The 230,686-nt window shown below is 52.7% G+C and carries 204 protein-coding genes, 4 tRNA genes, 2 pseudogenes and 1 riboswitch (2 of these 211 only partly in view); of the genes and pseudogenes, 130 read left to right on the forward strand and 80 right to left on the reverse strand.

Annotation, left to right across the window (positions count from 1 at the left end):
- From DYY88_RS09430 to DYY88_RS09445, 4 genes are all read left to right on the forward strand, one after another.
- A protein-coding gene (locus DYY88_RS09430) for a sirohydrochlorin chelatase (protein WP_039728281.1) crosses the window boundary here: on the forward strand, positions 1–625 show its 3' portion. It extends 242 nt beyond the left edge of the window; the window shows 625 of its 867 coding nt (coding positions 243–867); its start codon lies beyond the left edge, outside the window; its stop codon occupies positions 623–625.
- Positions 626–690: 65 nt separating this feature from the next.
- Positions 691–1,566: a uroporphyrinogen-III C-methyltransferase gene (cobA, locus tag DYY88_RS09435; RefSeq protein ID WP_084607131.1), complete on the forward strand. Its 876-nt coding sequence runs from the start codon at positions 691–693 to the stop codon at positions 1,564–1,566.
- Between the two features lie 225 nt (positions 1,567–1,791).
- Positions 1,792–2,358, forward strand: a complete 567-nt coding sequence (gene def / locus DYY88_RS09440) for a peptide deformylase (protein WP_039728280.1) — start codon at positions 1,792–1,794, stop codon at positions 2,356–2,358.
- Positions 2,359–2,424: 66 nt separating this feature from the next.
- A complete protein-coding gene (locus DYY88_RS09445; protein ID WP_039728279.1) occupies positions 2,425–2,622 on the forward strand; it encodes a hypothetical protein in 198 nt (65 codons plus the stop codon).
- 956 nt (positions 2,623–3,578) lie between these two features.
- Here the strand turns inward: DYY88_RS09445 and DYY88_RS09450 are convergent.
- Positions 3,579–4,094, reverse strand: coding sequence for a Dps family protein (locus DYY88_RS09450; RefSeq protein ID WP_201279052.1), 516 nt, complete (start codon positions 4,092–4,094; stop codon positions 3,579–3,581).
- A gap of 241 nt (positions 4,095–4,335) precedes the next feature.
- Here DYY88_RS09450 and DYY88_RS09455 point away from each other — a divergent pair, with 241 nt between their 5' ends.
- Entirely contained in the window at positions 4,336–5,091 is a 756-nt protein-coding gene (locus DYY88_RS09455; RefSeq protein WP_039728276.1) for an aspartate/glutamate racemase family protein, read from the forward strand.
- Positions 5,092–5,236: 145 nt separating this feature from the next.
- On the opposite strand, the gene DYY88_RS09460 is transcribed toward DYY88_RS09455, so the two are convergent.
- The 6 genes from DYY88_RS09460 to DYY88_RS09480 form a co-directional block, all read right to left on the reverse strand.
- A complete protein-coding gene (locus DYY88_RS09460) occupies positions 5,237–5,452 on the reverse strand; it encodes a CAB/ELIP/HLIP family chlorophyll-binding protein (protein ID WP_039728275.1) in 216 nt (71 codons plus the stop codon).
- 48 nt (positions 5,453–5,500) lie between these two features.
- Complete coding sequence (locus tag DYY88_RS09465) at positions 5,501–6,622, reverse strand: DUF3326 domain-containing protein (protein ID WP_044151337.1); 1,122 nt, start codon at positions 6,620–6,622, stop codon at positions 5,501–5,503.
- 14 nt (positions 6,623–6,636) lie between these two features.
- Positions 6,637–6,810: a DUF8621 family protein gene (locus DYY88_RS24100; RefSeq protein WP_165390109.1), complete on the reverse strand. Its 174-nt coding sequence runs from the start codon at positions 6,808–6,810 to the stop codon at positions 6,637–6,639.
- Between the two features lie 186 nt (positions 6,811–6,996).
- On the reverse strand, positions 6,997–7,317 hold the full coding sequence (locus DYY88_RS09470) for a 2Fe-2S iron-sulfur cluster-binding protein (protein WP_039728274.1): 321 nt from the start codon (positions 7,315–7,317) through the stop codon (positions 6,997–6,999).
- A gap of 119 nt (positions 7,318–7,436) precedes the next feature.
- Entirely contained in the window at positions 7,437–7,622 is a 186-nt protein-coding gene (locus tag DYY88_RS09475; RefSeq protein ID WP_039728273.1) for a hypothetical protein, read from the reverse strand.
- A 162-nt stretch (positions 7,623–7,784) separates the two neighbouring features.
- Positions 7,785–12,761: a translocation/assembly module TamB domain-containing protein gene (locus DYY88_RS09480; protein WP_084607129.1), complete on the reverse strand. Its 4,977-nt coding sequence runs from the start codon at positions 12,759–12,761 to the stop codon at positions 7,785–7,787.
- Positions 12,762–13,500: 739 nt separating this feature from the next.
- On the opposite strand from DYY88_RS09480, the gene DYY88_RS09485 reads away from it, so the two are divergent.
- Positions 13,501–14,445: a sulfite exporter TauE/SafE family protein gene (locus DYY88_RS09485; protein ID WP_201279051.1), complete on the forward strand. Its 945-nt coding sequence runs from the start codon at positions 13,501–13,503 to the stop codon at positions 14,443–14,445.
- A 219-nt stretch (positions 14,446–14,664) separates the two neighbouring features.
- On the opposite strand, the gene DYY88_RS09490 is transcribed toward DYY88_RS09485, so the two are convergent.
- A complete protein-coding gene (locus DYY88_RS09490) occupies positions 14,665–15,585 on the reverse strand; it encodes a mechanosensitive ion channel family protein (protein ID WP_039728269.1) in 921 nt (306 codons plus the stop codon).
- Between the two features lie 407 nt (positions 15,586–15,992).
- Entirely contained in the window at positions 15,993–16,886 is an 894-nt protein-coding gene (locus DYY88_RS09495) for a hypothetical protein (protein ID WP_130199378.1), read from the reverse strand.
- Between the two features lie 832 nt (positions 16,887–17,718).
- Between DYY88_RS09495 and DYY88_RS09500 the strand changes: the two genes are divergently transcribed.
- From DYY88_RS09500 to DYY88_RS09515, 4 genes are all read left to right on the forward strand, one after another.
- Positions 17,719–18,111: a hypothetical protein gene (locus DYY88_RS09500; protein WP_039728268.1), complete on the forward strand. Its 393-nt coding sequence runs from the start codon at positions 17,719–17,721 to the stop codon at positions 18,109–18,111.
- 284 nt (positions 18,112–18,395) lie between these two features.
- Positions 18,396–19,193 carry an MlaE family lipid ABC transporter permease subunit gene (locus DYY88_RS09505; RefSeq protein ID WP_039730204.1) on the forward strand — a complete coding sequence of 266 codons (798 nt, stop codon included), beginning with the start codon at positions 18,396–18,398 and terminating at the stop codon, positions 19,191–19,193.
- A 238-nt stretch (positions 19,194–19,431) separates the two neighbouring features.
- Positions 19,432–19,845, forward strand: a complete 414-nt coding sequence (locus tag DYY88_RS09510; protein ID WP_367889281.1) for a DUF3119 family protein — start codon at positions 19,432–19,434, stop codon at positions 19,843–19,845.
- A 142-nt stretch (positions 19,846–19,987) separates the two neighbouring features.
- The gene (locus DYY88_RS09515) at positions 19,988–20,863 is read left to right on the forward strand and encodes a DUF3086 domain-containing protein (RefSeq protein WP_242517596.1); all 876 of its coding nucleotides are present in this window, start codon (positions 19,988–19,990) and stop codon (positions 20,861–20,863) included.
- Between the two features lie 355 nt (positions 20,864–21,218).
- On the opposite strand, the gene DYY88_RS09520 is transcribed toward DYY88_RS09515, so the two are convergent.
- Together DYY88_RS09520 and DYY88_RS09525 are read right to left on the reverse strand one after the other, a co-directional pair.
- A complete protein-coding gene (locus DYY88_RS09520) occupies positions 21,219–22,721 on the reverse strand; it encodes a coiled-coil domain-containing protein (protein ID WP_039728266.1) in 1,503 nt (500 codons plus the stop codon).
- Between the two features lie 596 nt (positions 22,722–23,317).
- The gene (locus DYY88_RS09525; RefSeq protein ID WP_039728265.1) at positions 23,318–25,792 is read right to left on the reverse strand and encodes an ATP-dependent Clp protease ATP-binding subunit; all 2,475 of its coding nucleotides are present in this window, start codon (positions 25,790–25,792) and stop codon (positions 23,318–23,320) included.
- 416 nt (positions 25,793–26,208) lie between these two features.
- Between DYY88_RS09525 and DYY88_RS24105 the strand changes: the two genes are divergently transcribed.
- A complete protein-coding gene (locus tag DYY88_RS24105) occupies positions 26,209–26,385 on the forward strand; it encodes a hypothetical protein (protein ID WP_163685974.1) in 177 nt (58 codons plus the stop codon).
- 229 nt (positions 26,386–26,614) lie between these two features.
- Here the strand turns inward: DYY88_RS24105 and DYY88_RS09530 are convergent, their stop codons facing one another.
- Entirely contained in the window at positions 26,615–27,109 is a 495-nt protein-coding gene (locus tag DYY88_RS09530; protein WP_130199380.1) for a hypothetical protein, read from the reverse strand.
- 187 nt (positions 27,110–27,296) lie between these two features.
- Between DYY88_RS09530 and DYY88_RS09535 the strand changes: the two genes are divergently transcribed.
- Positions 27,297–29,015: an ABC-ATPase domain-containing protein gene (locus tag DYY88_RS09535; protein WP_039728262.1), complete on the forward strand. Its 1,719-nt coding sequence runs from the start codon at positions 27,297–27,299 to the stop codon at positions 29,013–29,015.
- Between the two features lie 99 nt (positions 29,016–29,114).
- Here the strand turns inward: DYY88_RS09535 and DYY88_RS09540 are convergent, their stop codons facing one another.
- On the reverse strand, positions 29,115–29,300 hold the full coding sequence (locus tag DYY88_RS09540) for a hypothetical protein (protein ID WP_039728261.1): 186 nt from the start codon (positions 29,298–29,300) through the stop codon (positions 29,115–29,117).
- A gap of 215 nt (positions 29,301–29,515) precedes the next feature.
- Positions 29,516–30,112 (reverse strand): DUF4126 domain-containing protein, encoded by a 597-nt coding sequence (locus DYY88_RS09545; RefSeq protein ID WP_207223315.1) that lies wholly within the window; start codon positions 30,110–30,112, stop codon positions 29,516–29,518.
- A 177-nt stretch (positions 30,113–30,289) separates the two neighbouring features.
- Here DYY88_RS09545 and DYY88_RS09550 point away from each other — a divergent pair, with 177 nt between their 5' ends.
- Complete coding sequence (locus tag DYY88_RS09550) at positions 30,290–30,871, forward strand: rhomboid family intramembrane serine protease (RefSeq protein WP_044151336.1); 582 nt, start codon at positions 30,290–30,292, stop codon at positions 30,869–30,871.
- 143 nt (positions 30,872–31,014) lie between these two features.
- Here DYY88_RS09550 and DYY88_RS09555 read toward each other — a convergent pair whose 3' ends face one another.
- The 3 genes from DYY88_RS09555 to DYY88_RS09565 all read right to left on the reverse strand — a co-directional run bounded on the left by DYY88_RS09555 (position 31,015) and on the right by DYY88_RS09565 (position 35,357).
- A complete protein-coding gene (locus DYY88_RS09555; protein WP_039728258.1) occupies positions 31,015–32,187 on the reverse strand; it encodes a DUF4335 domain-containing protein in 1,173 nt (390 codons plus the stop codon).
- Positions 32,184–32,789 carry a DUF3038 domain-containing protein gene (locus tag DYY88_RS09560; RefSeq protein WP_039728257.1) on the reverse strand — a complete coding sequence of 202 codons (606 nt, stop codon included), beginning with the start codon at positions 32,787–32,789 and terminating at the stop codon, positions 32,184–32,186. The genes DYY88_RS09555 and DYY88_RS09560 overlap by 4 nt, the downstream gene beginning before the upstream one ends.
- A 225-nt stretch (positions 32,790–33,014) precedes the next feature.
- Positions 33,015–35,357 (reverse strand): IMS domain-containing protein, encoded by a 2,343-nt coding sequence (locus DYY88_RS09565; protein WP_052288554.1) that lies wholly within the window; start codon positions 35,355–35,357, stop codon positions 33,015–33,017.
- 413 nt (positions 35,358–35,770) lie between these two features.
- Here DYY88_RS09565 and pdhA point away from each other — a divergent pair, with 413 nt between their 5' ends.
- The 7 genes from pdhA (at position 35,771) to DYY88_RS09600 (ending at position 41,418) form a co-directional block, all read left to right on the forward strand.
- The gene (gene pdhA / locus DYY88_RS09570; RefSeq protein WP_039728256.1) at positions 35,771–36,799 is read left to right on the forward strand and encodes a pyruvate dehydrogenase (acetyl-transferring) E1 component subunit alpha; all 1,029 of its coding nucleotides are present in this window, start codon (positions 35,771–35,773) and stop codon (positions 36,797–36,799) included.
- An 85-nt stretch (positions 36,800–36,884) separates the two neighbouring features.
- A complete protein-coding gene (locus tag DYY88_RS09575; protein WP_039728255.1) occupies positions 36,885–37,868 on the forward strand; it encodes an alpha-ketoacid dehydrogenase subunit beta in 984 nt (327 codons plus the stop codon).
- 7 nt (positions 37,869–37,875) lie between these two features.
- Positions 37,876–39,342 carry a protein translocase subunit SecD gene (secD, locus tag DYY88_RS09580; RefSeq protein WP_039728254.1) on the forward strand — a complete coding sequence of 489 codons (1,467 nt, stop codon included), beginning with the start codon at positions 37,876–37,878 and terminating at the stop codon, positions 39,340–39,342.
- On the forward strand, positions 39,339–40,304 hold the full coding sequence (gene secF / locus DYY88_RS09585; protein ID WP_039728252.1) for a protein translocase subunit SecF: 966 nt from the start codon (positions 39,339–39,341) through the stop codon (positions 40,302–40,304). The genes secD and secF overlap by 4 nt, the downstream gene beginning before the upstream one ends.
- A 45-nt stretch (positions 40,305–40,349) precedes the next feature.
- Positions 40,350–40,652: a hypothetical protein gene (locus DYY88_RS09590; RefSeq protein ID WP_201279050.1), complete on the forward strand. Its 303-nt coding sequence runs from the start codon at positions 40,350–40,352 to the stop codon at positions 40,650–40,652.
- Positions 40,653–40,748: 96 nt separating this feature from the next.
- Positions 40,749–40,833 (forward strand) — tRNA-Ser (locus DYY88_RS09595).
- 78 nt (positions 40,834–40,911) lie between these two features.
- On the forward strand, positions 40,912–41,418 hold the full coding sequence (locus tag DYY88_RS09600) for a hypothetical protein (RefSeq protein WP_039728251.1): 507 nt from the start codon (positions 40,912–40,914) through the stop codon (positions 41,416–41,418).
- Positions 41,419–41,538: 120 nt separating this feature from the next.
- On the opposite strand, the gene frr is transcribed toward DYY88_RS09600, so the two are convergent.
- From frr to DYY88_RS09615, 3 genes are all read right to left on the reverse strand, one after another.
- Positions 41,539–42,096 (reverse strand): ribosome recycling factor, encoded by a 558-nt coding sequence (gene frr, locus DYY88_RS09605; protein ID WP_039728250.1) that lies wholly within the window; start codon positions 42,094–42,096, stop codon positions 41,539–41,541.
- Positions 42,083–42,811: a UMP kinase gene (gene pyrH, locus DYY88_RS09610; RefSeq protein WP_039728249.1), complete on the reverse strand. Its 729-nt coding sequence runs from the start codon at positions 42,809–42,811 to the stop codon at positions 42,083–42,085. Before pyrH ends, frr begins: the two co-directional genes overlap by 14 nt.
- Positions 42,812–42,984: 173 nt before the next feature.
- On the reverse strand, positions 42,985–43,914 hold the full coding sequence (locus DYY88_RS09615; protein ID WP_039728248.1) for a YihY/virulence factor BrkB family protein: 930 nt from the start codon (positions 43,912–43,914) through the stop codon (positions 42,985–42,987).
- A gap of 192 nt (positions 43,915–44,106) precedes the next feature.
- Here DYY88_RS09615 and ligA point away from each other — a divergent pair, with 192 nt between their 5' ends.
- Positions 44,107–46,146: an NAD-dependent DNA ligase LigA gene (ligA, locus tag DYY88_RS09620; RefSeq protein ID WP_039728247.1), complete on the forward strand. Its 2,040-nt coding sequence runs from the start codon at positions 44,107–44,109 to the stop codon at positions 46,144–46,146.
- 132 nt (positions 46,147–46,278) lie between these two features.
- On the forward strand, positions 46,279–47,067 hold the full coding sequence (locus DYY88_RS09625) for a lysozyme inhibitor LprI family protein (RefSeq protein WP_052456700.1): 789 nt from the start codon (positions 46,279–46,281) through the stop codon (positions 47,065–47,067).
- A gap of 16 nt (positions 47,068–47,083) precedes the next feature.
- Here DYY88_RS09625 and DYY88_RS09630 read toward each other — a convergent pair whose 3' ends face one another.
- The 5 genes from DYY88_RS09630 to DYY88_RS09650 all read right to left on the reverse strand — a co-directional run bounded on the left by DYY88_RS09630 (position 47,084) and on the right by DYY88_RS09650 (position 51,523).
- Positions 47,084–48,529 (reverse strand): N-acyl-D-amino-acid deacylase family protein, encoded by a 1,446-nt coding sequence (locus DYY88_RS09630; RefSeq protein WP_039728246.1) that lies wholly within the window; start codon positions 48,527–48,529, stop codon positions 47,084–47,086.
- A gap of 20 nt (positions 48,530–48,549) precedes the next feature.
- Positions 48,550–48,783 carry a toxin-antitoxin system HicB family antitoxin gene (locus DYY88_RS09635; protein WP_039728245.1) on the reverse strand — a complete coding sequence of 78 codons (234 nt, stop codon included), beginning with the start codon at positions 48,781–48,783 and terminating at the stop codon, positions 48,550–48,552.
- Positions 48,771–49,193: a putative toxin-antitoxin system toxin component, PIN family gene (locus tag DYY88_RS09640; protein WP_242517597.1), complete on the reverse strand. Its 423-nt coding sequence runs from the start codon at positions 49,191–49,193 to the stop codon at positions 48,771–48,773. Before DYY88_RS09640 ends, DYY88_RS09635 begins: the two co-directional genes overlap by 13 nt.
- 58 nt (positions 49,194–49,251) lie before the next feature.
- Positions 49,252–50,199, reverse strand: a complete 948-nt coding sequence (locus tag DYY88_RS09645) for a DUF6963 family protein (protein ID WP_052288552.1) — start codon at positions 50,197–50,199, stop codon at positions 49,252–49,254.
- Positions 50,200–50,275: 76 nt separating this feature from the next.
- Positions 50,276–51,523 carry an adenylate/guanylate cyclase domain-containing protein gene (locus DYY88_RS09650; protein WP_084607127.1) on the reverse strand — a complete coding sequence of 416 codons (1,248 nt, stop codon included), beginning with the start codon at positions 51,521–51,523 and terminating at the stop codon, positions 50,276–50,278.
- A 265-nt stretch (positions 51,524–51,788) separates the two neighbouring features.
- On the opposite strand from DYY88_RS09650, the gene DYY88_RS09655 reads away from it, so the two are divergent.
- The 8 genes from DYY88_RS09655 (at position 51,789) to DYY88_RS09690 (ending at position 59,962) form a co-directional block, all read left to right on the forward strand.
- A complete protein-coding gene (locus DYY88_RS09655; protein ID WP_072041350.1) occupies positions 51,789–53,426 on the forward strand; it encodes an ABC transporter substrate-binding protein in 1,638 nt (545 codons plus the stop codon).
- A 240-nt stretch (positions 53,427–53,666) separates the two neighbouring features.
- Entirely contained in the window at positions 53,667–54,590 is a 924-nt protein-coding gene (locus DYY88_RS09660; RefSeq protein ID WP_039728241.1) for an ABC transporter permease, read from the forward strand.
- Positions 54,590–55,480, forward strand: a complete 891-nt coding sequence (nikC, locus tag DYY88_RS09665) for a nickel transporter permease (RefSeq protein WP_039728239.1) — start codon at positions 54,590–54,592, stop codon at positions 55,478–55,480. Before DYY88_RS09660 ends, nikC begins: the two co-directional genes overlap by 1 nt.
- A gap of 138 nt (positions 55,481–55,618) precedes the next feature.
- Positions 55,619–56,632 (forward strand): ABC transporter ATP-binding protein, encoded by a 1,014-nt coding sequence (locus tag DYY88_RS09670; RefSeq protein WP_039728237.1) that lies wholly within the window; start codon positions 55,619–55,621, stop codon positions 56,630–56,632.
- A 122-nt stretch (positions 56,633–56,754) separates the two neighbouring features.
- On the forward strand, positions 56,755–57,753 hold the full coding sequence (locus DYY88_RS09675; RefSeq protein WP_039728236.1) for an ABC transporter ATP-binding protein: 999 nt from the start codon (positions 56,755–56,757) through the stop codon (positions 57,751–57,753).
- Between the two features lie 222 nt (positions 57,754–57,975).
- Complete coding sequence (locus DYY88_RS09680) at positions 57,976–58,917, forward strand: ParA family protein (RefSeq protein ID WP_039728235.1); 942 nt, start codon at positions 57,976–57,978, stop codon at positions 58,915–58,917.
- Complete coding sequence (locus tag DYY88_RS09685; protein WP_039728234.1) at positions 58,914–59,294, forward strand: hypothetical protein; 381 nt, start codon at positions 58,914–58,916, stop codon at positions 59,292–59,294. The genes DYY88_RS09680 and DYY88_RS09685 overlap by 4 nt, the downstream gene beginning before the upstream one ends.
- A gap of 146 nt (positions 59,295–59,440) precedes the next feature.
- Positions 59,441–59,962, forward strand: coding sequence for a DinB family protein (locus DYY88_RS09690; protein ID WP_072041349.1), 522 nt, complete (start codon positions 59,441–59,443; stop codon positions 59,960–59,962).
- 121 nt (positions 59,963–60,083) lie between these two features.
- Here DYY88_RS09690 and DYY88_RS09695 read toward each other — a convergent pair whose 3' ends face one another.
- The gene (locus tag DYY88_RS09695; protein WP_201279049.1) at positions 60,084–61,127 is read right to left on the reverse strand and encodes a DMT family transporter; all 1,044 of its coding nucleotides are present in this window, start codon (positions 61,125–61,127) and stop codon (positions 60,084–60,086) included.
- Between the two features lie 58 nt (positions 61,128–61,185).
- Here DYY88_RS09695 and DYY88_RS24870 point away from each other — a divergent pair, with 58 nt between their 5' ends.
- The 11 genes and pseudogenes from DYY88_RS24870 (at position 61,186) to DYY88_RS09740 (ending at position 73,115) form a co-directional block, all read left to right on the forward strand.
- Positions 61,186–61,317 carry a hypothetical protein gene (locus tag DYY88_RS24870; protein WP_302849235.1) on the forward strand — a complete coding sequence of 44 codons (132 nt, stop codon included), beginning with the start codon at positions 61,186–61,188 and terminating at the stop codon, positions 61,315–61,317.
- Between the two features lie 35 nt (positions 61,318–61,352).
- Positions 61,353–62,195, forward strand: a pseudogene (locus tag DYY88_RS09700) (transposase).
- A 366-nt stretch (positions 62,196–62,561) separates the two neighbouring features.
- Positions 62,562–63,980 carry an ArnT family glycosyltransferase gene (locus DYY88_RS09705; RefSeq protein ID WP_160299585.1) on the forward strand — a complete coding sequence of 473 codons (1,419 nt, stop codon included), beginning with the start codon at positions 62,562–62,564 and terminating at the stop codon, positions 63,978–63,980.
- Between the two features lie 82 nt (positions 63,981–64,062).
- Positions 64,063–64,418, forward strand: a pseudogene (locus tag DYY88_RS24670) (IS1 family transposase); the annotation flags it as partial.
- A 22-nt stretch (positions 64,419–64,440) separates the two neighbouring features.
- On the forward strand, positions 64,441–65,109 hold the full coding sequence (locus DYY88_RS09710) for a hypothetical protein (protein WP_039728227.1): 669 nt from the start codon (positions 64,441–64,443) through the stop codon (positions 65,107–65,109).
- Positions 65,110–65,292: 183 nt separating this feature from the next.
- A complete protein-coding gene (locus DYY88_RS09715) occupies positions 65,293–65,832 on the forward strand; it encodes a DoxX family protein (RefSeq protein WP_039728225.1) in 540 nt (179 codons plus the stop codon).
- Positions 65,833–66,291: 459 nt separating this feature from the next.
- Complete coding sequence (locus tag DYY88_RS09720) at positions 66,292–67,545, forward strand: efflux RND transporter periplasmic adaptor subunit (protein ID WP_052288551.1); 1,254 nt, start codon at positions 66,292–66,294, stop codon at positions 67,543–67,545.
- Between the two features lie 171 nt (positions 67,546–67,716).
- Entirely contained in the window at positions 67,717–70,917 is a 3,201-nt protein-coding gene (locus DYY88_RS09725; protein ID WP_039728222.1) for an efflux RND transporter permease subunit, read from the forward strand.
- Positions 70,918–70,937: 20 nt separating this feature from the next.
- Positions 70,938–71,009, forward strand: a tRNA-Gly gene (locus DYY88_RS09730).
- Positions 71,010–71,241: 232 nt separating this feature from the next.
- A complete protein-coding gene (locus DYY88_RS09735) occupies positions 71,242–72,405 on the forward strand; it encodes a site-specific integrase (RefSeq protein ID WP_039728219.1) in 1,164 nt (387 codons plus the stop codon).
- 32 nt (positions 72,406–72,437) lie between these two features.
- The gene (locus DYY88_RS09740) at positions 72,438–73,115 is read left to right on the forward strand and encodes a hypothetical protein (RefSeq protein ID WP_039728217.1); all 678 of its coding nucleotides are present in this window, start codon (positions 72,438–72,440) and stop codon (positions 73,113–73,115) included.
- A 66-nt stretch (positions 73,116–73,181) separates the two neighbouring features.
- Here DYY88_RS09740 and DYY88_RS09745 read toward each other — a convergent pair whose 3' ends face one another.
- A complete protein-coding gene (locus DYY88_RS09745; protein ID WP_039728215.1) occupies positions 73,182–73,817 on the reverse strand; it encodes a LexA family transcriptional regulator in 636 nt (211 codons plus the stop codon).
- Positions 73,818–73,915: 98 nt separating this feature from the next.
- On the opposite strand from DYY88_RS09745, the gene DYY88_RS25065 reads away from it, so the two are divergent.
- The 3 genes from DYY88_RS25065 (at position 73,916) to DYY88_RS09760 (ending at position 77,094) form a co-directional block, all read left to right on the forward strand.
- Positions 73,916–74,242: a helix-turn-helix domain-containing protein gene (locus DYY88_RS25065; protein ID WP_072041348.1), complete on the forward strand. Its 327-nt coding sequence runs from the start codon at positions 73,916–73,918 to the stop codon at positions 74,240–74,242.
- On the forward strand, positions 74,124–74,399 hold the full coding sequence (locus tag DYY88_RS09755; protein WP_039728213.1) for a helix-turn-helix transcriptional regulator: 276 nt from the start codon (positions 74,124–74,126) through the stop codon (positions 74,397–74,399). The genes DYY88_RS25065 and DYY88_RS09755 overlap by 119 nt, the downstream gene beginning before the upstream one ends.
- Positions 74,400–74,736: 337 nt before the next feature.
- Complete coding sequence (locus DYY88_RS09760) at positions 74,737–77,094, forward strand: DUF3987 domain-containing protein (RefSeq protein ID WP_130199383.1); 2,358 nt, start codon at positions 74,737–74,739, stop codon at positions 77,092–77,094.
- Positions 77,095–77,448: 354 nt separating this feature from the next.
- Here DYY88_RS09760 and DYY88_RS09765 read toward each other — a convergent pair whose 3' ends face one another.
- The gene (locus tag DYY88_RS09765) at positions 77,449–77,682 is read right to left on the reverse strand and encodes a hypothetical protein (protein ID WP_039728210.1); all 234 of its coding nucleotides are present in this window, start codon (positions 77,680–77,682) and stop codon (positions 77,449–77,451) included.
- Between the two features lie 137 nt (positions 77,683–77,819).
- On the opposite strand from DYY88_RS09765, the gene DYY88_RS09770 reads away from it, so the two are divergent.
- Together DYY88_RS09770 and DYY88_RS09775 are read left to right on the forward strand one after the other, a co-directional pair.
- Positions 77,820–78,068 carry a helix-turn-helix domain-containing protein gene (locus DYY88_RS09770; protein ID WP_039728207.1) on the forward strand — a complete coding sequence of 83 codons (249 nt, stop codon included), beginning with the start codon at positions 77,820–77,822 and terminating at the stop codon, positions 78,066–78,068.
- 437 nt (positions 78,069–78,505) lie between these two features.
- A complete protein-coding gene (locus DYY88_RS09775) occupies positions 78,506–79,114 on the forward strand; it encodes a Uma2 family endonuclease (protein ID WP_039728206.1) in 609 nt (202 codons plus the stop codon).
- 375 nt (positions 79,115–79,489) lie between these two features.
- Here DYY88_RS09775 and DYY88_RS09780 read toward each other — a convergent pair whose 3' ends face one another.
- From DYY88_RS09780 to DYY88_RS09790, 3 genes are read right to left on the reverse strand one after another with little or no spacing between them, the layout of a single operon-like run.
- A complete protein-coding gene (locus tag DYY88_RS09780) occupies positions 79,490–81,391 on the reverse strand; it encodes an AAA family ATPase (RefSeq protein ID WP_039728204.1) in 1,902 nt (633 codons plus the stop codon).
- A complete protein-coding gene (locus DYY88_RS09785; RefSeq protein ID WP_072041347.1) occupies positions 81,388–81,873 on the reverse strand; it encodes an ABC-three component system middle component 2 in 486 nt (161 codons plus the stop codon). Before DYY88_RS09785 ends, DYY88_RS09780 begins: the two co-directional genes overlap by 4 nt.
- Complete coding sequence (locus tag DYY88_RS09790; protein WP_201279048.1) at positions 81,873–82,913, reverse strand: ABC-three component system protein; 1,041 nt, start codon at positions 82,911–82,913, stop codon at positions 81,873–81,875. Before DYY88_RS09790 ends, DYY88_RS09785 begins: the two co-directional genes overlap by 1 nt.
- Before the next feature lie 328 nt (positions 82,914–83,241).
- Between DYY88_RS09790 and DYY88_RS09795 the strand changes: the two genes are divergently transcribed.
- Entirely contained in the window at positions 83,242–83,712 is a 471-nt protein-coding gene (locus DYY88_RS09795) for a transposase (protein ID WP_084607253.1), read from the forward strand.
- Positions 83,709–84,437 (forward strand): ISAzo13-like element transposase-related protein, encoded by a 729-nt coding sequence (locus tag DYY88_RS09800; RefSeq protein ID WP_072041346.1) that lies wholly within the window; start codon positions 83,709–83,711, stop codon positions 84,435–84,437. Before DYY88_RS09795 ends, DYY88_RS09800 begins: the two co-directional genes overlap by 4 nt.
- 198 nt (positions 84,438–84,635) lie before the next feature.
- On the opposite strand, the gene DYY88_RS09805 is transcribed toward DYY88_RS09800, so the two are convergent.
- A complete protein-coding gene (locus DYY88_RS09805; RefSeq protein WP_039728201.1) occupies positions 84,636–85,079 on the reverse strand; it encodes a carboxysome distribution maintenance protein McdB in 444 nt (147 codons plus the stop codon).
- Between the two features lie 3 nt (positions 85,080–85,082).
- Complete coding sequence (locus DYY88_RS09810; protein ID WP_039728199.1) at positions 85,083–85,847, reverse strand: ParA family protein; 765 nt, start codon at positions 85,845–85,847, stop codon at positions 85,083–85,085.
- 763 nt (positions 85,848–86,610) lie between these two features.
- Between DYY88_RS09810 and DYY88_RS24465 the strand changes: the two genes are divergently transcribed.
- The 14 genes from DYY88_RS24465 (at position 86,611) to DYY88_RS09880 (ending at position 108,464) form a co-directional block, all read left to right on the forward strand.
- On the forward strand, positions 86,611–87,066 hold the full coding sequence (locus DYY88_RS24465; protein ID WP_201279047.1) for a hypothetical protein: 456 nt from the start codon (positions 86,611–86,613) through the stop codon (positions 87,064–87,066).
- 66 nt (positions 87,067–87,132) lie between these two features.
- Positions 87,133–87,486, forward strand: coding sequence for a hypothetical protein (locus DYY88_RS09820; RefSeq protein ID WP_039728198.1), 354 nt, complete (start codon positions 87,133–87,135; stop codon positions 87,484–87,486).
- On the forward strand, positions 87,416–90,229 hold the full coding sequence (locus DYY88_RS09825) for a putative type IV secretion/conjugal transfer ATPase (protein WP_063776195.1): 2,814 nt from the start codon (positions 87,416–87,418) through the stop codon (positions 90,227–90,229). The genes DYY88_RS09820 and DYY88_RS09825 overlap by 71 nt, the downstream gene beginning before the upstream one ends.
- Entirely contained in the window at positions 90,226–90,948 is a 723-nt protein-coding gene (locus DYY88_RS09830; RefSeq protein WP_039728197.1) for a hypothetical protein, read from the forward strand. The genes DYY88_RS09825 and DYY88_RS09830 overlap by 4 nt, the downstream gene beginning before the upstream one ends.
- Positions 90,949–90,964: 16 nt before the next feature.
- Positions 90,965–92,065, forward strand: a complete 1,101-nt coding sequence (locus DYY88_RS09835) for a hypothetical protein (RefSeq protein WP_052288550.1) — start codon at positions 90,965–90,967, stop codon at positions 92,063–92,065.
- 23 nt (positions 92,066–92,088) lie between these two features.
- The gene (locus DYY88_RS09840; RefSeq protein ID WP_044151333.1) at positions 92,089–92,826 is read left to right on the forward strand and encodes a hypothetical protein; all 738 of its coding nucleotides are present in this window, start codon (positions 92,089–92,091) and stop codon (positions 92,824–92,826) included.
- The gene (locus tag DYY88_RS09845; protein WP_039728194.1) at positions 92,823–94,349 is read left to right on the forward strand and encodes a TrbI/VirB10 family protein; all 1,527 of its coding nucleotides are present in this window, start codon (positions 92,823–92,825) and stop codon (positions 94,347–94,349) included. Before DYY88_RS09840 ends, DYY88_RS09845 begins: the two co-directional genes overlap by 4 nt.
- On the forward strand, positions 94,346–95,071 hold the full coding sequence (locus tag DYY88_RS09850) for a hypothetical protein (RefSeq protein ID WP_052288549.1): 726 nt from the start codon (positions 94,346–94,348) through the stop codon (positions 95,069–95,071). Before DYY88_RS09845 ends, DYY88_RS09850 begins: the two co-directional genes overlap by 4 nt.
- Before the next feature lie 66 nt (positions 95,072–95,137).
- Complete coding sequence (locus DYY88_RS09855; RefSeq protein WP_052288548.1) at positions 95,138–96,802, forward strand: M23 family metallopeptidase; 1,665 nt, start codon at positions 95,138–95,140, stop codon at positions 96,800–96,802.
- A gap of 11 nt (positions 96,803–96,813) precedes the next feature.
- Positions 96,814–97,344: a hypothetical protein gene (locus DYY88_RS09860; protein ID WP_039728193.1), complete on the forward strand. Its 531-nt coding sequence runs from the start codon at positions 96,814–96,816 to the stop codon at positions 97,342–97,344.
- On the forward strand, positions 97,341–99,071 hold the full coding sequence (locus DYY88_RS09865; protein ID WP_084607125.1) for a type IV secretory system conjugative DNA transfer family protein: 1,731 nt from the start codon (positions 97,341–97,343) through the stop codon (positions 99,069–99,071). The genes DYY88_RS09860 and DYY88_RS09865 overlap by 4 nt, the downstream gene beginning before the upstream one ends.
- Before the next feature lie 10 nt (positions 99,072–99,081).
- Positions 99,082–99,483: a hypothetical protein gene (locus DYY88_RS09870; protein WP_052288547.1), complete on the forward strand. Its 402-nt coding sequence runs from the start codon at positions 99,082–99,084 to the stop codon at positions 99,481–99,483.
- On the forward strand, positions 99,468–100,991 hold the full coding sequence (locus DYY88_RS09875; protein ID WP_039728191.1) for a hypothetical protein: 1,524 nt from the start codon (positions 99,468–99,470) through the stop codon (positions 100,989–100,991). The genes DYY88_RS09870 and DYY88_RS09875 overlap by 16 nt, the downstream gene beginning before the upstream one ends.
- 9 nt (positions 100,992–101,000) lie before the next feature.
- On the forward strand, positions 101,001–108,464 hold the full coding sequence (locus DYY88_RS09880) for a strawberry notch C-terminal domain-containing protein (protein ID WP_130199384.1): 7,464 nt from the start codon (positions 101,001–101,003) through the stop codon (positions 108,462–108,464).
- A gap of 291 nt (positions 108,465–108,755) precedes the next feature.
- Here the strand turns inward: DYY88_RS09880 and DYY88_RS09885 are convergent, their stop codons facing one another.
- Genes DYY88_RS09885 through DYY88_RS09895 form a run of 3 tightly spaced genes read right to left on the reverse strand, consistent with a single transcriptional unit; the run spans position 108,756 to position 111,383 of the window.
- Entirely contained in the window at positions 108,756–110,603 is a 1,848-nt protein-coding gene (locus DYY88_RS09885) for a TolC family protein (protein WP_201279046.1), read from the reverse strand.
- 57 nt (positions 110,604–110,660) lie between these two features.
- Positions 110,661–110,951, reverse strand: a complete 291-nt coding sequence (locus DYY88_RS09890) for a hypothetical protein (RefSeq protein WP_039728190.1) — start codon at positions 110,949–110,951, stop codon at positions 110,661–110,663.
- Positions 110,952–110,966: 15 nt separating this feature from the next.
- Positions 110,967–111,383 (reverse strand): hypothetical protein, encoded by a 417-nt coding sequence (locus DYY88_RS09895; RefSeq protein WP_039728189.1) that lies wholly within the window; start codon positions 111,381–111,383, stop codon positions 110,967–110,969.
- Between the two features lie 504 nt (positions 111,384–111,887).
- On the opposite strand from DYY88_RS09895, the gene DYY88_RS09900 reads away from it, so the two are divergent.
- Together DYY88_RS09900 and DYY88_RS24470 are read left to right on the forward strand one after the other, a co-directional pair.
- Positions 111,888–113,732, forward strand: coding sequence for a copper resistance system multicopper oxidase (locus DYY88_RS09900; RefSeq protein WP_039728188.1), 1,845 nt, complete (start codon positions 111,888–111,890; stop codon positions 113,730–113,732).
- Positions 113,733–115,088 (forward strand): copper resistance protein B, encoded by a 1,356-nt coding sequence (locus tag DYY88_RS24470; RefSeq protein ID WP_201277525.1) that lies wholly within the window; start codon positions 113,733–113,735, stop codon positions 115,086–115,088.
- A gap of 296 nt (positions 115,089–115,384) precedes the next feature.
- On the opposite strand, the gene DYY88_RS09910 is transcribed toward DYY88_RS24470, so the two are convergent.
- The gene (locus DYY88_RS09910) at positions 115,385–115,660 is read right to left on the reverse strand and encodes a thioredoxin family protein (protein ID WP_044151671.1); all 276 of its coding nucleotides are present in this window, start codon (positions 115,658–115,660) and stop codon (positions 115,385–115,387) included.
- Positions 115,661–115,816: 156 nt separating this feature from the next.
- Here DYY88_RS09910 and DYY88_RS09915 point away from each other — a divergent pair, with 156 nt between their 5' ends.
- Positions 115,817–116,131 carry a hypothetical protein gene (locus tag DYY88_RS09915; RefSeq protein WP_039728186.1) on the forward strand — a complete coding sequence of 105 codons (315 nt, stop codon included), beginning with the start codon at positions 115,817–115,819 and terminating at the stop codon, positions 116,129–116,131.
- A 244-nt stretch (positions 116,132–116,375) separates the two neighbouring features.
- On the opposite strand, the gene DYY88_RS09920 is transcribed toward DYY88_RS09915, so the two are convergent.
- The 4 genes from DYY88_RS09920 to crtB form a co-directional block, all read right to left on the reverse strand.
- Positions 116,376–116,981 carry a thioredoxin-like domain-containing protein gene (locus DYY88_RS09920; protein ID WP_039728185.1) on the reverse strand — a complete coding sequence of 202 codons (606 nt, stop codon included), beginning with the start codon at positions 116,979–116,981 and terminating at the stop codon, positions 116,376–116,378.
- 49 nt (positions 116,982–117,030) lie between these two features.
- Positions 117,031–117,873 (reverse strand): prolipoprotein diacylglyceryl transferase, encoded by an 843-nt coding sequence (gene lgt / locus DYY88_RS09925; protein WP_039728184.1) that lies wholly within the window; start codon positions 117,871–117,873, stop codon positions 117,031–117,033.
- Between the two features lie 14 nt (positions 117,874–117,887).
- A complete protein-coding gene (locus DYY88_RS09930) occupies positions 117,888–118,400 on the reverse strand; it encodes a DUF411 domain-containing protein (RefSeq protein WP_039728183.1) in 513 nt (170 codons plus the stop codon).
- Positions 118,401–118,496: 96 nt separating this feature from the next.
- Complete coding sequence (gene crtB, locus DYY88_RS09935; RefSeq protein WP_039728182.1) at positions 118,497–119,405, reverse strand: cyanoexosortase B; 909 nt, start codon at positions 119,403–119,405, stop codon at positions 118,497–118,499.
- Positions 119,406–119,562: 157 nt separating this feature from the next.
- Between crtB and DYY88_RS09940 the strand changes: the two genes are divergently transcribed.
- The 13 genes from DYY88_RS09940 to DYY88_RS09995 all read left to right on the forward strand — a co-directional run bounded on the left by DYY88_RS09940 (position 119,563) and on the right by DYY88_RS09995 (position 131,465).
- A complete protein-coding gene (locus tag DYY88_RS09940) occupies positions 119,563–119,985 on the forward strand; it encodes a heavy metal-responsive transcriptional regulator (protein ID WP_039728181.1) in 423 nt (140 codons plus the stop codon).
- A 68-nt stretch (positions 119,986–120,053) separates the two neighbouring features.
- A complete protein-coding gene (locus tag DYY88_RS25135) occupies positions 120,054–120,569 on the forward strand; it encodes a hypothetical protein (protein WP_130199386.1) in 516 nt (171 codons plus the stop codon).
- 22 nt (positions 120,570–120,591) lie between these two features.
- The gene (locus DYY88_RS24110; RefSeq protein WP_165390110.1) at positions 120,592–120,750 is read left to right on the forward strand and encodes a hypothetical protein; all 159 of its coding nucleotides are present in this window, start codon (positions 120,592–120,594) and stop codon (positions 120,748–120,750) included.
- A 172-nt stretch (positions 120,751–120,922) separates the two neighbouring features.
- Positions 120,923–122,614 carry an efflux RND transporter periplasmic adaptor subunit gene (locus DYY88_RS09950; protein ID WP_207223316.1) on the forward strand — a complete coding sequence of 564 codons (1,692 nt, stop codon included), beginning with the start codon at positions 120,923–120,925 and terminating at the stop codon, positions 122,612–122,614.
- Positions 122,615–122,670: 56 nt separating this feature from the next.
- On the forward strand, positions 122,671–123,120 hold the full coding sequence (locus DYY88_RS09955) for a FixH family protein (protein WP_039728179.1): 450 nt from the start codon (positions 122,671–122,673) through the stop codon (positions 123,118–123,120).
- Positions 123,121–123,202: 82 nt separating this feature from the next.
- A complete protein-coding gene (locus DYY88_RS09960) occupies positions 123,203–126,379 on the forward strand; it encodes an efflux RND transporter permease subunit (RefSeq protein WP_039728177.1) in 3,177 nt (1,058 codons plus the stop codon).
- A 190-nt stretch (positions 126,380–126,569) separates the two neighbouring features.
- Positions 126,570–127,799: an ATP-binding protein gene (locus DYY88_RS09965; protein WP_039728174.1), complete on the forward strand. Its 1,230-nt coding sequence runs from the start codon at positions 126,570–126,572 to the stop codon at positions 127,797–127,799.
- Between the two features lie 40 nt (positions 127,800–127,839).
- Complete coding sequence (rppA, locus tag DYY88_RS09970; RefSeq protein WP_039728171.1) at positions 127,840–128,532, forward strand: two-component system response regulator RppA; 693 nt, start codon at positions 127,840–127,842, stop codon at positions 128,530–128,532.
- A complete protein-coding gene (gene rppB, locus DYY88_RS09975; RefSeq protein ID WP_039728169.1) occupies positions 128,501–129,874 on the forward strand; it encodes a two-component system sensor histidine kinase RppB in 1,374 nt (457 codons plus the stop codon). The genes rppA and rppB overlap by 32 nt, the downstream gene beginning before the upstream one ends.
- A 107-nt stretch (positions 129,875–129,981) precedes the next feature.
- Positions 129,982–130,257: a thioredoxin family protein gene (locus DYY88_RS09980; RefSeq protein ID WP_044151332.1), complete on the forward strand. Its 276-nt coding sequence runs from the start codon at positions 129,982–129,984 to the stop codon at positions 130,255–130,257.
- 53 nt (positions 130,258–130,310) lie between these two features.
- Positions 130,311–130,754 carry a heavy metal-responsive transcriptional regulator gene (locus DYY88_RS09985; RefSeq protein WP_039728167.1) on the forward strand — a complete coding sequence of 148 codons (444 nt, stop codon included), beginning with the start codon at positions 130,311–130,313 and terminating at the stop codon, positions 130,752–130,754.
- Entirely contained in the window at positions 130,751–130,969 is a 219-nt protein-coding gene (merF, locus tag DYY88_RS09990; protein ID WP_072041345.1) for a mercury resistance system transport protein MerF, read from the forward strand. Before DYY88_RS09985 ends, merF begins: the two co-directional genes overlap by 4 nt.
- A gap of 19 nt (positions 130,970–130,988) precedes the next feature.
- Positions 130,989–131,465 carry a putative iron-sulfur cluster-binding metallochaperone gene (locus DYY88_RS09995; RefSeq protein ID WP_072041344.1) on the forward strand — a complete coding sequence of 159 codons (477 nt, stop codon included), beginning with the start codon at positions 130,989–130,991 and terminating at the stop codon, positions 131,463–131,465.
- A 2-nt stretch (positions 131,466–131,467) separates the two neighbouring features.
- Here the strand turns inward: DYY88_RS09995 and DYY88_RS10000 are convergent, their stop codons facing one another.
- Positions 131,468–132,943: an N-acetylmuramoyl-L-alanine amidase gene (locus DYY88_RS10000; RefSeq protein ID WP_039728165.1), complete on the reverse strand. Its 1,476-nt coding sequence runs from the start codon at positions 132,941–132,943 to the stop codon at positions 131,468–131,470.
- A 243-nt stretch (positions 132,944–133,186) separates the two neighbouring features.
- Here DYY88_RS10000 and DYY88_RS10005 point away from each other — a divergent pair, with 243 nt between their 5' ends.
- The 5 genes from DYY88_RS10005 (at position 133,187) to DYY88_RS10025 (ending at position 136,910) form a co-directional block, all read left to right on the forward strand.
- A complete protein-coding gene (locus DYY88_RS10005) occupies positions 133,187–133,987 on the forward strand; it encodes a tetratricopeptide repeat protein (RefSeq protein ID WP_039728163.1) in 801 nt (266 codons plus the stop codon).
- A gap of 79 nt (positions 133,988–134,066) precedes the next feature.
- Positions 134,067–134,459 (forward strand): ArsR/SmtB family transcription factor, encoded by a 393-nt coding sequence (locus tag DYY88_RS10010; RefSeq protein ID WP_039728161.1) that lies wholly within the window; start codon positions 134,067–134,069, stop codon positions 134,457–134,459.
- Positions 134,460–134,559: 100 nt separating this feature from the next.
- Positions 134,560–134,949, forward strand: a complete 390-nt coding sequence (locus tag DYY88_RS10015) for a hypothetical protein (protein WP_039728159.1) — start codon at positions 134,560–134,562, stop codon at positions 134,947–134,949.
- A gap of 421 nt (positions 134,950–135,370) precedes the next feature.
- Positions 135,371–135,901, forward strand: a complete 531-nt coding sequence (locus tag DYY88_RS10020) for a TMEM165/GDT1 family protein (RefSeq protein ID WP_367889283.1) — start codon at positions 135,371–135,373, stop codon at positions 135,899–135,901.
- A gap of 156 nt (positions 135,902–136,057) precedes the next feature.
- Positions 136,058–136,199, forward strand: a riboswitch (cobalamin riboswitch).
- Positions 136,200–136,220: 21 nt separating this feature from the next.
- Positions 136,221–136,910, forward strand: coding sequence for a HupE/UreJ family protein (locus DYY88_RS10025; protein WP_044151331.1), 690 nt, complete (start codon positions 136,221–136,223; stop codon positions 136,908–136,910).
- 303 nt (positions 136,911–137,213) lie between these two features.
- On the opposite strand, the gene DYY88_RS10030 is transcribed toward DYY88_RS10025, so the two are convergent.
- From DYY88_RS10030 to DYY88_RS10040, 3 genes are all read right to left on the reverse strand, one after another.
- Positions 137,214–137,678, reverse strand: coding sequence for a methyltransferase family protein (locus DYY88_RS10030; RefSeq protein ID WP_130199387.1), 465 nt, complete (start codon positions 137,676–137,678; stop codon positions 137,214–137,216).
- Positions 137,679–137,856: 178 nt separating this feature from the next.
- Positions 137,857–138,633, reverse strand: coding sequence for a CPBP family intramembrane glutamic endopeptidase (locus DYY88_RS10035; RefSeq protein ID WP_242517598.1), 777 nt, complete (start codon positions 138,631–138,633; stop codon positions 137,857–137,859).
- A 52-nt stretch (positions 138,634–138,685) separates the two neighbouring features.
- A complete protein-coding gene (locus DYY88_RS10040; RefSeq protein ID WP_367889284.1) occupies positions 138,686–139,159 on the reverse strand; it encodes a M23 family metallopeptidase in 474 nt (157 codons plus the stop codon).
- 1,099 nt (positions 139,160–140,258) lie between these two features.
- Between DYY88_RS10040 and DYY88_RS24680 the strand changes: the two genes are divergently transcribed.
- The 8 genes from DYY88_RS24680 to DYY88_RS10085 all read left to right on the forward strand — a co-directional run bounded on the left by DYY88_RS24680 (position 140,259) and on the right by DYY88_RS10085 (position 148,633).
- Positions 140,259–140,759, forward strand: coding sequence for a M23 family metallopeptidase (locus DYY88_RS24680; protein ID WP_052288540.1), 501 nt, complete (start codon positions 140,259–140,261; stop codon positions 140,757–140,759).
- 496 nt (positions 140,760–141,255) lie between these two features.
- On the forward strand, positions 141,256–143,289 hold the full coding sequence (locus tag DYY88_RS10055; RefSeq protein ID WP_072041382.1) for a heavy metal translocating P-type ATPase: 2,034 nt from the start codon (positions 141,256–141,258) through the stop codon (positions 143,287–143,289).
- A gap of 32 nt (positions 143,290–143,321) precedes the next feature.
- Positions 143,322–143,984, forward strand: a complete 663-nt coding sequence (locus tag DYY88_RS10060) for a hypothetical protein (protein WP_052288539.1) — start codon at positions 143,322–143,324, stop codon at positions 143,982–143,984.
- A gap of 327 nt (positions 143,985–144,311) precedes the next feature.
- Positions 144,312–144,953, forward strand: coding sequence for a hypothetical protein (locus DYY88_RS10065; protein ID WP_130199389.1), 642 nt, complete (start codon positions 144,312–144,314; stop codon positions 144,951–144,953).
- A 4-nt stretch (positions 144,954–144,957) separates the two neighbouring features.
- Complete coding sequence (locus tag DYY88_RS10070) at positions 144,958–145,878, forward strand: vitamin K epoxide reductase family protein (protein ID WP_039728155.1); 921 nt, start codon at positions 144,958–144,960, stop codon at positions 145,876–145,878.
- Positions 145,879–145,937: 59 nt separating this feature from the next.
- Positions 145,938–146,990 (forward strand): tetratricopeptide repeat protein, encoded by a 1,053-nt coding sequence (locus tag DYY88_RS10075; RefSeq protein ID WP_063776194.1) that lies wholly within the window; start codon positions 145,938–145,940, stop codon positions 146,988–146,990.
- 183 nt (positions 146,991–147,173) lie between these two features.
- A complete protein-coding gene (locus tag DYY88_RS10080) occupies positions 147,174–147,515 on the forward strand; it encodes a carboxypeptidase-like regulatory domain-containing protein (RefSeq protein WP_201279043.1) in 342 nt (113 codons plus the stop codon).
- Between the two features lie 413 nt (positions 147,516–147,928).
- A complete protein-coding gene (locus DYY88_RS10085; protein ID WP_044151330.1) occupies positions 147,929–148,633 on the forward strand; it encodes a response regulator transcription factor in 705 nt (234 codons plus the stop codon).
- A gap of 60 nt (positions 148,634–148,693) precedes the next feature.
- Here DYY88_RS10085 and DYY88_RS10090 read toward each other — a convergent pair whose 3' ends face one another.
- The 4 genes from DYY88_RS10090 to DYY88_RS10105 all read right to left on the reverse strand — a co-directional run bounded on the left by DYY88_RS10090 (position 148,694) and on the right by DYY88_RS10105 (position 152,525).
- Positions 148,694–149,206 (reverse strand): hypothetical protein, encoded by a 513-nt coding sequence (locus DYY88_RS10090; protein WP_044151329.1) that lies wholly within the window; start codon positions 149,204–149,206, stop codon positions 148,694–148,696.
- A 13-nt stretch (positions 149,207–149,219) separates the two neighbouring features.
- The gene (locus DYY88_RS10095) at positions 149,220–151,316 is read right to left on the reverse strand and encodes a copper-translocating P-type ATPase (RefSeq protein ID WP_039728153.1); all 2,097 of its coding nucleotides are present in this window, start codon (positions 151,314–151,316) and stop codon (positions 149,220–149,222) included.
- Between the two features lie 173 nt (positions 151,317–151,489).
- Complete coding sequence (locus DYY88_RS10100; RefSeq protein ID WP_201279042.1) at positions 151,490–152,068, reverse strand: DUF305 domain-containing protein; 579 nt, start codon at positions 152,066–152,068, stop codon at positions 151,490–151,492.
- A gap of 112 nt (positions 152,069–152,180) precedes the next feature.
- Positions 152,181–152,525 carry a four-helix bundle copper-binding protein gene (locus DYY88_RS10105; protein ID WP_039728152.1) on the reverse strand — a complete coding sequence of 115 codons (345 nt, stop codon included), beginning with the start codon at positions 152,523–152,525 and terminating at the stop codon, positions 152,181–152,183.
- 362 nt (positions 152,526–152,887) lie between these two features.
- On the opposite strand from DYY88_RS10105, the gene DYY88_RS10110 reads away from it, so the two are divergent.
- From DYY88_RS10110 to DYY88_RS10145, 8 genes are all read left to right on the forward strand, one after another.
- The gene (locus DYY88_RS10110) at positions 152,888–153,106 is read left to right on the forward strand and encodes a hypothetical protein (protein ID WP_039728149.1); all 219 of its coding nucleotides are present in this window, start codon (positions 152,888–152,890) and stop codon (positions 153,104–153,106) included.
- A gap of 77 nt (positions 153,107–153,183) precedes the next feature.
- The gene (locus tag DYY88_RS10115; RefSeq protein WP_039728148.1) at positions 153,184–153,378 is read left to right on the forward strand and encodes a heavy-metal-associated domain-containing protein; all 195 of its coding nucleotides are present in this window, start codon (positions 153,184–153,186) and stop codon (positions 153,376–153,378) included.
- Positions 153,379–153,389: 11 nt separating this feature from the next.
- On the forward strand, positions 153,390–155,648 hold the full coding sequence (locus tag DYY88_RS10120) for a heavy metal translocating P-type ATPase (RefSeq protein WP_039728146.1): 2,259 nt from the start codon (positions 153,390–153,392) through the stop codon (positions 155,646–155,648).
- A gap of 209 nt (positions 155,649–155,857) precedes the next feature.
- The gene (locus tag DYY88_RS10125; RefSeq protein ID WP_039728144.1) at positions 155,858–156,424 is read left to right on the forward strand and encodes a cupredoxin domain-containing protein; all 567 of its coding nucleotides are present in this window, start codon (positions 155,858–155,860) and stop codon (positions 156,422–156,424) included.
- 180 nt (positions 156,425–156,604) lie between these two features.
- Positions 156,605–157,972 carry a multicopper oxidase family protein gene (locus tag DYY88_RS10130; RefSeq protein WP_236146375.1) on the forward strand — a complete coding sequence of 456 codons (1,368 nt, stop codon included), beginning with the start codon at positions 156,605–156,607 and terminating at the stop codon, positions 157,970–157,972.
- A 23-nt stretch (positions 157,973–157,995) separates the two neighbouring features.
- A complete protein-coding gene (locus DYY88_RS10135; protein ID WP_072041343.1) occupies positions 157,996–158,232 on the forward strand; it encodes a DUF2933 domain-containing protein in 237 nt (78 codons plus the stop codon).
- The gene (locus DYY88_RS10140; RefSeq protein WP_039728141.1) at positions 158,229–158,933 is read left to right on the forward strand and encodes a TVP38/TMEM64 family protein; all 705 of its coding nucleotides are present in this window, start codon (positions 158,229–158,231) and stop codon (positions 158,931–158,933) included. The genes DYY88_RS10135 and DYY88_RS10140 overlap by 4 nt, the downstream gene beginning before the upstream one ends.
- An 8-nt stretch (positions 158,934–158,941) precedes the next feature.
- Positions 158,942–160,369 (forward strand): multicopper oxidase family protein, encoded by a 1,428-nt coding sequence (locus DYY88_RS10145; protein ID WP_039728140.1) that lies wholly within the window; start codon positions 158,942–158,944, stop codon positions 160,367–160,369.
- Between the two features lie 174 nt (positions 160,370–160,543).
- Here the strand turns inward: DYY88_RS10145 and DYY88_RS24475 are convergent, their stop codons facing one another.
- From DYY88_RS24475 to DYY88_RS10160, 3 genes are all read right to left on the reverse strand, one after another.
- The gene (locus tag DYY88_RS24475; protein WP_201279040.1) at positions 160,544–161,383 is read right to left on the reverse strand and encodes a GIY-YIG nuclease family protein; all 840 of its coding nucleotides are present in this window, start codon (positions 161,381–161,383) and stop codon (positions 160,544–160,546) included.
- Positions 161,384–161,634: 251 nt separating this feature from the next.
- The gene (gene mobF, locus DYY88_RS10155) at positions 161,635–164,349 is read right to left on the reverse strand and encodes a MobF family relaxase (protein ID WP_052288538.1); all 2,715 of its coding nucleotides are present in this window, start codon (positions 164,347–164,349) and stop codon (positions 161,635–161,637) included.
- 10 nt (positions 164,350–164,359) lie between these two features.
- The gene (locus DYY88_RS10160; protein ID WP_039728136.1) at positions 164,360–164,677 is read right to left on the reverse strand and encodes a hypothetical protein; all 318 of its coding nucleotides are present in this window, start codon (positions 164,675–164,677) and stop codon (positions 164,360–164,362) included.
- Between the two features lie 627 nt (positions 164,678–165,304).
- Between DYY88_RS10160 and DYY88_RS10165 the strand changes: the two genes are divergently transcribed.
- From DYY88_RS10165 to DYY88_RS10215, 11 genes are all read left to right on the forward strand, one after another.
- On the forward strand, positions 165,305–166,438 hold the full coding sequence (locus tag DYY88_RS10165) for a ParM/StbA family protein (protein ID WP_039728135.1): 1,134 nt from the start codon (positions 165,305–165,307) through the stop codon (positions 166,436–166,438).
- Positions 166,439–166,480: 42 nt separating this feature from the next.
- Entirely contained in the window at positions 166,481–167,011 is a 531-nt protein-coding gene (locus DYY88_RS10170) for a hypothetical protein (protein ID WP_039728134.1), read from the forward strand.
- Entirely contained in the window at positions 167,008–167,382 is a 375-nt protein-coding gene (locus DYY88_RS10175) for a hypothetical protein (RefSeq protein WP_039728132.1), read from the forward strand. The genes DYY88_RS10170 and DYY88_RS10175 overlap by 4 nt, the downstream gene beginning before the upstream one ends.
- Positions 167,383–167,498: 116 nt before the next feature.
- Positions 167,499–173,051 (forward strand): DEAD/DEAH box helicase, encoded by a 5,553-nt coding sequence (locus DYY88_RS10180; RefSeq protein WP_052288537.1) that lies wholly within the window; start codon positions 167,499–167,501, stop codon positions 173,049–173,051.
- A complete protein-coding gene (locus DYY88_RS10185) occupies positions 173,048–175,612 on the forward strand; it encodes a GmrSD restriction endonuclease domain-containing protein (protein WP_063776192.1) in 2,565 nt (854 codons plus the stop codon). The genes DYY88_RS10180 and DYY88_RS10185 overlap by 4 nt, the downstream gene beginning before the upstream one ends.
- 11 nt (positions 175,613–175,623) lie before the next feature.
- A complete protein-coding gene (locus DYY88_RS10190) occupies positions 175,624–177,681 on the forward strand; it encodes a 3'-5' exonuclease (protein WP_044151328.1) in 2,058 nt (685 codons plus the stop codon).
- A complete protein-coding gene (locus DYY88_RS10195; protein ID WP_039728131.1) occupies positions 177,678–180,509 on the forward strand; it encodes a DUF8741 domain-containing protein in 2,832 nt (943 codons plus the stop codon). Before DYY88_RS10190 ends, DYY88_RS10195 begins: the two co-directional genes overlap by 4 nt.
- A 16-nt stretch (positions 180,510–180,525) precedes the next feature.
- On the forward strand, positions 180,526–184,533 hold the full coding sequence (locus DYY88_RS10200; protein ID WP_039728130.1) for an Eco57I restriction-modification methylase domain-containing protein: 4,008 nt from the start codon (positions 180,526–180,528) through the stop codon (positions 184,531–184,533).
- A gap of 57 nt (positions 184,534–184,590) precedes the next feature.
- On the forward strand, positions 184,591–188,595 hold the full coding sequence (locus DYY88_RS10205; RefSeq protein ID WP_039728129.1) for an Eco57I restriction-modification methylase domain-containing protein: 4,005 nt from the start codon (positions 184,591–184,593) through the stop codon (positions 188,593–188,595).
- Positions 188,596–188,666: 71 nt separating this feature from the next.
- A complete protein-coding gene (locus DYY88_RS10210; RefSeq protein WP_039728128.1) occupies positions 188,667–188,903 on the forward strand; it encodes a DUF2281 domain-containing protein in 237 nt (78 codons plus the stop codon).
- 1 nt (position 188,904) lies between these two features.
- The gene (locus DYY88_RS10215; RefSeq protein WP_039728127.1) at positions 188,905–189,291 is read left to right on the forward strand and encodes a type II toxin-antitoxin system VapC family toxin; all 387 of its coding nucleotides are present in this window, start codon (positions 188,905–188,907) and stop codon (positions 189,289–189,291) included.
- Between the two features lie 113 nt (positions 189,292–189,404).
- On the opposite strand, the gene DYY88_RS10220 is transcribed toward DYY88_RS10215, so the two are convergent.
- Positions 189,405–189,602 (reverse strand): ribbon-helix-helix domain-containing protein, encoded by a 198-nt coding sequence (locus DYY88_RS10220; protein WP_039728126.1) that lies wholly within the window; start codon positions 189,600–189,602, stop codon positions 189,405–189,407.
- 122 nt (positions 189,603–189,724) lie between these two features.
- Between DYY88_RS10220 and DYY88_RS10225 the strand changes: the two genes are divergently transcribed.
- Positions 189,725–189,928 (forward strand): hypothetical protein, encoded by a 204-nt coding sequence (locus tag DYY88_RS10225; protein ID WP_039728125.1) that lies wholly within the window; start codon positions 189,725–189,727, stop codon positions 189,926–189,928.
- A gap of 2 nt (positions 189,929–189,930) precedes the next feature.
- Positions 189,931–190,143, forward strand: coding sequence for a hypothetical protein (locus DYY88_RS24480; RefSeq protein ID WP_039728124.1), 213 nt, complete (start codon positions 189,931–189,933; stop codon positions 190,141–190,143).
- A gap of 1,171 nt (positions 190,144–191,314) precedes the next feature.
- Here DYY88_RS24480 and cas12k (DYY88_RS10235) read toward each other — a convergent pair.
- Positions 191,315–193,066 carry a type V CRISPR-associated protein Cas12k gene (gene cas12k, locus DYY88_RS10235; RefSeq protein ID WP_165390112.1) on the reverse strand — a complete coding sequence of 584 codons (1,752 nt, stop codon included), beginning with the start codon at positions 193,064–193,066 and terminating at the stop codon, positions 191,315–191,317.
- Positions 193,067–193,077: 11 nt separating this feature from the next.
- On the reverse strand, positions 193,078–193,647 hold the full coding sequence (cas12k, locus tag DYY88_RS10240; RefSeq protein WP_039728121.1) for a type V CRISPR-associated protein Cas12k: 570 nt from the start codon (positions 193,645–193,647) through the stop codon (positions 193,078–193,080).
- A gap of 132 nt (positions 193,648–193,779) precedes the next feature.
- Between cas12k (DYY88_RS10240) and DYY88_RS10245 the strand changes: the two genes are divergently transcribed.
- Together DYY88_RS10245 and DYY88_RS10250 are read left to right on the forward strand one after the other, a co-directional pair.
- Positions 193,780–194,028 (forward strand): hypothetical protein, encoded by a 249-nt coding sequence (locus tag DYY88_RS10245; protein WP_039728120.1) that lies wholly within the window; start codon positions 193,780–193,782, stop codon positions 194,026–194,028.
- A 54-nt stretch (positions 194,029–194,082) separates the two neighbouring features.
- Positions 194,083–194,655, forward strand: a complete 573-nt coding sequence (locus DYY88_RS10250; RefSeq protein WP_039728119.1) for a hypothetical protein — start codon at positions 194,083–194,085, stop codon at positions 194,653–194,655.
- 18 nt (positions 194,656–194,673) lie between these two features.
- Here DYY88_RS10250 and DYY88_RS10255 read toward each other — a convergent pair whose 3' ends face one another.
- Positions 194,674–196,761, reverse strand: a complete 2,088-nt coding sequence (locus DYY88_RS10255; protein ID WP_052288536.1) for a DNA phosphorothioation-associated putative methyltransferase — start codon at positions 196,759–196,761, stop codon at positions 194,674–194,676.
- Positions 196,762–196,900: 139 nt separating this feature from the next.
- On the opposite strand from DYY88_RS10255, the gene DYY88_RS10260 reads away from it, so the two are divergent.
- Positions 196,901–198,106 carry a phosphoadenosine phosphosulfate reductase domain-containing protein gene (locus DYY88_RS10260; protein ID WP_039728117.1) on the forward strand — a complete coding sequence of 402 codons (1,206 nt, stop codon included), beginning with the start codon at positions 196,901–196,903 and terminating at the stop codon, positions 198,104–198,106.
- 2 nt (positions 198,107–198,108) lie between these two features.
- Here the strand turns inward: DYY88_RS10260 and dndE are convergent, their stop codons facing one another.
- From dndE to DYY88_RS10275, 3 genes are read right to left on the reverse strand one after another with little or no spacing between them, the layout of a single operon-like run.
- A complete protein-coding gene (gene dndE / locus DYY88_RS10265; protein WP_039728116.1) occupies positions 198,109–198,495 on the reverse strand; it encodes a DNA sulfur modification protein DndE in 387 nt (128 codons plus the stop codon).
- Entirely contained in the window at positions 198,495–200,465 is a 1,971-nt protein-coding gene (gene dndD / locus DYY88_RS10270; RefSeq protein WP_039728115.1) for a DNA sulfur modification protein DndD, read from the reverse strand. The genes dndE and dndD overlap by 1 nt, the downstream gene beginning before the upstream one ends.
- Positions 200,462–200,932: a hypothetical protein gene (locus DYY88_RS10275; protein ID WP_039728114.1), complete on the reverse strand. Its 471-nt coding sequence runs from the start codon at positions 200,930–200,932 to the stop codon at positions 200,462–200,464. The genes dndD and DYY88_RS10275 overlap by 4 nt, the downstream gene beginning before the upstream one ends.
- 93 nt (positions 200,933–201,025) lie before the next feature.
- Here DYY88_RS10275 and tnpA point away from each other — a divergent pair, with 93 nt between their 5' ends.
- The gene (gene tnpA, locus DYY88_RS10280; protein WP_039728113.1) at positions 201,026–201,436 is read left to right on the forward strand and encodes an IS200/IS605 family transposase; all 411 of its coding nucleotides are present in this window, start codon (positions 201,026–201,028) and stop codon (positions 201,434–201,436) included.
- A 133-nt stretch (positions 201,437–201,569) separates the two neighbouring features.
- Here tnpA and DYY88_RS10285 read toward each other — a convergent pair whose 3' ends face one another.
- Together DYY88_RS10285 and DYY88_RS10290 are read right to left on the reverse strand one after the other, a co-directional pair.
- Positions 201,570–201,950, reverse strand: coding sequence for a hypothetical protein (locus tag DYY88_RS10285; protein ID WP_039728112.1), 381 nt, complete (start codon positions 201,948–201,950; stop codon positions 201,570–201,572).
- Positions 201,950–202,246 (reverse strand): hypothetical protein, encoded by a 297-nt coding sequence (locus tag DYY88_RS10290; RefSeq protein WP_039730164.1) that lies wholly within the window; start codon positions 202,244–202,246, stop codon positions 201,950–201,952. Before DYY88_RS10290 ends, DYY88_RS10285 begins: the two co-directional genes overlap by 1 nt.
- A 109-nt stretch (positions 202,247–202,355) precedes the next feature.
- On the opposite strand from DYY88_RS10290, the gene DYY88_RS10295 reads away from it, so the two are divergent.
- A complete protein-coding gene (locus DYY88_RS10295; protein ID WP_039728111.1) occupies positions 202,356–202,583 on the forward strand; it encodes a helix-turn-helix transcriptional regulator in 228 nt (75 codons plus the stop codon).
- A 3-nt stretch (positions 202,584–202,586) separates the two neighbouring features.
- On the opposite strand, the gene DYY88_RS10300 is transcribed toward DYY88_RS10295, so the two are convergent.
- From DYY88_RS10300 to DYY88_RS10345, 10 genes are all read right to left on the reverse strand, one after another.
- Complete coding sequence (locus DYY88_RS10300) at positions 202,587–203,564, reverse strand: HNH endonuclease (protein WP_039728110.1); 978 nt, start codon at positions 203,562–203,564, stop codon at positions 202,587–202,589.
- A 3-nt stretch (positions 203,565–203,567) separates the two neighbouring features.
- Positions 203,568–204,140 carry a hypothetical protein gene (locus DYY88_RS10305; RefSeq protein ID WP_130199391.1) on the reverse strand — a complete coding sequence of 191 codons (573 nt, stop codon included), beginning with the start codon at positions 204,138–204,140 and terminating at the stop codon, positions 203,568–203,570.
- Positions 204,141–204,164: 24 nt separating this feature from the next.
- Positions 204,165–204,614 (reverse strand): DNA phosphorothioation-associated protein 4, encoded by a 450-nt coding sequence (locus DYY88_RS10310; protein ID WP_039728109.1) that lies wholly within the window; start codon positions 204,612–204,614, stop codon positions 204,165–204,167.
- 87 nt (positions 204,615–204,701) lie between these two features.
- Positions 204,702–206,774, reverse strand: coding sequence for an AAA family ATPase (locus DYY88_RS10315; protein ID WP_039728108.1), 2,073 nt, complete (start codon positions 206,772–206,774; stop codon positions 204,702–204,704).
- Positions 206,771–206,965 carry a hypothetical protein gene (locus tag DYY88_RS10320; RefSeq protein WP_039728107.1) on the reverse strand — a complete coding sequence of 65 codons (195 nt, stop codon included), beginning with the start codon at positions 206,963–206,965 and terminating at the stop codon, positions 206,771–206,773. The genes DYY88_RS10315 and DYY88_RS10320 overlap by 4 nt, the downstream gene beginning before the upstream one ends.
- Positions 206,965–209,085, reverse strand: coding sequence for a DEAD/DEAH box helicase family protein (locus DYY88_RS10325; protein WP_039728106.1), 2,121 nt, complete (start codon positions 209,083–209,085; stop codon positions 206,965–206,967). The genes DYY88_RS10320 and DYY88_RS10325 overlap by 1 nt, the downstream gene beginning before the upstream one ends.
- A 166-nt stretch (positions 209,086–209,251) precedes the next feature.
- On the reverse strand, positions 209,252–209,461 hold the full coding sequence (locus DYY88_RS10330; protein WP_130199392.1) for a hypothetical protein: 210 nt from the start codon (positions 209,459–209,461) through the stop codon (positions 209,252–209,254).
- Between the two features lie 46 nt (positions 209,462–209,507).
- Positions 209,508–210,026 (reverse strand): TniQ family protein, encoded by a 519-nt coding sequence (locus DYY88_RS10335; RefSeq protein ID WP_039728104.1) that lies wholly within the window; start codon positions 210,024–210,026, stop codon positions 209,508–209,510.
- Positions 210,016–210,891 (reverse strand): AAA family ATPase, encoded by an 876-nt coding sequence (locus DYY88_RS10340; RefSeq protein ID WP_044151327.1) that lies wholly within the window; start codon positions 210,889–210,891, stop codon positions 210,016–210,018. The genes DYY88_RS10335 and DYY88_RS10340 overlap by 11 nt, the downstream gene beginning before the upstream one ends.
- 5 nt (positions 210,892–210,896) lie before the next feature.
- Positions 210,897–212,798 (reverse strand): TnsB C-terminal domain-containing protein, encoded by a 1,902-nt coding sequence (locus tag DYY88_RS10345; RefSeq protein ID WP_039728102.1) that lies wholly within the window; start codon positions 212,796–212,798, stop codon positions 210,897–210,899.
- A 242-nt stretch (positions 212,799–213,040) separates the two neighbouring features.
- On the opposite strand from DYY88_RS10345, the gene DYY88_RS10350 reads away from it, so the two are divergent.
- On the forward strand, positions 213,041–214,108 hold the full coding sequence (locus DYY88_RS10350; protein WP_039726301.1) for an IS4 family transposase: 1,068 nt from the start codon (positions 213,041–213,043) through the stop codon (positions 214,106–214,108).
- Positions 214,109–214,152: 44 nt separating this feature from the next.
- Here DYY88_RS10350 and DYY88_RS10355 read toward each other — a convergent pair whose 3' ends face one another.
- Entirely contained in the window at positions 214,153–214,554 is a 402-nt protein-coding gene (locus DYY88_RS10355) for a phage holin family protein (protein WP_039728604.1), read from the reverse strand.
- 805 nt (positions 214,555–215,359) lie between these two features.
- On the opposite strand from DYY88_RS10355, the gene DYY88_RS10360 reads away from it, so the two are divergent.
- Positions 215,360–216,292 (forward strand): YegS/Rv2252/BmrU family lipid kinase, encoded by a 933-nt coding sequence (locus tag DYY88_RS10360; RefSeq protein WP_044151326.1) that lies wholly within the window; start codon positions 215,360–215,362, stop codon positions 216,290–216,292.
- A gap of 75 nt (positions 216,293–216,367) precedes the next feature.
- Here the strand turns inward: DYY88_RS10360 and DYY88_RS24115 are convergent, their stop codons facing one another.
- Both DYY88_RS24115 and DYY88_RS10365 read right to left on the reverse strand, forming a co-directional pair.
- Positions 216,368–216,541 (reverse strand): hypothetical protein, encoded by a 174-nt coding sequence (locus DYY88_RS24115; RefSeq protein WP_160299583.1) that lies wholly within the window; start codon positions 216,539–216,541, stop codon positions 216,368–216,370.
- Between the two features lie 28 nt (positions 216,542–216,569).
- Entirely contained in the window at positions 216,570–218,096 is a 1,527-nt protein-coding gene (locus DYY88_RS10365; protein ID WP_039728100.1) for a P-loop ATPase, Sll1717 family, read from the reverse strand.
- A gap of 381 nt (positions 218,097–218,477) precedes the next feature.
- Between DYY88_RS10365 and DYY88_RS10370 the strand changes: the two genes are divergently transcribed.
- Both DYY88_RS10370 and DYY88_RS10375 read left to right on the forward strand, forming a co-directional pair.
- The gene (locus DYY88_RS10370; protein ID WP_039730161.1) at positions 218,478–219,119 is read left to right on the forward strand and encodes an esterase/lipase family protein; all 642 of its coding nucleotides are present in this window, start codon (positions 218,478–218,480) and stop codon (positions 219,117–219,119) included.
- 122 nt (positions 219,120–219,241) lie between these two features.
- Positions 219,242–219,330, forward strand: a tRNA-Ser gene (locus DYY88_RS10375).
- A gap of 528 nt (positions 219,331–219,858) precedes the next feature.
- Here the strand turns inward: DYY88_RS10375 and map are convergent.
- Together map and DYY88_RS24120 are read right to left on the reverse strand one after the other, a co-directional pair.
- Positions 219,859–220,689 carry a type I methionyl aminopeptidase gene (map, locus tag DYY88_RS10380; protein WP_039728099.1) on the reverse strand — a complete coding sequence of 277 codons (831 nt, stop codon included), beginning with the start codon at positions 220,687–220,689 and terminating at the stop codon, positions 219,859–219,861.
- A gap of 59 nt (positions 220,690–220,748) precedes the next feature.
- A complete protein-coding gene (locus DYY88_RS24120) occupies positions 220,749–220,904 on the reverse strand; it encodes a hypothetical protein (RefSeq protein ID WP_163685970.1) in 156 nt (51 codons plus the stop codon).
- 219 nt (positions 220,905–221,123) lie between these two features.
- On the opposite strand from DYY88_RS24120, the gene rplS reads away from it, so the two are divergent.
- The 8 genes from rplS (at position 221,124) to rplL (ending at position 225,231) form a co-directional block, all read left to right on the forward strand.
- Positions 221,124–221,486: a 50S ribosomal protein L19 gene (gene rplS / locus DYY88_RS10385; protein ID WP_039728098.1), complete on the forward strand. Its 363-nt coding sequence runs from the start codon at positions 221,124–221,126 to the stop codon at positions 221,484–221,486.
- A 53-nt stretch (positions 221,487–221,539) separates the two neighbouring features.
- Positions 221,540–221,612: transfer RNA gene (locus DYY88_RS10390), tRNA-Trp, on the forward strand.
- A gap of 130 nt (positions 221,613–221,742) precedes the next feature.
- A complete protein-coding gene (secE, locus tag DYY88_RS10395) occupies positions 221,743–221,988 on the forward strand; it encodes a preprotein translocase subunit SecE (RefSeq protein WP_039728097.1) in 246 nt (81 codons plus the stop codon).
- Entirely contained in the window at positions 221,989–222,660 is a 672-nt protein-coding gene (nusG, locus tag DYY88_RS10400; protein ID WP_039728096.1) for a transcription termination/antitermination protein NusG, read from the forward strand.
- Positions 222,661–222,663: 3 nt separating this feature from the next.
- Positions 222,664–223,089 carry a 50S ribosomal protein L11 gene (gene rplK / locus DYY88_RS10405; RefSeq protein ID WP_039728095.1) on the forward strand — a complete coding sequence of 142 codons (426 nt, stop codon included), beginning with the start codon at positions 222,664–222,666 and terminating at the stop codon, positions 223,087–223,089.
- Between the two features lie 106 nt (positions 223,090–223,195).
- Positions 223,196–223,912: a 50S ribosomal protein L1 gene (gene rplA, locus DYY88_RS10410; RefSeq protein ID WP_039728094.1), complete on the forward strand. Its 717-nt coding sequence runs from the start codon at positions 223,196–223,198 to the stop codon at positions 223,910–223,912.
- Positions 223,913–224,184: 272 nt separating this feature from the next.
- Complete coding sequence (gene rplJ / locus DYY88_RS10415; protein WP_039728093.1) at positions 224,185–224,751, forward strand: 50S ribosomal protein L10; 567 nt, start codon at positions 224,185–224,187, stop codon at positions 224,749–224,751.
- A 72-nt stretch (positions 224,752–224,823) separates the two neighbouring features.
- Positions 224,824–225,231 carry a 50S ribosomal protein L7/L12 gene (gene rplL, locus DYY88_RS10420; protein ID WP_039728092.1) on the forward strand — a complete coding sequence of 136 codons (408 nt, stop codon included), beginning with the start codon at positions 224,824–224,826 and terminating at the stop codon, positions 225,229–225,231.
- A gap of 162 nt (positions 225,232–225,393) precedes the next feature.
- Here the strand turns inward: rplL and DYY88_RS10425 are convergent, their stop codons facing one another.
- On the reverse strand, positions 225,394–226,437 hold the full coding sequence (locus tag DYY88_RS10425) for a Gfo/Idh/MocA family protein (RefSeq protein ID WP_039728091.1): 1,044 nt from the start codon (positions 226,435–226,437) through the stop codon (positions 225,394–225,396).
- A gap of 491 nt (positions 226,438–226,928) precedes the next feature.
- On the opposite strand from DYY88_RS10425, the gene DYY88_RS10430 reads away from it, so the two are divergent.
- Complete coding sequence (locus DYY88_RS10430) at positions 226,929–227,228, forward strand: ferredoxin (RefSeq protein WP_039728090.1); 300 nt, start codon at positions 226,929–226,931, stop codon at positions 227,226–227,228.
- Positions 227,229–227,556: 328 nt separating this feature from the next.
- Here the strand turns inward: DYY88_RS10430 and tsaB are convergent, their stop codons facing one another.
- The 3 genes from tsaB to DYY88_RS10445 all read right to left on the reverse strand — a co-directional run.
- Positions 227,557–228,192: a tRNA (adenosine(37)-N6)-threonylcarbamoyltransferase complex dimerization subunit type 1 TsaB gene (gene tsaB, locus DYY88_RS10435; RefSeq protein WP_039728089.1), complete on the reverse strand. Its 636-nt coding sequence runs from the start codon at positions 228,190–228,192 to the stop codon at positions 227,557–227,559.
- Complete coding sequence (locus tag DYY88_RS10440; RefSeq protein WP_039728088.1) at positions 228,189–229,031, reverse strand: pentapeptide repeat-containing protein; 843 nt, start codon at positions 229,029–229,031, stop codon at positions 228,189–228,191. The genes tsaB and DYY88_RS10440 overlap by 4 nt, the downstream gene beginning before the upstream one ends.
- Positions 229,032–229,258: 227 nt before the next feature.
- On the reverse strand, positions 229,259–230,686 hold the 3' portion of the coding sequence (locus tag DYY88_RS10445; RefSeq protein WP_130199393.1) for a serine/threonine-protein kinase. The gene runs 453 nt beyond the window's last position; the window shows 1,428 of its 1,881 coding nt (coding positions 454–1,881); its start codon lies off the right edge, out of view; it ends in the stop codon at positions 229,259–229,261.

Genomic DNA, 230,686 nt, shown 5'->3' on the forward strand with positions numbered 1-230,686 from the left:
AATTGTGCAATTTTCCCGCAGTTTGTCTCAGCTAGATATCCAACAACTGGTGATTGTGCCGCTGTTTCTGCTAGCAGGCATTCACGTTAAAGAGGATCTGCCAGCCGAAATCGGCTGTGCCCAACAACAACTTCGTTCTGGAGTCTCGATCAAGTGCCTACCTTATTTGGGTAGTCGGCCACAGTTCAAGCAGCATATAGCGACCCGGATTGCGAAAACTAAGGCCGATCGCTGTCTTTTGCTGGCCCACGGCAGCCGTCGCCCGGCGGGTAATCGTGCCATTCAGCAATTGGGACGCGGGCTCGACACCGATATTGCGTTTTGGACGGTTCCCCCCGACCTAGAGACGCAGGTTTATCACCTGATGCAACGGGGCCACCAGCATATTGCGATCGCACCCTTTTTCCTGTTTCCGGGCAGCATTACCGACGCCATCACTCACCGCACTGAACAAATTGCTGAGCATCTACCCAAGTTGTCATTGAGGTTGCTGTCGCCGCTGGGTACTAACAGTGAATTGGGGGCTGTCATTGCCGACATTATTCAATCAGCGTGGCCGTCGGTCACAGCGATGAACGGGGGCGCTGAGGTGTTATCGATAGCAGACAATAGCGTCACCGCTTAAGATTCTCTTAATATTGATAATTAAACTGTCATCTCTATACAGGCACCCCAGAGGAATCCGGCAATATGACCGACCGATTTCAGCAGAATGAAGGCGATCGCTTACCTGGCAAAGTCTATTTAGTGGGTGCCGGGCCAGGCGATCCGGGGTTGTTTACCCTAAAGGGCAAGGCTTTGCTAGAGACGGCAGATGTGGTCGTTTATGACGCCTTGGTGAGTCCGCCGATTTTGGCGATGGTCAATCCCCAAGCTAAGCTGCTGCCTGCGGGTAAGCGGCGGGGGTATCACTCACTCTCACAGACCGCAATTACTGAACTGCTGATTGAACAGGCACAACAACACACCACGGTGGTGCGTCTCAAGGGAGGCGACCCTTTCGTGTTTGGGCGCGGCGGAGAAGAAATGAGTGACCTGGTGGCAGCTGGCATTCCGGTAGAAGTCGTGCCAGGGATTACGGCAGGGGTGGCGGTGCCTGCCTATGCGGGCATTCCGGTGACTCACCGTCAACTCAGCTCCAGCGTGACTTTTGTGACGGGGCACGAGGCGGCTGGCAAATATCGGCCTGAAGTGGAGTGGCAAGCGATCGCCCAGGGATCAGAAACCATCGTCATTTATATGGGGGTGCATAACTTGCCCAAGATTGTGCAGTCTCTGACGGCGGCGGGATTGGCCGCAGATACCCCGATCGCCTTAGTGCGCTGGGGGACGCGCCCCGAGCAGTCAGAACTGGTCGGCACCCTAGCTACCATCGAAGCCGACATGACGGCGACTGGCTTTGCGGCTCCCGCGATCGCCGTGATTGGCCAAGTGGTGACCATGCGCGAATCCCTTGCCGTCTGCCGCCCTGTGCTCCAGACAATTGAGACCGGAACCCTCTTGCCGGGACTAAAAGTTCCCCAAGGATCGGCAACAACGACAGGACACCTTGCTACGATGGAATAGGCTGACTGAATAGGTAAAACTTTTATTGGCGGCTCCAGGCGAATGGTTCGAGCCAAGACGGTTTGCTGGACTTGATCTCACTCACGGGGTCTTGCAAACTATTGGTGAAAAGTTGCCCCAGTGGCGGCGAAGTTCTCAGCACAGCCTTGCGATCGCTCTCATAACCCCACCCTCAGCGATTTCTACTGCATTTGATTGATTGACGTTATCGACATATATCGCTTTATGACTGCTACTCTCCCGGTTGAAAAGAAGAAGCTCAAGCATCCTCCCCTCGACATCCACACCCTGGGGGACAAAGTGCTACGTCAACCGGCCAAGCGCGTCGCCAAAGTGGATAGCAGTATGCGCGACCTGGCCTACGACATGCTCAAGACCATGTACAGCTCGGATGGCATTGGGTTGGCAGCGCCCCAAGTCGCGGTGAATAAGCAGCTCATTGTCGTCGATATTGACCCCGAAAACGCTGCCGCGCCGCCGCTGATTTTGATGAACCCCAAAATTATTCGGGCGAGCAAAGAAGTCTGTACCGACAAAGAGGGCTGCCTGAGTATTCCCGGTGTGTATCTGGACGTGGTGCGCCCCAGCGCTATCGAGGTCAGCTTCAAAGATGAAAATGGCCGACCTCAGAAACTGCAAGCCGCCGACCTCTTAGCTCGCTGCATTTTGCACGAGATGGATCACCTGACGGGCGTCATGTTTGTTGATCGCGTCGATAATCAGCTGGCTCTGAACCAAGAATTGCAGAAAAATGGATTTTCCGCTGGGGATGTAAAAGCGATCGCGGGCTAAGCCTTGCACTGGGGGCACGGCCTGGGTTACATAAAAGGAATAATTTTCTCAGGAGAGAATCTAACTGTGTGGACTCCCAAAAGCGGTCTGTTGTTGCTGTGCTCTAGCCTCGCGGCGATTTCTGCTGTCGCGGCCATTTTTGAGCTGTCCACGGGTGACCCCGATTGGGGCTTTGGCCCGACTTATGCCTTGGTCGGAGTTGCCGTTCCTCTCGTTGGTCTCTTTTTCTACGCGGCGGTCAAAGACGCCAGAGCCAATATGTAAGATAGTCCAGTGTGTCTTCCAGTATTCTGACCTGCCTGTAAATAGATGGGCACAATTATTGTGCAGACAGGTCTCGACTCCGCTCAACCCTCAACTTCTGACTAAGCCAGCACCATCGCTGATTGAGCAGAGTCGCAATCAACCACCCAGTTACCATTTAATTAGGCGCAACTACTCACACATGCGCCATAGCACAAGGGGCTACAGCCCCGTAAATGTTGAGTGTGAAGCGCTCCGCCGGTATTGAATCCCCTCTGGGGAGGGGCGTTGAGGTGGGTTAGTCAAGTCATGACTGATATCTGACCCACCCCGCCCTCCGGGCACCCCTCTATCGGAGCTATCCATTAGGCATAAGTCGCTCAAAGTTATGCCAGCAATGGTTTCTAGACTTCGGTTGAGCGATTAAAACCTCACCGCCTGCGGCACCTCTCCTTCTCAAGGAGAGGTTTATTCATGGGCTGGGAAGAAAATTGCCTCAAATCTGACCGGGGCTCCGGTTCCTCTCCTTGGGTACGTGTTTAGCGTCGATTTAAGCAGCGCGATTTTGCCGCACCATGGCTTGGGCGACTTGTTCGATGAACGAGTCGCCTCGTTGTTGGCAGGGNNNCGGTCATCCTATCAGCGCGATAGTCACTACCTTAAGCCTCCTTTTCTCTGCTGGGAGGAATGACAACCGAACACAGACGCTAAACACGTACGGTTCCTCTCCTTGGCAAGGAGAGGTTAGGTGAGGTTCTACAGTCCTGAAAACGGCTACAACCGATCTCTAAACTGACTAGCTGAAAAGGGATACAGCAACTTTTGTGTAAGGGATAGCTCCATCGGAGGGGTGCAGCTATTCCGAACTAACGCTAAACACGTACACAGCCCCTTGATAGTTTGCGCTGATGTGGCCAATGGGGAGGGTGGTTACCCTCCCCCCAGTTAGCGGCACCTTAGCGGCAACCTTGCGTGGATTATTTCGCCAGGAGACTGCGGAGCATCCACGCGGTTTTTTCGTGTACTTGCATGCGCTGGGTTAGTAAGTCAGCCGTCGGTTCGTCGTTGGCTTTATCCACCACCGGAAAGATGGAACGAGCGGTGCGTACCACGGCTTCCTGACCTTCCACCAGTTGGGCGATCATGTCTTCAGCGCTGGGCACGCCTTCTTCTTCCTTAATGGAAGAAAGTTTGCCAAAGGCTTTGTAAGTGCCCGGGGCCGCGACGCCTAAGGCCCGAATGCGTTCGGCAATCATATCAACGGCGAGAGCGAGTTCGTTGTACTGCTGCTCAAACATGAGATGCAACGTCTGGAACATGGGACCAGTGACGTTCCAGTGAAAGTTGTGGGTCTTGAGGTAAAGGGTGTAAGTATCAGCGAGCAGGTTAGATAGACCGTCGGCAATGGCCTGACGATCCTTTTCCTCGATGCCGATGTTGATCGGCAGCGTGCTCACTTCGGTAGCAGCAGTGGCTTTCTTGGTTTTACCCATGGATGTTTCTCCTTCGCTGACGAGCTAGTTGCGATCGCCCGCCGCATTCATGATTTTGCACGCTAACCATAGTGGCGCGATTTGGGCCAGTTGGAGTAAATGCGTAACATTCTTCTAGGCATCTTGGGAAATGTGTGCGATCGCGCCACTGACTTTTTGTTAATCCGCGACAGTCAACCGCTAGCGACTCGATTACATTAGAAACTGCCAAACGCCAATATTCGATTTTCGGGAACTGCCCATGACTGTAACTCCCACCTGCCGCATCAAAGTGATTAACGGCAACACTTGTGAGCCGATGACGCAAAATATTGACGCTTCGGCACAAGCGGCGAAGTTCCCCCATACCGAAATCATTACAGTGACTCCTAATGCCGGGCCGATTTCGATCGAAGGCTTTTATGACGAATATTTGGCGATTCCGGGTGTGATGGAACAGATTATTTTGGATGCGGACTCGGACGCTTTCATCCTGGCCTGTTGGGGCGACCCTGGCATTGAGGCGGCGCGGGAAATCACGGCTAAACCAGTCGTGGGCATTGCTGAAGCCAGTCTCTATGTGGCGAACATGCTGGCCGCCAAATGGAGTGTCGTAACAACGCTCCATCGAGCTCGGGACATGGCCGAAAAAACGGTGCAGAAAGCGGGCATGACAGAACGCTGTGCCTCCATCCGGACCACGTCACTATCCGTTTTGGATACCGAAAACGATCGCGCCCATACGGTTGAAATCCTCGCGGCAGCTAGCAAGTTAGCGATTGAAGAAGATGGCGCCGAAGCGATTTGTCTCGGCTGTGCCGGGATGAGTGGGCTGGAAAAACAGTTGGAGGAGCGGCTCGGCGTCCCCGTTATCGATTCCGTTGCTGCTGCCGTCAAAATGGCAGAGTCGCTCGTCAGCTTAGGTAAGCTCACCAGCAAGCAGCTCACCTACCGCTTACCAGAAAAGAAAGTGATTCGCGGTTATGGCGACCATTTTCAAGTGGAGAATTTTGCCTGAGCCGAAATCTCATCAGGAGCTGAATACAGGACCGAATCTGTGAGAGCTTGATGACGAATCGAGCAACACAGAATTAGTTCGAGGCGTAGCGCATTGAGCCGTCGATAGCAGGGTGATCGCTCCTTCAACTCAGTTATCCAGCGGCTCAGAATCCGAGCCAGGTGAAAAAGTCTTGTCGAGTAATCAGCTCCAGCAGCAGCAATGCCACAAAGCCAATCATGGCAAACCGACCATTGATGCGCTCGGCGTAAGTATTCCATCCGAAGCTGGGAGCCTTTTCGGCGGTTTCGGTAGCTGATGCCGCTTCAGTCGTCGGCGTATCAGAGGTGGGTGTTGACGTGTCCTGGGAGTCAGCAGTCATGATGAGTTGGCGGTGTCGGTGGATGAAGAATCGATTTCCCTAGCTACCTTAGCCCAAGAGAGCATCTTGCGGAAGCGATACAGGGATTGATGACGATGAGGACGTGGGCAACGAGGTTGAAGCGTCGGGCTGAATCTGGGGCAGATGGGGCGCGATCGCCCTCGCGTCAATTCCTGCTTTGTGGGCTGCCATTACCCCGATCGCTTCCAAATAGGAGCGCACCCGTAGAGCGTTGACGCCCACTTTTTCGGGGGTAATGGTGAGGGTGGTCGTGTTTTCTTCCACGGCGATGAGCTGGGCAGCGGTACCACTCAAACTCAGCACGCCACTGCCGCCAAAGGCTGTGGCCGGGGCAATCACCGCATCGACTTGGTCGCGATTGACGATGCCCATGGGGCGATCGCCCGATGTCACAAACTGCGGCGCGCGGCTGAGTCCGGCCAACACGCAGGGCAAGAAGGTATGCCCCAGCTCTTCCGCCGCCGACTTGGGCGACAACGTCGGGTCTAGCGGCAGCGGACTCAGGGCTGGCGCATGGGCACAGGGAATCTGCAAATGCCGCACCAGTAAGTGGCTAATGACGGCTTCAGCTCCCGCGAGGGGGTCAACCCCTTGCCCCTGGCGATAGTTCTGTAGCGCGATCGCGTCTTCCTCTTCGGGAAAGCGGACTACCACGGCGATCGCCTCGGCCCCTAGCTGCACCAACCGCTCGGCGGCTCGGAGTAACGTGCCAGGATTGGCAATGGTGCCCCAGGTCGCGCCAGAGTCAGCCGTTTGCAGCGTTACCCTAACCGGGGCGTCAGTTACGACATAGTCCGTCATCGCCAGTCCTAAAGTGGCACGGGCGGCGTCGGCGGCCTGCACATGTCGCCAGCGCAAAGACTCCTCGATCTCGGAATCCAGCAGCAGGCCGATGCGGTTGCGATGCACGGGGCGCAGTCCCCACTGACCCGCCGCAAACTGATCAAGACCGTAGCCTTCAACATACAGCGCATTGGGCAGGGGCCAATAGAGTTGGGCACCGTTCAAAACATTAGGGTGAGTGATGACGGTGTCGGCCACTTGGGCGATCGCTCGCACCACCGGCAACGCATCGCCCGCATAGCCACCAATGGCGGCCCCCACCCCGGTCGGCACAATGAGGACTGCCGTGTAAGGCCGTTGCAGCATAAAAAATTAAGCCACTACTTTTCGGTGACAACGGCTTCGACTTTGGCCGTTTTTTGCGTTTCGTCTACCTCAGCGATCGCCCATCGCAGGGGCTCCCCGCGCTTTTGCAATTCTGCTTCCACTTTTTGGGGCAGTTCCACCGGATTTTCGGTCAAATCAATTTCAGCAGCGATAAAGTGAGTGGTCATAACAATGCTCCAAACTTAACTTTTGCAAGGACGTGACGGCGATCTCGGTGCCAAGTCAAACGAGTTTTCGGCCTCGATCCGTCGCTAACTGAGGGATCAGAATTATCCAAGCTCCAACTCTGCCCCAATCAATGCGGTGCTCAACGGCAAACAGCCGAGAGGTCGGTTCTGACCGTAATTAAAGGCTTAGGAAGGCTGTCCAAACTGCTTTTGGTAAACCACATCCTCTTTTTCAGTTTCCAGCTTAATGTCCGACCGAGGAAAGGCTACACACAGCAAAGCATAGCCTTCAGCCTGCAAATCTGGCCCGACCCCCATGCCGTCGGTTTGATCCACAGATCCTTCAGTAATGAGGGCGGCACAGGTGGTGCAGACCCCGGCACTACAGGAAAACGGTAGATCTAGCCCGGCTTCGTTCGCCGCCGTCAGAATGGGAGTATCTTCAGGCACTTGAATGCTGGTTACTTTGCCCTGGTGCTTAATTTCAACAGTGTACGTATTGGCCATGGACGCTTATTAAACAGTGAACTCACAAGTGTAAACGACAAGGGGGGCAGGTCGGATGAATCTGCGTTCAGGATGGCCGCAGGGGGGTGAGCGATCGCAACGCAGCGATCGCCCCGACGTTATCCGTTCGTGTCAGCCGCTGGGAAAATCTCATCGAACTCGGCAATCAAATCATCCATCTCTTCCAGCGCTTGATTCACGTCAATGCGCAGCATACCAATGTCAGGCTGTTCCAAAAGCTTGACCAGGGCTTCTCGCTTGCTGCGAATCATCTCGACCCGGTCGCGAATTGCTTGCTTTTCCATACTGTTTTGCCACTCTTCAGTTAATAAGATAGGCAACTTTGGGGCCAGAAGAAAACCAACTTCTCAGATTTCCAGCGATATTCAGCGATCAACTTGACCGCAAAAGGTTGACGTGTCACCGCTCACCGCCATTGGGAACGCGCTGCTCCGCACTCGACTGGGCTAGAAGGTGGTGCGGTATTCCAGGCGCATTTCGGTGTCGTTGAGGTTTGATGAGCCCCGCAGTTGCAGTTCATCGGTAATGCGATACTGCAGTCCCAACTGGGGCGGATTGCCGCTGTTCAAAATTTCGAGCACGCTGATGCCGATACTGTCACCAATCGCAAAGGACGCTTCGACCCCAATCGCCACGCCTGCGGTGCTTTCTTCAGAGGTATCGGTGGTGGGGAAGACGCTAAAGGAGCGCAATCCGAGTGCATTTGCCAGGTCGTTACCAAAGCCCGCCAAGCCCCCGGCGCCTAAGAATCCGGCAAACTGCGTCAGTGTGGCATTAGCCAGGCCTCCCGTAATGTTGCTGCCCAGCAGGGCCACCAACTGTTCTTGGCTCCGGGCGGGGTTGCTGGTCAGAGACAGACTTTCATTCAAATCGCTGACATAGCCTTGAGCGATCGCTTCTACGTTAATAAACTGCACCTCACCAACTGAGCGAATGTCATTGTCGCTAATTTCGGAACTGACAAATCCGTCGTTAGAGGCTGGAATTTCGGTGACGTTGGTTTCCCGGACCCGGGTTCTCAGCGCCACATCCACATAAGGATCAAGGCCATCTTCCGGAGTAAACACAACGGTGTTGGGCGCATTGGAATCGAGCAAAAACTGCGTTGAGAATAGATTGATCCAGCCGGTGCGGAGGTCAATTTCGCCGTCGGGTCGCGGGTCGGAGAGCGTGCCGTTAATCTGAATGCCGCCGTCGGCTGTGAGGTTGTAAAACGGCTGTCCGGCAATGACGAGGCGATCGCGAAACACCAGCACCAAATTTTGCAACGATACCTGGTCTAAGAAGCTCGGTGCGGCAGCCTTAGTGCCTGCCGCCAACGGATCGATGCCGAGGAACTGGGCGCGATAGGGATTGATTTGTTCTACTTCTTCGACGGTGGGGAGATTGATCGCCCCCAACTGCCGCAACAATTGGTTGGCTTGCACAAAGCCCTCATCCAGTTCAATTTTGCCGCCAATGGTGGGTTCTAGCACCGCTCCAGTAATGCCCACTCGCCCATCGACCCGTAAGTCGACCACACCGCGATAGTCGAGGGGCAACTCTCCCAGCGCAATTCTGATGCCACTGGGCGGCGCTGCCTCATCGGTGGACTGCGGTTTGGTGAATTGCTGTTTGGCCTGCGCCAGGGTTAAGAGTGACTCACCCGACGCCAACAACGGCAACTGGCCGCTGATCGCTAACGTGCCATCCCCCATTTCACCCTGCAACTGGGGAATGCTGACCTGTTCGAGGTCAAAATTTATCTGCCCTGTGAGATCAGTCAGCGGTTGCCCCAATTCCTTGCTGCCGATGATGCCATCACGTAAGGTGACCGCTCCCACCACTATCGGCTCAACCACCGTGCCGCCAACCTGGACGCGGATTTCGCCCTCGCCCCCCTCCCAGCGGACTTCTTCAGCGGTGAGCACATTCATCAGGTCAAAGGCGTCGTCCGGCACGATCGCCACCAGCGAGATGTTTTCGGTGGGCGGCTGCACCGTCATAAAGGGCAGCGCATAGGGAATCTCGCCCTGCAAGGTCAGGGGTTGCTCATCAGGAGCGATCGCGGCGACGCCATCCACCTCAAACACGGCATCGCGATAGCCAAAGGTTGCAGCGACTCGCTCTAACGGTTGCTGCCCCACTTGCGGCTCGGCAACCAGCAATTCCCCCGCAATTTGGGGATTCGCGAGACTGCCCTCAAACTCGGTGGTGACATCGATATCCCCCGTCACCTCTAGGGGCAGCGGATACAAAGCTTGGGCTAACTCGACGGGCAAATTATCTACCAAGAGTTGGCCTTGTAAGCGCTCGAAACTGCCGCTACCCGCCAGGTTGATCACCGTGTCTTCAATAATGGCGGAGACGGGGTCGAGGGTCACGGTGGATTGCTGCACATTGCCGCTCACGACGAACTGATTGGGGGGACTGTACGGTCCCCACACCCAGCTCTGTCCCTGAAAGTTGAAATCAGCGGTGAGGCCGTCTAAGTCGAGCGATCGCCCAGCCACCGTGAGTCCGCCCGCAAATTCCCCCATCAGGGTATCCCAAGGCGGCAAGGCCAACATCGGATCGGTGGTGGATGGCTCCGGTCGCGTGGCTTCGTAGGCAATGAACGCCTCTAACTGCTCTAAAAAGGAGGCCATCGGCAACCGAATCGATTGCACTTGTAGGTCGGCGGCGCTACCCATGGGAGCCTGTCGCCGCAACCCAAACCGCAAAGCTTCCAGGTCAATGGTTTCGGCGATCGCGACTACATCTTCGACATAGCCTTCGGCCACGGTCAATTGCCCGGTGTAGGCCAATTCCGGCTGCAGAATGGCGCTGCCCGCCAGCAAAACGCGGCTGTTATCGAACAGCAATTCGCCCTGGCTCAGAGCAGCGGTGTTGTCGGCATAGCGAAACGCCGCGGTAAATAAATCGGCTTCCACAGGATCAAGGCCGGGATTGCTGACGCTAAGGGTGCCGCTGGCGATCGGATTTTGGAAGTCGGCTAGGTTGGCGGATACCTGCAGATCTACCAAGCCGGAGACGATGCCAAACCCGTAGTCTTGGGCGGGCTGCACGGCAAATTTTTCTAGATCCAAGTTTTGCACGGTGGCATCAAGGCGGCGATTGGCTCCGGTGCCAAAGGCGACGAAGTCTTGATTGCGCACCTCAAAGGCGTTGGGCCAGAAGTCAGAATCCACCACCAGAGCCACGCGATCGCCCTCCTGGCTACGGAGGTCAAGTTCGCCTCCCTGAGCTAATGACAGCGCCACGGGGCCAGTGAGCGGCGCAAAGAGCAAATCATTGACGGCCAAATCGACCAACCGCGCATTCCCTGTCACTTGCGGATTGTCGAGGGTGCCTGTGAGCTGGCCGGTGAAGCTAGTGAGGCCCAGGAGTTGCCCATAGTCCCGCACCGCCTCTGGGGCAAAACTGTTGAGGGGTTGCAGGTCATAGTCTTGCAGGGCCACATTTAACGCCAGCGCCCCAATGGGCATCGGCTGATTGAAATCTACGCCAATGGTGCCGTCTGCCTGCACATTGGGCGCGGTGAACCGATTGACGGCAATGCGATCGCCCAAAAACTCAAACTCAGTAATCCAATCTCCCTGGGGCAAGAGTGGCGCGGCGGTAGGAATCGGCTGCACTAAGGCGTCAGCCACGATCGCATCGCCCCCCGCCCGAATGGTTGCCAGGTCAAAGTTGTATAGATTGCCATCCGCCTCCAGGTTAGCGGTCAGCAACCCTTGGGCCTGGGGGGTAAATTGCTGGATGGGCACTTGCGCCGTTGTCGCCGTCGCTTGCCAGTTGCCTGTCGTCAGGTCGGCGATCGCCTCTGCCGTGACACTGCCCTCGGCGACGCGCAGCAGCGTATCATCCAGCACGAGTTGATTGTCGGCCAGGGTCAGCCTCCCCCCACCGGGAAAGGTTGACTCAGAAAGCTGCCACTGAGCGACAGCGGCTTGTGAGGTCAGACTACCCGACCCCTCTGCCTCTGCGGTCAAGTTTCCCACGACAACGTCGGGTGGCAGCGACACCCCGTACAGCTCGGTATAGGCATCTACCGGCACATCGACTTGAGCCGTCAGCTGAAATTGTGGATCGGTCAAATTAGTTAAATCTGCCTCACCCTGGGCAAATATCACACCGCCCGCGACGGGTATCACCCGCAGTTCCGTCAGGTCAAAGCGGTCTTGATTGAGGCGAAAGTCGGACGTGAGGGTCGCTACCTCGACTTGATCAACTTGGACGATCCCCTGGTTGCTCAACCGGCCAGAAATTTGCGGATCGAGTAGCTCCCCTGTCACCTCAGCATTGAGCTGAAAAGTGCCAGCCGCGTCAATCGGCAACTCCAGATCCGCGAGGGATTGCACGTCCGCGATCGCGATCGCGGGAATCTGCGCCCGCAAGTTATGCCCTTCTCGCAAATGCACATCGCCCTCAGCCATCAGCGTGATGTCTTCGAGCTGTAGCCCCGTGTCTTCCAGCGTCACCTGTTGCCCCTGAAATCGGAGTTGACTGCGAATATTACGCACAGGAGCAGGGACGCCACGTACTTGGATCTCTCCATCCTGTAATCGGGCCGTACCTCGAATATCAACGGTGTCTAAATCAAGCTCATTGTCGTCGGTCAGGGCAGCTTTAATTGTCAGGTTGCTGCTGACCAGACCATCCTCTAGACCAACTGAAGAAGGGAGTAAAAGGTTAACACCAGTCGTAGGTAAATCTTGTAAACGTATGTTGGTGTTAACCACGCGCTGGCTTAAGTCACCTTGGCCCTTTATATCAAAGCGCCCGCTATCAAGGTCCCCGGTGAGAGAAAATATGACTAACTGATTTTCTTCACCTTCAAACTCGGCTGCAACATCCACTCCAGTAATTTGAACCGGCTCACGCACCACAATCGCCTCGGGCTCTCGAATGCGGGTCAGGGCAGTGAGATGGGCATCCTCAACTGTCAGGGACTGAATTTCGAGATTGATGCGAGATTCACCTTCCGGTGGCTCGGGCAGCACTAGATCAAGCCACTTGGCATCAGTTGCCTGCACCAAGGTGACCTCAGGCCGAATTAGGCGCAAATCAAACCCAACTGTTTGCTCAAAGATCAGCGATAGCAAGGTGACATTGAGCTCTGCCGACGCGACTGTAACGGTACTTTCGTCGTTCTCAGTCGGGGGAATCAGGATATTTTCTAAACGAATGCTCCAAATAGATATACCGGCAACTTCACCCAAATCGATAGGACGACCAATTGTCTTCTCCACCTCTTCTTCAACAATTGGAAGCACATGGGACTCGACGAGACGTTCTCCCCACACCACAGCAATAATGCCTCCGGCAGCTGCCACCACGCCGAGTCCAGCAGCAAGTTTCAGTAAGGGTGAAAACGAACGACGAGACGGGCGTTCCTCTTCGGAAGAGTCTGGCGGAATGGGGTTGGGGCTATTTGACATAGAACTGGGGTGAACTAGACGCTAGCGCTGAGGCAGCGCGAACAGGAGCAAAAGTGCTGTCGGCAATAATTAGTAGCTAGGCGCATGGTTCAGCAAGATGGATGCTTCCTCCACGATGGATGGCTCAAAGCTGGCCGTAAATCTGACATCAAAACTATCAAAACTCTTGGAATTGGGATAGTCCTGCAAATAATATCGCGCTCACCATAATTTAAAGATCCGCACGCTTAACTGGCTTAACTGATTTAGCGGGCTGCGATTAATGGCGCTTTTGAAGCGCGATCGCCCGTTGGAGGGAGATCATTCTCACCCCAGTGTCGTGAATTATCGTTCACTGCTCGCAACGCTTGACCCGCACGTCAAAAGCCTATCGAACGATGGTTTTGGCCGTCGTTGACGATTGGCAAAGTGATCGGTGGTGAAGACTCGTGAAATCACCCGTGCCAGAGTTGTGGGCAACAGCATATTCAATCGTCTAGCAACCACAAGCACCAGCCACGACGCTACGTGCCCCCTTGGACATCACCAGAAGCGTTCGGCGTCATGTTTGAATATAGGTTGGCTGTTTCCCGATGCTGGTCAAGTTTGTCGCCTGGTGTTGACATCACAGGCGAGCTTAATCTAGCCGTTGCCCCTAGCTAAATCGCCTTCTTACTGGGCGGGACTTGCGGTCGTAACCAGGCAACCGTCTGCTCCGTCTTGAGTCTGGGAGCACGATCGCGGGGACCGGCGCTGATCATTGGCAAATCTGAAAATTGTTGAGCTATTAAGCGATCGCATGAGTCTGGAGTATTGGTTTACGTTTCCCATTGGAGTGGTGATCGCGACGATCGCCATGGCCTCCGGGGTCGAAGGCGCAACCTTTTTCACGCCGCTGTTCATTATTGGTTTGGGGCTACCGACTGAGGTGGCCGTCGGCACCGGGTTAATCACCGAAGCGTTTGGTTTTTCTAGTGGGCTATATGCCTATGTCCGCAAAGGGCTGATCGACTACCAGTTGGGTGGGCGCTTGCTGTTGGTGACTATTCCCCTGGCCCTGCTGGGTACCTGGTTGGCAAAAAGCATTCCGGGCGATGTCCTCAAAGGCATCTTAGGGGTTGGGCTCTTTGCGATCGCGGTCAGTTTTTTGCGATCGCCCAAGCCAGCAGCGATCGCCGTGCTCGACCAAGACATCGAAACCCATCAAGACAGTCACCCCCAAACCTGCATCACCGACGCCACTAATGCCACCTATTGCTACACCATCGCCCATCCCACCGAAGGTCGCATACTCGCGGGGCTAGGGGCGCTGTTTTTGGGCATGGTCTCCACCGGTCTGGGAGAAATGAATGGGTATTTTTTGATGCAGCGCTGTCGCGTACCCAGCAAAGTTGCCGTCGCTACGAGCGTCTTCATCGTGGCGATCACGGCACTCACCGCCTCCATTGGTCATGTGGTGCAGTTTGCCCACGCCGGCGATGACACCCTGACCACAGTCCTGAGTTTGGTCATTTTTACGGCACCAGGCGTCTTGATTGGCGCTCAATTCGGCTCAATCGTCGCCAATCGTTTGCCCCATCACTTGCTTGAGCGCAGCATGGGAATTTTGTTTGTGTTGGTTGGGGCCATCTTGTTGGGAGAAATCACCTTGCACCACCGAGCAATCGCGCTGGCCTGGCTACAAAATTTAGGCTGCTTGGTCTGAGAGCATTAAGTCGGTCAACCGTAATGAGGGTATCTCTCTATTTGTAGGCTGTGGTTGAGGCCCAAAACCCGCTAATTATTTAGGTTGCACTGCACTCATCTAGCCCAAGCAAATGGCAAACCTTGCAGACCGCCCACTACATTTCAGGCTTTCAGTCGTTGACTCTGAGTAGCCAACTCAATGTAGCCAACTCAATTAGGGAATCTCACCAGCAATCGGTTAGTTAAAGTCTGAAGCCACTTCTTGATTCGCTTTACCATTGTCCGCCTGCTGTCGAGTCGGTGTGGCATCAGCGAACTGCTGCTGATCAAAGAAATAAACCGTACGGATTGGGTAGGGAATATTCAAACCTGTGCGATCGCACGCTGCCTTTAAAGCCATGATGACTTCAGTCCGAGTTCGGCGAACAATTGCCTGGGTTGGGCGAGTCCAGTAGCGCACCACAAAATCAATCGAGCTAGCCCCAAATTCGACAATATCAACCTCTACCTGAGGCTCGGCCAAAACACCGTCAACTTCCCTGGCAACCCGACTCAATAACTCTCTGGCGTCAGGCAGAGACGTGTTGTAGTCAAGACCAATGCCCAAATCGGTTCTACGACAAGCTTTTTCCGTCAATACCTCGATCGCATTCGTAAAGACCACAGCATTGGGCACAACAATTTGCTCGCCCTGATAGTTACGAATTTTGGTCGAGCGAATGTCGATAGTTTCTACAGTGCCTTCATAGTCGCTAACGATAATCTGGTCGCCCACTTGAAATGGCTGATTCAACAGCAGTAAGATGCCTGCCAAGAAATTCTTAAAAATGTCTTGAAATGCAAAGCCCACCGCAACCGAGCTGAGACCGACTAGCGCAATGATGTCTCCCAACCCGAGATTAGGAAACAATAAAATACCGCAAAGTAGTATTCCCAACAGCCAAACGCCGACATTCGCAATCTGAACGGCAAGCAACTGTAGGGAAAAGTTCGAGGTGATTTTTTCGACCACTGTGCGGGTGAGTCGCCGAATCGGCAAGGCGCTAAATCGAGTGGCCAAAATGACGAGTATCGACAAAGCGATCGCCGGCAAAAATTCGATGGTGTTCGCCAACAGTTCTAATAAGCTCTGCTGAATAGTTTCTAATACCGCTGCCATGAAACTACTTTATAAATGACTTGTAGAAGTTATCGAATAAGGCACGGTCTGGCATCTATCGCCAGCCATGTATCACCATGGTAATGTGCATCCCGTATCGGGCATGATTAAAGACTTATCCACAGGCTCAAACAGAAGGCGTTGACTCGCAGCCCCCGTTTCCAAACTTGGTCTGCGTCAGGCAAAGCAAGGTAGTCGCCTTATCTATAAAAATAGGAACAGGGCGATCGCTATCCCTGTTCCTACTCAAGATGTATGCTGCTGCTCAGAGGCGAAACATCCGTGTTCGTTGAATTGAGCAACTTGCGGAAGTGTCCCCTTGGCCATGTTGTAAGAGCCCTAAACTCAAGCTCTATAGCCCTCTCGTTGACAACACTCGGACAATTTACCGACTGCAACTGCAATGATTAAGCTTGAGAGCGACGACGCAAGCACTGTTTCTGGCGAGGTGTCAGGTGAGGGCTGAGAGCTGGCATATCGCCAAAATAAATCTTCTCGTAAGTCATCAGCGGCGACTGTGAAATGTAGTGGAAGGTGATGGAATATCGGTCTCGGCTGATCGGTGGCCGTGCCCGGTGGAAAATACTACAAGTATCGACAATGAAAGCTGAATGCTGAGGCCCAACACAAGCTTGCCAATACTCTGGTGGAATATAGCGGCCCATCACCTCATCAGCGACAAGTCCTGAAGAATAATTCATCGCTTTGGCAGCAGTTTGACTGAGTGGCTTCGACATACATTCAAATGGTCCGCCTTGTTCATCTACGTCATTGAGATAGATGATCACTTTCATCATGCGACGATCTTCTTTGTCAATGTGCCAACAACGCACACCTTCTAGTGAGTCATCAGAAACTTCCCGCTTGAGTTCAGCGCCTAAATAGAAAATCGGTAACTGAATGTAATTTTCTGCTAGATCTAGAAGATCTTCGTTGGCTCCCCACAAAAAGATTTCAGGATGCTGGTTCAGAGTTGCTGTCGAAATTCGGTTGCGCGACCCATCAGCGTAAAACTGCTTGGCATCGTTAAGGATTTCCCAAGCCTTGCTCACCATGACATCCGTGCCTGGTATGGACAACTGTGTCAAGTCAGTACTCGCCATCCCTTTGACGCCGAGGTCATTCAAAAGCCTGCCATATCGAGGACTCAGTTGAGGTAGCGTTGACTTATGAGAATCAACCTCTCGGGAGTAAGCAAAATTAAGCAAATGCTTAACAGCAGGAAGCTGCTTAACCTTCCAGGATAAATTTTGCGAGTTTCTGTAGAAGTAGGAAGCTTGAAAGAAATCGTTGGCGAGCATACATCATTACCGTAATTCCCAAATGTAAGGATGGCAATCAAGCCACAGTAAAAGCCACCGTATGTCGGTGCTCTTTAAGTAATCTTCAAGTTTCTCTGCCCAGAAATAAAGTTATCGCCAGCTTCTATTTATACATCTCGCCGAGTACGTACAAACACTTAAGCGAATTCCTGCAAACCTCGTATCATGCCTAAGTGATTTTACTGGACTAGACAATGCGTACAAATACTCCACCCTGGTGGATTCGCAGTAATGCTCAAGATAGCCTGGCTCGATTTCCCCGATCTAATCTTGTCAAGGTATACCGCTCAACAGCACAGGCCACCTGGGAATGCCAAAATCCATTCCAATTAGCCGTGTCATCAATGCCGTTCAACCGATCAATCAATCATTTCGTAGCTATCCCAACCAAAGTTATTAGAAATGGCTCAAGGGAAAGATCGACGAGAAAGGCCCTGGATGTTGAAGTAGTCCGTCAAGTTATCGCATCGATCTTTCCTGTATGCCACCTACATCCCAATGGGCGCAACAACTGATGTCACGCTAGCGGCTCAACCGCGATCGCTGTCTGCCTAATGGGGAGTCGTACAAATAATGAGCCCCTAGCGGCGTACTCGTTTAGGTGACTTTCACGTAATACCTCTCACGTAACTTCAAGGTATTCTCATTTACTGAAAGCAGCTGCAGGATATGGATAAGCCTGAATAACGGAAGGCAATCAGTACCTTAGTTGATCGATTCCCCTCAGATTTCTCATAAATGCAGTCATAAGTTAATGTTTGACGTTACGATAAGTAACACAGACAGATCCTCGCTTACTCAGGAAAAGTTCATGACTGGCTTTATTCGTGGCTTGTTCGGCCGTAAAAACTCTCAATCCGCTGCAGCTCAACCGAAACAAACAGGTGCGTTCTTCCTCAGTGAAGATGACGCTAAAACATTTGGTGATATCGATTACATGCGTTCCTCCAAGGTGGTTAAGCGCACCTTTGCCCGCAAAAAGGGGCAAGAGGAATTGGAATCAGTGCGACAGATTTCGGCCATGGGTATGCGCGAGTTGGATGAAAAGGGCTTGCCTTCTCAAGAGTCCAGTAACAATGGCGCATCCAGTTTTGAAGCAGCTAAGTCAACTTCTAGCAGTTCTGACTTTCAGCGTCGTACGGCCAAAACTGACACCAGTATGGATATGTTTCGGAACATGGCAAAAGATATTAAGAAGCGCTAGCGCTTGAGCGATTGTGTTTTCCAGCTTCTAAATTCTGCAGGGCAAGCCCATTGGGTTGCCCTGTTTTTTATGGAGGCTCATCACAGCACTTGGATTGTTCTGTAGGGGCGCATGGTTACGCTCTTTGCCCAAACTTGGGACTTTTTAACCTGAGTCAGAGCATTGAGCTGGTGCCAGAGACTGGTGCAATGGGGGCATTTCTATATAATGACGATGGTTCTTGTTGCTCAAAGGCGCAAACAGCTTGGGCTCAGCAAGGGCGATCGCTGATTAGAGGTGATTTCTTGGCGCAGGCCATCGAGTTTTCCAGTCTTTCCAAATGGGGGCGTCGCTCTTTTGCGGCAGTTATGCTCATGGGGCAGGTTGTCATGCACTTGATTTCCCGCCCAATTCATCGTCGCAATACGATCGAGCAAATGGTGGCCGTCGGCCCCGAGTCGTTGATGATTGCTTTGCTGACGGCCAGTTTTGTCGGCATGGTTTTTACCATTCAAGTAACCCGTGAATTTATTAATTTTGGGGCCGGTACTGCAGTCGGTGGGGTGTTGGCATTGACCCTGGCCCGCGAGTTAGCTCCCGTACTGACGGCGGTCGTGCTGGCTGGTCGTGTTGGCTCGGCCTTTGCCGCCGAAATTGGCACGATGAAGGTCACTGAGCAAATTGATGCCCTGCAAATCTTAAAAACCGATCCGATCGATTATTTGGTCATCCCACGAGTGGTGGCCTGCGCGCTGATGCTGCCGGTGTTAACGCTACTGTCTTTTATCACCGGGATGAGTGGTGGCCTGCTAATCGCGACTAACTTATATGGCATTGCGCAAAAGGTGTTCCTCGATTCGGCCCAAAACTTCCTTTCTACCTGGGATTTGGTATCCGCCATCATCAAGGCGTTTGTCTTTGGCATCCTGATTGCGATTATTGGCGCTAGTTGGGGACTTACTACCACTGGTGGGGCCAAAGGGGTCGGACAATCCACGACTACGGCGGTCGTGACGGCCCTATTGGCTATCTTTATTAGCAATTTCTTTTTGTCCTGGCTCATGTTTCAGGGAACGGGCAGCGCGGTCTTGGGCAATGTTTAGGTCGATAAACCCATAATTTCAAGTGCTTGACTGGGCGTGGTGGGCGATCGCCCCCTGACTGACAGCAATGAGTCAAGACTCATGTCGTTTGCCTGCGCCATGATGGCCGAGATTGAGCCAAACTTTTGCCATCTCGTTGGTAGGGGAAGGGAGGCCAACCTTTACAATGAAGGCAATCGCCATCAGGCTTTGCCTAAAAGATGACGCTATTGTGGATGTGGCCAGGATTGAGCATATCGTGACAGTTTCTTCAGCAAATCAGACAACCACCTTGCAGCCTAGTTACAACCTGCCAATCGCCTTGATTTTAGGGGGGATTGCTTGGGCCTGCTTGTCCTTAGTGATGTGGGGCACGTTAGTTGCTATCGTTGCGGGAATTGTGGCTTTGTTTGGCGGCTTTTTGCTGTATCAGGCGGCGACTTTACGGCTGGTCTTTACAGCGACTGATCTGGATATTTACCGAGGCGATCGCCGCATTCGTCAGTTTCCTTATCAAGACTGGGAACATTGGGACATTTTTTGGCAACCTGTTCCTGTTTTGTTTTACTTCCGGGAAGTCAATAGCATTCACTTTTTGCCGATTTTGTTTAGCCCCATCATGTTGCGATCGCAGCTCGAGCAACACGTACCGCATCAGGCTGATGATCGCTAATGTGAGTCCGTCACATATTTGAAGTTGCCTTTTTCGTTCTTCTATTGATTCTTTGAGATTGCTTATGCCTGCTGATGAATCGCCGCTATCGTCTGCTCAGTCTGCACCAGGAAATAGCAGTACCTCACGGACGGACGCACGCGTGCAAGCTGATTTGGCCCGGATGGTACGAGAGGCCGTCAGCGACCTAGAGCGTAAAAAGAGATCGCTAGAGTTAGAGATTGAAAAACTCGAGCGCCGCCGCGATCGCATCAACGCTGAGATGAAGACCACTTTTGCTGGTGCTTCGCAAGAGTTAGCCATGCGAGTTCAGAGCTTTAAGGAATATCTGGTGGGTAGTCTGCAAGACCTAGCAACTTCAGCTGAGCAGTTGTCCCTATCTCCTCCAGAACCACCACCCAATCGCCCTTCCGCCGGCCCCCAACGACCGGAGCCCGAGCCGCCCCCCACACCAGCTCCCCCGGTCACTCGTTCGCCACATTTATTGGATGCAGAACGCATTCAAAGTCTGTTGGATCAATATCGTTTACGGCCCGACTACTACGGCCCCGTCTGGCAACTACGTCGTACCTTTGAACCCATTCATGCTGATCGCGTTGCTAACTGGATGCTAGAACAAGGCGGGCGGGGGGCGATCAAAACCCTGAATAGCCGACTGCAAAATGTGTTGGTCGCCTCGGCGGCAATTTCGATGTTGCACACTATGCATGGCGATCGCCTGCGGGTGCTGGTACTAGCTCGGAGTCCTGAGCGACTAGGCGACTGGCGGCGGGGCTTTCAAGACTGCTTAGGCGTATCGCGGGCTGACTTTGGCACTCGCAGTGGCATTATGCTGTTTGAATCGTCAGAGCCCATGGCCCAGCGTGCCGAACGTCTATTAGAAAACAATTACCTGCCATTCATCATCATCGACGAGTCAGAAGGTAAAGTTGCCCTGTCAATCTTGCAGTTTCCCCTTTGGTTGGCAATTGCCCCTGATCCCAGCAATCCCACTTCAGATGCCTACGAGTTCTACTAAAAGATGAGAATAACAATCCAATAACATCGAAGTTGTTGCAGCAATGAGCATTGCTATAGCAATCCGCAGTCAGGTGCCGAGAGCCCAAAAGTTCAAAGCATGGGCATTAAATCGAAGTTTCGACAGCCGTCTCGGCTGTCTTGGGGCAAGCAAGATGCTTGCTCAACAAAACTTGGGTTGGATTTGAAAAATCCTGCTTCCTAACCTAAGCCCCTCGTTTTTCCGTCAAATCAATGAACGGGGCTATCTGCGCAACGCTATGGTAGAAAATTTCCCGGCCAAGTTTTCTCAGCTCGCAACCAAGAACGAACGAGCTCGAGGCCCGCTACTCTCGGGGGCGATGACTGACTGTCCGCTATTCAGTCGGCACTTTAGGCAAGGGTGGAAAGTTAGGCAACTCCACAGCCGATAAAGATTTGCGTTTCCGTTGGGACGGGCGCTGTGGATGCACTAGTGGTGACGGCGAGTTTTGACTAGTCTGCATCGCCTCTAGTGCTGGTACTGACGGAGTTGCTACGGGATAGTCACTAGTCCCAGCGCTGGGTGGCCCGGAGGCTGTTGCCCATGTCTGAGATGCAGATGCAGAACTAGCAGAGTCATGGTTGCCTGGTTCTTCGCTTGCCTCCTCGCTTGCTTCCTCATGAGGAATGGAGGCTGCTGGAGAGAACTCACTCACAGGGGCTCCCCAAGGAATGGGTTCAGTAAACTCGGCAGTCGACGACAGTGGCTCAGTGGCCTCAGTAGGCGGCGCTTCAGCACTTCCTGCGGGTGAGTGGTCGGTTGAATCTAGCTCTGACTCTAATGGTGTAGTAGCCGTCATCGTATTCTCTATGACGCGCTCTACGTCTTGCCAGAGTTGCTGCTCGGCGCTGCTGTTCGGCAGAGGGGGTGACACTGCCTCTGGGGCCTCGTCAGCTAAAATAGGCTCGCTAATAGCCGTCTCTGGCAATTCCGAAGGGCTTGGGGGAGTGGATGGCGATGGCATCGGAGCCTTTTCCGCAGGCGTTCTCAGTAATGAATGCAGCTGAGGATCCGTGGCCATCTGTACTGGATTGGCCGACCAAGGGCGAATGCTCTCGGAGCGAGGCATCCCAATGGTGGGTGAAGAGGATGCTGATGTCTCAGCCACAGATTCGCCACCTTGGATTACACCGTGTTCAATGCTTCGGGAGGTATGTTGAAAAGCCGTGGTGTCCAGGCATTTTTCCAAGGCCGATTTGAATTGCAAAGTGTATTGTTGCTGCCGTTGTAAGCGCGATCGCAAATCGGCACAAGTATCTTCTGCCGCTTGCAGTTGTCTGGCTCGCTCGGTTTTTCGTTTCCGCAAGATATTGCATTCTTGTTCGAGCCGCTGCGATCGTTCTTCAGCAGCTTTCAGCTGAGCGCTCAGAGTGTCAGACAAGAGGGTTTGTCGCTTCAGAGCTGCATTTGCCTCATCCAATTCGCTGAGTAACTGGGCGACTGAGCGAGTCTGGGCGGCGGCCACTTTTTCTTCCTCAGTGAGCCGTTGCGATCGCTCGACTTCTTGCTGCAAGGCTTGTTGCGATCGCTCTAACGCTTCTTCAAGTTGGTTTACCCGGGATAGCAGCACTTCATTGCACTCTTGCAAGTCGTCAATGCGGCCCTGCAAGTTACTGCTATTATCTGGCACACCTGCGATCTCTGTCGTCTCCGCATTAGACGACGGCTCACCGGTAGCCCCTGCACTCAAAGGTGGCATGCCCATAATGGCAATCGTTTCCCAATCATCACTGCCGGGTGGGGGATCTGACGGCAGCGGTAACTGACCTTGAGCAGCAGCTAACGAATCAGCCGAATTAGCATCGTGAGAACGGGGCGGCACGTTTCCTTTGCTCATGATCTTCGGGGGAGTATCAACAGTAAATCGCAGGAATCAGTAGCATATTTAGCGTGATGGCTGCGTTAATCACTATGGTGTAGCACAAAATCTCAAATGCAACTCGCCGATGTCAAGAAAATATCCCAAATGAGGGGGCACAACCCTCTCCCGAGGACTTTTACTGTCAAGTTATGTTAGTCACATAGTGATCGCTGTTATCAGTGATTATCCCTACCATCAGTGTGTTTTGAAAACCCGAAGGTTCTCAGTGCTGAGTCTAGCCGTTTGCTCAGAAAACGGTCTGCTCGTACTGGTAATGCTTTCGGGTTTTCTTCATGGCATAAGCTGTAGCTAGATTTTAGGTGAAGGTCGCACGAAGCTCTGTCGTCTAGAAACTGTTGGCCCAATCTCGTTATAAACCAATTGTTTTGCCAGTATTTCCTTACTCTCCTCTCGTGTCTTCAATCCTGCCGGTTATGGCAGTCTCTTAGGCTGGGCCTGTCGTCATCTAAATTGAAAGCCCCCTCCGCCACTGGGGCGGCAGGGGGCAATGAGGATGCATGGCCAAAGTCAGTGAACAGTGGGTAGATATCTAGAACCCACATAATCAAAGGCTAGCGCTGTACGCCTGCTAGGGCGGGCGTTTGTTGCTGCTCAACACGAACGTTGTCTTCGTCATCGACAGTCAACAACACGGCATCACCATCTTGAACTGAACCAGCCAGAATTGCCTCGGCTAGTGTGTCTTCGACTAAACAAGCGATCGCTCGACGCATCGGACGGGCTCCATAGCGCTGGTCATACCCAGCGTTGATCAGCTTTTCTTCAAACGCTGGGGTAACACTGACCGTAATGCCTCGCTCTGCCAGTCGTTGGTTTACGCCGACCAGCATTAGATCAGCAATCTCCTTGACTTCGGGCTTCGTCAGCTGACGGAAGACAATAATTTCATCCAGACGATTCAGCAACTCCGGACGAAAATACTGTTTCATCTCTTCTTGCACCAGACTGCGAATATTGTTGTACCGAGTGGTGGCTTCGTCTTCAATCGCGGTGTCAAAGCCCATGCCGCCGCCGCCCTTCTCGATGACCTGTGAACCAATATTCGAGGTCATGATGATTAGCGTATTCTTGAAGCTGACCGAACGACCTTTGGAGTCTGTTAAACGGCCATCATCTAGAACTTGCAGCAGGATGTTGAAAACGTCGGGATGTGCCTTTTCGATCTCGTCTAGCAAAATGACTGAGTAAGGCTTGCGACGTACGGCTTCAGTTAGCTGTCCACCTTCGTCATAGCCCACGAATCCTGGAGGGGAACCGACTAGTTTTGAGACGGTATAACTCTCCATATATTCCGACATATCGAGTCGAATCATCGCTTCTTCTGAGCCGAACAGAGACGCAGCAAGCGCTTTGGTGAGCTCAGTCTTACCGACTCCGGTCGGGCCAGAAAAAACCAGGCTCGCAATGGGACGATCTGGACTCGCCAGTTTAACTCGGGAACGGCGAATGGCGCGGGCAGACGCTTCTACCGCTTCGTGTTGACCAATGACGCGCTCGTGCAGGGTGTCTTCTAAATGCATCAGTTGCATTGCTTCAGACTCAGTCATGCGCGTGACCGGTACTCCAGTCCAAGAAGCCACAATTTCAGCGATGTCGTTGTCTTCGACCACCGGCTGAGTCATGGGCGGAGCCTCCGCCGCTTCGGGCTGAGGGCCTTGGATTTGGGCCAATAGCTCATGCTTACGGTGGCGCAGTTCTTGAGCTTGAGCAAACTCCTGAGAGCGGACAGCCACTTGCAAATCGCTCGAAACTTGTCGCAACTCTTGCTTCACCTCAGGCGAAGGATAGCTGATTTGATAACGTAACTTGATGCGAGATCCCGCCTCATCAATCAGGTCAATCGCTTTGTCAGGCAAGTGGCGATCGCTAATGTACCGATCCGATAGCTCGGCTGCAGCTTTCAGGGCAGAGTCTGAGATCAAGACATTGTGGAACTGTTCGTAGCGGCTGCGGATGCCTTCCAAGATTTCAATCGTATCGGTCACCGAAGGCGGCTCTACCATGACAGGTTGAAAGCGCCGCTCTAGCGCTGCATCTTTTTCGATGTGTTGACGATATTCGTCGAGGGTGGTGGCCCCAATACACTGCATTTCCCCGCGAGCAAGGGCAGGCTTGAGCATGTTTGCGGCATCCATGCCCCCTTCAAGGGAACCCGCCCCAACTAGCGTATGAATCTCGTCGATCACCAAAATGATGTCGTCATCGTTGCGGACTTCATCTAAAAGCTGAGTCAGTCGCTCTTCAAAGTCGCCTCTGAAACGGGTGCCCGATACCAGCAGACCCATGTCGATGGCATGAACCTTCTTGCCCATGAGGGTGGCAGGCACATCTTGGTTCACGATGCGCTGAGCCAAGCCCTCAGCGATCGCGGTTTTACCGACACCGGGTTCGCCAATGAGTACAGGATTATTTTTGGTGCGCCGCCCCAGAATTTGGACAACACGCTCAATCTCTTTGGCACGACCGACGACCGGATCAAGCAATCCTTCGGCGGCTTTCAAGGTCAGGTCAGTGCTGTATTCTTCGAGAACTTTGCTCTTGCGACGGCGATCGCTCGTGCGGGCTTTGCGTCCTCCGGCTGGAATCGCTGCTGCTTCGCCCAAATCTTTGATTAAGCGAGTCCGCACCTTGCTGGGAGAAACGCCTAAATTTTCCATGACTCGATAGGCCACACTCTCCCGGCTTTGAGTCAAGCTCAGCAATAGATGCTCCGGTTCGATGTAAGAAGCATCTAACTTGCGAGCCTCTTGAAAAGCGCTTTCGAAAACTTGTTTGACTTTGGGCGTAAACGGCACCTCGGAAGGGGGATTGCCACTGCCCCGCCCAATGATGGCTTCGACTTCTGTACGTGCGTCGGTCAAATTTACGCCAAACTCAGTTAAAACTGCGGCGGCAACGCTGGAATTTTCCCGTAGCAACCCGAGCAGCAACTGCTCGGTGCCAACGAAATTATGCTGCAATCGACGGGCCTCTTCCTGGGCCTTCATAATGACGGCGATCGCGGTGTTGGTGAAGTGCTCAAACATAGCCCCGTGTTGGTTCTGGTGTGCAAGGGAGACAGACTTCCCTAAATTGGCTGCTCTGGCGATGAGGTGACTGCCGTCTACGGAGACTGCACTACCTCTGTAAAGAAACTGTACAAAGAAACTTTACTAAACGGCAGTAGGGAGAGCCGAATGAAGCTCATAAAATCTCTGAAATTCAGCCACAACAGAGGAAATCAATAAGGTAAAACTTTTGCGAATACTCTCTGACAGAAGGCTAAACTTAGAGGTTATTTACATAATTTAACAAGTTATGTTCCAAAATGGATGCTTTTTGCCACAAATGAGGCTAAAATCCCAACCTGAAAAAAGAGATTCATAATTCTCAACGTTAAGAGGTTTCGATGTTCCAACCGACTCATTGGCTAGTTTCCCGTTCACGTAAGGTGCCCGTTGTCGTGCAGGCACGTGGGGAGAAATCGTTGGTGTTTACTGAGCATGAATGGGGAAAGACCGACACTCCAGCGTTTGAGCTACATGTCCGTATGGGTATGTATTGCCGGGGCGTGCAAGTGTTGGGGTACTCTCTAGAGCCAATATCGGTGGAGGCCATTAAGGCCGTTGAGGCATCGTAGGGGTGCAGTTCGTTAAATCGGCTCAGCATACTGTCCTGAGGCAGGCAAGATAAGTGCCCTAACAATTTGAACGCGATCTGGCCCTCATTTCTCATCTCGGCAATGCACTACAGCGCAGCCGAAGTTTGGGCCTTGACAGGGCACTAGATAAAAAGCGAGCGCTAACACGAGAAATTTGCAGCGCTCGCTTTATTGTTGGGAGGATCAACGTATGTCTTCAAGATGACCGCTAGCGGCTTGTGCAAGTCTGGAGGACTTGTCGATCAGTTGCTGTAACCTCTGTAAGGCGATGAAATCCTGCTGGCACCCATGTGTTGGCAACGCTAGTTTCTGAAGCTACTACCGTTGAGTTCTCTAGGGGCATCGCCAAGGAATGCTCTTCTTGGGCGTAACTGTCGATGACTGTGAGGGTCATGTATGTGCCAGTGGCTTCACCATAAAAGCAGTCGAATGATGAGGCCGGCTGATAGAAACCGCCGCTGACGTCTTGCCCAGCCACCTCCATCACCATGTAAGTCGTACCGAGTTGATGTGCTGTGGGGCTTTCACCAAACACATAAATACCATCGGCCAATGGAGAAGGCGTTGCGCTGGCCGCTGTGGTCTCAGCCATCCACGCGAGGGAACCGGTAATCAAGCTGCACCCCAAGATTAGGGCCGCTAAGGGATGACGAAAGACTCGGAACCGTTGTGGAACCGATTGTGCTGGGACAGTGGTAGACAAGACAGAGAACATTGATTCGGTAATTTTGAGGTTCAGTATTAATATCAACGGAAAGCAGTTAAATTCCAGTGATAAGGCTAAATTCTTGAGTTGATCTTCGTCCGACATCCTGGTGATAGGCATCTGGCACAAGTGTGATCTTGATCAGTAATGTCTTCAATTAAGGCTGATTGTGCTTTGAATCTCTATGACAGTTAATCGTTTAAGCGATCGCTTGCACGCTCTCGATGGGCAAAGCTACAAAGCTTACAAGTCCCTGCAGGGAAGTCATGCGCTAGCTAATTTCATGCTGCATGTTGATTATGTGCAGGGTGATCCGTTTGCTGCGCCGAGCCGCATTCGGGTGGAGGTATCACAGGCGATCGCACAGTTGCCCGCTGCGCTGTATAACGTGCTGTCGCGCCGCATAGCGCTGGAAGATTACTTGATTCGTCAATTTGACCAGCAGATTCAGACGGTGGGACGGACCGCAGGTTCTGGAAAAAGTGGATTGATTGAGATTGTGCGGCCTTCCCAAGCAATTTTGCCGCGCAGTGCAGCGCACATCTCTGAGCAAAGGGTGGAGTTACGTTTAGCCGTCGGATTGCCAGCATTTGGGCGGCGCATTGCTGGACGACAAGCAGCTACTCTCTTGTGCGAACACTTACCTGCATTGGTTAACCAAACGCTGCTTTATGCGCGACTGGATGCCGCTGCGCTGCAAGCCCATTGCGACTGTGCTGAGGCCGCAGACTATTTGCGTCATCAGTTACGCGATCGCCATCTGGTGGCGTTTATTGCCAATGGGGCGATATTGCCTCGCCGAAGTGGCGTGGATGATCGACCGTTAGGCCAAGATGCCGTTCCGTTTCAGGCCCCCCCTTCGTTACAGACAAGTTTGCACTTGCCGAATGGGGCCATCGTTACTGGCATGGGTATTCCCCAAGGGGTGACGTTGATGGTGGGGGGCGGATATCACGGCAAATCGACTCTGCTGCGGGCGATCGAGGCAGGCGTTTACAATCACATCCCTGGCGATGGTCGAGAGCAGGTGGTCACAGAGGGGATGGCGATGAAGGTGCGCGCTGAGGATGGCCGCAGCGTGGCGGGGGTCAATATTTCACCCTTTATCAATCATTTGCCGCAAGGACGCTCGACGGCCCAATTTTCGACACCAGACGCTAGCGGCAGCACGTCGCAGGCTGCCAGCATCATTGAGGCCATCGAGGTAGGAGCGACCACGCTATTAATCGATGAAGATACGTCGGCGACTAATTTTATGATTCGCGATCGCCGCATGCAGGCGCTGATTGCCAAAGCCCAAGAACCCATTACGCCCTTTGTCGATAAAGTGCGTCAGTTGTACACAGACTATGGCGTTTCCACCATTTTGGTCATGGGGGGGAGTGGCGATTACTTTGATGTGGCGGATACGGTGATTGCCCTCGACAATTACCGTCCTGACGATGTGACGGAGCAGGCGCGGGCGATCGCCCAATCGGATCAAAATATTCGCCGAGCTGAGGGGGGGACAACCTTTGGCCCCATTGCCTCGCGTATCGTAAGGCCTGACAGCATTGATGCGCGAAAGGGCAAACGACCCGTGAATCTAAAAGCTCGTGCTACCGATGAAATTCGGCTCGGTATGCATGAGATTGACCTCTCAGCGGTTGAGCAGTTGGTGGAGTCTGGACAACTGAAGGCGATCGCGGCTGCCATGGTGTATGCACAGCAATATTACTTTGATGGTGAGCGATCGCTGGCTGCTGCGCTAGACCGGGTGATGGGCGACATTCAAGCTCACGGATTAGATTGTTTGAGCGATCGCCTCAGTGGCGAATTTGTTGGCTTTCGGGCTCTAGAGCTTGCTGCCGCTCTCAACCGTTTGCGAAGCTTAGCAATTGAGGAAGCATCTAGCGACCATTGACCCATGGGTGAACGCTTTAAGAGGAGAAATATCTCTGACAACGGATCTGCCCTAAATCCATCCAAGACTTCTACCTCATCGCTTAATGGCGGCCCAAACCTATGGTTCGCGCTTAAACACCAAGCTGTAAACCGCCAAGCGTTTAATGTCTTCATACAGCGACTGTTCACCATCAGCAGCCCGACGAAGGTCGTTGGCCCCCACCAAAAATATCGCCCAAAGCGCCAACAGAATGATGAGACGGCCGCAAATCGCAAAGGGACAAAGCAACGAGGGCTTAAACATGATGAAAAGTCCTTAGGGCGTGGTCAGGACGTTAGATATCTGAACTACCAATTAGTATGCTAGCGAGTCGAACGGAGCGTTTCCATTAAAAAATATTCCAAAAAATTTTTGAATGTTATGCCATGTGAGCGGCGAAGAAGCTGTGCTGTGACGCTGACTGTAGGCAGAACCGAGTTCGTCCAGTATCCGCCAGGATCAGACAATTTTCGGTCAGTCTAGTCAGGTTCACGTCGCAGTCGTTTGGGGGGGCGATCGCTCCGGTTAGGCTGCTTTAGATACCACTGCCGCCAGGTTTGTGAGGTTCGCAGGGCCAGCCACAATAACAATAGGGCGATGAGTCCCCCTTGTTCGGGCGCGTCGAACGCAAAGAGGACCAGGCAGACACATAGAAAATCTTCGGCAAAGATGACCCATACCTTGGGACGCTGGAGGCGATAAATCCAGCCGACTTGCACCAGATGAATCACCAGAGCGAGCAGACCACCGAGCAACCCGAGCACAATTGCGAGGGTATCGTCGATCTGGAAGGTGCGGGCGACGGCAATGCCCGCGATCGCGCCCACGACCGGACTGAGTAGCAAGCCAATGGTGCGAATAAGCCGCTGCATCAATGGCTGGGTGGAAAAAATCAATTCTGCTAAGGCCCAACTCACCAGCGCGCCGACAATGAGTGTCGGTGGCAGCTGTGATAATCCCGGCATGTGCGACCAGAGATTGCCCGACAGCAAGCCAATCAGTAGCAGCGGTAGGGCGATGCGCAACCCGGCTGCGGCTGAAACTGACAACACTGCTAGCAGTTCTGTAATAATCACGGTCGGACCGAACTCGGTATGCTGAGGGTTATAACCCCTGCAACATCAAACATCGTTACTTTAAACTTCTAAGGTGCTCTGGGTTGTCCGTCAAAAACTATTAGTCATTGTCAACCTAAATTTTGTCGCTTCACAGCCCTTTTCTAGTCACCTAATTCAACGCTTTGTATCAAGGTTATGCCACCACAGTATCCTCAACCGTTGCCTAGATCGCCTTACAACCCGGTGTGGAACTTAGTCGCGATCGTGATTCTATTGTGGGGCGTTCAGATGGTGAATGTCGGTTTGTTCGACGGGCGATTAATTTTGAACGGCATTTATCCACGTCAATTGGACGAGTTACAAGGAATTCTCTGGGCGCCCTTCTTGCATGGCAATTTTGGTCATCTTTTAGCCAACACCTTTCCCATCATCATTCTGGGAGGACTGGTGATGTTGGGCAAAGCCGAAGATTTTTGGGTCGTGACCGGCTTATCGGCGCTGGCGAGTGGCTTGGGAACCTGGTTGATTGGTGCACCTAACTCCATTCATATTGGCGCTAGTGGCGTGGTCTTTGGCTATTTTGGTTATCTGCTGCTGCGCGGCTATTTCGATCGCAGCGCGTTTGCCGTGACGTCTTCTATGTTGGTGATTATTTTCTACGGCAGTTTTCTCTGGGGGGTTTTGCCTAATCAACCCGGCGTCTCCTGGGAAGGTCATTTATTTGGCTTTATCGGTGGCGGATTTTCTGCCTGGCTGCTGTCTAAATCAGCTCGCTGAACTAGGATTCAGCAATCAGAATGGTGTCAACCCTGGCGCTGATCAACTGCATACCATGCTTCAGCATGAACAATCGTCTCAGCGATACAGTTGCTTGCCCCTGGTGCCTGAGAGGCTGTATGGGCCAGCCTAGACTAACCGATTTACTCTGCATCGGTCGCTTCGACAGGGGTCAATTCCACCGTGCCGTCGGGCTGCAAAGTCAGGCGAAATTGGGCTACAGGCTCCGAGATCGCCTGCTCGACATCAATGGGAATAAACGTCAGCTGGGGTAGTGGCGTGCGATCAACATTTTCCAGGGCGGCGTCATTTTCGTACTTATAGCCCAAGATATCGCCCTCTGTAGAGACGGCGATGCGGTAAATCAACGCATCATCAAAGGCTAAGCCGCCATCGTCGGCCAAATCTTCAAGGGCTGCTTCGAGGGTGTTGGTGACCTCCGTTTCTAAATCGGCGAGCAAATCATCATCGGCGATCGCAGGTGCAGTGGATAGTCGCCCTAAAGCAATTCCTGCCGCCACGGGATCGGCCACGTCTTCACTAGTCGTCAGCTCGCTAGTCTCACTGGTCGCCTCGGTGCCTGGATCCGTCTCAGCATCAGCACTTGGATCAGGAGTTGCACTGGTCGACTCAGCATTGGGGTCATTGGCTTCATCGGAGCCCGGGGCAGCTGCACCGCTGTCTGCGCCGTTGGTGGTATTCGGGTCGACGAGTTCTGATTGTTCTTCGCGATCGCTGCGCTGGGGCTCAAACTCAGGTACTGGCACGATAAAGAGCAATACCGACGCGACTGCCAGGGCAGAAACGCCCACAGCGGCAGGAATCACGCGCTGGGCAACGGGTTCAGCCGGACGGGCGTGACGGCGATTGAGAGGCGTCACCTGCAAGGCCATGTCAGGCAAGGTAAACGCATCGGCCAAGAGCTGATCGACCGCTTCTACCAGGTCAAAGAGCTGTACCGTATTGAGCGCGATCGCTTGCTGCATTTCCGCGCCGTTGGCGTCCGTCAGCGTGGCAATTAACTGATGACGATGATCCTCCGTGGGTTGCAGAATCACGGGGTGATCGGCGGTGGGCGTGGTGGCAATCGGATAGGGCACGCCACTCAGCAAAGACTGGGCGTAATCGCTGACCGTTTTGACCAGCGCATTCAAAAACTCACGGCCCCCGCTGAGGCGATCAGGTGTGCCCGGAAAGGTACATTCCGTATTCAGCACCACCGTCAGCGGTGAGGTCGGATCAGCTTCGTCTCCAGTGACAAGACCTTCCACAATCAAATTGCAGTTCGGCAAAATGTATTGACGCTGTGCCGTCATACGACTTCTCCATCAAACAGGCTATTCCATAGGCGCTGCGGCCCTTGGGTGCCAGTGCAAAATAATAAACGGGTGAGCAACAAAATCGCTAGTTCATCGAGTTTTTCGTCGGTGCTGTAGGCAATCACTCCAGCGCGTTTGGGATTCATGCGCGCCCGAAACAGACTCCGAAATCGCTGTAAATATTCCGCCAGACGGAAATGATGCTCTGGGGATAGATTTTGGTCTTGTAACTGCTGGTAGCCCAGTAACAGTTGACGAATCAACACGGTCAACCGCTTGGCGAGGAAACAAATCACTAAAGTCAGAGCTTTGGCTTGGTCAAGGGAAAGCGGGTCGCGTTGGCTTTGTCGCCGCATGGGGTTGGTGCTGCGGATGAGCCACAACTTAACCCGCCCCGGAATGACGGGCTGTAAGCCGAGTTGCTCAGACACTTTGAGGAGCGCTTCTGACCCGGCCACATCGAGAGATTCGATCGCCAGAATCAACAAATCTAAATCGGTGCGTACCCGGCGCGGACAGTCTTGCGACGGCAGGCTGGGCGTAGCGAGGGTTTCTAGGATCGAGGGCGACGGTGACGCCGGCGGGCTGTCGACTTGCATATCCTCAAGTTCAGTAGGTCAGCAACATTAAAGTACCCGTGATCAAGCGGATAAATGACTCTCACTGGTCAGTGGGATCACCATCATAGCTTTGACACACAAGCGCTCAACATACCGCAAAATGGGTGAATGCACCACTCTTGTCGGTGGGCGATCGCGAATCTTCACGCCGTCGTTGAACCGAGCCTAAGCGACGTTGCCACCGCCAGAAAGTTGCCGCTGTAGCTATTCGCCCACTTCGGCCATATCCCTTACATACCAATCGTCACCCTCGCGCACAAGTTCGTACCGCATGGTGAGATTTGTATCGTAAGACAGGGTGTCGTTACGGGCGCCGAGTTCAAAAAACTCCGCGACTTCATTGACTTCCGCTTCGACGGTGATCGCCTCAGCCGTTGGATCATCGGGTTCAACGCTAATCACATTGACCGAATGCTCGAAGGTGTAATACCAGTTATCGCGCTCACCGCCAGCGGCCCGGTTTTGCCATTGAGTGAGCACCGGATCGACTAATGCCGTTTCCAGTACAGCGATGTTGTGCTCTGGCCCCATTGCAAGGCGTTTGGCTTCTAGCCAGTTGGTAATCGTGCGCTCAGCAATGTCAGTGACGCCGATAGTCGCCTCGGGACTTGGCGCTTCGGGCAAGCTAATGGGGGGAGTTGACAAACTGATGTTGAGGGCGGGTTGCTGAATTTTGGGTCCAGAAAATAGGCCGCCAATCCATGCGAGTGCTCGTACCGTCACCACCCCGAGGGTGCCCATGGCCAGTAACCCCACAATCACCACCACTGCTAAGCGGCCCCAGCGAGGCGATCGCGAGGGGGATGATGGGGTCGACGGCGGCGTTGACCGAGACGGCTGGGCCGGAGGGGGGGATACTACTTGAGCCGATGGTCGATAGCCATTGCTGGCGGCCCCGGTCGAGCGAGGCTTGGCCTGACTACCTTGCAATTGCCCATCCGGAGAAAGCTGCGACACTCGCTCCGCCACACTCAAATCATGCTCCAGGTTGGTTCCTAGCGTTTCTGCCGCGCCCGCCTTGGCGAGTTTTTCGTCCACAAAGGTGAGTCCTTGGGCTAAGGAGGCATCCGGATTTGCGCTAGCGGCATTCGCCTGACCAGACATTGAGGCCGCTGCAAATGCTGACTGGGGCAAGACTTCATCGGCAGCGACGGACAGGTCAGGACGCTCGCTCGTGTAGAGGGGCACAGAAGTAGATGGCGGTGACGCTGGCGCCACGGGCATCGTCTCTAAAAACGACTGCACTTGTGGGTCAGCGAAGTAATCTTTGAGGGCAGTTTGCTGGTCGGTCAGGTCACGAAAGTGAGTAAATACCTCCTCTCGCAGCCAGCGCTCGGCATACAGGCAGAGCCCCGGCAACAAGTCCGGCGCCCCTTGAGAATGTTCTCGAATAAAGGCGAGGGGTTCGTACTCCTGACTAAGCTCGAGGGCATGTCCTGCCTCCTCGGCTTGGCCAAGTAATAAAGCGCAAACCGCCTGCTCTAAATGCACGTCTTGGCGGGTACCGACCTGTTGCAGTAGTTGCTTGGCCCGGCGCACCAAAGCGGGCTGATGAAAGGAGAACCCCCGAGCCAGCAGTGCATATACTGCCAAATAGGTCGCAACGGCGGAGGGGCGACGAGCTTCTTTTTCAAAAATCTCTTGTTGCTCAGCAGCGGTGAGGTAGCCGCGCAACTGCTGAATGAAGCGAAGAAAGTCGTCGGTCGAGAGGCCAGAGCGATCATCCCCTGCACCGTCGATGCCGCCCCGGTCTTGCAGCATCGCCTTCAAGAGTTGAAAGCCTTGGCGACGTTCTGCAGTTTGCTCTAAGGGCCGCGCTACCAGTTCGAGGACACGGTAAGGCCGCAGCTTGTCTAGATCGGAACGCAACTCAGCCTGAATGGCGGGAAAGTTATTTTCTTGGACTAGCAAGGTGAGTCCTGTATCGAGCGATTCGGCGGCATTTTCGTACTGATTTTGCTGCCACTGCTCCCGTCCTAGTTCTAAGCAAGCCAGGGCAAGAGATAACACGACATCCCCTTTGACTCGGGCTGGCTCGCCATAGCGACCGTCGGCGAGGGTGTCACTGCCATTCGCCATAAAGGGACGCCCTAAGCGAATGGCTTGCTCATATTCGCCCAGTTCCAGCAAGATCAGCAAAGCGCCGACGAACTGGTCATTGCTAATTTCGACCGTGGGCGTGTAGGGCTCAAGGGTCGGTGCTGGCGTGTTATCTGCGGCCAGCGATCGCAGCGTTTCTTCGCCCATTTGGGGATTGAACTCCGCCGCCTCGCCTTCGGCATGGACTGATTTAAAGGCTTCCAGCGCACTGGGTGTGTAGGTGCGGGCTAAGAATTGAGCATCATAGCTCTGGCGCTGTTCGACATCAGCCAGCAATCGATAGGCTTCGTCGATCAACGACTTGCGCGACTCAATTGCAATTTCTGAATATTCCCGACGGGGCAATTGCAGCGTGCGATCGCGATGGGCCTGTTTCAGTTGTTCTGGCGTGGCCTGTATTGGTAAGCCCAGTATTCGGTAGTAATCCAGTGGAATTCGCACTGTCATCTTGTTTATATACCCGTTTACTGTCAATTCATCGAGGTTTTCCGACGTGCTATCGGGGACTGCCCGCTGTGCCTGCAGTCAAGGCTCTGGGGGTAAAAGTTACCTGCTGGCCACCGGCTCGAAATAAACGTCCCTCATGATAGGTCGGTTATTGCGTTCTTAACAGTCCAATCTGAGAAAACCGTCCAAATCTGAGATTGAGGCCACTAATTTTCATATTCTCAAGCACACACTACTCATCTAAGGAAGGATGTAGGTATAGAATTGTTGAGCTTGTGGGTGCGGGCGATCGCTGGCACTTTTACGAGTGAAATATTGCCCACTAGTTGCGTCAGTCCCCAGAAGATGACCAACTACTGGCCACTTTTGTTTATTGTGTAAAGTTGGAACTGCCGTAAGGATACGTCAAGCTCATGGCCCAGGAACGGACCCTACCTGTATTTGATGCTGCCGATGCCCTTGTGACCCGCGAAGAAGGGCTCACAATCTATGAGGACATGGTACTCGGTCGTTATTTTGAAGATAAATGCGCCGAGATGTACTATCGGGGCCGCATGTTTGGCTTTGTGCATCTTTACAACGGGCAGGAAGCGGTTTCGTCTGGCGTCATTAAATCGCTGCGCACCGATGACTACGTTTGCAGCACTTACCGCGATCACGTCCATGCCCTGAGCGTCGGCGTTCCGGCTGACAACGTTATGGCCGAGTTGTTTGGCAAGGAAACGGGGTGTAGCAAAGGACGGGGCGGTTCCATGCACCTGTTTTCAGAAGAGCATCATCTCCTCGGCGGTTTTGCCTTCATCGGCGAAGGCATTCCCGTTGCCTTGGGGGCCGCGTATCAATCGCACTATCGGCGGGTGGCGTTGGGCGACCCCAGTGCCGATCAGGTGACGGCCTGTTTCTTTGGTGATGGCACCAGCAACAACGGGCAGTTCTTTGAATGCTTGAATATGGCCGCGCTATGGAATTTGCCCATCATCTTCGTGGTGGAAAACAATAAGTGGGCGATTGGCATGGCCCATGAGCGCGCCAGTTCTCAGACGGAAATCTATAAAAAAGCCAGCGTCTTTGGGATGCCCGGTGTTGAGGTAGACGGCATGGATGTGCTGGCCGTGCGCGACGCTGCCAAGACGGCTGTAGACCGCGCCCGCGCTGGCGAAGGGCCGACGCTGATCGAATGTTTGACCTACCGCTTCCGGGGCCATTCCCTCGCTGACCCTGATGAACTGCGCACTAAGGAAGAAAAAGAAGAGTGGTTGTCTCGCGATCCGCTCAAGCGATTTGAAACCTATTTGCTCGGTCAAAAATTGGTGAAGGCTGAAGAGCTCAAAGCCATCCGCGACAAGATTCAGCAAGTGGTAGACGACGCTGTCACTTTTGCCGAGCAAAGTCCCGAGCCAGACCCGAGCGAACTCCGCCGTTACATCTTTGCGGAAAACTAAGGGGCGCTGACGCCCCTCAGGGCAAGCTCTATTTCCCTGGTCTTGCCATTCTTTCAACCTTTATTACTTTTCAACTCACAATCCTATGGCAGAAACACTCCTATTCAATGCGCTGCGCGAAGCCGTTGACGAAGAAATGGGCCGCGACGATACGGTCTTCGTTCTGGGTGAAGACGTTGGCGTCTACGGTGGCTCCTACAAAGTCACCAAAGGACTGTACGAAAAATACGGTGAGTTCCGCGTTCTCGACACCCCCATTGCCGAAAACAGCTTTACGGGCATGGCCGTGGGTGCTGCGATGACTGGGCTGCGTCCCATCATCGAAGGCATGAACATGGGTTTTCTGCTGCTGGCATTCAACCAAATTGCCAACAATGCCGGGATGTTGCGCTATACCTCGGGCGGCAACTACAAAATTCCCATGGTGATTCGGGGCCCGGGTGGCGTGGGGCGGCAATTGGGAGCGGAGCACTCCCAGCGATTAGAGGCATATTTCCAAGCCGTTCCCGGTCTCAAAATTGTGGCCTGTTCCACTCCCTACAACGCCAAAGGCTTGCTCAAGTCCGCCATTAGGGACAATAATCCGGTGCTCTTTTTCGAGCATGTGCTGCTCTACAACTTGAAAGAAAACCTGCCCGACCACGAGTATCTGGTGCCATTGGACAAAGCTGAAGTGGTGCGACCCGGTAAAGACGTAACGATTCTGACGTACTCCCGGATGCGGCACCATGTCACCCAAGCCGCCAAAAAGTTGGAGCAAAAGGGCTTTGACCCTGAAGTCATCGATCTGATTTCCCTAAAGCCGCTGGACTTTGACACTATTGGCGCGTCGATCAAGAAAACTCACCGGGTGATTGTGGTCGAAGAATGTATGAAGACTGGGGGCATCGGTGCGGAAATCGTGGCTTCGATTAGCGATCGCTTCTTTGACGAACTAGATGCGCCTGTCTTGCGGCTCTCTTCCCAAGACATTCCGACTCCGTACAACGGTAAACTAGAAAGTCTGACAATCGTGCAGCCTCGTCAAATTGAGGAAGCGGTTGAGAAGATGATGGCACTGCAAATTTAAGGACACCATGGGCAGACAACGGTTGCTGCTGGCACTGATTTTAGGCTTGGTCATTGGCGCGATCTTCGTGATTAGCACCATTCCTACCCGACTCGGGTTAGACCTGCGGGGGGGCACGCAATTGACCCTGCAAGTCGAGACCACCGACAAAGTGCCGACCATCACCGAACAGGATATGGAAGCGGTCCAGCGAGTTATTGCTGACCGGGTAAACGAGTTAGGGGTCTCGGAAACTTCCGTTCAGCAGTTGGGACAAAATCAGCTCCTGGTGCAGTTGCCAGGGGTGAGTGATCCCGAACAAGCTCAGCGGGTGTTAGGCGAGACCGCTCAGCTCGAATTTCGTCCCCAGAGTCCGGGCACTGAGCAGCAGTTCCAGATTGAAAATCAGATTTTGCAGCAGCATCAGTTGGAGCTATTAGCTCTTCAAGAAACGGCCAATCCGAGCTCCCAAACCTTACTAGAGTCCGCCACGGGTGAACCAGGCACTGCCGGGAGCGACGACCTAGAGCAGCAGATTCAGTCGGTGCAACAAGCTATTCAAGAAAGCAATCGCGCCATTCGGGATCTCTTTGCGCCTGCCGACCTGACCGGGCAAGCGTTGACCGATGCCTATGCCAGACCCCGCCAGAGCGGCAATCAGTGGGAAGTCGTGATTCAGTTCGATTCTGCTGGTGCCAACAAGTTTGCGGAAATCAGCCGCGACATTGCGGGCACGGGGCGCAGCATTGGTATCTTTCTCGACGATCGCCTGATCAGTGCCCCCAGCGTCGATGTGCAATATGCCGAAACGGGCATCACCGGCGGCAGCGCTGTGGTTTCGGGTAACTTCAACGCTGATTCTGCCAGTGATTTGGCGATTCAATTACGGGGGGGAGCACTGCCGCTACCCGTCGCCGTTGTTGAAACCCGCACCGTGGGGCCAACCCTCGGCCAAGACAGCATTCGCCGCAGTCTATATGCCGCCATTGTCGGACTCGTCCTAGTGTTGATTTTTATGGCAGTGTACTATCGCTTGCCGGGCATATTGGCCGACTTGGCTTTAGTCGTCTACGCCCTGTTGACCTTGGCCGCCTTCAACGTGTTTGGCGTTACCTTGACGCTGCCGGGAATTGCCGGCTTCATCCTCAGTATTGGCATGGCAGTTGATGCCAACGTGCTGATTTTTGAGCGCACTCGCGAAGAGTTGCGCAGTGGCAAAACCCTGTATCGCTCCGTTGAATCGGGCTTTTATCGAGCCTTTTCCAGCATTCTCGACAGTAATGTTACAACGCTGATCGCCTGTGCAGCCCTCTTCTGGTTCGGGGCAGGATTGGTGAAAGGGTTTGCCCTGACGCTGGCCATTGGGGTCGTGATTAGCCTATTTACAGCGGTTACCTGTAGCCGCACACTGCTGCTCTTTTCCTTAAGCCTGCCGCAATTCCGCAAACCTGAACTCTTTTGTCCGGGCCTGTCCACCGCACCTGCAAAGCCATGAAGTTAGACGTTATTCGACAGCGATCATTTTGGTGGTTGATTTCTGGCATTTTGCTGGCAGCTAGTCTGATCGGTATGATTATCAGCTGGCAGCAGTTTGGCGCACCGCTGCGACCTGGGCTCGATTTTGTGGGGGGAACCCGCATTCAAGTGACACGCGATTGTGGGGCTGCCGATTGTAGTGAGCCGATTGATTCGGCCGATGTGCGATCGCTGCTCGCTAACCAAGGCTTAGAAACTGGCGTCATTCAAGTCACCGGCACCGAAGGGCAAAGCGTCTCGATTCGGACGCGCAACCTCACTGTTGATGAAGAAGCCACTCTCCGCGCTGCACTCAACGAAGAGATTGGCCCTCTCGATAACCGCTCAGTGCAAATTGACTCGGTTGGGCCGCTGGTGGGTCAACAATTGTTTGCCTCGGGTCTGTTGGCGCTCATCGTATCGTTCGCAGGTATCGTGATTTATCTGAGCCTGCGTTTCCAATTGGACTATGCGCTATTGGCGATCGTGGCCCTGCTACACGATGTGCTTGTCGCGATGGGGCTCTTTGCCTGGCTGGGCTTGTTACTCAAAGTCGAAGTCAATAGTCTGTTTATTGTGGCCTTGCTGACCATTGTGGGCTTTTCGGTCAACGATACGGTGGTGATTTACGATCGCATTCGCGAAAACATTAAGCTCCATCCCGAACGCCACATCAACGATCTGGTCGATGATGGTGTTAATCAAACCCTGACCCGCTCGATTAACACCACCTTGACCACGATTCTGCCGCTAGTGGCGATCGTCCTGTTCGGTGGCGAAACCCTGAAGTTCTTTGCCTTAGCCTTAATTGCAGGCTTCCTGGCAGGGGCTTACTCCAGTATCTTTGTCGCTAGTACGTTACTGGCTTGGTGGCGGGTCAAGTCGGGCAAAGCGATCTCTGGTCTGGCAGAACCGGCACAACCTGCTGAAGAATCTCTTTGACGCTGTCTTGTGTCGTTTGACCCTGTACCACCAGAAATGGAGCAAATGCTTGCGCTGCGTCGCCGTTGGCTTAAGCGTTGGTGGTTAATCACTTTGGCCTTGTGGGCCTCGGTTGGCGTAGTGAGCATTTGGAGCCTGCGCCGCACTTGGCAGCAACTCGCTGACTATTTCACTTGGGCAGCGTTGCGATACGGCCTCGCATTTAATAGATTGGCAGCGATCGGCTTGGGCCTCTGCTTGGGCCTCACGGTTGCTCTATTGGTCAAACAGGCACGGTTTTTGTTGTTTGGCCTTACCGCCGCTGAACGTCAGGATCTGATAAAAGCGCTAAACAAGCGCCAAACTTGATTGTTGAGCGCTGGATATATTTGCCCTCTGGGGATCTAAATTTAGTGACAGCAAGCCTCTCATAGTTGAAAGCGATGCTTTACAATAGCTAAGCCTGGAGAGGTGGCAGAGTGGTCGATTGCGTCCGACTTGAAATCGGATGAGCCGAAAGGTTCCCAGGGTTCGAATCCCTGCCTCTCCGTTGTTTTATAGCTCTTTATTTGCGCTAGTGGCTGTAAATAGTGCGAATATTGTGAGGATTTCTAGTCGTATTTGAGTCGTGCGGGAACAGCGATTAGAGCGGGAATCCGCTAAATTTACTCGCGTCAGTATTTGGCAGAATGGTGGCTCTTACGTCTTGAGGGCCAGTTTGCCGCCGAAGCCCGGAAAGCAGGGGAAGTGGCGGCAGCAGTGGGTCTCAATTCGCTGTAAGGCGACTAAGGCGGGGCTGAAGGTGGCTGAAGCGAAAGCTGCCAAGCTCGAATCAGATTTACTGCTAGACCGATTTGATTGGGATGATTGGCTGAAAAATACGACTAGCCAGAATACGACTAATAAAACGGCTCATGAGTGGGTCGAGGCGTTTCTGGCGTGGAAGGGGGAATCAGTAAAGGATACGACTATTCGCAACGACTATCAACCCTACACACAGTTGGTTGACTGCCAGCAGACCATTAGAGCCGCATTGCTAACGGAAGCTTGTAGACAGGGCGCTACACCCAATTCTAGGGCACAGAAAGCTTATGTGAGGTGCTTGAAAACCCTGGCGCTTGCCGATCAAAAGTAGATTGGACAGGTCTGACGTACTCACTGGCCTTTCATACTAAAGCGGGGCACATGGCCTATACCCCGCCCATTGATACTGCCAACACCTTGGCGGTGGTTATTTGGAGTCTGGCTGAAGCGTTTACACCGTCATGATGTCTTCTTCTTTAGCCTTGAGTGCTTGGTCAATTTGAGCCGTGTACTTATCGGTCAAAGTCTGCACTTCATCTTGTAAATCGCGCAATTCATCTTCCGAAATTTCGCTGTCTTTCTCTTGTTTTTTGAAGACATCCAGGCCATCGCGGCGGACATTCCGCACCGACACTCGACCCTCTTCGGCATACTTGCTGGCTACTTTGACAAACTCTTTGCGGCGCTCATTGGTCAGCGGGGGAATATTAAGCCGAATGAGTTTGCCATCATTATTTGGGACGAGGCCCACATCAGACATGGAAATGGCTCGCTCAATATCGCTGAGAGAACTGGGGTCAAAGGGCTGAATCATCAGCGTGCTAGCGTCTGGGGTGCTCACATTGGCCAGCGACTTGAGCGGGGTGGGGCTACCGTAATAGTCCACCATGATTTTGTCCAACAGTGAGGCATTGGCCCGTCCCGTACGGATGGTGTTGAATGCGCGTTTGGTGGCATCCACCGCGTTTTGCATTGCTAGTTCGATATCAGTTAAGTCAGCTAACTTCACAGGACTCTCCCACTATTGTGCCGATCGATTCTCCCATCACTGCCCGGCGAATGTTACCCGGCACCGATAGGTCAAATACCATAATAGGAATATTGTTGTCTTTGCACAGGGCGATCGCCGTGCCATCCATCACTTTAAGGTCGTGGGCGAGCACATGGCCATAGGTCAGGCTGTTGAATCGTTTAGCATCTGGATTGACCTTCGGGTCAGAATCATAAACGCCATCGACTTTGGTGCCTTTGAACACGACATCAGCCCCGATTTCCGCTGCCCGCAGCGCCGCTGTCGTGTCGGTCGTGAAGAAGGGATTGCCAGAACCCGCCCCAAAAATGACCACGCGATTCTTTTCTAAATGGCGAATCGCCCGCCGCCGAATGTAGGGTTCTGCCACCTCTTGCATGGTGATCGCGGTTTGGACGCGAGTGGGAGTGCCATTGCGCTCGATCGCATCTTGCAGCGTAATCGCATTCATGGCCGTGGCCAACATGCCCACATAGTCCGCTGTGGCCCGATCCATACCCGCCGCCGAGCCCCGGATGCCCCTAAAAATATTGCCACCGCCGACGACGATGGCAATTTGAATTCCGTGTTGGACGACGGAGCTAACTTCTTCCGCAATGGATTGGACAATAGTGGGGTCAATACCATAGGCGAGATCACCCATGAGGGCTTCGCCGCTTAATTTCAGTAATACGCGCTTGTAAGTATTCGTCATTCAGCCTATCCCCAAGTTCATACCCTCAGGATTCCCCAACCATCTAACCACATCTGAGCCGGGCTTCGCCCAAATCTAAGGGGAGAACTTAGTATTTTGCCAATGCCCCATCACCCGATGGCCAAAGCGTTAGCCAGAGGTGGGAGCCAAAACAGGAAAACGACCACACCAGGTCACAGGATGAGGTCATGATGGCGACGGCTGCCGAACAGATGCGCATAAACATAGGACATGACGCATCCAAAGAAGAAGATTTGACAAGTGAGATAAATCCACAGCATCAAAATCATGACCCCACCGATCGCTCCGTAAGACTGATATTGGCCGCCAATGTGGATAATGTTGCGACTGACCAACTGTTGCAAACCGATCAGCAATGCAGTGGTCAATAACGTACCGGGCCAGAGGTCTTTCCAAGGGGTGCGGGTGGAGGGCAAAAATCGAAATAGCAGCAGCACCGCCAAGGCCACCAATAAAAAGGAAGAACTGATTTGCAACGCTTTGGCAATCGGCAAGTCATCGACGTGTACAAATGGCAGCGATCGCCCCATATTGTCGATAAATTCAAGCACCACGCGAATAACGATATTCGACAACAGGGACAGCAGCAAGAGCATTGAGGTGCTGATCACCAGGGCAAAGGCAAAGAGTCTTTTGCCGAGAAAGTTGGTGGCGTTGTCTTTCAAGCTGGTGGTGCTGTCGGTGTCGGTGTCTTCCGCTTTCCAAATGCGATCAACGGAGCGATCGAGCGCCGCAAACACGCTACTGGCCGCAAAAAACGAAACGCTGAAGCCCACGATGCCCGCCCCGACGCTTTGGCGGTTGAGTCTCAAGAGCGTGCGTTGAACAATCTCAAAGGCTTCTGGCGGCAAAGAATCTTGGGTAAAGGTCAAAATCTTTTGGGCAGTATCGGTGTCCGGCCCGAGCAAAAATCCTAAAACACTCGCGAGCACTAACGTGATCGGAAACAGTGAGAACAGGGCGTAATAGGACAGCGCTGCACCCATTTCTAAGCATTTGTCCTTTTGCCACTTCAGCCCGGTTTGAATGATTAGTTGTGCGCCGCGACTGGGTAAGACTTTGTCTCGCAAAAAAGGCAGCATTGCTCTCACCTTTGGTCATCCCAACAGCTTTTACAGTATCGCTGAAGGATGCCCTGAGCTGCTTTGTTCACTATGGTTTGGGACGAAGAAGATAGTCTGGTGCTGGCCAAGGGCAAAAGCTTCCCCAACGGCGATAGAGAAGCCCCGTTAAGAACGGTAAACTGGGGGTCTGCAATGTGAGGTCAGACACCGATGGGCGATGCCGTAGCACAGCAAATTCAGCAATTGCGTGAGCAGCTGCAAAAGGCGAGCTACGCCTATTACGTGCTCGATCAGCCCTTCATGGAAGATGAGGTGTACGATCGCCTCTATCGCCAACTGCAAGACCTGGAAACTCAGCATCCCGACTTGGTGACGCCCGATAGTCCGACTCAGCGCGTGGGTGAACGTCCGGCTAGTCAGTTCAACTCGGTGCGCCACAACATTCCCCTCTACAGTTTGGAAAATGCCTTTGGCATTGAGGAATACCGCGCCTGGCAGGAGAAATGGCAGCGTCTTGCACCCGAGGTGGGAGAAGCGGCAGCGGTGGCGGAACTGAAGATTGATGGATCAGCGATCGCCCTCACCTATGAGAACGGCATTTTGATCCAGGGACTGACGCGAGGAGACGGTGTCACGGGGGAAGAGATCACTCAAAACCTCAAGACGATTCGGTCGATTCCCCTGCGGTTGCGCACTGACCGACCGCCCTCGCGGGTGGAAGTGCGGGGCGAAGCATTTTTACCCCTGGGTGAGTTTGAGCGGATTAATCAACAACGCGAAGCGAACGACGAGGCCCTCTTTGCCAATCCGCGCAATGCGGCAGCGGGGACTTTGCGACAGCTCGATTCGCGCATTGTGGCCGATCGCCGCCTCGATTTTTTTGCCTATACCCTCATCATTCCAGAAGCGGCTGAGCCGGGCGATCTGTCGCGCCCTGACACCCAAGCAGAATCGCTAGAAACTCTGCAAATGCTCGGCTTCAAGGTGAATCCCGACCGGGCGCTGTGCCAAACGGCAGACGAGGTGGCCGCATTTTACGATCGCTGGTCTACGGCCCGCCATGACCTGCCCTACTTAACTGATGGGGTGGTGGTGAAGCTCAACGATTTCACGCTGCAACGGCAGTTGGGCTTTACGCAAAAGTTTCCCCGCTGGGCGATCGCCCTCAAATATCCCGCCGAAGAGGTGCCGACGCTAGTCAAGGCGGTGTCGGTGCAAGTCGGGCGCACCGGAGCCGTCACCCCCGTGGCCGAACTCGACGCGGTGCAATTGGCGGGCACCACGGTTTCCCGCGCGACGTTGCACAATTCTGATCGCATTCAAGAGCTGGATCTGCACATTGGCGATACGGTCGTGGTGCGCAAAGCGGGGGAAATCATTCCCGAAGTGGTGCGGGTGCTGCCAGAACTCCGCCCCGCCGATGTTATGCCCTTTCGGATGCCGACCCATTGCCCCGAGTGTGGCGAGACTCTGGTGAAACCGGAAGATGAGGCGGTGACCCGCTGCATCAATGCGTCTTGTCCGGCGATCGTGCGAGGGGCGCTGATTCATTGGGCGCGGCGCGATGCGCTGGATATCAACGGCATCGGCAGCAAATGGGTGGAACAGTGGGTAGATCAGGGACTCGTCCGGTCCGTCGCAGATCTGTACGGGCTCTCCATCGAGCAGCTCATGCAGCTTGATCGCATGGGCGAAAAGCTGGCGACCAAAATTGTGGACGCGATCGCGGCTTCCAAACAACAGCCCTGGTCGAGAGTGCTCTATGGCCTGGGCATTCGCCATGTGGGCACCGTCAATGCCAAGGTCTTGACCCAGCAATTTACGTCAGTGGATGCGCTCAAAGCGGCCAAAATTGAAGATATTGAAGCGGTTTACGGCATTGGCCCCGAGATTGCTCAATCCGTGTACGAATGGCTCCGCAATCCGGCCAACTGGCACCTGGTCGAACAGCTCAGAGCCGCTGGACTGCAGCTAGAAGGATCCGAATCGGCAACTCAGCCCGCCGCTGAAGAGCTGCCGCTTGCCGGAAAAACTTTTGTGATCACGGGTACCTTGCCTTCTCTCAGCCGCAACGAGGCCAAAGCGCTGATCGAACAGGCGGGCGGTAAAGTCACTGGCAGCGTCAGTTCTAAAACGAGCTATCTGGTGGCGGGCGAAGACGCTGGCTCGAAACTCACCAAAGCCGAAAAGCTCGGCATTCCCCAGCTGTCCGAAGCGGATTTGCAAGCGTTGCTCAAGACTGATGACTAAGTATTAGCGACTTGAGCGACCTGGACGTTGAGCGATGGTAATGATGCCGATCGCAAAAGATGCCCAGTCACAATTTCAGAGGCAAGAGACACAAGCTATTCTAAATAGCGTTGCAGATTGGCAGAGTACAGCATGACGAACAGGGTGGTGACATCGCTACAGCGGGGGCTTTGGCTCAGCTTGATGCTGGGGGCGATCGCGGCTTGCCAATCAACGCCGAACGCAGCGGAAGATACGGCTACCGATGCCGCCTCCAGTCAGACGACGGAGCAGTCAGACGCCGCTAGCACCGACTCGACAAAGGGGGATGGCGCGATCGGCACGGCCAACAACACCACTGAACAGTCCACCCAGCCCAAAGCGCCCGCGCCCAAACCCGTGCCCAAGTTGCCCGCCGAGTGTGCCAGTCCTGACACCCAAACTCAGATGAATATTTGTGCGGGGGCGGAATATGAGCGGGCCGATGTGCAACTCAACAATGCGTACCAGGCGACGCTAGCGACCGTAAGTGGCGCCCAAGCCGACCAACTCGTAGCGGCAGAGCAAGCGTGGATTACTTACCGTGATCTGTATTGTGACTTTGTGCAGGGGCAGTATGCGGGGGGCTCGATACAACCCCTCATCTATGGCACCTGCATGACCCAACTCACCCAAGAGCGCACAGCTTTGTTGGAACAGACCGCCCCGATGCAGACTGATTTCGAAGCGGCTGATCAAGCGCTGAATGTGGCTTACCAAGACTTGCAAGATCTATTGTCAGCATCAGAACAAGATCAGTTAACGGACGCGCAACTGGCCTGGCTCGACTATCGGGATGCCCACTGCGCCTTTGAATCTGGCGCTATGAATACTTGCATGGCCACCGTCACCACCCAGCAAACCCAACAGTTGCAGGCCCAAGTCGAGAGCCGCTCACTGTAGCACTGTCTTGAACTGCTCAGGCTGGGCGCTTCAAGACTCGCCCGGTACGGCTATCGGTAGTGCCTCTGGCATTCCAGGCGATCGCGCCATTCACTACCACATACTCGATACCGCTGGCGGGCCGAGTCGGCTCCTCAAAACTGGCCTGATCGAGGATCGTATCGGCATCAAAGACGGTGATGTCAGCAAAGGCTCCGGGTTGCAGCACGCCGCGATCGCGCAATCGAAACTGTGCCGCCGAGAGTCCCGTCATGCGATGCACCGCTTCTTCCAGCGAAAACAGCCCCAGATCGCGGGCGTAGTGGCCCAACACGCGGGGAAATGCGCCCCATAACCGGGGATGGGGAAAGCGATCGTGGGGTAAGCCGTCGGAACCGACCATGGTGTGGGGATAGGCGAGAATGCGCTGCACATCCGCTTCATCCATCTGGAAATAAACGGCCCCGGCGGGTTGCAGGCGGGCGGCCGCTTCGGTTTGGGAACAGCCCCATTGCGCGGCGATCGCGCTCAAATCTTGTCCGGCCATTTCTGGGGCGGCTTCGGACCAGGTGATGCGGGTGCGGAGTTGGTCGTCCATCAACTCCGGCATCAGCACGGTGGAACTGGCGGCATAGGGATACACATCCAGGCCCACGAGTTGGCGAGATCGCGCCTGGTCAATCTTTTGCAGGGTTTGCACGCTGCGGCCCCAGTTCGCGCGACCCGAGCATTTGTGATGGGAAATCACCACGGGGACGCCTGCGGCCTGGGCTGTGGCAAAGGTTTCGTCCAGGGACTTTTCCACATCGTCTGCTTCGTCGCGCATGTGGGTGGTGTAGATGCCGCCGACAGGAGCGAGCAGTGCGGCCAGGGCAATCACTTCTTCCTTGGGAGCCGGTTTGTTGGTGGGGTAAAACAGTCCCGTGGAAAAGCCGATCGCCCCCGCATCCAATGCTTCTTGCAATAGCGATCGCATGGTCTCGATTTCGGCTGGGCTAGCAGGCTGCCGGACATCTGCCATCGCCGCCACCCGCAACGTGGAATGCCCCACCATGGGCGCGGTATTGATGGCGGGAGGATGGGACTCTAGTTCGGCGATGTATTCCGCAAAGGTGGCGAAGCGATACCAGGGGCGATCGCCCAGCAAATCTAGCGGTGGCGGGGGGCGATCCGTGGCTTTCAAGGGCGCGAGGCTGATACCACAGTTTCCTGTAACGACGGTGGTTACGCCCTGGCTGAGCTTCGGCGTCATCGCTGGATGGGAGAGCAGCAGGCGATCGTCGTGGGTATGCACATCAATGAAACCGGGGGCCACAATTCGTCCGGTCGCGTCAATTTCCTGTGGTGCAGAAAGGTGGGCCAAATCGCCGATGGCCGTGATGCGATCGCCCGTCACAGCCACATCCACACTCATCCGCTGGGCTCCCGTTCCATCAATGACCGTACCGTGACGAATGATCAAATCGGGCAACATGTTCGTCATCTCATCAACCTTCGGACAAATTATTCAGTCTCACGATCCTGAGTGAGATGATCAAGGTGATCTAGCAGTTGCAATCCGGTTTGGGCACTCCCTTGGGCGGCCATTGCTTGGAACCGGGTGAAGGTCTCAAATTCGACTAGCGCAGTGGTTGATAGTTCTTCCATCAGGGTATTGAGACTGATGCCGCGACTGCGAGCGAGTGCTTGGAGTCTTTCATGTTTGTCGTCTGGTAGCCGAATAGTCAGTGTGGCCATGATGATTCGCCCTTTAAAATTGCTTCTGGTTTCAATATCTGTAGATGGGGAAAGCGGAGTTCACTATTTTGGAAGTCCCTGATGTTATTCGTCGCAATTAGACTTGCCCGCCCAGCGATCGCCAGTTCAATGAGATGGTTGTCGGCCTCATCTTTGAGGTTAGGACGCCAAGTGTAATAAACAAAAACCCACTGACTCACGCTCATTAGCGCTTGAAGCAAGGCTAGGATTTCGGCCTGAGTGAGCGGGCATGGCTCAAGAACCTGCTTTCGACCGATCACTGATTCGTACTCGCAAAACAAGCTGGTGCCCATCAGTTGATATTCACCAGTAAGACAACGCCGAATCAACTGGCGACTTGGGCCAGATGGTCCAATTAAAGCGCTGACAAAAACGCTGGTATCAATCACGATTCTGGTTGTCATGTGACGATAGTAGCGTAGGTGATTGAGAGCCGAAGTGCAGCTTTTAAGGATGGGTATAGCTAATTTGCAAACTCGTTTGGCCGCTCATTTCGACAATGTGGCCGCCGCTGACAATGCAGATCGGCTCGAAGAGGGTTTTGCCGATCGCCTGTCCGTTGTGGCGCACGATGCTGTGAAGGTAGATGCCGACGCCGGAGCGATCGCGATCGGTAAACGTGCGATCGCTCGTCACCACCCGTTGCGCCACCCCGTATTCGTCCACGTCCACCGCATCTACGTCGCCATAAATAATCGGGACACCCGCCGCAATGGTGAAATGACCAATCACTGGCGCTGGCTCCACCATGCACCGAAAGCCGATGTCAGCGACTAAGGGCGCAAGCGATGAGTAGGGCGAGATCGCGTTATGCAGCACGCCCAACTTGGCTCCTGTGGCGGCATCTTCGCGATAGGCCATACCGATATCAGGACGCTTTTGCACCCGAGGGGCATTTTGCAGATACAGGTTGCCCTGACGATCAATCGTGATAAAACCCACATCGGCTTGGGGATTGGCGGCTAATACCGACTCGGTAGCAGCTTGGGCTGATTGCCCCGATTGGAGGGCGTCCAAAACTTCAACGTTGAGGGGAATGCCGTTGATGCTCGGCCCCTGGGGAACGCGGTGAGCGGTGACAAGTCCGGCATTTGCATCGGCGGTGAGAAATTGAGACAGTGGCGTTGGGCGATCGGGTCCGGAGGAAATCAGGGCTGCCGCGATCGCCCCTTGCACCATTTCTGGCGGTTCCACTCCTGTGGTTTCCCCCTCGGTGAACAGAGTGCGAGTGCCGCCTCGCTGGGTTTCGTAGCGTTGCAGTTCGCCCTCGCTTGTGATTACTGCCAACATCACAAAACCGCGAATGGCTCCTGTCCCCACGGCCTCAGCCGCTTGCAATGCCTTAAAAATAGCCAGTCCAGCATTGGGGCCGGAGGCCGCGATCGCGATCGTCATCGGCTTCTCGTCAATAGGGGACAGCCCATTCTAAAAGATGAGTAAGCTCAGGGTCGGTGCCTGCGGCCACCTGCTGTCAAGCGACTCGCCAAACTGTCAGAGGCTCCGTTTTGCCTTTCAGGTTCAGGTTGTGGGACTGTTTCACTGCCACCCGCTGATGCAGGGCCTGATACACGGCATCCGAAATTGTGATTTCCCCTGCCGGGGTAGCGCTTTCCAAGCGTTTCGCCGTATTCACCACATCACCAATCACGGTGTAAGTGCGCACCGAGTCGCCGCCAAATAACCCTTCCACTACGGTGCCGTAGTGAATACCGCATCCCGCCCCGATGTGGTGCGGCTGCAACACCGGGGCGGCGGCCTGCTGCATCGCTTGCGCGGCGGCCAACGCCTGCTGCGGACTGGCATAAATCGCCATGATTTCATCCCCGGTGAAGGTGATGCGCAGGGGATGGTGTTGGGAAACGGCGGGTTCTACTTGCTGGTAGTAGTGGTTAAGGGTGGCGGCAACGGTTTCGGTATCGGTGTGTTCTGACCAGTGAGTAAAGCCACGAATATCCATAAACACGATGGCGCGATCGCACTGCTGAAAGGCTAACCGCTCGGGATGGTTCACCGCGGTCATTACAGCATGGCTGCCCAATCCCCATTCCGCCAGGTTCTGCAACAGCACCGTCGTTTGTTGGAGCTGGCGTTGTTGCCTGACAATTTGCAACTGGTGCATCCCTAACAACAGCCCCACCAGCATCAAACTTGTCATTAAAAAGAAATGGGTATTCTCGTCGGCAAACTGCCCTAACCACTGCCAATTCATTAACTGACTGGACTGATCGCCCGCTCGCACCACCAAATAAAAGAGCAGCACCATCAACATGCGCACGACACTTTCCAGCGGTAGCGTCCAGCGTTCCCATTGGGGTCGCCAATGATAGCGACTGCTTTGCAGCAGGGCGATCGCGAGCGAAAACAACCAAAAAACGCCGTGCGATGGACTCTCGAAAAACTCCCGGCCATCCACCGGCAAATCAATCAGCGTGTATAGGCTGACCCCCATCAAATTGCCCCAAAACCTTGACGGATGGGGGCGAGACAGATACAGCGTTTGGAGCAGCATGGCCCCAATCAATAGATATTCAGTGGGGTCGGTCACAAACCCCCGCCAGCCGTAGAGCGCAATATCCGCCAGACTTTTCAGAATGAGGAAATGACCGCTATTACTCAAGAATTCTCGTCGAAAGGCAAGGCCTAGGGGCGGCGGACTCAGATCATGGGTGAGCGCTGGGTCAGAGCTAATAGCGGGAGAAGAGGCGACAGTCGGAGTCATAGCGTGAGTGATCGTACAGTTTTGGGTAACGCTTGATACGCCTGATTGCGTCTAGTATGCCCATCCTTTCCCTGACGTTGACGCCGCCCACATTCACCCCTATCAGCGCAACCAACTCGTGTTTTCCTAATCAAACCTTAAACTTATCTGCACAAATTCTGGCTTGATGGGCTTCCCCCTTATGGTCTTTCAATAAGTTCCTAGAGATGGGAAAACTCGGCCCCCGGCTTTGGCAGCCATAAAGATTGAGGAGAACGCAAAAGCAATGAGTTTCAACTTCCACCCTAAACACGCCGGTAAATTGTTAGCGGGATTTGCATTAGTCGGATTCGCGATCGCGGGATGTGGCGGCGATCAAACCGCCACCACAGAGACGGGCGAAGACGGCGCGACAGAAGAAGCGGGCACCCCGACAGAAGGCGGATCGGTCACGTGGGCCCGCTATGGCGACGCCGACTCCCTCGACCCCCATCGCACGACCACGACCCTTTCCTGGCAAGTGTTCGACCAGATTTACGACACCCTGTTAGCGTTTAACGACAATGGCGAAGTCGTGCCCAACTTGGCAAAAGAGTGGACAGTGAGCGACGACGGCTTGGAAGCGACCTTTGTCTTGAATGAGGGCATTGTCTGCCATGACGGCACCCCCTTTGACGCCAATGACGTGAAGTACACCGCTGAGCGGGCGATTAATGAAGAAAATCCCAGTGTCACCAGCGGCGCGTGGGGGCCGATTACCTCGGTCGAAGTCGTCGACGATCTGACGGTGAAATTCACTTTTGAAAAGCCATTTGGGGCTTTCATTTCCTTCATGGCGGATCCGTTCTCCAGCCAGATTTGCGACAGTGCGGAAGAGCTGGGCGACGAGTTTGGGGTGAGCGCGGCGGTCGGTACTGGTCCCTGGAAGCTCGTGAGCTGGACCAAGGGTGACGAGATTGTGCTGGAAAAGAATGCCGATTATCAGAACTTTGGCCGACCCATTGAGAATCCCGGTGCGCCTTACCTGGATGAGTTAGTCATCAAACAGATCCCGGAACCGCAGACCCGTCTCGCGGGTTTGCAAACTGGCGAGCTCGACATCATTGCAGAGCCGCCGTTGGAAGAATTAGAGGCGATTCGCTCGGACGATTCCCTCGAACTGTATGTGGCGGAGAAGACCGGGCAGAACGTGTTCTTTGAATTCACCATTTCTCGCCCACCCTTTGATGACATTCGGGCGCGGCAGGCCGTGGCCTATGCGATCGACCCGGATGCGGCGATCGATATCGTCTTTGGTGATGTGGTGAAGCGGGAAAAATGCACCGTGGCTCGCGGGGTGCTGGGGAACGACCAGGAATTCTGCGCGGAGCACGGCTACGAATATGACCCCGCTAAAGCTCAGGAACTGCTGGCGGAGCTGGGATATGGTCCCGAAAATCCGCTCACGGTCACGATGATGACCTGGGTGGGCGGCAACCGCGAAAAGATGGTGCAGGTCTTCCAAAATCAGCTTGCACAGGTGGGCATCGAAACCGAAATCGAGACCATGGATATCGGCACGATGAACGCGCGGGTGAAGCAGGAGAATGAAACCGATAGCGGCCAAAGCACCTTTGACATGATGGGCTGGGCCTGGTATGACCCCGACATTTTGCACCAGCTCTGGCACTCTCCCGGTGCTTACAGCGGCTACCAAACCCCCGAACTGGATGCGTTGTTGGACACTACCCGCACAACCGTCGATCCAGAAGCACGGCTCGCGGCGGTGCAGGATGCGCAGCAGTACCTGCTAGAAAATGCGGTGCATGTGCCCCTCTACACGCCGGGCTGGCTGTGGATTTACACCACCACGTCGGCAGTGGATGGGTTTGTGATTGGGCCGTTCAACCGTCCATTGTTTAACGACATCAAATTGGTGCAATAACGTTGTTGCCTGTGTCGCGATCGCGAATGATCGCGACACCGGTCGTAGGGGCGAGGCATTTTGAGAATCACATTCTGGTGTTGCCAGGACGAATCAAACAAAATGCCTCGCCCCTACCGGGGGATGGAGATCGCCCCATCCCCCCAATCGTTCACGATGAACGTTTAATTTTTCGCAAATTGCGTTGAATAGGCGCAACCTCGGCGGCATTGGCCGTTAACAAACGTAAAGCCAGCCCTCATGACCCGATACATCCTCAAGCGCATTCTCAGCGGCATTTTCACTATTTGGGTGACGACGGTGGCCGTGACGCTGCTCATCCATCTGGTGCCGGGGGATCCGGTGCAGATCATGTTTGCCCAGTCGCAATCCACCACACCGGAACAGATTGAGCAAATTCGATCGCAGCTTGGCCTCGATCGCCCCATCTACGAGCAGTACTTCATGTACATGGGGCGCATTTTGCAGGGGGATTTTGGCACCACCATTCGGGGCAATCAGCCCGTGCTGGAACTGTTGCTGGTGCGGTTACCGAATACGTTGGTGTTGGCGCTGAGTGCGTTGCTGATCACCATGTTCGTGGGGGTACCGATTGGCTTTTTTGCCGCTTACAAACGCGGCACCTGGCTGGATACGTCGCTGATGACGGGGGCGATTATCGGCATTTCGATTCCCAGCTTTTGGTTGGGGCTGATGCTGATGTACGTCTTCTCGATTCGCTTAGGCTGGTTGCCAGTGTCGGGGACGGATTTCAAAAACCTGATTCTGCCCGCCCTCACCCTGGGTTTGGCGAATGCGGCGGCGGTGTCGCGGCTGACGCGATCGTCCATGTTGGATGTGCTGTCTCAAGACTATATGCGCACCGCCCGCGCCAAGGGGCTGGCGGAAACCCTGGTACTCTCGCGCCACGCCCTGCGCAACGGTCTGATCAACGTGGTGAACATGCTGGGTCTCCAGTTCACTTACATGATGGGGGGCGCGATCGTGGTGGAAAACGTCTTCGCCTGGAACGGCATTGGTCGGCTAGCGATTCAGTCGATTTTTCAGCGCGACTATCCCACCATTCAAGGCTTCATCTTGATTTTTGCCACCGTCGTGGTCGTGGTGTCCATTGTGCTGGACATTCTCTACGCCTGGATTGACCCCCGCATTACCTACAGCTAATGACCCAGCCGGTTTCTGCCCTGTCTACGTCCAGTATTGTCGCCGCCAAGGTCAAAGACTTTGGTCAATTTCTCAAGCGACTCCTGAAAAGTCCCAGTGCCAAAATCGGCGCGGCGATTTGCCTGGTGCTGGTGGTGACAGCCATCTTTGCGCCGCTCATCGCCCCCTACGACCCGACGGAATTAGGGGTCGGGTCCGCGCTGGAACCGCCGAATGCCGAGTTTTGGTTTGGCACCGACGAATTTGGCCGCGATTTGTTTAGTCGCATCGTCTACGGTTCTCGCTTGACGCTGTATGTGGGACTGATTGCGGTGGGCATCTCTATGACGGCGGGCGTCTTGACCGGGCTGGTGGCAGGCTACGTCGGCGGCTGGCTGGAATCCGCCCTGATGCGAGCCGTGGATGTACTCTTTTCCTTCACCGAAACCCTCATTGCATTGGCCGCAGTCGCGGTGCTCGGCCCCAGCCTGACCAACGCCATGATCGCCGTGGGCATCAGCTCCATTCCGTTCTATGCCCGCATCACCTATGGGGCGGTGCTAGTGGAGAAAAACAAGGAATATTTCAAAGCGGCCCAGGCCGTCGGGGCTCAACATGTACGGCTGCTGTTTCGCCATATTCTGCCAAACATTCTTTCCCCCATCATTGTGGTGGCGACGGTGGGGGTTTCGGTAGCGGTGCTGTCCGCTTCGGCCCTCTCCTTTTTGGGACTCGGCGCTCAACCCCCCTCGCCCGAATGGGGCGCAATGCTGGCCGCTGGACGCGATTACTTCAAACGCGCCCCGTGGATTACCACGTTTCCCGGCTTAGCGATCGCCATCACCGTTCTCGGCTTCAACCTCCTCGGCGACGCCCTCCGCGAAGCCCTCGATCCGCAACAACGAACGTAGCAATTCTGGATTGCCGATTTTTGATTCTGGATTTTCAAAAGTTCATCCACTCCACCTATCACATTCACCTCACCCACCTCACCTACTCCATCGACCTCACCCACCCTCACACCCTGCCACCCAACCACTCCCCAACCCATGCCCCTACTCGACGTCAAAAACCTCCAAACCCGCTTCTACACTGGCGAAGGCGTCGTTCATGCCGTCAATGACGTTTCCTTCCAGGTCAACGATCAGGAAACCGTCGGCATTGTGGGGGAATCGGGTTCCGGCAAGAGTATGACGATGCTGTCGGTGATGCGGCTGATTCCCCAGCCTCCCGGCAAGATCACGAACGGCGAGGTGATGTTTGAAGGGCAGGACTTGCTGAAGCTGAGCCTGCCAGATATTCGGCGGCTGCGGGGCAATCGTATTTCCATGATTTTCCAAGACCCGATGACCTCCCTGAATCCGGTGCTGACGGTAGAAAAGCAGCTCACCGAGTCCATCCGGGTGCATATGAAGCTGGACAAGACTGCTGCCCGCGATCGCGCCATCGAACTGCTGGAGCATGTGGGCATTCCGGGGGCGAGCGATCGCATTCGCAACTATCCCCACCAATTTTCCGGCGGTATGCGCCAGCGGGTGATGATTGCCATGGGCCTGGCCTGCGACCCCAAATTGCTGATTGCGGACGAACCCACCACCGCCCTGGATGTGACCATTCAGGCCCAAATTGTGGAACTGGTGAAACGGCTGAAGGAAGAACTGAATATGGCGGTCATCTGGATTACCCATGACCTCTCCCTGCTGGCCAGCCTCGCCGATCGTATTCTCGTCATGTACGCCGGGCAAATCGTCGAATCCGCTCCTCTCGATCAACTTTACGCCAATCCGCGTCACCCTTACACCCTGGGCTTGCTGCAAAGCATTCCCCGCCTCGACGAAGCCCAAAAAGCCGAACTCAAACCCGTCGATGGCATGCCCCCCGACCTCACCGACTATCCCTCCGGCTGCCCCTTCGCGGCCCGTTGTCCCTACGTCATCGATCGCTGCCACACCGACGACCCCACCCTCGAAACCGTGGGCGATCGCCCCGATCACACCGTCGCCTGCTGGGTCAAACCTAATGGCGCCGAAGTTTTGGAGAGGGCACGCGCGATCGCCCATTAGCCCCCTACTCGCTCCCCGGCTCCCCTGCCCCCCTTTCTCCCCTACCCCATTTACCTCACCCACATCGCACCCAATCACCCTGCTACCCAATCACCCTGCCACCCAACCACTCCCCTTGCCCCATGACCGCTACTCCCACTAAAACCCAAACTCTCCTCCGGATTGAAGATCTGCAAGTCCACTTTCCAGTAATGGAGGGGCTGATCTTTCAGCGTCAGGTGGGCAGCGTCAAAGCCGTGGATGGCATTACTTTCGAGGTGCGCCAAGGTGAGACGCTGGGCTTAGTGGGCGAGTCGGGCTGTGGCAAAAGCACCACGGGCAAAGCCATTTTGCAACTAGAGCGACCCACTGCTGGCAAGATCTATTTTAAAGAGGCCGAACTGACCGCGATAAGTGGCGAAAGCCTGCGGCAGCAGCGGCGCGAGATGCAGATGATCTTTCAAGATCCCTATGCGTCGCTGAATCCGCGCATGACGGTGGGCAGCATCGTCGGTGAGCCGTTAGAGGTGCATGGGCTGGCAAGCGGGAAAGAGAAGCGCGATCGCGTGGCGGAACTCTTGCACATCGTCGGCCTCAATCCGAAATTCATCACCCGCTATCCTCACGAATTTTCCGGTGGGCAGCGCCAGCGCATCGTCATCGCTCGCGCCCTCGCGGTGAATCCCAAATTCATCGTGGCGGACGAACCCATTGCGGCGCTGGATGTCTCCATTCAGGCCCAGGTGGTGAACCTGATGCAGAAACTTCAACAGGAGTTGGGGCTAACATATCTCTTCATCGCCCATGATTTGAGTGTGGTGCGGCATATCAGCGATCGCGTGGCCGTCATGTACCTCGGCAAAGTCGTGGAACTGGCCGATCGCGTTGCCCTCTACGAAAATCCGCTGCACCCTTACACCCAAGCCCTGCTGTCTGCTGTCCCCATCCCCGACCCCACCATTGAAGCGAAGCGGGAACGCATCATCCTCGAAGGCGATGTGCCCAGCCCCACCAATCCCCCCCAGGGCTGCCGCTTCCACACCCGCTGCCCCGTTGCCGTTGATGCCTGCCGCCACAACCCCGAACCCGAATTCAAAGATGCTGGCAATGGTCACTATGTTGCCTGTCACTTAGTTAACTAGATTTTGTATACCACTCGGAATCGTGAAATTCAATTCCAAATATTGAATAAATAGTTGAGTTGTGTCTCAAGAGAAAATTTTGCACATGACCTTCCCAAAGGTATGGCAAGATATTGTCAATGTTTCTCTAAGAAATCAAGACAGACTGCATAAAACAAGCATTCATTGATCTCTCGAAGAAATCAGAACTTATTAACTTATGTTTTTCGTAAAGACTGAAACATGCAAATTACCGCAGTAATAAATTACAAAGGTGGAGTTGGCAAAACCTCCGTTACGGCCAATCTAGCTGCTGAACTGGCATGGCTCGGCTATCGCGTTTTGTTGCTTGATATGGATGCTCAAGCAAGTCTTACATTCTCATTTATCAAGCCCGAAATATGGCAAAAGTCTTATGCTGATTCCAAAACCATCAAGAGATGGTTTGATGCCATTGCCCAGCAAGAGTCCTTTCCATTGAATTCCTTAGTTATTACGCCTGAAATAGCGAACTCAAAAATTAGTGAGAGCGGCAATGGTGGCAGACTTGATCTAATAGCATCTAATCTTGGACTTATTAATGTTGATCTCGAACTTGCAACTCAACTTGGTGGAGCCACGCTAAATCAGACCAAATTAAATTATTTGAAAGTTCATCGTCGTTTAGCTGAAGGTTTGGCAGAAATCAGTAACAATAGTTATGACTTTGTCTTGATCGACTGTCCTCCAAATTTCAATATCGTCACGAAAAACGCAATTGTTAGCAGTGACAACATTTTAATTCCTGCCAAACCTGACTATCTATCAACTTTGGGGATTGACTATTTAATCAAAAGCGTGAATACTCTGGTCGAAGAATACAATGAGTTCAGTGAGGTTGGGGATAGTCTAGATGTTCCATTGATCAATCCCAAAATACTCGGCGTAGTATTCACGATGGTTGAGATAAGAAGCGGAGACGCAATTTCGGCATTACGTCCATTCATCAGACAAACTGAGAAATTAGGCCTTCCTGTTTTTGAGCAAAGATTGAGAGAAAATAAAACAATGTATGCTGACGCCCCTCAATATGGTGTCCCAGTGGTGCTAAATCGTTACTCTAGCTCAACCCATAAAGACGTTGCACAAGAGCTTGAAACATTTGCAAGTCAGTTTATTGAAAAGTCTGGGCTTCGAAGAAAATGAATCAAGATATTTTCACAAGCTTGCTAAAGCAATTCACTCGATTCATAGACCGTCTTACAGATGAAGATATCTCAGCTCTCAAGTCTGGGAAAAAGATTTTGTCTTTTAAACTCATTGAAGATCAAAAAGCAAGTCGAGAAAACAAGGATTTGTCAGAATTTCGTAAGTTGGCAGACCAGCTTATGGAAATCAACTCTAGAGTTGAAGCAGAGAACCTTTTAGATAATCTAAAAAAAAAGAACTTGATTGAGCTTTCAAAGTTCCTCGATATTCCCGTCCAAAGCCGCGAAAATATATCTAAAATAAAGGAGAAAATAATTGAGTCTACCGTTGGATATAGGCTGAGATCTCAGGCGATACAGAGAAGTACTGACTAGGCCACGCTCCTTGCTTTAAAGCAGTTCTTTATAGTTGTGAATTCTGCCAATATCCCCATTTTGATTTCAGTCTTGGCTCAGGAAAAATCCTTTATAGTGAAGATACTAGCAGCCGCTCAACTCAGCCGTTAAGCCAATCGCGAACCATGAAAATAGCCGAACGTTATATCGTTCTTGCCAGTCATAACCAGAGAATGAATGCGCGATTATTCAGATTGGTTTCATCGCTGGATGTAGCTAGCCAAACTGAAGACAAAGGTGCTTTCTTTGGCTCTATCCTCGGCACCTTGAATCACATTATTTTTGGCAATCACTTTTTACTGACCCGGGTTCGCGCCCTCATCAATCGCCCCTCACCGTTGGATGCCATACCCCCACAATGGGACTTCCAACCCGATAAACAGTACGGGGCTAGCGTGGCTGAATTAGCGACTATCTGCGCCGACATTGATCAAGCCGTCTGCGAATTCGTGAGTACTTTGGATGAGCGTGACTTAGGCAAAGAAACCGATGATGCTATCCCGCTATGGGCGTTGCTTGATCAACTCTTCCAGCATCAAACCCACCATCGTGGCCAAGCGACCACCTTGTTGTCACAGTGTGGCGTAGACTACCCCTCCTTCGCCGATGTGATCGGCACCCTCCAGGGAGAATCAGCGCCGTTTTAAGAGTTTTGCTCCGACAGACGAGTTCATTTCCAGGGAATATGATTCGGATTGGGCCACAAAAGCGGTTCAAGGCTTCGGCTGGTTGGCGACCCGAGCAGCGAGGGGAATGACCGCTCAGTTGCTACCTGAAGCGACCGAGTGAAGCGACACTCACCGTGACAATGCCTACGCCCAAAAGTTGGATGCTGGCCAGCGTTTCGCGAATGGCAACCCAGGCCAGCACCACAGTTAATGCTGGGTTGGCCGAGCCGAGCATCGAGGCTAACGTCGCCCCAATATATTTGATGCCAGAGTTAAACAGCATGTGACCGGAGAAAGTCACGATGCCAGAAATCAGGCTCCAAATCCAAATCGGCGTCCAAGCTAGATCTTGCGCATCGGTAATCGGCCAGACTACCAGACAGATGGCGGCAAACAGCAGCGTCAGGGCAAAGCTGAGCCAGGTATACGTGAGCGGATGGAGATAATCAAAGCTTTTTTGGGCGTTGACAGTATATGCTGCGTAGGCCACACCACTAGCGACTCCCAGCACTGCCCCGACCCAACTGCCGCCCCCTGACCATTGCTCTGCCGGAATCGTCAAGGCGCTACCCATCATGATGCAGCCCATAATGCCCCACTGCATCGCACTCGGACGCTGCCCTAAAAAGCACCACGATAACAGTGCCGTAAAGAGGGGAAAAGTGAAAAACAAGGTAAGGGCGATCGCGGTGGCAATGAGACCAATCGAGACATACAGCAGCGCCAGGTAAGTGAACATTAATAGGCCACCAGCGATCGCGTGCCCCAAAGCCTGCCGCTCACTAGGCTGTGCCAACTGGCGCACCTCCTTCCAGATGGGGGGATGCAGTCGACTGACGAGCAAACCCATGAGTGGCACAGCCAGCACCATGCGCAACAGCAACAGCAAAAAGGAATTGTGTAGCGTTGGGGCCAAAAAGCCGCCAGTCACACCAATGCCGATCAACGTTTGCTCGGCAAACAAAATGCGCACCACGACGTTTTGAATGCAAAAGAATAGTGACGACAGCAGAATTAAGATGAATCCGAGCACGCTATTTCCTGGTAGATAACAGTAGAACAGCAGCCCTCGTCTCAGAGAGTGAGGACTGGGGCTTTGCCCATAAGGCAAGAATTCCCCGCCCTTGCCCAGAGGCTTGTGCATGAGTTCAGCCTCCTATCATGACGGATCACCGCTGGCGGCCATAGCCCCCTAACGATAGATGACCATTACGACTATCACTTCTATCCTGTTGACGGCGATCGCCGCCTTTTACACCGCCTTTTTGCTGCCGACACTTCAGCAATATCTCAGCACCCTCGTCAGTCGCTGGCACTTGTTCTCTAGAGGGTGATAGCTAGAATGCTTGGAGTCCTTAAGTTCTAGCCTATGAGATGCCCGCACTGGCAGAGTGAACGAACCGTGAAAAACGGCACTGCCGTATTGAAAGCCCTCCCTCGGCAACGATATCTGTGTCGTCAGTGTGGCAAACGGTTTAACGAACGGACGAATACGCCTATGGCGCGACTGAGGACGCCAGTTTCACTCGTGTCTTCAGCCTTGAATGTCCGCACAGAAGGCTTGGGGCTGCGGGCCACGGGCCGCGCCTTTGGCAAGTCCCATCGCACGATTACCCGATGGGAAACGCGGTTGTCTGACCAAGTGACTCCCTGGTCTCCATCGGCCCCAGCAACAGCGGCCGTCACTCTGGAAGGCGATGAAGTTTACACTCGCGTCGGCGAGAACCTTCCCCCCCAGTGAGTCGGAAGGGTGGACGATGCACTTTATCGAACGTCAGAGCCGCTACTGGGTGGCCGCCCACGCCGGTCAAAAAAAACGAGCAACTCTTTGACACAGGCACCGCACAGCCTTGGCAGTGGTCAGCACCCGCCCAGTTCATTCGATGGTTCGCCGTTCGCGTAGCGTGCCGCAGACTTAGGTGAGCGGCGCTATGGTAACGCTTTAGGGTCACTGGCGAGTATGTTTCTCAAAAGGGGCGAAACTACACCTGCCTATCGGCGACGGAAAGTTTGGCGACAGGGGCTAGAAGTAGCGATAAAAATCAAAGGTTCCCAAGGACAACGCCGCGTCGTTTGGCTCAAAAGCGCCTCCCCTNNNCACTGGAGTCTCGGTAACCAGACGACACCCGCGATGGCCATAGGGTATGGTGAACCCCCACTCTCAACTCCTGAACTCTTGACTCTGCCAGGGTTTCAATCAATTACCTCTTAACATCCCAGTGCCCTTTGCCTCGGATTGTTGGCTCCACAAGAGCGAGATCGCTCGTGCCTCGAAGCGCAAACGCAGGCACTTAAACGCTCGAATCGAGTTTTACAAAACGGTGAAATTCCCGGCATGAGATTCCCAAAAGTTTTCTGCACCACCAGGTAACACGTACTTTATTGAAGGAGTAGTGAAGATTTCACTGCACGGTTTCAATAATTCTATTTTTGAGTTTATGTTCATACAGAAATATACATTGATGTCAGTTATTTAAATTTACTTCGCACACATCGAAGTGTCGCGCTAAAAATTAGAGCCAAAAGCTTTTCCCAGAAATCAATATAGTTGCCTATAAATAAAATGAGGAAAAATCACTTGAAAATAAAGAAAACCTTGGTAGGGACTTTGCTGCTCTTAGTTACTACGTTTTTATGGTATCGACTAGGAGAATCTCATTTAAATAGCTGGGATGAAGCCAGATATGCAATTCATGCTATTGAAGCTGCAAACCATGGCAACTGGCTATTTCCCCATTTGTTTGGCTCCCCTGACACTACAATGTATGACAAACCTCCGCTGGGGGTGTGGCTAATTGCATCAAGCATTAAACTATTTGGTATAAACGAATTTGCCGTAAGGTTTTGGTCAGTTGTTGCTGCCACAGGAACTGTGATGGTAGTGTTCTTATTTGGCTCATCCATTAGCAGTGTAGCAACCGGTGCTCTTGGCTCATTAGTTCTTCTGACAACACATGGTTACTTAGGCTTTCATGCTACGAGATCAGGTGATTTTGATGTCATCTTCACGTTTTTTACAACCTTAGCAACGTGTTTCTTTTACTCAGGCTATAGCGATAGTAAAAAGAATCACTATTTCTTTTGGTACTTCATCTTAATGGCATGTGCTTTTATGTTGAAGAGCATCTTGGTTGTACCTTTTATTCTGATGGCTTTCACCTTCTCCTTCTGTCAAAATAGCGCCCGAAAATGTTTTCTTAATAAATGGTCTGCTTGGGGACTTCTTGCCGGATTGGCATTAATAGGGATATGGTTTACTCTATGCCTGTTCTACGTTGATGGTTTTGCTCAAGGAGTATTTTCGCGTTTTACAGGTAGAGTAACCGATTCAATCGACTCGCATGGAGGACCTTGGTACTTCTATTTTCCGGTTTTGTTAAGGCAATTTGGAAAGCCTTGGGCTTTTTTCCTTGCTTTTAGCATAATCTATTCTACTCGGAGATTGTGGAGACGGGAAGCGATTATGCTCTTCGTAACCCTATGGGTATTTGTTCCTCTTGTTCTTTTGTGTATAGCTCAGACAAAGCTTTCTTGGTATACGATACCCATTATGCCGGGAATTGCATTGTTTCTAGCTTTGAACATAACTAACGCATACTATTACAATAGTAATCAATATCTTAAGGCTGCTATTCTCATAATTTTTTCTGCAGCTCTTATAAAGTCGGCATCTTCTGCGGGAGAACTTGTCATGAAAACAAATGAGTTTGAGCAGATTCATGCAGTTCAAACTCTCGCACCGAAACTATCAAATGTATCGGATGTATATATAGATTTTTCTACTTTGCCTCGTCACTTGAGATACTCTTTGCCCTTCTATGTCTATGCACATACAAATGGGAGAGTATATCGTCTTGATGACGATAACCGGATGTTGATAACTGGAGAAGATGTTGTACTAATCTTAGATGGAGAGACTACTATGCAACTGCCGATGAATAAAGAATTAGAGGAACTCGCCAACGTAGAGGGTGTGCAGTTACTGAAGCTAAAGTGAAGGAAGCCTGCCAAGTTTGGCTAAAAGTGTAGGGGGCACTGGTTCTCTAAAGGGTGACAGCTAGAATGGACGGAAAGTTTGACGACAGGGGCTAGAAGTAGCGATAAAAATCAAAGGTTCCCAAGGACAACGCCGCGTCGTTTGGCTCAAAAGCGCCTCCCCTTCACCGCGGTCAGTCCCACTCATGACGTGCATGCCAACCACAATGAGGCGCAAAACAGCGCCTTAAGACGCCGGGCCCGTGCTTATCGAAGACGCCAAATTCTCTATGCTAAACGCGGTGAGGGACTGCAGCGAGCATTGAATGTCCAATGTCTGATCCATAACTGGCTGCGGCCGCACTGGAGTCTCGGTAACCAGACGACACCCGCGATGGCCATAGGGTATGGTGAACCCCCACTCTCAACTCCTGAACTCTTGACTCTGCCAGGGTTTTAATCAATTACCTCTTAACACCCCAGTGCCCAGTCGCTGGAGTCAACAACGCGAAGAGGCTGCCGCTCAGCGCCATGCCATCAATCTGCAATACCTAAATCCGCTGCGGCTCTGGCTCGAAGAAACCTATGTGCGGTTGCAACTGATTGAGACAGAATTGGCGCTGAGCGATCGCCCTTCGCCCCTCCTCAGCGTTCCAGCACCAGCCGCCATCTCCCAGCAAGATGCCATCTGGTTTAACCAGGCCGGTGCGTACTTAGCCTCAACCTGTTACATCACGGCCTGCCTATTTTGGGCGCTTAAACAGGTGCGAGAGCATTTGCCCTATTTGCGGTTGTCGCGTGAAGGTGACACGGAGTTAATGACCCTGATGTTTCAGGTCAGTCAGGCATTTTTACAAGATCTGGGCATCTTTTACGTGATTCAGCCCAGCCTCGGCAATGATGTGTATCTTGCCAGCCAACAACGATTGATGACCTATCGCGAATTTTGTGAGCGACTTCAGCAACCAGAGGAACGAGTCTGGAGCGATCGCCTCATACAGTTCTACCTGGATATTGGACAACGCCGAAGACCGCAGAATTTAGCCGCCGCGCTACAGGCCATTCGTACCCTCTCCGCCTTTTTAGATGAGCAAATTGGGGCTGGCGTTTCCATCCGCGATCGCCTCAACGCCGAGGGCATTACCTCCTGAGCACTTGAGCCCGCCGTCGCCGACCCGACCAACAGAGCCACACCAGCAGTCCGTTCACACTGCGCGAGCAAAGACGCAGCACAAAGATGAGAATTTTCTATTGTCGTGATTTACACTTCTTAAATAACTTTGTTAAGTTATAAATATACCGCCGGAGTTTTTTAATCCCACCTATTGAATCCTATGCAACTCACATCCACTGCTGCCAAGCTTTTCAGGCCCAATATTTCTGCCAATACGCTTTCTCAGACAACCTTGGCGATTCTGAGAGTGACCTTAGGCGTGATGATGGTTCACAACGGCTTTGACAAGCTCGCTGATATCGAAAGCTTTGCTCGGGCCTATGTCGAATACCTGGGTCTGCCTTTTCCCATCTTTTTGAGCTACGTCGCCGCATACACCGAAGTCATTGCGGCTCCGTTAGTTGCGATGGGCCTCTTTACTCGGTTTGCATCTTTGGGCCTGTTCGGCACCATGTGCGTCGCCATGTATCACCACATTTCCGTTGCTGGTCTGAGCTTGCCTTATCTAGAACTCTCAGCCATTTACGCGGCTTCTTTCTTCTACTTTTTGGTCAACGGCGCAGGGCTTTACTCCTTTGATGCGCTCATTGCCAATCTGCTCGATAGCGCTTCGCTGACTTTAAAAGAGAAGCAAATCATGCGGCTCGAAAGCTCCTTTGAAGCAGCTGAAGCCGTCAAAGATGAGAACGTGGTTGCATAGTTAATACGCTACTGTGCCCACGCCATTGACAAAGTCTTTTCAGGAAGGAGTTTTGCGCTCCTTCCTTTTTTATTGCTTTATTGCTGGAGGCCATGGGCGCAGCCTGACAGTCAGGGGCCAACTCTCGTGTAAGCACAGGTCACCTACAGCAGCAGCATTCACTCAGCTAAAAACTCGACATACAGGGCGTTATCTGGCACCTTTTTTCCACTCCATCGTCAGTTTGTATGGAATTTGCCGTTGGTGAGGTGATGCTCGGCAGCTGAAACGCGAGCGATCGCTGATATGGCTGAGGAACCTGCTGCAACAATCGGCCAGCAGGGCTCACGATGATCAGGCAAATCTTAAGCCATAATGAATTTACACTTCTTAACGAGTGATTGGTTGTAAGGGCACTTTTGGGGTGCATTTTGGGCTGTGACATCATTGCAAGATTCTGAGTTGGTTGCGTCAGACAGTATGGAAACCTCGTTGCTGAAAGGGGTTGGCAAGTCGTCGAAGGGTTACGGCAAGGTATTGCTGGGGGTTGGCCTTGGCGTGGCGATCGCCCTCATCGGGTCACGTTTTCTGGCTAGCGATTCCGGTCCGGTTGAACCCTCCACCCCTGCCGAGGCGACCAGCTCGGTCAGCGCCCAGACGGTAACTGTCGCGCCGGTGCAGGTGGGACAAGTCGCCGAACAATTGACCGTCACAGGCACCGTTAATCCCGCCGATTTATTAGCCGTGACCCCGCAGCTCAGTGGCTTGCAGATTCAGCAGGTATTGGTAAATGAGGGCGATCGCGTTGCCGCAGGGCAACCCCTAGTGATCTTAGATGACACAAACCTGCGCACCGATATTCAGCGCGCCCAAGCCCAGCTAGAAGTCGCGCAAGCTCAACTGCAGCAACAACAGGCTAACCTGGCTCAGGCTCGAGCCCAATTTGCAGAAGCCGAAACCAACCGTCAGCGTTACCAATCTTTGGCCGCCCAGGGAGCCGTTAGTAGCGAAGAAGCTGACCGTCGCGCGACGCAGGCCGTCACCGCACGGGCAGCCGTCGGCGTTGCCCAAGCCAATGTCACCAGTGCTGAAGCCAATATTCGCAGTCAACAATCAGAAATCAGCCGCTTACAAACTGAACTGACTCGGACTACCGTCGTTGCGCCGTTAGCGGGCATCGTGGCTGAGCGTCCAGCCAGTGTTGGCGATGTCTCGTCTACTGCAACCGAAGTCGTCTCCCTGATTCAAGGCAACCAGTTAGAGCTGTTCGCCGAGGTGCCGCAGGCCCAATTGACTCAGGTGTCCGTGGGGGCTCCGGTCAGGGTGACTTCGAGCACAGATCCGAATATCCGCGTCGAAGGGACGGTGCAAGAAATTCAGCCTTTGGTCGATCCGCAAACGCGCACGGCTCAGGTGGTGATTCGCTTGCCGGAGAGCGAACGCCTCCGGTCTGGCATGTTCCTCACCGCTGCCATTCAGTCGGGGCAGCGATCGGGTCTGACAATCCCAGCGGAGGCGCTGTTGCCCCAACCAGATGGCTCCGTGCGCGTATATTTGCTGGGACCAGACCAAACCGCCGTAGCCCGCACTGTCGAAATTGGTGCGCGAGTTCCTGGCACTGGTGAAGAGGGCGATCGCGTGGAAATCCTTCAGGGGCTGGACTCTGGCGAACAGGTGATCGTCGCTGGAGCCAGTTACGTGCAAGACGGCGATACCGTCACCGTCGCGGAATAGCGCGATCGAATTGTCCCAACAGATCTTGTGGGGGCGAGGCATTTTGGTTGTCACAATTTGGATTGATGGAAAACGCTCTCCACAAAATGCCTCGCCCCTACGTCGCGTAAATTCGCCCCAATCACCCTGCTCCCCAATCACCCAACCACCCAACCACCTATCCACTCCTCTATGTCTTTCAACGTTTCCGGCTGGTCGATCCGACGTCCCATTCCCACTCTGGTGCTGTTCCTGGTGCTCACCCTGGCGGGCTTAGTTTCGTTCGGAAAACTCGGCGTTGACCTTAACCCCAATATCGACTTTCCAGCGGTCATCGTTACGGTGAACCAGACCGGGGCGGGTCCCGAAGAACTGGAAACCCAGGTCACCAAAAAAGTAGAAGATGCCGTCGCGGGGCTGGGCAACATTGACGAACTGCGATCAACCATTACCGACGGCAGTTCCCAAACCGTGATCAGCTTTGACCTGGGGGTGGATACCGATCGCGCCACCAATGACGTGCGGGACGCGATCGCCCGCATTCGTTCCGACCTACCCGCCGCCGCCCAAGACCCCATCGTGCGGCGACTGAACTTTGAAGGTGGCCCGATTTTGACGTATGCGGTGACCTCTGATCAGCGATCGGTGGAAGAACTGAGCGAACTGGTGGATCAGGAGATCAGCCGCAGCTTGCTCTCCGTATCCGGCGTCGCCCAAGTTGATCGCATCGGCGGCGTCGATCCAGAAATTCGGGTCGATCTGAACCCCAAACAGTTGGACGCCCTGGGCATTACCGCCACCCAAGTCAACGATCAGATTCGTGCCCTCAATATCAACCTGCCCAGCGGTCGTGCCACCTTGGGCCAGCAAGAGCAGGGCCTCCGCACGCTGGGCAGCGCCCCCACGGTCGAAGCCCTCGCCAATTATCAGATTCAACTGCCCAACGGCACCGCGGTGCCCCTCAATAGTTTGGGCACCGTTGAGCAAGGCTACGCCGAAACCCGTCAGGCCGCGTATTTAGATAATCAGGGAGTGGTCTCTTTCTCGGTGTTACGCAGTACTGGCAGCGTTCTGGTTGCCGTCGAGGAAGGGGTAACCGCGCAGATTGCGGAGTTAGAAGCCACTTTGCCCGAAGACATCGAGTTTCAGCTCATCTTTACCCGCGCCACGGAAATTCGGGATTCTTATCGCGCCTCCATTGATGCGTTGATCATTGGCTGCATTCTCGCGGTCGTAGTGGTGGGTGTCTTTTTACGCGACTGGCGCGCCACCCTCATTACGGCAGCTGCTCTGCCCCTATCCATCATTCCCACCTTTATCGTGCTCGACTGGCTGGGCTACACCCTCAACAGCATGTCATTGCTGGGCCTGACCCTTGCCGTAGGCAATTTAGTGGATGACGCGATCGTGGAAATCGAAAACGTCGAGCGTCACATCCGCATGGGTAAGCCGCCGTTCCAGGCGGCACTAGACTCCACTTCAGAAGTGGGCCTCGCCGTGGTCACAACGACCGCCACCATCGTCGCGGTGTTCATTCCCGTTGCTTTCATGGGCGGTATTCCCGGCCAGTTCTTCAAGCCCTTTGGCGTTACAGTCGCCACAGCCACCATGTTCTCAACCCTGGTAGCCCGCTTGATGACGCCGATGATGGCTGCTTACCTACTCAAGTCAAAACCGGCGACCGTCCAGCCTGCATCTAGCACCAACGGCAATGGCAATGGCAATGGCAATGGCAATGGCAATGGCAATGGCAATGGCAATGGGAACGGTCAACTGAATGGTTACGGCAAGCCTGATCGCCGCTTTCACCCTTATCAAACATTGCTCAGGGCAGGCTTACGCCACCGTCTGCTGACCATCGTCCTCGCTGTGATGTTCTTTATTGGCAGCCTGATGCTGGTGCCCTACATTCCCACCAGCCTGTTTGAATCCGGCGACACTGGGCTGTCAACCATCAATGTCGAACTGCCCCCCGGCTCCACCCTACGCAATACTCACCAAGTCACCGAACGCTTGACTACCGAACTGTTGCAGCATGAGGCCGTTGCCACGGTGCTGTCCTCAGAAGGGACTGAGGGCGTTAATACGGCGTCGATGTTCGTCAATCTCAAGCCGCAGAACGAACGCGCCGCTTCCCAGGCTGACTTTGAGCAAGAGGCCCGCCAACTTTTCCAAACGATTCCCGGAGCCCGGGTAAGCTTCCAGAGTCAGGGCGCAGGCGGTGAGAGCAAAGACCTGACCATCATTCTCAAGGGAGATAACCCCAGCACGCTGCTGGAATCGTCCAACGCGCTCACCCGACAAATGCGAGAAATCCCCGGACTGGTGGAAGTGACCTCTAGCGCGAGCCTGGTGAAACCGGAAATCCTGATTACTCCGGATCCCTTGCGAGCGGCAGACTTGGGCGTGTCGGTCCAGGCGATCGCCAACACTGCCTTTCTCGCCACCCTGGGCGATACCGAATCGAACCTGGCGGAATTTACATTGGGCGATCGGCAAATCCCCATTCGGGTACAGCTCGACCCCGCTGAGCGCGACCAACTCGATACCCTCCGCCAGCTCAAAGTGCCCGGCCAGAATGGCAACCTGGTGCCCCTCATCGCTGTCGCCGACATCGCCTTTGGTAGCGGCCCGGCCCAAATCGATCGCTTCGATCGCGCCCGTCAGGTCACTATTGGCGGCAACCTCCAGGGCATCACCCTCGGTCAGGGACTCGCCCTCGTTAACGACCTCCCGGCCCTCAATAACCTGCCCGCCGATGTGCAGCAACAGCCCGCCGGTGACGCCGAAATTATGGCGGAAATCTTCAGCCGTTTCCTCCTGGCCCTCGGCACCGCCGTCCTAATGATTTACGCGGTGCTGGTGCTGCTGTACAACAACTTCCTCTATCCCTTTGCGGTGATGGCGGCGCTGCCCCTATCCATCGGTGGCGCCCTCATGGGCTTGCTCATTGCCCAAAAACCTCTGGGCCTCTTTGCCCTCATCGGTATCGTGCTGCTCATGGGCCTCGTCACCAAAAACGCTATTCTGCTTGTGGACTACGCCCTCATCGCCAAACAGCAAGGCAAGACCCGGAAGCAGTCCGTTATGGAAGCGGGCACCACGCGCCTGCGCCCCATCCTCATGACCTCCATTTCCACCATGGCCGGGATGGTGCCCATTGCGCTGGAGCTCGGAGCCGCCGGAGAAACCCGCAGCCCGATGGCGATCGCGGTCATTGGCGGCTTCACCACGTCTACGCTGCTGACGCTGGTGGTGGTGCCCGTGTTCTTCACCTATATTGACCAGTTCCAGGGGGCGATCGGGCGTCTCTTCCGCCGTCTCAAAGGCCCCGACGCCGCCGAACCCGTTTACAAAGCGTTAGAACCTGATAAAACTCCGATGGGAAAATAGCCGTATAATATAGGTTCACTGCGGGTGTAGTTCAGTGGTAGAACGTCAGCTTCCCAAGCTGAATGTCGACGGTTCGAGTCCGTTCACCCGCTTTCAAGCATTACAGCCTCAAACGCCATCCAGGAAACAGCTTCAGCCATCAAGGTGTTGATTGATTTCCAGGAGAATGGTGGAGAGGTTAGGTCACTTTGGGCCAGTTTGGGTGTAAAAACTGGTACGAAATTGGTATAAAACACCGGGCACGAAAAGCGGATGGAGTGGGTCAGGGTTAACCGTGACTAACAGTGAGGATGCAGGCGATGTACTTTACCCACCTTCCGAATTATGGCCAAAGGACAAGTCAAGATTGAAGCTTACGCCGAACGCTTACGCTTGAGATGGAGCTATCGGAGCAAGCGCTATTGTTTGTCAGTCGGGTTGCCGGACAGCATCATTAATCGCAAAGTCGCGGCGCAAAAAGCCCAGCAGATTGAATTGGACATGCTCAGTGGTAACTTTGATCCCACTTTGCAGAAATACAAGCCTGAAGATCCACTTCCGATGGTTGCGACTGGGTCTCAGAAAACTCAGACTTATACCGACGTTTTTAAGCAGCACTGGGATGAGTTTGTGGAAGATAAGGGGCAGCGGCTAGACAACCCCTTCACCATCGTGGGTATGTACAACCCGATTCCCAAAAAGGTGCATAATTTCGGGCGCAAGATTATTGGCCGCCGTGAAGCCCAAGAGTTCGTCACTTTCATGCTGCAGAGTGCTTCTCCCGCCACCATTAAGAAACAGGTGATCATCCTGAATGATTTTGGCAACTGGGTGCAGCAGAATAAGCTGGTGGAGGCAGGCTGGGAAAATCCGTTTACCGGGTTGACGGAGATGTGCCACCTGGTGCCACCGCTTAAAGTTCCTCCCTTCAGCGAAGCGGAAATTAAGCAGATCATCGATACCTTTCGCAACGATCGCTACTACACTCATTACACCAACTATGTGCGGTTCTTATTTATGACGGGCTGTAGAACCAGTGAGGCCATCGGCCTCCAGTGGAAGCATATCCGTCGCGACTTTACCGGAATCACGTTTAACGAAACCCTGGTGCGTAAGGGCACCGGCACGGCTCGCTTGCGAAAGGCCACCAAAACGAATCGGGCTCGGTTTTTCCCGTGTAACGATGACCTACAGAACCTGTTGTTAACCATTCGCCCTGAAGACTATAAGCCCGATACCCTGGTCTTTCCCAGCCCGAAGGGTAAACCGATTGATGCGACCAACTTCCTAAATCGGGCCTGGCAGAGCATTTTGAAGAAGTGCGGCATGACTCAAGAAAACGGGCTGTATCGCACCCAGTACAACACCCGGCACACGTTCATTAGCCACATGTTAGCGAAGGGGATGTCGGTGATTGAGGTGGCCAAGCTGACCGGCCATGACCCTAAAATTCTGTTGGAGCACTATGCTGGCCTCATTAGTCAGATTGAGGTGCCCACGTTCTTTTAGGGGTTGGTGGTTGCCGAGGAGCGCTATCCGTCATGACCTGGAACACCCATTTGGGCAAGCGCGTGCTGGAGGGGGCAGAGGCTAAGTTTTACCTGCACATTCTCCAGGCGGCGGTTGAGTGCAGCCAGGAAGCGGCTGAATTCGACGATGTAGAGGTTATCACTGGAGACCGCATCTTCGACAGCGCCAGTTTTGAGCAGCGGGTGGTGTTGTGGCATCGGTGCCTGGAGGCGTTACTCAAGCCCGAGGTGCCGGTGCCACCCCTTACCAATGTGCTCGAAGCGGCAGCCCATTACCCTTTCGTTTGGTTGACCCAACGGGTAGAGGATGAAATCGCCTTCGCTGACTGTATTGAGGAGGATAGCGATCCGTTTTACTGGCGAAGACTGATGTGGGAAACCCTGAACGCCCTGGGAATGCTCAAGGTTTTAGAAGCCGAGTTTGACGATGAGGACGACATTCTACCCATTGAGGTGGAATGTGAAGACTCGCTGGAATGGGAAAGCTGTATTGATGAGTTAGCTGACCGCATCTTTTGGGACCGCGATTGGCAAGTGACCTATGCCCATCCTCAGTTGTTGGACGGCATTGAAGATGAGTTTGCGAACCAAACTGGGATTTCGGAAGCGTATATCCAGAATCGCCTGCCGCTAGTGACGGAGGCAGATGCTAAACAAGCACTTCAACAAATTTGTGACTGGAAGTGTTAGCTACTGAGGCAAAGCCAAACTCCTCGGGTGATTTCTGTGGGCTGACTTCTTTCAGAAATGTTGGATTTAGAGTTTCTGACCACTCCAAACAATCTTCCCCATCAGGCTTAATTCATTGGATTCATCAGGCAATCCAATTGCAAAAGTCTCATAGGCAGAATGATCACTTAAAACTCTCAGGATCTTGCCTGCGACATATTGCAGACGTTTCACCAAAATACGATCGCCCAGCTTCACCAAATAAATACCGTGATTGACAGTGGCAAGATCGCGATCTCTCGTATCGATCAGAACCAAATCTCCCATATGTAAAGTCGGTTCCATACTGTCGTCTGGCATCTGAGTTAGGAGCAAGTTGTCAAACGAGTCGGGGAACTGTTTTTGAAGCCAATCAGTCTCAAAAGCTAGTGGATTTTTGTAGGTATACTTTTCGGCTAGCGATATCGTCGACTCTTTTATTGTCGCTGAACCAGCCGCCAGCCACTCCAGGTTGACATTGGCCGTGCGAGCTATAGCGAGTAGAGCGGGTCGGGTTGGTTCGCTTTGTCCATTCAGATACTGCCGTAGCACTGTGTCCGAGAACCCGCATTCGCGGGCAAACCCGCGAATACTTTGATCCCCAAGAGCTTGCTTTAATCGTACCGGAAACGTTTCAGCGCTTTCGACATCCGCCTGTTTCCCCTCAGAGGTTGGGTTAGTCATTTGTCACTCGTTCGTTGACCACAGTTGCAAATTATAGTTCTTGACATGCAATTTATAAATTGCTAGCCTCATCGATATCGTGATGGAGCTTGAATTCTATGCATGTAGAAGACATTAAAGCAGCTCTGCGGAAGCAGGGATGGACTCTAGCTAGCATCGCCGAAGAACTCAACATCGGTCCCTCGGCAGTGTCCCATGCTTTGACCCGACAGCGATCGCGCCGAATCGAGCAGGTTATTGCCAGCAAACTTGGCCTGTCTCCCCATGAGATTTGGCCCCAGCGGTACAAACGAGGAAAGGTAAGCCATGCCCCAATTTGTCAGCAAACAGGAAGCCATTCAATATCTCAAGCTCAGCGACTCGACTCTAAAACGTTATCGCTTGCAGGGACTGCTGGTCGAGGGCATTCACTGGGTTCGAGTTAATAGCCGCTGCATCCGCTACAACCTAGAGCTGATTCAAGATTGGCTACACAATCGTCATGACCCCATTGCTCACCAAAGGGCTATTCACATCTACCAGTCCAGTTTGTTAAGCAACCAAAAGAAATCATCTCAGCGAGTCTCTTCAAAGCGAACTTAAGGTTGTAAAACGGACAAAAACTTCTTGAGAATTCATCAATAGATTGAACCCTCTTCTGAAAAAGCTAGCTAAACCAGGAGAGTAAAAAAATACACCCTAAACATTAGATCGCCAGGGTGCATCGCTTTTGCTTTTTGTCTTTTTAGCTGGGTCAATCAACAATTTGAAGAGGTTTGCCAGAACCGCTTCAGAGATCTCCCTGCTAGTAAAACTGGTGTTTTCAACTATAGCAAAGTTGCTGAGAATGTCTATAAAAAAGATGCAGCTTTGGTCATAGCTTTACTAAGAATTAGCAGCTTGAGATTGATGACCCAGCTTCTGGAATCAGGAGCTGACAATGACACAGTATGTTTACTCGGGGCGATCTCGCCCTTGTCCGATTTGCGATCGCACCAAGGACCCAGACTGCCGCTGGAATGAGGAGGTGGTCTTCTGTCATAGCCATATCGACCAGGATGCGAATGTTGAGGGCTATGTCTATCGCAGGGCAACCGCTGATGGTCTGTGGGGGCAGTATTTCTGGGCATCAGCCCAGTCAGAGAAGCCTGCTCGTCCCCAGCAGCGGCAGGACTTCTTTTATCCGACGCGGCAGGGCCAGCCCCTAGTGAAGGTGACGCGGGTGGATCGCGGGAGTGGCACTAAGTTCTTTGTTCAGTACCACTGGGATGGGCAACGGTGGGTGAAGGGGCTGACGCCAGCAGTTCGAAAGCAGGTGCCAATTTATCGCTATGCGGAAGTGAGACGGGCAATTGCCGCAGGCCAATCCATTTGGATGGTGGAGGGAGAAGGCTGCGCGGATGCGTTGTGGAATATTGGTATTCCGGCAACGACAACGCTGGGTGGCTCTAAGAAGTATCGCAGTTATGGCGACTATGCCCATGACTTGGAGGGAGCTTATCTGGTGTTGTGCCCGGATCGCGACCAGGTCGGCATGGCTCACATGGAAGAGATTGCCCAGGATTTTCCGGACGCTCAGTGGTGCTATCCCTACCCGGAGAGTCTGCGCTGGCAAAACCTGCCTAAGCATGGCGGGCTTGACATTGCGGATTGGATAGTGGAGGGCGCAACGGCTGAGCAGATTCGAGCGGCGGTTGGAGCAAAGCGGGAACTGACAACAGTTCAAGCGGTTCCCAAAACGCTAGATGTGGCTGGACTGCAAGACCAGATTCGTCATTACCTGGCAGCGGCTCCCTCTGAGTTGGAACTATCAGCCCGTGTTTTGCAGTGGCATCGGGAAACCCAGTTGACCGTCAAAGACCTCTGGAGTTTGGTTAAACCGTTGCAGGCGGACCTGGAGCAGCAAGAAGAGCGGGGCGATCGCATTGCTGAAATTCACACGCTGCTGAAGATTGGCGACTATCAACTGGTTTTGGGTGATTTTCTGCCTGCCGAATTGGCGCATTCTTTAGAACGCATTTCTAGCTGGATTGGGGCAACCCCAGCGGCGATGTTGGTGACGCTACTCCCCGTTGCCGCTTCGCTGTTGCCCATCGGTACGGAACTAGAAATTGATGCAGGCATGGGCTTTTACGCGCCGCCAATTCTGTTCACAGGGTTGGTAGCCCCCTCGGGCACGAAGAAGAGTCCGATTCAGCGACAGATTTTGGGGCCGCTGCTGCGCTTGCAGGCAGAAGCCGATCAGGACTATGACCATGAAATTGCTGCGTATGAGGTCGCGTTGCGAGAGTGGGATTTGACTAAGCCTGAAGATCGGGGTCCGCGTCCCCGAAAGCCGTCACCACGGGAGTATCACACCGCTGATGCCACGCGAGAGGCCCTGGCGCGGATTCAATCTCAGCAACCCGACCGGGGCATTCTGGTTACGCCGGATGAACTAGCGGCCCTGTTTAAGGGTCAGAACCAGTACCGGAATGGTCGGGGCCATGACAAGGAGTCGCTGCTGACCGCGTTTGATGGTTCTGGGCTGAAGGTGGACCGAGCGAGTGGGGTGCGCATCAGCCTGCCGCGCACCAGCCTCAGCATTACGGGCACGATTCAACCGGACATCCTGCGCGAGATGATGGGAGATTTCTCCGATGCCAGTGGGCAATGGGCTCGGTTTCTGTGGTGTCTATTGCCACTGAAGCCTGCCCCCTTCCCTCGGCAGACTCAGCCAGATGACCTGTCGGAGCAGCTTTACGGAATCTATCAGCGATTGGCGGGATTTCCACCTCGTTGCTACCGGCTGTCACCGGAAGCCAAAAGAGCGTTTGCGGATTGGTATGACCAGTTGGATCAGCTGCGCATCACTGAAACTCACCAGGGATTGCAGGCGGTGTATGCCAAGATGCAAGGCTATACCGGACGGCTGGCACTCATTTTGCACTGCCTGAATGCAGCGGTGGAGCGGCGGCAACCTGATGAAGCGGTGTCGGTGGAGTCGGTGCGATCGGCGATCAAACTGGTGCGGTGGTTTATGGGGCAGGTGAAGTTGCTGTACGCCGAAGGGGAAACCGCCTGGGGAGTATGGGAGCCGATTTACACGAAGCTGATTCAACTCTCGCGGGTCAGGGGTTGGTTAACCGCGCGGGATGTGCGAAATTTTGAGCGCAGTCTGCGGAAGGCCAGCTCTGATATCATCCGCTCCCATTTTCGTGAACTGGAAGCAATGGGCTATGGCGAGACCAGCGGTGAGGGGCAACGGCTGCGGTGGAGAACGACTGTAGAGGCTGTAGACAGTTCGCGGGAAGTGTAGACACCCCCGTCTACCGCTGAAATGATTGCTATCTATAGCTTTCAAGCAAACTGTAGACAAGTAGACAGGGTTTAGAAATCTGGCAATTTGGGAAAGTGTCTACATGTCTACAGTTAGGACTGAAACGCTTGCTCAGAAAGGAATTGAGCCTGTAGACACCCCCGTCTACTGCAGTCTACAGTTGAGCAAACTGTCTACAGTTGGGTGAAGTGTATGAAGGGTGAGGCTGTGCAGCATATCCGGTTGGGGAAATAGCTGACCAGGTTGATCCGTATCCAAAAAACTGGTGGGAGACGATTCCGGCGTTAAAGGCGTTGTATCAGCACATCTACTTTGAGCTGTTTAGCAATGGTTTTAAGAGAAGTCTTGTCGAACGATTTTGGTCAAAATCCGCATCACCTCACCGCCACGACCAGTCGGCAATGGATTTGACCACTCCTTCATCTCAGCAAATCGCAGTTTGTGGAGCGATTTCACAATACTCTCTACGCCCTCAGGTGAACCTAGCACCATGATGCGCACCTTTTCGCGCCCATTTTCTTGAGGCAACTGAACCTGGGTGACGGCAGCATCCTTACGTCTTGTCATCTTTCGAGCCCCCGCAAAAAATTGACGGTGATTTCTTGACCTCGTGTGCGCCAGCTGGCTTACAAGCAAGTGTAATCTAAATGTATGCCGAGTGGCACACATTTACCCCGTTAAAAACCTCTGACACGATCAGAGGCATGGGAAAAGCTGGGAAAGTCTTAAAACAGGTGCTGGAAGAGTACGGGATTAGCCAAAACGGTCTCGCGACCACTCTGGGCACGGAACGCGGTACCGTCTACCGATGGGTGCATGAGCTCCGCGACCCTTCAGCCGAAACGCTGGTTGAAATCACCAATGCTCTGCGCACACTTAACCCTGATGCCGCCCAGACCTTTGTGCAACGGTATCTCGGTGATGTCGCGCAAGGGAAAGACCCAAGTAAGTGACGAGCGCCTTGCCAAATTAACTTGGTTGCGATCACACCAAAACTTTATGGTGTTCGAGTAGCTGACAAGGTTTATGTAACTCACCTTCGTGCCAATCTTGATTTCCCTTTAATAGTTTCTGCATCGGATGTAACGGGTGACGCGATCGCTTGGTCTGGAGCAGCGCAAGATAGGATGATTTCTGCTGAAAGTGTTAATGGCTGTGGTTTTTAGAGAAGCAGTAGACCAATAGACAGTTTTCATATCTGGAGAGTTTGTGGAAAGTGTCTACCCGTCCATCAATCTAGTAAGCACCACCTTGTAATGAGCTGCGACAATTATGGGCTAGAAGGGATGGATTAGAATGACAGCAAACTGATGTCCCTTTATGTAATCAGGTGTTCAGTCTGGCTGAGGCTGGCTGAGGCTGACACCACTACGGACTGGTCAAAAGTGCCATGGTGATTCCGGCTATTACGCGAGACCTGACGTTTGAAGCGTTCATTGACGTTGAGGATGGCAATGAACTCAATGAATTTGAGCTAGTTGATGGGAGGCTGGTGCTCATGCCGGAGCCGGATGATTGGCATGAAGAGATTTTAGAGTTCCTCTCGTTTATGTTTGAACTGCAGTATCGGCGCATGCGGCTGCGATACTCAGTGCGAAAGCGGAATGCGTTGATGATTGACAATACCAGGGGCCGACGCCCTGATGTGGCTGTGATTGATCGGCCTGAAACCCGTCGGGAGGATCGACAACCGGGGATTCGCAGCGTGCCTCGGATGATTGTGGAAATTGCTTCTGGCAACTGGAGTACTGACCTGGTAGAGAAGCAGGAGGAGTACGAGGCGCTACAGGTGCCGGAGTTCTGGATTGTGGACTACCGGGGGCAGATTCCAGCGAAGTATTGTCAGCGGGGGAAGGGGAAGAAGGTGATTGTGCTGACGCTGGCGGATGGGGTTTATCGGAAGGCGGAATATATGGCGGGGGAGACGGTGCCGTGTCTGACGTTTCCGGAGTTGGCGTTGATGGTGGAGCAGATTTTGGCGGCTGAGGAAGCCTCGTAAAATTAATTGAGACGCCGAAGCATCACTAACAGAAGGCTCCCAGCCCTTGACTATGCCCAGATCGCGCCCGCATTCGGCAACTCACTCAACAGGGGCCAAGGAAACCCAAGTTTCTCAGGCTCCACGTCACCTACACGGTACAAAGCGGCTCTGAGGGATCTCAGGACCTGATCGAAAAGCTGATTGGCCGGGGGAAAATGCTGTGGAAGTCGTTTATCAGAGAACTGCAAAACACGAAGAACCAACGCCTGCAAACAGTGACTACCAAAGCGTTCACTGATGGCTTTCTGCTGAGGGAACAGGTGCTCTCCAACAAGATGGGGCTGTCAGTTCGGGCTCTAGCTTGGCTTAATAAATTTGTTTAACAAAGCCGCTTTATCTTGAAATGGGGAAGAACCCGTATCTACCAAAGTCTTCACGTTTGGTGAAATGTATAACATTGCTTCTCGCTTCCAGGCCTTGAGGAGGAGGAGTGTTTTCCAGTATTACTACTTGGCTATCTTGGAGATTACGCGACAAGTAATCATAAAAGCGAGGCTTCACATCGGATTCTGCTAAGGCAATATCTTCTTCTGATAAGTCTGCATCCTCTGATTCATCGGGAGATTTATAAGCTAGTAAAGGAGAATCAAGAACGACAAATCCCGGATGTGGTAAGTTTCTTTGCTGACAAAATTCCATAAGGCCAATACTCATCGCCGCATGAGTAACTGCTCTAACTCCTTTTCCATTGCTAGAGCGAAGCTGCCCATTGATCACTAAGTCTTTTTCTGACGTATCAAAATGAGCTCTGTCGGCTTCTGGAAAGTTCCAACTTTGCAACAGATTTAAAACATGCTGAGCATAATCATCAAGAAACGTTGTCGATAAATCAATCGGTGTCGTTTCTACAGGAGTTTGCCGGGGAGACTCTACAGGAATTTCTCTTAGAAGAGTCTGTTTCTTTTCTCTGTATAGATTCAAACGATCTAGTTTTTCGAGTATTTGATTTTGCTCATTTATCTGAGGGACAAGGTTACTTAAGCTAAACTCAACGTTACCTATTGGTGCAGTTATCGTCTCTATCTCACCATTTAGTTCTTGTAAACTTGGACGAATTTGTTCTCGCTGTTGCTGCAAATCGAAGAGTTCAAGCGTGAGCTCGGATACAGTTTGTTCAAGTTCCGTTGATAACCTCTGTATCTTAGCAATTTCCGCTCTAGCAGCGTGTACAATCTGTTCTACATTGCCATCACATGATTCATTTTGGTGTTGTTCATTTGGAGGTGTGCCACACAAAGGACAAGGTGTTGGCTCTAAATGTACGAAGAAAGAGCCAGACTCTTCTATCGATGTGAGACGCTCTATGTCTACCTGATAGTTATTTTGAAGCAGTTCAAAACGTGACAATTGTGAGTCGATCTCATCAATTCGATTTGAAAGTCTCTGAATTTCATTCAATATTTGACGGCGTCTTGCTTGTCGCTCATTAAGCTCTCCCCTTACTTGAGCAAGCATTGTCTCCTGTGTCTGAATGTGTTGATTGAGCTCCGCTATTCGTTGTTCGATCTCACTTCGATTTGCCTCTACCCCCTCTAGAGAGAATTGCAAGCTGCTGATAAACTCATTCATTAATTCAATTTTTGCAAGATAGTTTTGCCTTGTATTATCTTGTTCAATGATTCTTTCTTCTTCAGCAACTTGCGCACTATCGTCAACTCCAGTCAGTAATAGTTTAAAGACCGAAAATTCGACAGTTTTTAACATGTGCTGCCCTGTCAATATCGGAGAGGATTCTTTGAGTATTTCGGTTTCCTTGACCAATACCAAGTTAGCGAGATCACGAAAGCTGAGACTTCTTGTATTTCGATTTCGATTTGTTTGAACCAACTTGTCAAGAAGGCCAATTAAAGATAAGAGATAGCCTGAGAGATTATCTGTACGCCCTGGTGAGTGCCTTGCCCCAAGAGTTGTTCCGACTTGTGCTGGTTGAGAATCTAGTATCGCTCCCTCAAACTTTCTAAACCCACCTCCATTGGTACTTCTTTCAAGAGTAAATAGCTCTTGATTTGGTGCGTCGAAAATTAACCTTGCTCTGTCATAACCATTTCTCTGTGGTATGTCTCTCAGTGGCCTGCTAGATCCAAGAAGAAAATCTATAGCCTCTAAGGTGAAAGACTTTCCAACATTGGACGGTCCCCAGATTACATTCAACCCTGAGGTAAATTCTAGTATTGCAGGACGTCTGTCAGGTCCAGTGAAGGATAAGCCTTTGATTAGAAGCGGTTGCCAGGTCATGAGAACCTGCTTGTTGAGCCTGATAGTGGTTGAAATTGATTTGTCCAGCTCCTAAAGAGTTGCCGTTCTTGGGCATAGATCTGGTCTGGAGTAAAGCTACCAAACGTTGAAACGACCCATTTAGAACGATCTCGAAGATTGAGGATATATTGCGAACTGAGCATTTCAAGAAAAGCACTTGCACTATCTGTCGCAACGTATGCAAATCCTTCATTAGATGCAACACGACTAGCCAAATTACGGCTCATCATCAACAGGAGGCCCCGTTCTATTAATTTACGTCTCACGGTCAACTCTCCTGAACGCATTGGAAGAGGTGCATGGAGACTTTCCGGACCACCTTCTATATCACCGGAGTGAACTGTCAGATAATCAAAAAAGACAAGGTACTCCAAATCCAGACACATAGGAAATGCTTCTACCAAAATTGTAAGAGCTCGCAACCCTGATTCCATAGGGCTATTGAATGGTGAAACCACCATCACACCTCCTTGCCACTAGGTACCCATATAAGCTTATCGTCGTTAGCCAATTGATGACAGATCCCCTGCCTATCTTTGGTCTCGGTCACTGTAACTAGCGGATTACTTGTTAAAGCTATACGTGTTGATTCCCTTATAACTTCATTCATTCGCGTCAATCCGTCTGGATGCGTATCTTCGCAGATATCTATTACACCATCTAGAATCTCGCTTTGCAATCTATCGAAAGTACCTGGTGGAACAGTATCACGAGCAAAGACTCTTAGCGATTCAGCACTATAAAAACGTTCGCGTTGTCTCAACATGTGATTGTTGAGCTCTGGTTTTAGAGAGGATGAAATATCTGAAGCACTATTTATATCTATACTAAGATGCTCGCTATAAGCATCAAATATTTGTCTGATGTATCTGCTCTCTTTCTCAGTAGGAGTTTCTGGTGGCGTATCAGGGGCTGGGCGCAAGTCCAGTCCGCCGCCGAATCTTACTGAGTGAAACGGAGTTGTTGCATGCTCCTTAATTAATTCCACTGCAGTTTTATAGGAGAAGATTGAAAAGTCAAAATCCTCAAACCAATCAAGTAAATCACCTTCCAGGGGAATATTTGCTGTTGTAGTTATTTTATTAAGGCAATAAGTTTCCCAATTATTTTTAATACTTTCCTTCAATTCTGCAGGATTATCCATGAGTTTTGAAAGAGTGGTTCCGACCCCTTTAGGAGCGACAAAGAAGTATCGTCTAGGAGGAGCATATTGATTTTTGAATGAGTAGTAAATTATTTTGCCAAATTCAACCCAAACCATACTTGGAGATAAGGAAGTGGCATATCTTTTACATTGAAAGTTGTCCCATACCCCAGATAGTCCATCATCATCTACATAGCCAGCCACATCAATACCCATGTCACCCGAGCCGGAATGACGGCGAATACGCTTATAAGATCCGACTGTCCCAGCACTTGCCCACTCCTCTATAAAAGCTTCCCACTCTTCTGGTGATGAGTTCACTAGACGCATCTCTTTAGGAATGGGGATTCCGTTCATAACATGATCTGCTGATGGGTTACCCAAGGGAGGCTGTGGTGAAATCGGCCTCATATCTTCGTCTGAGATCAAATGCCTCTATCCTCATGTAATCGCGTGTTCAACCCGAATTTATCTTACGAAAAGGAATGTTGTCACTCCGAACATACAGAATTCAATTAATTTGACATGAATTTTGAGTGTAAGCGACATTATTACTGACACAAATCCAGAAGTTCGCTGTTTGGTAGGTGTAGCCACCAATAATCCGAATGAACTAAGGGAGTAGCGTTGAAATAAGTCCCCCAAAGTTAGGTTAGACTATCAGCGACGAGTGGTGCTGGTGCTGATGTTGACAGAGCAAATCAAAGCGACATTCAAAGACGCGGCTCGTAAACTGACGGGGCAGAAGAAACGCGAATTTACGGCCCAAGTCGCCTTGGATTATTTTGAGGGGTCAGCCCGCCAAACAGAACGTGCTCTGGGTTGGGATCGCGTCAGCATCCAGCGAGGGCTCGATAGCTTAAAGAGCGGGACTGACTATGAGGATAACTACCAAGCCCGAGGGCGCAAAAAAGTCGAGACCTTGCTCCCAAATCTAGCGCAAGATATCGATGAGTTGGTTCAGGGGGATGTCCAAGCCGACCCGAAATTCCAGACCCCGTTTGGCTACCTGAAAGTCACGGCCCAAGGCGTCCGTGACCAGTTAATCGCCGAGAAAGGCTACGTTGATGAGGAACTACCCTGTCGTCAAACGATAGGCGAGGTGTTGAATCGTCTGGGCTATCGTCTTCGTAAACCCTCAAGACCAAGCCGTTGAAGAAAATTCCGCAAACAGACGCCATTTTCGACCATGTGGCAACGGCTAATGCAGCGGCGGATGCGGCGGCGAACGTGTTGCGACTCTCCATTGATTCAAAAGCCAAAGTCAAGGTGGGGAATCTTTCACGCGGGGGCAAGGACCGGCGACAGCACGCGCCCAAAGCCGATGACCACGACACCGAATGGCAGTCTGTCCTAGTGCCGTTTGGGATTCTCAACTTACAAACCGACGAGTTGACCCTTTATTTGGGAGAGTCCGCCGAAACCTCTGATTTCATCGTGGATTGCCTGAGCCAGTGGTGGCAAGACCACCGGGCCGACTATCGGCACATCACCACGCTCGCGATTAATCTAGATGGGGGGAGCGCGACTCGCTCGAATCGCACCCAGTTTATCAAGCGCTTGGTGAGCTTTGCTCGACAGAGCCAATTGAGCCTGGAGTTGATTTATTATCCGCCCTATCACAGTAAATACAATCCCATTGAGCGCTGTTGGGCAGCCCTTGAGCAGTTCTGGAATGGTGCGATTCTCGATTCCGTCGCAACGACCCTGAATTGGGCGAGCAACATGACTTGGAAAGGCCGTATACCAGTTGTCCACCATGTCACTGATTATTATGAAAAGGGCATTAAGGTGGATGCGAAGACACTGGCCTCCTTTCAAGTCGATTGGCATCCTTCGGCAGAACTGCCCCAGTGGGCCATTACGATCAATCCTGCCTAGGCGGGTGGCTTATCTATCGGCAACTCCCTAAACGATAAGCTTGAGCCTTTCGCTTAGTTCATTGGGTTGGCTTTATGTCAAACTGCGCCTCAATAGGCTAAACACCTCTCCCTGCTCTGGCGTAATCAAACTTCCTGTCTTTGGAACATACGAGCATAGCAGGCGCTAAATTCGCAAGGTATGTAGGTTTCACATTAGCTACCCCTTTAACCGCTTCTGCATCGTCTCCAACTTCCTTAAATCCGCCGCCCGCTTCCGCCGTTGATACCGCTCCTTCGCGATACCATTCACCACCTTCATCGCCTTCGGCTGCTCCGCCAGATACTGATACGCCGCTTCAAACCACACCTCCTTGGTGATCTTCTCATCCATGCAGAGATGCCGCAGCGCTTTATCAATCTCCTCTTCCAACCGCGTGGTCGTACGCACCAACTGGGGCCGATCGCCCCCTTCACCCTGACCCATAGACATACTGACGTCAACACCTGCAGACTCATCAGAGTCACTGTATCTTGATGTCATGGCTGCCTCTGCATCCGGTTGACGAGACTTCACACGGGACGTTTCCTCCAGCCCGTCAGAGCGTGGCGGCACTGTCGGGCGCTGCCGCTGCATCAATCTTTCCAGAGCATCTTCATTCATAGCCTACACCTGTCCCAAAATTTCAATCACCTGCTGCAGCGGCAATTCCAACTCCCCATATCCCAGCTCGGCCAATAACCGCCCCTGCCGAATCGCTTGCTTGTAGCGCTCACTCTCCAAAACTGACGGCAGCACCCGAATCTCTCCCGCGACCTGTTGCATCGCCGCGATCGCCTCTCGACTATCCGTCGCCTGCGATTGGCCAAACCACTTATCGCGAAACGGCAGCACTCCCAGCACCTGCCCCGTAAACGCCCGGATGCGCCGCATCTCCTCCAACAGCTCCAGGCTGCGCAGCAGCGAATTGACTCCCTTGGTCGAAGCCTCCGCCGGAATCAACACCCAGTCCGATGCCCCCACCACTGACAGACAAATCTGAGTGCGCTGGGGCGGTGAATCAATTAGGCAAACATCAAACAGTTCCCCCACGGCCTCCAAGCTGTAGCGCAACGCCAAGGCTCCCATGCCGCTCGTGGCCAAGTATTCCTGGGCCTGATGCAGTCCCTCATCGGCAGGCAGCAGATATAGGTTTTCGTAAGCCAGGGGATAAATGCCCGCCGCCGTCTCCACCTGACGCTTCAACACTTCCAGCAACGTCGGGGCATCCGGCTGCACGTTATGGCCCAAATAAAACGTCAGATTCGCCTGCGGGTCGGCATCCACCATCAACACCCGCTGCCCCTGCTGGGCCAACAGTCGGCCCAACAAGAGCGAGATCGACGTTTTCCCTTGTCCTCCCGAGAGCGACAAACAACTCAAAGTCTTCATGGGCGATCGCTCCCGATAACCGAACCCAGAACTTTCTGACAGGCTGGGCGTCTTCACCAAACAAGGGAATCTGTCACCATTAAAGTTATTCAAAATAGAAACGTCAAGACGTATTGACGTCAAAATGCATTAGAGTCTTTGATTGCTGTTGTGATGTGCTGTGATGACTGATTGCTGTTGGCTTTTGAGGACGTATTTAAGTTGAGGATTTAAGGGTAAAGAAGAACTTATCCAAAACTTTCAGTTGGGCATTTTTGAGATATTTATGTGATCGAAATCACGAATAAAAACCAGATTCTATGGCTCTGCTGGTTTGTACGTTAGAAGGCTTGAGCTATCAATTTATTCTGATTATTTTCTCGATAATGTATTGATGAATTAGGGGCTCTCCGTATTCTTTCTGAAATACTCAAGCACTTGATTGAAATCACGCATCGTTACAGGTTTGGCCACAAAACTCAGGATTTTGGCTAGCCTTTTAGACATCGATGGATGCCCTTCAAAAAGAGAGGGCAGTTATTTCGATTTCTGGAATTCGTTGCTATAGTGATCAAATCTTTCTAGAAGTTGAGTCACGTCTAGAGCTAATTTTGAACATGCAAGTCAAGCCAGTCTGACCTGATTTAAGGAGGCTGAAATGATCCGTCAACATTCAAAAGTGCGTACAGAAGTTTTGGCTTCTCCATTCGATTTTGTAGCCCAAATTACTCATTCTTTTTGTCAACTGCCATGCTCGCTACTCACTGCGATCGCGGTGGGATGTATGAGCGCTAATTTTGTGCTCCACGGTCCAGCTTTGCTCTTGCTCGTGATGGCCGGTAGCGGTTTGGGCCTGATCTGGCGACAAGAAGTGATTAGCAAAGCGGGTGTCTCTACCAAGGCTTCCAGAGGCTGGCCCGCCCGCCGCCAAACTATTCTGGCCATCGGCCTAAGTTTGCTGTCACTCCTGACCGTGCTGGCCTTTCCCGCCCAGGCTCAATTCTTTGGCGGGGCCGAAACCTGGATGCAGACCAATTTTGGCGCTGCAACGGGGGAGGCGATTCCACTGGTCTTCAACGTTCTGCGCGGTCTCTTTTTGCTCTACGTCGGCATCTCGCTGGTACGAGTGATTAACGGGGCTCGCCAAGAGGAGGATTGGCAAACGATCGCTCGCACCCCGCTCATTATCATCATTGCCGTCACCGCTGGCGACATCCTGACGACGCTCATCACCGGTTAAAGGTCGTTGGTTCGTCAGATCGAGGGTGCAGCTACCACCAGTTCTTTCAGCCCCCTTGAGCGATTTATGCCTTCTCACTTTCGTCCGGTCAACGCCATTCTGGGAGCCCAACCGCGTTTAGGCCCCATTCCCGCCGACCAAATCATTCCGTGGTTTTGCATCACTGGGGTGTCTTACCTGGTGGGTCGCGGGTTCAACCTCAGCTGGATGGCGATTGGCTTCATCGCCGCTTGGGGCATGTCTACCTGGTGGATTCTCACCGGAGGACAAAGCTGGAAGTTCACGGCCAAATTCGTGCCGACTCCCACCTGGAGTCGCGGCTATGCCCGATATCTGAGATTTATCTACCATGAAACAGAAAATCGGCAAACACCGCCTCAAACTCGGCGGCCAATTCGTCAGCACCCTGACTCCTTTTGAAGATGCGCTCAATCTCGCCGCCATGCTGCGGGTTGAACTACGGGGGCGACGGGTCGGCGCTTACGTGCTCACCAAGGGGCAGAACCGAGAGCATCTGTGTTTTGTCTTTGGCTTCGACTGCAAAGGCATTCACAATACCCTGACCGATGAGCAGGTTGAGACCATTTTTAGTCAACTGGAATCGGGCTTGAAAGACCTGCCTGGGGGTGAACGGTTGACCCTGCATCTCGGGTCGTTTTCTTCTGATTCTGATCGCCAGCAAGATCTTGCTCAGCTGACAGATCTGGCCCCCAGCAAGGCTCTGAAGTTTTTGCTCACCAGCGATCGCGCTCGGGTCCAACAGCTCACCCAACAGGGGCTACGAAAACCCAAGTTTCTGCGACTCTATGTCACCCATACGGTACAAAGCGGCTCTGAAGGAGCCCAGGACCTGATCGAAAAGCTGATCGGTCGGGGGGAAACGCTCTGGAAGTCCTTTACGGGAGAACTGCAACAGGCTAAAAATCAACGCCTGCAAACAGTCATCACCAAAGCCTTTACCGATGGCTTTCTGCTGTGGGAGCAGGTCCTTTCCAACAAGATGGGGCTGTCTATCAAACCGCTGGGTGAAGTTGACCTGTGGACGTTGCTCTGGCACAGGTTTAATCAGAGTGAGCCGATTCCGATTCCCCAACTGATTGTGCTGGATGGCCACGGCCTGCACGAACAGGTCAACTCTGACATCCACAGCACCACTCTGCTCACCCGAGACAAGGTCCCCACTGCCGGGAAATCCTGGACGAAGGTCAATGGTCAATATGTCGCTCCCCTCACCTTTTTAGAAAAACCAGGCGGTTGGGCCAATGAGTTCGCTCAACTGCGTTACCTCTGGGAAGTCCTTTCCAGAGAGACCGTTGCAGATACCGAGATCTTTTGCCAGCTGACGCGAGCGAACGAAACCCTTGTGAAGACGACCGTTCAGCGGATGCTGAAGCAGTCCAACCTGACAGCCACCCTGGCGGAAGAGGGCAATTCCGTGGATGTGGCGGCGGAGCTGAAAATGAAGCGCTCCATTGAGGCCCAGGAAGAACTCTTCGAAGGTGCCCTGCCCATTCACACCGCCGTGGTTTTCCTGATTCATCGCCCGACTCTAGAGCAGTTGGATGAAGCTTGCCGGTATCTGCAAAGCTGCTTTCGCCGTCCCGCTTGGGTAGAGCGAGAGCAAGATTACGCCTGGAAGGTCTGGCTGCAGACGCTGCCCATTGTTTGGGACGCCTTGATGGCCAGTCCCTTTAACCGCAGGCAGCTCTATCTGACGGGAGAAGTGCCGGGGCTGATGCCGTTGGTGCTCACCCAGCCCTGCGATGCCAGAGGCTTTGAGCTAATTGCCGAAGAAGGGGGCAGCCCGATTCACCTGGATTTGTTTACTCAGCACAAGAACCTGGGACTCTTTGCCACCACCCGTGCCGGGAAGTCCGTGCTGGTCTCCGGTATTCTGACCCAAGCCTTGGCCTACCGCTTTCCCGTCGTTGCCCTGGACTTCCCGAAACCCGATGGTTCCTCTACCTTCACGGACTACACCCAGTTGGTCGGCGGAGCCTATTTTGACATCTCTCGTGAGTCCAACAACCTGTTTGAGCTGCCCGACTTGCGACACCTGCCGGGCGACGAGCAAAAAGAACGCCTGCAAGACTTCCAATCGTTTCTTGAATCGGCGCTGCTGACCATGATTGTCGGCTCGGGGGCGAGCGAGTCGGTGATGACTCAGACCATTCGCTCCATCCTGGTACTGGCGCTGAATGCTTTCTTTAGCGATCGCTCGATTCAGCGGCGTTATTTGGAAGCGATGGAAGGTCGTTTGGGCTCTGCTGCTTGGGACAGAATCCCCACTCTGGCGGACTTCCTAGCCTTCTGCACGCCGGAGCAGCTTGACCTACAGCAGGTCGGCGGCAACATTGAAGCCGCCCTGAATATGATTGAGCTGCGACTCCGGTTCTGGCTCTCCAGTCGGGTCGGGCGGGCCATTTCGGCCCCGTCAAGCTTCCCGACCGATGCCCAGCTGCTGGTCTTTGCGCTGCGTAACTTGGCGAATGAGGAAGATGCGGCGGTGCTAGCGCTTTCGGCTTATGCTGCTGCTCTGCGTCGCGCTTTGGAAGCACCCGCCTCGGTCTTCTTCATTGATGAAGCCCCCATCCTGTTTGAGTTTGACGAAATTGGCGCACTGATTGGCAGGCTTTGTGCCAACGGTGCTAAAGCCGGGATTCGGGTGATTATCTCGGCGCAAGATCCCGATACCGTCCATAAATCCCCCGCCAGCGCCAAGATCTTTCAGAATCTGACGACGCGCCTGATCGGTCGGGTGCAACCCACAGCCGTCGATAGCTTTGAGCGCATCCTCAAATATCCGACCGCCATCATCAGTCGCAACGCCAGCGATAGCTTCTTTCCCAAGCGGGAAGGCATCTACAGCCAGTGGCTGCTCGACAACAACGGCATCTACACCTACTGCCGCTACTATCCGGCCTTTGCCCAACTGGCGGCGGTCGCAAATAACCCCGATGAGCAAGCGACACGGGATCTGGTACTGCACCATGCCCCCGATGAATTTACCGGCCTGGCTGAATTTGCGCGGCTGCTTGTGCAGTCTATTCAATCCGGCGAACCGCTGTCCGTTATCACTGAGCGCTGGTTTGCCGAACGCAATCCCCATCCCGAAGTGCCGATCGCACCGTTTAACTCTCTTCACTCTGGAGGTTCCTTATGAAACCTAGACTCCGCTTTGCTTTGACCCCGATTCTGGCGACGACACTGCTGATTGCCCCTATCAAACCGGCAGCGGCATCCCAAGTTGATACGACGTTTAACGACATCTTTGGCATCTTTCGCCAAGCGTTCGAGGACGTCAGAACCTATGTGGAACAAACCATTACTGGTGTGATGGATTCTCTCCCCGGTGAGCTGGATGGGGTCATCCACAAGGCCGTTGGCGATCTGGGTCTGGTTGATCCGAATCTCGTCCGCTCTGAGATCGCCGAAGAGCTATCTGCCACTTTGACCGGGGACTTGTCCCAGTCCGATACCGTTCAAGCCGCCGCCGAAACCGCCAACGAGATTGACCGCCAGCTCACCCGCGCTCAAGTGGATGCGGTGTTAAGTCAGTCAGGCCAAGCCGCGACCCGCGACAAAATCACCTGGATGGAAAACACTATCGGCCAGGTGCAACAGCACGCGGATTCAGCTCAGGTGGCGGTCTCCACCCAAGATGCGATCAAGGCGATGGCGCAACAAAATGCCCGGCAATCAGAAGTCTTGGGCGCAGTGCAGTCGGAACTGCTGCAGTCCCGGCAGGATACGCAGCTGACCAATCTCAACCTGGCCAACATTTCGCAAAACCTGGATCAGGAAGCCCGCGCTCGCCGCCTGCAGGAGTTGGGCAGTGCGCTGGATACGCTGCAAATCAGCAGCCAAGCCCGCTTGTTCTAGAAGTCAGATCATAACCATGCTTTTCCTCTGGTCCTCTCTCCCCATCGCTCAAGTTCCGCGTGATACCGCCGACATCATTGAAGGCGGGCAAATCGCGTCGGAGGCGGTGGCCGAAAGCTGGAATCAGCTGTGGGATAGCGTCTTGCAAGGCGGGCTGTACTTTGCACTGGCGCGAGTCGGTGTTCTCTTTGCCGTAGCAACTTTGCTATTTTTCCTGACCCAGTGGACTCGGCAGATGGTGGAAGGGGACAGTCAACGGGCCTATGCCGACTTTATCTGGCCGCTGTTGGTGATTATCTTGCTGTCTAACAATGGCGAGCGGCTGGCGGCGATCACCTTGGATATCCGCAACTACATCAACCAGGTCAATCAAGACGTGTTGACCTACACCGCTGCCGATATCGAGCTGCAAGAGGCCTATCAAACCGCAGTTTTAGAAGGTTCGGTGGAGCAGACCATCATTCAGCGGCGCAATCAGTGCTACGAACTCCAGAATCCAGAGGAGCGAGCGAACTGCATTGAACTGGCGGCCATTGAGGCACGGGAATTCATTGAGGACTACCGAGCCAGAACCGGCAATCCCAATGCCTTATCGCGCGCCTGGGAAGCAGCTCAAGCGGGAGACAACCCCCTGGACTCCGGTTTACGGTTCGGCGGAGCGCTGATGGGCTCTGGTTTTCAGACCGTGACGCGAGGCATTTTGATGGCGTTGCATATCGCGTTTCAGTGGCTGATTGAAGCCTCCATGCTGCTCACGGCCACCCTTGGCCCGTTGGCGGTGGGTGGGTCATTGCTGCCGGTGGGAGCGAAACCGCTCTTTGCCTGGTTGACCGGCTTCTTTTCCCTCGCGGTGGCCAAGCTTAGCTTCAATATTCTCTCCGGGCTGGTCTCGCTAGCGGTGCTGAATGCGGGAGATGCCCATCCCCTGATTGCGCCCTTCTTTCTGGGGTTACTCGCTCCCATTCTTTCACTCGCTCTTGCCTCTGGTGGCGGCATGACGGTGTTTGGAGCCCTGACCAGTGCGGCGGGTGTGATTGCCGGAACCGGGGCGATGGGCGGCATTGCTCGTACTCCCGGTTACTCCGCTCGCCGCCGCGCTTACCGGATGCGCCGCTGAACTCACTCAACAGGAAACCGCTCATGGTGCAGTTAATCGAGAAACGCAACACGAACTATTTGCCCCTGTTTGTTTTGGGCAGTGTGGGACTCCAACTGGTGATTCTGGTGTTTTTGGTTGTCCAAGTCGGTGCCCTCAGCCGTCTGAGTCGCCAAGCCGCTCCCACTTTGGTGCAAATGCAGGATGGTCAGGCCATCCGGGTCGGGACGATGGCGGCTCAAGACCGCACTCCAGAAACCATCCGGCGTTTTGTCAACGACACCTTGGTGTTGATGTTCAACTGGAGCGGCAGCCTCCCGGCGGCGACTGCCGAAGATGCTCAACAACCTCAGCCCGATCCAGGACTCCCGGTAGAAATGGAGCGTGGTAAAGGGCAGGTGACCACCGCCAGTTGGCAAGCCAGCTTTGCCTTTTCCGAAGACTTCCGTCAGGACTTTCTCAAACGAGTTGCCGAGTTGACGCCACCAGGGGTTTTCAGCGGTACGACCCAGGTGGTGATGGTGGTCAACCATGTCTCTGAACCTGTCGTAGTCGGTGAGGGGCGCTGGCAAGTGGATGTCGTGGCTCACCTCTATATCTTTGATGAAACCAATGCTCTGGGAGAGGCGATTCCCTTTAACCGCGAGGTGTTTGTAGAAGCCGTCACGGCCCCAGCGGTTCCCGAGGGCGAGACGCCGTTGGAGCAGGCCATCTACGGCATTCGTCAGGCGGGGCTGCAAATCTATGCCATCCGTGAACTTAATCGCGAGGACTTGCCATGAGTACCCCTGATAATTTGTGGGATGAACAGGAAATGGCGGATCTGGTGGGCTTGCAGCTCCCGGACCAAGCAGCGGCGGCTTCGGAAACGGAGTCGGCTCCGCTAGCTACTAACAATGGTCACGTCTCTGACCCTGGACCGCTGTTAGACCCGGAAGACCTGGATGAGTCCGCTGCCGTCGGCGCTACTCAAAAATCGGGGCGATCACTTGCTGCTAATCCTTTCACGAAACTGGGTGTGGTGGCCGCAGGAACGGGCTTAGTGATTGGCGTGCTCGCGGTATTCACCAGCGGCGTCATGAATCAGGGCGATTCTCCACCCGTAGAGGAGACACAAGCCGATTTTGCTGAACCGATGGTGGCAGCAGAGGAATCAGCGGCAGACGATCGCGGACAACTGCTGACCGATTTAGCGATGGGGCAACAACAAGCGGAATTGGAAGCTTTGGCGCAAGAAGAACCTATCGCTCGACCAGAACCAGAACCTGAGGCGCTTCAGGAAACGCCACAATTTTCATCACCGCCGCGACCCGCTGCGCGATCTCCCCAACCGGTTGTTCAGCGTTCAGCCCCACCCCCTCGTTCAACCCCTATCCCTCGGGCCAGCGCTGCCCAGCCAACGCCAGCGGTAACGCCTCCCGAGCCAGAAGGGGAGCCGATGGAGCAGTGGATGGCCTTGTCTCAGGTTGGCAGCTATCGCCAGGGGACAGCCTCATCCCTTCAGGCTCCTGACCAACTCCCCACCCATAATTCAGTCGATGGCTCCCCAGCTATTCAGTCAGCCGAGCCACAACAGATTCCTATTGGACTCACTCCCGCTACTGCCGCTTTGCCCTGGCCAGCGATCAACCATGCCGAAGAAGCCGCCATTCTGCAGGAGCAACCGCTTCCCTCATCATCAGTAGTGCTCATCACGGGCACTCAAGCCACCGCTGTTTTGGAAACGCCCTTGATTTGGGCAGCGGCGACAGAAACAGAAACGCCTCAGTTCGTAGTGAAACTGACAGAGCCGTTGTTGACCCCTGAGGAAGCAATTGGTCTACCAGCAGAAACGGCATTGGTTGTGCGGGTGGACTCGGTCGATGAGAGTGGTTTGGCTCAACTAGCTGTCGTTTCGTTCATTCAGGACGATCGCGAGGTGGCACTCCCCACTGGTGCAATTCAACTGCGAGGGTTGGAGGGGACGCCCCTGATTGCGCAAAAGTACGGCGACCCTGGCAGCGACATCGCTCGGATGGATCTGAATATGGCGGCAATGTCCGGAGTATCTCGGGTTGCTGAGCTGATCAATCGGCCCCAATCTTCCTCAGTGATTAGCAATGCTGGGGGCAGCACCATCACCCAAGAAGCCGGAGACCCCAACATTCTGGCTGGCCTGCTCGAAGGGGCCTTTGGCCAATTGAGCGAACAGATGGCAGAGCGGAATCAAGCGGCCCTGGAGGAAATTCTCAATCGGCCCACCATCTGGTATCTCCCGCCCGGACTGGAAGTCGAAGTGTACATCAATCAAACGGTGACACTATGAACAGACGATGCCTTCCCTGGCTATTTATCGGGACGATTGCTGTCAGCGGCTTGCCCATCCTATCCGCTCAGGCGCAGTCTGTGGTGACGATTTCGGCAGACCGGGCTCAAGGGCTCATCGGTGTGACGCCGGTCGTCCATCTCTGGTCAGGCTATGGCACGAACCTCAGCTTCCTGCCCACGAATGAACACATTGTGCAGGTGTGGATCGATGATCCCGCTCGGGTGGCCCTGGACTTTGACGAGCCGCTGTGTTCTGCCGTTGCTGAATCAGATTGTGTCTCGGGCAATCCCTCAGTCATTCACCTACGGCGAATTCAGGGCTTGGACTTCGAGCACTTGCCTAGCGCTAGCGGCACCTTGCTCACCGTCATTACTGAGACGACAAATGGCGACCGCCACCTCTACAAATTTCGCATCGAATTTGGCGATGGCGAGCCAAGCTACCACACCGTTGCCGTCCAGGCGTCGTCGCCCATTCATTCGCTGTTGGGTCCTGGCGACGTACGGCGAGGCTTAGCAATTGCGGCATCGAGAGACCTGATTCATCCCGAACAGGATTTGTGGCAGCGTCTACAAACCTTTTTAGATCTCACTCAGGAAGGTCTAGAGATTCCAGTGGCAGCAGAGCAGGCCGGAGTTTCCCTAGACCTGATTACTCAACTCGCAGAGTGGGGAGCCCGGGCTCGCGATGATCCGCCGCTGACTTCAACTGACCGTTAGTCCTTCATTCAAGTTAAGGCCATGAACTCTTCTATTTTCAGGCGCAGACGCCTCGGGTGGTCTGTGATGGGATTGCTTGTCTTTATTTTCGCGATCGCCCTGCATCTTTGGCCCCTTGCGCCCGCTCAATCCAGCACTCAGCCGGGCTCACCCGTCCCGGTTATTCAGGATCAGATGCTGGGCATCAAGCCTAACTGGGCGCAAATCACCTTGCGATCGCTCCCCGCCATTTTGGCATCGGGTTCGTTTGAAGCCCCGACTGACCTGATTCGCGAGTTGGGCTACGATCCCTCTCGCCTCTGGCAGGCCGGACAGACTGCCGATGAATACATGCTGCTGGGTGATTTCCAGGACAGCTTTCAACTACAGCGGTTTTCGCTGGCTGACATTGGGGCTGTCGTCGGTCTGGATGGGGAGGCGCTCAGGCTAGCCGATTTGGCGTTGGTCAGTTGGCAGACGATTGCGGATTTGGTGCAGGCCATTCCGGATCTCGCCGATTTACCCGTCCCAGCCGTGCAGCCGATCGCCGATCTCCTCCAGGACCAACTTGACGTCCCGACGACGATTGCCGATGTGGTTCAAAACGAAGTCTGGGCAGAACTGAGTCTGGGAGAACTCAACCTGGAGCAGTATGACTTGAGCACTATTCCAGGACTAATCGACGCTCCCCTAGAAACCTTTCAAGATTGGCAGCAATCGGTCATCGACCAGATTCCTGGACTAGCCGATGTCCCCTTCGCCAATTTTCCCAATCCCATCGTCGAGCAGGGCGTGGTGGTGGGGATGGTGGATGTGGTGTTTGGTCCGGCGGAGGGAGATCGGACGAACACCATTAGCGGCAGCTACGTGGAAGGATTCAACGTGCCCTGTCAGACTGATTGCGCCCATTTGGAAATGAGTCAACCGGAACTGGTGAAAGGTACCCAGTGGATTTCCGGCAAGTATCAGCAAGTCCAAGGGGGACGAGGCACTTTAGCTTCGGCTAACGGTGGTTTAGAGCCCACGGGCCGTCATCCCTTTGGCAATGCCTTCAAGGTTGCCGTGCTAGAAACTGATGAGGCTTCCGGCACCGCTGAAGCGGGACTCTACTTTCGCATGTGTGTCCGCAATGCCTTTGTGGACTTGGGCTGTACGCCTTACTTTATCGGGCCGATTCCCTGGCTGCCTATTCAAGAAGAAGGTATGGTTTTTCTGGGTCAAATTAAGGAAGGGCTTTCAACCACCGATTCTGCTGAAGTCGCTGCTGCGAAGGGAATTGATCCACAGACCGGCGAGCCTAGCCCCACTCCAACACCGGTTGCTAAAACTTCAAGCTCTCCTGGCATTGCCACCGGTGGCTTCATCAATCCGGCACCGGGATATCCCATCACCAGCAGTTTTGGCTATCGCACCCATCCGATTCATGGCGATCGCCGTCTTCATACCGGGACTGATTTGGGCACGCCCAATGGCACGATCATCCGCGCTGCCGATGGGGGACAAGTTACTTTCGCTGGTGTCAGCGGTTCTCTAACTAGCGGCTACGGCAGGCTCGTTATCGTGGATCACGGCAATGGGTGGGAAAGCTACTACGCCCATCTGCAAGGCTTTTTTGTCCGCCAAGGCGACATCATTGCCCAGGGCGATCCGGTGGGGCGGGCTAACAGCAGCGGCAGCTCGACAGGACCGCATCTCCACTTTGAAATCCGCCAGAACGGCCAGCCCCAGAACCCCATGAACTATCTCAGCTAGGAGGCATCACTATGAAACGGCAGCGCAAGATTGCCATTGTTCTATCCAGTGTGTTCGTTCTGCTGGTGGGCCTGATTTCCCTGGTGGGGTTTAACCTCGCCCAAGCCTCAGACGAGATTCCGGCAACCGTGCAGACCTGCCTGCCTCCTGCAACTCAGACCGTGAAAGTATGGGGTCGGGTGGAAACGGACACCGAGAGTTACACCCTGATTGGCACCACTTGGACAGAAGGTGATGAGGACGTCTATCAGGAAGTCCTGATTTACCTAAATGCTGAAGACACCTGCCGATCGCTCTTGCCAGAAGACGATCCGGTGCTCAGTCACTACATTCCGCTCCAGCTGGCACGGGAATTAGCCCTACAGCGCTATACCCGCGTCCTTCAGGAGCAGGGCGGTCGGGAGGCTTATCAACAGCAGCTAACAGACTATCTCACCAGCGCTCCGGAAGGCACCCGCAGCAAATTTCCGCCCGAACACATCTGGGCATTGGAGCAGTTGGGCATTGAGCTACCAACCGATAGCTATGAGGTGCTGCCATGAAGGCTTTTACTGAACAGCCTGCAACCTTGGCGCAAACGAATCCAGCTGCTAGCGAGTCTATTTCCCAACTGGCTTCCTCACTTCAGTCCCGCAATGGCCTGATTTTGCTGGGCTGCTGCTTGCTGGTGGGGGTCTTGACGCTGTTAGGAGATCGCAAAAATGGCAAGTTAGCCACCAGTCGTTTCGGCAGCGCCAAAGAAAAAGGAGCCGCTCGTCAGCGAGCTGTGAAACAACTGGCGGCGCGGAAACACAATGCGGTTTCCCTCTACATCGGCAAACCTCAACGCCCGAAAGATGCCCGGTCAATTTACCTGCCGGATTTACAACGAGGTGTTGCTGTTTGTGGGGGACCGGGTTCAGGTAAAACCTTCAGCGTCATCGATCCGTTAATTCGCTCTGCGCTGGAGCAAGGATTGCCGGTCGCTCTCTACGACTTCAAATATCCGACTCAGAGTGCTCGCCATGCGGCCTATGCGGCTAAGTTGGGCTACCAGGTGCATGTTCTGGCTCCCGGTTTTCCGGAATCCGGAGTGTGTAATCCCATCGATTTTCTCCGCAGCGAGTCCGATGCGGAGATGGCGCGGCAGATCGCCACGGTGCTGAACAAGAACTTTCGGCTGATGACCCAAAGCAGCGAGGACGGCTTCTTTGCCGCTGCGGGCGATCAGCTCACCGAAGCCCTGCTCATGCTGGCGAAGTCAACTGAATATCCCGACATCATGACCGCTCAAGCAGTGCTGGGGTTGACGAATCTGGGAAATCGCATCGCCGCTGCCAAGGACATGAACAGTTGGATTCGCGTGTCGTTTAACCAGCTGATTGGCGTGAAAGATGCGGAGAAAACCGCCAGTGGCATCGTCGGCAGTGCCAGCGAAACCTTCACTCGGTTCATGAAAGAAGGCGTCTTGGGCAGCTTCTGTGGTCGCACGTCCATTCCCCTGGAGTTAAGCGGTAAGCAGCTGCTGATCTTCGGGATGGATCGGGAGCGGCGGGACGTAGTCGGTCCCTTAGTGGCAACCGTCCTGCACATGATCGTCACCCGCAATGTCGCCCAGCGACGGCAAGACCCGCTAATTGTCGCGATCGACGAACTGCCGACGCTGTACCTGCCAACCCTCGTGCAGTGGCTGAACGAGAACCGTGAGGATGGGCTGTCCGTCATCCTGGGCTTTCAAAACCTCGTGCAGCTGGAGAAAACCTACGGGCGCGAATTAGCACGGGCCATCCTCGGGGCCTGTGCCACCAAGGCCATCTTCAATCCCCAGGAGTATGAAGCGGCTCGCATGTTCTCCGACTTTCTAGGGGACGAAGAGATCCGCTACAAGCAGAAATCTCGCAATCGCGGTGGCGGCAAATCCAGCACCACGATTTCTGAGCAGGAACGCACCCGCAAGTTGTTTGAACCGAGCCAGTTTCTGCGGCTGCCCCAAGGAAAGTGCGTCCTGATCAATCCGGGCTTTGTGTCTAGAGGGGAAGCCGCTATCCCGATTCGACAGACCATCAAGATTCCGAAGGCGGATCTGCAGGCGACAGCGGCCAGTGAAGCGCTCTGGACCAAGATTCAAACTCGCCTCCTGCAGCGCAGTCCGCAACGAGTCCCCACCACAGAAGACCTGGAGCGACGGCGGCAGCTAGTGGAATCGATGCTGCCGGAGCCCCCCGCCCCCGTTAATTCCGCCTATCCTGACCCCGCTGATCTGATCGACAAGTACGGCAGTTTGCTTTAGGAGGTGCTTTATGACATCCCATCTTCAAATCCTCGAACAATTTCTAGCTCAAACTCTGAGCGCAAAGCTTTCCGCTGAAACGCTGGCGGCGTTAATGGAGCATCCCGAGATCGCCGCTGAGTTGCTACCCGTGTTTGATCAGCTGCCTTTCGCGGATGATTACGTGCCCCGCGCGATCGCCGTGCTCTTTGATGATGTCACCGTTTTGGAGTGGCAGGACGGTCAGACGACCTATCAATGTCCTCACGTTGCCGCCGACTATCAGCCGGAACTGGTGGAGTGGCTGATCGATGGTGAAACCGCCTATTTCTCCGTGCAGGGGCGGGAAGTAATTAACCGTCTTCCAGCTGTCCCGCAACTCAATCTCGAAACCCTAAAAGCAATGGAGGAAAGCTCATGCAAGCCGTTGTAAATCCGGGCGAAGCTAAACAAATTGAGCAAGACTATGCTCATACGACCCTCGCCTCCAGCGAAATCGCTGCTGTGACTGCTCAATCTACAGCAGAGGTAGTTCAGTCGTTTATCCAGATGCTGCGCGATCGCCTCCAGGCTGCCCGAAAACAGGAAAAAGCAGAAGCCCAAACGGATGAACTATGGGACGGATTAGACGAGTTGCCACAAGACACTCCGGAACCCATTGAAATCAAAATGGGGCGCGAAATTGTCTACCGGGAAGGTTATGCCGATAAAGACCCGATTGATAAGCTCAGTCTCAATAAGTTGCAGCTGTTGCAAGCTGCTATTGATACTTCTCAGCAAGCGGATACACAACCGACTACAGAGACGAAAGGGACGATCAATATTAAAACTGGAGACGAGTTGGTTTACCGTCTGAGCAAGGGGGCTGTAGAAGTAAATCACCTGCATCCTGACAGTGCTAACCAACAGGAAGATCCAGCTCCAGAAGTCAATCAAAGTCCGGTCGAAATAGCGGACGTTTCTCGGACGCCGTCACCCCAAGCCCCTGAATCATCTGAAACCAAAGGAGTTGAGACGCTTTCATCTCGAATAGAATCAGCTGTGCCCCCGTCTGTAACGACACTAGAACCGACTATCCCAGCTCAACCACTAAAGCTGCACTCTCCTAACGTCGTTTCCATCCTGGATGTCTTAGATCGCCAAAACCAACAGGTTGTCGAAACTGCTACCCGGCAATGGATGCAGCAAACGACTCGGGTCATGCGGCGATCGTCCCAGCAGCTGACCGATAAGGTTGTGGCGATCGCCGCCAATATTCGCAGTCGTCAGGTCGCCTCCACAGCAGTAGATTTGCTTCAGAAATATGGTGTCTCTGCCAGGGCTGCCAGAGGAATCTATCAGGCGGAGAAATATACCCTCAGCGCCAAAGGTCGCATGGTCACCCTCACTGATCGCGAAGGTACGGAACTGATGATGTTCCGCAAGACCCGCTGGGGGCTGGATATCCTCAAGAACGACATGGCCGCTTCCCAGGAAGCCGATTTCTTGACAGCGCGACAGCAGATTCAAATCCAAGGACTAGACGGGATTTCTTCGGAACCGCCGCTGCGATCGCGGCAGTTGGGCAATCTTGCTCCGGCAGGCGATCGGGGACTGACTCGTGATTTGACCGCCCTCGCCCTGGCCAAAACCGCTCGCAAACTGTTGGATGTCACCGGCAGTCGGCCCAACGTCCAGGGCAAGCGCATCTTTCAGGGCGGCAGCCAGTACCGCATTGAAGAAACCCCCAATAGCCTCAAGCTGCAGGCGGCTGAGCGGGGCAACATCCTCAGCATCGACAACGGCAAAATCAAGTCGGAGTTGACGCCTCAGGACGTTACCTACTTCCGGTTCATCGACCGAGAACTCAGCCAGGACTTGAAGCTGCACGCTCCCGCGACGGTGACCCCGCTCCATCGTCAGCAACGCCGTCCACCTCTGGAACTCGCAGTGGGTGAGTAGGCAATGGAGATGGCACATCAGCCGGAACTGGTGGAATTCTTTGCCCGTCACTTCGGGACTGGGGGGAGCTTTGCCACGATCACCCAGGCTCGCAAACACGCGGCTGAGGTGTTGGGTGAGCCGGTGCTTCCGGGTACGGCGCTCGCTAAGCAGGTGGATGAAGCTGTTGAAGCGGGGGTGGTGAGAACTGCTCAGGCGATTCTCCAAACTACAGCGACCATTTACGACATTTATGATCGGCTGGTAGATTTGCACGATCGCCAACCGGCCCTTAATGTCCGTTCCTCCACCAGTGTCTTACAGCAGGCGTACAGCACCCCCATCCCTATTGCGTTTCTGGCCTCATCCTTAGCGGGGATTACTTCAGATACTACTGTCTACGAACCCACCGCTGGTCATGGCGCATTACTACTGGGAACGAACCCTGCAAAGGTTACCGTCAATGAACTCAATCCAGAGCGGGCCGCTGACCTGCGGGCTCAGGGTTATACCGTCACTCAGTTCGACGCCACTGAGTATCAACCCGACCAGCGCCATGATGTCGTCATCGCCAATCCTCCCTTTGGGGCCGTGCGAGATGAACAGGGGCAACGCCAACGCTTTGCTCTACCCGGCAATCGACGAGGGACGACACAAATTGATCAGGCGATCGCCTTCCAGGCGCTCAAGGCAATGAAAGCAGATGGCCGCGCGGTGCTCATCATGGGCGGCAAGCTAGGGGAAGAGGAGGGCCTGCGCTCTGACCGGTACAACACCCTGGAAAGTCGAGGATTCTTCTATCCGCTCTATCAGCAGTACCGCGTCATCCAGCACTTTTCCATCTCGGGTGAGCTGTATCGCAAACAAGGTGCTGGCTTTCCCATTGATGTCATGGTGATTGCCGGACGAGGGCGCTCCGAACGCCCCTTACCGGCAGCCGTTGTCCCACCGATTTACACGTCCTTTGCTGAACTCAAGAAACTGATTCCCCATGAGAGATTACGCCACCCATCCCCCCACCGACCAGGACTACGAGAGCTACAGCCTGATTTGGAAACCCCAGACAACGGGCGACCAGGGCTTATTCCTGGTGCGGGTGCCTCCCGAGCTGACGCTCCTAACCGAAGCGCTCTACGAGCACCTGATGAGTCTGCGGGTGCGGTGGATGATTCGCACCTGGATGGACGAAGCCGGGGAGACCCAGCCAGAGACCGCTCACCGCCTCGCCCAAGCCCTACAAATTCTCTATTCTCAGCAGATGCCGCCGTTGCTGTATCTCCCCAGCACTCAGGAACTGCGCCCTCTGTCGGAATGGGCCGAGGACTGGAGCGAAACCCTCGTTCATCACAACGAAACTCTGAGAACCCGCTTCGACCGGCAGAACGGTTGGAGCTTCCCGATCAGCGTACAACTCCCCAGCGATCCCCCGATCCAGCAGGCGTGGCAAACGGAACACAACGAGGAGATGACCTTGGAAACCTGGCTGAGTTATCTGACCGCCGAGATGAGTTGAGGCAATTGCCTGTGGCCACTCCAGAACCCGCTCCCAAAATCGAAACTCAAGTCCACAACATGCCCTATGTGCCTCGCAGTCAGGGCACGTCACCGAAGACGCTGATTCCGGCTAACATGGCCGCTGCGGCTCAGGTTGCCCTCCAGCGGGTAGAGCAAACGCATGGGAACATCGATGAATTTGTCAGTCAGCGGTTGGGTTATGACTCCAAAGCAGCGATGTGGCAGGTGCTCTACGCCGAGCAGATCGATTCTTTGGCGCTAGCCTTTGATCAGCGCGATCGCGGCAAGATTTTCCTCAACGGTGACCAGACGGGTAATGGCAAGGGACGATTTGGAGCCGCCAATCTAATTGATGCCCGGCGGCAGGGGTACATCCCCATCTTTGTCACCCGCCAGCCCGACCTGTACAACGCCATGATGAATGACCTGGCGGACATCGGTAAACCAGGATTCACTCCGTTTCTAACCAACAACAACCTGACCTTACGCCTAGATGACGGTCGCGTACTCAAGACGGGGAGCAGTGCTGAGCAGGAAACCGAAATGCGCCGTCTGGTGCAGCAGGGGGATCTGGGGCAGGGCTATGGGGCCATCTTCACCACTTACAGCCAACTGCAAACCATCAAGAATAAGGAACCCCTGCGCCGCCAGTTCTTTCGTGCTTTAGCTCCCAGAGCCATCTTTGTCTTCGATGAATCCCATGAAGCCGGAGGCAGTACCGGACAATCCCAGTCCTGGAAAACCAGCGGCCCGCCTAATCGGTCGGAGTTCGTGCGGGAGCTAATCGACCACTGTGCCGGAGCGGTGTTTATGAGCGCGACTGCGACCAAGGATCCGGCAGTGATGGACCTCTATGCCCGTCGCAGTGATGCCATGCAGGCGGTTTCCAGCCTGGGCAGCTTGGCGCGGAGTCTTCAGGCCGGGGGCATTCCCCTGCAACAAATGATGGCCACCAAGTTTGTCGCCTCGGGTCAACTGCTGCGCCGGGAGCGGTCTTTTGAAAACATCTCCTTCGTGGCTCAGGTGGTGCCGGTGGATCGGGAGGTGGCGGATGGCATTGCCGCCATCATGCGGTCAGTGGATGCCTTTGACCGGGCCAAAGTGGCTGCATTAACCGATCTGCGAAAGGACTTAAAGCAGCAAGCCAAGCAGTTGGGCTTGGACAATGCCGTGGGACAGGTGGGCGTGCATTCCACCAACTTCACCTCCCTGATGCACAACGCCATCGACCAGGGATTGCTCTGTCAGAAAGCTGAAGCCAGCGTACAGTCGGCAATTCAAGCCTTACAAAACGGAGAAAAGCCTCTGATTGCAGTAGCGTCCACGATGGATGCCTTCATTGACTGGTACGCCAAAGACAATGGTTTAGAACCGGGGGATGAACTCGACATCTCCTTCGGTGATGTTTTGGGGCGCTATCTGGAGCGATCGCGCGATGTCGTGCTGAAAGACTTTGAGGGGCTGCAGAATCGCCGCCGCCTGACTGATGAGGAGCTAGGAGCCGATGGGGTGGCGGCTTACGATGCCGCCCGAGAGCTGATTGCCGACACCGATCTGTCCAACGTACCCCTCAGTTCCATTGACTACATCAAATGGCGACTGCACCAGGAAGGCTACACCGTCGATGAAGTCACGGGCCGCAAAAACATCGTGGAATACGGTACTGATCGCCAAATGACCTATGGTCGCCGCTCCAGCCAGGAAACGAAGCCCCAGGGCAAGATCGAGGTCGTCAATCGCTTCAACCATGGGCAATTGGATGTGGTGATTCTGAACCGTTCTGGTTCTACCGGCATCAGCCTCCATGCCTCCGAGAAGTTCGCCGACCAGCGTCCCCGTCACATGATTGTGGCCCAGGCCGAGCGAGACATTAACCAGGTGATGCAGATGTTGGGGCGGGCCAACCGCTTTGGTCAAGTGGTGGAACCGCGCTTCACGCTGCTGATGTCTGACCTGCCTGCGGAGAAGCGGCTGGGGGCACTGCTGGCCAAAAAGATGGCTTCCCTCAACGCTAATACCACCGCGTCTCGCGATTCGGATCTGTCTGTCACCAACGTGGTGGACTTCATGAACATCTATGGGGAAGCGGTAGTACAGGAGATTTTGGAAGACGACCCAGAACTGCAAGCGCGACTGGCCTTTCCCGCCGAAAATCTTCAGGGCAGTTCCGATATCGAATTGATTAGCCGGGTAACCGGGCGGATTCCTCTGCTGCCCATCGAAGAGCAGGAGGCCCTCTACAGCCTAATTGAGTCCGAGACTCAAGACCTGATTGCCCAGAAACAGGCGATGGGGGAAAACGTCCTGTCAGCGGAACAGTTGGATCTCGATGCCCGGACGATCGCTCGCATGGAGGTGATTCCCGACGACAGTGGTATCCGCAATGAATTCACCGGGCCAGTGTACCTGGAAGTGGTGGACGCCAAGATTCCAGTGAAGCCCCTCACCCAGTTGCAGGTGATGAATACGGTACGAGAGGTGCTGGGGATGGCAGCCATTAAAACGGTCACTGACCACGACTTTGATCAGGTGCAGGCTCTGGCAGAACAGCGGGCAGCAGCCACCTTGCAGGATCTTCAGCAGCAGTTGCAGACCTATCGTCACCGCACGATGCTGACGAAGAAAACGCCAGAAGCCCGAGGCAAGTTGAGCGATCGCCTCGCGAGTCAACTCGACCAGATTACCGACATCCTGACCAGGTTTCCTCCCGGCACTCCAGTGCAACTCGTCTCGGAGCAGAGTCACATCGTCTATGGCGTGGTGGCTAATGTCTGGCAAAGGGGGCGGCAGGGCAGTCCGGCTGCCCCGACCAACTGGCGACTTCAGGTGCTCACCGACAACCATTCCCGTCAGATTACCTTTCCCCTCTCCAAGGTCAACACGAATAAGGACAACTCGGTAAGTCTCCTGCCTCAAGCGACGAACTGGGACGGGATGGACATCTACACCGCCTTTGACCACAAGCAAGCCCAGCAGCGGCGGGAAGCACAGATCTTCACCGGCAATCTGCTGCGAGCCTTCGAGAAATATCCTCGGGGTCAGTTCCTCAACTACACCGACCACCAGAGGTGTATTCGCCAAGGGCTGATGATGCCTGCGGGCTTTGATATTGAAGAATCTTTGCGGGCTGAACCGGTCGCCTTTCGCGAACCGTATCAGGTGAAGGCGTTTCTGACAGAAGTTACCGGGAACAAGGGGGTGGTGAAGACCCTGGATGAGTTTCTGGTGATCAAAACTCAGGCGGCAGCGCGGCTCGGAGGCAGTCAGGCCCACGGCTTCGTGTTACAGACGCCCAAGGCCACTAGCGTGGGTGGGCAGTATTTTCTGGATCAGGACATTCTGGCGGCGGTGGGTTCAGATTTCTACTCGGTGTCAGACCGGATGGAAGCAGTGGTGCCCGCCGATCGCATCGACCAAGTGCTAGCAGTGGTGATGCAGGAAAAGAAGCTCACTCTAGCGGCCTTCGATTTCAAGGATCAGGCGCGGACCTACCTGGGCGAAGCCTTGCCGACTTTGGAATTGGTGGAGTCCAATACCTTTGCGGAACGGGGTGACTATGTGCCCTATGTACCGGAACCGACCCCGCAAACCCGCGAGCAGTTGGAAAATCTGTTTGTGGAGCCAGCCGAGGCACAGCCTGTCGAGTCTGGAGATCAGAGCGAGTCTGACCGGAACATGAGCTCGGCTCAAGACATAGAAGTAGAGACCACATCAAGCGCTCCGGCTCCCTCACAGCCCCACCTTGAGCATCCCATTCCACAACCGGATCTCTCTCGGAATACTCCGCGCATTGCCCTCCTGAAGGAACAGACTGGTGGCGCTGAGAAGCAGGTGGCCAAATTTCTGCACGCTGCTGGATTAGCTGAAGCCGTCTTGCAGGGCGAAGACTTTCACTTGCACATCGAGAATGAGCCCTACATTCCCCTGGTGGTGGAGCGTCACGGCGACCAACTCTACTTCACCCACTACCTGACCCAGAACGGTGACATGTTCATCGACACCGAAATGGTGTTGGGTATTGCCAAAGGAGGATACCTAACTCTACAAGAAACCGCTGTGCAGTCTTTTGGCGGAGAGTTTCGTAGTTGCGATCGCGGTTTTGCTCTCCTCTTTGCCCGCAACATCAACCATCAGGACTTTGCAGAAGCTGCCAGAGTGCAGGTAGAGCAACCTCAGGAAGAAGAGCAGCTTGCAGCAGCGGAGGGGCAACTGTCGGATAAGCGAGTTGAGGACAACCAGCAGGCGTTCCATGCCGATGTCCAGCAATATTTGGCAGTCAAAAATCAGCATCCTGAGACACTTGTGCTGGTGCAAACGAGCGATCGCCGTTTTTACGAAACTTTCTTTGACGATGCTCAGCAGGTAGCCCAAACCCTTGACCTGATTCTCACCAGCCAGACATCCACAGAACCCGATGCTGAGCAGATTCCAGCAGCCGGTTTCCCGGTGCCAAGTCTGGCGAGGTATCTGGAGCCGCTGAAGCAAGTGAGTGGGGTGGCGATCGCGGACATCGATGGAACGATCTCAGTTCATGCCCAGCAAGCAGATCAACCCATCATTGAGAACATACCAGATCCGCCCCTGCAACCAGAATCTGCCCAGACGACGGCTAAGAGAGAAACCGAAGGGCCTGAGTTTCAAGTACAGAGTCTTTTCGACGCCGATCAGTTCAGTTCTTCCCCTCAAAATGGGCATTGCGACCATTTGGAAAATGATCCGACTTGGCAGGATTCAACCCAAAACTCGATTCCGACAACACCGACACTAAAAACGGCGAAAGTGCCATCTCAGCAGCCGTTGCCGCAACCCTCTCTCCAAGATGTTGCCGATGAGGTGCGCGGCATTGACTTGGAAATCGTCACAGCCAATCTGGGACTGGAACTCGATCGCTACGACAAACATAAGTGGCGCGATGGTGACCACATCATCAGCATCAGTGGCCCCTTATTCATGGACTGGTTAGCGGATCAGGGCGGGCGAGGCGCGATCGACCTGGTGATGCATGTTCAAGACGTTGAGTTCAAAGCTGCTGTAAAGTGGCTGTCGGGACAAGACTTTTCACATTGTCCAGCCCAGGTCAGCACTTACCAGCACTCTGGAGAGCGAGAGCCGCGTTCGCTCGCAATGCCAGCCGCTAATGAGCATAGGTGGAATGCTGTCCGAGAATATCTGGTAGAGACTCGCCAGCTCCCAGCAATCTTAGTGGATCGGCTGCATGAGCGGGAATTGGTCTATGCCGATGACCATCAAAATGCTGTCTTTGTCCGGCATGGCCTGAAAGGAAATACCTGGACAAGAGGGGAAGTGACCGGGGCTAGTCTACGGGGCACCTGGGGTGAAGGCAATCGTTATCACGGACTGGCTCCGGGGTCGATCAGGGATCAGGGATGGTTCTGGCTTGGCACAGGCCACGGCCCCGTTCAGCGAGTATTTCTAACAGAGTCACCCATCGATGCGATGTCCTTGGCTGTACTGGATAAAGGAAGACAGGCTCAGCCAGGAGTGACAATTTATCTGTCTACAGACGGTTCTGGTGGAGTGCCGATTGAAGCATTGAAACCTGTCATTCAGGAGGGTGGACGAGTGTTCGCAGCTTTTGATGCTGATCAAGCAGGAACGCTAATGGCTTGGCGCGTTGCAGAGCAGGTGCCTGGGGTAGAACGGTTAATGCCCAAGCATGGCAAAGACTGGAATGAACGGTTGATGCATTCTGAGAAATTTGAAAACGTACCTCACTATGCCCATAATGCTGAGATGAATCAGCTCTGGCAGTGGCACCTGACGGCGAAACAATTGGATAGGCCAGATGCTTACCTGAGCCGCATTACAGAGGTTGCTAAAGATGTCGTAAAGGGAGGAAATCTATCAGCCAAAGCCTCAGTCGCTATGGCTAGAGACTTAGCTTGCTTTACACGAATGGTTAAAAAAGAGAAGGTTACACCACGGACTCTTCAAGCAGCAACAGAGGTAGAGAGGTAAGAAATATTGATTAAATTTGTATCATTTCTTGGGCAATGTGGTGATTCCAATTAGTGTAGTGATTCCAATTAAGAATGAGAAAGAAAGTAGCCGTAGATATTAATATCTCATTGCTTTTCTTCTCAAGCTTATCTCGAATGAGCATATCACTACCTATAGAAGTTCATGAGCTTTGATAATTTAAGTCATACAGTGTAAGTAGGTGGACAGAATTAATGAGCATCCCGGTGACGGTGTCGTAAGGCTTTCAGAAGCTCAGAGCTACGTTTAATTACGTTCATGTACTTAGTATTACGGAATATCACTTATGGCACGCTCTAACTCGACTAATGAGCGATTGTAACCAACTCTCGCTTGTACTAAATTGACTTCGGCATCGGTGAGCTCCGATTGAGCGTTTAAGATATCTAGTTGAGTGCCGACCCCAGCGTCAAACCGTAAGGTTGCTAAATCCAATGCTTCTTGAGCCTGCTCAACGGCAATGGTGGCAGTATCGATATTGGTCAAGTTAGAGGTCAGTGTGTAGTAGGCACTTTCAACTTCGAGTCTGATAGTGTTGCGGGTTTCCTCAAAGTTTTGCTCTGCAATTGCGATATCCAGTTCACGCTGACGGGATCTAGCTTGAGCAGCGCCACCTTCAAAGAGAGTCCAAGATGCCCGAATACCTATCTGATAATCATCTGAGAAGCGACCATCCTGAGTTAGGGTATCACTGACTTGATAATTTGCAAACAGGTCAACTTGCGGACCCAACGCAGCAAGTTCGACCCGTCGAAGTTGCTCGTTGATATCTCGCTGAATCAGCTGTTGCTCTAGCTCCACTCGATTTTGATAAGCAGCGATGATGCTTTCTTCTAAGGTGAGAGGCCAACTTCCAGAAAGTTGGACAGGCAATGTTGTGATGCTGAGAAACGGAGGGACATTGAGGCGACGCGCCAGACTTCGTTCGGCAACTTGACGCGCTCGTTCAGAGTTGACCAAATCCTGACGAGCATTTGCTACCTGTACCTCTGCGCGTAAAACATCAAAACGAGTTCCGACTCCGACGTCTTCGCGTAAGCGAGTGTCTCTGAGGTTCCGTTCTGCCTCTTCTAGAAAAGCCTGGCTGATGCGGATGGTTTCAATCGCAGCTTGGAGGTCATAATACTCATTGGCAGTATTAAGTCTCAGCTCTTCTTGACGGCGCTCTACCTCTAACTCATTAAGTCGAACTTGTTCCTCGGCAGCACTAACAGAGGCCGCACGTCTCCCAGAGGAGTATAGGTTGTAGGCTACATCCAGCTGAGCAGAAAGTGCTACACCCAATTCTTCAGAGGTATTGCTTTGAAAAGTAACCCCTCCATCAGGCGTAGGAACTAGAGAAGAACTACTCTGAGTTGTGTTTTGTCCCTGTAAGGTACCGTTTACAGCAAAGGTAGGTAAGTAATCTGCCTGAGCTTCTCTGAGGGCTGCTTGACTTTGCTCTAGTTCTAATAGAGCAACTTGTAGATCAGGATTATTACGGTAGGCAAGCTCAATGGCTTCCTCAAGACTCAGGGGCTGTACTCCAATAATTTCAACTTCTTCAGGTCGAGTTTGAATAAGTAGTGGGTTTGGCTCGGGTTCAAGATGCTGAAGCGAATCAGACGCTCCATTTTCCTGTTCTAAAGGTGGCCTAGTGACGGGATTAGAGGGTGAAATCTGTTGAGAATCATCATCGCGATCGCCATTAGTATCAGATCTGGGTAAAGGGCTAAAAGGTACAGCGTCTAAAGGCTCTGTAGATTCTGCAGGAATCGCCTGACTCATGGATGTGGACATAGCAGCAAATGTTTCTTCAGGAGAAAGACTATTTGCTTTTTTCAACTTTTCCGCAGACTCAGGCACTAAAGAAGTCTGGACAAATTGATGGGAATTAGAAGTTGCCTCGGCGGAAATGCTCCATCCTATAATTATTGAAAATGGCAAAGCTATCGCCATGTCCCACTTAAGGCGAACTAGCCATTGAGAATGCATATCTTGCTGCATAGGAAATTCCAAAAGATACACGATGGAGACTACAGCCGAAGAGGAAACTTTAAAGAGGCGAAAATTTCCACCCAAAAAAATCCCTGGGCTTATTTGCAAAGCTAGGAGAGTAAAATTTTCAGAACTCGTCACTTTCTCTTTCCAGGATTTGAATTGTCTTCTCGTACCTAGGAGAAGAAACTGGAAGATTTAAGGAGTCTTCTTACGCTTGCGCACGGGTGATTGTAACCACATCAGAAAACCACTAATGACCAATGTCAAGAGTCCTAGTGCGTTGAGAATAGGGTAAATAAAGTCCAAATTGAGTTGCCCAAATTTGCCCCGATGCAGCTCTAAAAGCCAGAGAAAGTCGTTGGCGCGATCGCTCGCAACTGCAAATTGAAACAGGACTCCTGTAGTCAGGGTCAGTAGCAGTGGCAATACCATCACGGGCACTAACGCAGTATGTAACTGACGTAAACGAGCACGATTAATGTTCATTACTAAGTCAATAGTTTACGAAGACTGTAGCTGTTTCTTTAGATACTGCAGCAGGAATGGCCCAACAACAATTAGAGCGAATAGTGATTCCCCTAAACCAATTCCAATGGCACCCACGTTAGCTTGAAGTAATGAAGAAGACGGCTCTTCCGAGGTGACAGGCACTTCTTCAACAGAAGATGCATCGGTATCGGTGCTCATCGGCATATCCGCTGATGGCATAACCGTTCCATCGGAATGGGTCATACTATCGGTTTGCTCAGAGGAGCTTTCAGCTGAATCACCTGCAGACGAAGGTTCCGCTGGCTCTGAGCTTTGAGAGTCGTGATGACCAACGTGGCCTATTGCATTCTCAATCCACAGCAGGTGAGTCGCGATCGCAGTCCCTCCCCCTACCAAAAACTTGCGATGCTGCTTCGTCGAATGAGCCATACCGCTTAATCTCCTAAATCTCTACAAAAGGAAGCTTCACAAACAGACTATAAATCATTGCGAAGCGTTGCGAAATGCTGATTATTTCGCTGTCAATGACAGTTTGTTATCTGAAGATGAAATCAGGGTGAAATGACAATTTGGTTTTGCTCACTTAGGCTTTATTGCCTGAAATAGCTCAAATGGCTTTTATCAGACTTGTGCCAACGCAAGCGCCTTGCGATATTTTTGCACCAAAGATTTGGCTAGTGTAAACGATCTGTCTGCATGACGTGCTGGCAATGCTACTGGGCATGGCCTAAATGAATGCTCTGGAAATGTCTCTAAGGAACGCAGAAAATAGAGCCTGTGACGAATCCAGCCATTCAGAGAAAAATCGAGCGTCCCAGGTTTTCTTGTTTCACTCTCATTTCACTATTCCAGAATATAGTCCTTAGTTGATGCTGGAGGCATAGGCCCGAAGCGCTAAAACCTTTACTTGATGAGTCACAAGGCGATACACACATGGCTTTTCTGAATCGACGTAGTTTTCTGCGCTTTACGGCAGGCGCAGGCTTGGGTTTTGGGTTGAGTGCTCTTTTGCCAGCATACGCAAGACAGGGCTTATCTTTAAGCAAAGCTAGCCAGGGTATCGATTACCCCGGTGTAATCGACTACCCCGATGTAATCGACTACCCCGATGTAATCGACCTCCAAGTTCAGGAAACAGCCATTCAACTGGGTGGACGGAGCGCAAAAGCTTTGACAACGAATGGCTCTATACCTGGTCCTTTAATTCGCCTGCGAGAAGGCCAAAACATTTCCATTAATGTCACTAACCAGCTCAATGAAGATACTTCCATTCACTGGCACGGCATTATCCTGCCGCCTGAGATGGATGGTGTTCCCGGAGTTAGTTTTGCTGGCATCAAATCAGGGCAGACGTTTACATATCGGTTTCCGGTAACCCAGAGTGGCACCTACTGGTATCACAGCCACAGCGGATTACAGGAGCAACAAGGACACTTTGGGCCGATTGTTATCGATCCAGCCGAACCAGAACCCTTCGAATATGACCAAGATTACGTGGTGATGCTTTCCGACTGGACGTTTGAAGATCCCCATAGCGTTCTGGCTAATCTGAAGCGCATGTCGCCTTATTACAACTATCAAAGGCGGACAGTAGCCAACCTGGCTGAGGATGGCGAATGGAGAAGGATGCGCATGGACCCAACAGACATTGCGGATGTCACTGGAGCAACGTATACCTACTTGATGAATGGAATCGAGCCAGATGCCAACTGGACAGCTCTATTTCAGCCAGGAGATAAGGTTCGGCTGCGATTTGTCAATGCTTCTGCGATGACCTATTTTGATGTGCGTATTCCCGGTCTCAAAATGACTGTTGTTCAAGCAGACGGGCAAAACATACAACCCGTAGCTGTTGATGAATTCAGAATTGCCGTGGCCGAAACCTACGACGTTATTGTAGAGCCCCAAGACGAGCAGGCTTATACAATCTTTGCCGAAACGATGGATCGTAGCGGTTACGCACGCGGCACCCTAGCTATAAGTACAGGGTTAGAAGCCCCTCTGCCAGAACGGCGCGAACGGCCACTGCGTACGATGGCCGACATGGGAATGGATCATGGTTCAATGGATGCCGATTTGCCGACCATGGATCCCAATATGTCTTGCATGAGTAGCGATGCCCCCATGACAGATGACATGAGTGGGATGAGTAGCGATGCCCCCATGACAGATGACATGAGTGGCACGAGTAGCGATGCTCCCATGACAGATGACATGTCTTGTCCGGGCAGCAGTTCTATGGTGCCCCATGGTCCCGATAGCCATGGTGCGGGAAATTCTGGCGTTCCTATGATGGTAGGAAGTCGTATGCATGAACCAGGGACAGGTCTAGAAAATACTGGAACTCGTGTTTTGGTTTACACCGACTTGCGCAGCATCAACCCAGGATACGACCAGCGATCGCCAGAGCGAGAACTAGAGTTGCACCTTACCGGCAACATGGAGCGATACATGTGGTCTTTTGACGGTAAAAAATATTCTGAAGAGAAAGAACTTACCTTCTACAACGGCGAACGCCTACGGCTAGTATTTGTGAATGACACCATGATGGAACACCCCATTCACCTACATGGAATGTGGATGGAAGTAGATAATGGTGCAGGGGAATACAAACCTCGCAAGCATACTATTAACGTTAAACCAGCCGAAAGACTTCCCGTAGAAATTAATGTCGATGCCCCCGGTAGATGGGCTTTTCACTGCCATCTGCTTTATCACATGGAAGTTGGCATGTTCCGCACCGTAGCGGTTATTGACCCTTTATCGGAGGTGCGTTAGATGCGGAACATATTTCAACGGAAATTATTTTTGGTTCTGGCTACATCAATTGGACTTGCAGGTATCGTAGACTTATCGCTTCAAATCGTAAAAGGCAAAAGTGCCAGAGCTGCCATGCCCCACGACATGAGCGGCGATGCACCCATAAGTCACGACACAGGCGGCATGAGTAGCGATGCCTCAGTGAATCACGACATGGGTGGCATGAATGGCGACAGTGCGATGCCCGACAACATGGGCAAACCTGCTGTTTCAGAGAAACCGGACACGAGTGCGGCAGCTGCCATGCCTCACGATATGAGCCGTACAACCGCTATGACCGGCCACGATTCAATGAACCACGATATGAGTGGTATCTCGCCCATGGGCCATGATATGGACAACATGGATGAGGATGTTCCAATGGGACACGATATGTCTTATCCGGCTACTGCCTCAACGGAACCTAATGGCTTCCCTAAAGAGCCTCAATCAGAAGATGTCGGTGCAACAATAACGACCTTTGCTGAGCAGCCCGAAATGCTCAGTACCAATCAGTTTTCTACAGTACCCGCCGTTGAGCAATCTCAACCAGTATTGGAAGGAAGCACAAATGAAGCTTCAGATGTTCAAGTATTAGAAGCTGATAGTGCTTCACAGCAACTTCTACCCTTGGGACAATCTGATGTTCCAGAAGTCAACAGAGACGAATGGCCTGAGCCTGTAGAAGATAGTCAAATTTTCTCATACTTTTTAATCGATCAGCTGGAATACCGACTAAACGAGGAGGAAGATACGTTTAACTGGAATGGTATTGGTTGGATTGGGGGTGACTATCAAAGACTCTGGATCAAAACAGAGGGAGATGTCGGCTTGAATAGTGACGACAGCGAGGCAGAGCTACAGCTTCTATATGGCAGGCTAATTGCTCCTTTTTGGGATTTTCAAGCAGGGATTCGATACGACCAGGTGTATAGTTCTGAAGGTGGGCCTGGACGTGCATTTGGAGTGGTTGGGGTTCAAGGATTAGCGCCTAATCTTTTTGAAATAGAGGGTGCTTTATTCGTTAGTCAAGAAGGAGACGTTTCGGCCAGGTTTGCTGCTGAGTATCCGTTACTTTTGACCCAGCGACTCATCCTGCAACCCGAGTTTGAAACCAACATCGCTATCCAGCAGGTAGAAGAGTTTGGCGTTGGTTCAGGTCTTAATGATATTGAATTAAGTTTACGCTTGCGTTACGAAGTCAATCGCAGATTTGCGCCCTATGTAGGAATTAATTGGACGCAAAAGTTTGGTGAAACAGCAAATCTTGCTAGAGAAGATGGCGAAGAAGTGAGCAACTTCGCTGTCGTGGGGGGGGTTAGATTTCTCTTTTGAGAAGCTCTTTTAAGGGATTCAGCAAGCACTCTTGAGCTCCAGGAGTTTCTTGGATGGAAACTCCATCCGGCTGGTTACGTCATGCTGACTACCCATTTCTAAGCCCATTCTCCTTGAGGGCACCTCAGTTAATTGTCTTATTGAGAATTTTGGCAACCCGAAATCACTGAAGTCTCGTTGTTATTCCCAATAAGGTTTGTATTTTCCGAGGTGCCCTTAATCGTAGTTATGTGATGAGTCAGTCAGCGCTTCACACTTTCCCCTGGAAACGTTTGTTGCTGTTGGCTGTAGGTTCTCTACCCTCGACCAACACCGGCTGCCACCAGGAATTCTCGGGAAACGGGCTGCTGTGTTTGGCAGCATCCGGCCAAGGTACCGTTAACCACAACTGCAGGTACCCGGTGGATGCTGTATTGGGTTAACTTTGCCTCGCCTTCCTCGGTGATGTAGTCGGCCCGCAAATCCCAAACCTGAATGTCACAATTTTCGCAGGCCAAATCCCTCACCAGTTTGACTGTCTCGTCACAAAGGGGACAGCCTGCGGTAAATACTTCAACTGAACGCTTTGTCATTGAAATTACCTCTTTAAGATCATGGCACCAGTCTAGGACTCTACAGCTAGCTGCAATGTCAAGTTTCAATGCGCTGATTGCCAAAGACGAAGGATTGACCTTCTAGGTAACTAGAGCGTTTAACTTGTATCTGGAGGTATGTATGAAGATTACCCCATGGATCGTTTTCAAGATTTGTCAAATCAACAACCTGTCCAAGACCAACGTGGATGGCTATCTTTTGGAATTGGGATTCTCCTTGCGATCACAACTGGTATCCTCCTTCATTGGGTACCGCCTCAACCAAGATTGGATGTGTATGCTTTTGCCTTTGCAGCAATTGGAGCCGTATATGTGGGCTCAGCGTTAGCTGAGAAACGAGGGCGAAGCATTTTTCTAGAAGCGGCGATCGCGATCGCCTGCATTGCCCTATCTCTCTTTGCTCTCTGGGTGTCTCCTCTGGTGCTGATGGTACAGCAGAAGTCGGAATGAAGAAGTCGGAAGTTAGAGTTACAAAGCTTATCTGATGCTGATTTCAGGTATTGGGGGTGACCTGATCAAACTGCGGCTTGCTATAGGCTACCTTCTGCATAGCGTGTGGGACTACTTTCATCATCCCGTGCAAGTCAGTGCGCAGATTACCCAGCGCTGACTTGCACCCTTGTGCGTGGGGCTTGACTGAGCGATCGAGATCGTCATCACCCTCCAATACAGTTTGGAATAAGTCGACCAATGACTACCGCACCGGATTTTCCGGTCCCCGTCCCCGATATTCATCAATAAAGGTGGCAGCAGCTCGCGGATCAAATTCCAGCATGACCAGCTTTTTCGTCCAGGCAGTGAGGACGATTTCTGCGCCCAATCCTGCTTGGGGCACCACAACGATCCCTTCCCAAGGGTCAGAGAACTGGTCTGCCCAGCTCTCTAAAGCTTTCATCGTTTCTGCCTCGGGCTGGTCGTAATAGATAACGATGTTGCCATGCTCCAGCGAATGGACGAGTTGTTCTGGACGCTGCACGTCAGTATAAATCCCTGGCATGACCGGATTTGGATCATGGGGGCCAGAGGTCGGAAAGTCGCTATCGTAATCTACGGCTTCGCCGGGATTAACATGCTGCCGTCCTTGATCGGGAAAGGTTTGCACCGCAGCGAGGGCAGCGGTGCCTGCTTCTGTATTCGGTTCAAAGGCCACCCGCTCGGGTCGATTACGCAATGCCAAGAATGCGATAATGGCGACCATCAGTGCGGTGACGCCAATCGGACCAAAGATAATCGGCCAGACGTTGAAGTGCCGGGTTGTGCGGCGTCGAGATTTACGGCGAGAATTTGTGTGTTCAACCATAGATTGGACGAGAGTGACAGTTTCAAAGAGTTGTCAAAATTGACGCAGGTCAAACGTTTGACCCCTGAGTTGTACTAGGGCGATGGCTAAGGTAGAGACCAATGACGGCACTGATGACTGAGATCGCAGACAAGATGTGTACCACGTTGAACAGTGTGCCAGGAAAGAACCACGAATCCGTCCGCAGAAACTCAATAAAAAAGCGACCGAGTGGATACCAGATTAGATATAGCAGGGCAATATCCCCCTCCTTTAAATCTTTCTGAAACCGTCGCGAAATCCAAAACAGGATGGCAAATCCGAGAAAATTCCAGAGCGATTCATATAGGAAAAGGGGATGAAACCGTGCACTTTCAGGATAGGTACTTAAATCGTTATAGGGCGGGATCCGATGTTGTGGATCAATACGTAAGCCCCAGGGTAGCGTCGTCGGTGGCCCATAGAGTTCCTGGTTGATGAAGTTCCCCCAGCGCCCAATCGCCTGAGCTAGGGGCAATCCTAGAGCGATCGCGTCTAGGTAAGGCAGCGGGTTTAGCTTCCGGATGCGGGTGAACAGCCAGAGCGCAATGCTACCGGCAATGAAGCCGCCAAAAATATGAATACCACCGCCCCAGATTTTGAGAATTTCACCTGGGTTCTGCAAGTAGTAACCAAGGCCAGACTCACCCCGTGGCGACTGAATAAACACATAGTAAAGTCGCGCTCCTAAAAAGCCTGGAATTAGAATCCAGAAGAGCATGTCCCAAAGATTTTCAGAATCCTCTCCTTTACGGGCAACCTCGCGACTAGCTACCAAGGCTGCCGCCAAGATAGCCGTTAGCATCAGCACCCCATACCACCGCAGGGCAAGGGGGCCGATGTGAAAGATGATGGGATCTACAGGGGGGTACATAGGGTCTCGTCAGTCTAAGAGTGCTCTGAAAAAGCCTCAGTCTCACCGGACTCGGTGAAGGAAAATACCGTGTAAGGTTCAACGTAATCACCGGATTCCATACCAGGAGAGCCGATGGGCATACCCGGAACGGCGATACCTGCAACGTCCGGTTTTTCAGTTAGCAGCCGCTGTACATCTTCTGCGGGAATGTGACCTTCAACGACATAGCCATCCACAATCGTGGTGTGACAAGAGGCCAGATTGGCAGGGACGCCGTACTGCTCTTTGATCGCCGTCATCTCTTCCGTCACGTTGTCTTTGACGGTAAAGCCAGCGGCTTCCATGTGCTCAATCCACTGGCCGCAACAGCCACAGGTCGGGCTGCGAAATACCGCGAGTTCCTGGTTAAATGCGACCTGCTCAGCTTTAGTCGGCTGAGTAGAAGATGCACTGTTGTTTGTGACCAGGCTACACCCTGCAAAGGCTAGGCTGCCCGCCATCAAGCCGACGACTAGAAAACGGGTTGCTGCTAATTGACTGCTCATAAATAAATACTTTTTCCAACTCGTTCGGTATAACAGCTTAGCGCTTGGGCAAGGATACAACTTCTGCCAGCACCCTGATAAGGACTCATAATTGACTCAGAAAAAATTGTCTTTCCCTGCGCCACCGGCTGGAGATAGCGTCAACGAATTGGCCATTCGGTCAATCCCGTTCATCAGCAGAACCACACTGAGTAGCAGCAGTGCTGAAAACACATCTCCACCCCAACTCTCGTGAAGCCACTCAAACCAGTCAGTGCGTCCGGTGCCGTGAAAGAACGTCAGCAGGGTGTTGCGAACGATGTTGCCCACCACGCTGATGAGCGCTGCTCCCGCTAGTAGCGCAAGGGTTTTCGGTCGAGAACGTAGGTTGCCCGTCCAATGGAGCATCATCAGAGCGACATATAAGCAGGTCATCAGCATCTTCAGCCCCGCGCAGTAGGGAGCCACCTCGACAATGCGTTCGTTGACTAAGATGTAGATTTGATCGACGCTGACATCCATGCCAATTTGCGTCAACAGAAAGGCCGCGATCGCGGCATTCATGCGCTGTATTGGCATCAGGTAGGGTGCAATGAGGTAAGGCAACTCGGTCGGTGTTGCCAGCAAAACAAACAACAAAGGCCATCTCATCAGCCGCAAACCGCTCAATCCCTTCAGGATTAGAACGACTGCTCCCAGCATGAGGGGAAAAGACAGATTAATGAGATTTTGCACTGGACTGAGATAGAACGTAACCGCTAATGCCAATAGCGATATCCCCAAAAAGCTTCCGCTGCTGGGCAAATTGTGCCGATGCTGCCTGGATAGCCAAGCTATCCAGGCAGCGTAGGGGAATCCGATGAGCGCGTAGGAAAAATACTCATGCTCAATGCTGATTGATTTACTCAGCCAACCATCAATCCAGTACCAGATAAGAGGCGCATAGAGCATCCCCAACAGCAGAGCGATCGCCGCCTCTGTTGAGTGACGCTTGACCGGATCAAAAACCTTTAGACTCGCTTGCATAAGAGTGGCAAAACTACTTCAACCAAGCACCGTGACAGACAATTATGAAATGGGAGTGAAAGAGATCGCTATTCCTATTTGTTGTTGTTCCCTCTTGACTCTAAAGCTGACTGTAAGGTTTAGGTTTAAGTAAAAGAAGTATGACCTGGAGAATCCAGTGGCTATCATCACCGGATTGAAAATTGGGGAAGTCGCGAAGCAAACCGGCGTTGCCGTGGGTGCGTTGCGGTATTACGAAAGCTTGGGCCTCATCCAATCAGAACGGGGTGAGAACAGCTACCGCTACTATGCGCCAGAAACTGTACAGCAGGTACAGTTCATCAAGAAGGCTCAAGCCCTCGGCTTTTCTCTAGAAGATATTGGGGAAGTGCTGACTGTGCATCGCCAAGGCGATGTGCCCTGCGAGTTTGTGCAGTCGTTGTTGCAAGACAAGATTCAGCAGCTTGAAGCCCAGATTCAAGAAATGGTGGCGTTCAAGTCTTCATTGGAGCAGTATCGCGACACTTGGGCCGCTGATCATTCCCATCCACAACCAGGCGATATTTGTCCCCTCATCGAATCAGTCGAAGGCACGATATAGCCGCTTCATTTCATCGCTGTTTCACATTTTTGAGTAGATTGCAGCTTTGATTGAATCGGATTGACTGCGTGAATTTGGCTATCCTCAAGCGCTATCGTTTTCCCTTCAAGCCTGCCTATTGGGACATTCTGGCGCTGTCTGCCTGGGGCATTTTGTTTCTCTACTATCGCCTGACGAATCAGCTGAGGCTGCTGATTCATCCTCGTTACTATTGGGCAGTCGTGTTGGCGGGGATGGTTCTGCTGGGGCTGGCGATCGCTAAAACCTTTGTGACGGTGACGAATACAGCCCCGACTTCTAGAGGCCAACACATTAAGACCTTACCCGGCAACCTGAGTAGCAACATGCAGGAGGGTTACACGGTAGTAGGATTGCCAACCCGACCGCAGGTTCAGCGCTTTACTAGTGGTGCTCGTCCCGAAGACCGAACGCTGAGCGACTGGGCCATGACACTAGCAGTTTACCCAGAGCCCGATTCATATGCCGGGAAGACCGTCATGTCTCCGGATTTGTGGTGCATCCGCCAGAGCTTCCCGACAACATTTTTATGGTTACTCGCTTCGTTATCCGTCACTGTCCGCTAGATGCGACCCCTGTCGGGTTCCCGTGATATTGGAGCAGCGTCGTAGCGCATACCCCCAGGACAGTTGGCTCGCCATTCAAGGTCAGATGGAAACGCTGGAAGTGGATGGTGCTCGGCGAGTTGCGATCGCGCCGACTAGCCTTGCCTCGATTCCAGAACCCAAAGATCCCTACCAATATTGATAAACCATGCACATGAAGCTAGGAGAGATTTCATCCTGGTTTCACAATTGGCTGATAGTTTTGCAGAGTCAATCCTTTAAATTCTGTACTCCGAATGTCTTTGGAACCGCCATCATCTCAGACAGATAGTCACGATTCCAGCATCGCCGCTTCAGAAACTAGTTCTGAAGCATTGTCTTTCGAGGACTCATCGCTGCTGGAGCCGACAGTAGAAGCAACCTCACGATCTGCCCATCGTAAGTATGGTCGGGCGTTGCTAGGGCTGGGTATTTTTGCGGCCCTCAGCGGCGGCATTCTGCTGACCACTCAATTGATTAAACCGTCTGATTCTATGGCGGGAATGGAAGGCCATGACATGTCGGGCATGTCCCATGACGACATGATGCAGGTCGATGGGGCATTTAATCCGGTACCCGTCACGGTCGAGGTGGTTCAGGCTGGGACTTTTGAAGCCGGAGTGTCTTATACGGGCTCGATCATGCCCTACCAGGAAGCGGTGGTGTATCCGCGAGTAGCGGGGCAGTTGACGAACTATTCGGTGTATCCGGGCGATCGCGTTGAAGCCGGTCAAGTGTTGGCAGACTTAATCGCGGACGAGCGCTCCACGGAACTTGCGGAAGCCCGCGCCGAGGCCGATGCGATGAATACGTCCTTGCAGGTAAGCCAAGTCGAAATTGACGAGCAGGTGCAAGAGATTGCTCGACTGCAAGCAGAACTAGATTATCTAAATCTTCAGAAAGACCGCTTTGCGAAGCTCACGGCTGAAGGTGCCACTTCTCAGCAGGAGTATGATGCGGTAGCCACAGAAGCCGCTGCCAAAGAGGCTGCTCTAGAGCAAGCCAACGCTAAGCTAACTCGCCTGGGTGCCCAAGTTACACGGGAGCAGGCCAGGGTTGGGCAGGCTGAGGCAAAAGTTAATACTGCGGCTGTGATGCAGGGCTACACCACATTGCAGTCACCGATTAGCGGCATCGTACAGACTCGCATGGTTGACCCAGGCGTGGTGGTACAGCCAGGAATGGGAGTGCTGAAAATTGGCGACTACTCACGGGTGCGGCTCCAGGCCAATGTCGCGCAAAAGGATGCGGGCTATATCCGAGTGGGCACGCCCATTCGCGCCCAGGTGCCCGGAGCCACAGACGCACCGCTGACAGGCAGCGTCACTAGCATCTTTCCTCAGACCAACAACGATACCCGCACTGTTGTAGTTGAAGCAGTGATTGATAATCCCCAAGGGCGCTTGCTGTCGGGTCAGTATTTAGAGATGACCCTACTGACTAATAGCCAGACCAATGCGCTGTCGGTGCCGCAGTCTGCCGTGGTGGATTACAACGGCGAGCCATCAGTTTGGGTGATGGCGGGTACGGCTGCTGAACGGCGGACGGTAGAGACGGGGATGGTGAATGGCGATCGAGTTACTATCACCAGCGGTCTCAACCCTGGCGATCAAGTCATTACTTCCGGGCACAGCCGATTGGTTCCTGGTGTACAGGTAGCCGTGGTGGACGAAGCGGGTATGCCTATGCCCATGCTGGGCGATAGCAGTCAAGGGAGTGTCGAGGTGGCAATCGTCGAACCTGATCCAACCCAGGGATTTAAGCCGGGAGCGGCGGAACTCATGCTAGAAGTGCGCGACCCCGATACTCAGGAACCGCTGCCGGTTCAGGATGTCGTGGTGGATGCCACGATGCCCATGCCCAACATGGCCCCGATGACCACCATGGTGCAGCTTGAACCGGCTGACCAACCAGGGCAGTTCCAGGTCAAGACTCACTTCGGCATGGCCGGGGAGTGGCAGCTCAAAGTCGAGGTTAATGACCCTGACTACCAAGGCCAATCCCTTATTGCCGTGCCGGTTGAGTAGCGTTTTGTAACGCTTCTATTTCCATTATTTCATTTCATCAACATAGTGAGGATTTCATGAAAAAGGTTCTATTTCTTTTGGTGCCGATGATTTTTTTGACGGCAGCTTGCGGTGGCGGTAACCAAGCAGACAGTGAACCCGAAGCGGATACGGCTGCCGCTCCGACAACAGAAACAACCGATACTCCGACCTCAGAGGGAGTAGACATCGCCCTGGTGTCTCCTGAAGATGCTTCGCTACCGATGGGAGATGCTGAGCTATTGTTGCAAGTGGCTGATCCGGCTACGGGCGAGCCTGTAGCGTTAGAAAACCTAGAGGTTGATCTCTCTATGGGTATGGACGGCATGGAGCCGATGACCACGATGACGATGGTAGAACCGGGTGAACAACCTGGAGAGTACAAAGTCATGACCAACCTTGGTATGGCTGGGATGTGGACGATGGAGGTAACATCAGCAGATCCCGCGATGCCCGGAGAAGCGACCTTCGAGCTGGACGTGCAATAGCCGACTTTAAGAGAGGCATCTTTAACGATGCCTCTGCCAACTTACCTCCCAACCCCACTTTTCCACGCTGAGATTATTGCTGATGAAAAGCTTCCTGACCAGTTGGTCGATCAAACATCCGGTCATCGTCGCGGCTCTGTACATCGCCGTGCTGGTGCTGTCGCTGTTGACACTGTTTTTGCTACCAGTACGGATGATGCCCTATGTGGAAAGTCCGCTGGTGTCGATTGTGACGATGGCCCCAGGGTCGTCGCCGACGGAAGTGGAAACCTACATCAGCAAGCCGATTGAGCAGCGCATGACGGTGCTCGATGGGGTGCGATTCATTCGTTCTAGCTCCCAGCAAGACATGTCTTTGGTGACGATTCAGTTTGCTTGGGGCGACGACATCAATAAGGCGGTGCAGTCGGTTCAGAGTGTGATGACGGCAGCCGAGGGCGATATTGAGCTAGATGGTTTTAACTCCCGTTCCTACTGGGTGTTGCCCATTGATCCACTGAACCGTCCGGTACTGACCCTGGCCCTACAGGGGGACGGTTGGGACCCAGTGCAGCTACGGGAGTTTGCCGATAATACTTTGGTGGATCGGCTGACCCAGGTGCCCAACGTACAGGCAGTGTCGATCTTTGGCGGCTATCGGCGGCAGCTTCAGGTCGTGGTAGATCGACAACAGCTAGCAGCCTATGGCCTGTCGATTCTCCAAGTGCGCGATGCCATTGACGCCAACAACGTCAGCCAGGGCGCGGGGGTACTGACCCAGGGAGATTCCGAAATTCTGGTGCGAGCCGATAAGCGGGCACTGAGCGCTGCCGATGTGATGGACTACCCCATCCTGGAGCAGGACGGACAGGTAGTCTATGTCCGCGATGTGGCAACGGTGAAAGACACCTTTGAGGAGCGACGCAGCGGCTATCGCTACAACGGTGAGGCGGCCCTGGCAGTGAACGTGATTCAGAAGCCGGACTCCAGTTCGCCGCAGGTGATTGAGCAGGTGCGGGCCGAGTTAGAAAAGATTCAGGCCGAAAATCCCGGACTCAGCTTTGAGGAAGCCTACGACAACTCCTATTTGGTCAACATCATTCTCGACAGCACCTTCCAGGAGTTGCTAATCAGCGTGCTCCTGGCAGGCATTGTAATTCTGATTTTCTTAGAAGATTTTCGGGCGACGGCGATCATTATGATCTCCATTCCTACTTCCCTGGCCCTCTCCACCCTGCCCTTTATTCCCATCGAGATGTCGCTCAACTCCTCGACGCTGATTGGGATGATGATGGCGATCGGGAAGCTAGTCGATGACTCGATTATTGTGATTGACTCCATAGACCAGAAGCTACGAGCAGGCTTCCGTCCGATGCAGGCCGCCATCAAAGGCACCGGGGAAGTGTTTCTCGCTAGTGCAGCGGCCAGTTGCGTCATGATTGCGGCGCTATTGCCGACAATTCTCGCGGGAGGACTAACAGGGCTGATGTTTGTGGGCATCGTCTGGCCCATGGTGTTCGCCTTCATCGCTTCGCTGATTGTGTCGGTGACGCTGATTCCGCTGATTGCCGCTTTCGTTCTGAAGCCACCCCAAGAGCGACGACAGCAACAAACCTGGCTGCAATGGTTGACCACGCCGGTACGGGTGGGTTTTCAGAAGCTGGAGCAGGGGTATGGGTGGCTGCTCGATCGCTGCATGAATAATCGCGAAATTACGCTGGCGATCGCCGGTTCTGCCATCGTCCTGGCGATTGCCATCTATCCCTTTGTGCCCCAGGAAATGATGCCCCTGGGCGACTCTGGTCAGTTCATGGCGTCTCTGGAGATGGAGGCCGGAACCTCCTTCGCGAAAACTGACGAGAGCGTTTACCAGCTAGAACAACTCCTCCTTGCCCAACCCGATATTGCCAAAGTGTCCGCCCAAACTGGCTTTGAGTTGACCCGCAACAGTACCTATTTCAGCGGCTACAGCATGGGTAGCGTCAACTCGGCGTCGCTGGTTGTCACCCTAGAAGATGAGCGCGATCGCGACATCTGGGAAATTATGGACAGCGTGGAAGCCGAGGCCCGTCGCACCATTCCTGGTTTGCGCCGCATTGCCCTGAAGGAAATGGGCGTGGATGTCATGGCCACCTCCGCTGCGCCGATTCAGCTCGCAGTTTACGGCGAAGACTTGGAGGTGTTGCACCGTCTGGCGGCAGGGGTGCTGCGCATTGCCGAAGACACCCCTGGTCTGGTGATGGCTCAAACCAGCTCGGCGCTGACTCAACCGGAATATCAGCTCACGGTCGATCGCCGTCGGGCTGAAGAACTGGGATTAAACGTGCGGATGGTGGCCCAGCAGGCCCGCTACGCCCTGAATGGGGGCTTCACTCAGCGCTATTACAACCGGCCTAACCTGCGACAGAACTCGATTCTGGTGCGCTATGAAGAAGAACAGCGGGGCACCGTAGACAACTTAGCCGGAACTTATATCACCACATCTGACGGGCAGCAGGTCCCGCTAAACACCGTTGCTACCTTAGAACGTCAAAGCGGCCCTACTCTAATTGAGCATGTGGGCGGTAAGCGGGTGGTGTACGTCAACGGCTACTACCGCAAGGGCGGACCCGCGTCGATGGACCTCTCGATGGCGATCGCCATGCGAGCAGGACAAGAACTCAATTTTCCTCCTGGCTATGGAGTGGACTCCATGGGCGACATGACCGACATGATGATCGAGTTCGATCGCCTGCTCAAAGGTCTGCTGGTGTCGCTGATTCTGATTTATCTGATTCTGGTGATTCAGTTCGGCTCCTTTATTCAGCCGCTGGTGATGATGATCTCGGTGCCGCTGCAATTAGTCGGCGTCTTCGGCGGATTGATTTTGGCCCAACAGACCCTGTCGAGCGTATCGATTCTAGGCATTGTGATTCTGTCAGGTCTATCCCTCTCGGCAGCGATTCTGCTGCTGGAGCTGATCTTGGCGAAACGAGCTGAAGGGGTGCCCCGCGATGTGGCGATTCGCATGGCAGGCCCGGTCCGACTAAAGGCGATTACCATGACGACGCTAACCACCGTGATTGTGATTGTGCGTCTGGCCTTTTTCCCCGAGATTGGCATGGACGCCTACTCGCCCATTGCCACGGTGATTCTGGGCGGGCTGCTACTCTCCACGTTACTAACCCTGGTAGTGGTGCCGGTGGTCTATTCCTTCATTGACGATGCGACGGAATGGGTGAAGCGACGGAGACGGCGACGCAAAGTAGTTCAGCACTCAAAAGTAATTCTAGGCGAGTAGTCAGCAGATCTATTTGGAAATAAAAATTGGTTCTCACTCACTTGCTGACTAAAGCTAAAATCAGATGAGTGTATGTCGCCTCTCAAAGAAGCTGGCATGCAGTATGAGCAAGGTATATTACATATTAGGTAAAAACTATTCCGAAGTTTTAAACAGTGAGCATTGAAGCAAAATTTGTAGATAGAATTTTATGAAAGAAAGATACATTGATCCATTTACGCCAGACCTGCCGATAGACTCTTCGGACAGATTTTCAGGGAGAATAAAGGAAATTGATAGTGTTATTGACTCTCTGTTTCAACTCGCTAACGATAAGCCTAAGCACACAATCATTACTGGTGATAGAGGAATTGGCAAAAGCTCAGTCTTAATTCAAGCGAGGAATCTCGCAGAAGGCAACTTAGATTTAGCAGAAAGACTTGGTATAAGTCCCGGATTGGATAATTACAATTTTGTTTGCGCTTGGCATGATTGTGCTACAGATCAAACTCCCTCAGCTCTTGCCTCTGGCATTTTGAGTCAGTTGCAAACCTCATTAGAGAATCTCTTCGGAAAGTTGAAGATAGAGCTAAACATTGGAGGAATTCTAACAGTAGGTCAAAAGGAGGATTCATCTGTTTCCTCATTGTCTGAGGTTGTTGAATTGTTTTGTGCTGGCTTGGCAAGAGCAGCTAACCAAGCAAAAGACAAAGGAAAATCAGGTATAGTGCTCTTTTTCGATGAGCTTGATCGAGTTGAGACAAGTTCAGGGGTTGCTACTTTCTTTAAATTATCTGCTGAGAAGCTTTCAAGAGATCAAGTAAAAAGCGTAGCTTTTTTTGCGGCTGGAATAACTGGGGCTATTCAAAACCTCGAAGAAGAACATGGCTCTATTTATCGAACCTTTAAGGATGTTCCTCTTCCTCGTTTGGAACTTTTAGAAGTCGAACAAATTTTAAAGGAAGGATTCAATTCAGTCGCATGCACTTACGAAAATGAAGTTATTCAGAAGATATTTGAGTTGTGCGCTGGATATCCAGAGCCTGTTCATCTTCTTGGAAGCCAAATTCTTAAATCTGATTCAGATGATCACTTGTCTGCCGATGACTTTGAAGTAGCAAAAGTAGATGTTGTTGAAACTCTTCGTAGAAATAAGCTGGCTTCCATGCTAAGAAAAGCAGGATCCGGGAAGTATCAAAAAATACTAGAGGCAATGGCATCGTATGGGGGAGCAAACGTCCCTTTGACTCACATAACTCAAACAATAGGCTACGAACAAAATCAATACAGTGCAAATATGGGGAACTTGCTAAAGAGAGATATCATTTCTTCGGTGGATCGAGGAGTTTACTGCTTTGTTGATCCACTTTTAAAGGAATACATAGCTCGTTTTGGTGTGATAAACACAGAAGATGAAAATAATTCTGAAACTGAGTTGTAGTGCGGAGCTACTGATGTTGGCAGAGTAGTTTTCAAGTTCTATGCGTATCTTATTGGTTGAAGATGAACCCGATCTGGGCAAAGCCATCAAGCGTACCCTCACCCAAGAAGCCTACGTGGTGGATTGGGTGCAGTCGGGCGATGAGGCATTGTCCTACCTGGAACACGATCTGTCCCTCTATACTGTGGGGGTTTTTGACTGGATGTTGCCAGGAAGATCAGGGATTGAACTGTGCCAATGGCTCAGGTCGCACCACCACGCTCTCCCCGTCCTCATCCTCACTGCTAAAGACCAGATTGACGATCGCATCACTGGCCTGGATGCGGGAGCCGATGATTATCTGGTTAAACCCTTCAATATGGCCGAACTGCTGGCACGACTGCGAGCCCTGCGACGGCGATCGCCCGACCTCAAACCAGCTCACATTCAAATCGGGCCACTGACGCTGGATTGCGATCGCCGAGTCGCCTTTTTACATCACAATGAAGCCTCTGAGCAGCGCATTGAACTGACGCAAAAAGAGTTTCAACTGCTGCAATATATGATGGAGCACCCCAACCAGATTCTCACCCGCGATCAGGTGCTCAATCAGCTCTGGGAAATTGGAGCCGAACCCAACAGCAACGTAGTGGCCGCCCAGATGCGCTTGCTGCGTCGCAAGCTGGCTCAATATGACTGTGATGACTTCATCGAAACCGTCTATGGCATGGGATATCGCTTCAAAACCGAATAGACTATTTCGCCGCAGTCGTTGGCAGCTCACCGCCTGGTACACGGGCGTGATGGCTGTAGTGCTGGGGCTGAGTGGACTGGGCGTGTACGAAGCGATCGCCCACGCTCATCGAGTGACGGCTGACCGCGAACTCAAGTCAGTCGCTGAAACGGTTCACAATGCGGTGGAGGAAACCCTGACCACCAATGGCCAATTAGAGACCGTCTCGCAAACGCTACTGCCTAACCTGTGCGTTGCTGGCGAAGACTGTCTAGTTCCCTTTGAGGCGTCTCAGGGGCATCCCGGTCACCGAGAGGGAACACTCTATCGCGGCAGCTACTACATTCGGGTACTGGAGCCTGATGGGACGCTTATGGCGACAGCAGGTTTTTATCCTGAAGATTTGCCAGTTATCAATACCGAGTCATCCTGGCAAACCCTGAGGGATAGTGAAGGCATCCAATATCGCCAGATCACCTTGCCGCTGTATTCGCTAAAAGCAGATGACCAAATGCCGTTGGGCAGCCTGCTGGTGGGGCGTTCTTTCAGCGATTTTGCGGCCTACCTCTCCACTATTCGCTGGATTATTGCGCTAAGCTTGCCCATGACGATGGGACTCATTGCCGCCGCCAGTTGGTGGTTAGCAGGTTTAGCGATGAAGCCTGTGCAGGTGTCCTATCGCAAGATTCAACAGTTCACTGCTGATGCTGCCCACGAACTGCGAACCCCGCTGACCGCAGTGCAGGCCACGGCTGAATCCGTCATGCGGTTACCTCATATTTCTGACGCGGATGCCCGTGACATGCTGCAGGTCACTACTCGACAAAACCAGCGCCTCACTACTCTAGTGAGTGACTTGCTCTTACTGTCTCGTCTAGATACCCAAAGCCCTGCCCAAAAGTCCCCTTGCTGCTTGCAAGACATCCTGAGCGATATCGAAGAAGAACTTGCCGCCTTGGCGATCGCTAACGACATTCACTTGATAATGAAGCAGCCGACTCAGCCGCCAATTACCGTCGTGGGTAACGAAGAAAACCTGTACCGTCTCCTGCTAAATGTCATTAACAATGGATTACAGCACACGCCAGCAGGTGGCAAGGTCTCTGTGCAACTGCAGCAAATCAATCGTCAGGCAATCATCACGGTAGTAGATACAGGTATTGGTATCGAGCCTGCCGACCAAAGTCATATTTTCGATCGCTTCTACCGCGTCAATAAAGACCGCTCTCGCCACAGCGGGGGAGCAGGGCTAGGGTTGGCCATTGCAAAGGCGATCGCCCAGACCCACGGTGGCGACATTCAGGTGCAGAGTCAGGCAGACAAGGGAAGCACGTTTACGATTAGCTTGCCTATTACTGCTTAATCCATCACGGCCTTGCTGGTGAAGTTTTAATTTTTCCAATGCGGGTACTTGACCTTGAAGTCCAGTACAAGGTTTAGGCTGAACTCAGCGTTCAGGAGACAAACAAAATGTCGAAGCGAATCGTCGAAGTTTTCACTGCAGGGTGCCCATTATGTGATGAGACAGTCAAGCTTGTCCGAGAGCTAGCCTGCTCCAATTGCCAGGTGCAGGTTTGGGATTTGCGTACAGAGTCTGCAACGGATGAAGGACTTGAAAAAGCGGCTCAATACGAAATTCATCGCGTTCCGGCTGTGGTGGTCAACGGCCAACTAGCAAAGTGTTGCCAGAACCAACAGCCCATTTCCCGAGAACAGTTACTTGCAGCTGGTATCGGTCAAGGATAAAGCATTCAGGAGGAGAGAAATACTTTCCTGCCGATTCTAAAGTGAACAGAACCATGAAAGAGGGTTTATTAATCGGTGAATTGAGTCGTCGTGTCAACTTGCCTGCCCAAACAATTCGATACTACGAACGATTGGGATTACTTACACCACCGAAGCGCACAGCGTCTCGCTACCGTATCTATTCAGCAGATGAGGAAGAAAGGCTCGTCTTCATTCAAAAGGCCAAGCGGTTTGGACTATCTCTAGATGAAATCAAACGGCTAATCGATCTAAGGGCGGATGGCGTTCCTCCCTGTGCTGACCTTCAGGCAATGGTGAAACAACATCTAGCCGAACTCGATCAACATATCCAAGACATGCTGACCCTTCATCAGGAATTAGCACAGCGATATGAGTATATTGAAGCCGTCTTGTCTGATTCCACTGAGGCCCCCAATGAAACCCTCTGTAACGGAAAAATCTGTGGCCTGATTGAGCAAGATATCGAACCAGAATGAATCCCAAAATTAGCTTGATCGCCAGTCTAATCGGCACAACCGTGGTAGCTCTGTGCTGCTTCACGCCCATCCTGGTTGTCATTTTAGGAATACTAGGGTTGGGAGCCTGGGTAGGCTATCTGGATATCGTCTTACTACCCGCTTTAGGCGTAATGGTGGGGTTAACCCTCTACTCCTACTGGCGTTATCGGCGATCGCATCGATGCGAGAAGTGACTTTTGCGAGGCCATCACCGTGAATTGTTGTTGTCCAGAACCCAACGAAGCTAACAACCCCACAATAACGACAGGCAGGTGTCCCCAGTGCCATAATTCAGGGAAATTAGTTGATCTCATTACTCTCAAGAGTTTGTTAACCCCGATCGCTCTAGCAGAACTGAACCCTGAGCAGATCTATCGCTTTTGTTCGGAGACTTGCTGCTCGGTGGTCTATTTTTCAATGAGGGGGCAAACCTTCACCACTACTGACTTAACGGTGCCGGTATTTCAGAAAGACTTGGACGAGAAGATTCCAGTCTGTTACTGCTTTGGCTGGACTCGCCAGCAGATAAAAACTACTGTTGAGCAGCAGGGGCCGCAATCTGTTATTGCTTCAATCACTCATCATATTCAAGCTGGCCGCTGCGGTTGCGAGGTGAATAATCCTCAGGGGAGTTGCTGTCTAGCAAATGTTAAATCTTGGGCACTGACAACACCTATTGTTAATCCCTAAATCTACAGTTCCTGTTGCACGTACTGCATGATGCCTGCGGCGATCGCCTGCGACATTTGCTGCCGCCAAGCCGGGTTATTAAAGTTCTGCGCATCCTGTGCTCCAGTGACAAAGCCGGTTTCGACCAGCACGGCGGGCATCGAGGTATTGCGGATGACATAGAATCGAGCTTGCCGCACGCCGCGATCGGGCATATTCAGCGCTCGTAGGATCGACTGATGAATCACCTGGGCTAAACGATTCCCGGTCTGATAATAATAAGTCTCCAAGCCGTTCACATCGGGGCGTTCCAAGCTGATGGCATTGGCATGGATACTGACAAAAAGATTAGCCCCTGCCCGTTCGGCAATCTGCACCCGAGGGTCTAAATCAATCTCGCGGTCGTCGGCACGGGTGAGAATCACTCGCACCCCACTCTGCTCCAGAATTTCTGCAACTTCGTAAGCAATAGATGACACGACATCCTTTTCCCGCAGTCCACCGATGCCGATCGCCCCTGGATCGCGTCCCCCGTGACCAGGGTCAATCGCGACGGTAACTAACTGCTGGGGAATGACCGGATTCGGCTCCGGCACCCGTGGAGTCGTGGGTAAAGTCGGTTGCGGCTGGGGAGGCTGCACAGCGATGGAGGGGGGATCGATTGGCGGAGGTTGAGCAGAGGGTGGAGGTTCTACATTACTAGAGGGTGTCGTGGCGATCACCAAGTCCCTGGGCGGCAAAATTACAATGCCGCTGCCATTGCTGACCGTCGCTCGCCAATCAGCAGCACTATTAGCCGGTACAGTCAGGGCGATCTGGAGGGCGGGTTTGCCGTCTAGGGTCAGCGGTTGAATCTCCCAGGCGCTGACCCCAAAGGCGTTGAGCGGGGGCGTCTGCGCGGCGAATGCGGCGGTGACTGCTGCATCGCTGAGCTGCAGCACCACCTGAGTCTCACTGGAGTGATCGACCCTCAAATCGGGACTGGCTCCAGTAGTGCGTATGAAAAAGCCATCGGGGGTGGTCCGAATCTCTTCTACCTGAGTAGCGGCTCCGGCGACTGGCTCGGCTTCGACCCGGTTGGCAGTCTGGCTAGGGCCAGTCACTGCCTGAGGCGTTGGCAGTTGCACTACCCACTGTTGAGACGTTTGTCCTTGCACAACGACCTGGTCGGGGTCAACGGTATAGCCAGGGGCTAGCTCAATCACCAGTCGCGTCGTCTGAGCGTCAAACTGACCGATGCGAATCGCTCTGACCGTACCTGTCACTGCCTGATTCACCATGGGCTGACCTAAGGTCGTGCCCGGCAGATCTACCACGATTCGAGTGGGATTCGACAATAGCTGCGCTCTGGGCTGTACCCCAGCGTCAGTGGTAAACTCCAGCCGATTCTGCTGCGGGTCAAATCGCCAAAACTGTAGCTGAGCAGCCTCCACCGGATTAGCTAATACCAAGCCGCTAACGATGCCTAACAAACTTAATAGAGGCTGCTGTTGTCTCATGCAGTGTCCCCGCAGTGTGGGTGATCAGTTTATGATTTTGCCTGATTTTGGGTTTTTGGGATCACACTCTTCTTTTCATCAAAGTGAAATCCGGGAGCAGAGAGCGCTCGTTACACTGAGTAGAGATCAAGTTTAGTAAGCGTCACAGCTTTGCCTTTAGCCACTGTTCCGGCGCTTTAATCTACCCTTGCATGGGCAACTGAGCCGTCGAAAAATCCAGGTTGTCATTATTGGGAGGTCAGAATGGGACGTAATAAACGGTTGATGCTTGGCTTGACAGTCTTTGTCGTTACGGTGACGGTCGGACTGTCGGTTCCTGAATCTGGACGAACAGCGACTATTGCTGCTGTCACCGATCCGTTAGTCGAGCAGGGCCTACAGCAGGCTGAACAGGGACAGCTAGAGGCGGCGATCGCCACCTATACTGAGGCGATCGCGGCTGATGCAGACAATGCTGACGCCTATCTCCATCGCGGCATTGCTTACCATGACCTGGGAGACTATGAGCAAGCTGTTGACGACTTTTCAATGGCCCTTCAGCTTCGCCCCGACCATGTGGAAACCCTCTATAACCGAGGAGAAGCTTACTCTCACTTAACGAATGCTGAGGCGGCGATCGCTGATTTGAGCCAGGCGATCGAGCTTGATCCTGATTTTGTGCAGCCCTACCTGGATCGCAGCATCATTTTGGCGGCGACTGGGCGCTTGCCCCAGGCGTTGAGCGATCTGGATCAGGCGATCGCTCTTGCCCCAGAAAATGCTGACGCCTATTACAACCGAGGCAAAGTTCACACCGAACTGGGCAATGCAGAAGCCGCCTTATCAGATTTTGATACTGCCATTCAGCTAAATCCTGAGCTGGCAGAGGCTTATGGCAATCGCGGGCTTTTGCGCTATCAGCTCGGCAACCCTGAATTGGCCCTGACGGATTTGCAGCAGGCGGCTGAGCTGTTTGAGGCCCGTGGCGACCAGCAGGGCTATCAGCAGACCCTGTACTTTATCCAGCAGGTGCAGCAGGCGATTGAGAGGGGCGATCGCTCATAATCCGCCTTTGATCTGAATAGATCTTCAGGTGGTAATGATTCTCAGTATCATAAGAAGAGATGCTGAGTAACTATCTTCTATGGCCAAGTCTCGTCCTGCCAAAGCACAACCCACTCAAAACACTAATGCTCCAGCCTGCGAAGAGTCCTTAGTGCATTTGGATAATGTGCGCCAGGTACAGTCTGAGGTGCTGGCCACTGAGAAAGCTCAGCGCATGGCGGAGTTTTTTAGCGCCCTCTCAGACCCTCATCGGCTAAAGCTCTTGTCAGCGCTGGCTCAGCAAGAGTTGTGCGTCTGTGACCTAGCTGCTGCTGTAAAAATGGGTGAGTCGGCAGTATCCCATCAACTACGCGTACTTAAATCCCAACGCTTGGTCAAGTACCGCCGCCAGGGTCGCAATGTGTTCTATAGCTTGGCAGACGGCCATGTTACGGCGATTTATCGAGCAGTTGCTGAGCATCTAGACGAGTAATTGTTGCTTGTGACGAATCGATTACTTTCTGAAGGGATACCCCAAACAGCGCAAATTATGAAAGGATTATGAAAGACTTTTCATAATCCTCTTTCCCTCTATGATGCATTTGCGCGTATTCCTTCAGTCTCTCTGGGGCCGTTTCCCTGTTTTGCAAAAGCTCTTTGGGGTGGGGTGGAAGGTTGTGCTGACAGAAGCACTGATTGAAATCCCGTTTACGATTTTAGAATCGTCGTTCCTGATGCGATTTCTATTCGGTGTGACCCTAGGATTGACCCTTTGGCAATACTTCGTTATTGCCGCCGCTTTATATCTGCTGATCGAGCTGGGGCGGTGGGTATTTTCGCGTTTTGTCAGCCGGTCTAACGACTATCGGTTCTGGAAGCATGAACTGGAAATGTTAGAAATTCTTTTTGATGGGTTCAAGCAGCTTAGAGGCAGGGCAAAAAATAGGTTCTCAAAGGATCATGGGGAGAATTGGCCAAGGTAAAGTTCTCTGGACTGATGATGGGATACGCAGCTATTGTGCGAGTTCGATTTCTTTCAGTGATGCTCCTGGTCTTTCCAGCCTGGAAATGATATTTTCATGCCAGCGAAGGGTAGTAGCTCTGGGTTAACCACGGTAGCCCGCCATCTGAGCCAACATACTGGTGATGAACCTGGTTCAGATCGCAAGCTTGCTAAGTGCCTGATTGGGGCAAAGTAGCCAAACGCTTGTCAGCGAGACCTTCACTAAGTCCACAGGCAAAGTGGGCTTGGTGGGGTCTGCTTAGGCTTCCATCATGTCTGCTCTACCACTACATAACTAGAGCAAGCAATGGATTTTTCACCAGGCTTTACGGCAGGGTTACTGCTGATTACTCTCTCAGAACTGGGAGATAAAACCTTCTTTAATTAGTGCCATTTTGGCAATGCGTCACCCTCGTCGTTGGGTCTTTGCAGGGGTCACGGCGGCGCTGGCGATGATGACGCTTATTTCAGTCTGGATTGGTCAGCTGGTCGCGTTTTTCCCTCAGCACTACGTCGGCGCAATCGCGGCGGCTCTGTTTATCGGGTTGGGGCTCAAGCTGCTGTACGCCGCCGTCAAAATGTCTAGGAACGGAGGGCTTGCCCACGAACAGGCAGATGCCCTCAGCGACGTAGAAGCACGGGAACAAGGCATCAAAATTTGGTCTGTTCGAGCAGTTCTTGTAGAAGCCTTTACCCTTACCTTCTTAGGCGAATGGGGCGATCGCACCCAGCTTGCTACCATCACACTGGCGTCTGCCAACCATCCCTATGGCGTGTTTCTAGGTGCTGTTTTAGGACATCTGATTTGCGCTACGATCGCCGTTGTCTGCGGCAAGTTTATTGCCGGTCGCATCTCTGAACGACTACTGACGGGCATTAGTGGCGCTTTATTTGTCTGCTTTGGCCTACTTGAGGTCGTTAAACTCGCCTAGTACAGCGTCAGGCTATGGTGCAATTGGCTACTACCACATCGCTGAATCCTGCTCTGAATAGAAGGCCTGAAATCTTGGTCATTGAGACCGTTTAGTCGGTAAGAACGCCAAGGATAATGTGCGCCAGGTACAGTCTGAGGTGCTGGCCACTTGCTAATGTTCTATTACCTCATCGGTTCTAGCGGGGAGCAGCCGCTAGAGGAAACGGGAAAAGTGTAGTGAAAATTTGCCGCTGTCCCGCAGCTGTGAAAGGGAAATTTCCCTCAGTCAGAATGCCCGCCGATGAGCTGCGAGTTCTCTATTCACCTGCGAGGTACAGATGAATTTACGTGTTTTGGCCTTGAGTTTTCTCAAGGCACCTGTGGTGTCTCAAAAACTAATTGCTGTCCCTTTAGCAGCGCTGGTGGCAATTCTTTTCGTTGCAACACCTGCTTTGGCTCATCATCCTTTTGGTAGCGAAACTCCGGACAACATAGTGGAAGCGTTTCTGTCGGGCATGGGCCACCCGGTTATCGGAATTGACCATCTGGCATTTGTAGTAGCTGTTGGCTTGTTAGCCGCTGCAATGGGGGGTGGCCTGGGCATCCCGATTGCGTTTGTGGTGGCGTCAATCTTGGGAACAGGCATCCATCTGATGAGCATTGATTTGCCCTTGCCAGAGCTGGTGATTTCGGCATCGGTCCTCTTGTTTGGGGTGTTGCTAGCCATGAAAACACAGCCAGCCAACCCAGTGGTGATGGGGCTAGCAGCGATTGCAGGCATTTTTCACGGCTTTGCCTATGGTGAAGCCATTTTTGGGGCCGAGATGGGGCCACTGGTCGCCTACTTGCTGGGCTTTGCAGCGATTCAGCTCGGGATTGCAACAGGCACGTATTGGGCTGCCAAAACGATACTCGTCAACCGGGTAGAGCCATCTGGCTTGGGACTGCGGTTTGCAGGCTTCGTTATCTGCGGTATGGGCACAACTTTCCTGACGACAATGATTGTGGATTCTATTTTCCCTGCTTAGTCAAAAAATCGGCTCCTTTTTTCCTGCCCCCTTCTAGTTGACCAAACGTCAGGCTCTGAGTCGCGTAGTTGATCTGGCTGGTTAATCAGACCATTAGTTTTTGTCTGCGTGGCTATTCCCTTCTGAAGCGGCATTTACACAGGGCGCGTTGATGGGGGTAGGGAAGCTAATGACCGTAAGGGTCGCCAGCTGGTGGCCCGCTTTTGATTGGGCTACTTAAGGATAGGCAATTACAAGGGAAAGAGGAACACTAACTCTAGAACATTTCCCTGGCCTGAATTGCGTCTGTTGTCCGAAAACCCTCTACAGCCATCGACGTACCGACGCCATGTAGTCAGAGAAGGGAATTCCGAATTTGGTTAGCATTGCTTGCTCCTCCGGCTTGATCTGAAACTGGGTCAGATACAGAACACAGCCCAGCACCAGCAAAGCAGCCCCTGCATTAGACAGGAAGACAGCCCAACCCATCAGTCCTAGAACAAACCCGAGATACATGGGATTGCGCGTAAAGCGGTAGGAACCAGTGGAAACGATGGTAGCCGCCGCCGTTGGAACCATCGGGTTGACTGTGGTTTGATGCTGACGAAAAGCAACTACTCCGGCCAGACTAATCGCGCCGCCCAATAGAGCCAGTGCAACGGCCATGACCAGCCGTCCCGAAACCAGCCAGGTGAGCCCCGGCAGCAAGCGGGTTACAACCACCATTAGTACAGCAAACACGGCAATTACAGCGACTGGTGGGATTTTAAGTTCCATAGATGACAGCATTCTAGAAAACTGGGGTCGGTATCTAGGGGCTAGTAAATTAACGAGTTTGCTGAGCCCCGTATATAGCTCCACCAAAAGCAATCACTCGATAACTTAGACGATATCAACTCGCACACCGCTATGTGTAGGGCTCTTGCCGTATGCATTTTTCGCTCCTCCGGCTTGATCTGAAACTGAGTCAAATTTCGCCATCTGGCTGTCGTAATAGTGCTGCTATGACAGACAAAAATACGAATCCCACAGCTCCAGCTAAGGGATTCTGGTTAATTCCGGTGACCCAGTCAGGCACTACCTGGGTGTAGCTGGCCAAATCACCCACATCCACCAGGTAATATCCCCACACCAGTCCTCCATGCAGACCCATTGCTAGCCCTAACCTGCCTTTAGTGCGCTGGCGAGCCCATCCCAGCACCAGTCCTAGCAGCAATAATCCGGGGAAACTCGGCAGCTCCTCCAAAATATCCTGCCAGGGCTTGATGAAATGGAGCGCAGCGTAGACGAGACTACTAGCCCACAGCGCCCTTGAAAAGCCCCAGTCGTAGCGCAGCTCATCCAATAACCAGCCTCGAAACACAAGTTCCTCGGCCAGACTGACGCCCAAACCAACGAGAAAGCCTTCAAGCAGGATACGCCAGAAGACTAGTGGTACCGCCTGCCACTGCAGCCAGCCCAGCCAGCCTTCTATTCCAAAGAGCAGCCCTAAGCTCACTACCCCGAGAACAATGCCAGTCAATAGCTCCCGCCAGCTCTGAGTTGATTTAACCAAGCCATGCGCCTGCAAAGGTTTTGAATGGTGGTGTACTCGTTTCCCCCATATCTGAAGACCCACTACAAAAAGGCCGTACAGCAAAATCAGCGGCATCACACTCAAAGATGTCGTTGTGCCGAGCCATAGATAAAGCGGGAGCGCGATCGGCAGCCAGACCAGCGCTAAAACCACTAAAAACCCAATCACCCGAATAGGAGCAGAAGAGCTAGAAAGTTGGCTGACTAACCGACGAAACTGGTCAACCTGCTTGCTGGGCTTCATACATCGCCCTCAATACCAGACCAGGGTCAACCCATTCACCATTAAATTTCAGCATCCAATGCAGATGCGGCCCAGTAGTGCGTCCGGTCATGCCCACCCGGCCAAGTCGCTCTCCAGTGGGCAACTCTTGCCCCTGCTCGTAGCGGATGCTTCCATCTGGATCAACCAAATACCGCCTGCCGTTGGAGACTTCGACCCAACCGCTCATATGACAGTAGCGATGTTCCCACTGTCCAGATTGAATTACGGCGGACGTGCCGCAGCTCGTATGATCAGATACCTCAATCACTTTGCCGCTCCACCAGTTGCGCACATAGCTGCCCTGAGGCGCGGCCATGTCGAGACCGTAGTGAAACTGAGAGCCACCGCCGCCAGTTGGAGAGGTTCTGTAGCCAAAAGCAGACGTGTAAGCCTGAAAGTTTTCGACTGGAAAAGAAGCTTGTTGCCACAAAGCAATGCTTTCGACTTGAGCGAAAGCAGGTTTAGATAGTGCTGGCCATCTCAAACCCATTATCAAGGCAATGCCTAAGACTAAGAAAACGCCGCGCCTGATCCAGCACCGACACCAGCGCCAAGCCAGAAACATCTGCTGATTCATAAGGGTTTCGCTCCACACTCTTGAGGTCAGCAACCAAACTTCTGCCGAATTATGCCTCAAAATTGACGGCACGGTGTAACGCCTGAATAATATTTCAGGTTTTCAGTGATCTAACCAGTCTATGAGTTATGGTTCTTATGGACAGCATTGCCTGATCTAAAAAATTGCTAAAGCAACCCTGAGATTCCGTATCTAAACATCCGGTATGAAATCAAAGCCACTCTTCAACAAAGCCGACGCTTCTAATCATTTTTCTATGTTCAAACAAGCGTGTTCACTAGGAAGCCTTGGCCTCTTGAGTGGTGTCGTTCTGACTACTCTGCCTGCCTGGGCTGACGCCGAGATAGAAATCGAGCCTCCAGCTTCAATCGCAGCCCCAACTTCAACCATACCAGACCTCCCTAACGACCCAGTCGAAGAGATTGGCCCGGTGGAAACCTCTGCAGAAGCGCTCTTACACCCTCAAGTCACTACCCCCCCAACTGTAGAAGCAAATCTGTCTGAACCTGAGTTCGTAGATGAAGCCTCAACCCCTAGTGCGCCACGCCCGGAGGCTCAAGCACCTGTAGAGTTCAATACCAACTTCATTGACCCAACTGACTATAGTCTTGGGGCAACGCCATCGCCTGACAGTCCCTCATTGGTGTTTCTTGAGCGCTCTACAAGCTGTCAATTTACTGCAGACGGTAGAGAAGTCCTGACGCGTAGCTGTGATGAAACTTTGCAGGCTAGCAATGGAGCATACCCAGCAGCAGATCAGCCATCAGGAGGTCATCGGGAGGCTAGAGTTTCCTACGAGTTTGGGACTGATAGAGAAAACGGCACTGCGATCGGCAACTTGACTGTCATTAGCCGTGAGGCTCTGAATGATAAACTCCTTCCTCTAAGAGTTTTGAGAAGAGGCGCAGAGGAATTTATATTTCCACTCTCGATCCCAGCCCCGATTACGTCTTTGTTTGGTTGGCGTAACCATCCTATTTTTCAGGAGCGTCGCTTTCATGCTGGGGTTGACTTAGCCGCTCCCGAAGGCACTCCAGTCCTCGCAGCCAAAGATGGCGAGGTGCTTACTGCTGAGTATCTGGGGGGATATGGCTTAACTGTGATGCTGCGCCATGAAAATGGCACTCAAGAAACTCGCTATCCTCACCTGTCTCAAATCCTGGTGCGTCCTGGGGAGCAAATTAAGCAGGGCGAAGTTGTGGGCTTGGTCGGCAGCACTGGCAACTCAACTGGGCCACACCTGCACTTTGAACTCCGTGAATTAACGGCTCAGGGATGGGTGCTGATTGATCCAAATGACTTGATGGATTACGCCACGGCTAATTTAGCGGATATGCTGAATAACCCTTTGCAAGCCCTGGGGATTTCTCAAGAGCCTAATTCACCCGCCTCAGGCATTGGCAAAGGTGAACTAGAGCTACCGTATCGACCAGCTCAGCCAAATGCTAGTTGAGCTTTCTTGATTACCAAAACCAATAGCCCTTAATGAATAGTCGCCCTCAAAAGTTAAAATTTTTCTCGGTTGGTATCGGTGCCCATGGCATCGTTGCGGTCGGTATTTCTGCTCACGGAGTCCTCGCTTTCGGGATTGTGAGCCACGGAATTGTTTCTATCGGCTTAATTTCAATGGGGGTGCTCTCGACTGGCCTCGTGTCCATGGTCTGCTAACTTCTGGCATGGTTTCAATGGGATTAAAGGCTTATGGCCCAAACCACATGGAAATGATGCCGCCTCATGACGACCCAACGGAGACGACTATGCCTAACCATGGCGAGATGTAAGCACCCCAAGAACTCGGCAACTTGAAGAGGTTATCGAGCGCGTAAGCCCTAGTGCCAGCACTGGTCATCGTGCCCCTCCCAAAGAGATATGAGCATTTGCAAAGAACTTCATTTAGTGTATCATCTGAACAATCCTTCATGTATTCAGTTGATTTTCCAGGTGATCTGATGTCACATTCCCACCCTCATGATGCTCACCCCGACGATCACGCGGGATGCGGCGACGTAGACAGCTCTTCCGCTCACCCATCAGCCACGACTCAGTCAGTCGTAGCTCAGGGCGGCTGCTGTGGTGACGAACATGGCCATACCCACGATCGCGATGATTTCGTTCTGCGGCGAGAGCTAACGCCGATCGCCATTTCCGCTGTGCTCTTTCTGATTGGATTCATTTTCAACGAGCCGCTGCACAATACTCCGTTTGCTGTTGCTGAATATGCCGTCCTGATACCGGCCTATCTCATCAGCGGTTGGAGCGTGCTCACCACCGCTGGACGCAACATCCTACGAGGGCGCATCTTTGATGAAAACTTTCTGATGAGTATCGCGACTCTGGGGGCGATCGCCATTCACGAAATTCCTGAAGGGGTTGCGGTGATGCTGTTTTTCCAGATTGGCGAACTGTTTCAGGGTTACGCCGTGGGGCGATCGCGCCGTTCCATCAAAGCCTTACTGGAAGTTCGACCTGACACCGCCAATCTGAAAGTGAACGGCGACGTTCAGGCAGTGTCTCCAGAATCCGTCAGCGTGGGAGATGTGATTCTGGTACGTCCTGGTGAAAAAGTGCCCCTGGATGGCGACATTTTAGAAGGTAAATCCTTGGTGGATACCTCTGCCCTGACGGGAGAATCGGTACCACGTACTGTCACGACTGGGGAAACCGTGCTGGCAGGCATGATTAACCAGTCAGGAGCGCTCACAGTAAAGGTCACCAAGCTGTTCGGCGAATCCTCCATTGCCCGAATTTTGGAACTGGTGGAAAACGCCAGCAGCAAAAAAGCCGACACCGAAAAATTCATCACCCGATTTGCCCGCTACTACACCCCAGTAGTCGTGGTTCTGTCTCTGGCCGTGGCCATTCTACCGCCGCTGTTGATTGCCGGGGCCACCCAGGCTCAATGGACCTATCGCGCCTTAGTACTGTTAGTGATTTCCTGCCCCTGTGGCTTGGTAATTAGTATCCCCCTGGGTTATTTCGGGGGCGTTGGTGGGGCGGCCAAGCGCGGCATTTTGGTGAAAGGCTCAACGTTCCTGGACGCTCTCACTCAGGTAAAAACCGTCGTCTTTGATAAGACCGGCACCCTGACCCAGGGCAATTTTCAGGTAACCGATGTCGTCACCCAGAATGGCTTGAACAAGCATCAACTGCTGGAGCTAGCGGCTCAGGTAGAATCGCAGTCTAACCATCCCGTCGCCCAGTCAATTCGCCAAGCCTATGGACAAACGGTGAATGAAGCCGGAGTGCAAAACTATGAAGAAATCGCCGGTCATGGCATTCGGGCTCAAGTGAATGGCCGTACTGTGCTGGCAGGAAATGATCGCCTCTTGCACAAAGAAAACATTCCCCACGATGTCTGCACCGTAGATGGCACGGTGGCTCACGTTGCAATAGATGGCACCTACAGCGGACGCATTCTGATTGCGGATGAGCTGAAGAAGGATGCGGCTGAGGCGATTCGGGCTCTCCATGCCCAGGGGATTGAGACTGCCATGCTCACTGGGGATAGCCAATCTGTGGCTGACAGCATTGCTCGCAAACTGGGTCTGGATCAGTATCGGGCTGAACTCCTGCCAGAAGATAAGGTCGATGCGCTAGAAGAGTTCCTCAATCGCGCCGGGCAAGGCAAAGTCGCTTTTGTCGGGGACGGCATCAATGATGCGCCAGTGATAGCCAGAGCCGATGTCGGTATGGCCATGGGGGGCCTGGGTTCCGATGCCGCGATCGAAACCGCCGATGTGGTGATCATGACCGATGCGCCTTCTAAGGTGGCCGAAGCCATTCAGATTGCCCACAAAACGCTACGCATCGTCTGGCAAAACATTATCCTGGCCATGTCCATCAAAGCTTTATTCATAGCGCTCGGTGCCATTGGCCTAGCCACACTTTGGGAAGCCGTATTTGCCGATGTTGGAGTTGCCTTGCTAGCTATTTTTAACGCCAGTCGTATTTTGAGAGTTCAGTCAGTCCAACCAGCGAAGTGAGTGGCGCGAATACACGAATTAGGAGAGATTTTATGAATCGAAAACTAGTTGTTTTATTGGCTTTGGGTTGTTTGGCCATCGCGATCGCAGTAACGGCTCCGATAGTGTTGAGTCGCCAAGCAGATAATCAGTTTGTGCAGCGCACACAAGTTGCACAGCGTTCAGTAGACGGCAACGGCATGATGGGCGGCGACCATATGATGTGCGGTGATGGCATGATGGGCGGCGACCACATGATGTGTGGTGATGGCATGATGGGACCCGGCATGATGGGCGACGATGGCCAGGATATGCAAATTGTCCATCAACTTTTTGCCTATCACGATCAAATTCGTCGCTCTGTCGAAACGGTTCCTGGAGGGGTTAAAACCGTTACAGAATCAGACAATCCTGAGATTGCCGCCTTGATTCAGCAACATGTAGCCAGTATGCATCAACGGCTGGAAGCAGGGCGCTGGTTCGCCATGATGAGCCAGACATTGCCCACTATGTTCCAAAATGCCAACCGCTATCAGCGACAATCCCAACTCACTGATAACGGTGTTGAGGTGACTAAAACTTCCGATGACTCTACACTGGCAGAGGTTTTACACGAACACGCTCAAGAAATCACCCAGTATGTGGAAAACGGAATGCCCGGTATGGGCGGTGGCATGATGTATCGGGATCGAACTCCGATGCCCCGTCCAGATTAGACGCTACCAACAGCATCCACCACGACCATGTGAGCCATGATGAGTGCCACCGTGATGATTCAGCATCACAGTATCGGCGAGGTCTTGGTTGTTAGAAACATCAAGATTGACACGGCTCCAAGCGATCGTAGGAATGGAGAGAACGACTGCAGTAGCCAACGCGGTGCTAATCAAAGAAGCCCGTTTCATCACGTCTCCTTCTCTGTTGAGTATTTATACTCTGATCCTAGCTCTTCAATTCTCGATAAACACCACGTTTACAGGAATTCACACGCTTCGCTGCTCTGACGAAAACTATCCTGAAGCATGTCAGCTACTATCCAAATTTTGTTTGGCACCCTGGCGCTGAGTTTGATTCACGCCTTAATTCCCAGCCACTGGCTGCCATTAGTTACGGTGGGCAAAACCGAAGGCTGGTCTCGTCCAGAAACTCTTTGGATAACCGCTATTACTGGATTTGCACACACTGTCAGTACGCTCTTAATTGGGATAGCTGTCGGATTGCTGGGCTATCAACTGGACTATAAATACGAACTTGTGCCCCATTTAGTGGCTCCGATAATGCTGATTGGATTGGGCCTGGTTTACCTCAGCCAACCCCTGCGACAACGCTTCTCATCAGAGTCTGCTCAGCATGACCATGCTCCTATGTCTCCGATCTCAGACGATTCTGGCCACAGTAAATGGGCGGTTGTAATCACTCTAGCCACCGCTATGTTTTTCTCTCCTTTCGTTGGGATCGGCGCATTTTACTTATCAGCAGGCGCACTGGGGTGGTTTGGTATTGCTCTCGTTTCTGGGGTGTATCTGATAGTGACTGTGCTCGGCATGGTGCTGATAGTGAACTGGAGCTGGCACAGGACTCACCAGTTTACGGCTGCCATCCCCACCTGGAACCTCAATGGCCATGCTCTAACGGGGGCAGTGCTAATAGCTTTAGGGGTTGTGACGTTTTTTATTGATATTTAGAACTATGCCACGCAAAAAAGAAATTTCTTGGATTCATCGCTATGCCCGCCCCCTGATGGCTGGGTTAGCTGCTGTGGGTGCTGTTGTCACCGCTTACTTAACCATCAATAAGTTCATGGGCAGTTCCACTGCCTGCCCCACCAAAGGCTGCGATATTGTACTGTCCAGTCCCTACGCCACCGTATTTGGACAGCCCCTAGCGCTCTTTGGTTTCCTGGCCTATGTGAGTATGATTGGGCTGGCGATCGCCCCGCTTCTCGTCCGAGGACCTGACCAGAAAGAGCTGCGGGCTAACCTCACCCGTTGGACCCAACCACTCCTTTTCCTTGGCGGCACTGCCATGATGGTCTTCAGCGGTTATTTGATGTATCTGCTCACCGCCGAAATCAAGGCCGTTTGCCTCTACTGCGTCGGGTCGGCGCTGCTCTCAACCGGACTCTTTCTGCTGGCGCTGATTGGACAAGACTGGTCAGATTTATCCCAGCCCTTTTTTACTGGCATCATTACAGCCATAGTCGTTTTGGTGGGGACCCTCGGCCTTTATGCCAATGTCAACAATCCAGCCACCGCAACGGATGCTAATGGACAACCCGGCATTGAAGTTACTACCGAGTCTGGACCGGCTGAAATCGCCCTGGCTCAACACCTAGCTGACACGGGTGCCGTATTCTATGGGGCTTGGTGGTGCCCTCATTGCCACGACCAAAAGCAGCTTTTTGGTCAAGAAGCGGCTCAAACTATTCTCTATGTCGAATGTTCTACGCCAGACGGACAGGGACAAACCTCAGAATGCCAAGCAGCAGGTATTACTGGCTATCCTACCTGGGAAATCAATGGCGAACGCTTATCGGGGACTCAGACCCTAGAGGAATTAGCCCAACTCACGGGCTATAAAGGCCCAACGACTTTTCAAAATTCCATTTAGTGCAGAGGAGAGATATCTTGAGACGCCCGAGCCATCTACTCAATCAATTGGCTGTAGCCATGGGGAGCCTTTTGATTTTCACATCTCCAGTTTTTGCCCATACCCCTGGGCAATCGCTGAGTGATCAGGCGCGACTGAAGGAACTGGCTGATTTATTAGAGTCTGGAGAAGAGCTGGTTGAGTCAGGCAGCCTGGCAGAGGCGCTATCTCGCTACCAGCATGCCGTCAGTTTAGATAGTGAAAATCCGAAAATCTTTTCGGCCATTGGCTATGTGCAGGCGCGTCAGGGCAACTTTCAGGAGTCCATTGCTGCGTTTCAAACAGCCCTTGAATTAGATTCAGAAAATCTGCCTTTTCTCTTTGGCTTAGCCTATGCCCAAAGTCAGCTAGAAGCTTATGAAGCAACCGCTAACACCTACCGCCAGATCCTACGCTTACAACCCGATAATTTAGACGCTCAGATAGGATTAGGGGCTATGTTGTTTCAACTCAAAGCCTTTGAAGAGGCATCAGAGGTTTATGCCAACATCCTGAAAGACGATCCCGAAAATTGGCAAGCTGCCGAATCCTTAGGACTGATTCTGCTTCAACAGGGAGAAATTGAAGCCGCGATTACCGCTTTAGAACAGGCGGCAGAACTCGCTCCTCAGACTAGCCAAATTCAAATGAATCTAGGCTTTGCCTATCTCAGACAAGACGATATCGAATCAGCGCTAGCAACTTTTGAAGCAGCGGCTGAAGGAGACCCTCTAAATGCTGATGTCCGTATGCAAATTGGCTATGTCCTCTGGCAGCAGGGCAACTTAGAGGCTGCCATGGAACGCTATCAGCAGGCTACCCGCCTTCAGCCTGATTCAGTCATTGCCCATGATGCGATCGCCGATCTCTACTTTGAGCAGCAAGATGTTTTGATGACAATTGTCGCCCATCGTGAACTGCTAGAACTCGCGCCTGATCATGCTTCTGGTTATTATCATCTAGCCATCGCTCTAGAGGCACACAGTCGTACTGCAGAGGCGATTGAAGCCCTTCAGAAAGCTAAGACTTTGCTTTTGGAGCAGGGAAATGAAGAAGATGTCCAGATTATTGATGAACTGCTTCAAGGACTTTAGCGATCTCGACTCGCCTCAAATCCTCACAGTCTCCTCACCGGTTAACTGAGCATGCCCCGACCACACGTCTACTTTCAACACCACCGTTGGCTACTGATTTTGCTCCTAGGCATAGGAGTCTGGGGACAGACCCAACTTCCAGCAAAAGCCCATGGAGCGAGTATTCAGGCTCGTAGTATCACTATGGTCGAGATTCAGGCCACCTACGACTCTGGAGAACCTCTGGCCGAAGCGCAGGTGCAGGTTTATGATCCTACCAACCCTCAGACTCCCCGCTTTACTGGAAAAACCGATAGGGGAGGGCAGTTTAGCTTTACACCGGATCAACCCGGTACTTGGGAAGTAACCGTACGTCAGGCTGGTCATGGGGCGAGCTCGGCAATCCCAGTTGACAATACCGGTGCTGTAGCCGCAACCTTTTCAGGAAATTCTCAACTAACACTTCTTCAAAAAAGTTTGATTGCGGGAGCCATCATTTGGGGTTCTATAGGCACTGCCCTCTATTTTCGGCAGGGTAAGCGCTAGCCGAAAATTTCGGTCAATTTCAGCTTAGATAAGGATTATTTCCCAAACATGACCGAAGAGATTAGTCTGGCTTGACCTCTGACTAGAGAACTAATGCAAGAAAAGGCGATTTCATCAGCTAGATAAGCTGATGGGTACAGCGTCGCGCAGTTCGGTCAGTCCCAACTCCATCATCTCCTGATGCTCTCGTGTCGTCATGCGAAACGTGAATTGTCGCATTCTTTTGCGATCGCTCAAGCCCATGGTGGCGATATTCAGGTACAAAGTCAGGTAAACAGAGGAAGTATCTTCACTATCACTCTGCCAATTTCATGATGGTTTCATCACACCCTCCTAATCTTGAACAATATACCGGCGTGAAACTGTCTCCTCGAAAGATCGCACGCCAATTGAGAGTTTAGGAGCACCCCGACATGGCTGCTGATATTTTGATTGTTTCTAATGATGAAAAAATGAGTCAGCTATTGAAGATAGAACTCAGCATTGAAGATTATGACGTCTTAATCGAAGCTGACAGTACTCTGGGCTTTATAGCACTTCGAAAAATTCAACCTAGATTGCTCATCTTGGATGCTAATACTCCAGGTCTATCCTCGATTGAAATTCTTCGCCGGATTAGAGCTACAGATACACATATAAAAGTCATTCTCATGACTGAGGTTGATAAATTAGAAACCTCTGAACCATTTGCTGACGATTATATTTTTAAGCCTCTTAATCTAATTGAATTGCTCCTAAGGGTAAAACTAGTTTTACGTCAACGCCTATCTCAAAAGAAAAATGTGTTGCGTTTTAGAGATTTATCTTTGGATCTTCAAAGTCGCGAAGTCTACAGAGGTGAACGCCTAGTCCAGCTGACATGTAAAGAATTCGATTTATTGACTTACCTACTACGCCATGCTAGTCAAGTTATTGAGCAAGATCGCTTGCTCGAAACAGTCTGGGACTATAGTTTTCTCGGTAACAGTAATGTACTACAGGTATGTATCAGAAGCCTTAGAAGTAAACTAGAGGCTGCTGGAGAACCTCGTTTAATTCAGACAGTTCGAGGGATAGGTTATGTCCTCCGACCGGCCATCTCGGACTGCTCCGTGCAAACTTTTCCTCTCGTTTGCTGATGATTCTTACTCAGACTGTTATCAACAGATTCTGAGGTGACATGAATACGATTCACTCTATTATTCTTGTTGAGCACGATGCCCCAGAATCTGATAACGGCTCAGAACAAGGATAAGCGGAGGAATTATTAGCCACTGAATTAGGGGCAACCAGCTAATACCAAGACCAGGAACACTTAGGCCCAAAGTTCCATAGAGATGAGCAATACGAGTTCGATAGATTTCAGAAAAGAAGGTGTATAGCCAACCTAGAACAATAAACCAGGCAACGGCTTGCTTTGTCGGGTAAGTTATCCAACGACGCGATCGCATCATCAAGCTAACCACCAGACTAACCCCGACTGTGATTACGCCGTCACCAAAGGTGCAGTGGGTAAGGGCCAAAATCTTATCCGCTAGCGTTGGAGCATCGTAGAAATCGTAGAAGGGCGCTTGCCAAACTTCATAAACAAAATGCAGCAAAAATGCGAACAGAAATAAATTGAACTCGGGTAGAGATAAGGCGCGGTTAAGCAACTTTGAGACAGATGACCTTTGTGAAGCCGCTGCCTGATGCCCATGATTTTGAAACATGTAGAATACCCTCCTAAGCTAATTTCGCCCGACGCAGCATCACCGCATTAATCGCCACAATGACAGTTGAAAGACTCATCAACAGCGCCCCTACTGCAGGAGAAAGTACAACGCCCCAAGCCGACAGCACTCCCGCTGCCAGGGGAATCGCAACCACGTTGTAGCCGGTTGCCCAAAACAGGTTTTGGATCATCTTGCTATAAGTCTTTTTCGCCAGGTTCAGAGCTTTCACCGCATCCAGCGGATCGTCTTCAATGAGCACTAGGTCAGCCGATTCGATCGCGACATTCGTCCCTGCGCCGATCGCCAGTCCCATGTTGGCTTCCAATAATGCCGCTGCATCGTTGACACCATCACCCGCAAAGGCGGTCGGGGCTTCCTGCTTCAGCGCTTTGATGCGGTTGACCTTATCTTCTGGCAAGACCCGAGCATAGTAGCGGTCAATGCCTAAATCCTGCGCCACCCCTCGCGCTACGGCTTCCGCATCCCCCGTGATCATGACCGCCTGAATGTCCATTTCATGCAGACGATCAATCGTTTCACGTGCCCGTTCGCGCACCTGGTCAGCCATGGAAATCACGGCCACGGGGTGATCAGAGGTCATCAGCACAACGGCACTTTCGCCGCGATCATCAGCTCGGTCTAAGGCACTGCGTAAACTGCTGGGCAGTTGCAGGCTCTGCTCCTTCACCCATTCTGGACGTCCCAAGCGATACGTCTGTCCCTGAACCTTACCTTCGACACCCCGTCCCGTAATGGTTTGAAATTCACGCATCTGTGGAAATTCAAGCTGGCGTTGGTGAGCCGCTTCCACAATTGCCTTGGCTAAAGGATGCTCAGAAGCTGTTTCTAGGGCAGCAGCAATTGCTAGTGCCTGCTCAGACTCCATGCGATCTGTCGCAATATTCTGCACGCCAAATTTGCCTTGGGTCAGCGTCCCGGTTTTATCAAAGGCCATGATTCTGATATCTTTGGCCCGCTCTAGAGCGTCGCGGTCCCGCACAAGAATACCGTTACGAGCTGCCAGGCTCGTGGAGTTAGCAATGACCAACGGAATGGCTAATCCCAACGCATGGGGACAGGTAATGACTAGAACCGTCACAGCGCGATTGATGGCAAAGACTAAGTCTTCAAGGGTGAGCCAGACAATGAACGTGAGGGTGCCTGCCGCGATCGCAATAAGGGTCAGCCAGTAGGCCACCTTATCGGCCAGGGCTTGATACCGACTGCGAGAGGACTGCGCTTCTTCCACCAATCGCATGATTTGGCTGATGGCCGTGTCATCCCCTACCCGCGTCACTGTTACCTGTACCGAGCCTTCTGTGTTGACTGACCCTGCCACCACTTCATCGCCTACGGCCTTGGAAACTGGCTTGGATTCTCCAGTTAGGAACGACTCGTTAACGCTCGTATTCCCTTCGATGACCTCGCCATCATTCGGAATCTGCTCACCAGGTCGAATCAGAATCACGTCGCCAGCCTGAATTTCACTCACTGGCACATCTTCAACCCTGCCGTCTCGCATCCTGTGCGCTTCATTGGGCACCAGGCTCGAAAGCTCTTCCAAGGCTTTGCTGGCTCCCTGCACTGAAGCCATCTCGACCCAGTGCCCCAACAGCATGATGTCGATCAGCGTTGCCAGCTCCCAGTAAAAGGGCTTGCCTTCTAGCCCCAGAGATACGGCCAGACTGTAGATAAACGCTACAGTGATCGCCAGCGCAATCAGCGTCATCATGCCGATCTTGCTCTGAAATTCGTGCCAAGCTCCCTGCAAAAAGGGCCAGCCGCCATAGAAGTACAAGGCAATCCCCAGAATCGGACTAATCCAATTGGCACCAGGAAACAAAATCGCTTCGTAGTTCAGCCAACTCTGAAGCTGAAGCGAAAAGTAGAGAATCGGCAGCGTCAGAATTAGCGATACAAAAAACCGCTGCTTAAACATCTCTGGGCTATGGCCCGCATGTTTATCGTGTCCACTATGGCTATCGTGATTACCTGGATCTCCCTCTTTGTGATCTTGGTGTCCATGATGACCAAGCTGAGAAGTACCCGTTTGGCCATCTTCACTCTGATTGGCCTGGGTCGAGTGGTGAGAATGGGAGTTATGCATCGAATTTCTCTCGGTAACATTGAAGCGGCATCAATAGCTTGGTCTTCACGCTAGACCCTCAAGCCAACTGCAAGCTCCAGTGGTGGTAACAATACTTGATGTGTTGAGTTCTCCTAGTCAGGCCCGAATCGGTTTTCTCGCGAGCTACAGTCTTCTGTGGTCACGCCTGATATCTACTCTGGGCTTAAAGAAAAGTCTGGCAGCGGTCTTGCCTCTGCTTGAGCCGGTGTGTTTGCTACACCGTTTTCTCTGATGTCGGCAATTAGCCACTCCATTTCGCTAATCTCGCGACGCTGCGCTTCGATGATTTCATCGGCCAATTCACGAACGCGCATATCTTCAATCTGAGCGCGATCGCTGGTCAAAATGGCGATGGAATGGTGGGGAATCATGCCTTCCATGTAGTCCACATCGCTGACTGTTACTTGGCTACGGACTAGCCATAGCGAAGCTCCGAACAAAATGATCGCCCCTACATAAATAACCGCGTTGATAGTGCGGCTTTTATACATGTGCAGCATGTACGACAGCATGATCACCATCATGGCGGCCCCCATAATCAGGGTCATAAAAAGCCGCGTTTCGCTAAACCAGGCATGATCCAAAATCTGGTAGGAATGTAGGTACATCAGGAAAAACATCACCACGATTGAGGTGCCAATCATGGCAAAGTATCGGACGTAGCTGCCTTGCATCCCGCCATGATCCTGAGCATCTGAATGGGTTTTAATTGTGTTTTCTTGAGTGTTCATCGTTATCACCGTTAAGAACATTACTTGCCTTACCCCACGACATCGCCCGTTGGGCCGACGCTTGCACAAGGCCGCGCTCAGACAACACTTCAGGGGGCATAAGAGCTAAAAGTTAAGAGGCTGCCATCGCTGTATCAACGATCTGGCGATACATCCCTGCCGCCTCACGACAGGAACGAGCACATTTCTGACAGTGCTCCATGTCATGCTTTTCACATTCCTGGGCACAGGTGTCGCAGATTTCTGCACAAGCCTTGGCTAGCGGAGCAATGAAGTAAGACCCACGTACCATAAAAGTGGCTAACGTACGGCAGCTTTCGGCTGTATCCAGACACATCCGGGCACACTTCACCATGTCCGGCTGGCCCGTACAGGCTTCGGCGCAGTGTTCACATTCCACTGCACAGGCCATCGCCTTATCGAAGCTAGATTGATACTGTTCGTGATTGAGAAGCATAAAGTTTTCTTGAATAACGATGGTATAGGAATAACGAAAAGTGGCTCCTGTTATTGCCTATCAAAGGGCAGAACCGCATATTCAGCCCAAAGAGCTAGGGCGATTTCATCTTGATTTCATCGACAAATGTTATTGCGATGCCAAAGCGGTCAATGTAGTCTCCAAAGCTTTCATTTCATCGCGATTTCATAGTTATTCCTTAGGCTAGCGATTGCAGTGTTGATTCTCGTGTAGTGGTTTTGACCCTTAGCCAGCTAGAAAATTGAGGCTGTGATTGCGCTCCAGGGATATTACATGAACGCATTTCCTAGAGAGCATTTTGGATAGTTGGTTCTCAAAGAAAGTCTGAAGGAGGTTCCATCGTGGATGCCAAAGTTTTAGCGGCTAGCTCAGCTGGATTTGCGATCGGTGTCGTTGCGACCTTGCTCGTCGGCACGTTGCGGATGGGCGGCATGATGGGACGCGGCGGCATGATGCGCGGCTGGGGGTGCAGCAGCCTTAACCAATCGGTTGCCCCTGCCGGAACGACAGATAGCAATACCTGGCGTTTTCTTGGATCAACGCGCATCGATAAAACTTAACGATATCCCCCCTTGACCCTATAGCTGACTGCAGACTTCAAGATAAAGACGTTGCGACTGATTTGGAGGGCTCTTGGATGCAACTCGATTTGACGGTTCCTAACCTGGCGTGTTCTGCCTGTGTCGAGACAGTCACCAAAGCCGTTCATGGCGTAGACGCCGCAGCGCAAGTGACGGCAGACCCCAAAACCAAGCAGGTCAGCATTCTCAGTGAGGCGTCTGAAACAGCCATTAAAGATGCGATTACGACTGCTGGCTACACCGTGGCCTAAAGGAGGCAACCATGGAAACTCAAACGTTTAAGCTGAAGGGCATGAGCTGTGCCGCCTGCGCCAGCAATATTGAAGCCGCCATTCAGACCGTGCCAGGAGTCGAAACCTGTAGCGTCAACTTTGGGGCTGAGCAGGCCGTTGTCACCTATAATCCTCGCCAAGTCAGTACCGCTGATATCCAATCGACAGTCGATAGTGCGGGCTATGCAGCTCAGCCGGTGAGCGACAATCCTCTGACTGCTGACGATGACGCTGAGCGCCTAGAACGAGCAGCGAGAGACCGGGAACTGACTCGCAAGGTCATCTTCAGTCTGATTATTGGCAGCGTGCTGATGGTAGGGGCGTTGCCGATGATGACCGGGCTTGACATCCCGCTGATTCCCGCCTGGTCGCACAATCCCTGGCTGCAACTGGTGCTGACCCTCCCCGTAATGGTGTGGGCTGGGAGTGATTTCTTCATCAATGCCTGGAAGGCGCTCAAGCACCATTCCGCCACCATGGATACGTTGGTCGCGGTCGGCACGGGGACGGCCTACCTGTATTCCCTCTTCCCGACGCTCTATCCCCAATGGTTTTTAGACCAAGGGCTACGCCCGGATGTCTATTTTGAGATTGCGGCGATCATCATTGCCCTGATTCTGCTCGGCAACCTGCTAGAAAACCGGGCCAAAGGTCAGACTTCTGAGGCCATCCGTAAACTGATGGGATTGCAGGCCAAAACGGCACGGGTGATTCGTGACGGGCAGACTCTGGATATCCCCATTACCGACGTGGTGGTGGCAGATGTCATCCTGGTGCGCCCTGGCGAGAAAGTCCCAGTAGACGGCGAAATTATTGAGGGCTCCTCTACCCTCGATGAAGCCATGGTGACAGGCGAGAGCATTCCAGTGCAAAAGCAGGTCGGCGATGAGGTGATTGGCGCGACCTTGAATAAAACCGGCAGTTTTAAGTTTCGAGCGACTCGGGTCGGCAAAGACACCTTCCTAGCGCAGATTGTCCAGTTGGTACAGCAAGCGCAAGGCTCCAAAGCGCCGATTCAACGACTCGCCGATCGCGTCACTAGCTGGTTTGTTCCGGCGGTGATGGCGATCGCGATTCTCACCTTTGTGATCTGGTTCAACGTCATGGGCAACGTCAGCATGGCCTTGATTACCACTGTGGGTGTACTCATTCTCGCTTGTCCTTGTGCATTAGGACTGGCGACTCCCACCTCCATCATGGTGGGCACGGGTAAAGGAGCTGAAAACGGCATCTTAATCAAAGGGGCTGACAGCCTGGAACTGGCCCACAAGATTCAAACCATCGTGCTGGATAAAACCGGCACTGTGACCCAGGGCAAACCAACCGTCACCGACTACCTCACCGTCAGAGGTACCGCCAATGGCAATGAACTGGCGCTGTTAAAGTTAGCCGGTTCTCTGGAACAAAACTCCGAGCACCCGCTGGCCGAAGCGGTGGTGCAGTATGCCCAAGACCAGGAAGTGAGACTGGTCGAACCGGCAGACTTTGAGGCGGTCGCCGGGAGCGGCGTGGCGGGCCAGGTTGAAGGGCACCAAGTCCAGATCGGCACCTATCGCTGGATGCATGAACTCGGGATTGATACTCAGCCCTTAAAAGACAACTGGGATCGGCTGGAGCAGGGAGGCAAAACCGCCGTCTGGCTGGCGGTCGATGGTCAGGTAGAAGCCATTATGGGCATTGCCGATGCCGTCAAGCCCTCTTCCGTAAGTGCCATTCGTGCCCTGCAAAAAATGGGGTTAGAAGTGGTGATGCTGACGGGTGACAACCGCCGCACCGCCGAGGTGATTGCCCGCGAAGTCAACATTCAACGGGTCATGGCGGAAGTGCGGCCTGACCAAAAAGCGGATCAGATCGTCAAGCTACAGCAGGAGGGCAAGCTGGTCGCGATGGTGGGTGACGGCATCAATGACGCACCGGCGCTGGCCCAGGCTGATGTGGGCATGGCGATTGGTACGGGGACTGATGTGGCGATCGCCGCGAGCGATATTACGCTCATCTCTGGCGACCTGAGAGGCATTGTCACGGCCATCCAGCTTTCCCACGCCACCATTAGCAACATTCGCCAAAATCTATTCTTTGCCTTCGTCTACAACGTGGCCGGGATTCCCATTGCGGCAGGCATCCTCTACCCGTTCTTGGGCTGGCTACTGAATCCGATTATTGCGGGAGCCGCGATGGCCTTTAGCTCAGTGTCTGTTGTCACGAACGCCCTGAGACTCCGCAACTTCCATCCCAAAGTTCAAGCCTAAGAAACTGACGACTCGTTCCGTTCACCCCTTCACCCACCCATCCACTCATCTACCCATCGACCCATCCACCCATCCACCCATCCACCATGACCTACCCCCTCCCCTTCCTCACCCTGCTCGTCGGATTTGGCTTTTTACTCGGAGCAATTTCCGGCATCGTGGGCAACTTACTCATCTTTGGTATGGCTGGCTAGCAAGCAGGAGTTTTTATGCGGCGTTATCGAAAATTTACTCTGAGCAGTTTGGCGGCTTTAGGGCTGCTGATCGCCATGGCCACAACTTCCCCGGCTCAAACGACCCATGAGGCGGCGGCAGAATCCGGCAGTGGATTTCGCCGCATTGAGCAGCCCCTATGGACTAAGGCCCTCGTAACGACAGCTGGTTTAGGGCTTATCGGACTAGAGCTTTGGTGGTTTCTCTTGAGCCAATCTAAAACCGGCAAAGCGAAAACTCAGAACGGGGTGCAAGAAGTCACCGTCACCGTGGATGGCGGCTATGAGCCCAGCCAAATTGTGGTTCAGGCTGGGCTCCCGGTGCGGCTTAACTTCCATCGGCTCGACCCCAGTAGTTGTTTAGAAGAAGTTCGCTTTCCTGACTTTCGCATCGCGAAAGCGCTCCCGGTCAATCAGACGACCGCGATCGAGTTCACCCCGAGTGAGCCAGGACGCTATGAGTTTGCCTGTGGGATGAACATGTTCCGAGGCACTGTTGAGGCCGTGGAGGCTTCTCTCATAGACCAATCTGCTGATTTGGCCACTGCTGCCAAATCGACTTGATTTCGGCATTAACCTGCCGACTTTGCCGTTTCCATCTCCAGTGTGACTGCAGCTCTTATGACATTTATGACTACGATGAGGCGACGAGACTTTTTGGGGCTAAGCCTGGGAACCACCGGGGCACTGTTGCTTTCTCAATGCTCCCGTGGTTCGTCACCATCTGCCGCGCCAGGTTCACCTTTGGCCCAGGCTAAGGTTCACAGCAGCGAAGGCGGATTGCTCAGCTTTGACCTAGTGGCTGAAGCGCAGCGGGTGAAGCTAGGTGATCGCGATGCTAACCTGCTGACCTATAACGGACAGGTTCCGGGGCCTCGGTTAGAGGCCAAACCTGGAGATACGGTCCAGATTCGCTTTACCAATCGGCTGAACCAGCCGACTAACCTGCACTATCACGGGCTCCACATTCCGCCGACGGGCACTGGCGATAATGTCTTCCTCGAAATTCCGCCCGGCGAAAGTCACACCTATGAATTCCAGATTCCGCCCAACCATCCAGCCGGAACATTTTGGTATCACCCTCACTATCACGGCCTAGTTGCCGAGCAGTTGTTTGGTGGGCTGGCTGGACTCTTCATTGTGCGGGGAGACCTGGATGAGGTTCCTGAAATCAAAACCGCCCAGGAAGAATTCTTGGTGCTCAAAGACTATGCCCTAGACCGCAGCGGCAATATTCCTGACCCTGGCCACATGGCCCAGATGACGGGGCGCATTGGCGATCTGCTCACGGTCAATGGGCGGTTCAATCCGACTCTAGAGATTCCGCAGGGGGGACTGCTGCGACTGCGGCTGCTGAATGCGTCAACGTCCCGATTTTTTGCCCTGTCGTTGGAAGATCATCCCTTTTATCTGATTGCCACGGATGGCGGCGCGATCGCGGCTCCCGTTGAGATGAATGAGCTGGTGCTGGCTCCGGGGGAGCGGGTAGAGGTATTGGTGCAGGGAGATCGTGAACCCGGACAGTATCGCCTCGTCAATCAGCCGTTCAATCCTGCGCAGGGCATGATGGGACGCGGCATGATGGGTGGCGGCAGCATGGGTGGTGGCATGATGGGCGGTTCGCAGCGTCAGAGCACGACTGAAACCATCGCCACTCTGACCTACAACGGCACCACCGAACCGCTGCCGCTACCGGATCAACTGATTGCGATTGAACCACTACCTGAAACTCAGACGACTCGTCAATTTTCCCTTAATCACGGCATGGGCACGGGTATGGGCATGGTGTTTCTAATCAACGGCCAAGCCTTTGACCATAACCGCATTGATACCCAAGTGCGTCTCAACACGGTAGAAGACTGGGAAATCGTCAACACTGGCACGATGGCCCATCCCTTCCATGTCCATACCAACAAGTTTCAGGTGATTAGCCACAACGGCCAGCCTGTTCCTTACGCCGCCTGGAAAGATGTGGTGTCAGTGAGCCCCGGCGAAAGCGTTCGTCTCCGGATGTCTTTTCGCGACTATGTGGGCAAAACCGTCTACCACTGCCATGTCTTGGATCACGAAGACCGAGGCATGATGGGGATTCTGGATATTCAGCCAGCCTAAAATTTTTGAAGGAGGGAATCACTATGCTGAAGCAATTTGTGAAGCGCCTACGGTTGCGATCTCCGATGGTACTGGGCCTGCTGTTTTGCCTTGGCATCTTAGTCGCGGTTGCGATCGCTCCGTTTTGGACAAACTTTCCCGCCTTTACACTCTACGCCTTACTGCTGCTCTGCCCTTTAATGCATCTTTTCTTGCATGGTCGAATGCACTCTCACCATAACCACAGCTCATCAGACCCAAGCCCTGAGAAAGAGCAATGACACGAAAATGGCGGAAGCGCTTCAAACGACTACTGCAGCGACATAACTTCACGGCGATCGGTGTCTTGTTACTGTCGCTCTTAGTCTACGCCGTCATTTCTACTCAGGGCAAGACTAACCTATTGACGCCTCAAGGCTTGCAGCAAGCGGTTTCTGATACGGGACTCTGGGGGATTCTCGTCTACATTGCTGTGATCACTTTAGCTGTCGTGATCAGCCCCATTCCTGGAGCACCTTTAACGGTTGCCGCTGGAGCCATTTGGGGAGCCATTCCAGCCGGTATCTACAGCGTCATTGGAGGCTTTTTAGGCGGTCTCATTGCCTACTTTATCGGTCTCACGTTAGGACGTTCTGCCGTTCAGGCGCTCACAGGAAAGGCCATTTATTTTTCTAAGGCGCGAGGAGAATGGCTAATCGGGGGCTTCATCTTTGTCACGCGACTGCTGCCGGTGCTGTCGTTCGATTTGATTAGTTATGGTGCAGGATTATCTGGATTATCCTTGCCCGTTTACGCTCCCACCACCCTGCTAGGCATGATCCCATCCACTTTGCTGCTGACATATATGGGGCAAGCATTCACTATCGGCTTGCCGTTGGGTATTGCGCTTTCAATGGTATTTCTCATGCTGCTGGTATTGCTGCCCTGGGGCATTCGTCGTTACAACTGGTTAGGTTTGCGCGATATGATTCGGGTCGAGTAACTATCACAATGAAGCGTCGTCAATTCTTAAGCCTCATGGCCGCTGTATCGAGTGCACCGTTATTTTTCCGCTGTGCTCCCAACCAAAGTAATCCCCTCCGCCGCATTGTTAGCACCGACGGATTACTAGAACTCTCCCTCAAGGCTCAATCAGGGAAACCCGCGATCGCTGGAAAAGCATTTCAGTTACTCACCTACAACGGTCAAGTTCCAGCCCCCATCCTTGAAGCGAATGCTGGTGATACCGTCCGTTTAGCCCTGACCAATCAACTGGATGCCCCCACTAATCTCCACTACCACGGCCTCCACATCTCACCTCAAATCGACGATGTCTTTCGCGAGGTTGCTCCTGGTGAAAGCTACACCTACGAATTCCAGATTCCCCAGAATCACCCGGCGATCACGGGTTGGTACCACCCCCACTATCACCTCAATGTTGCCTCACAAGTGTTTGGTGGACTGGCTGGGCCACTGATTATTCGCGGTGACCTAGATGACGTTCCTGAGTTACGTCAGGCGGCAGAGGCTCTATTGATGCTGCAAGACTTCGACCCTCAAAATACACTGCGTGAGCCCCATGCCCTCGGTAAAAGATGGGGCCGTGAGGGGTCCCTCCTGACAGCGAGTGGACAGCAAAATCCCGTCATTAAGCTGCCCCAGAATGGCTTGCTGCGATTGAGGCTTATCAATGCCTCCGCTTCACGGATTTACCAGCTCCAGTTACCAGAGCATCCCTGGTTTTTAATCGCGACCGACCGAGGCGCGATCGCTGAACCGACAGAACTCGATACGCTACAACTATCACCGGGCGAACGCGCCGATCTATTGATTCCCGGTCAACGGGACCCCAAAGACTATGAAATTTTGAGTCTCCCTTACGATCGCGGCATCGCCAACATCGTGGAGTCCTTAGGCGATGAGGTTGAACAGATATCAGGAGTCGTGCCGCCGACCCAAGCGGTCATGGCGACCCTGCGGTATCAACCGAGCGATCGCGTTTCGCCCTTACCCATGCCCCAAAAGCTAATTCCCGTTGCTCCCCTGCCTGCACCGCAGACAACTCGCGAGTTCGTGCTCAATCACGGTATCGATTCGACAGCAGGGTCTACGGGCTTCATTATCAACGGTCAATCCTTCGTCATGGATCGGGTCAATACTCAGGTTCGCCTCAACCAAGTCGAGGACTGGCGCATTATCAACCAAGCCAGCATGGACCATCCCTTTCACCTACATACCAACCGTTTTCAAGTCATCGAACGGAACGGTCAGCCCGAGACGCTGCTGACTTGGAAAGACACAGTCGGACTCAAAGGCTATGAAACAGTCACCATTCGAGTCCGCTTTGAGGATTTCATCGGGCGCACTGTGTATCACTGCCACATCCTCGATCATGAAGACCAAGGCATGATGGGAATTCTCGATATTCAGCCAGCGTAGGGAGATTAGCCTAATAAGACCAACTACTCCAGGCATCGTCTCTATTCCTCAGAGATTGGCTGAGAGAATATGTCCAAACTATGGCAGCGATCGCCGTTCGCGTCATGTCTAAAGGCATAAAGAGCGAGTCTGACCACTGTTGAATCACCGGCTCCGGCAGGATTGGAATCGCGCCTATCCCTTTACGGTTTCTTCGATTAACCGTAACTGTGGTCTCCTAAACTTTAGATAGGCAGTATTTTGCAGCATTTTTCGCCCATCGCTCCGAGTGAAGGCATAGGTTTCGGGCAGATCACTATCATCTATCAGACTGAAATTCTTTAAAGCTTGAACCTCGACACCAAACACATCTATAGTACCGAGGATTTTCTCTCTCAGCTCCGCCGAGTGCCACAAATGGTCGTTGAGTTCAGGCACTGATATGAACTCAAATTGCCAGGCAAAAAAGCGATAGGTGGGGATACGGCAGGGGACATATTGGCTATCGTCTTTGCCACAGTCGTATTCTCTCATCGTCCAAGCATTGCGGATTTTGGGGGCGTGGCGCTTTCGAGCAGATCGATCAACTAGGTAAAGGTCATTAACAGTCACGAGAATCATCAGGCAACGAGTCTCATCCTGTGCAGCGTACTCACCCAGCACAACGGCTCTCACGTCAGGAAAGAGTTGGGTAGGTTTGTTCAGAGCCTTTAGAAGCCGTTTAATTTCACGAAAGACTTGCGGCTCTTTAGGTAAATATTGCTTGACCTTTTGACCGTTCAACTCGGGTGCAAACTGTGAAATGTAGATCTGCTCTTGCTCGTCTAACCGGGCTAGGGGCACGGGTTGCCAATAGATGCGCTGGCCCAACTTCCGATGAGCGCGGCTGAGTTGAGGGTAACGGTGATGACCTTTGCCCATCCAGCGAGCTTTGAGGTCAATCGCTTGGCCCACATACCAAACAGTCTGCTCCCCATCCGCGATGACGTAGATACCCGACGCAGAGGGCAACTGCGATCGTTCCGACAATGGCACACTTTCCCAATTCTGCCATTCAGCCATTTTTGTGACTTACGACTGTATCGATATTCTTATAAATGCCCACCTTCAGCTAAATGCCTACCTTCGGAGATCGAGATTCCATTAACTACTGGACCGAGCATATAAACATTTCCCAGCATGATTTTGAGGTGAATATCGTGACTGTATTCATGCCGCAGTTTAGGCAGAGTAGCAGGCCGACTCCCGTGTTGATGAAACATTAAGAGGTTCTTTTCCGAAATCTCCTAAAGCTCTTGCTGGGCAAGATTCACCCATCTATGTTCTTTTTTCCGAGGACGATCGAGAATTCCTGGGATTCTTGAGTTTTCTACACTGCTCGGATGGAGAAAGTCGCGTGGATTTTCGTTTGTTTGGGATCTTTCAGTTCGTAGAATTAACCGATCTAGATTTTCAGAAGCATACAGCCTCAAGTCATGCTTCACTCGACTCACCGTCACATAAAAACTCTCCCGCCCCACATGCTGATCTAAAGTTCCAATCACCCGCTCCGCTGACTTACCTTGGGCACCGTAGGTCGTGCTGACCAGCGCATAGTCGAGGTGTGCCAACTCCGAACCGCTCAGGCTTTCCGTTTTCCCACTGTCGTAGCGGATCAAAACCTGTCCATCCTCAACGCCGTAAACCTCAAACTCCTGCCCATTGCGGCGACCCTGTTTGCCTTGGTTCTTCGTCCACTTCAGACGAGTATCCTGCGGATAGGCTCCGCCAACGCCCACACCAGTTGGCGACCGATGATTCTTTGTCCATTTGAGACGATCGCCTACCGCCACCTCCATCTCCTCCATCCTATACACCGACTTCTTCCTAACCCTAGCCGGATCAACCTGCACCGCAGGCTCAGTCTCAGCCCGCAGAGTCAGCCCATTCTGCTGCACATCCACCGCAATCACCTCGTACCGCTGTCCCCGCTCCAACCCCCATCGCTTGTAACTGGCATGGGGAATCAGCACATCCCCGATCTGAAAGTGGTGGGCATACTCCATCTGCACCGTCGTCAAGTCCTTGGCCTTGAGCCGCTGCATGAGAGTGCCCTGGCCTAACTGCCCCTCTGACTTCAGGCTTTTCCGAATTGCTTGAGTGATGGCCAATCGCTCCCGGTTCGTCCCTGCCAGTAGTAACGTTTTCCGCCGTTCCTCTGGCGTCAGAGCCAGATAGTCACGGGCGATCGCCTGTGACCTCGCCTCCTCACTACTGACCTGATGAATGTATGGCTTCAGTTGATGAATCCCCTCCGTGATCTTGCCCGCTGCAATCAGGTCTACCCCAGCCTTAATCTGCTGATGCTTCTGCCGCAAAGACTGATTCAGGTGAGCCGTCGCCATCCCTGCCTGCTGCAAGCTCTTGAATGGATTCCCCGCTTCCACCGCCGATAACTGCCGGGTGTCCCCCACCAGAATCACTCGGGCCTGCTGCTCCATGGCCTTCGTCAATAGTGCCAGGGCATCCTTAGCACTCAACAACCCCGCCTCATCCACCACCCAGATCTCGGGAAACTGAGAGGGTGTCTCCGGGGGCTGGACACAGAGCAACGCCGCCACCGTCTCCGTCTGCTGAATCTGGGCGGAATTCCCCAACGACTTCGCCGCCTCCGCACTGGGGGCAAAGCCCCGGACGATGTACCCCTGAGCCTCCGCTATCCGGCGGATTTGATTCAGGGCATAGCTTTTCCCCGCGCCCGCCACCCCCTGCCAGGCGATGACGCGATCGCACGTTGTAGCCGCCAGCAAAATCCCCTCATACTGGCCCTGCGTTAACCCCTGATTCTCCAGTGCTTCTGCCACCCAATCTTCGCTGGCGATTTCCCCTACCTGTCCCCGGCCCTCCAGCACCGTCCGAATCGTCTCCAACTCCCGCAGTACCGCCGTCTGCGTGGTCAATCGCTGATCGTAGGTATGAATCACCTCCGGATCGGCATCGAGCGTCTGCTGCAACTCTTCAAAGAACTGCTGCCCCAAATGATTCTCCAGAGCAAAGCGCTCCACCTGCTCTCGCCGGAACACCGCTTCCCGCTCGGAGCAATGATTCAGCCCTGCCCGCACCGATCTTTTCGGATCACTTTGCCAGTCCAGAGCCTGAGGCTGCGGATGCTCCAGATGCAACACATCGGCTTGCGCCTGCCAGTAAGCCCGCAGTTCTTCTCGGGGAATTTCCTTGCCCTTGGGTGCCCGCGTCATCAGGGTAGCCAGCTCACGCTCCTGGGCCGTGGCCTGCTCTCCCACCGCCGCCAGAATTTGCTCCCGCCGTTTGGAAAAGGTTTCCAGGTCTTCCGGTCGATACCCCTGGAGTTCAAACTGACCGTTGGCCCTGGGTTCAACGGCATACCCCAACCGCTGCACTTCGACCGCCAATTCGTTCTGGTAAATCATCCCCAGTAGCTTCTGCTGTTTGAACAACACATCATTGTGCAGAGACTGCCAGCGCCCATCTGGTCGCTGAGTCGCATTGATCACAACACAATGGGTGTGCAACTGCGGGTCTTTTTCGCGTGAGGTGTCGTGGTGAAACTGAGCCACGATGAGATTGCCGGTAGCGATCGCCTTGCGCCCCTCCTCCGTTCGCACCCGCGTTTGGGCATACCGCTCCTCGATGACTGCCAGCGTTCGAGCCACTGCCGTGCGATGGGCCTGCTCCAATGCTTCGTTGCTCCCAACCAGCGCGGCCAGACTGAGACTTTTCGGCGCACTGAAGGTCAGGTCAATGCCCGCCCGATGCTTTTCGGGATTGATCTTCCGCCCCGACAGGGTTTTGTCGCCCTGAGGACTTTTGCCGTGAAGCAGATTCTTAAAGGCCTCGCCTTGCACCTGACCGGATAACCCCAGCGATCTGGCCCCTTTACCCGACCAGGTCGAGTTGGCCTGGTTCTCCTCATTGGAGTAGTAGTTTTCAGCGGTGTAGTAGGTTTCCCCCTGTTTAGGGCTGATCACCGTCAGGCTGAGCATGACCCGCCTCCTAACCGCCGACTCGGTCTTGACGTTTGCGAATCTCTTGAATCAGCGCCTTCCGATTCTCCAGCGCTTGTGGGCCTCGGGCATTAGCTTGCTCCATAGCGATCGTCTCCAGCAAAATCTGCAGTCCTTGGAACTGCAGCTGCAATCGCTCCATGCGAGCCTTCAGGTCATCTACTTGGCGTTCTAATTCGTGGCGCTGCTGGCCATCGCGCATCATTAATCGAATGATGCTGGCAGCCGGTAATCCCAGCCGATTGGCCTCTTTTTCCACCGCTGCCGCCTCTTCCAGGGGCAGCGATACGCTAAATCCTTTACCCATCAGTCTTTCCGTCAATTGTGAACATGAGCGGTGATTCCCAACCACGACTGCATCCCTTACTGAGCGGGGTTTCCAGAATCCCCTGGCCCAGGGCTGGGCGTGGTGTGTGGAAGCGGAGCGACGAAACGCAGTGGAGTGGCGTAGCCCCCAATATTCAATAGCCTTCGACTCTCTTCCAGGAATTTCCTGTCAAGAACCGTAGGCTAATGTCTCCAGTTTTAGCTCAGGCAGAGAGCCGACTTTCAACCAGTAGAAAGACTGTGAAATTAGTTCTTGAAAATCACAATAGTGAGTCAATCTAGAAGGACTGAAGTAGAAATTTCTAGCAAGTCGTTATTAAGTCGTAAATGAATCGTGCTCAAGTCGTGAATGACCACCCAATTTATCTGGTATTAGCTTCCGGAATTTTTCCAAGTCGTGATTAAGTTGTGATCAAGCCGTGCTTAAACACTGAAGCATCTCGGGACTCTGCATCATGTCATTGATTGAATTTACTAGAAATCACAATTCAACCGTGATCAAGTCGTGAATTAAAACGGCTCGCCAAAATGAGAGTGTCATTCAGCAATTACATAGCTTTCTAAATACCTTCATGTTGTTGATGACAGTTGTTATTGGCCTCTATTGATGACTGCAAAAATCCAGGCTTACATCGACATGGGCAGCTCCGCGACCAAGTGTTTTTATTGGCATCACAAACCTGAATTACTGCACTTGGCTCCGCAAGTGGCTCGCCTCAATCCCACTCGACTTGATCGCCTCACGTTAGGAGGACTCACCAGTCAAGAGCCGGAAGATAGTGCCTACATCACGGTTGGTAACGGCACTTATGCTGTTGGGGCACTCGCGATTGCTCAAAAAGGTGACTCTGGATTAGCACTTCCCAAACGCGATCGCGCCGTCTACAAAATCCTGGCAACCCTCGGCGTCATCGCCGACAAGACCTTCACTGGTTGGAATTCCGAAAATTCTGGTTATGAATTTTCTGTTCAACTCGGATTACTCTTGCCGCTGGAAGAATACTGGCAGGATCGGAAAGAACTCAAAGCCCAGCTTCAGGGAGCGATTTCAGACTTCAGCTTTCGCGGCAAAGTCCTCTCTGGTCAGCTAGAGCGAATTGAGATGCAGCCGGAGGGAGCTGGGCTTTATCTAGCAAAGGGATTGCAACTTGCTCGCTCTGGTATCAGTATTCGCGATCGCACCGTCGTCGTTCTGATGTTCGGTCACCGCAATCTCTCCATCCTCACCTTTGAGAAAGGCAGCCCCCCTCAAGAAACTAACAGCACTTCCCAGGGGCCAGGGTTTATAGAGTACCTGAAGCAATGTGCGACTGAACTGCCCGGTGTCGCTCCTGATGACCCAGCCTTGCTGGAAGCAATTCTTCAGGAGTATGAGACGTTTCAGATTCCTGGTCGGCAGGAGGCTCTCGATCTGTCTAAAGCCTGCATCTATGCTCGCGAATTCTACCTGGAGCGAGTTAATCAGTTCTTGGTTGAGTGGATGCCATCTGCCGAAGTGGACGTGATTGTCGGTGGAGGAGCAGCCTATTTCATCCGTGCAGAGTTGGAGCAGTTTTTCGATCACCGGGGACTCACTCAGCAGATCACCTTGGCTGAGACGTTAAGGCCAGAAATGACGGATGTGCTCCGAGTGCAGGAGGGAACAGCAGAGCCGGACTTGATCACCAGCGTTCGCTGGGCCGACGTCTATGGATTATTCAAAACATTCATGTACAGTACGGCACCGGCTCAGTCCCGTTAGCGATCCCCTCAACCCGCTCACCAAAAACAAGGACTTGGAAGCATGACCCCAGCATTCAGAACCAAAGCCCGAATTCAGTACTCCAGCCAGGATGAGTTGGATGTGGCTGTTATCGACTATTGTCGGGGGCGATCGCGCCATGACCTGCATGCTCGCACGCGATCAGCGTTAAACGGATTCTATAGCCCCTTTGCCATGGCAGCAATGGCAGCTTCAGAGGATAAGGTCCGGCAGCAAGCAATGCGATCGATTCGGCAGTTGACGTCTCAGATTCTGGAAATCAAAGAACAGTTCCTTCCTGAGTTGCTGTCCTTGGACGTCATATCCAATAGCCCAACTAGCCTTAGCTCTCTACCTTATCCAGGACAAGACATCCAAGTTGCTGCCCCAGCGTACGTCAATGGTTCTGCCTCACTCAGAAAACTAGAGTCTGATAAAGCGGAGATTGTCTCGAACATATCCACTCAGGTTTCTTCTGTTGCTGGTCCCGTGGATGAGCAGCTACGAGAGTTCTTGGGAGATGATGCCGCCATCATGGCGGGGCTGAATCCCTTCATCAATGACCTGACGTGAATCTGCCGCTACCCAGGACTCCCATTCCAGTCAACCGCAAGACCCAGGAACAGATTGCGGGGACTGCTGTGCTGCTCTTGGAACGGTGTTGCCAGGAACAGCCTCGGGGACAGCGAGTATTTGAGGGTAAGCAGTTCTACACGATTGTGGAGCGGGGTCGGAATTTGAACATCGAATTCAAAGGCGATGCTCATCACCTGCCAGAGACGATTCTGATGCTGCGAACTCAGCATGAGAACGGACAAGCATTGTATGAAATTGATTCCTGGTTAACGCAACAAGATGTCCAGCGGTTTGCTCTAATTCGGCAGTTACTACAAAAAGACTTCAAGGCAAAGGGGATTCAACATGAGCCTTCGATTGAAGCATGAAGGTAGGTTAGAGTTCTGCGTAATTTCAAGGATTTCATTTGATGGCTGAGCAATAATAGTGGGCACCTTAAGTAAATGAAGGATCGCAACTTAAGGGCTTAGTGGTCTAATCCCCAATGAATATCTTTGACTTCCGCGATGGTCTGATTGGCGACTACAGCAAGTACGTTACCAGCTTCATTCAGATTCGAGACGAGCACATCAAGCAACACGTCGAAGAGAAGCTCAAGTCGGGGGTTCTTTGGCCACAACCATTGATTCAACTCAATCCTTCCTTTGAACCGGGTGAAAGAGTTGATCAATTAGTTGCTCGCGGAATTCTTCACGAAGAATGTTCTTCTATCTTTAGGGTCAAAAAAGCTCAAACAGGCGGCGAGGGAAATCCTCTCACGCTGCATAAGCATCAGCTCGATGCCGTGCTGACAGCTTCAGAAGGCCACAACTATGTCTTAACCACCGGCACCGGCTCAGGGAAAAGCTTATCCTACATCATCCCCATCGTAGACCATGTGCTGAAGCGGGGTTCTGAAAAAGGCATTCAAGCCATCGTGGTCTACCCCATGAATGCCCTGGCCAATAGCCAGGCCGGAGAACTCCGAAAATTCTTACAGGATGGCTATCCCGAAGGTTCAGCCCCAGTTACCTTCGAGCGTTACACCGGACAAGAAAAAGAAGACGAACGGCAACAGATTCTCAACAATCCCCCGGATATTCTGCTGACTAACTACGTCATGCTGGAGCTGATTTTGACCCGTCCTAAGGAGCGCAAGCTAATTGAAGCGGCTCAGGGACTGCAGTTTCTGGTGCTAGACGAACTCCACACCTATCGGGGTCGCCAGGGGGCAGATGTTGCCCTGCTGGTCAGGCGGGTGCGAGAACGCATGGCCGCCGATAGCCTTCAGTGTGTCGGTACTTCTGCCACCCTCGCCAGCGGCGGCACCTATGCAGAACAGCAAGTCGAGGTAGCGAAGGTCGCTACTCAGCTCTTTGGCACTACCGTCAAACCAGAGCACATCATTGGTGAAACCCTAAAACGGGCTTCTCCCGACCGAGATTTTCAAGATCCTGCCTTTATCCAGGCTTTGAAAGCTCGGATTATCTATTCACCCACTCCCCTCTCCAGCGAGTATGACGCCTTCATCCAAGACCCCCTCTCTATTTGGATTGAGGGCATCTTTGGGGTAGAACCTGAGCCAGAAACCGGGCGTCTGGTTCGGGCAAAGCCCCAAAGCCTTTTGGGTGACCAAGGAGCCGCTGAGTCTTTACGAAAGTTAATTGGTCTGCCCAAGGAACAAGGGCATACGTGTATTGAGGCCATTAAACAAGGCTTACTGGTGGGTCACCAGGTCAAAAAAACTGAGACGGGCATCGCCCCCTTTGCTTTCCGGCTGCACCAATTCATCAGCAAAGGCGATACGGTTTATGCATCCTTACGCACCGAAGATGAGCGCCATATTACCCTTCAGGCCCAGCAGTTTGTGCCGGGCGATCGCAGCCGCATTTTGCTGCCGCTGGTATTTTGCCGCGAGTGTGGTCAAGAGTATTACGCCGTCAGGCGCACCCATGATTTTGCGGTCGATCAGGCCAAGCTAGAACCCCGTGAGCTATCTGATACCCAAAACGACAACGTCAGCGAGTCTGGCTTTCTCTATCTCAATACCAGAAGACCCTGGCCGATCGATCCAGAAGCCATGCTGGATTTACTGCCAGAAGACTGGATTGAGGAACATCCTACCCGAGGGCCACGGGTGCGCCAGTCTCGCAAAAAGCATTTGCCTGAACCCATGCACTTCAAAGCCGATGGGTTTATTGGGGAACCCGACTTATTAGGCCACTTTCTGCCTACTCCTTTTCGGTTCTGCCTGAACTGCGGTGTCTCCTACGGCAGCCGCCAGCGCTCCGACTTTGCGAAATTAGCGTCTCTAGGATCAGAAGGGCGGAGTACCGCAACGACAATCCTCACTCTCTCTTCAGTTCTGAAACTCAAGGGCTCTACCCTGACGGAAACTGCGAAGAAACTCCTCAGCTTTACCGATAACCGCCAGGATGCCTCGCTGCAGGCCGGGCATTTCAACGACTTCATTGAAGTGGGGCTCCTACGGGCAGCCCTCTACAAAGCCGTTGAGCGAGCCAGTACAGACGGGCTCCGCCACGACGAACTGCCCCAACGGGTGTTCGATGCCCTCAATCTGCCTTTAGATCTGTATGCCAGTGACTCAGCTGTAAAATACCAGGCCCTAAAAGATACCCAGCAGGCCCTTCGGGATGTACTGGGCTACCGGCTTTACCTCGACCTGCGTCGGGGATGGCGCATCACCTCCCCCAACCTGGAGCAGTGCGGCCTGTTAGAGATTCAGTACCTTTCTCTGGAAGATGTTTGCCAGGACAAAGACATTTGGCAGGCCTGCCATCCGGCTTTAGTCACTGCCGCTCCGGAAACCCGCGTGCAGGTGGCTAAAGTACTGCTCGACTTTATGCGACGGGAGCTGGCCATCAAGGTTGATTATTTAGATACTCGCTACCAGGAGCGCATCCAACAGCGCAGCTCTCAACGGCTGAAAGACCCCTGGGCGCTGGACGAAAACGAGACCCTGAACTACGCCACGGTCCTATTTCCCCGTTCCTTTAAGCAAGGAGAAGATTTTGGGGGCAACGTTTTCCTGTCATCGAGGAGTGGCTATGGTCAGTACTTGCGGCGCACCAGCACGTTCGACAACTTTGGCGAGAGGCTCAAGCTAGAGGATACGGACCAGATTATTCGGGGACTGCTGCAAGGGCTGAAAATCGCGGGCATTGTTGAAGAGGTACTCGCCCCGAAAAAGGATGGGGAGGTGCCGGGCTATCAACTGGTGGCTTCCGCTCTGCAGTGGACGGTGGGTGATGGAACTACTCCCTTCCATGACCCCACTCGTGTGCCCCAGCTGCCAGAGGGCGGCAGCCGCACCAATGAATTCTTTGTTGAGTTCTATCGCAAAATCGCGGCCACGACTCAAGGTCTGGAAGCCCGTGAGCATACCGCCCAGGTCCCCTCCGATGAACGGGAAAAGCGGGAACAAGCTTTCCGCACCGGGGATCTGCCTATCCTTTACTGTTCTCCCACCATGGAGCTAGGGGTAGACATTGCCGACCTCAACGTGGTCAACCTGAGAAATGTTCCCCCTACCCCTGCCAACTATGCCCAGCGTAGTGGCCGAGCCGGGCGCAGTGGCCAACCGGCCCTGGTGTTTGCCTATTGTTCAACGGGTAGCTCCCACGACCAGTACTTCTTCAAACGTCCCGATCGCATGGTAACGGGAGCCGTCACCCCGCCCCGATTGGATCTGAGCAACGAAGACTTAATTCGAGCCCACCTGCACGCAGTTTGGTTGGCGGAGGCAGATCTCAATTTAGGGTCATCGTTAAAAGATATTCTCCAGTTGGATTTGGTAGATGACGCTCCAACGTTGGAGCTCCAAGAAGAAGTTCAGGCAAAGTTGAATAATGTGGGAGCAAAAAAACGTGCGAAAAAACGGGCTCAGCGCATTCTGGATACTTTGCAAGCGGAGATGGATGACTCCAGCCTGTTCAATGACACGTGGCTGGACAATGTCTTCACCCAAATTGCTCAACGATTTGAGAATACCTGCCAGCGCTGGCGAGACCTCTATCGGGCAGCCCTGGCGCAGTTCAATGTTCAGAACCGAATCATTCAGGATGCCTCTCGTCCGGCCAGAGATAAGGACCAGGCCAAACGGCTACGGCGAGAAGCGGAAGCTCAGCTGGAGCTGCTGACGGTTTCTGACAACCTGGCCCAATCAGACTTCTACAGCTACCGCTATTTCGCCAGCGAAGGATTCTTGCCAGGCTATAACTTCCCCCGGTTACCCCTGTCGGCCTACATTCCGGCACGGCGAATGCGTCAGGGTCGGGAGGAGTACCTATCTCGTCCCCGATTCCTGGCCATATCCGAATTTGGTCCTCGTTCAGTGGTGTACCACGAGGGATCGAAGTATCTGATTAATCGGGTCATTTTACCGGTGGAAGGAGACGAGGGCACCCTGTCATTGGGCGAAGTGAAGCCCTGTCCCCGCTGTGGCTATCTACATCCGGTCAATGACGGGGTCGGGCTGGATAAATGTGAACGCTGTACGGCAGATTTGAGTACGTCGTTGCGATCACTCTTCCGGCTGCAGAACGTCACCACCAAACGCCGCGACAAAATCAATTCTGACGAAGAAGAACGTCTGCGCCTGGGCTACGACCTCTGTACGGGAGTTCGCTTCCCAGAGCGAGATGGGCATCCCTCCTACCAGGTCGCCACGGTGAAACGGAAAGGCAAAGATCTGGCCAAGCTGACCTATGCCCAAAATGCAGAGCTATGGCGCATTAACCTGGGATGGGCTCGCCGCAAGAACAAGGAGCAGTTTGGCTTTGTGCTCGATATTGAACGGGGCTACTGGGCTAAGAACGAACAGGCGACCGAAGACGAGGATGTCTCCGATCCCCTATCCCCGCGCACGTCCAGGGTGATTCCCTATGTGCAGGACAATCGCAACAGTCTGCTGTTTGAACCAAAGGGTTCCCTCAGACCAGAGCAAATGGCCTCATTACAGGCGGCCCTCAAACAGGCCATCCAGGTAACTTACCAGCTTGAAGATAATGAACTGGCTGCGGAACCCTTGCCAAACCGCGATGATCGACGGCTGATTCTGTTCTACGAATCGGCTGAGGGTGGGGCCGGTGTTTTGAAGCGGCTGTTGAATGACCCAACGGCGCTGGCTTCTGTGGCTAAAGCGGCGTTGGAAGTTTGTCACTTTGACCCTGAAACGGGTGAGGACCTGGGCCATGGACCGCAGTCGGAGGAAAACTGCGAAGCCGCCTGCTATGACTGCTTGATGAACTACAGCAACCAGCGAGACCATGCCCTGCTGGATCGTCAGAGAATTCGCGATGTTCTGATGCAGCTAACGGAAGCTGAGGTGCTGGCTTCCCCATCGTCGAAGTCGCGGACTGAGCATTTGGATGGATTGCTGAATAAGGCTGACTCAGGCCTGGAGCGGGAGTGGTTGCAGTACCTCCAGGAGCGGGGATATCGCTTGCCTTCGGAGGCTCAGGTGTTGATTCCAGACTGTGGAACTCGGCCTGATTTTCTATATCGAGATAACGCCACGGTGATTTATGTAGATGGTCCTCATCATGATTTTCCGGATCGACACCAGCGGGACCAGAAGCAGGCTGACTGTTTGGAGGATTTTGGTTACACCGTGCTTCGATTTGACTACCGAGAAGATTGGGTGGAAATCCTTAAGAGATATCCCGGTGTGTTTGGTGAAGGATCTGTCAGTTCTAATACTGCTAAGAACAATGGGAACAACAAACGTGACGGGCATGTTGACCTTGATCTCTTCGATGCCCGCTGGCGGCCCATCATGGAACAACTGGCTCAGGAACAGGATTGGCAGGTAGAAGCTGGTGGGGACGTAGCCGATGGTGGGCGTGTCCTTGGTGAGTACCTGGCTGAGGTTTCAGTCAACGGTTGTTCTGTACGTCTAGTGGACGCTGAGCAACCAGACCTTGAGACTGTCGCAGAACTCTTGAAGGCTCAGGGCTTTGCCGTTTTAGTCGCCCAATCTGAAGATCCCCAACTTATCCAAAACCTTAAAGCGAGCTTTCAGGGAGACCCGCCATGACGACGATGACGACCTTTGACAGCACCAAAGAAGGGCTTGCTGACCTGCTCAGAAGCATTCGCAAAGGCGACATTCAGCTCCCTGATTTTCAGCGTGGATGGGTTTGGGACGACGAACATGTTCGGAGCCTGTTGGCTAGCATCTCCCTGTCTTACCCGATTGGTGCGGTCATGATGCTTCAGACTGGCAATGAAGATGTGAAATTTAAGGCCAGACCCGTTGAAGGCGTGCAGCTCTCCTCACCGGTTGAGGCCGATCGCCTCATTCTTGATGGCCAGCAGCGTTTAACCTCCTTGTTTCAGGCACTTAACGCAGAACGCCCAGTGCTGACCCGCGATTTACGCGGGCGACCGATTTACCGCTGGTATTACCTTGATATGGAAGCAGCATTGAATCCCAATGTGGAACGGGAAGATGCTGTTGTTAGCCTGCCCGACACTCGGCAAGTCAAGAATTTTCGGGGGGAAGTGATTGAAGATTACTCCAGTCCGGGGAAAGAACATGAACGGGGCTTATTCCCTATCAGCCAGGTCTTTGACTGTTCCAATTGGCAGGAGGGACACCAGGAATATTGGGACTACGACAAAGACAAAATCAAACTCTTCAGCCAGTTCAACAAGGAAATTATCAAACGCTTTGAGCAGTATCAGGTACCTGTGATTTCCCTCGGAAAGGAAACACCCAAGGAAGCAGTCTGCCAGGTCTTTGAGAAGGTAAACACAGGCGGGGTTTCCCTAACTGTCTTTGAACTATTGACGGCGACCTTTGCCGCTGAAGACTATTTGCTGCGCCAAGACTGGGCCGATCGCAAGGCTCGCTTAACAGAATTTCGGATTCTGGAATATATCGAGAGTACTGACTTCTTGCAGTCGGTGACGTTGGTCGCTTCGTTACAGCGGCAGAAAGCCGCGATCACATCCGGCACTCTCCCCGAAAAGGCCCCTGGCATCAGCTGTAAGCGACGGGATATCTTGCGGTTGACGCTAGAGGAATATCAAACCTGGGCAAATCCCGTTACCCGAGGATTTCAAGAGGCGGCCAAGCTACTCCACGGGCAAAGGATTTTTACTGCCCGAGACATTCCCTACAAAACCCAGCTTGTTCCCCTAGCAGCCATCTTCACGGTGTTGGGCGAAAAAGCCCTCAACCACGGAGTGAGGGAAAAATTGATCCGCTGGTACTGGTGTGGGGTTTTTGGAGAGCTTTACGGAAGTGCCATCGAAAGTCGTCTTGCTAAGGATTTGCCGGAGGTTTTGGCCTGGGTAGAAGGAGCCCCAGAGCCAGACACGGTGGCGGTCGCGAACTTTATTCCTAGCCGACTGCTCGGCTTACGAACCCGAAACAGTGCAGCTTATAAAGGCATTTATGCGCTGTTAATGAAGTATGGTGCCCCCGATTTTCGTTCCGGCATTCCTATCAATGAGCAGGTTTACTTTGACGAGAAAATCGACATTCACCATATCTTTCCTCAGGACTGGTGCCGCAAAGCTGGTCTAGATGCCAAACGCTACGACAGCGTTATCAACAAAACGCCCCTTTCTGCAGGGACTAACAAACGGATCAGCAACAAACCTCCCAGCAAATATCTTGCCACCTTACAAAAAAGTGCGGAAATTTCTGAGGAAAGGATGGATGCCATCCTAACAGAGCATCTGATTGCTTCAGATGCCCTCAGGGCTAACGATTTTGAAAGTTTTTTCAGCGCTCGAAAAGCTGCATTGTTAGACCGCATTGGTCAAGCCATAGGTAAAACTATTGTGCGAGACGAGAGTGGTTCTGTGGACTATGACCTCTTCTCTTCTCAGTGGCATGCTTTCCTGCAAGCGCTTTCCAGGCTTGAGGGTATCGCTATTGAAGCCGGTGGCGATGTGGAAGCCAGTGGGGTAGTCGTCGGCGCTTACCTGGCAGAAGTAAGGCAGAACGATAAAGTTCTACATCTGGTAGACAGCCAGGAACCATCGGCAGGGACCATTAAGGCAGCTTTAGAGCAAACGGGGACAAGGGTTGTGCTGATTGATAGCAATCAACCGGAGGGTGGATTGGCAAGCATCATGGTTGCTCTACAAGAGCAGACGCAGTTGGCCGACCCTATTGAAAAGCCTGAAGTTGGCGAACCTGACGATTCTGACAAAGAACCTCCCGTTGGGTTTCATCCAGATTGCATTGAGCGGGTTTCTCAAGTTTTGGGGCTATCTCTGCTTTCAAAATCACGAACCGCATATGTGACTGAAGATGGCTCAACGGCTGTTGTTTGCAGCATTTCTAAAACTCACGAAAACAACGGGACGCCCTCCTACTGGTTTGCGTTTCACCCCTCTCAAAAAGAATTTTTGGAGAACTTCGACCAGGGGTACGTGGCTCTAGGCTGTGGCTTACCTGAACAAACCATCCTGGTGCCCTTTCAAGATTTGTCTTCCTGGTTAGACGACTTTTGGACGACAGAAAAAGATGACCGCATGTACTGGCATATTCGCATTCATAAGGAAGGCGAGGCACTACGGCTAGATCGCAAACAAGGCATGGGCCGTCTCGACATTACCCACCATCTGCTAAATAGCTGAGGAGGAACACTATGCCTGTACTCATTGACCAATCCCTCCCAGCTGCGGTCGCCCGCCTTGATTCCAACGATGCGAAGCGGGTGTGGAAGTTTTTGGCTAAGTTTATCGAAAACCCAGCTCATCCCAGTCTTAGTTTGGAGCGGGTCACCCAAACCAAGAACGAAAACCTCTGGTCAGGCCGCATCAGCCAGGAATTGAGAGCCATTGTCCACAAAGACAGTGACATCTGGACAGTGCTCCATGCAGACCACCATGACGATGCGTATAAGTGGGCTGAGACTCGTCAGATCGCCCGGCACCCCAAAACCGGAGCACTGCAAATTGTTGAGTCGCCCGATGTAGTGGAGCAGCAGGTTCAATATTTTGTTCCTGAAATCCCCCGCCTTTTTGATGACCATGACAATGATTACCTGGAGAGCCTGGGCGTTCCCACTGATTGGTTACCCACTATCCGCAAAGTTCAGCATATGGACCACCTCTGGAAAGTCGTTGTTAAGCTGCCCGAGGATGTGGGGGAACGGTTGCTGAAACTGGCGGAGGGCGAATTTGTCACGCCTCCAGTTGCGATCGCCCAAAACCAGCCCATCACCGCCAGTCAAGATACCAGGCGTCGTTTCTTTGTGATGGAGAACAACGACGACTTGATGAAAATGCTGGAGGCTCCCCTGGCAACCTGGGTGGCGTTCCTACATCCTTCCCAACAAAAGCTGGCTACAGGCAGCTTCGCTGGCCCTGTCAAAGTTTCCGGTTCTGCCGGAACGGGCAAAACCGTGGTGGCGATGCACCGAGCCCGACATCTAGCGCGGCAGGGTAAGCGGGTCTTTTTGACCAGCTATGTTTCGACCCTGTGTGAAAACATCGAGCACAACCTGGATCTGCTGTGTACCTCAGAGGAGCGATCGCGCATTACGGTAACGACGGTTCACAGCCAGGGGCTAGCTTTAGCCAAAACAGCGAATTCGGATCTTTATCCCATTAACAACGACGAGATTTGGAAGCTCGTTAATGAGTATTACCATCCTGGTATCTGTCCTCTAGAACCCGACTTGCTGAAAACTGAATGGGAAACGGTGATTCAGAACCAGGGCGTTACCACCTGGGATGACTACCGTAGTGCTAACCGCACAGGTCGGGGCTTTCCGTTAACGGTTAAGGGACGAAAGCAGGTCTGGCAGATTTTTCAGCGGGTGTATGAAACCCTGAATGAGAAGGGTTGCATGGATTACCCCTCCATTTGCCGCTTAGCTAGGAAGTTAGTCACATCGGGGAAGGTTGAAAGCCCATTCGATGCCGTCATCGTAGATGAATTGCAAGACTTGCGCCCCCAGGAGATTATGCTGCTGGCAGCATTAGCAGGGGAAGAGGCTGATTCTCTCACTTTGGTAGGCGATGGAGGACAGCGGATTTACAGCACCCCGTTTAGCCTCAAGGCGCTTGGGGTGGATGTGCGGGGACGGTCTCATATTCTCCGGATCAACTACCGCACTACGGAACAAATTCGACAGTTCGCCGATACCATGCTGGGTAACCAGAGCGATGACATGGATGGCGGACAGCAGAGCCGTAAGGGAACGGTCAGTCTTTTGAGTGGACCCGAGCCGGTCATGAAGGGATTTGATACCCAGGAGCAACAACAGGAGTTCTTGGTGAAGCAAATCCAAGCAATTACTCAGGAGGGGTTAGCCCCGGAAGAGGTGGCTATTTTTGCTCGTACTAACAAGGCGATTACTCAGCTTGAGAGTGCATTGAAGGAAGCTGGGCTCAAGTGCCATAACCTGCGGAAGGGGGCAGCACGGGAGTCGGCAGTGAATTTGGGGACGATGCACCGGGCTAAGGGGTTGGAGTTTAAGGCGGTGTTTGTGGTGAATGTATCGGATGACCAGGTACCGCTGAGATATCTCGTCGATAGAACTGAAGATGCCCAACTACAGAAAGACGTTTTGATAAGAGAGAAGCAACTCCTGTACGTGAGCCTGACACGAGCTAGAGATGAGCTGTTTATCAATTGGGTTGGGTCTCCAAGCTGTTTTCTGGGGAGTTTAGAGGGCCTATCGGGAGTTTCATTATGAAGTTTGCTGTAGGTGCCCTAGTCAAAGCTCGCGATCGCGAGTGGGTCGTCCTCCCCGACTCCACCGACGATATGCTCATCCTTCGCCCCCTGGGTGGCACCGAAGATGAAGTTACCGGCATCTTTCTCCCTCTGGAGCCCGTCGAACCTGCCCAGTTCGAGCTACCCGACCCCAAAAAACTCGGTGACTACCGCTCCTGCCGCATGTTGCGCGATGCCGTGCGCCTCGGTTTCCGTTCCAGTGCTGGCCCCTTCCGGTCCTTTGCCAAACTAGCCGTTGAGCCCCGTCCCTATCAGCTCGTACCGCTACTTATGGCCCTAAAGCTAGAGCCCGTGCGCCTGCTCATTGCCGACGACGTAGGTATCGGCAAAACCGTCGAAGCCGCCCTCGTCGCCAAAGAACTGATCGATCGCGGCGAAGTCGATCGCCTCGCTATCCTCTGCCCGCCCCACCTGGCCGAACAGTGGCAGTTAGAGCTTCAGAGCAAATTCCATATCGATGCCGAACTGGTGCTGCCCAGCACCGCCACCCGCCTAGAGCGCAACTGCCGCTTGGGGCAGTCACTCTTTGACCTTTATCCCTACGTCATTGTTTCGACCGACTTCATTAAGTCAGAGCACCGGCGAGATGAATTTCTGCGCACCTGTCCCGAACTGGTGATTGTAGACGAAGCCCATACATGTGCCTTTGCCGGGGAAGGTCGAAGCGGTAAGCATCAGCGGCACCAACTCATCAAAGGTTTAGCCGATGCGCCTGATCGCCATCTCATTTTGGTGACAGCCACTCCCCATAGCGGTAAAGAAGCCGCCTTCCGGTCGCTGCTGGCTTTGCTTAATCCTGACTTTGCCGATTTGCCTGAAGAGCTGGGCGGCAAAGACAACGAAGCTATCCGCCGCCGGGTGGCGGCCCACTTTGTCCAGCGCCGCCGGGGCGACATTCGCACTTACCTGGATGCCGATACCCCCTTTCCCACTCGCTTAGAGGCCGAGGAGACCTATGCGCTATCCCCCGAGTACAAAAAGCTGTTTGACCGCATTCTGAACTACGCTCGCGAAACCGTTCAAGATCCCGATGGGGGCAACCGTCACCGACAGCGGGTGCGGTGGTGGTCGGCCTTGGGGCTGCTGCGATCTCTTGCCTCTAGCCCCGCTGCTGCTGCCACCACCCTGCGCAACCGAGCCGACACCCTCGACACCCAAACCCCCGAAGAAGCCGATGAAATCGGTCGCCGGGCGGTAATGGATTTGATGGAGGATGACGCCAAAGAAGGGCTTGATGTGGTTCCTGGTAGCGATATCGGCGAACTCACCACCGATGTCCAACGCCACCGCGATCGCATACTGCGCATGGCCCGCGAAGCAGAGGGGTTGAAGGGCAAGAAAGACGCCAAACTCCAAAAAATCATCGCCCTGGCCAAAGACTTCCTCAAAGATGGATTCCAAACCATTATCTTCTGCCGGTTTATCCCCACCGCTGAGTATGTGGCAGACGAGCTAAGAAATACCTTGCGCGGGGTTGAGGTGGTCGCTGTTACCGGTACCCTGCCACCGGCTGAGCGGGAAGAACGGGTAGAGCAGTTATCCCAGTCGCCCCAGCGGGTGCTGGTCTGTACCGATTGCTTGAGTGAGGGCATCAACCTTCAAGCCCACTTCAACGCCGTTATTCACTACGACCTGTCGTGGAACCCCACTCGCCACGAGCAGCGTGAAGGCCGAGTAGACCGCTACGGCCAACCCCAAGATAAAGTGCGGGTGCTGACCTATTACGGCACTGACAACCAGATTGACGGCATTGTTCTGAATGTTCTGATTCGCAAGCACCGCTCTATCCGCAGTTCTTTGGGCATTTCGGTGCCCGTGCCCGTCGATACTGACCAACTGGTTGAAGCCATCTTCGAAGGGCTACTGCTGCGAGAACAGTCTTCTAACGTCTCTGACCAGCTTTCTCTCTTTGACGAAGACTTCTTCAAACCACAAAAGGATCAATTTTTCGGCCAGTGGGAAGCTGCGTCGGAACGAGAGAAGCGATCGCGCACCATGTTTGCTCAAGAAACCATCAAGGTCGAAGACGTGGTTCGAGAGCTGCAAGCAATTCGTTCAGCCATTGGTTCTAGCGTCGATGTCGCCGCTTTTACCGAAGCCGCCTTCAAAGTTCATCAAGCGGTCGTCAGTGAAACACCGACCAAGGCATTAGCGTTCGACCTGTCAGAAACGCCCCAGGCTTTGAAGGATGCTGTTGGCGGGCAGGAATCCTTCCAGGCTCGGTTCGAACTCCCTATTCAAGATGGTCAGCTTTACCTGAACCGGACCCATCCCATCGTGGAAGGTCTGGCAACCCACGTAATGGATACAGCTCTGGATCCCATGGTGGACAGTGTGGCCCGTCGCTGTGGGGTGATTCGGACTAATCAGGTAAGCCGCCGCACTACGCTACTCCTGACCCGTTTTCGTTTCCACATCATTGCCAAGCAGGGAGACGAGGAAAACCCGCTCCTGGCAGAAGACTGCCAAATACTAGCCTTTACGGGCTCTCCGGAAAAGGCTGAATGGCTTGAGCCTGGTCAGGCAGAGAAGCTCCTGACGGCCACTCCGGACGGCAACATTAGTGCCGACCAGGCCACAACGTTTCTACAGAAAGTGATCGATCAATTCGACCATCTCAGTCCCCACCTTGAATCTGTAGCCCAGCAGCGAGGGAATGATTTACTTGAGGCTCATCGCCGAGTCCGCAGCGCAGCCAAACTCAAGGGTGTTCGCTACCGAGTGGAGCCACAACTCCCCCCTGATGTTTTAGGTATCTATATGTTCATGCCAGTCCCGAAAACTTAGCGTCTAAAGTTTGACAATGCGCCATTCCAGGAACATCTTTACCACTGTCCGTTCAGAAGGAGCCATTCTCCCCAGTGACCTGCTCCAGCGGATTGTCAGTGGAGATAAAGGCCTGGATGGGTTGGATGCTAGGTCATTCCACCTGCTGGAAGGCGATCGCATCAACGAAGCCATCAACCGCTCCTGGAGCAGGCTGCGCGGTGCCTGGGTCAACTTCCAACATGCCCTGACCCAACTCTCCTCAGACGATGCCGCTACCCGCCTGACCCGTGAAAAATTTCTACTCCCGCTATTTCAAGAGTTAGGCTATGGTCGCCTGCCCCCAGCCTCAGCGATCGAGATCAGTGGCAAACGCTATGCCATCTCCCACGGTTGGCACCACACGCCTATCCATCTCGTTGGCTACCGGGTAGACCTGGATAAACGCTCCGCCGGGATTGCTGGTGCGGCCAAAAGTAGCCCCCATAGCCTGGTGCAAGAGCTGCTCAATCGTTCCAACCAGCATCTCTGGGCTTTCCTTGCCAATGGCCGTAGACTTCGCATCCTGCGCGATAACGCTAGCTTGACCCGACAAGCCTACGTCGAGTTTGACCTGGAAGCCATGATGGCTGGTGAAGTCTACGCTGATTTCGTACTGCTCTGGCTGCTGTGTCATCAATCGCGGGTAGAATCAGAGTCGCCTAGCAGGTGCTGGTTGGAACGATGGTCTCAGGTTGCGGACTCCCAAGGCACGCGGGCACTGGAGCAACTCCGCAAAGGCGTAGAAGTTGCCATCTCGACTTTAGGGCAGAGATTCCTCTCCCACCCTGCGAATCAGGAGCTGCGTCGGCTATTGCAAACTGGAGCACTGTCAGCTCAGGAATATAACCACCAGCTCAGGCGACTGGTTTATCGTCTGCTGTTCCTATTTGTTGTTGAAGACCGGGACGTTTTACTAGACCCCGCCGCTGCACCAGAAGCTAAGGAATGCTATCAGCGCTACTACTCCGTCAATCGTCTGCGCTCCCTGGCCGATCGCCATCGCGGAACCCGTCACCACGACCTTTATCTGGGGCTTCAGGTGGTCATGCAGCATCTAGGGGGCGAAGGCTGCCCTGCGCTGGGGCTGCCAGCTTTAGGCAGTTTCCTGTGGTCGAATGAGGCCACTCCTGCGCTTGATGGTTGTCAACTCGCCAATTCAGCCCTACTGGAAACCGTTCGGGCACTGGCGTTTATTTGCGATCGCAATGGCAGACGCCCCGTAGACTACAAAAATCTCCAATCCCGCGAGCTGGGCAGCATTTACGAATCCTTACTAGAGCTGCATCCCTACCTCAACATTGATGCCAAAACTTTCAAGCTTGAGACCGTCGAAGGCAATCGCCGCAAGACCACCGGCTGCTACTATACCCCCGAAAGCCTGGTTCAAACCCTGCTCCGAACCACTCTGAATCCGGTTTTAGACAGTGCTACACGTCAGCCAGACCCAGAAGCCGCCATTCTCAACCTTAAAATTTGCGACACCGCCTGTGGTAGCGGCCACTTTTTAACCGCTGCGGCCCAACGGATGGCCAAGCAGTTAGCTACCCTTCGCACCGGGGACGAAGAGCCAGGACTCGATGCCGTCCGTACTGCTCTACGCCAGGTCATTAGCCGCTGCATCTATGGGGTAGACGTGAACCGCATGGCGGTAGAGCTGTGTAAGGTGGCCCTATGGATGGAGGCTATGGAACCGGGGAAACCGCTGCCCTTCCTGGAACACCATATTCAATGGGGGAATTCTCTGATTGGGGCCACTCCTGCTCTGATGGCCAGGGGCATTCCCGATGATGTCTTTAAGCCCATTCGAGGGGACGACAAAGCCCTCTGCCGTGACCTCAAACGCCAGAACAAGCGGGAACGCGAGCAGGCCCAGCTTACCCTGGTTGATCCTTCCACACGCCCCTGGGAATGGTTGGAGGATATGGCCGCCTATGCGCCAGAACACCAACCCTGGCAACAGCTGGAAGAACTGGCCGCCCAGATGGCCGAGCTAGACGGCATCCCCGATGAAACCATCGCCCAGGTCCAGCTCAAGCAGCGGAAATACCAAGAACTCCTTGCCTCCACCGAGTACCGCTTCAGTCGATTTCGAGCTGATAGCTGGTGTGCCGCTTTTGTTTGGCGCAAAACGCCAGGGTTCGACTACGCCTTGACGGAGGAGGTCTTCCGCAAGATTAAGCAGAATCCCTACAATGCGGCTGATTGGCTCTGGGGAGAGGTGGAAAACCTCCAGGCTCAGTACCATTTCTTCCATTGGCATGTTGCCTTTGCCCATATTTTCCGTGTCCCCAAGCAGGCCGAAGCGGTTGAACACGAGCAGGCCGGGTGGTCCGGCGGCTTTGATGTGGAGCTGGGTAATACTCCCTGGGAGCGCATCAAAGTCCAGGAGCGAGAGTGGTTTGCCGCCTATCGCCCCGATATTTCCAATTCTGTGAATGCGACGCAACGAAAGCGGAAAATCCAGGCCCTCAAGACGGAAGATCCCGAACTCTATGGTCAGTTCATGGAGCGCTGCCGTCAATCTGATGGAGAAAGCCACTTCATCCACCATTCGGGCAAGTATCCCCTCTGCGGTCGGGGCGACATCAATACCTTTGCCGTCTTTGCCGAAATCAACCGCCTACTGCTGCAGCCCAACGGAAGGCTCGGCTGCATTGTGCCTTCCAGCATGGCCACTGCCGATACCACCAAATATTTCTTCCAGGATCTGATGGCGTCGAAGGCCTTAGTCAGCTACTACGACTTTGAGAACCGGGCCAAAATCTTCTTCCCTGCCGTAGACTCCCGGATGCGGTTTGCCCTGATGACCCTCACCGGCAGCCAACAGCCCGTAGAGCAGGCCGACTTTGTGTTCTTTGCCCACCGCATCGAAGACCTGGCCCAGAGCGATCGCCACATCCATCTCACCCTCGACGACATCAACCTGCTCAACCCCGGCACCAAGACCTGTCCCACCTTTCGATCGCAACGGGAATTTGCTATTGCCAGGCAGGTTTACCAAACGATTCCCGTGCTGGGACAGTCAGATCACCAGGGCGATCGCTGGCAGCTTCGCATCACCCAGGGACTCTTCAGCCAGACAGCCGATATCGGTCTGCTCCAGCCTGCTACTGCCATTGACTCCGACCAGACAGATCTCATCCGCTGCTACGAAGCCCGCATGATCAGCAGCTTTAACCATCGGGAAGGCTCAGCCGGTATTACCGACAAAAACACGTTCCGCACTGGCGTCAGCATTGCCATTTCCGATGAAGAGCGTACCGATCCCCACTTCCTAGCCCAGTCCCGCTACTGGGCATCTCCCCAAGACACGGCTCAGCGCCTTCCCAAGGACTATCCTTACCAGTGGCTGATGGGGTTTAAGGATGTCACCAGCGCCACCAACACCCGCACCATGATTGCCTGTGTTCTGCCGAAAACAGCGGTATTGTGCAGCATCCGAGTGGTGTTTTTAGAAGATTACCGAGACGCCACTCCCGGCGGCCTGCTCAGCCTGCTCGCTAACTGGAACAGCTTTTGCTTTGACTTTTTCTGTCGCCAAAGCACCCCTGGCAATCACCTGTCTGACTACATCGTTCGCCAACTGCCGACCCTGCCACCTTCCACCTATCAGCAGCCCTGTCCCTGGGATGCCGTCCTCACCCTGGAAGACTGGATTCTACCTCGGGTTCTAGAGTTGACTTATACCGCTTGGGATTTGGAGGGATTTGCAAAAGACTGTGGCTACGAAGCCGCACCCTTCCCCTGGAATCTCGATCGTCGCTCATGGCTCCAGGCTGAACTTGACGCAGCGTTCTTCCACCTCTACAGCATCCAGCGAGAGGATGTGGACTTCATGCTGGAGAGCTTTCCTATTGTGAAGCGTAAAGATCAACAAAAGCTGGGTTGCTTCCAAACTAAGTCCCGCATCCTGCACATCTATGATTGGCTAACAACAGCCATACAGTCCGGGAGTGCTTACCACAGGAATCTCGAGGCATCCATGAAAGACCACTTTCCCTGAGCCTCGCAATCGATCTACGGCCATTCTGATGATTTCGCATCCTATAATAACTCTGCTATGAAAGTTCGCGCCAAAAATATTTTTACGACGGTTCGTTCAGAGGGGGCTATCCTTCCCAGTGATCTGCTTCAGCGGGTTGTAGATAGTGAAAAAAGTCTCAAGGGCCTGACTCCGGCTGCCTATCACCTGCTAGAAGGGGAGAAGCTCAACGAAGCCATCAACCGTTCCTGGAGTCGTTTGCGTGGGGCCTGGGCTAGCTTTCAAGGGGCGTTGGAAAGGCTGCCTGAGTCAGACGCGGCGACCAAAGTGACCCGCGATCGCATCCTTTTGCCGCTTTTCCAGGAGCTGGGCTACGGACGGCTAACCACCACCCGCGCCATTGAGATTGAGGGCAAGGCTTACCCCATCTCCCACCTCTGGCAAAACACGCCAATTCATCTGGTGGGCTACCGGGTAGATCTGGATAAGCGCACCGCTGGCGTTGCCGGAGCCGCCCGCAGCAGCCCCCACAGTCTGGTGCAGGAGTTTTTGAACCGCTCGGATGATCACCTTTGGGCGTTTGTTTCCAATGGGCGACGGCTGCGAATTCTGCGGGACAATGCCAGCCTCACTCGCCAGGCTTATGTAGAGTTTGACCTGGAAGCCATGATGGCCGGGGAAGTCTATGCCGATTTTGTGCTGCTGTGGCTGCTGTGTCACCAGTCGCGGGTAGAAGCGGAAAAGCCGGAACAGTGCTGGCTGGAGGTCTGGTCGAAAACGGCTGACGACCAAGGCAAGCGAGCTTTGGATGCTCTACGGGATGGGGTGGAAGCCGCGATCGCATCCCTGGGCCAGGGCTTTTTGACCCACTCGGCTAACCGTACCCTGCGGCACAAGCTCCAGTCTGGCGAGCTGCCCACCCAGGACTACTACCGCCAACTACTGCGGCTGGTCTATCGCCTGCTGTTTCTGTTCGTTGCCGAGGACCGGGAACTACTGCTCGACCCCAACGCGGAACCTGCCGCGAAGGATCGCTACACCCTCTATTACTCCACTGCTCGCCTGCGCACCCTGGCAGAAAAGCGTCGGGGCACCCGCCACAGCGACCTGTTCCATGGTCTGCGTCTGGTAATGGAGAAGCTTAGCAGCCGGTCTGGTTGCCCTGAGCTAGCTCTACCCGCTCTGAATGGATTTCTATGGTCAGAAGAAGCAACCAGTGATCTAGAAGTCTGTCAGATTGCCAATTTAGACTTACTCAAAGCGGTCAGGGCTTTAGCCTTCATCACCGATCAGCATGGGCGACGGGCGGTTGATTATAAGAACCTACAGTCTGAGGAATTAGGGAGTGTCTATGAGTCTCTGCTAGAACTACAGCCCGAACTCAATATCAGTGCTGGAACGTTTGAGCTGAAAACGGTAGGTGGGAATGAGCGTAAAACAACCGGCAGCTATTACACCCCAGATAGCTTAGTTCAGTGCTTACTGGATTCAGCATTAGATCCTGTGTTAGATGAGGCCGTTCGACAGCCAGATCCCGAAGCCGCCATCCTGGCGTTAAGGGTTTGCGACCCCGCATGTGGCAGTGGTCATTTTCTGATTGCGGCTGCCCACCGTATTGCTAAACGACTAGCCGCAGTGAGAACTGGGGATGAAGAACCTGCCCCCGAAGCTAGATATACAGCCATTCGCGATGTCATTGGTTACTGCATCTATGGCGTTGACATTAACCCCATGGCAGTCGAACTCTGCAAAGTGGCTCTCTGCATGGAAGCTGTTGAACCAGGAAGACCCCTGCCATTCATAGAACACCATATTCGCCAAGGAAACTCGCTCCTCAATGCGACACCAAGACTGATAGGTAGAGGAATCCCAGATGAGGCGTTTAAGCCGATTGAAGGGGATGACAAGTCTGTTTGCAGTCAATTTAGGAAACGGAATAAGAAGGAGCGTGAAAAGCAGCAGTTAACTCTAGTAGACCCTGCTCAGCGTCCATGGGAGTGGTTAGAGGACGTCACCGTCTATGCCCCAGAACTTCAGCCTTGGAAACAGCTGGAAGAGATGGCAGCCCGAATGGAGGAATTGGATGACTTACCAGGCGATACTCTCGCAGACATTTATCTGAAGCAGCAGAAACATAGAGAACTGCTTGAGTCAACTGAATATAAATTCACCTCATTTAGAGCGGATGTCTGGTGCTCAGCGTTTGTAATGAGGAAAGTGAGTGACTTCGAGTATTTGATGACTGAAGAAGTTTTTCGCAAAATAAAACAAAATCCTCTAAATGCACCGAAATGGTTGGCGAATGAAGTTGCGAAGCTGAAGGCTCAATATCATTTCTTTCATTGGCATGTTGCCTTTCCTCACATCTTTCAGGTACCGAAGCACGAAGAAGAGGCCCATCAACAGGAAATGGGCTGGAGTGGGGGATTTGATGTGGTGCTAGGAAATCCTCCTTGGGAAAAGCTCCAAACCGAAGAGTTACAGTTTTTCGCAGCAAGGAATCCTGCAATTGCAAGCTTAAGAGGAGCAATAAGAAAATTAGCAATTAAGCGGTTGCAAGAAGTAGACCCTTCCTTAGCATCTGCTTGGGCTCAACAAAGAAGATTTGATGCGGCCATGATTGGATTCATCCGAAACTCTAAATCTTATCCTTTAACAGGAGTGGGGAAATTTAATACCTTCGCGCTTTTTTCAGAACAAAACAGAAAAATCGCTTCTGAACAAGGCCGGATTGGCTGCATTGTACCTTCTGGAATTGCTACCGATGATACAACTAAACTGTTTTTTCAGGATCTTATTAAAAAATCAGCTTTGATTAGTCTATACGACTTTGAAAATAGAGAGGAGATATTTACTGGCGTACATAGAAGTTACAAATTTTGTCTGTTAACCCTTCATGGATCGGTGAGGAATCCTGAGGACGAAACTGAAATGGTATTTTTTGCCCTTCAAGTGGAAGACATACGTAATCCAGAAAAGAATTTCACCCTTAGCACCAAGGATTTTTTAAACCTCAATCCGAACACTCTAACTTGCCCTACCTTTAGATTCCAAAAAGATGCTGAAATAAACAAATCAATTTATCGTAAGATCCCTGTATTGTTAAACGAATCCTCAGATGTCAAAAACTTTTACAAGCCGAAAGTTTGGAGGCTTCTGAACACAACAGATGACAGCAGCAATTTCGTAAAACTAGAAGATGGCTATATCAAAGAAGGCATCATTCCTGTCATTGAAGCAAAAATGATCCACCAGTTCGATCACAGATTTTCAATTTATGAGAGCGATAAAAATTCGGAAGTCAAGACTAGAGAAACGTCTATCCTTGAAAAGGAGAACCCAGATTTTTTGTCGACAGCTAGACACTACATCAAAGACTTCTTTTTTAGGAAAAGAATCGCAGAAGAATATTGTGATAAAGGATGGTTTTTTACTGCGAGAAATATAGCTCGCTCCACTGACGAAAGAACTGTTATATCTGCCATCCTTCCAAAGGTTGCTAGTTGTGAGATGACACCTTACATAGAAGTAGGAGCGGGGATAGAATCAGCAACCTTTTTGTGTGGTGTACTAAATAGTTTTGTTTTGGATTATGCTGCTCGCCAAAAGGTAGGTGGTACTCATTTAAGCTACTTTATCCTTTATCAGCTACCTGTAGTAGCACCTGCTGAGTTTGATGTCTTTCTGATAGATTTTTTTGCCAATAGAGTCTTAGAACTCACTTATACCTCCTGGGATCTCCAACCCTTTGCCCAAGATTGCGGCTACGAAGGCCCACCCTTCAAATGGGACGAAGACCGCCGCTTCCTACTCCGCTGCGAACTCGACGCCGCCTACTTCCACCTCTACGGCATCCAGCGCGACGACGTTGACTACATTATGGAAACCTTTCCCATCGTCAAACGCAAAGATGAAAAAGCCCACGGCCACTACCGCACCAAAGACACCATCCTCCAAATCTACGACGCCATGGCTACTGCCATAGCTAGCGGTCAACCCTACCAAACTCTCCTCAACCCACCCCCCGCCGACCCTCGCGTAGCGCATCCACCGAGGGAGCCAGGAATCAGGAGTAGCGACTAGAGCAGTCGTGAGTAGAGTGCTAATAGGTTATCGAAATTATTTTGCCTAGAACATAGCCCCGGAGACGAATCATGCCCGAATTTGAGCAACTGAGAGACGACATTTCTACCCTGCCTGCCATAGCCCAACAGCTCGTGGTAGATTTCGTTGCCTTCCTGAAGCAGCGTTATGCCTCACCCGAGCCCACAACCCACCAACCTCTGAACCTCGAAAACGAACCCTTCGTCGGCATGTGGAGCGATCGGGCCGAAATGGCAGACAGCACTGCCTGGGTAAGGCAAATTCGGCAACAACACTGGCGCAGTTGAGATGGCTCAAATTCTGGTCGATACCGACATCCTCATTGATGTTGCCAACAATGATGCGATCGCCGTAGAGCGCCTCGCCAACGAGAGCCGATCCTCCACTTTGGCCGTTTCTAGCATCACCGTCATGGAGCTAACCGTTGGGTGCCGCAATAAAACTGAACTACAGGCCCTCAACCGCTTCCTGGCTCAATTTCAGGTGCTGACGTTGACTACCCAGAGCAGCGAGATTGCCACCCAGCTGCTGCAAGAGTATTTTCTCAGCCACGGTCTTCTGATCGCTGATGCTCTGATTGCTGCAACCGCGATCAGTAATCAAATTTCTCTACTCAGCAAAAACCAAAGCGACTTCCGCTTCATTCAACAGCTCAACCTGATGCCGTATCCTTGAATCCTCCTCTTGATAAAGGGACGGATCTGCCAGAAGCATCCTGATGGCTGAGTTGCTTTTTAGCCAACTTTCAAAAGTTGCCGTACAGATAATATTTATCTTTTCGATGCCGACTAACCAATTTCATCGAGTTGGTCGAGGTTGAACTTCTGGATGATTTCCTGCTGTTCTGCCTCATTCAGCCAGGAGTCAATCGCTTCATTCACGATCGCATTCACCGAAGAGTCCTTGATACCCGAGATCGCTTTCAATAAGCGATCGGTCTCTTCAGGAATGTATACCCGGATTTGTGGTTTGGCTGACTTAGGCACTCGCTCAGCGACCTCTAAGGCGACTTACCTATATTCCTTGCTTTAGTAAATCAAATCTAGGGATATTGCCTTTATAAGGCAATTGCCTTATTTTGTTTTCATTGCCAGAGCTTTCAGATCTGATGACGGTTGATCTGGAGCTGTTATTTGTGGAGTCAATCATGATCACCCTCACCTCCGATGAGGTCGTCCTCATCAAAACCATCCTGACGGCCCTCAGAGGCATCAAAGTTCGCGATATCGACCGAGCGCTGCTCATTCTCAGTAAGAACGATAGTTCTCGTAGGTCTGCTTCGGAAACACCTGAAACTACCGATGAGGTATAGCCATGTTGGTTCTCAATGACGCTCAAGCGCTACTGGTAGAAAGCTTGCTTACGAAGATGCTGATCAGAGATCCCTACTCAGTAGCTGAATTGGAGGAAGCGCTTACTTGGTTTCAAGGGGAGGGCGATCGTCGGGTTGTTTCATGTCCTTTTGAGCAAGTGTGGAGCCGGAATTTAGCTCAAGAAATTGTTCGAGAACTACGCAACCAAAGCTGAGCAGACCATGTGTCCCTAGTTGCGCTATCCATATTCCAGTCCTCTGCATCCTCCAGATCAAACTCTGAACCTGCTGCCAATTTGGTTCCTTTAAGAGAGGCATATGGGGGATTTTTGCTCGAATGATACACAGTGTGGAAGGCTGACGCTCATTCTTCATCGGGCCATATCTGGTATAAAACTGGTATAAACTCCTAAACCGTTCTCTGGGAGCCTTATATACTAAGAATTGAAGTCAGCTTCCCAAGCTGAATGTCGACGGTTCGAGTCCGTTCACCCGCTTCTTATCATTATGTGCATGTCCATTAAAGAATTATTTTTCCAGATTTAAAGGATTAATTTCCAAAATCGACGAGAGAATGGGCGTTACAGGCGATCTCATTCCAAAAAACAAGGTCTTTGATGTTATCTCGCCTGATTTTAGCCAGATTTAAAGGATTAATTTCCAATTTTGGGAAGCTGACGTTCCTTTCACTCCATCAAAGTCTGATGGCTATACAAGGCTTACTTACTCTTAGTCTGGACAAAGGTATTCCATCCCATCGGCATTGAAATGCAGGGATGAAACAGCCACAAAAAGAATCAGCTGAAGTTCGTCTTTCAACTTTCATCCCATCGGCATTGAAATGCAGGGATGAAACCCAACTTCTGATTGATTAACGATGAGTTCATGCCGTCTTTCATCCCATCGGCATTGAAATGCAGGGATGAAACCCTGCGACCTGTAAACCTTGCACAGCCAGTTCTCTAACCAGAAATTTGGCAAACCTCCGAAGAGGAGGTCATAAAAAGGATTCAGAAGAAGCTCATCGTATTGGATTTCTCCCAAAACCTCGCCATGCAGTGGTTTCCAGAAATGGCAAACCTCCTAGGAAAACCATCCATGCTTAGGTTTGCCAAAAGGTGACGGGTCCCCTTGCCCGGGGCTTTTTGGTAGCTGCCATGACACGTACGCCTGTGTCCCTATAATTAAAAGCGAGACCGTTAACTACAGAAACATTGCCCCTTGGATGCTGGCGCGACCCAACATCTGAAATGCAGCAAGCTGCACAAGAGAGCAGACAACTACAGCAGGCTGGAAAGCAAATAAACTCACCCTGCACTTATCGAAAGTCCCTAAAGAACTGACGCGCAAAAGAATATTAATCTTTTCAAGGTTCAAATGTCTACGCTATGTGGTTGCACTCGTGATGACGGCCATGGCCTTCTCTTGCTCGTTGCCGTGTTTGGGCTGCCATCCTTTATAAATCACAATCCCTTGCTGTTTGGCAGCCTCGGTGATGTACTGTCCTAGCCGTCCAAAACTCCAACGATGAAACTCACGTCGATATTGCTTTGCATACTGAGCTTGGAGTTTTTTATGGTGGGGATGCTTCTTTTTAGCTCTTGCCTGAATATCACTCTCTACGCCTTCGCGGATATTTTGCAGCCCTGGAAGTACGATCGCTATGGCTTGCCGACGAACTGCTAATTCAGTCACTCTGGCCGCAATCAGGCGATCTAAGTAATCTCCCAACTGTGACTCGGCATCGTGCTGATGATAGTCGCCCTGCTTTTGCTCCTCTGGTCGCTGGTAGAGGTTGTAATGTCGCTGTCGTCGCCACCGACGTAAGAGCTGTTGCTGTTCATGCTGAAGTTTAACGATGCTCTGTTTATTACGGGGAGAGATGATGCCTCGCCTTTTCAGGAGTGATTCGGTAGAGCAACATTCTAAAACCTGGTTTTTCTCCTTATTAAACACGACAACAGTTACGGGCTCGTGGCGACTGAGACTAACGCCTAAAACAATGTTGGGGTTTGGCTGATAGATTTGGCATTCAGGCCGTTCAGGAGGGCGATTCCTTTCTAATCGGCTAATGCTGGTTTGTTTGGCTTTGAAGCGTGCCTTCTCATTCTCCGTCAAAGTGATGGATGGGTCACCTGCCTGTCGTTCTTTGATCTTCTCAACCGATTTTTGGGCGGCCTCAAGTTTTTGCAAGCGAACTTGTTCTGTCCCTTGCTGAGTCAAGAGGCGACTGTCAAAAGTGCAGTGCAGATAAAGTCGGTGTGTCTCCCAGGGATAATCAATGAGGCAGACTTTGTTTTGCTCTAGCAACTCCCTAAGGCGAGAGTCCTTGCGCAGCGAAGCTTTCTGGCGGTTCTTACGATTCGCAGAAGCCTCAGGATCAGCCTTCCAAATTAAGCAAGCAGAGCGCAATGCGCACAATCCCTCCCCAAACTTCTCGTCTTTGGGAAGTAGCTTATTACTAATGTAATCAGTCGAAAATTGACGAAAAATCTTTAACTGTCGTCGATCGCATTGAATCCTTAACTTGTGCTCGTCAAGTCCCTTAAAACGAACCTGCAGCCGTTCATTAGGACGCTTTGATTTGCGTGACTTTTTCTGGGCAGATACGGTTGTAGCAGAGGTCGTGTTGTCCAGAATATCCCAATAGAGATCACTAGCGCTTCCAAACAAGATTGGATAAGGCAGCGTATTTAGCTCAGAAATCTGTTTTTGGATACGCCATTCGTCAAACTCTTCGGGGTCCCAATGTTCAGGGGAACAGTCTGGCAGGGCAACGGCTATTTCCAACTTTTCCACAAACCGCTCATGGTTCGGATCACGCCCCTTCGGCAAACGGCTCTGTAGTTGCTCAGTCAGACGTTCAATTTCAATCCGTTTTCTGTCAATGACGTGTTGAATAGTGTCAGGAGTATCTTCTTCCTCAATAACCTTTAAATCATGGCGTAGAAGATGGCAAATCGCTCGACGTTCCAACTCCTGAGTCGTTTCTTCGTAGCGGTCGAGCAGGTACTTTAATAGTGATTTCGGCTTCTTACAGCCTTTTCCAGTCTCGTGAGATACACTTAGTATGTTTTGGAATTTGCTAAGAGACAGGGATGAAAGCTTACTCTNNNAGGAAGTTTCTTTGACAGACATTAAAAACTGGTTTACAAATTGCTGCTACTGCACCTCACTAGAGTGAGAAATGCTGTATGTTGTTTTGATTTCTTGCCTTTTTTAGTTATTTCGGATGGCGGAGGTTCTAAATCTTGCTCAGCCTGTTCGAGAATTTGCCGAGCCGTAGCTTGCACCGTTTCAAGGCTCAAGTCACTAGACAAGATCGATTTGAGGTCACCTTCAATCGCTGCTAACCATCGACGCTTTCCCTCTAGTTGCCACTGGCGTCTCTTTTGTAGTGCTAACCAGGACTTGTAGACGTAGCAAACGATTAATTCTGCAGAAGTCAAAAAACGCTTGGGCAACCCTGCATAATCAGGCTTGGTCTTGAGAGGCTTCAACACGATACGAACAGCTTCGCGGTCAATCGTTCCTCTGCGTTGCCACTGTGGAAATTCGGGACGGTTAGGGACGGCTTCCAGGAGCTCATTAACCAACAGCGTATAGCTGACAATCGTTTCCCAGAAGTAACGCCGTGTCTCGGGGCTAGCGCACAGACAGCACATGATGGTTTTCATATATGCGGGAAGATTAGGCTGACTCATTTCCCGAGTTTCCATCTGAAACAACTGGGATTCACTCTACCTCTAAACTTGCCATAATGGCAAGTACACTTGCTTCTGTATTGTGCTCTGAATACTTCTCGGTAAGACTGATAAGCGTTGTTGTGCTGGTTACAGGCAAGCCACCGGATGGAGTTAGAAGCCTTTCTCAATAGTTGGAATGTTACGCGGGAAGAACTGGCATTCATTTGTGATTGTTCGTTGACGACTGTTAACCACTGGTTTTCTCAAGGGGAACATCGCCGGGTACCCAGCGAGGGGCATAAGCAACGGCTAGCGATCGCTCATCATATTTGGGTGACTGTAGCGACTGAGCCCAGCTATCTCCTCACCCTCAGAACTATGTACCATCCTGAGCGGCGCAAAACCGTTTTGTAGATATTGCCAATTGGCAAAGCTTTGGCAAGGGATGCTAGGACAAAAAAATCTGATATGCGAAACAGGCTGATAGGGCGATATCTAACGCTAGAAGAGTTTTGCACCTGTACACAGACTTATTGCAAGTATGCTAACCAGATTGATCCCTATCCGAAAAACTGGAAGGAGACCATTCAGGCGCTAGAAGCCTTGTGCAAGCACATCATTGATCCGGTGATTGATGCGTTTGGACGAGAGCGTTTTCAACTCACCTATGGGTTTTGCTCAGCGGATTTGAAGCAGTGGCTGGCGAAGGAGGATCCAGTGACGGGGAGGAAAAATGGCCGAGTGAGCCCGAATCTGGATCAGCACATGGCCCATGAAGTGAATCGGAACGGGAAGTACTACTGCTCACGGTTAGGGGCAGCGTGCGATTTTAGGATTGTGGATTTGCCGAGTGATGAGTTGGTGGAGTGGATTGTGGTGCAGGGTTTGCCGTTTGACTCGCTGTATTTTTATGGGGCGGAGTGCCCGATTCACATCAGCTATGGACCACAGCATAAGCGCGATATTTGGGCATTTACTGATAAGGGTACGCCCACTCGAAGGGGAGTTGAGCATTGGCAAGCACGTCTCGAAGCGGTCTGATTTGCTTTACTACGCTGGCTAAGACAACCGCCCTGCCTGCTTCTGGTACTTAGTGGCATCTTTACGCCAGACTACTCGATGGCCTCGCAATTCTGCTCCACGCTCGGCTAAGCACTGCTCCCAACCGCGACGGTCAAAGATAGTCTTGGGGTCTTCCAGCAAGCCCCATTTTCGCTCTTGCTGGCTGAGCTTGGCAAACTTGGCATAGCCCGGATAGTCATCGGTCACGAGCTGATCCTTTTGGTGCAGCAGGGGCGGATTGTCCGGGTCGTAGTCGCGGTAGCGGACGTGCAGATCGCGGAGGTCGATCGCCATGCTGGTATGCAGTGCCGGGTGCGGCTCCTGGTCAAAGTCGGGATAGAACAGATAGGTGATCTGGGGCTTCTGGACATGGAACTTCACGACTGTGGCTTCTTCGGGACGTCCGATGGTACGGGAGGCGCAGCCTTCGTAGAGGCGCAGCAGGGGATCAAGTTGATCCAGGACAGTGACATGCACCCAAAGGGAATTGGGGCGCTGCTGACCGATGGTCCTACCGGACCTGTCTCCGACCAACGCACTTTGACGGCATCGTTCTTCAATCAGCTCTGTGCGCCCTAAGCTCATCAGCATCAGGTCAGCGGCAGTACAGGCTTGCTGATAGCTGCCGAAGAGGGCTTTGATGTCGGTGCAGATGGTGGGTGAGAGGTCTTTAAATTTGGGGCGTTTGCCGAAGTGGCTGAGGGCCAGGTACACCAGCAGATCATTGCGGCGTTTGTCGGAGATGGCATCCCATTCTCCGGCATCGGTGGCTTGCAGGATGATCTTAAACGCTCGCTTGATGCTACCAAACTCCGACTGAAGCGGCCCTAGGGCACCCTGGTCGAGTTCTTCCACCGCCGGGAGGCGACCGCGATCAGTGTAGAAGTCCATCAGCGGTTGCAGCAGCTCGCGGTATTCCTCAAACTTGTTGACCTTGAGGCGGATGCGGGGAGCGGTAGCACGGGAGCGGAAGCGGGAGGCGCGAAAAACTTCGGCCTGGGCTTCATCCCGAAAGACGAAGTAGATGCCAAGGGCAACGGGAATGGCATCAACACCCAAAACCTGGTCGATGTAGGCTTTGAGTTCTTCCTGCTCGTAGTACTTCTGAAAGGTATTGCGGCTGGTGATGATGCCGTCGCTATAGGCAATGACGCCGCGAGTGCGATCGCTGATCAACACTTGAGCGGCGACAATCAATACCTTCTGAGCCAGGCTCCAGGCATTGATGAGGGCTTCCCGGCGCTCAGCGGTGTCTTCAATGACGTTGATGACGTAGCCGAGATTTACCACATCGGCAGATATATGGGCTTCATCGGGGCGGTAGTAAGGATCCCAACCCGCGCTGGTGAGCCCCAACCGCTTGATGTACTCAATGTCGGCACCGTGACCGCAGCCGTAGTCGAAGTAGGTGGTATCGGGTGGGAAGAGTCCAGCTTCAACAGCAAGACGGACAGGTTTGGAGGCGCTGGCGCGGGCGATCGCGGCTCTATGTCTTTGAATCTTAGGCTTGGCTTTTTGTGCAGCCTTTAGGGGACAGGCCAGTGCATGGTTGTGGATTTCCAAACCCTGCTGGGTCAGGCGCTTTTCCCAGTTGAGGAGGGTGCCGATTTCTCGGGAGTTGTCGAGTAGCCCCATCGCCACTTGCTGTTGGGTCAGGTGGGCAAAGCGGCTGTAGGAAGGATGGTCAGGGGCGAGAAAGGTCTCTTTGCGGTGGAGGAGTGGAGGGTTCGGGGTGTCGCTGTAGTCGCGAGTCTCAACGGTGCCAGCTTGCCAATCGACGACGTTGCTGGTGTGTAGTAGGGGATGGGGTTCCTGGTCGAAGTCTGGATAGTAGAGGTAGGAAAGCTTGGGCTGGTCGAAGTGGAACTTGATCAGGGTGAAGGATAGTTCGGCATCGATCAGGCGTCGGGCTGCCTGCTCTTGGTGAAAGAGGCATTCATCCAGATAGGGCAGCGCCGAGTGATGAATATAGAAGGCGTTGGGTAAGCACTTCCCAATCTGGCTCTGCTGGCAAAGCTGCATGATATCGACCGGCGATCGCTCGCTGGTGGTTAGCGCTTGCCTGACATTCAAACCCTTGCTCATGTGCAGTCCACTTGTACGGAACTTGCTGGAGACCCACTCAGCTGTATTGGCTTCCTTCAATAAGAAGTGACTAGGGATAGTGTTTTGCCGCTAGAATAGCGCTACCTAAGCTCTATCTGCTGTAGTCCCCCGAGTCTGAATGAGAACGCTCAGCCTGTTTGAGAACGATCGCCTCTCGCTAGAGCGCAGCATTGAGCTGTCGGCGGAGTCGTTGCGCCACTATGGATCTTTGTATAAGCATTGGGCGATCGCTTTCTCTGGTGGTAAGGATTCTTCAGCAACCGTTACGTTAGTTGCCGATTTAATTGAGAAGGGTGACATTCCCCGACCGGAGAGTGTGACGGTGTTGTATGCCGATACGCGCCAGGAGTTGCCGCCGTTGCACAATGCGGCAATGGCGCTGATGGAGAATTTGCGCGATCGGGGATTTGACACCAGGGTTGTGCTGCCTCAATTGGATCATCGCTATTTCGTCTATATGCTCGGGCGGGGGGTGCCGCCGCCATCGAATGTCTTTCGCTGGTGTACGCCGAAGCTGAAGGTGATGAGCATGGAGCGGGAACTGGATGCCCTGCGAGCGGAACGGGGCGAGAAGTTCTTGATGCTGACGGGGGTGCGGATTGGCGAAAGTGCGGCCCGTGACCAGCGGATTGCGATGAGCTGTACGAAGGACGGCGGCGAGTGTGGGCAGGGCTGGTTTCAGCAAACGTCGTCGAATGCGGTGGCGGATACGCTCGCGCCGTTGCTGCACTGGCGGGTGTGCCATGTGTGGGACTGGCTGGTGCAGGCCGATGTGGAGCTAGGTTATCCCACGTTTGACATTGCTGAGGTGTACGGTCACAACCCGCAGGATGAGTTGGGCGAGACGGAGCCGATGAATGCGCGAACGGGCTGTATTGGCTGTCCGTTAGTGCAGGAAGATTCGGCTTTGGAGCGGGTGTTGATGAATCCCAAGTGGGCTTATCTGGCTCCCCTTCGACAACTACGTCCGCTGTACTGGGAGGTGAAGAGGCCCCAGTACCGATTGCGGAAACATGGGGAAGTGCGGAAGGACGGCACGTTGGCGAAGAAGCAGGGGCGGCTAGGCCCGCTGACGTTGGAAACGCGGGAATGGATGCTGGGCGAAATTCTGCGCATTCAAGATGAGGTGAATGAAGCAGCAGAGAAATGTGGTCAGCCGACGGTGAGTTTGATTAATGACGAAGAACTGGCCCGCATTCGGGAACTGATCGCAGCCAAGACTTGGCCGGAGAAGTGGGACGGGACGGAGCATCGGGGCGATGAGTGGCTGCCAGATATCTTGCCCGATGGGAGTGTACAGCCTCTACTGTTTAACAATCGTTAGCATCATTTCAGAAGAGCTAGCTTACAGAGATCGTCGATGCTTTTGAGGTTTGGATCGCCTGCTAGGTAGCCGATGCCGCGATGAAGGTGGAGGCGGAGTTGGGTCGCCAGGGTTTCGGGATCGGTGCCGAGGTTGTCGTTGTGGCAGCGCTGTTTAAGGGCGATCAGGAGTTGATCGGCGATCGCTCCCCCAAATACTTGCCAGGTCATCTCTAGGTTACTGTCGGCGGGGATGGGGACGGGGGATGGGATGGAGGGCTCGGCTAGGGAGCGGCAGAGTGCCCAGCGACACAGCACGTTATAGGTAGGAATTTTGGTGACGCGCTTGAGCTTGATGAGCTGGTCTTTGGCGGCTTGGGAGAGTTTGATGCGATCAACTGGGGGTTGCATTACCAGAAGTAGCCCTCCTTAACTTCGGTTTGTCTGGATTGGGGATCATAGTCAAGTAAGTATTCTTTTGCGATCGCCCCTTGTTCCTTAAGTCGTTTAACCTCTTCATCCCGAATTTCCGTATCAGTGGAGAGAAGGATGACCTGGTGGCTCGCTTGGGGAAAGTATTGATCGACAATCAGATGGCGATGCTTGGAGTCGAGGCGACCGAGGGGGGTATCGATCGCGACCGGAAGTTGCCGACCGGAAACATTAGCGAGACCCCACAGGAAGGCGATCGCCAGGAGTTGCTTTTCCCCGGCAGAAAGGCGCTGGATGGGTAGGGGTTCCCCTTCAGTGTCGTAGAGGTCGAGGCGGAAGGTATCCGCATCGACCATGACCCGGTGTACCAGGCTAGATTTGTGCAGCAGCAGCAAAAAATACTGCGTGATGGCTTGTTCCAATTCGCCTAACTTCTGTTTGGTCAGGCGTTGACGAAATTCGACGAGGGTTTTCTGCACGCGGGGAGCCGTCGTCAGCAGGACATGATCTTTGCTGGCCGCGATCGCCTCAGCCCCGTACTCAGTCAGCCGTTTTCTCAGGGTTTCTCGCTCGCGCTGAAGTTCGACGTGGCGGCGGCGATGGAGTTCTAGGGTCAACTGACACTCGTCTAGATGTAGACGGGCCTGTTCGCGTTCTGACTTGAGCCGTTCATAGTCTTCGGGGGAGGCGGCTTTGGCAAGCTTATTTTCAATGGCGTCAATGCGATCGCTGAGGGTTTGAATGTGGGTGAGATGGGATTGGGCGAGCTGTTGTTCGGCGGTGAGTTGGTGATTCAGAATGTGGTTGAGCTGGGTGAGGGCATCGTCAGAGGTTTGCAACCAGGCTTCGCCGCTGGCGTGGGTGCTGAGGGTTTCGGCCTCTTGGTCGAGGAAGGCTTGAATAGTCTTTTTTTGGGTGGGTTTGAGCTGGAGCTGGTCGAGGACTTCGAGCAGGCGCTGATCGTGGTCGGTGAGAGCATCACGGGCGATCGCGGCTTGTTGCTGGGCCTGTTCGTGCTGACCCTGTTGAGCGGCCTGGGTAAGCAGGTCTTGGACAAGTGCCAGGGGCAGAGCCGAGGCAGTCAGGTCTTGGAGGACTTGGGTTTGGATGCCGATTTCGGTGTGGTCGGCGTTGCGTTGCTCCTTGAGCGGGGTGATTTGTTCAGTGATGTGACCGCCACCGGCAAAGAAGTGATCTTCGGCAGCTTGGAGGGCAGTTTCGGCTTCGTCGAGAGAATCTTGGCAGGCTTTAAGGCTGTTGGCTTCTGCTTGCAGATCGATTTCGACTTGCTCGATCTGGCGGCTGAGGGCTTGGAAGGCTTGTTGAGTCTCCTCGTCGCCGAGTTCAGCCTTTTTGCGGCTGACGAGGACGGTCAGATCCTGGGCCAGGCGATCGACGAGTTCTAGCCCTAATACAGAGCGGATGGCGTTGATGACGTTGGGGGGTGGGGTGTCTTGTTCGGCGAGTTCTTTGACTTGTTCGCCATCAAACAGGAACAGGTTGGAGAGGCCGACGGGGAGCCAGTCTTCGACCTGCTCATCCCAGTTTTGGGTCAGGATTTCGTTGGGCCAGCCGTCGAGTTCAATGGTGAGGTCGTCTTTGGTGCCCCGTTGCCAGGTACGAATGACACGGATTTTACCGAGTTTTTCGATGCCGCTGATGTAGAGGACTCGCTCAAATTCGAGTTCGATCGCGGCTTCGGCATCAGGTGCGGCCTGGGTATTGACGCACTGGGCCAAGAAGTCGGCGTAGGCCAGGTTGCGGCGGCGATCGATGGGGGCACGCTGGCCATAAAGCACGAGGCGGAGGGCATCCATGAGGGTAGTTTTGCCGCCACCGTTGAGGCCACCGATGAGGATGATGGGGCGATCAGGGGTAGGGCGTAGATCGATACAGTGGCGTCCGTGGTAGGGGCCGAAGTTTTGAAGGACAAGCTCAAGGAAAATCATGATGCTGTCCTCCAGCGCCCCGTCGGCACAGAATTCCGCCGCTCACAGCGAATGTCCGCTAAAGCGGATGCAACGATGCGGAGTGCTCTTCCGAGCACGGCCGCTTTCAGCCCGGTCATTTCAATGCCGGGAGATCGCATTATCCAACCCCCATACGATCGCCCCCAACCCATCCCGGTTATGCCAGACCGCTGCGACGGAATAGAATTCCACCGCTCATAGCGAATGTCCGCTAAAGCGGATGCAACGATGCGGAGCGCTCTTCCGAGCACGGCCGCTTTCAGCCCGGTCATTTCAATGCCGAGAGATCGCATTATCCAACCCCCATACGATCGCCTCCAACCCATTCCGGTCATCCCACACTGCCGCGCCGGAATCAAATTCCGCCGCTCATAGCGAATGTCCTCTAAAGAGGACCAGGCGGTGCGGAGTTCTCGGAAGAGAACGGCAGCTCTGAGCCCGGTCATTTCAATGCCGGGCGGCAGCTCTGGGTTGAATGGCGACCCATACGTGCAGAGCGGGCAAATTATGGATGTGAAAAGCGCTTGAGGGGATGCATCATGGCGTTGTGGCAGCTTTATTATCATTTGGTGTGGGCAACCAAAGAACGGTTGCCACTGATTCAACCCGGTTGGGAGGCTGATCTGTATGGATACATGATTGGCAAGGCGGATAGTTTGGGCTGTATTGTTCATGCCATTAACGGTACTGAGAATCATGTCCATCTCGTGGTTTCCATTCCACCAACACTGGCAATTGCGGAATTTGTCAAGAAAATCAAAGGCAGTAGTTCCAATTATCGAAATAAGGTCACTCCTTTGGGGGGCGATCGCTTTCAATGGCAGGCTGGTTATGGGGTATTTTCTTTGGGTAAGCGCCAACTGGATACCGCGATCGCATACGTCGAAAATCAGAAACAGCACCATGCCAATCAACAACTCTGGATGGCATTAGAACCACCCTTTTCATAAATTACAACCTGGTATTGTCCTCCCTCATCGCCCAGCGTTGACATAATTTGGCTGACCGCGCGATTGGCTCCTAACGAGAAACCAGGACTCAGGAGTCCTCTTTGAGAGGACGAGGGCCATGAGCGGCGGAATTCTATTCCGACGCGGTGGATTGAGATACAGAGGGCTGACCAAATTTCAGGCGGCTCCAGGCGGATTGGAAAGCCGCCACGTCAATGCTGTCGTTGTCTGGCTCCTCCGCTTTGCGCTTGTTGTCTTGACCCTTCTTCTTGCTTTTGCTGCGATTCCCGCCTTGGGCTTGTTTCATCTCGCGGATGGTTTCGGCTTGTTGGATGGCGGCGGCTCTGGGGAGGGCGCTGGTCTCGAAGCAGGCTGCGAGGTCTTTGTAGACGCCGGTGCGGCGGCTCATGGTCTGGTATTTGCGTTCGGTGTCGAGGAGTTTGGCGAGGAGTTCGAGGTAGAGGGGGTCGTTGTCGCTGAGGTCTTGGAGGATGGCCCAAGCGTCGGGGGCCATCACTTCGTCTCTTTCGGCAAGTATTTGACCAGCGCTTTCATCACTTCACCCGGTCGAGTTTGCAAAGGATTAGTTTCACTCGGAGCAGGCAGAAAGTCAGTCCACTCAAAGACTTCAGCGAAGCGGTGTTGATGCAGGCTGTGAACAATCGAACTGACCGCTTCCCTAGAGCCAATAACCAGCAACTTGACGGGTTCGCGATCGCGCTTAGGGTAGCTGTAGAGCTTGAGGGAGAGTTCAAGACTGACGGTTTCGGTGGACTGGGAAGCGGTAGTAAGGAAGGCTTGAGCTTGCATAATTTCAATGTCAACCACTAGGACGTTTTGAGGATGTTAAACGACCATTAGGTAGACTGTCAACCACTGGGACGTTTGAAGGTTACTCATTCTCTGACAGGATGAGCGCATGGGAAAGGCAGGACAAGCACTCAAGCAGGTTTTGGAGGAGTACGGCATCAGCCAGTACAACCTCTCAGTTGCAATGGATGTCGAACGCAACAATGTTCACCGCTGGGTCAATGAAAAACGCGACCCAACGGCTGAAACTGTTATTGAAATTGTCAGAGCATTAAAGTCTATTAACCCTGACGCGGCGGCGGCGTTTAGGGATCTGTATTTAGGCGATGAAGTGTAAATTTCAAGCAATCTTCCAATGCTGCCGATGCCATTCCAAAGCCCCTAAATCAGGTAGAAACTCATCTTCATGAGGCAATATTATTCCTTCCCCGTGGTATTCGCGCATTAGCTTAGTGCCCTGGCTAGCACTTTCAGTCAACCAATTCTGACGAATCAAGATTCGATAGTTTTCGTCGATGCCAAACCACCCATGATCAAATGCCCAATGGTGATTTTTGCATAGGGAAATTCCATTGGAGTAAGTGTCATCTTTGAATTTTGAAAAAGGCTTTATATGGGCACCATCAACGATATTTGTTTCATCCAAAGAAATTATTCTTAGATGACAAAAAGCGCATCTAGAGTCATAAAGTCTAACAATGTTCTTTCTGAAAGTAGTGTCTCTAACAGCTTCAATAGCATTTTTATATGAATTAACGTCTAGTTCACTTGCCAAAGGCAGTTGACGTTCTATCCCTGGATCAAAATCTGAATACGATATGTGATCGAAAGGATTCACGCCAATCAGCTTTTCCACCCTCTTGAGCTGGTCTGCAAACCATTTTTCTACCAATGTTGAAACGAGGACGTTTTTAGAGATAGGAGATTTTAGATAGTCAAATAAATCTTCATCCAGAAATGCAAAATCAATATTTCTTCGCAGTAAAGGCACGCTGTTTAATCTGGTACCAGAGTCTAAAACAGCCTCTTTTCCTTCTTTCGCCTTCAAGTGCCAGAATGCATTCTTGACCCTACTTAGAAAGAAAAAAGGTTGAGCTAAGTCAGCTTGATAATGAGATGGACTAAGCTGACTTCTATATTTTACAAACAGAGATACAAGCTCTGGCGTGAGGTATATTTTATTTTCTTGAATATAATTCTGACCAATTAGTTCGATTACTGACAAAAGTAGTAAAGGCTGATATGGTGTGACTCCCCTATTAATATTGACCCGGAGAGTTCTAAACCTATGTGCGTAGTACCCTAGATCTTTATCCATAAATCACGGGAACATCTCTGCTTTAAGTCTAGCCTCTATCTTTTCCATAGCAATAGGAGGATTTCTGAAATTGTCAGTTTCAGAGATGGCAATAATTTCGTACAATTGACCTGGAAACCATCTGCCAACGAGTACAGAAAGTAGACTTTCTCTATACTTTTCGTCTTTCAGAAAGTCAAATAAATCTTCGTCAAAATATGCATATCGTATAGTTCTCTTAACTTCGGCCAAGGTTTTGAGTTTAGTCTTAGAAGTTATAACTTTCTCATATCCAGGATTAGCTATGAAATGCCAAAATTTTCCACTTTTCATGTGAAAATATGGTCTTGATATATCAGGATTGTGGGCCTCAGAACCCAAATAACTCCAGTACTTCAGAAATTTATTGTTTAATTCTTGCGAGAGATAAATTTCATTTTCTGGAATTTCCCCCTTTCTAATCATTTCAATTATTGAGAACAATAAAATTGGTTTGTGAGGGGCAAAGCCACGAGAATTATCTACTCGAATCTTTTTGAATTTGTTGGAGTAGTACTGAAGAACTTCGAGCTTGCTGGGCAAGTGATGTGCTTTCAAGCTGTCGCGACTCCTAACAGGTATTTAGAGGAAGTCTAAAATATCAAGGTCTTCGGAGTCAAAGGATATCGTAGAAGACTTTACAAGCAACAAAATCTGTTGTGAAGTATCAGTCACGCCAACAAGCTGTTTTTCTAATATTTCAAAGCCCCCATTTGCATATTCTTCAAAGATCTTTGCTTTTGCCTGGATTGCTTCTTCACTATTTTGAAGAACTTTTGGATCTTTAGTCGCTACAACAGCAATCAGATCCATTAGTCCCCGATTCTTGAATTGATCGCCAGGAATTGGATCGGGGTCTCTTCTAGAAGCTTGATCAAAGGGAACCCGCTTACCTTTTGAAAACCCAAATGCAGCGCCAAAAGTGACTATTTCCGCATAGGTGTTAAACGGCCCCGTTGATCCTTCTCCGGCTTTCAAAGCCTTCACTAAGTCTGCTTTGTCCTTTGCAACTTTGACCCGTATATCTGCCATTGCCCTACCCAACCATCAACTCACAACCATCCCATCCATTGACCTGCTAGCGTCGGCGCAACACCAGCACCGAAATCACTCAGAACACTAAGCCTCTATTCGGTCAACCCTGATTACCTCAGTCCAGGTAAACTCGTTTGGACTCCGCTTCACCAACGGATAACGCCGCCCGTAGCGCTCCATCTCATCCGGTTGGGCATCCTCCTTCGCGGTGTAATACACCAACACATATTCCGCCCCCGCCGACTCCTCCATCTCCCGTTCCACCTCATTCAGCCATTGGGTCTTGCTCACCATCACCACCAGCTGATCCGCCAGTTCCGTAATCGCCTCAGCGATATTGCTGCGGTTCACCGAGTCCAAACTGCCAAAAGGCGAATCCATCACAATGGGAAAACCGCCGCCATCCAGCCCGATCGCCGAATGCTTCTGGCTCCACACCCGCACCCGGTCGATCACACTGCCAATAAACGCCAAACTGAGAATCTGATTTTGCCCCGTCGATGCCCCCACCAGCGCATCCCCGCTGCCCTCCAGATTCGGGTCAATCAGCATCAGCTCATACTTTTCCGTCAGCTTCGGCAGATACGGCGTAAACGAAATCTTGCGGAAAATTTCCCGCACCTTTGCCTCCAACACCCCGCGAAACTTCACATCCACCCGATGCTTCACCTCTTCCAACCGAGCGATCGCCTCCAACGCCGCCTCCCGCTGGCGATTCACTCGGGCCTGTTCCTGATCCCTCGCCTTGTGGGCCTTGATTTTCTTATCCACCCCCGCGATCGCTGCATCCAAACGACTGACCTCATCCTTCAACACCGCATCTTCCCGATGGCGATCGGTGATTTTGTTTTCCGTATCTTCCAGTCGCCGCTCAATGCCCTGCACATTCGTATCCGCATCATCCTTCAACTGTTCGCGAATGCCGCTGAGCTGATCTTGCAGCCGCCCAATCTTCTGCCGCAAGTTTTCAATGCTGGCCTGCTCCTGGTCAATCTCCGCCCAAAATTCGGGAATCTGCCGCTCTAAACTTTCCACCTCGCCGCCCATTTTAATGACGGCCTCTTCCACATCCTGCAAACCGCCCTTATCCAGCCAGGATTCCACCGCCTGCCGATTCGCCGTGCCCGTGGTCAGCTCCGCCCCACAGATACAGCTTTGCTGATCCAACAAATCCTGCACAAACTGCCGCTTAATGCCCGCCGGTAACTCGCCCTTACGCCGCAAATCCGCCGCCAGTTCCTTAAAGTCCGCGATGGTGTCCTTCAAAAACACCATGTAGCCCCGTGACGAAATGGTACGCCGCAGCCGATCTTCACTGCGGTTGAGCTGCTGCTCCAGCTCCTCCATCTGGGCTTGCAGGTCATCGCGCCGCTGCTGAATCTCCTTCACGCTAGCCAGATCCCGCAGTTGGGCCATGTACTTTTGCTTCAGATCTTCCTGATCCAGCAAATCCTGCACGATCGCCTCACGACGTTCCGTCTTGCGGGCTCGCTCTTCTTCTAATGCTGACTTTTCTGATACCAATCGTTTAGTCTCGGTATCCCCAATTTCCTTCAGTTCCCGCTCTAGCATCTTGCGGGCATAGTCTAAATGCCGAATGCCCCGCTCCAGCATTTCCACGCTCAACAGTGTTTTGATCGCCGTGGCCATATCTTCCCGGTTCTCAGACTTCACAATTTGCTCAATCCGTTCCCCATCAAAGAAGAAATAGCGATGCAGGGTGCTGGGCAACACATTCCCGATCATTTCCTCAACTTGCTCTTCATCGCGCACCAACTCGCCATTAATTTTCAGTTGCAGGGCTCCCGACGTTTCCTCAGGGTTCGCCCCCGCTTCCTGAGACTTGTCGACATAGCGCGATCGCCGCACCAAATATTCCTTGCGGTTATGCTCAAACAGCACCTCCACCCAGCACTCCACCCGGCTACCAGCGGGGGCCTCCGCCAAGGCCCGATTGTTCACCAGCGGTCCCGCCGCAAACGCCGCACTGAACGATTCATACAGCACCCAGGTAAAGGCATTTAGCAGCGTCGTTTTGCCCGCGCCATTATTGCCGTGGATGATCGTCGTGGTGCGATCGCCCTGGTGGGCTAAATCCAGCGCCACCTCACCCCAAAATTGCCGAAAGTTAAAGAGTTTGACCGATAGCAGCTTCATTGCACCGTGTCCTTAATGATCTTCAGCACATCCCCGCGAATCCGGGGCTTTTCCCCCGCCAGGTTTTCCCGTTCGAGCTTAATCACCTCGCGGATAATTTTTTCCACTTCCGGTGGGGCCGTCGTAATCGGCTCCTCGATTTCTTGTTGGCTGGGATTCTGGGTCATCGTGTCATCAGTGCGGCGAATCATCACAAATCTAGCAAGTCATATTTTTCCTGCAAGGGATAGAGCGCTTTTCGAGCTTCCCCCGCATTCAGGGCCAGGTCAGCAAACTCCACAAAGCGGGTGAGTTCCCCTTTCAGTACTCGGCGCTCTATTTCCCAGTATTCCCGCCCCAGATCGGGGGGAACCACAATCATGTCAAACAGTTCCGCACGATTCTTACCTGGGGCTTTGCGCAAAATGCGTCCCCGCCGCTGGATAAACTGCCGAGGATTACTACTACTCGCCAAAATCACTGCCGTCTGAATCGCTGGAATATCCACCCCTTCGTCCAAACACCGAATCGCTACCAGCCCCTTCACATGTCCCCGCTCAAAGGCATATCGTAGATCGGCGCGAGCGGACAGCGATGTCTCCGCAATGTACGGCTCGACGGCGTAACCCAATTGATATTTCAACAAGTCCGTCACCGCCTCTAACTGGCGTTGGCTCTCCGCCGTCGTCTCATCTTCGATCGAGCCATCCCCGCAATAAAACAGCGTGTGATCCGTTGCGAGGCGATCGGCCATCAGCGATCGCAGCGTTGTGAGCTTATTCTGAGCCGTACAAATGAGCCGTGCCCGTTCAAACAGCAACCGCTCTAGCGCTACATTGTCTTCCCGTCCGCCAATGCCCATCGCCCGACCGATCGCCGCCGTCAGTTCCGCATAGCGCTCAATCTCCTCCGGCTCCAGATTTACCAACAGCGGGTGATAGACATACTGCGACAGCGCCCCCGCCTGAATCGCATCCTTCAAAGTGAACTCAGGTTCCAAAACCGGGCCAAAGTAGTCAAAGATCCTTTCGGTTCCCGCTTCGTCAAAGTACCGTTCCGGTGTGGCCGACAGCGCCAGCCGCAACTTCACCTGATCCGGCAAACTGTCCGCCAGATTTTTCGCGCCCAAGTTGTGGGCTTCGTCCCCAATGATCATCGTCAGCGACGGCAAAAACGCCAGTTGCGACTGCAAAGAATCCTGCCGCAAGGTCGCGTTAGTCGTGATGATGGTCACAAACGGCTGCCGACCGCCCATCAGCGCCAGCAGTTGCGATTGCAGCTCGCTTTGCCAGGTCTCGGCTTGATTGAAAGCCAAAATCGGCTGCAACCCAAACTGGCGACTTTCCTCAGCCCACTGCGTCACCAAATGGCGGTAGGGGCAAACAATCAGCAGCGCTTGCAGCGGTTTGTTTCGAGCCACACATTTTTTATAGAGTTCCGAAGCAATGGCTAAAGCCGTGATCGTCTTTCCGCTCCCCGTCGCCATCTTCAGCGTGCCGCGCCCCTTATTCTTGAACCAGTTTGCAATGGCTTTTTTCTGGTAGTCCCTGAGTACCAAAGCCTGGGGTAGCATTGGCACTCCCGGCACCGTTTGGTAGTCACCCGACGGCGTTGCCGCTTTCCGATCCGCCTCAATCTCCTGATCTACCTCTGGCGGGTACTCCGGGCATCGCTCCAGCAGCTTGCGTTTCGCCGCCTCCGGGAACTCCATCACATCGAGTTCAGGCGTTTGGTTCTGCCAGAGATCTTCAAAATCTGCCGACATCTCGTCAATACATTCAGCATCTCCATCCCGCCATGACCAAAATAGAGTGATGCACTCAAAATTCCGACGGTACGCCCGAGCACTCTCATTGGCCGAGCCACCGAAAGCAATCTGGTTCCCCTCAGCATCGATAAAAAGGCCCAGCTTTTCGTGGTAAATCCCTTCATCCTGGAGATCCTTGACCACAGCAATTTTGATCTCCAGACGGTCGTGAGCCAGCAACCATGACAAACAAGCCAAGCGATCACTGACCACCCCCTCAAACTCCTGAGAGAGTTCACGAGTCAGGGCGGCTTCAATGACCGCGTCTCGTTGCTGTAGCCCTGCGGCGATCGCTTCAATATCAGCCTCTGATAGGTGGGGTGATGCCACCAGTCGCATTCGACCACCCGCTTTAATGAACGCAGTTAATCCCTGCGCTGCAAGCGCCAGTGAGCTACTAGAGAAATACCCCACGGCCCGATTGTAGATGAGCGATCGCTCTAGGCAAGGGATATAAAAATCCCGCAGCAAGTCTTGGCGACCGCTACGATATCGTTTGCGTAAGGTTAAGTCTCGAAGCGACACGTAGGCTGCACGACGAAAAGAATCTCATCGCAGTTTAGCTAAGCCATATTGCCTATCGGGTCCAATGCAAAGCATCCCTTAATCTTTCTTGCCGAACTTTCCAAAAGCTCGGCAGTTCTTGACCTGATCCCAAGCCCAGGCTCTTTACGCAGGAGCCCAGTTTTCCTCATTCGTCTGGCTCAATGTAAATCAGTGCCACTCCCAGGGAATCAGCGACTCGATTCAGTTGCTTAGGCGTAAGCGCTGTGATGCCAAAACTACACACGTAGTTCTCGTACTCCTTCCCCGGTCGACTCCCACTCCAGTCCTCAATGCTGACATCTTCGGCCCCGATCTCGGCCATGAAGTGCTCAGCTTCGGATTCGGTTTTTGTCACAATCTGAAATTCATACATAGTTTAATCGCTGGGCTCAAACTACTCATCAATAAGGCTTTTGCCGCTTGGCCATCGACGTAAACTTCATGCCACAGCGCTTACACGCACCTTCCACCCACTCCACTGGCAACGCAAACTTCTCATCACAGGCTGGGCACCGCGAAATCAGCCGCAACCGATGCTTCTCACACCCCTCTGTTGATTCATATTGCCAATCAATTCGATGGTAAGGCGATTCTCGATAGCACTCCCCACATAGCCGCATCGATCGCATCACCAACCGTTCCCCTTGCGCTGGCAGCATCGCCCGTAGCTGCTCCACCGTTAACCCCACCAGTTTCCCCATCGCTTCCAATTCCTTGGGGCTCGGAAACGGATTAAACCGAAACTTCTCCCAGCGCGACAAAGCTGGCCCAATTCCCGCCGCTTCACTCAATGTCGTGGGAGCCGAGACACTATTTGCCTCCTCCCGTCGCAACCGCCCGAAATAGTGGCTAATGCTTTCCCCCTCATAGGGTTCCACATACTCCATCCAGGCTTGGACATCTTCCGCTTCATTCTTCATCTTCCTTCCCTGGTTTGATGCGAGGCTGAACCCGTCGAGTCACGACCGATTGAATGATGTCGGCTGTAATCTGGGATGATTTCTGTTTCAGAGCTTTAATAGCTGCTTTACGCAGCACCTCGTTCAAAGCATCTCGTAATCCACCAGTCTGTTCATGGATTAGTTGAGCCATTTCTGCATTCAGAAGATCTGATTCACCTGGCCACTGTAAAAATTCCGTTTCCCAGGAGTCAATAATTTCTACCATCTCATCCAGAGTCATTGGCGGATACTCATGGAAATCCAGGAAAGAGTTCATGACCCGATCCCAGTAGCGTTTTTTCAACATCTTTTCCAGATAGTACGTTCCACACAAAACGGCTGGAATTTTCAGGACGTCATAGATTTGAGCTAGCTCGCAAAATGCCTCATATGAGAGGAATTCCGCATCATCAACAATTAGCAGTTTTGTTTGAAACGACTTTAGACGCCCTCGGGCTCTAGGGCGCTTATCCTTCAATCGGCCTGTTGTGATTGGATGACTTAAGGCATCCAACAAAGAAGTATAGAAATGACTGACACTGCAAACAGTCGGAACCCGCATGTAAACCACAGAAACTGGAAGCTGCTGAATAACGCCCCGCCGTTTTACATGCTGCATACGATAGTACTGGCAAGAATCAGAAACCCCTGATCCTTTTGCAGAACAGATAAATCCAGGATTGCCAGATTCCCGCTGCTCGTCTAGCCATTCATGCAGAACATCATCTCGTTGGGTAGTCAGCAATGGCCCACCGCTTCTAATCCGCTCGATTTCCGCTTGAATGTCAAACGCAGGAGACTTTACAGAACTCTGTTGTGGATTAACGGGCTGAGGTTGTGCCATGGTTCTTACCAACTTTCATCTAATTGCTGTTGCCAATTGACTGCGGCCACCTTGGCCGATCGCTTCGGTTTCAGGCGCTTCACAGGTTTTTGAGTTGCTGCTACAGCCGGTACATCTTTCGCTTGTTCTTCGTTCTCCTGCCGCTTGAACTCAACAACGTTACCGAGTCCCTCAGAACGTCCTGTACGCTCATGTTCCTTACGCCGCTGCTGCTTGCGCTTACCTCTTACCTTGCGTTCAGCTAGTTCATTGCGCTCCAGAGCGTCCAAGAAGATGGAAGTCTGATCAATTTCACTACCCCGTTCGCGGATTAGCCGTTGTTCCAATTTCAGAGATTGAAGAGAGAGTTTTTGTTCTTTGCGATCGCAAGCCCTAAGAACCCCCAAAAACTTTGCCGGTGAGTTGGCTGTCTCCAGGGTATAAGCCAAGATATGGATAATGTCGCTTGGGTCAAAACGGAGGCTGATCTTCTCGGTTTCCCTACCGACAAGACAATCACCTTGAAAAATTTCATTGCAAAACTGAATCGTGCCATACTTCTGAACTTTGGCGGATTTTTTACGCTTCAGCAGACACAGATCCAGTTCTCGCTCATTGGGCACAATTGGCGGTTCAGCCAGCTTCTCTTCCCACTGCATCATACGAGTCCGGTCTTTCATGCGCGGGTATAAATGCTGGTTGTAATGATCGCAAAAGTAACGAACCAGTTCTTTTTCTAACTCCTCAACACTGATGCAGGCATGCTTCTGCGCATCCTTAGGCCGCTTCTGGACATTAGAGCCTTTGTAACCTGGCAGTGTCGAAAGTACTTCCTTGTTGAGTTTGTCGAATACAGATTCGACCAAACCACCTTGGGAAGGATAGGCACGATAGCGGAGTTCAAAGCCCAGTTCAGCCGCAATCTGCTGTAAGTGCGTAGACTTAAACTCCTTCGCCCGATCGGTCATCAAGTACTTCGGTGTACCAACACATTGCCACTGATGCTCTAGCTTGTATTCTGGCCCGTAATGCTTTGGCAAGACAGCGTGACGCAATGCTAATGCCACTTCGTGTGAACCCGGTTGCTTAAAACCCAGGTAAAAACCAATCACACACCCAGAAGTACATTCAATAATGACGGTCAAAAACGGATAACCAATTTCATTGCCATCGGCATCTACCAGCAAGAGATCGAGGCCTGTATGATCTGCCTGAAAAAGGTCATTCGTATACTGCAGAAGCAAATCCCCAGTAGTTGTTTGGATAACCTGTTCTAGTCCTTGACCTGGGTGGCGTGCTTTTCGGCTTTGCTTTTCCAAATAAGCATTGATGATGTTGTAAACCGACTGATGAGATTTTGGTGGCATCAAAGTGCCTGCTTCCAACTCTTTGCGAAGAGCCCCCAAAATCTTGTTCAGCTTGCTTTTCTTGTTCTCCTCAGCACAACCTAATTTCTGGGCGTACCAGTCCATTAGTTCATTCAACTTATCAGGGTGTTGCCACTCATCTGCTCTGAGCTTTGATGTGATGCCCTGAATCAATAACCAGACCTGATTGCGATTGCGACGGCGGCTATTCTTCTGCCCTCGTTGAAAGAGTTCTAGTACGAGATCTCGCCATGGCTGTGAAATATGACGCTGGTCACCTTTGTCTGACCGCCCAGTTCTCGTCAGCGCCACCACTCCATCCTCTCTGAGAGCATCTCGATAGGAGCGGATGGTTTTGGTACATTTACAGAGTTCTTTCGCCGCAACATCAATCCGCTGTCGTTCGGTCTTGCTGTCAGGGGCATTCACGATCGCGGATATCAGCTCAACCTTGCGCTGCAACTCAGGTGACAACTCATCCAGTAGCAGATGCTCCTGCTCACCAGTGGCTGCTAATTCCTGTGATTCGTTAATAATTGCTTTAGTTACTGGCTCATCCATTTCGCGACCAGGACAAGTGTACTTGCCAAAGTATAGTCTGAATGAGTTTGATTTGGAAGCTAAGTCTTTAAATTTGAAAGAGAAGGGATGTTCTCAATGACTTGGATGAACAAGCTAGGAGCCAAAGTACAGGGACAAAACTATGGCGGTGAAAGCTGCAAGCTAACCGTGGTCGGGATTTGACAAATCGAGGAGCGAGGCGGTGAGCTAGAAGTTACCACACCGCTAACGTCTACCACCTCATGACCGAGATTACCCGAATTCAAGCCGCTTTGCGTCCCCACTTGTCTTGGCATGGAGCCCGACTCACCTTCCTAGCACTGTTCCTCGTGGCGCTGTTTCGCGTCGAAACCGTCAATTTAGAGAGGCTCGCCTCGGTCTTTGCCAATCGGGCGCAGAGTGCCTCAAACCATAAGCGTTTGACCCGCTTCTTTCGTAAGTTTGTCATTGACTTTGAGGAAATTGCTCAGGCTGTCGTGAGTTGGAGTCAAATTCCTGAGCCTTGGACGCTGAGCCTCGACCGCACCAACTGGTCCTTCGGCACGGTTAATTTCAACATCCTGATGCTGGGTATTGTCCACGAGGGCGTCGCCTTTCCGGTGATGTGGACGATGCTGGATAAACGCGGCAACAGCAATAGTGACGAGCGGATGGATTTGCTCGAACGCTTCGAGCGCGTCTTCCCCAACGCCCAGATTCGCTGTCTGACAGGAGACCGAGAATTCGTGGGTCGAGAGTGGTGTAGCTTCTTGCTGGTGCCGGATGCCATCCCGTTTCGGCTCCGACTGCGTCACAGTGACCGCATTAGCTCGCGCTCCGGGAAGCAGCGCCAAACAGGGGAGCGAGTCTTTGCCAATTTGAAGGTCGGCGAGCAGCGCCATCTCTCTGGCAAGCGCTGGGTCTGGGGTCGTCGGGTCTACATCGTCGCCACCCGGTTGGAAGATGGCGAACTGCTCATTCTCGCGACTGGTCATCAGCCTCAAACCGCCTTCGCCGATTATCGTTTGCGGTGGGGCATTGAGACGCTGTTTGCGACCTTGAAAACACGGGGCTTCAATCTCGAATCGACTCATTTCTGCCACGCCGAACGGCTTAGCAAGTTGATAGCGCTGTTGGCTTTGGCCTTCTGCTGGGCCATGCTCACCGGTCTTTGGCAACACCAGCAACACCCCATTCCACTAAAAGCTCATGGGCGTAGAGCGAAGAGTTTGTTCCGCTACGGTTGTGACTTTCTCAGGCGCACTTTCTCGGACTTCTCCCTGCGGCGTTCTGAATTTAATCAGGCTCTAAAACTTTTGTCCTTGTACTGAGATGCGCCCCACTCATAGCATCTAAAGCCAAATGGCCTTATGACTTACGACTGTGAAGGATTTTCGGCACTCAAGTCAGAACTATCACGCATGAAAGCTGGTGCATGGTTGGTGAGATAGTTGCTCAGCGCTGTGCTGACAAAGGACAGTACGATGGGGCCAAGCACGAAGCCTAAAATTCCCTTCACATAAAAACCGGGAACCGCGAGGGAAGAGAGCCAGAAGCATAAGCCATTCACCACGATCGCAAATAAGCCAAAGCTCAAGATCGTGATCGGAATCGAAATGGTTTGCAAAATCGGCTTAATAAAGGCGTTGACTAAACCGACTGAAGCCGCTGCGATCGCGGCAGCTGCGATCGTCTCAATCCTGACACCGGGCACAACCAAATCCACGACCAGCAAACTGAGCGCAGTGGCTAATCCTGACAAAAAAATGCTCCACATAGTCATTCTCCTACTTGCAAAAAATGAAATAATTCCCAGTCAATGACGAATAGCATTAGGCAAAATCTCAACACCGATTTCTCTCAGCCCACCCCGCATACGATGCTTTAGAGATGTTCAGAGTAGGGATTAACGGGTGGTGAATTAATGCCGAACAGTATTCGTTTGCCTCACTTCGGCTATTGCATTCATAACGCGAGTGAGTCAAATCAACAGAGCTGGCAAATTAGTCAATGTCGCTACTTTAAGCTTCTAAACCTATCCTTGGCGTCTACTTTGAGGCGGATTTTTCCCTAGATTAGTGTTTGATCCGTCTACAGCCTTTTCCAGTCTCGTGAGATACACTTAGTATGTTTTGGAATTTGCTAAGAGACAGGGATGAAAGCTTACTCTATCGAGTTNNNCTCAGGCGCACTTTCTCGGACTTCTCCCTGCGGCGTTCTGAATTTAATCAGGCTCTAAAACTTTTGTCCTTGTACTGAGGCTAGGAGCATATGTCTCAACAGTGGCAGGCAGCCAATCAGAAGAATTGGCCGTAATCATTGATGCGAAAGGGATCCGACGACTTTACTCAAAGGAAAAATAGTTCTTGATAAAGAGGCTTGATGTTCTAGGTGACGAAAGAGGGCTGAAATGACTGTCGTATAGTCATTTCAGCCCTTTTGGAGCTTGGAAGCTAATCCTTTAAAACTTGGAAAAATAATTCTTTAATGGACAGTGCAGCATCATTTCTTGGGCCTGATTACGGCGACTTTTGCCGCCATACTGGTCACCTCCTGCTTGTATCTGTTACTGACGCCCAGCCATGACTCATCCTGCTGCTGAAACCGCCGCCCAGTCTTACTGGGTCGTGTTTAACCCAGTCTCCGGAACTGGTCAACCCGGCGACAAACTGACCGAAATTCAGTCTGCTTTAGAATCGCTCTGCCATTTGACGGTGCGCTTGACCAAACCCGACCTGAGTGCCGCTCAAATTGCGCAAGACGCCGTCGCCGCTGGGGCTGATGTGGTGATTGCGGCAGGCGGTGACGGCACTGTATCCGGCGTGGCCTCGGCGCTGGTGGATACCGACGTGGCCCTGGGCATCATCCCCACGGGCACCGCTAACGCCTTTGCCTCAGCGCTGAATATTCCCGAAAGTGTGCTCGATGCCTGCGACATTATCCAAACCGGGCAGCATCAGCGCGTCGATACCGCCTGGTGTAACGACCGACTCATGCTGCTGGTGGCCTGCATCGGCTTTGAGGCGGAGCTCCTAGACCGGATGGATCGGGAGGAAAAGTCGCAGTTGGGCAAGCTGGCGATCGTCACTAACAGTCTGAAAGAACTGCGTGACGTCAGGCAATTTGAAACGCAGCTCGAAACGCCCGATGACCAGTGGCACGAACCCGCCACTGCCGTCACGATCGCCAACGCCGCCACTGTTGATATGGTGCTCGCTCAGGGGCCCGCCGCGGTCACGGCGGACGACGGCAACCTCAGCATCACCCTCGTCACCCCCGAGCATCAGTGGGGCGTGGTCAAATCAGCCGCCAACCTATTTCTGTCAGCACTACAGGAGCGGACCGTTGATAACGACACCGTCCATTCCTGGCAAGTGCCCCAGGTCAAGGTCCACACCGACCCCGCTCAGGCCGTCTTTGTCGATGGCGAACCCGCGGGCGAGACGCCCCTAACGGTGAAATGTCACCCGCGATCGCTCTCCGTGCTAATCCCATCGCCTGCCGAAGGCACCTGATTGCTCATTGATATCAAATCCGTTTGCATCATTTCACTTGAAGACTCTCACCCTAAATTCCTCTCCTGCTCTGGGCTACCGCTTAGACACATCTCGGAGATGAGCCATTGCCCAGCCTTCAAAGGGGTTCTCAAACACTTCGAGACCCCCTTTGAAGGCCGCATCCCCCAGAAAAAACTTGACGCCATCGCCGAAAACCGCGACGACTTTGCTGACGGGGACTCCGCCCCGGTTAACCTTATTGGGCAACCGGGGTTACCCCTCCTGGCGACGATCACTAAGCCGAGAGCTCCAAGCGATAGTGGGGATGATCGGGAAAGGGATACACGCAAACTTTCTCGGTCATACGGACATTGAGCTTGCGATAAAACATGGGATGGATGGCACATAAATCATCATCCGCGATGATCAATCGCCCCGTTTGGAAATACTCAAAATCGGCTTCCACCATGGTTTGGCTGCGATCGCTCTGGCGCACCCGCCCCACAATCCCCAGTTCCGCTACAAACTGCCGAAACCGATAGGGCGAATACTCATCCGACCATTGCGACGCCGTGCGGTGAGCCCGCTTATCGAGTTCTTTGCCTTCAAAAATCGGGGAGATGCCCGCCAGCGCATCGGCAATTCGCGCCGCGTTGGGATACACCGCACTGTAGGCATTGAAGACCTCTTGGGCCAACACCTCAGCCGCCGCCTCGACGCCCGCCGTAATACACCGCGACGAGATGTGGGGAAATTCGCCCAACATCATGGCTTCCTCAGCGATCGCATTACAGAGCACAATCAACTGCCGAGGTCGCAGATGCGTATGCCGCAAAATAAACGGAAACGTTTTCTCATCAATGGCCTCCATCTCGTCTAAAGAGTCGCCAAAGTATTGCATCCAAACCTTATCTTTGACCTCGCGATAGTCTTGCCAATTAATGAAGGCAGTTCTGCTATTTGTCAGATTTTTCAGCCGCAAATAGCGAAACAGTCGCCAGCAGATAATCTTCATCAAATCCTTCGGTTTCCAGTGCAGGTAAACCTCATTTTTGACATATTTGAGCGTATTTGAAATGTATTCCTCTGTGAGATAAGGAAACATCTCGTCCATAATAAAAACTTTGATGTAGAGCCCCTTGGGGGCATACTGTCGGCAAAACACAGCCGCAAACTCGACGAGCGCGGCGACCGACATCATCAGCTTTTCATCATGGATGGAATATTTCTCCAACGTATCGACGGAGATGAACAGCGGCTGATCTTGAGAGATTTCCAACACCGCTTTCTTGGCTTCCTCAAAGGCCGCACTACGAAAAATGCCCTCTAAATCGTCATACAAACAACCGTTGCTATCGACATAGCGATTAATCACGGCTTGTAACAATGACCTGACTACGCACGACAGCCCACCCTCTTCATGAAACTGACAAATCGCCTGGATGCGGACATCGCGATGCTTGAGCTTATAAAAAATGGCCGACCAGATCACGTATTCCCAAATCTTGACTAGCTGGGGAATCTGCAGATCGCGATTGAGCGCGCTGGGCTCAATGACTTTGGAAATGACTTCGTGAAAAGCGGCGGGCTCATCCACATCAATGTCGGTGACGCCCTGCAATGTTTGCTGAAAGGAGAAGAATTTAGCGAGGGCGGTTTTGCCCGCGCCGCGTCGGCCAGAAATTAAATAAACAAATGGGTCTAAGGGATCGCGATTGAACTGAACAGCACCGAAATAAAATTGACTGTAGAGATTTTCGCCTAATATTTCCAGGTCAGATTCGCAGTCGGGCGCGCCAAAAGGCTGCAACGCATCAAGCATAATCGTCAATTTCCGGTAAGTAGATACGCCCCTAGATTACGACAACTGTCTGACTGGGATAGCTACTTTTCTGTCCATTGGCTTGCAGAAAAGTGTATGAATCTTGATGAGTTCTGCCTCCTCGTCTGAGGCGACTCAAGTATGAAGGTTGGAAAGCCTTCGACCACCGCCACTCTCGCCCGAGTTAGAGGTCATCTGGTCTGGCCCAACTCTCTCGAATAATCAGCTAGGAGCGCATCCAGACTTGGGTGTAATGAAACTCCATAGGAGACGGCACAGCCGCATAATCGGCACAACCGCCGGAGCAATCGGGTCGTCTTGTTTTATCTTGAACACAACCGCGCTTGCCGCCGCGCGCCCAGTATGGAAAAAGGTGTCTTTATGTCTGCCCCGCGATTGCCGGTTTTGCTAATTCACGGCATTGATGACACGGCCAAGATCTTTCAAACTTTAGTCAATAGTTTGAGCGATCGCGGCTGGCCAGAGGTTCACGCCATCGACCTGGTGCCCAGCAATGGCGACATCGGTCTGGATGAGTTGGCGGCACAGATTCAAGCCTATGTGGAGGCCAACTTGCCCGCGCCCCAGCAGTTTGACCTGGTCGGCTTTAGCATGGGGGGCATTGTTAGTCGCTACTATTTGCAAAGGCTCGGGGGCCTGGAGCGGGTACGCCATTTTGTGACCCTCTCCTCACCGCACAATGGCACCTGGACGGGATATTTGCGATCGAATCCGGGAGCGCGGCAAATGCGGCCCAAGAGTGAGTTTTTGCAAGACTTAAACAGCACCGTTGATGACCTCACCCAAGTGGAATTCACCTCTGTATGGACGCCGTTTGACTTGATGATTGTGCCCGCCAACAGTTCTGAGTTGCCGGTGGGCACGATGATGCAACTGCCCGTGTTGGCACACCCCTGGATGGTGAGTGACCCCCGAGCGATCGCCACCCTGGCCGACCTACTGGGCCACGAGTTAGACGAGTCCACCAAGCAAGTCACTCCCAACGCCGAACTCTCGGCCTAAACGCCAGTCGCCACACCGTTTGTCAACGCTCCAGCAGGTTTTGCCGAAATTCAAATTCAGGGGTTTCGTTGCAGACAATCCGGGGCTATAATGGCCAAGCTAGTCTGAATAAGATTCTCCTTGGAAGCGTGGCTGAGCGGTTGAAAGCGCCTCCCTGCTAAGGAGGTAGGGGGGGTAACCTCCCTCGAGGGTTCGAATCCCTCCGCTTCCGTTCTACAACTTATCCCTTACCCCCATACTCAGGACACACAAGTCCTGAGACAATATTTGGCGACTTTTCCCTCATACCCTACCCCTTCTTTTTTGCGTTTTCCATCAGTTGCAAGTGTGAGACTCCCCACGACTGGGCATACATCGAGACGAAGGTCAGGAAAATTTGGGCAGCATTACGTCCTCCCACACTCGTACAGCAGATACTCTTGCCGTCGCCCGAGACTTGGGTGTCGCCAGTTTTCGACAACGTCGCTAACGACCAGGCGTTAAACACCTCGACCTAGCAGTCCGGGGGAAGGGTCAAGGCCGTGCGGCGAAAAGTGGAGTAGGAAAGCATCGGTTGCTCAGCCCGGAGCTGCAACAACTCATGTAACTGAGACTCATGTAACTGAGACTCATGCTGCTGTTCAGAATGACGAGCTGACCTAAAAGCAAACTCTGCAAGACAAACTGTTGGATGTCTCTATCAATCAAGGCTGAAGGAATGTTCTTGCCAGACTTCGCCAGCCACTTTCATCAACAACCGCTAAAGACCACTGCGGTCAGTCAAAACTTCGTATCCCGTTTCTGTCACTAATACTGTGTGCTCAAACTGAGCAGAGAGTGAGCGATCCAGCGTGACCACAGTCCAGCGATCGCTCAGCGTCCGGGTGTGTTTATTGCCCGCATTCAAAATCGGCTCAATCGCTAGCGTCATCCCCGCCTCTAGCCGCACGTTCGGCAACTGACGAGTCCGAAAATTGAACACCGATGGCGGCTCGTGCAAGTTACGTCCTACCCCATGGCCCACGTAGTTTTCCACAATGCTGAAGTCCGCCGCCTGGGCCACATCTTCGATCGCCCCGGCAATATCCATCAGCGTGTTGCCCGCCTTTACCTGCTCGATGCCAGCGTATAAAGCTGCTTCTGCCGTCTCAATCAAACGTTGAGCTGCCGCCGATACCTCTCCCACAGGAATCGTAATGCACGAATCACCATGAAATCCCTCAAAGTAAGCGCCGGTGTCCACTTTGAGCACATCACCCGCCCGAATTACTTTGCGCTGACGCGGAATGCCATGAACCACCTCATTGTTCAAGCAAGCGCAAATACTGCTTGGAAAGCCGTGATAGCCCTTAAAGCTCGGGGTTGCCCCCAGTTCACGAATGCGAGCTTCAGCAAACGCGTCGAGGTCGGCTGTGGTCATTCCCGGCTGCACCCGCTGGGCAATCTCATGCAGTACGGTCGCCACAATTTTGGCGGCCTGTCGCATAGTTGCAATCTCGGTGGCGTTTTTGAGCTCAATTCCCTTGACTCGTCGCCGTTTAGCCTGGGCCTGAGCACTCGGTCGGGAAAGCAGTTGGGACAACAAATTCATAAACTAATATCGATCCGGCCTACAAGAAATCTAGATATTCGCTCAAGCGTGAGTTGACGTTAACTACGCAAAAGTTCAGTCACCTTAAAGTCGGTCTGTGAATGAACGGCTCTCAGTGTCCATTCCTTACGTTGAAATAACTCAGCGGCAGCAACCCGCACCACAGGCAACACCTCAAGGCTGAGGAAAACGTGCATCAACGCAACTAACGCCATTTCGCCATATCAATAACCGAGTTAGACAACTCACTGTAGAGCAGTGTAACTTGAGAGTCCGTCTCTATGTAGCTAGTTGCCTGGTGACTCAGACAACAAGTGGATGTTGGATGGCGGCGATCGCCCTTAACGACGCAAATCAAGATTCTTCCTCGTTAGGGCTAGACAACTGTAAACAGCTTGTCCTAGTATTAAAGACTGTGCGCTTTTCCAAAAATCATGAATGCCGAGCAAGCAATTCGTTCGCTAGAAGCGGACTTTATCAAGACTGATCTTCCTGAAATCTACGTGGGCGATACTATTCGCGTCGGCGTTCGCATTCAGGAAGGGGGCAAAGAACGGGTACAGCCCTATGAAGGTACAGTCATCGCTAAGCGCGGTGGCGGCATCAATGAGGCCATCACCGTTCGTCGCGTTTTCCAAGGCGTTGGTGTAGAGCGGGTGTTTCTCGTTCATGCACCTCGCATTGCCGACATCAAGGTGTTGCGTCGCGGCAAGGCCCGTCGTGCCAAGCTGTATTACCTGCGCGATCGCGTCGGTAAGGCAACTCGACTCAAGCAGCGGTTTGACCGCAGCTTGTAAGGTCGGAGCTAGGCCATCCGTGATACCATAAGGGCCCTACGGGGCTTTGACATGCGTCCTTAGTTCAGTTGGTAGAACGCAGGTCTCCAAAACCTGATGTCCGGGGTTCGAGTCCTCGAGGGCGCGCTGGGTGAATAGCACCACTGACCCAAAGGTTTTGCCCGCAAAATCTTTGGGCTTGGTGATGCTTAGAGAACGGCCTTGTCAAGACAGCAGTTGACGTCGTTTCGATTTTGGACTTTATAGGGCGATTCGCGTGGCTAAGAAAGAAGCTGAAAAAAAAGAAAGCACTCCTGAGGTATCGGCTAAGCAGTCGACCTCGAACGCTAATGCAGTGGCTTTCTTAAAGGGCACCAAAGACGAGTTAGCCAAAGTCGTCTGGCCTTCTCGCCAACAGCTCATTAGCGAATCGGCAGCAGTTATTTTGATGGTGAGCCTTTCGGCAACTTTGATCTATTTGATTGATCAGCTGTTTGGCTGGGCCTCAAGGCAGGTATTCTAAATGGTTTCAGAAGCAGACTTTAATGCTGGCCAAGACCTAGAGCAGCCTGGCGCAGAGGAAAGTGGTCAAAGGAAACGGCCCCTGCGTTGGTATGCGGTGCAGGTTGCTTCTGGCTGCGAAAAAAAAGTCAAAGCAAGTCTGGAGCAGCGTTTGCAAACGTTAGATGTAGCCGACGACATCATCCAGATTGAAATTCCTCAGACGCCAGTCAAAAAAGTTCGTAAGGACGGTACCCATACCAACGCGGAAGAAAAAGTTTTTCCGGGGTATGTGCTGATCAAAATTAAGCAAAAGCGCGATGAGACACTCCAAGAGTGGAAAGTGCCTGAGGATGCTTGGCTGGTAATTAAAAACACCCCACACGTTATCAACTTTGTGGGTGCCGAGCAGCGACGGGCCGTTGGTCGGGGCCGCGGGCACGTGAAACCCATGCCGCTGGGGCGGTCTGAAGTGGAGCGAATCTTTAAGCAGACCCAAGAGCAGCAGCCAGTCGTCAAGGTTGATATGGAAGCGGGCGATCGCATTTCGGTGCTGTCGGGTCCCTTCAAAGACTTCGAAGGAGAGGTAATCGAAGTTAGCCCTGAGCGTAGTAAGTTAAAAGCTTTGCTCTCCATCTTCGGGCGCGATACCCCGGTAGAACTAGAGTTTAATCAGGTACAAAAAGAGAGTTAATCGATGGCAAAAAAGGTAGTTGCACTGATTAAATTGGCGATTCCTGCGGGAAAAGCCAACCCAGCGCCGCCCATTGGCCCGGCTTTGGGTCAGCATGGCGTCAACATCATGGCGTTCTGTAAAGAGTACAACGCCCGGACAGCTGATAAGGCTGGCCTGGTTGTGCCGGTCGAGATTTCGGTGTTTGAAGACCGGAGTTTCACCTTTATTCTGAAGACGCCTCCGGCTTCAGTTCTAATCAAAAAAGCGATTGGGATTGAGAAGGGTTCGGGACAGCCGAACAAAGATAAGGTGGGTTCCATTACTCGGGCCCAGCTTAAAGAGATTGCCGAGACCAAAATGCCGGATCTCAATGCTAACGACATTGACGCAGCCATGCGCATTGTTGAAGGCACTGCCCGTAACATGGGCGTCACTGTTGCTGACTAAGTAATTGTCAGTAATTTTGAAGCAGCGATCGCGATCGCTCAAATTTCATGAGTTCATTTAGTGGGGAAGAAGGTTTCCTTCGCCAGTACCCCAAGGAGATAAAACCGTGGCTAAGAAAGTCTCTAAACGACTGAAAGCGCTGTTGGAAAAAGTCGAAGACCGCCCGTATGAACCGCTGGAAGCATTGACATTGCTGAAGGAAACGGCAACAGCCAAGTTCCCAGAATCAGCTGAAGCTCATATCCGGCTCGGCATTGATCCCAAATACACTGACCAGCAATTGCGGACGACAGTCATTTTGCCCAAAGGCACTGGCCAAACCGTGCGCGTAGCCGTGATTGCCCGAGGCGAAAAAGTCGCCGAAGCAACTAATGCCGGGGCTGATCTGTCGGGTTCTGAAGAACTGATTGATGATATTCAGAAAGGCATGATGGACTTTGATGTCCTCATCGCTACGCCAGACATGATGCCCAAAATCGCTAAACTGGGTCGTCTGCTGGGGCCGCGTGGTTTAATGCCCTCGCCCAAAGGCGGCACGGTGACAACCGACTTGCCCACAGCCATTGAAGAATTCAAGGCGGGTAAACTCGAATTCCGGGCTGATAAGAGCGGCATTGTGCATGTGCAGTTTGGCAAGGCAGGCTTCGATCCCCAAGATTTGCTCATAAATCTGAAGGCGCTACAGGAATGTATCGACCGCAACAAACCGTCGGGTGCGAAAGGGCGGTATTGGCGGACGCTATATGTCTCTGCTACAATGGGGCCTTCGATTGAAGTAGACATTAGTGCTCTGCGTGACTATAAGCTAGCAGAGGCTGAATAGGTTTGGTTTTTTGTCGTGATGTGGGATGACGCTACGGATACAAATTCTTTTCCCAATTGAATGAGTAACCGAAGACAGTAGGCATTTGTAAGTCCTGCCGAGGTTCAGATGAGCTTTTGCTGAGGTGATAGCTGCTTAATGCAGTAATTTCCTTTGCCATGCTTCTGAAGCCTCGGTATTTACCGGGGCTTTTTTGCTGCTGAATTCATCCCGATCAAGGCAAAAAGCTGATTGACGACTGGCTCTCAACCCAACAAGGAGGTGAGACCGAAATGGGTAGAACGCTCGAAAACAAGAAGGAGATTGTCGCTGAGTTGCAAGAGCTTTTGAAAGAAGCTCAATTGGCCATGGTGATTGACTTTAAGGGTTTATCTGTGGCTCAAATCTCTGACTTGCGCAATCGCCTGCGAGAAAAAGGCGCAATCTGCAAAGTGACTAAAAATACACTGATGCGGATTGCTGTCGAAAACGACGAGAATTGGCAGCCCATGACGCAGTTCCTTAAGGACTCGTCAGCATTTTTGCTGGTTCAGGATGATTTGGGCGGCGCAATTAAGGCTTACAAAGCCTTCCAAAAAGACACTAAGAAGACTGAACTTCGCGGTGGCGTGATGGAAGGGAGGGCCTTAACAACTGCTGACCTAGAGGCCATTACTGAATTGCCTACCAAAGAGGAACTTATTGCCCGCATCGCCGGAGCGATCAATGCCGTTCCGACCAAGCTGGCAGTGGGTACCAATGCTGTGCCGAAAAAATTGGCCGTGGGTATCAAGGAAGTTCCATCTTCCCTGGTGCGTGCCATCAAAGCCGTTTCCGAAAAAGATCAAGACGCCGCATAGTCGGTCTTGGTTTTAATTTGTCCAATTGTTTCGTGACTGGTTTGTTCGCGATTTGTACTTAGGAGAGACCTCATGTCTGCAAAAACTGATCAAATTCTTGAAGAACTGAAATCTTTGTCCCTGTTGGAAGCTTCTGAGCTGGTTAAGCAGATCGAAGATGCGTTTGGTGTTGATGCATCTGCTTCTGGTGGTGGCGGCATGATGATGATGCCAGGCATGATGCCCGGTGCGCCTGCTGGTGGTGACGCTGAGCCTGAAGAAGAAAAGACCGAATTTGACGTGGTTCTGGAAGACGTCCCCGCTGACAAGAAGATCGCCATCCTTAAGGTGGTGCGCGGCTTGACTGGTTTGGGTCTGAAGGAAGCCAAAGAAATCGTCGAGTCGACTCCCAAGGCCATCAAGGAAGGCGTCTCCAAGGATGACGCTGAAGATGCGAAGAAGCAGCTAGAAGATGCCGGTGCCAAGGTTGCGCTTAAGTAAGACGCGATCGCACATCACGCATATCTAACCCCAAAACCGCCACAACGATTCCTCGTTGTGGCGGTTTTTTTGTGCAAGAGCGACGATGAGGATTCCTCCGAGTTCGCTACCGCTAGATTCATTGACTGGCTTGGCAAGATAATGACGCTACGGGCTTCCAGATTATCCAGGAGTCAGGGTGGCGCCTGGATAAGGGGCTGTTACCTGGACCGGGGTGCCGTTTTGAGCGGCGGTCTCAGCGGCGGCGGCAACTTGCAATGCGTATAGGCTTTCCTGCGGCGTGACGTAGAGAGGGGTGCCGTCAATGAGAGCATCGAGGACAGCGGCGGTGTCGCGGGCAAAGAGCCCGCGACGTTTCCCTAGCTCAATCGTGGTCTCTTGTTCATCAGTCAGTAACATGCCCTGATCGCCGTCAAACACGATCGCGCCCTGATCGCCTTCTACTTCCATCCAGCGTTGCGATCGCCAGGTTGCTTCCCCTTTGGCATACAGCAACTCAGCCATCACCCCACTGTGAAATTGAAATTGAGCGAGGCAGCGCAATTGACGATAATAACCGCTGTCGTCTGAGGTGGCTGGCGCCGACTGAATTTGACAAGTCACTGATGCGACCGCGCCAAACAAATTCGTTAACCGATTAATGCGAGATAACGCGCCAGTCAGCGGAAATCCAAACTGCTCGGTATTGTACGTCCACTTTTGGGGAGTAGGTCTCTGAGGAACGGCTGTGCAGTATCGCACATAGCGTGGGATGCCGATTTGGGGCAAATGCGCCAGCATCGCCTGGTGTAGACCGCCTAATAACTCAATATGTTCGATGTGTATGAATTGCTGGCGTTGTTTGGCTAAATCGATCAAAGCCAATGCCTCAAGGTCGGAAAGCGCCAGGGGATACTCCACCACCACAAATTTGCCAGCCTCTAAGGCTGCTTTGGCGACAGCGCTATGGTCGCGGTTGATGTTGCAAATAAATACGCCATCCAGTTCGGGTTGCTGTACTAACGTTTGCCATGTGTCGAAAACTTGAGGAATCTCATGGGTCGACGCAAAGGTATGAGTCTTATCGGGGTGATGACCAGTGACCGCTAAAACTTCAGCACGACTTTCGGCGGCGATCGCTGTTGCCCGTGCTTTGGCGGCAAACCCGGTGCCCACGATACCAACCCGGAGCGATCGCCCGAGATTAGCGAATGATCCTAATGTCAAGCGACTATTCCCCTACATAATTCTGCTGGACATTCCCGATTCTAAAGTGTTTGTGGAAAACAGTGAGGGTTGACAACCATAGAAAATTTACTGTCGAGAAGAAAGGCCTAAATTAACACCATAGAGTGACGAGGTGGACTATAAGCAGAGTTTATAGGATGTTTAATTTATGATAAAAACTGCCGTGAGTTTTGTCCTGTCAATCGTAGCTGTTTTAGCGATTGGGAAACCTCAAAAGGCTTGCGGTGAAAGGATTGAGAGGAATTGAATCTCGAGTATTGATAAGACGAAAAGGGAAAAGCTGTTCTTTCGATTACGAATCCCATTCAATCGTAAGGAGGATTTTTCCCACAGGCTACAGGTTTTCCCTTAGTATCAATCATGAAGGCAAACTTAAATTAACTGAGTTCTGCAAAATTTTAATGATGCGGTTCGTACTGAAAGGGTTTGCTTTTGCAACAGTTCCCAATTTTTGTTGAGAGGATTGCAATATGGCATCTTACAAAGTGACTTTGGTCAGCGAAGCCGAAGGCTTGAATACTACGATCGAAGTGTCTGACGACGAATATATTCTCGACGCTGCTGAAGAACAAGGTATTGACCTGCCTTACTCCTGCCGTGCCGGTGCATGCTCTACCTGTGCAGGCAAGATTACTGCTGGTAGCGTTGATCAGTCTGATCAGTCCTTCTTGGATGATGACCAGATTGAGTCCGGCTTCGTTTTGACTTGTGTGGCTTACCCCACATCTGATTGCACTATCGAAACTCATAAGGAAGAAGACCTGTATTAAGGTTTTGCGACCCCGTTCGATAGCAATCATATTCAAAAGCGAGGAGCTACGGCTGCTCGCTTTTTGTATGTTTGAAATTATGGCCAGTAGTTTTGGACGGTAAATAGCTCGGACAATCGTAACGTCAGTACGGGATCAGAAATCCCTGGCATGATCTCCCCGCCGAGGACTCAAAGTCCTCGCGAATGGGCCGCGCAGCTTAAGCCGAACTCAGGGGATCGTAGGCTGTCGCTAGGGTCTGAATGCCGTCCCGGCAATCCACGCGGCTTAAATCTCCCTCGGGCTTCTGAAATAGTAAGGGGGTTGCAATAGCCGGTGTAAGGTTGGCCTAAGCCTGGCGAACAGGATGTTGGCCATAAAACGGTAGCACGCTAGACCAAGGCGGGCGATCGCCGGTTTGCCATGATTGCTGTGCCAATGACAATACCCCCGAGACGGTGTGGGCCAGTCCTTCTTGGGCAGCAATATAGTGATGTGGCATCGTCCAGTGCTTTAGCTTGGCTTCCCAGCCTGCCTGGGAGTAAAGGGTTTCGGGCAGCACTGGGGCAATGACAGGCGGCTGAGCCTGATAAATGGCACCAAAGATTTCGCCTCGCTGGGCTCTGAGTGAGACGGCAATCTGGTCAAGCCCTTCAGGTCGGGAAGGTGCAGTCAGTTGATAGTGTTGAGCGATCGCGGCAAAACTCGACACGCCGAACAAGGGAACCTGCAACTGCTGGGCTAAGGTGCGTGCGACGACAACGCCAATGCGGGTGCCAGTGAAGCCACCAGGCCCTTTGGCTACAGAGAGATAGGCAATATCTGACCAGGCATACGGCGACAAAAAATCTGCCAGGCAGTCATGTAGATAGGCGGTTAAGTCACGCCCCAAAGGCCAGACCTGCGATCGCTCAGTGCCCTGCTCAAAATCATGTAGCGCTAGGCCCAGTTCTGGGCTGCTAGTGTGAATCGCGAGCCCAATCATGCGTCCGAACGCACCGTGCCATCGGGCATCACCGTATCTTGCAGAGTAGCCCCTTCGAGAACGGCCCCCTCGAGATCTGCATCCTGGAAATTGGTGCCCGTCAGATCTGCACCGCTAAAGTTCACTTTGTTTAATTGAGCTGAGGTCAAGGAGGCAGCAGCGAGATTACTGCCCAACAAATTCGCTTCCTGCAAATTTGCATTGGCGAAGTTGGCCTGGCTCAAATCAGCCCGGTTCAAACGAGCGCCCTTTAAGTTAGTGCCAGCTAAATTGGCCTCATTCAAGACAGCACTCAATAAGCGGGCATCTTCTAAATTGGCCTCACTCAGGTTGGCTTTGGCCAACTTCGTCCGCTGTAGCTCCGCTCGCTTGAGATTGGCTCCGCTCAGGTTAGCGCCTGACAAATCAGCCCGGCTCATTTCAACGCCGATTAAACTCGCTTTGCTAAGGTCGCATTCGCTGAGATTCACATTCGACAGGTCAGAACGGTTGAGATTGACCCCTGACAAGATTGCTTTACTCAGGGTCGTTTCGGCCAGATCAGCTCCCAGTAAATTGGCTCCGGTGAGGGTCGCTCCGGTCAGGTCGGCTTTATTCACATCGGCCCCGCTGAGGTCGGCCCCTGAGAGATTGGCGCCTGACAAATTGGTGGAAGAGAGGGTCGCGCCAATAAAGTTGACTCGCGACAGGTCGGCTCCGCTCAGGTTTGCCCCGGTCAGTACAGCATTACTCAAGTTGGCTCGGCTGAGATCGATCGGTTCGTCTGCGGCCGACTCGCGCCACTGATTCCAGCCGTCTATGCCTGCGCGCAGCTTGGCAAGTTGTTCTTCATTGGCCATATTGCGGTTTCAAGCTCCCTTGATATATGTACTGCAATGGCTGTGAGGCACCAAAGCTGAGTCGGCTGACCGTGGTGCCTCATGGCTCAAGGCAATGTCTCGGCTTTGTCTCATGGGTGATTGCAGCAACTAGCACCCTGTTTCAGCGTCCATCATGACATACTTCACCGCTGAGTCAGTCATGATTCTGGAACTCTGGCGGCACCCGTCGGTCTACCTTCAGCGGTCTAGTCGCTTGGGGTGCGATGGGGACCCAACTCGGGCCAAGTCCATTGCGCTAAGTGGCCCGTTGGGGTGAGGCTGAGAAAACTGCGATCGCTCCCCACTGATTGAGGCTCAGACTGTAGCGCCACGATCGCCCCATTCACCGTAGCTGTTTGCAGGAGCTGGTAATGCGCTGTCTCGGGGGCGTGCTCCTGTCTATGGCGAGCCCATAACTGTAGTTGCCCGTCTTGACTACCTGCTGCGATCCACGGCTGGGTGGAATGGGCGAGTAGCGATCGCACCGGCAAATAAAAGCCCGCCGCTTTTGCCGTGTGAAACGTCCCTCCCGTTTGGGGACACCGCCAGCGTAAGGTCACATCCCAGCCTGCCGTCACCAGCACCTCATCGTCGGGCAGCCAAGCGATCGCTGTGATCGCCCCCGGTTGCTGGCTGAGGGTTCGCAGCAGAGTTTGGGTAGGCCAATCCCACAGTTTCAGGCTGCCTTGGCTGTCGCCGCTGGCTAAAGTTTTGCCGTCATGGCTAAAGATGAAGCTATTCACTTTGGCAGAGTGGTCGCGCCAGCTGCCTTGCCACTGTTGCGTTTGCCAATGCCAGCGATGAATGTGCCCCGACTCATCGGCCACCAGCAGTCCGTCGCCCGTAGGACTGAACAACAGATGGGCGATCGCTCCGTTCAGCTGGGTGAGCGGGCGAGGTTGCCAGCGATCCGATACCAATTCCCAACGATGTAATTGCCCTTGGCGATCGCCGCTCACAAAAATTGGCTGTTGGGGATGGGCGGCGATCGCCGTGATCGCCTGCGGCCACTGGAGGGATGTGCCTGGAGTGCGGAGTGAACCCAGAGATCGCGTCTCCAACCTGCCATTCGGGGTCAACAACACTAGCTGCTGGACAGCGGGAATCACCGCCATATCCTGACCGACTAGCTCCGCCTCAACCTCAGTCGAGGCGGACCACGAACGCGGCTTGGCTCTACTCTGGGGAACGGGATCCGGTGGGGTGGGGTGGGGCATCCCCAGGCTAGCCATCACGGTTGCGACATCGGGCAGGCGATCGCGCAAGGCTGGCTGCACCATCTGGTCAATCAGAGTTGCCAAACTGGGAGCCACATCGGGGACGATACTGCGCCAGTGCCAGCAACCGTTGACGCCATCAAACAAGTCAAAAGGTTGCAACCCCGTGAGCAAATGTAGACAGACAACCCCGAGGCTGTACACATCGCTGGCGTAGGTCGCCTCGCCGCGCAACTGCTCCGGCGCGGCATAGTCGGCACTCCCGATGAGCGTGCCGGGTTGGGCCATTTGAGTCGCCGTTACGGGTTTAATTGCGCCAAAGTCTACCAGCCACCAGTCCACTTGGCCGGGCGGTTGCCGAAAGTTGCTGGGCTTGATGTCGCGGTGAATCAGGCGATTTGCATGCAAATAGTGCAA

The organism is Leptolyngbya iicbica LK, assembly GCF_004212215.1.
GTDB classification, from domain to species: domain Bacteria; phylum Cyanobacteriota; class Cyanobacteriia; order Phormidesmidales; family Phormidesmidaceae; genus Halomicronema; species Halomicronema iicbica.

Coding starts and splice junctions, on each gene's coding strand:
- cobA (WP_084607131.1), top strand. CDS start 691: ATGACCGACCGATTTCAGCAGAATGAAGGCGATCGCTTACCTGGCAAA.
- def (WP_039728280.1), top strand. CDS start 1,792: ATGACTGCTACTCTCCCGGTTGAAAAGAAGAAGCTCAAGCATCCTCCC.
- DYY88_RS09450 (WP_201279052.1), bottom strand. CDS start 4,094: ATGGGTAAAACCAAGAAAGCCACTGCTGCTACCGAAGTGAGCACGCTG.
- DYY88_RS09455 (WP_039728276.1), top strand. CDS start 4,336: ATGACTGTAACTCCCACCTGCCGCATCAAAGTGATTAACGGCAACACT.
- DYY88_RS09460 (WP_039728275.1), bottom strand. CDS start 5,452: ATGACTGCTGACTCCCAGGACACGTCAACACCCACCTCTGATACGCCG.
- DYY88_RS09465 (WP_044151337.1), bottom strand. CDS start 6,622: ATGCTGCAACGGCCTTACACGGCAGTCCTCATTGTGCCGACCGGGGTG.
- DYY88_RS24100 (WP_165390109.1), bottom strand. CDS start 6,810: ATGACCACTCACTTTATCGCTGCTGAAATTGATTTGACCGAAAATCCG.
- DYY88_RS09470 (WP_039728274.1), bottom strand. CDS start 7,317: ATGGCCAATACGTACACTGTTGAAATTAAGCACCAGGGCAAAGTAACC.
- DYY88_RS09475 (WP_039728273.1), bottom strand. CDS start 7,622: ATGGAAAAGCAAGCAATTCGCGACCGGGTCGAGATGATTCGCAGCAAG.
- DYY88_RS09480 (WP_084607129.1), bottom strand. CDS start 12,761: ATGTCAAATAGCCCCAACCCCATTCCGCCAGACTCTTCCGAAGAGGAA.
- DYY88_RS09490 (WP_039728269.1), bottom strand. CDS start 15,585: ATGGCAGCGGTATTAGAAACTATTCAGCAGAGCTTATTAGAACTGTTG.
- DYY88_RS09495 (WP_130199378.1), bottom strand. CDS start 16,886: ATGCTCGCCAACGATTTCTTTCAAGCTTCCTACTTCTACAGAAACTCG.
- DYY88_RS09500 (WP_039728268.1), top strand. CDS start 17,719: ATGACTGGCTTTATTCGTGGCTTGTTCGGCCGTAAAAACTCTCAATCC.
- DYY88_RS09520 (WP_039728266.1), bottom strand. CDS start 22,721: ATGAGCAAAGGAAACGTGCCGCCCCGTTCTCACGATGCTAATTCGGCT.
- DYY88_RS09525 (WP_039728265.1), bottom strand. CDS start 25,792: ATGTTTGAGCACTTCACCAACACCGCGATCGCCGTCATTATGAAGGCC.
- DYY88_RS09535 (WP_039728262.1), top strand. CDS start 27,297: ATGACAGTTAATCGTTTAAGCGATCGCTTGCACGCTCTCGATGGGCAA.
- DYY88_RS09540 (WP_039728261.1), bottom strand. CDS start 29,300: ATGTTTAAGCCCTCGTTGCTTTGTCCCTTTGCGATTTGCGGCCGTCTC.
- DYY88_RS09550 (WP_044151336.1), top strand. CDS start 30,290: ATGCCACCACAGTATCCTCAACCGTTGCCTAGATCGCCTTACAACCCG.
- DYY88_RS09555 (WP_039728258.1), bottom strand. CDS start 32,187: ATGACGGCACAGCGTCAATACATTTTGCCGAACTGCAATTTGATTGTG.
- DYY88_RS09560 (WP_039728257.1), bottom strand. CDS start 32,789: ATGCAAGTCGACAGCCCGCCGGCGTCACCGTCGCCCTCGATCCTAGAA.
- DYY88_RS09565 (WP_052288554.1), bottom strand. CDS start 35,357: ATGACAGTGCGAATTCCACTGGATTACTACCGAATACTGGGCTTACCA.
- pdhA (WP_039728256.1), top strand. CDS start 35,771: ATGGCCCAGGAACGGACCCTACCTGTATTTGATGCTGCCGATGCCCTT.
- DYY88_RS09575 (WP_039728255.1), top strand. CDS start 36,885: ATGGCAGAAACACTCCTATTCAATGCGCTGCGCGAAGCCGTTGACGAA.
- secD (WP_039728254.1), top strand. CDS start 37,876: ATGGGCAGACAACGGTTGCTGCTGGCACTGATTTTAGGCTTGGTCATT.
- secF (WP_039728252.1), top strand. CDS start 39,339: ATGAAGTTAGACGTTATTCGACAGCGATCATTTTGGTGGTTGATTTCT.
- DYY88_RS09590 (WP_201279050.1), top strand. CDS start 40,350: ATGCTTGCGCTGCGTCGCCGTTGGCTTAAGCGTTGGTGGTTAATCACT.
- pyrH (WP_039728249.1), bottom strand. CDS start 42,811: ATGACGAATACTTACAAGCGCGTATTACTGAAATTAAGCGGCGAAGCC.
- DYY88_RS09615 (WP_039728248.1), bottom strand. CDS start 43,914: ATGCTGCCTTTTTTGCGAGACAAAGTCTTACCCAGTCGCGGCGCACAA.
- ligA (WP_039728247.1), top strand. CDS start 44,107: ATGGGCGATGCCGTAGCACAGCAAATTCAGCAATTGCGTGAGCAGCTG.
- DYY88_RS09625 (WP_052456700.1), top strand. CDS start 46,279: ATGACGAACAGGGTGGTGACATCGCTACAGCGGGGGCTTTGGCTCAGC.
- DYY88_RS09630 (WP_039728246.1), bottom strand. CDS start 48,529: ATGACGAACATGTTGCCCGATTTGATCATTCGTCACGGTACGGTCATT.
- DYY88_RS09635 (WP_039728245.1), bottom strand. CDS start 48,783: ATGGCCACACTGACTATTCGGCTACCAGACGACAAACATGAAAGACTC.
- DYY88_RS09645 (WP_052288552.1), bottom strand. CDS start 50,199: ATGACGATCGCGATCGCGGCCTCCGGCCCCAATGCTGGACTGGCTATT.
- DYY88_RS09650 (WP_084607127.1), bottom strand. CDS start 51,523: ATGACTCCGACTGTCGCCTCTTCTCCCGCTATTAGCTCTGACCCAGCG.
- DYY88_RS09655 (WP_072041350.1), top strand. CDS start 51,789: ATGAGTTTCAACTTCCACCCTAAACACGCCGGTAAATTGTTAGCGGGA.
- DYY88_RS09660 (WP_039728241.1), top strand. CDS start 53,667: ATGACCCGATACATCCTCAAGCGCATTCTCAGCGGCATTTTCACTATT.
- nikC (WP_039728239.1), top strand. CDS start 54,590: ATGACCCAGCCGGTTTCTGCCCTGTCTACGTCCAGTATTGTCGCCGCC.
- DYY88_RS09670 (WP_039728237.1), top strand. CDS start 55,619: ATGCCCCTACTCGACGTCAAAAACCTCCAAACCCGCTTCTACACTGGC.
- DYY88_RS09675 (WP_039728236.1), top strand. CDS start 56,755: ATGACCGCTACTCCCACTAAAACCCAAACTCTCCTCCGGATTGAAGAT.
- DYY88_RS09680 (WP_039728235.1), top strand. CDS start 57,976: ATGCAAATTACCGCAGTAATAAATTACAAAGGTGGAGTTGGCAAAACC.
- DYY88_RS09685 (WP_039728234.1), top strand. CDS start 58,914: ATGAATCAAGATATTTTCACAAGCTTGCTAAAGCAATTCACTCGATTC.
- DYY88_RS09690 (WP_072041349.1), top strand. CDS start 59,441: ATGAAAATAGCCGAACGTTATATCGTTCTTGCCAGTCATAACCAGAGA.
- DYY88_RS09695 (WP_201279049.1), bottom strand. CDS start 61,127: ATGCACAAGCCTCTGGGCAAGGGCGGGGAATTCTTGCCTTATGGGCAA.
- DYY88_RS24870 (WP_302849235.1), top strand. CDS start 61,186: ATGACCATTACGACTATCACTTCTATCCTGTTGACGGCGATCGCCGCC.
- DYY88_RS09715 (WP_039728225.1), top strand. CDS start 65,293: ATGCAACTCACATCCACTGCTGCCAAGCTTTTCAGGCCCAATATTTCT.
- DYY88_RS09720 (WP_052288551.1), top strand. CDS start 66,292: ATGGAAACCTCGTTGCTGAAAGGGGTTGGCAAGTCGTCGAAGGGTTAC.
- DYY88_RS09725 (WP_039728222.1), top strand. CDS start 67,717: ATGTCTTTCAACGTTTCCGGCTGGTCGATCCGACGTCCCATTCCCACT.
- DYY88_RS09735 (WP_039728219.1), top strand. CDS start 71,242: ATGGCCAAAGGACAAGTCAAGATTGAAGCTTACGCCGAACGCTTACGC.
- DYY88_RS09740 (WP_039728217.1), top strand. CDS start 72,438: ATGACCTGGAACACCCATTTGGGCAAGCGCGTGCTGGAGGGGGCAGAG.
- DYY88_RS09745 (WP_039728215.1), bottom strand. CDS start 73,817: ATGACTAACCCAACCTCTGAGGGGAAACAGGCGGATGTCGAAAGCGCT.
- DYY88_RS25065 (WP_072041348.1), top strand. CDS start 73,916: ATGCATGTAGAAGACATTAAAGCAGCTCTGCGGAAGCAGGGATGGACT.
- DYY88_RS09755 (WP_039728213.1), top strand. CDS start 74,124: ATGCCCCAATTTGTCAGCAAACAGGAAGCCATTCAATATCTCAAGCTC.
- DYY88_RS09760 (WP_130199383.1), top strand. CDS start 74,737: ATGACACAGTATGTTTACTCGGGGCGATCTCGCCCTTGTCCGATTTGC.
- DYY88_RS09765 (WP_039728210.1), bottom strand. CDS start 77,682: ATGACAAGACGTAAGGATGCTGCCGTCACCCAGGTTCAGTTGCCTCAA.
- DYY88_RS09770 (WP_039728207.1), top strand. CDS start 77,820: ATGGGAAAAGCTGGGAAAGTCTTAAAACAGGTGCTGGAAGAGTACGGG.
- DYY88_RS09775 (WP_039728206.1), top strand. CDS start 78,506: ATGGTGATTCCGGCTATTACGCGAGACCTGACGTTTGAAGCGTTCATT.
- DYY88_RS09780 (WP_039728204.1), bottom strand. CDS start 81,391: ATGACCTGGCAACCGCTTCTAATCAAAGGCTTATCCTTCACTGGACCT.
- DYY88_RS09785 (WP_072041347.1), bottom strand. CDS start 81,873: ATGGTGGTTTCACCATTCAATAGCCCTATGGAATCAGGGTTGCGAGCT.
- DYY88_RS09790 (WP_201279048.1), bottom strand. CDS start 82,913: ATGAACGGAATCCCCATTCCTAAAGAGATGCGTCTAGTGAACTCATCA.
- DYY88_RS09795 (WP_084607253.1), top strand. CDS start 83,242: ATGTTGACAGAGCAAATCAAAGCGACATTCAAAGACGCGGCTCGTAAA.
- DYY88_RS09805 (WP_039728201.1), bottom strand. CDS start 85,079: ATGAATGAAGATGCTCTGGAAAGATTGATGCAGCGGCAGCGCCCGACA.
- DYY88_RS09810 (WP_039728199.1), bottom strand. CDS start 85,847: ATGAAGACTTTGAGTTGTTTGTCGCTCTCGGGAGGACAAGGGAAAACG.
- DYY88_RS24465 (WP_201279047.1), top strand. CDS start 86,611: ATGAGCGCTAATTTTGTGCTCCACGGTCCAGCTTTGCTCTTGCTCGTG.
- DYY88_RS09820 (WP_039728198.1), top strand. CDS start 87,133: ATGCCTTCTCACTTTCGTCCGGTCAACGCCATTCTGGGAGCCCAACCG.
- DYY88_RS09825 (WP_063776195.1), top strand. CDS start 87,416: ATGAAACAGAAAATCGGCAAACACCGCCTCAAACTCGGCGGCCAATTC.
- DYY88_RS09830 (WP_039728197.1), top strand. CDS start 90,226: ATGAAACCTAGACTCCGCTTTGCTTTGACCCCGATTCTGGCGACGACA.
- DYY88_RS09835 (WP_052288550.1), top strand. CDS start 90,965: ATGCTTTTCCTCTGGTCCTCTCTCCCCATCGCTCAAGTTCCGCGTGAT.
- DYY88_RS09840 (WP_044151333.1), top strand. CDS start 92,089: ATGGTGCAGTTAATCGAGAAACGCAACACGAACTATTTGCCCCTGTTT.
- DYY88_RS09845 (WP_039728194.1), top strand. CDS start 92,823: ATGAGTACCCCTGATAATTTGTGGGATGAACAGGAAATGGCGGATCTG.
- DYY88_RS09850 (WP_052288549.1), top strand. CDS start 94,346: ATGAACAGACGATGCCTTCCCTGGCTATTTATCGGGACGATTGCTGTC.
- DYY88_RS09855 (WP_052288548.1), top strand. CDS start 95,138: ATGGGATTGCTTGTCTTTATTTTCGCGATCGCCCTGCATCTTTGGCCC.
- DYY88_RS09860 (WP_039728193.1), top strand. CDS start 96,814: ATGAAACGGCAGCGCAAGATTGCCATTGTTCTATCCAGTGTGTTCGTT.
- DYY88_RS09865 (WP_084607125.1), top strand. CDS start 97,341: ATGAAGGCTTTTACTGAACAGCCTGCAACCTTGGCGCAAACGAATCCA.
- DYY88_RS09870 (WP_052288547.1), top strand. CDS start 99,082: ATGACATCCCATCTTCAAATCCTCGAACAATTTCTAGCTCAAACTCTG.
- DYY88_RS09875 (WP_039728191.1), top strand. CDS start 99,468: ATGCAAGCCGTTGTAAATCCGGGCGAAGCTAAACAAATTGAGCAAGAC.
- DYY88_RS09880 (WP_130199384.1), top strand. CDS start 101,001: ATGGCACATCAGCCGGAACTGGTGGAATTCTTTGCCCGTCACTTCGGG.
- DYY88_RS09890 (WP_039728190.1), bottom strand. CDS start 110,951: ATGAACATTAATCGTGCTCGTTTACGTCAGTTACATACTGCGTTAGTG.
- DYY88_RS09895 (WP_039728189.1), bottom strand. CDS start 111,383: ATGGCTCATTCGACGAAGCAGCATCGCAAGTTTTTGGTAGGGGGAGGG.
- DYY88_RS09900 (WP_039728188.1), top strand. CDS start 111,888: ATGGCTTTTCTGAATCGACGTAGTTTTCTGCGCTTTACGGCAGGCGCA.
- DYY88_RS24470 (WP_201277525.1), top strand. CDS start 113,733: ATGCGGAACATATTTCAACGGAAATTATTTTTGGTTCTGGCTACATCA.
- DYY88_RS09910 (WP_044151671.1), bottom strand. CDS start 115,660: ATGACAAAGCGTTCAGTTGAAGTATTTACCGCAGGCTGTCCCCTTTGT.
- DYY88_RS09915 (WP_039728186.1), top strand. CDS start 115,817: ATGGATCGTTTTCAAGATTTGTCAAATCAACAACCTGTCCAAGACCAA.
- DYY88_RS09920 (WP_039728185.1), bottom strand. CDS start 116,981: ATGGTTGAACACACAAATTCTCGCCGTAAATCTCGACGCCGCACAACC.
- lgt (WP_039728184.1), bottom strand. CDS start 117,873: ATGTACCCCCCTGTAGATCCCATCATCTTTCACATCGGCCCCCTTGCC.
- DYY88_RS09930 (WP_039728183.1), bottom strand. CDS start 118,400: ATGAGCAGTCAATTAGCAGCAACCCGTTTTCTAGTCGTCGGCTTGATG.
- crtB (WP_039728182.1), bottom strand. CDS start 119,405: ATGCAAGCGAGTCTAAAGGTTTTTGATCCGGTCAAGCGTCACTCAACA.
- DYY88_RS09955 (WP_039728179.1), top strand. CDS start 122,671: ATGAAAAAGGTTCTATTTCTTTTGGTGCCGATGATTTTTTTGACGGCA.
- DYY88_RS09960 (WP_039728177.1), top strand. CDS start 123,203: ATGAAAAGCTTCCTGACCAGTTGGTCGATCAAACATCCGGTCATCGTC.
- DYY88_RS09965 (WP_039728174.1), top strand. CDS start 126,570: ATGAAAGAAAGATACATTGATCCATTTACGCCAGACCTGCCGATAGAC.
- rppA (WP_039728171.1), top strand. CDS start 127,840: ATGCGTATCTTATTGGTTGAAGATGAACCCGATCTGGGCAAAGCCATC.
- rppB (WP_039728169.1), top strand. CDS start 128,501: ATGGCATGGGATATCGCTTCAAAACCGAATAGACTATTTCGCCGCAGT.
- DYY88_RS09980 (WP_044151332.1), top strand. CDS start 129,982: ATGTCGAAGCGAATCGTCGAAGTTTTCACTGCAGGGTGCCCATTATGT.
- DYY88_RS09985 (WP_039728167.1), top strand. CDS start 130,311: ATGAAAGAGGGTTTATTAATCGGTGAATTGAGTCGTCGTGTCAACTTG.
- merF (WP_072041345.1), top strand. CDS start 130,751: ATGAATCCCAAAATTAGCTTGATCGCCAGTCTAATCGGCACAACCGTG.
- DYY88_RS10000 (WP_039728165.1), bottom strand. CDS start 132,943: ATGAGACAACAGCAGCCTCTATTAAGTTTGTTAGGCATCGTTAGCGGC.
- DYY88_RS10005 (WP_039728163.1), top strand. CDS start 133,187: ATGGGACGTAATAAACGGTTGATGCTTGGCTTGACAGTCTTTGTCGTT.
- DYY88_RS10010 (WP_039728161.1), top strand. CDS start 134,067: ATGGCCAAGTCTCGTCCTGCCAAAGCACAACCCACTCAAAACACTAAT.
- DYY88_RS10015 (WP_039728159.1), top strand. CDS start 134,560: ATGATGCATTTGCGCGTATTCCTTCAGTCTCTCTGGGGCCGTTTCCCT.
- DYY88_RS10020 (WP_367889283.1), top strand. CDS start 135,371: ATGCGTCACCCTCGTCGTTGGGTCTTTGCAGGGGTCACGGCGGCGCTG.
- DYY88_RS10025 (WP_044151331.1), top strand. CDS start 136,221: ATGAATTTACGTGTTTTGGCCTTGAGTTTTCTCAAGGCACCTGTGGTG.
- DYY88_RS10030 (WP_130199387.1), bottom strand. CDS start 137,678: ATGCTGTCATCTATGGAACTTAAAATCCCACCAGTCGCTGTAATTGCC.
- DYY88_RS10055 (WP_072041382.1), top strand. CDS start 141,256: ATGTCACATTCCCACCCTCATGATGCTCACCCCGACGATCACGCGGGA.
- DYY88_RS10060 (WP_052288539.1), top strand. CDS start 143,322: ATGAATCGAAAACTAGTTGTTTTATTGGCTTTGGGTTGTTTGGCCATC.
- DYY88_RS10070 (WP_039728155.1), top strand. CDS start 144,958: ATGCCACGCAAAAAAGAAATTTCTTGGATTCATCGCTATGCCCGCCCC.
- DYY88_RS10075 (WP_063776194.1), top strand. CDS start 145,938: ATGGGGAGCCTTTTGATTTTCACATCTCCAGTTTTTGCCCATACCCCT.
- DYY88_RS10080 (WP_201279043.1), top strand. CDS start 147,174: ATGGTCGAGATTCAGGCCACCTACGACTCTGGAGAACCTCTGGCCGAA.
- DYY88_RS10085 (WP_044151330.1), top strand. CDS start 147,929: ATGGCTGCTGATATTTTGATTGTTTCTAATGATGAAAAAATGAGTCAG.
- DYY88_RS10090 (WP_044151329.1), bottom strand. CDS start 149,206: ATGTTTCAAAATCATGGGCATCAGGCAGCGGCTTCACAAAGGTCATCT.
- DYY88_RS10095 (WP_039728153.1), bottom strand. CDS start 151,316: ATGCATAACTCCCATTCTCACCACTCGACCCAGGCCAATCAGAGTGAA.
- DYY88_RS10100 (WP_201279042.1), bottom strand. CDS start 152,068: ATGAACACTCAAGAAAACACAATTAAAACCCATTCAGATGCTCAGGAT.
- DYY88_RS10105 (WP_039728152.1), bottom strand. CDS start 152,525: ATGCTTCTCAATCACGAACAGTATCAATCTAGCTTCGATAAGGCGATG.
- DYY88_RS10115 (WP_039728148.1), top strand. CDS start 153,184: ATGCAACTCGATTTGACGGTTCCTAACCTGGCGTGTTCTGCCTGTGTC.
- DYY88_RS10120 (WP_039728146.1), top strand. CDS start 153,390: ATGGAAACTCAAACGTTTAAGCTGAAGGGCATGAGCTGTGCCGCCTGC.
- DYY88_RS10125 (WP_039728144.1), top strand. CDS start 155,858: ATGCGGCGTTATCGAAAATTTACTCTGAGCAGTTTGGCGGCTTTAGGG.
- DYY88_RS10135 (WP_072041343.1), top strand. CDS start 157,996: ATGCTGAAGCAATTTGTGAAGCGCCTACGGTTGCGATCTCCGATGGTA.
- DYY88_RS10140 (WP_039728141.1), top strand. CDS start 158,229: ATGACACGAAAATGGCGGAAGCGCTTCAAACGACTACTGCAGCGACAT.
- DYY88_RS10145 (WP_039728140.1), top strand. CDS start 158,942: ATGAAGCGTCGTCAATTCTTAAGCCTCATGGCCGCTGTATCGAGTGCA.
- mobF (WP_052288538.1), bottom strand. CDS start 164,349: ATGCTCAGCCTGACGGTGATCAGCCCTAAACAGGGGGAAACCTACTAC.
- DYY88_RS10160 (WP_039728136.1), bottom strand. CDS start 164,677: ATGGGTAAAGGATTTAGCGTATCGCTGCCCCTGGAAGAGGCGGCAGCG.
- DYY88_RS10165 (WP_039728135.1), top strand. CDS start 165,305: ATGACTGCAAAAATCCAGGCTTACATCGACATGGGCAGCTCCGCGACC.
- DYY88_RS10170 (WP_039728134.1), top strand. CDS start 166,481: ATGACCCCAGCATTCAGAACCAAAGCCCGAATTCAGTACTCCAGCCAG.
- DYY88_RS10180 (WP_052288537.1), top strand. CDS start 167,499: ATGAATATCTTTGACTTCCGCGATGGTCTGATTGGCGACTACAGCAAG.
- DYY88_RS10185 (WP_063776192.1), top strand. CDS start 173,048: ATGACGACGATGACGACCTTTGACAGCACCAAAGAAGGGCTTGCTGAC.
- DYY88_RS10190 (WP_044151328.1), top strand. CDS start 175,624: ATGCCTGTACTCATTGACCAATCCCTCCCAGCTGCGGTCGCCCGCCTT.
- DYY88_RS10195 (WP_039728131.1), top strand. CDS start 177,678: ATGAAGTTTGCTGTAGGTGCCCTAGTCAAAGCTCGCGATCGCGAGTGG.
- DYY88_RS10200 (WP_039728130.1), top strand. CDS start 180,526: ATGCGCCATTCCAGGAACATCTTTACCACTGTCCGTTCAGAAGGAGCC.
- DYY88_RS10205 (WP_039728129.1), top strand. CDS start 184,591: ATGAAAGTTCGCGCCAAAAATATTTTTACGACGGTTCGTTCAGAGGGG.
- DYY88_RS10210 (WP_039728128.1), top strand. CDS start 188,667: ATGCCCGAATTTGAGCAACTGAGAGACGACATTTCTACCCTGCCTGCC.
- DYY88_RS10215 (WP_039728127.1), top strand. CDS start 188,905: ATGGCTCAAATTCTGGTCGATACCGACATCCTCATTGATGTTGCCAAC.
- DYY88_RS10225 (WP_039728125.1), top strand. CDS start 189,725: ATGACGGTTGATCTGGAGCTGTTATTTGTGGAGTCAATCATGATCACC.
- DYY88_RS24480 (WP_039728124.1), top strand. CDS start 189,931: ATGTTGGTTCTCAATGACGCTCAAGCGCTACTGGTAGAAAGCTTGCTT.
- cas12k (WP_039728121.1), bottom strand. CDS start 193,647: ATGGAAACTCGGGAAATGAGTCAGCCTAATCTTCCCGCATATATGAAA.
- DYY88_RS10245 (WP_039728120.1), top strand. CDS start 193,780: ATGGAGTTAGAAGCCTTTCTCAATAGTTGGAATGTTACGCGGGAAGAA.
- DYY88_RS10250 (WP_039728119.1), top strand. CDS start 194,083: ATGCGAAACAGGCTGATAGGGCGATATCTAACGCTAGAAGAGTTTTGC.
- DYY88_RS10255 (WP_052288536.1), bottom strand. CDS start 196,761: ATGAGCAAGGGTTTGAATGTCAGGCAAGCGCTAACCACCAGCGAGCGA.
- DYY88_RS10260 (WP_039728117.1), top strand. CDS start 196,901: ATGAGAACGCTCAGCCTGTTTGAGAACGATCGCCTCTCGCTAGAGCGC.
- dndE (WP_039728116.1), bottom strand. CDS start 198,495: ATGCAACCCCCAGTTGATCGCATCAAACTCTCCCAAGCCGCCAAAGAC.
- dndD (WP_039728115.1), bottom strand. CDS start 200,465: ATGATTTTCCTTGAGCTTGTCCTTCAAAACTTCGGCCCCTACCACGGA.
- DYY88_RS10275 (WP_039728114.1), bottom strand. CDS start 200,932: ATGACCGGGCTCAGAGCTGCCGTTCTCTTCCGAGAACTCCGCACCGCC.
- tnpA (WP_039728113.1), top strand. CDS start 201,026: ATGGCGTTGTGGCAGCTTTATTATCATTTGGTGTGGGCAACCAAAGAA.
- DYY88_RS10285 (WP_039728112.1), bottom strand. CDS start 201,950: ATGGCCCCCGACGCTTGGGCCATCCTCCAAGACCTCAGCGACAACGAC.
- DYY88_RS10290 (WP_039730164.1), bottom strand. CDS start 202,246: ATGCAAGCTCAAGCCTTCCTTACTACCGCTTCCCAGTCCACCGAAACC.
- DYY88_RS10295 (WP_039728111.1), top strand. CDS start 202,356: ATGGGAAAGGCAGGACAAGCACTCAAGCAGGTTTTGGAGGAGTACGGC.
- DYY88_RS10300 (WP_039728110.1), bottom strand. CDS start 203,564: ATGGATAAAGATCTAGGGTACTACGCACATAGGTTTAGAACTCTCCGG.
- DYY88_RS10310 (WP_039728109.1), bottom strand. CDS start 204,614: ATGGCAGATATACGGGTCAAAGTTGCAAAGGACAAAGCAGACTTAGTG.
- DYY88_RS10315 (WP_039728108.1), bottom strand. CDS start 206,774: ATGAAGCTGCTATCGGTCAAACTCTTTAACTTTCGGCAATTTTGGGGT.
- DYY88_RS10320 (WP_039728107.1), bottom strand. CDS start 206,965: ATGATTCGCCGCACTGATGACACGATGACCCAGAATCCCAGCCAACAA.
- DYY88_RS10335 (WP_039728104.1), bottom strand. CDS start 210,026: ATGAAGAATGAAGCGGAAGATGTCCAAGCCTGGATGGAGTATGTGGAA.
- DYY88_RS10340 (WP_044151327.1), bottom strand. CDS start 210,891: ATGGCACAACCTCAGCCCGTTAATCCACAACAGAGTTCTGTAAAGTCT.
- DYY88_RS10345 (WP_039728102.1), bottom strand. CDS start 212,798: ATGGATGAGCCAGTAACTAAAGCAATTATTAACGAATCACAGGAATTA.
- DYY88_RS10350 (WP_039726301.1), top strand. CDS start 213,041: ATGACCGAGATTACCCGAATTCAAGCCGCTTTGCGTCCCCACTTGTCT.
- DYY88_RS10355 (WP_039728604.1), bottom strand. CDS start 214,554: ATGTGGAGCATTTTTTTGTCAGGATTAGCCACTGCGCTCAGTTTGCTG.
- DYY88_RS10360 (WP_044151326.1), top strand. CDS start 215,360: ATGACTCATCCTGCTGCTGAAACCGCCGCCCAGTCTTACTGGGTCGTG.
- DYY88_RS10365 (WP_039728100.1), bottom strand. CDS start 218,096: ATGCTTGATGCGTTGCAGCCTTTTGGCGCGCCCGACTGCGAATCTGAC.
- DYY88_RS10370 (WP_039730161.1), top strand. CDS start 218,478: ATGTCTGCCCCGCGATTGCCGGTTTTGCTAATTCACGGCATTGATGAC.
- map (WP_039728099.1), bottom strand. CDS start 220,689: ATGAATTTGTTGTCCCAACTGCTTTCCCGACCGAGTGCTCAGGCCCAG.
- DYY88_RS24120 (WP_163685970.1), bottom strand. CDS start 220,904: ATGGCGTTAGTTGCGTTGATGCACGTTTTCCTCAGCCTTGAGGTGTTG.
- rplS (WP_039728098.1), top strand. CDS start 221,124: ATGAATGCCGAGCAAGCAATTCGTTCGCTAGAAGCGGACTTTATCAAG.
- nusG (WP_039728096.1), top strand. CDS start 221,989: ATGGTTTCAGAAGCAGACTTTAATGCTGGCCAAGACCTAGAGCAGCCT.
- rplK (WP_039728095.1), top strand. CDS start 222,664: ATGGCAAAAAAGGTAGTTGCACTGATTAAATTGGCGATTCCTGCGGGA.
- rplJ (WP_039728093.1), top strand. CDS start 224,185: ATGGGTAGAACGCTCGAAAACAAGAAGGAGATTGTCGCTGAGTTGCAA.
- rplL (WP_039728092.1), top strand. CDS start 224,824: ATGTCTGCAAAAACTGATCAAATTCTTGAAGAACTGAAATCTTTGTCC.
- DYY88_RS10430 (WP_039728090.1), top strand. CDS start 226,929: ATGGCATCTTACAAAGTGACTTTGGTCAGCGAAGCCGAAGGCTTGAAT.
- tsaB (WP_039728089.1), bottom strand. CDS start 228,192: ATGATTGGGCTCGCGATTCACACTAGCAGCCCAGAACTGGGCCTAGCG.
- DYY88_RS10440 (WP_039728088.1), bottom strand. CDS start 229,031: ATGGCCAATGAAGAACAACTTGCCAAGCTGCGCGCAGGCATAGACGGC.